The 203,961-nt window shown below is 47.3% G+C and carries 153 protein-coding genes, 3 tRNA genes, 1 other RNA gene and 3 pseudogenes; 141 read left to right on the forward strand and 19 right to left on the reverse strand.

The window, feature by feature from the left end; genetic code table 11:
- Positions 1 to 809 precede the first annotated feature (809 nt).
- From H8730_RS03930 to H8730_RS18010, 4 genes are all read left to right on the forward strand, one after another.
- Positions 810 to 2,276 (forward strand): ABC transporter ATP-binding protein, encoded by a 1,467-nt coding sequence (locus tag H8730_RS03930; RefSeq protein ID WP_177719337.1) that lies wholly within the window; start codon positions 810 to 812, stop codon positions 2,274 to 2,276.
- 12 nt (positions 2,277 to 2,288) lie between these two features.
- On the forward strand, positions 2,289 to 3,026 hold the full coding sequence (locus H8730_RS03935; protein ID WP_177719336.1) for a hypothetical protein: 738 nt from the start codon (positions 2,289 to 2,291) through the stop codon (positions 3,024 to 3,026).
- Positions 3,027 to 3,113: 87 nt separating this feature from the next.
- On the forward strand, positions 3,114 to 3,827 hold the full coding sequence (locus tag H8730_RS03940; protein ID WP_249289410.1) for an ATP-binding cassette domain-containing protein: 714 nt from the start codon (positions 3,114 to 3,116) through the stop codon (positions 3,825 to 3,827).
- A complete protein-coding gene (locus H8730_RS18010) occupies positions 3,824 to 4,114 on the forward strand; it encodes a hypothetical protein (protein WP_430385369.1) in 291 nt (96 codons plus the stop codon). Before H8730_RS03940 ends, H8730_RS18010 begins: the two co-directional genes overlap by 4 nt.
- A 25-nt stretch (positions 4,115 to 4,139) precedes the next feature.
- Here the strand turns inward: H8730_RS18010 and H8730_RS03945 are convergent, their stop codons facing one another.
- The gene (locus tag H8730_RS03945; protein WP_249289412.1) at positions 4,140 to 4,664 is read right to left on the reverse strand and encodes an ImmA/IrrE family metallo-endopeptidase; all 525 of its coding nucleotides are present in this window, start codon (positions 4,662 to 4,664) and stop codon (positions 4,140 to 4,142) included.
- 44 nt (positions 4,665 to 4,708) lie between these two features.
- Positions 4,709 to 5,119, reverse strand: coding sequence for a helix-turn-helix transcriptional regulator (locus H8730_RS03950; protein WP_177719333.1), 411 nt, complete (start codon positions 5,117 to 5,119; stop codon positions 4,709 to 4,711).
- A 293-nt stretch (positions 5,120 to 5,412) separates the two neighbouring features.
- Here H8730_RS03950 and H8730_RS03955 point away from each other — a divergent pair, with 293 nt between their 5' ends.
- From H8730_RS03955 to H8730_RS04065, 24 genes and pseudogenes are all read left to right on the forward strand, one after another.
- A complete protein-coding gene (locus H8730_RS03955) occupies positions 5,413 to 5,739 on the forward strand; it encodes a helix-turn-helix domain-containing protein (RefSeq protein WP_177719332.1) in 327 nt (108 codons plus the stop codon).
- Between the two features lie 20 nt (positions 5,740 to 5,759).
- Positions 5,760 to 6,035 (forward strand): co-chaperone GroES, encoded by a 276-nt coding sequence (locus H8730_RS03960; protein WP_177719331.1) that lies wholly within the window; start codon positions 5,760 to 5,762, stop codon positions 6,033 to 6,035.
- A 17-nt stretch (positions 6,036 to 6,052) separates the two neighbouring features.
- Entirely contained in the window at positions 6,053 to 7,684 is a 1,632-nt protein-coding gene (gene groL, locus H8730_RS03965) for a chaperonin GroEL (RefSeq protein ID WP_177719330.1), read from the forward strand.
- A gap of 93 nt (positions 7,685 to 7,777) precedes the next feature.
- On the forward strand, positions 7,778 to 8,518 hold the full coding sequence (locus H8730_RS03970) for a bifunctional 3-deoxy-7-phosphoheptulonate synthase/chorismate mutase (RefSeq protein ID WP_177719329.1): 741 nt from the start codon (positions 7,778 to 7,780) through the stop codon (positions 8,516 to 8,518).
- 103 nt (positions 8,519 to 8,621) lie between these two features.
- Positions 8,622 to 9,320 carry a 4'-phosphopantetheinyl transferase family protein gene (locus H8730_RS03975; RefSeq protein ID WP_177719328.1) on the forward strand — a complete coding sequence of 233 codons (699 nt, stop codon included), beginning with the start codon at positions 8,622 to 8,624 and terminating at the stop codon, positions 9,318 to 9,320.
- Positions 9,321 to 9,327: 7 nt separating this feature from the next.
- Complete coding sequence (locus H8730_RS03980; RefSeq protein WP_177719327.1) at positions 9,328 to 10,011, forward strand: 5'-methylthioadenosine/S-adenosylhomocysteine nucleosidase family protein; 684 nt, start codon at positions 9,328 to 9,330, stop codon at positions 10,009 to 10,011.
- A complete protein-coding gene (locus tag H8730_RS03985) occupies positions 9,977 to 13,066 on the forward strand; it encodes a cyclic peptide export ABC transporter (protein ID WP_177719326.1) in 3,090 nt (1,029 codons plus the stop codon). The genes H8730_RS03980 and H8730_RS03985 overlap by 35 nt, the downstream gene beginning before the upstream one ends.
- A 98-nt stretch (positions 13,067 to 13,164) precedes the next feature.
- Positions 13,165 to 13,446 (forward strand): annotated as a pseudogene (locus H8730_RS18015) (condensation domain-containing protein); the annotation flags it as partial.
- A gap of 482 nt (positions 13,447 to 13,928) precedes the next feature.
- On the forward strand, positions 13,929 to 14,483 hold the full coding sequence (loaP, locus tag H8730_RS03990; protein WP_177719325.1) for an antiterminator LoaP: 555 nt from the start codon (positions 13,929 to 13,931) through the stop codon (positions 14,481 to 14,483).
- Between the two features lie 49 nt (positions 14,484 to 14,532).
- Positions 14,533 to 15,339, forward strand: a complete 807-nt coding sequence (locus tag H8730_RS03995; RefSeq protein WP_177719324.1) for an O-methyltransferase — start codon at positions 14,533 to 14,535, stop codon at positions 15,337 to 15,339.
- 20 nt (positions 15,340 to 15,359) lie between these two features.
- Positions 15,360 to 17,246, forward strand: a complete 1,887-nt coding sequence (locus H8730_RS04000) for a RiPP maturation radical SAM C-methyltransferase (RefSeq protein WP_177719323.1) — start codon at positions 15,360 to 15,362, stop codon at positions 17,244 to 17,246.
- A 13-nt stretch (positions 17,247 to 17,259) separates the two neighbouring features.
- Positions 17,260 to 18,825 carry a B12-binding domain-containing radical SAM protein gene (locus tag H8730_RS17835; protein WP_177719322.1) on the forward strand — a complete coding sequence of 522 codons (1,566 nt, stop codon included), beginning with the start codon at positions 17,260 to 17,262 and terminating at the stop codon, positions 18,823 to 18,825.
- Position 18,826: 1 nt separating this feature from the next.
- Positions 18,827 to 20,440 (forward strand): carbamoyltransferase family protein, encoded by a 1,614-nt coding sequence (locus H8730_RS04010; RefSeq protein WP_177719321.1) that lies wholly within the window; start codon positions 18,827 to 18,829, stop codon positions 20,438 to 20,440.
- Complete coding sequence (locus H8730_RS04015) at positions 20,433 to 22,043, forward strand: B12-binding domain-containing radical SAM protein (RefSeq protein ID WP_177719320.1); 1,611 nt, start codon at positions 20,433 to 20,435, stop codon at positions 22,041 to 22,043. The genes H8730_RS04010 and H8730_RS04015 overlap by 8 nt, the downstream gene beginning before the upstream one ends.
- Before the next feature lie 120 nt (positions 22,044 to 22,163).
- Positions 22,164 to 22,430 (forward strand): acyl carrier protein, encoded by a 267-nt coding sequence (locus H8730_RS04020; protein WP_177719319.1) that lies wholly within the window; start codon positions 22,164 to 22,166, stop codon positions 22,428 to 22,430.
- Positions 22,411 to 23,646, forward strand: a complete 1,236-nt coding sequence (locus H8730_RS04025) for a condensation domain-containing protein (protein ID WP_177719318.1) — start codon at positions 22,411 to 22,413, stop codon at positions 23,644 to 23,646. The genes H8730_RS04020 and H8730_RS04025 overlap by 20 nt, the downstream gene beginning before the upstream one ends.
- Before the next feature lie 16 nt (positions 23,647 to 23,662).
- Positions 23,663 to 24,763: a U32 family peptidase gene (locus H8730_RS04030; RefSeq protein WP_177719317.1), complete on the forward strand. Its 1,101-nt coding sequence runs from the start codon at positions 23,663 to 23,665 to the stop codon at positions 24,761 to 24,763.
- The gene (locus H8730_RS04035; RefSeq protein ID WP_249289414.1) at positions 24,760 to 27,012 is read left to right on the forward strand and encodes a non-ribosomal peptide synthetase; all 2,253 of its coding nucleotides are present in this window, start codon (positions 24,760 to 24,762) and stop codon (positions 27,010 to 27,012) included. Before H8730_RS04030 ends, H8730_RS04035 begins: the two co-directional genes overlap by 4 nt.
- Positions 26,997 to 28,604 (forward strand): beta-ketoacyl synthase N-terminal-like domain-containing protein, encoded by a 1,608-nt coding sequence (locus H8730_RS04040; protein ID WP_177719315.1) that lies wholly within the window; start codon positions 26,997 to 26,999, stop codon positions 28,602 to 28,604. The genes H8730_RS04035 and H8730_RS04040 overlap by 16 nt, the downstream gene beginning before the upstream one ends.
- Entirely contained in the window at positions 28,592 to 29,548 is a 957-nt protein-coding gene (locus H8730_RS04045; protein ID WP_177719314.1) for a hypothetical protein, read from the forward strand. The genes H8730_RS04040 and H8730_RS04045 overlap by 13 nt, the downstream gene beginning before the upstream one ends.
- A gap of 3 nt (positions 29,549 to 29,551) precedes the next feature.
- Positions 29,552 to 30,880 carry an aspartate aminotransferase family protein gene (locus H8730_RS04050; protein ID WP_177719313.1) on the forward strand — a complete coding sequence of 443 codons (1,329 nt, stop codon included), beginning with the start codon at positions 29,552 to 29,554 and terminating at the stop codon, positions 30,878 to 30,880.
- On the forward strand, positions 30,877 to 32,391 hold the full coding sequence (locus H8730_RS04055) for a glycosyltransferase family 9 protein (RefSeq protein WP_249289415.1): 1,515 nt from the start codon (positions 30,877 to 30,879) through the stop codon (positions 32,389 to 32,391). The genes H8730_RS04050 and H8730_RS04055 overlap by 4 nt, the downstream gene beginning before the upstream one ends.
- Entirely contained in the window at positions 32,378 to 34,978 is a 2,601-nt protein-coding gene (locus H8730_RS04060) for a hypothetical protein (RefSeq protein ID WP_249289416.1), read from the forward strand. The genes H8730_RS04055 and H8730_RS04060 overlap by 14 nt, the downstream gene beginning before the upstream one ends.
- A gap of 1 nt (position 34,979) precedes the next feature.
- Positions 34,980 to 36,083, forward strand: coding sequence for a radical SAM/SPASM domain-containing protein (locus H8730_RS04065; protein WP_249289417.1), 1,104 nt, complete (start codon positions 34,980 to 34,982; stop codon positions 36,081 to 36,083).
- Positions 36,084 to 36,156: 73 nt separating this feature from the next.
- Here H8730_RS04065 and H8730_RS04070 read toward each other — a convergent pair.
- A pseudogene (locus H8730_RS04070) lies at positions 36,157 to 36,294 on the reverse strand (IS110 family RNA-guided transposase); the annotation flags it as partial.
- A 114-nt stretch (positions 36,295 to 36,408) separates the two neighbouring features.
- Between H8730_RS04070 and H8730_RS04075 the strand changes: the two are divergent.
- From H8730_RS04075 to H8730_RS04335, 53 genes and pseudogenes are all read left to right on the forward strand, one after another.
- Positions 36,409 to 37,485, forward strand: coding sequence for a radical SAM/SPASM domain-containing protein (locus H8730_RS04075; protein WP_249289418.1), 1,077 nt, complete (start codon positions 36,409 to 36,411; stop codon positions 37,483 to 37,485).
- Positions 37,486 to 37,604: 119 nt separating this feature from the next.
- The gene (locus H8730_RS04080; protein ID WP_249289420.1) at positions 37,605 to 38,450 is read left to right on the forward strand and encodes a zinc finger domain-containing protein; all 846 of its coding nucleotides are present in this window, start codon (positions 37,605 to 37,607) and stop codon (positions 38,448 to 38,450) included.
- 40 nt (positions 38,451 to 38,490) lie between these two features.
- Positions 38,491 to 42,855, forward strand: coding sequence for an amino acid adenylation domain-containing protein (locus H8730_RS04085; protein ID WP_249289422.1), 4,365 nt, complete (start codon positions 38,491 to 38,493; stop codon positions 42,853 to 42,855).
- A gap of 309 nt (positions 42,856 to 43,164) precedes the next feature.
- Positions 43,165 to 44,766, forward strand: coding sequence for a B12-binding domain-containing radical SAM protein (locus H8730_RS04090; protein ID WP_177719306.1), 1,602 nt, complete (start codon positions 43,165 to 43,167; stop codon positions 44,764 to 44,766).
- 72 nt (positions 44,767 to 44,838) lie between these two features.
- Positions 44,839 to 46,332 carry a hypothetical protein gene (locus H8730_RS04095; RefSeq protein WP_177719305.1) on the forward strand — a complete coding sequence of 498 codons (1,494 nt, stop codon included), beginning with the start codon at positions 44,839 to 44,841 and terminating at the stop codon, positions 46,330 to 46,332.
- A 200-nt stretch (positions 46,333 to 46,532) separates the two neighbouring features.
- Positions 46,533 to 46,963 (forward strand): annotated as a pseudogene (locus H8730_RS04100) (DDE-type integrase/transposase/recombinase); the annotation flags it as partial.
- 492 nt (positions 46,964 to 47,455) lie between these two features.
- A complete protein-coding gene (locus H8730_RS04105) occupies positions 47,456 to 48,010 on the forward strand; it encodes a GyrI-like domain-containing protein (protein WP_177719303.1) in 555 nt (184 codons plus the stop codon).
- Positions 48,011 to 48,237: 227 nt separating this feature from the next.
- The gene (locus H8730_RS04110) at positions 48,238 to 49,773 is read left to right on the forward strand and encodes a carbamoyltransferase C-terminal domain-containing protein (RefSeq protein WP_249289423.1); all 1,536 of its coding nucleotides are present in this window, start codon (positions 48,238 to 48,240) and stop codon (positions 49,771 to 49,773) included.
- A gap of 19 nt (positions 49,774 to 49,792) precedes the next feature.
- The gene (locus H8730_RS04115; protein ID WP_177719302.1) at positions 49,793 to 50,794 is read left to right on the forward strand and encodes a glycosyltransferase family 2 protein; all 1,002 of its coding nucleotides are present in this window, start codon (positions 49,793 to 49,795) and stop codon (positions 50,792 to 50,794) included.
- Between the two features lie 753 nt (positions 50,795 to 51,547).
- The gene (gene metK / locus H8730_RS04120) at positions 51,548 to 52,732 is read left to right on the forward strand and encodes a methionine adenosyltransferase (protein WP_177719338.1); all 1,185 of its coding nucleotides are present in this window, start codon (positions 51,548 to 51,550) and stop codon (positions 52,730 to 52,732) included.
- Entirely contained in the window at positions 52,701 to 53,939 is a 1,239-nt protein-coding gene (locus H8730_RS04125) for a beta-ketoacyl-[acyl-carrier-protein] synthase family protein (protein WP_177719301.1), read from the forward strand. The genes metK and H8730_RS04125 overlap by 32 nt, the downstream gene beginning before the upstream one ends.
- Positions 53,936 to 54,640 (forward strand): beta-ketoacyl synthase N-terminal-like domain-containing protein, encoded by a 705-nt coding sequence (locus H8730_RS04130; RefSeq protein WP_177719300.1) that lies wholly within the window; start codon positions 53,936 to 53,938, stop codon positions 54,638 to 54,640. The genes H8730_RS04125 and H8730_RS04130 overlap by 4 nt, the downstream gene beginning before the upstream one ends.
- Before the next feature lie 56 nt (positions 54,641 to 54,696).
- On the forward strand, positions 54,697 to 54,951 hold the full coding sequence (locus H8730_RS04135; RefSeq protein ID WP_177719299.1) for an acyl carrier protein: 255 nt from the start codon (positions 54,697 to 54,699) through the stop codon (positions 54,949 to 54,951).
- Entirely contained in the window at positions 54,932 to 56,497 is a 1,566-nt protein-coding gene (locus H8730_RS04140; protein ID WP_177719298.1) for a beta-ketoacyl synthase N-terminal-like domain-containing protein, read from the forward strand. Before H8730_RS04135 ends, H8730_RS04140 begins: the two co-directional genes overlap by 20 nt.
- Positions 56,498 to 56,510: 13 nt before the next feature.
- A complete protein-coding gene (locus H8730_RS04145; protein ID WP_177719297.1) occupies positions 56,511 to 57,842 on the forward strand; it encodes a B12-binding domain-containing radical SAM protein in 1,332 nt (443 codons plus the stop codon).
- Positions 57,811 to 58,044: an acyl carrier protein gene (locus tag H8730_RS04150; RefSeq protein WP_177719296.1), complete on the forward strand. Its 234-nt coding sequence runs from the start codon at positions 57,811 to 57,813 to the stop codon at positions 58,042 to 58,044. The genes H8730_RS04145 and H8730_RS04150 overlap by 32 nt, the downstream gene beginning before the upstream one ends.
- Positions 58,031 to 58,969 carry an ACP S-malonyltransferase gene (locus H8730_RS04155; protein ID WP_177719295.1) on the forward strand — a complete coding sequence of 313 codons (939 nt, stop codon included), beginning with the start codon at positions 58,031 to 58,033 and terminating at the stop codon, positions 58,967 to 58,969. The genes H8730_RS04150 and H8730_RS04155 overlap by 14 nt, the downstream gene beginning before the upstream one ends.
- On the forward strand, positions 58,959 to 61,295 hold the full coding sequence (locus tag H8730_RS04160) for a PEP/pyruvate-binding domain-containing protein (RefSeq protein WP_177719294.1): 2,337 nt from the start codon (positions 58,959 to 58,961) through the stop codon (positions 61,293 to 61,295). Before H8730_RS04155 ends, H8730_RS04160 begins: the two co-directional genes overlap by 11 nt.
- Positions 61,292 to 62,599: a B12-binding domain-containing radical SAM protein gene (locus H8730_RS04165; RefSeq protein WP_177719293.1), complete on the forward strand. Its 1,308-nt coding sequence runs from the start codon at positions 61,292 to 61,294 to the stop codon at positions 62,597 to 62,599. The genes H8730_RS04160 and H8730_RS04165 overlap by 4 nt, the downstream gene beginning before the upstream one ends.
- Entirely contained in the window at positions 62,596 to 63,903 is a 1,308-nt protein-coding gene (locus H8730_RS04170) for a B12-binding domain-containing radical SAM protein (protein ID WP_177719292.1), read from the forward strand. The genes H8730_RS04165 and H8730_RS04170 overlap by 4 nt, the downstream gene beginning before the upstream one ends.
- The gene (locus H8730_RS04175; protein WP_249289425.1) at positions 63,900 to 65,219 is read left to right on the forward strand and encodes a B12-binding domain-containing radical SAM protein; all 1,320 of its coding nucleotides are present in this window, start codon (positions 63,900 to 63,902) and stop codon (positions 65,217 to 65,219) included. Before H8730_RS04170 ends, H8730_RS04175 begins: the two co-directional genes overlap by 4 nt.
- Positions 65,216 to 66,079: a 2-hydroxyacyl-CoA dehydratase family protein gene (locus H8730_RS04180; protein WP_177719290.1), complete on the forward strand. Its 864-nt coding sequence runs from the start codon at positions 65,216 to 65,218 to the stop codon at positions 66,077 to 66,079. The genes H8730_RS04175 and H8730_RS04180 overlap by 4 nt, the downstream gene beginning before the upstream one ends.
- On the forward strand, positions 66,076 to 67,296 hold the full coding sequence (locus H8730_RS04185; RefSeq protein ID WP_177719289.1) for a 2-hydroxyacyl-CoA dehydratase: 1,221 nt from the start codon (positions 66,076 to 66,078) through the stop codon (positions 67,294 to 67,296). The genes H8730_RS04180 and H8730_RS04185 overlap by 4 nt, the downstream gene beginning before the upstream one ends.
- Positions 67,280 to 68,044: an acyl-CoA dehydratase activase gene (locus H8730_RS04190; protein WP_177719288.1), complete on the forward strand. Its 765-nt coding sequence runs from the start codon at positions 67,280 to 67,282 to the stop codon at positions 68,042 to 68,044. Before H8730_RS04185 ends, H8730_RS04190 begins: the two co-directional genes overlap by 17 nt.
- Entirely contained in the window at positions 68,041 to 69,225 is a 1,185-nt protein-coding gene (locus H8730_RS04195; protein ID WP_177719287.1) for a 2-hydroxyacyl-CoA dehydratase family protein, read from the forward strand. Before H8730_RS04190 ends, H8730_RS04195 begins: the two co-directional genes overlap by 4 nt.
- Entirely contained in the window at positions 69,179 to 69,976 is a 798-nt protein-coding gene (locus H8730_RS04200; RefSeq protein ID WP_177719286.1) for an enoyl-CoA hydratase/isomerase family protein, read from the forward strand. Before H8730_RS04195 ends, H8730_RS04200 begins: the two co-directional genes overlap by 47 nt.
- Positions 69,921 to 70,670, forward strand: a complete 750-nt coding sequence (locus H8730_RS04205; protein WP_177719285.1) for an SDR family NAD(P)-dependent oxidoreductase — start codon at positions 69,921 to 69,923, stop codon at positions 70,668 to 70,670. Before H8730_RS04200 ends, H8730_RS04205 begins: the two co-directional genes overlap by 56 nt.
- Positions 70,667 to 72,211: an NHL domain-containing protein gene (locus H8730_RS04210; protein ID WP_177719284.1), complete on the forward strand. Its 1,545-nt coding sequence runs from the start codon at positions 70,667 to 70,669 to the stop codon at positions 72,209 to 72,211. Before H8730_RS04205 ends, H8730_RS04210 begins: the two co-directional genes overlap by 4 nt.
- A complete protein-coding gene (locus H8730_RS04215) occupies positions 72,208 to 73,110 on the forward strand; it encodes an alpha/beta hydrolase (RefSeq protein WP_177719283.1) in 903 nt (300 codons plus the stop codon). The genes H8730_RS04210 and H8730_RS04215 overlap by 4 nt, the downstream gene beginning before the upstream one ends.
- Positions 73,088 to 73,681 carry a TetR/AcrR family transcriptional regulator gene (locus H8730_RS04220; protein WP_177719282.1) on the forward strand — a complete coding sequence of 198 codons (594 nt, stop codon included), beginning with the start codon at positions 73,088 to 73,090 and terminating at the stop codon, positions 73,679 to 73,681. Before H8730_RS04215 ends, H8730_RS04220 begins: the two co-directional genes overlap by 23 nt.
- On the forward strand, positions 73,674 to 75,035 hold the full coding sequence (locus H8730_RS04225; RefSeq protein ID WP_177719281.1) for a B12-binding domain-containing radical SAM protein: 1,362 nt from the start codon (positions 73,674 to 73,676) through the stop codon (positions 75,033 to 75,035). Before H8730_RS04220 ends, H8730_RS04225 begins: the two co-directional genes overlap by 8 nt.
- Positions 75,036 to 75,151: 116 nt before the next feature.
- Complete coding sequence (locus H8730_RS04230) at positions 75,152 to 76,681, forward strand: NHL domain-containing protein (protein ID WP_177719280.1); 1,530 nt, start codon at positions 75,152 to 75,154, stop codon at positions 76,679 to 76,681.
- Positions 76,663 to 76,917: an acyl carrier protein gene (locus H8730_RS04235; RefSeq protein WP_177719279.1), complete on the forward strand. Its 255-nt coding sequence runs from the start codon at positions 76,663 to 76,665 to the stop codon at positions 76,915 to 76,917. Before H8730_RS04230 ends, H8730_RS04235 begins: the two co-directional genes overlap by 19 nt.
- Positions 76,914 to 77,711, forward strand: a complete 798-nt coding sequence (locus tag H8730_RS04240) for an NHL repeat-containing protein (RefSeq protein ID WP_249289427.1) — start codon at positions 76,914 to 76,916, stop codon at positions 77,709 to 77,711. The genes H8730_RS04235 and H8730_RS04240 overlap by 4 nt, the downstream gene beginning before the upstream one ends.
- Positions 77,712 to 77,812: 101 nt before the next feature.
- A complete protein-coding gene (locus tag H8730_RS04245) occupies positions 77,813 to 78,979 on the forward strand; it encodes a B12-binding domain-containing radical SAM protein (protein WP_249289429.1) in 1,167 nt (388 codons plus the stop codon).
- Complete coding sequence (locus H8730_RS04250; protein WP_249289431.1) at positions 78,976 to 79,539, forward strand: flavodoxin domain-containing protein; 564 nt, start codon at positions 78,976 to 78,978, stop codon at positions 79,537 to 79,539. The genes H8730_RS04245 and H8730_RS04250 overlap by 4 nt, the downstream gene beginning before the upstream one ends.
- Entirely contained in the window at positions 79,478 to 80,185 is a 708-nt protein-coding gene (locus H8730_RS04255) for an HAD family hydrolase (protein ID WP_249289433.1), read from the forward strand. The genes H8730_RS04250 and H8730_RS04255 overlap by 62 nt, the downstream gene beginning before the upstream one ends.
- 2 nt (positions 80,186 to 80,187) lie before the next feature.
- The gene (locus H8730_RS04260) at positions 80,188 to 81,138 is read left to right on the forward strand and encodes a bifunctional heptose 7-phosphate kinase/heptose 1-phosphate adenyltransferase (RefSeq protein ID WP_249289435.1); all 951 of its coding nucleotides are present in this window, start codon (positions 80,188 to 80,190) and stop codon (positions 81,136 to 81,138) included.
- 5 nt (positions 81,139 to 81,143) lie between these two features.
- Entirely contained in the window at positions 81,144 to 82,313 is a 1,170-nt protein-coding gene (locus H8730_RS04265) for a thiolase family protein (protein WP_249289437.1), read from the forward strand.
- Between the two features lie 15 nt (positions 82,314 to 82,328).
- Positions 82,329 to 83,654 carry a coproporphyrinogen-III oxidase family protein gene (locus H8730_RS04270; protein WP_249289438.1) on the forward strand — a complete coding sequence of 442 codons (1,326 nt, stop codon included), beginning with the start codon at positions 82,329 to 82,331 and terminating at the stop codon, positions 83,652 to 83,654.
- Positions 83,655 to 83,664: 10 nt separating this feature from the next.
- Positions 83,665 to 84,138, forward strand: coding sequence for an adenylyltransferase/cytidyltransferase family protein (locus tag H8730_RS04275; RefSeq protein ID WP_249289440.1), 474 nt, complete (start codon positions 83,665 to 83,667; stop codon positions 84,136 to 84,138).
- Positions 84,119 to 84,646, forward strand: a complete 528-nt coding sequence (locus tag H8730_RS04280; protein ID WP_177719270.1) for a D-glycero-alpha-D-manno-heptose-1,7-bisphosphate 7-phosphatase — start codon at positions 84,119 to 84,121, stop codon at positions 84,644 to 84,646. The genes H8730_RS04275 and H8730_RS04280 overlap by 20 nt, the downstream gene beginning before the upstream one ends.
- A 16-nt stretch (positions 84,647 to 84,662) precedes the next feature.
- Complete coding sequence (locus tag H8730_RS04285; RefSeq protein ID WP_249289442.1) at positions 84,663 to 85,118, forward strand: 3-hydroxyacyl-ACP dehydratase FabZ family protein; 456 nt, start codon at positions 84,663 to 84,665, stop codon at positions 85,116 to 85,118.
- Entirely contained in the window at positions 85,111 to 85,329 is a 219-nt protein-coding gene (locus tag H8730_RS04290; protein WP_177719268.1) for an acyl carrier protein, read from the forward strand. Before H8730_RS04285 ends, H8730_RS04290 begins: the two co-directional genes overlap by 8 nt.
- Before the next feature lie 194 nt (positions 85,330 to 85,523).
- Complete coding sequence (locus tag H8730_RS04295; protein ID WP_249289444.1) at positions 85,524 to 86,735, forward strand: glycoside hydrolase family protein; 1,212 nt, start codon at positions 85,524 to 85,526, stop codon at positions 86,733 to 86,735.
- A gap of 37 nt (positions 86,736 to 86,772) precedes the next feature.
- Complete coding sequence (locus H8730_RS04300) at positions 86,773 to 87,765, forward strand: hypothetical protein (RefSeq protein ID WP_249289446.1); 993 nt, start codon at positions 86,773 to 86,775, stop codon at positions 87,763 to 87,765.
- A 326-nt stretch (positions 87,766 to 88,091) separates the two neighbouring features.
- On the forward strand, positions 88,092 to 89,285 hold the full coding sequence (gene ilvA / locus H8730_RS04305; RefSeq protein WP_177719264.1) for a threonine ammonia-lyase: 1,194 nt from the start codon (positions 88,092 to 88,094) through the stop codon (positions 89,283 to 89,285).
- 16 nt (positions 89,286 to 89,301) lie between these two features.
- Positions 89,302 to 89,676, forward strand: a complete 375-nt coding sequence (locus tag H8730_RS04310; RefSeq protein ID WP_177719263.1) for a RidA family protein — start codon at positions 89,302 to 89,304, stop codon at positions 89,674 to 89,676.
- 207 nt (positions 89,677 to 89,883) lie between these two features.
- Positions 89,884 to 91,986 carry an efflux RND transporter permease subunit gene (locus H8730_RS04315; RefSeq protein WP_249289448.1) on the forward strand — a complete coding sequence of 701 codons (2,103 nt, stop codon included), beginning with the start codon at positions 89,884 to 89,886 and terminating at the stop codon, positions 91,984 to 91,986.
- Complete coding sequence (locus H8730_RS04320) at positions 91,970 to 93,895, forward strand: hypothetical protein (protein WP_177719261.1); 1,926 nt, start codon at positions 91,970 to 91,972, stop codon at positions 93,893 to 93,895. Before H8730_RS04315 ends, H8730_RS04320 begins: the two co-directional genes overlap by 17 nt.
- 29 nt (positions 93,896 to 93,924) lie before the next feature.
- Positions 93,925 to 96,267: a heparinase II/III domain-containing protein gene (locus H8730_RS04325; RefSeq protein ID WP_177719260.1), complete on the forward strand. Its 2,343-nt coding sequence runs from the start codon at positions 93,925 to 93,927 to the stop codon at positions 96,265 to 96,267.
- Between the two features lie 13 nt (positions 96,268 to 96,280).
- Positions 96,281 to 99,379 carry a glycoside hydrolase family 2 protein gene (locus H8730_RS04330; protein WP_177719259.1) on the forward strand — a complete coding sequence of 1,033 codons (3,099 nt, stop codon included), beginning with the start codon at positions 96,281 to 96,283 and terminating at the stop codon, positions 99,377 to 99,379.
- A 239-nt stretch (positions 99,380 to 99,618) separates the two neighbouring features.
- Complete coding sequence (locus H8730_RS04335) at positions 99,619 to 100,881, forward strand: HlyC/CorC family transporter (protein WP_177719258.1); 1,263 nt, start codon at positions 99,619 to 99,621, stop codon at positions 100,879 to 100,881.
- 105 nt (positions 100,882 to 100,986) lie between these two features.
- Here the strand turns inward: H8730_RS04335 and uvrB are convergent, their stop codons facing one another.
- Positions 100,987 to 102,978 (reverse strand): excinuclease ABC subunit UvrB, encoded by a 1,992-nt coding sequence (gene uvrB / locus H8730_RS04340; RefSeq protein ID WP_177719257.1) that lies wholly within the window; start codon positions 102,976 to 102,978, stop codon positions 100,987 to 100,989.
- A 302-nt stretch (positions 102,979 to 103,280) separates the two neighbouring features.
- On the opposite strand from uvrB, the gene uvrA reads away from it, so the two are divergent.
- The 7 genes from uvrA (at position 103,281) to radA (ending at position 113,084) form a co-directional block, all read left to right on the forward strand.
- The gene (gene uvrA, locus H8730_RS04345; protein WP_249289450.1) at positions 103,281 to 106,115 is read left to right on the forward strand and encodes an excinuclease ABC subunit UvrA; all 2,835 of its coding nucleotides are present in this window, start codon (positions 103,281 to 103,283) and stop codon (positions 106,113 to 106,115) included.
- A gap of 33 nt (positions 106,116 to 106,148) precedes the next feature.
- Positions 106,149 to 106,925, forward strand: coding sequence for a nickel pincer cofactor biosynthesis protein LarB (larB, locus tag H8730_RS04350; protein ID WP_249289498.1), 777 nt, complete (start codon positions 106,149 to 106,151; stop codon positions 106,923 to 106,925).
- Positions 106,918 to 107,886 carry a D-2-hydroxyacid dehydrogenase gene (locus H8730_RS04355; RefSeq protein WP_249289452.1) on the forward strand — a complete coding sequence of 323 codons (969 nt, stop codon included), beginning with the start codon at positions 106,918 to 106,920 and terminating at the stop codon, positions 107,884 to 107,886. The genes larB and H8730_RS04355 overlap by 8 nt, the downstream gene beginning before the upstream one ends.
- Positions 107,879 to 108,595, forward strand: a complete 717-nt coding sequence (sfsA, locus tag H8730_RS04360; RefSeq protein ID WP_249289454.1) for a DNA/RNA nuclease SfsA — start codon at positions 107,879 to 107,881, stop codon at positions 108,593 to 108,595. The genes H8730_RS04355 and sfsA overlap by 8 nt, the downstream gene beginning before the upstream one ends.
- Positions 108,596 to 108,741: 146 nt before the next feature.
- The gene (locus tag H8730_RS04365; protein WP_249289456.1) at positions 108,742 to 111,201 is read left to right on the forward strand and encodes an ATP-dependent Clp protease ATP-binding subunit; all 2,460 of its coding nucleotides are present in this window, start codon (positions 108,742 to 108,744) and stop codon (positions 111,199 to 111,201) included.
- Positions 111,202 to 111,255: 54 nt separating this feature from the next.
- On the forward strand, positions 111,256 to 111,666 hold the full coding sequence (locus H8730_RS04370) for an endosialidase (RefSeq protein WP_249289458.1): 411 nt from the start codon (positions 111,256 to 111,258) through the stop codon (positions 111,664 to 111,666).
- Between the two features lie 8 nt (positions 111,667 to 111,674).
- Positions 111,675 to 113,084, forward strand: coding sequence for a DNA repair protein RadA (gene radA, locus H8730_RS04375; protein WP_249289460.1), 1,410 nt, complete (start codon positions 111,675 to 111,677; stop codon positions 113,082 to 113,084).
- Here radA and H8730_RS04380 read toward each other — a convergent pair.
- The gene (locus H8730_RS04380; protein ID WP_249289462.1) at positions 113,068 to 113,508 is read right to left on the reverse strand and encodes a hypothetical protein; all 441 of its coding nucleotides are present in this window, start codon (positions 113,506 to 113,508) and stop codon (positions 113,068 to 113,070) included. The genes radA and H8730_RS04380 overlap by 17 nt on opposite strands.
- Before the next feature lie 229 nt (positions 113,509 to 113,737).
- Here H8730_RS04380 and H8730_RS04385 point away from each other — a divergent pair, with 229 nt between their 5' ends.
- The 5 genes from H8730_RS04385 (at position 113,738) to purD (ending at position 118,491) form a co-directional block, all read left to right on the forward strand.
- The gene (locus H8730_RS04385) at positions 113,738 to 114,496 is read left to right on the forward strand and encodes a hypothetical protein (protein WP_249289464.1); all 759 of its coding nucleotides are present in this window, start codon (positions 113,738 to 113,740) and stop codon (positions 114,494 to 114,496) included.
- A 239-nt stretch (positions 114,497 to 114,735) separates the two neighbouring features.
- Positions 114,736 to 115,446: a phosphoribosylaminoimidazolesuccinocarboxamide synthase gene (purC, locus tag H8730_RS04390; RefSeq protein WP_249289466.1), complete on the forward strand. Its 711-nt coding sequence runs from the start codon at positions 114,736 to 114,738 to the stop codon at positions 115,444 to 115,446.
- A 108-nt stretch (positions 115,447 to 115,554) separates the two neighbouring features.
- Entirely contained in the window at positions 115,555 to 116,592 is a 1,038-nt protein-coding gene (purM, locus tag H8730_RS04395) for a phosphoribosylformylglycinamidine cyclo-ligase (protein ID WP_346726553.1), read from the forward strand.
- A complete protein-coding gene (purN, locus tag H8730_RS04400) occupies positions 116,589 to 117,221 on the forward strand; it encodes a phosphoribosylglycinamide formyltransferase (RefSeq protein ID WP_249289471.1) in 633 nt (210 codons plus the stop codon). The genes purM and purN overlap by 4 nt, the downstream gene beginning before the upstream one ends.
- Before the next feature lie 4 nt (positions 117,222 to 117,225).
- On the forward strand, positions 117,226 to 118,491 hold the full coding sequence (purD, locus tag H8730_RS04405; RefSeq protein ID WP_249289473.1) for a phosphoribosylamine--glycine ligase: 1,266 nt from the start codon (positions 117,226 to 117,228) through the stop codon (positions 118,489 to 118,491).
- Positions 118,492 to 118,595: 104 nt separating this feature from the next.
- Here purD and H8730_RS04410 read toward each other — a convergent pair whose 3' ends face one another.
- Entirely contained in the window at positions 118,596 to 120,596 is a 2,001-nt protein-coding gene (locus H8730_RS04410; RefSeq protein WP_249289474.1) for a glycoside hydrolase family 31 protein, read from the reverse strand.
- Between the two features lie 151 nt (positions 120,597 to 120,747).
- Here H8730_RS04410 and H8730_RS04415 point away from each other — a divergent pair, with 151 nt between their 5' ends.
- Entirely contained in the window at positions 120,748 to 121,197 is a 450-nt protein-coding gene (locus tag H8730_RS04415; RefSeq protein ID WP_249289476.1) for a GatB/YqeY domain-containing protein, read from the forward strand.
- Between the two features lie 132 nt (positions 121,198 to 121,329).
- Here the strand turns inward: H8730_RS04415 and H8730_RS04420 are convergent.
- Positions 121,330 to 121,402 (reverse strand) — tRNA-Thr (locus tag H8730_RS04420).
- A gap of 313 nt (positions 121,403 to 121,715) precedes the next feature.
- On the opposite strand from H8730_RS04420, the gene H8730_RS04425 reads away from it, so the two are divergent.
- Positions 121,716 to 122,276, forward strand: coding sequence for a helix-turn-helix domain-containing protein (locus H8730_RS04425; protein WP_249289478.1), 561 nt, complete (start codon positions 121,716 to 121,718; stop codon positions 122,274 to 122,276).
- 131 nt (positions 122,277 to 122,407) lie between these two features.
- Here the strand turns inward: H8730_RS04425 and H8730_RS04430 are convergent, their stop codons facing one another.
- Together H8730_RS04430 and H8730_RS04435 are read right to left on the reverse strand one after the other, a co-directional pair.
- A complete protein-coding gene (locus H8730_RS04430) occupies positions 122,408 to 123,460 on the reverse strand; it encodes an Rv1352/Rv1906c domain-containing protein (protein WP_249289480.1) in 1,053 nt (350 codons plus the stop codon).
- Between the two features lie 214 nt (positions 123,461 to 123,674).
- On the reverse strand, positions 123,675 to 123,878 hold the full coding sequence (locus tag H8730_RS04435; RefSeq protein ID WP_249289483.1) for a helix-turn-helix domain-containing protein: 204 nt from the start codon (positions 123,876 to 123,878) through the stop codon (positions 123,675 to 123,677).
- Between the two features lie 169 nt (positions 123,879 to 124,047).
- Here H8730_RS04435 and H8730_RS04440 point away from each other — a divergent pair, with 169 nt between their 5' ends.
- The 3 genes from H8730_RS04440 to H8730_RS04450 all read left to right on the forward strand — a co-directional run bounded on the left by H8730_RS04440 (position 124,048) and on the right by H8730_RS04450 (position 127,154).
- Positions 124,048 to 124,374 carry an L-rhamnose mutarotase gene (locus H8730_RS04440; protein WP_249289485.1) on the forward strand — a complete coding sequence of 109 codons (327 nt, stop codon included), beginning with the start codon at positions 124,048 to 124,050 and terminating at the stop codon, positions 124,372 to 124,374.
- A gap of 69 nt (positions 124,375 to 124,443) precedes the next feature.
- An RNA gene (gene rnpB / locus H8730_RS04445) (RNase P RNA component class A) lies at positions 124,444 to 124,794 on the forward strand.
- A 164-nt stretch (positions 124,795 to 124,958) separates the two neighbouring features.
- A complete protein-coding gene (locus tag H8730_RS04450) occupies positions 124,959 to 127,154 on the forward strand; it encodes a glycoside hydrolase family 3 N-terminal domain-containing protein (RefSeq protein ID WP_249289487.1) in 2,196 nt (731 codons plus the stop codon).
- Between the two features lie 120 nt (positions 127,155 to 127,274).
- Here H8730_RS04450 and H8730_RS04455 read toward each other — a convergent pair whose 3' ends face one another.
- The 5 genes from H8730_RS04455 to H8730_RS04475 all read right to left on the reverse strand — a co-directional run bounded on the left by H8730_RS04455 (position 127,275) and on the right by H8730_RS04475 (position 131,943).
- The gene (locus H8730_RS04455; RefSeq protein WP_283243856.1) at positions 127,275 to 127,901 is read right to left on the reverse strand and encodes a superoxide dismutase family protein; all 627 of its coding nucleotides are present in this window, start codon (positions 127,899 to 127,901) and stop codon (positions 127,275 to 127,277) included.
- A 139-nt stretch (positions 127,902 to 128,040) separates the two neighbouring features.
- A complete protein-coding gene (locus H8730_RS04460) occupies positions 128,041 to 129,069 on the reverse strand; it encodes a Gfo/Idh/MocA family oxidoreductase (RefSeq protein ID WP_177720418.1) in 1,029 nt (342 codons plus the stop codon).
- A 19-nt stretch (positions 129,070 to 129,088) separates the two neighbouring features.
- Entirely contained in the window at positions 129,089 to 130,249 is a 1,161-nt protein-coding gene (locus tag H8730_RS04465) for a Gfo/Idh/MocA family protein (RefSeq protein WP_177720420.1), read from the reverse strand.
- Between the two features lie 52 nt (positions 130,250 to 130,301).
- Positions 130,302 to 131,165: a sugar phosphate isomerase/epimerase family protein gene (locus tag H8730_RS04470; protein WP_177720422.1), complete on the reverse strand. Its 864-nt coding sequence runs from the start codon at positions 131,163 to 131,165 to the stop codon at positions 130,302 to 130,304.
- Between the two features lie 13 nt (positions 131,166 to 131,178).
- A complete protein-coding gene (locus tag H8730_RS04475) occupies positions 131,179 to 131,943 on the reverse strand; it encodes a sugar phosphate isomerase/epimerase family protein (protein ID WP_177720424.1) in 765 nt (254 codons plus the stop codon).
- A gap of 176 nt (positions 131,944 to 132,119) precedes the next feature.
- Between H8730_RS04475 and H8730_RS04480 the strand changes: the two genes are divergently transcribed.
- From H8730_RS04480 to H8730_RS04550, 15 genes are all read left to right on the forward strand, one after another.
- Entirely contained in the window at positions 132,120 to 132,974 is an 855-nt protein-coding gene (locus H8730_RS04480) for an AraC family transcriptional regulator (protein WP_177720426.1), read from the forward strand.
- 145 nt (positions 132,975 to 133,119) lie between these two features.
- The gene (locus tag H8730_RS04485; RefSeq protein WP_177720428.1) at positions 133,120 to 134,244 is read left to right on the forward strand and encodes an anaerobic sulfatase maturase; all 1,125 of its coding nucleotides are present in this window, start codon (positions 133,120 to 133,122) and stop codon (positions 134,242 to 134,244) included.
- Between the two features lie 14 nt (positions 134,245 to 134,258).
- On the forward strand, positions 134,259 to 135,497 hold the full coding sequence (locus tag H8730_RS04490; protein WP_177720431.1) for a hypothetical protein: 1,239 nt from the start codon (positions 134,259 to 134,261) through the stop codon (positions 135,495 to 135,497).
- 162 nt (positions 135,498 to 135,659) lie between these two features.
- Entirely contained in the window at positions 135,660 to 136,271 is a 612-nt protein-coding gene (locus tag H8730_RS04495; protein WP_249289489.1) for an HD domain-containing protein, read from the forward strand.
- A 9-nt stretch (positions 136,272 to 136,280) separates the two neighbouring features.
- Positions 136,281 to 137,147 (forward strand): DUF5685 family protein, encoded by an 867-nt coding sequence (locus tag H8730_RS04500; protein WP_177720433.1) that lies wholly within the window; start codon positions 136,281 to 136,283, stop codon positions 137,145 to 137,147.
- Complete coding sequence (locus tag H8730_RS04505; RefSeq protein ID WP_177720435.1) at positions 137,144 to 137,782, forward strand: J domain-containing protein; 639 nt, start codon at positions 137,144 to 137,146, stop codon at positions 137,780 to 137,782. The genes H8730_RS04500 and H8730_RS04505 overlap by 4 nt, the downstream gene beginning before the upstream one ends.
- Positions 137,773 to 138,297: a hypothetical protein gene (locus H8730_RS04510; RefSeq protein ID WP_177720437.1), complete on the forward strand. Its 525-nt coding sequence runs from the start codon at positions 137,773 to 137,775 to the stop codon at positions 138,295 to 138,297. Before H8730_RS04505 ends, H8730_RS04510 begins: the two co-directional genes overlap by 10 nt.
- 11 nt (positions 138,298 to 138,308) lie before the next feature.
- Positions 138,309 to 140,126: an ATP-dependent zinc metalloprotease FtsH gene (ftsH, locus tag H8730_RS04515; RefSeq protein WP_177720439.1), complete on the forward strand. Its 1,818-nt coding sequence runs from the start codon at positions 138,309 to 138,311 to the stop codon at positions 140,124 to 140,126.
- A 362-nt stretch (positions 140,127 to 140,488) separates the two neighbouring features.
- On the forward strand, positions 140,489 to 141,400 hold the full coding sequence (locus H8730_RS04520) for an ABC transporter permease (protein ID WP_177720441.1): 912 nt from the start codon (positions 140,489 to 140,491) through the stop codon (positions 141,398 to 141,400).
- Between the two features lie 66 nt (positions 141,401 to 141,466).
- On the forward strand, positions 141,467 to 142,354 hold the full coding sequence (locus H8730_RS04525; protein WP_177720443.1) for a carbohydrate ABC transporter permease: 888 nt from the start codon (positions 141,467 to 141,469) through the stop codon (positions 142,352 to 142,354).
- An 89-nt stretch (positions 142,355 to 142,443) separates the two neighbouring features.
- Positions 142,444 to 144,396: a type 2 periplasmic-binding domain-containing protein gene (locus H8730_RS04530; RefSeq protein WP_177720445.1), complete on the forward strand. Its 1,953-nt coding sequence runs from the start codon at positions 142,444 to 142,446 to the stop codon at positions 144,394 to 144,396.
- A 189-nt stretch (positions 144,397 to 144,585) separates the two neighbouring features.
- Positions 144,586 to 145,335 (forward strand): creatininase family protein, encoded by a 750-nt coding sequence (locus tag H8730_RS04535; RefSeq protein ID WP_177720447.1) that lies wholly within the window; start codon positions 144,586 to 144,588, stop codon positions 145,333 to 145,335.
- Positions 145,336 to 145,362: 27 nt separating this feature from the next.
- Positions 145,363 to 147,828: a glycoside hydrolase family protein gene (locus H8730_RS04540; RefSeq protein ID WP_177720449.1), complete on the forward strand. Its 2,466-nt coding sequence runs from the start codon at positions 145,363 to 145,365 to the stop codon at positions 147,826 to 147,828.
- Positions 147,829 to 147,843: 15 nt separating this feature from the next.
- Positions 147,844 to 150,387, forward strand: a complete 2,544-nt coding sequence (locus H8730_RS04545) for an endo-alpha-N-acetylgalactosaminidase family protein (protein WP_177720451.1) — start codon at positions 147,844 to 147,846, stop codon at positions 150,385 to 150,387.
- Between the two features lie 68 nt (positions 150,388 to 150,455).
- Complete coding sequence (locus H8730_RS04550; RefSeq protein ID WP_177720453.1) at positions 150,456 to 152,879, forward strand: GH116 family glycosyl hydrolase; 2,424 nt, start codon at positions 150,456 to 150,458, stop codon at positions 152,877 to 152,879.
- 91 nt (positions 152,880 to 152,970) lie between these two features.
- Here the strand turns inward: H8730_RS04550 and H8730_RS04555 are convergent, their stop codons facing one another.
- A complete protein-coding gene (locus H8730_RS04555) occupies positions 152,971 to 154,629 on the reverse strand; it encodes a sensor histidine kinase (protein WP_177720455.1) in 1,659 nt (552 codons plus the stop codon).
- Positions 154,616 to 156,274 carry a response regulator transcription factor gene (locus H8730_RS04560; protein WP_177720457.1) on the reverse strand — a complete coding sequence of 553 codons (1,659 nt, stop codon included), beginning with the start codon at positions 156,272 to 156,274 and terminating at the stop codon, positions 154,616 to 154,618. The genes H8730_RS04555 and H8730_RS04560 overlap by 14 nt, the downstream gene beginning before the upstream one ends.
- A gap of 350 nt (positions 156,275 to 156,624) precedes the next feature.
- Here H8730_RS04560 and H8730_RS04565 point away from each other — a divergent pair, with 350 nt between their 5' ends.
- The 24 genes from H8730_RS04565 (at position 156,625) to H8730_RS04685 (ending at position 192,701) form a co-directional block, all read left to right on the forward strand.
- On the forward strand, positions 156,625 to 160,584 hold the full coding sequence (locus tag H8730_RS04565; RefSeq protein ID WP_177720459.1) for a PT domain-containing protein: 3,960 nt from the start codon (positions 156,625 to 156,627) through the stop codon (positions 160,582 to 160,584).
- Between the two features lie 587 nt (positions 160,585 to 161,171).
- Positions 161,172 to 161,243: transfer RNA gene (locus tag H8730_RS04570), tRNA-Gln, on the forward strand.
- A gap of 141 nt (positions 161,244 to 161,384) precedes the next feature.
- Positions 161,385 to 161,456, forward strand: a tRNA-Gln gene (locus tag H8730_RS04575).
- 777 nt (positions 161,457 to 162,233) lie between these two features.
- On the forward strand, positions 162,234 to 162,806 hold the full coding sequence (locus tag H8730_RS04580; protein ID WP_177715742.1) for a TetR/AcrR family transcriptional regulator: 573 nt from the start codon (positions 162,234 to 162,236) through the stop codon (positions 162,804 to 162,806).
- Positions 162,807 to 162,974: 168 nt separating this feature from the next.
- A complete protein-coding gene (locus H8730_RS04585; RefSeq protein WP_177715744.1) occupies positions 162,975 to 163,580 on the forward strand; it encodes an HdeD family acid-resistance protein in 606 nt (201 codons plus the stop codon).
- Complete coding sequence (locus tag H8730_RS04590; protein WP_177715746.1) at positions 163,577 to 165,667, forward strand: efflux RND transporter permease subunit; 2,091 nt, start codon at positions 163,577 to 163,579, stop codon at positions 165,665 to 165,667. Before H8730_RS04585 ends, H8730_RS04590 begins: the two co-directional genes overlap by 4 nt.
- A gap of 42 nt (positions 165,668 to 165,709) precedes the next feature.
- Positions 165,710 to 167,791 (forward strand): hypothetical protein, encoded by a 2,082-nt coding sequence (locus H8730_RS04595; protein ID WP_177715748.1) that lies wholly within the window; start codon positions 165,710 to 165,712, stop codon positions 167,789 to 167,791.
- Between the two features lie 301 nt (positions 167,792 to 168,092).
- Positions 168,093 to 168,845 (forward strand): helix-turn-helix domain-containing protein, encoded by a 753-nt coding sequence (locus H8730_RS04605; protein ID WP_177715750.1) that lies wholly within the window; start codon positions 168,093 to 168,095, stop codon positions 168,843 to 168,845.
- Positions 168,846 to 169,071: 226 nt separating this feature from the next.
- A complete protein-coding gene (locus tag H8730_RS04610; protein ID WP_177715752.1) occupies positions 169,072 to 171,171 on the forward strand; it encodes an aminopeptidase in 2,100 nt (699 codons plus the stop codon).
- Positions 171,152 to 172,075: a thioredoxin-disulfide reductase gene (trxB, locus tag H8730_RS04615; RefSeq protein WP_177715754.1), complete on the forward strand. Its 924-nt coding sequence runs from the start codon at positions 171,152 to 171,154 to the stop codon at positions 172,073 to 172,075. The genes H8730_RS04610 and trxB overlap by 20 nt, the downstream gene beginning before the upstream one ends.
- A gap of 129 nt (positions 172,076 to 172,204) precedes the next feature.
- Positions 172,205 to 173,584, forward strand: coding sequence for an NCS2 family permease (locus tag H8730_RS04620; protein ID WP_177715756.1), 1,380 nt, complete (start codon positions 172,205 to 172,207; stop codon positions 173,582 to 173,584).
- 248 nt (positions 173,585 to 173,832) lie between these two features.
- Entirely contained in the window at positions 173,833 to 174,816 is a 984-nt protein-coding gene (locus H8730_RS04625; protein WP_177715758.1) for a polysaccharide deacetylase family protein, read from the forward strand.
- A gap of 107 nt (positions 174,817 to 174,923) precedes the next feature.
- Positions 174,924 to 175,682, forward strand: coding sequence for a phosphatase (locus H8730_RS04630; RefSeq protein ID WP_177715760.1), 759 nt, complete (start codon positions 174,924 to 174,926; stop codon positions 175,680 to 175,682).
- A 50-nt stretch (positions 175,683 to 175,732) separates the two neighbouring features.
- Positions 175,733 to 176,074, forward strand: a complete 342-nt coding sequence (locus H8730_RS04635; RefSeq protein ID WP_177715762.1) for a YerC/YecD family TrpR-related protein — start codon at positions 175,733 to 175,735, stop codon at positions 176,072 to 176,074.
- Positions 176,075 to 176,097: 23 nt separating this feature from the next.
- Entirely contained in the window at positions 176,098 to 178,329 is a 2,232-nt protein-coding gene (locus tag H8730_RS04640) for an ATP-dependent helicase (RefSeq protein ID WP_177715764.1), read from the forward strand.
- Between the two features lie 34 nt (positions 178,330 to 178,363).
- Positions 178,364 to 180,334 carry an NAD-dependent DNA ligase LigA gene (gene ligA, locus H8730_RS04645; protein WP_177715766.1) on the forward strand — a complete coding sequence of 657 codons (1,971 nt, stop codon included), beginning with the start codon at positions 178,364 to 178,366 and terminating at the stop codon, positions 180,332 to 180,334.
- Positions 180,335 to 180,697: 363 nt separating this feature from the next.
- Complete coding sequence (gene glgB / locus H8730_RS04650; RefSeq protein ID WP_249289493.1) at positions 180,698 to 182,677, forward strand: 1,4-alpha-glucan branching protein GlgB; 1,980 nt, start codon at positions 180,698 to 180,700, stop codon at positions 182,675 to 182,677.
- 77 nt (positions 182,678 to 182,754) lie between these two features.
- A complete protein-coding gene (locus tag H8730_RS04655; protein WP_177715768.1) occupies positions 182,755 to 183,957 on the forward strand; it encodes a glucose-1-phosphate adenylyltransferase in 1,203 nt (400 codons plus the stop codon).
- Positions 183,958 to 183,971: 14 nt separating this feature from the next.
- Entirely contained in the window at positions 183,972 to 185,093 is a 1,122-nt protein-coding gene (gene glgD, locus H8730_RS04660) for a glucose-1-phosphate adenylyltransferase subunit GlgD (protein WP_177715770.1), read from the forward strand.
- 76 nt (positions 185,094 to 185,169) lie between these two features.
- A complete protein-coding gene (gene glgA / locus H8730_RS04665) occupies positions 185,170 to 186,609 on the forward strand; it encodes a glycogen synthase GlgA (protein ID WP_177715772.1) in 1,440 nt (479 codons plus the stop codon).
- 32 nt (positions 186,610 to 186,641) lie between these two features.
- Positions 186,642 to 189,077: a glycogen/starch/alpha-glucan phosphorylase gene (locus H8730_RS04670; RefSeq protein WP_177715774.1), complete on the forward strand. Its 2,436-nt coding sequence runs from the start codon at positions 186,642 to 186,644 to the stop codon at positions 189,075 to 189,077.
- Between the two features lie 302 nt (positions 189,078 to 189,379).
- On the forward strand, positions 189,380 to 190,396 hold the full coding sequence (locus H8730_RS04675; protein ID WP_177715776.1) for a delta-lactam-biosynthetic de-N-acetylase: 1,017 nt from the start codon (positions 189,380 to 189,382) through the stop codon (positions 190,394 to 190,396).
- A gap of 23 nt (positions 190,397 to 190,419) precedes the next feature.
- Positions 190,420 to 191,541, forward strand: coding sequence for a hypothetical protein (locus H8730_RS04680; RefSeq protein ID WP_177715778.1), 1,122 nt, complete (start codon positions 190,420 to 190,422; stop codon positions 191,539 to 191,541).
- 128 nt (positions 191,542 to 191,669) lie between these two features.
- Entirely contained in the window at positions 191,670 to 192,701 is a 1,032-nt protein-coding gene (locus H8730_RS04685) for a sugar kinase (RefSeq protein ID WP_177715780.1), read from the forward strand.
- An 80-nt stretch (positions 192,702 to 192,781) separates the two neighbouring features.
- Here the strand turns inward: H8730_RS04685 and H8730_RS04690 are convergent, their stop codons facing one another.
- Entirely contained in the window at positions 192,782 to 195,115 is a 2,334-nt protein-coding gene (locus H8730_RS04690; protein ID WP_177719554.1) for an ATP-dependent Clp protease ATP-binding subunit, read from the reverse strand.
- A 342-nt stretch (positions 195,116 to 195,457) separates the two neighbouring features.
- Between H8730_RS04690 and H8730_RS04695 the strand changes: the two genes are divergently transcribed.
- A complete protein-coding gene (locus H8730_RS04695; RefSeq protein ID WP_177719553.1) occupies positions 195,458 to 197,386 on the forward strand; it encodes a BMP family ABC transporter substrate-binding protein in 1,929 nt (642 codons plus the stop codon).
- Between the two features lie 145 nt (positions 197,387 to 197,531).
- Here the strand turns inward: H8730_RS04695 and H8730_RS04700 are convergent, their stop codons facing one another.
- The gene (locus H8730_RS04700) at positions 197,532 to 198,128 is read right to left on the reverse strand and encodes a metallophosphoesterase family protein (protein WP_177719552.1); all 597 of its coding nucleotides are present in this window, start codon (positions 198,126 to 198,128) and stop codon (positions 197,532 to 197,534) included.
- 387 nt (positions 198,129 to 198,515) lie between these two features.
- Between H8730_RS04700 and H8730_RS04705 the strand changes: the two genes are divergently transcribed.
- Genes H8730_RS04705 through H8730_RS04715 form a run of 3 tightly spaced genes read left to right on the forward strand, consistent with a single transcriptional unit; the run spans position 198,516 to position 201,749 of the window.
- Positions 198,516 to 200,618, forward strand: a complete 2,103-nt coding sequence (locus tag H8730_RS04705) for a glycoside hydrolase family 2 protein (RefSeq protein ID WP_177719551.1) — start codon at positions 198,516 to 198,518, stop codon at positions 200,616 to 200,618.
- The gene (locus H8730_RS04710; protein ID WP_177719550.1) at positions 200,596 to 201,315 is read left to right on the forward strand and encodes a 2-phosphosulfolactate phosphatase; all 720 of its coding nucleotides are present in this window, start codon (positions 200,596 to 200,598) and stop codon (positions 201,313 to 201,315) included. Before H8730_RS04705 ends, H8730_RS04710 begins: the two co-directional genes overlap by 23 nt.
- Positions 201,316 to 201,332: 17 nt before the next feature.
- Positions 201,333 to 201,749 (forward strand): GNAT family N-acetyltransferase, encoded by a 417-nt coding sequence (locus H8730_RS04715; protein ID WP_177719549.1) that lies wholly within the window; start codon positions 201,333 to 201,335, stop codon positions 201,747 to 201,749.
- Positions 201,750 to 201,898: 149 nt separating this feature from the next.
- Here the strand turns inward: H8730_RS04715 and typA are convergent, their stop codons facing one another.
- A complete protein-coding gene (gene typA, locus H8730_RS04720; protein ID WP_249289496.1) occupies positions 201,899 to 203,710 on the reverse strand; it encodes a translational GTPase TypA in 1,812 nt (603 codons plus the stop codon).
- Positions 203,711 to 203,961: the final 251 nt, after the last annotated feature.

The following is a 203,961-nucleotide window of genomic DNA, read 5'->3' on the forward strand; positions in this document are numbered from 1 at the left end:
TGCTACAATGTCCATGGCGATTGAGACCTTTCGTTAGGGTGTTGTTGTGGTGACTCTATTCTAACAAACTCTATCGCCTTTTTCTATACCCTTGGTCTCACATCTATTGTAACGCTACACAATCTTAGCCGACCCAATACGATGGGTATTGAACTTTTATGGGATTTATATTATAATAACGACAAATAGGGGGCTGCTTGGAACGTGTAATATGCTCAACCCTGATGGTGCAATTGATAATGCATCGGGTATATTATTGTTAGCGTGCTTATAAATTTTCATATAATTTTCCAATCATTGCCCATACGGGTAAATTCCGTATAAAATCGTCTCTTTCGACGAGTCGTCCATGTTAATTAGAAAATATAGATTTTTAATTTCAACATTTGGATCGTCAGGTTCTACATATTCCTCCCATTCTATCTATAGGAAAACAGGAACAGATAGGCATATTTTTAGAGGGGGTAAGCGATACACATGAGAGCGCTTCAGCGTACAGTTAAAGCATTTCTGTATATGTTTGGGCTGTTGAAGAGGATACGCCCTAAACGATTATTGACGATGCCTATCTCGATTATCTTTAAGGCGATAAAACCATTTATACCAATTGTCTTTCCGTCATTGATAATAGATACTTTACTAAACGGCTCAGACTTGCAAATTATTTTACTGCTCATTGCCGCAATGTGCATTTCGGAGATTATCATAACATTCGTACTTGAAATTATTGGCGAAAAAAATCTTGTTGACAGTGCGGTTTTTATATTCAATTGACAGGCGTTATTTTGAATAAATATATGGAGCTTGATATGGCTGATCTAGAAGACCCCAAAGTTTTCGAAAAATACAGTATGGCTAATTCAGCTTTAGATATGCACGTCGATAATTTCATTAATCTCGTTGAAGGGATATTGATACGTTTTTTAGAATTAATTGGGGCTTCCGTAATTATTATCACGCTCCATCCTGTAATTATTTTGGTTGTAATGTTTTTTACCTTTTTGCTATCCTTTATACAGAAAAAGCGTTTAAATACGGAACGAGAATTTGACGAAGGTGCAGTGGAAGAACGCCGCAAGTATAGCTATCTATATGATACGGTCAATGACTTTAAATATGGAAAGGAAATACGAACGTACGGCATAAAGAAAAATATAATAGGTCGGGTAGAATCCATCAACAAAAGTATATACATAAAGTATAAGCAGTCGAGAAAAAAATCGAGCATTTATCAGATCGGGTATCATTCACTTGTCTTTTTACAGCAGGCGGGAATATACGGTTATCTAATCTTGTCTTTTGCTTTACAAGCGATCAGTGTCGGCAATTTCTTGTTATATCTCGGCTCAATTGATAGATTCAAAGAGGCGTTGACATCGATTGGGGATGTTGCTGTTCAAATGAATTATATGGGGATTCGTATTTACGATATACAAAATTTTATGTCGATTGAAAGCAAATTGCAGAGCACAAAGAAAGAGAATGTAGGAATCGATACATGTTCAGGTTACGATATACGCTTTGAAAATGTAGGATTTCATTATCCAAATAGTGAAGCTATGGTGCTAAAAAATGTTAGTATCACGATTCCTCAGGGGGAAAGATTGACGATCGTAGGTGAAAATGGCGCTGGAAAATCTACGTTTGTTAAGTTGTTGTTGCGAATTTATGATCCCACGGAAGGGGATATATACTTAGGTGGAGTGAATATTAAAGACATTCCGCTTGAAGAATATCACAGTATACTGGCTACTGTTTTTCAGGATTACAAGGTTCTGTCATTTACAGTGAAGGAGAATATAGCGTTTGGAGATGCATCTGCTGCGGATGACAGGAATATCTTTCACATACTAGACTCACTGAATATGGGGGCAAAGATCAGAAGTCTAGCGAAAGGCCTTGACACCTATTTGAACAATGACTTTGAAGAAGACGGTGTACAAATGTCAGGCGGTGAAATTCAGAAGTTGGCCATTGCTAGAGCTATCTATAGAAATGCGCCTATTTTTATTATGGACGAGCCAACCAGCGCGTTAGATGCGATTTCAGAAATGGAAATATACGAATTAGTATACAAAATGACGGAGAATCGTACCTGTATATTTATCTCCCACAGGATGTCCACTGCACGTCTCGCTGATAAAATTGCCTTTTTTGATCATGGTTGTATAACCGAATATGGGACCTATGAAGAACTGATGCAGGATAAGGGGAGTTTTTACAATATGTTTTATATGCAGGCGAAATATTACATAATGAACGAAAAATCAGTGTAGAGAAACGGTGATATGCAGATGATTTGGACAAAGAAGAAAAATATAGCGGCTATTTTTACTATTTATAAATATATTATTAAGGATATTCATCAGACTTCCAAAACGTACTTGCCTCTAAAACTGATCCAAATTGTAATGAATGCCGTATATCCCCTTACCATTGTCATTTTCCCTAAAGAAATTCTTGATCATGTGATAAACGGGGAATACATCAATGCCTGCAATGTGGTACTCATTTTATTCGGAATCAATATAAGCTATTGCATTATAAACCAATTGTTGACCTTGTTCTTTGAGCTCAAGGACCATCAATTGGCTAAATATTTTGAAAAAATGCTTATGAAACAAATAATGGATATTGAATATCGATTCGTAGAACTAGCAGGCACATACCAGTTGAAAGAAGAGGCCAGCCGAGGAAGCAACCATATATTAAGTTTTATTACTAATGCGCAGATATTAATTAAGAATTGCATTACTCTTCTATCTGTGACATATTTGGTAATGTACCTGAATATTTTTATCATTTTTTTGATTTTTGGAGTCATTGTTTTTAACGCATATATCAACTATAAGAAAAACAAAGCGGATCTTAATTTGGAGACAGGATTTGCGGTATTATATAGAAAATGGGATTACTTAAATTATATATGCCGCGATGTTACCAATGCAAAAGAAATCCGTCTTCATCATTTATCAAATTGGCTTTCTAAACAGATATCCCATTTTTGCGAAGATAATGAACAATAGATTCGAAGCAGTTTCCACAATAGTTCTCTAGCGCGAAGATATGCGACAATAAGTGGAATGATACAAAAAGGGATCGTATACTTTTATGTGGGACTGCAATTGTGGAAGAGAAGTATAACCGCGGGTGAATTTACTCAATATATAGCGGCTTTTGAAATGATATCCTCGACGCTGATATCAATTATCAATAGCTATTTAGACATAAATAAGGATAAACATTTAATTCAAAAGTATTACGATTTTATACAACACAAAGAGGATAAACAAGACAATCTGGTATTGCCTGGACCAGGTGGAGCAGCTGCATGTCGAATTGAAATACAGGATGTATGGTTTCGTTATAATGAAGAAAGCGAATATATATTAAAAGGGATTACATTATCGATCTCTGAGGGAGAGCGCCTTTCTATAGTTGGCCGGAACGGATGTGGAAAGACAACGCTTGTAAAGCTTTTGCTGCGTCTTTTTCATCCGGAAAGAGGAAAAATATTGTTGAACGGAAGAGATATATATGAGTATACGTATGATGAGTATTGCAAATTCTTTTCCGTCATTTTTCAAGATTTTAAAATATTTTCTTTCACAGTCCTAGATAATATCGTAATGTCAGACATGTCGTATAATAGTGAAGAAATAGAGATACATGAGGATAGCAAATCCCGTGTTAATGTTGCGATTGAGAAGGCGGACTTGTCAACCACTATAGACGAATTGCCAAAAGGAATTTACACTTACGTTAATAAAATTATGTGGCGGATGGCATTGAACTTTCTGGTGGGACACAGCAAACATTGGCGATGAGTCGTGCTTATTATCGCAATGCGGACATTATTTTTTTAGATGAACCTACTGCTATGTTGGATCCGCTAAAAGAAAGCCGTATATATGAAAACTTTAATAAATTAATTGGGAATAAGACAGCGGTATATATCTCTCACAGGATGTCCAGTTCACGCTTCTGTGATAAAATTGCATACATAGAAGATGGGATAGTAAAAGAGTATGGGTCACATGAAGAGTTGATGAGACTTGATAGGTTATATGCTACTATGTTCAAAAAACAGGCGAAGTTATTTGGCGAGATATAATGTTAACAATAAAAAAATGCCCAATTTAAACATCGCCCTTCTTTAAAAATCGGCTGTCCAGCGTCAGCGGCATTGTGCAGCGAAACCCCCGCTGAATCAAGCTGTAAAGTTTAAAACTCAAAAATTCCGGTGTCAGGTAGAGAGTCTTGCACAGGGAGAAGAAGTCCATCTCCTCATCATCGATCAGGGATAAAACCCTCTCGTCCTCAATCAGAAAGTCTGCGGCGAACAGGTTGGCTTCATATTCGAGTTTGGACGTCATATCATAGAGAAAGAGATCTCGCATGGGAGCAGACATGATCTGATGATGGTGCAAGATAAGGTGAGCGGCTTCGTGGGCTGCCACGATCGTTTTCTCTGCGTCATCCAGGAGACCGTTGATGACAACAAAGGTAGAGCGGTTGGCATAGTAGCAATACCCCTTTAATCGAGAATATTGGTATGATTCCCGGACATCAGCCTTCATAGCCTGTAGAAGCTGAAAAGGGTTCCGGGTATCGTACTTTTTTTGTACTTTGACCGTCTGTTCATAGATTGTATGATTGCACAAAGCAATTCCTCCTTTGTAGCGGCAAGATCAATGGATACCCGTGCTCAATCGAACGTAAGAAATTTCTTAGGAGTAAAGCGTTTGGCCTTTTCCTTCGATTCCAGGTAAAGCCCTTGGATTTCATGAAGAAATGCGAGCTGATCATCCTCAGATAAATCACCGCCTGCAAAAAGGGCCGCCGCCTGTTCCAGAATAGCCTCGGCTTGTTTTGCGCCGTTAGTTCCATATTTTTGCGCGACATCCGTAATGAACTCTTCATCTTCGGTTCGAAGATAGTTGACATCAACGTGGAAGACGTCCGCTAGACGATGGTAGATATCGCGGGATTTGGGATAGCTGTTTCTGTTTTCATAGCTGACGATGGTTCGCTGGCTCAGCCCGACTGCATGGGCTAAGTCTGCCTGTGTCATTGCCTGACCCTTCCGCAACTCCCGCAACTTGTCTCCAAACTTCATGGTGTTGCCTCCTTGTTATTGGAATGTGAAGATAAAATTCATAATATGACTTGACAAATGAAGGAAGATTTCCTATAATTGGAAATATGAAGATAAACTGCCTATATCTTACCATAAACTGCACATTTTGTCAAATGGAAAACAAAGGGAAGGTTATAATATAGATTACAATTAAAAATTGAGATTAGAAAAATAGAAAGATAATTATACCTAGAAGTTATAATAAATCATACAATAATAGGTTTTATATAAAAACCTAGAGTTATACAATAATGCACAAGGAGATGAGGAAAATGAATGATTTTTATGCAAAAGCAGGGCAAAGAATACGGAATCTTCGGGAGGTGAACCGGTACACAAGAGAAAAGCTTGCGGAACTTGCAGAAATCTCTCCTAAATTTTTATACGAGATTGAGGTGGGAGCCAAAGGGTTTTCGGCGGACACATTATCCCGCATCGCGTCAGCGCTGTCCGTCTCATGCGATTACATATTGTCAGGAGGAAAGCAAAGAGTCTATGGGGAGGATATCCTAGACGTTGTTAAGCTCTTTGACGACACACAACAGCGTACGCTATCGAATGTTCTTAAACTTATGTACGAATTACAAAAAACAAAGTAAATCCGACAGGAGGAAATACAATGAAAGTAAAACCATTGAAAGACAACATTTTAGTTAAGATGATCGAAAATGAGGAGACAAGTCCAAATGGAATTATTTTAACAGGTGCTGCAAGAGGGGAATCGAATCTAGCGGAAGTCATCGAAACGCCGGAGATTTTTGGTGAAGATCAGGAGATTCTGCTGCGCGGTGAGACTGTGATGGTAACGCCCCACTGCGGCACAGAGGTGAAAGTGGATGGTGAAACATATCGGATGGTATCGTATCATGACATTTTAGCAGTATTTGAGAAATAATGGAGGGGGATAGAACAATGGCAAAGAAAATTTTGTTTGGCGAAGAAGCGAGAAAGGCGTTGACCCATGGACTGGATCAACTGGCGGATACAGTCAAAATTACTCTGGGTCCTAAGGGGCGCAACGTGGTGCTGGACAAGCAGTATGGGACGCCGCTGATTACCAATGACGGGGTGACCATCGCGAAGGAGATCGAGATTGAGGACGAATTTGAAAATATGGGTGTACAGCTTGTCAAGGAGGTTGCCACGAAGACCAACGATGTGGCAGGTGATGGGACGACAACAGCTACATTGTTGGCTCAGGCAATAGTACACGCGGGCATGAAAAATATCAGCGCGGGAGCCAATCCCATTTTGCTTAAGCGAGGGATTGAGCATGCTGTGAAGACGGCAGTTCAGAGTATCGCGGATGAGTCCCGCAAAGTCACGTCAACCTCTGATATTACCCGGGTCGCGGAGATCTCCGCAGGCGACTATGAGGTGGGACGTCTCATCTCCGATGCAATGGAAAAGGTCACAACCGACGGTGTCATCACGGTGGAGGAATCCAAGACAGCGGAAACTCTGTGCGATGTGGTAGAGGGAATGCAATTTGATCGCGGCTATATCTCCCCGTATATGGTAACAGATCACGATAAAATGGAAGCGATCGTGGAGGACGCCTACCTTTTGATCACCGATAAGAAGATCGCCAATATCCAGGAAATCCTGCCACTGCTGGAGGAAGTCGCGCAGGCGGGAAAGAAGCTGGTTATCATCGCGGAAGATGTGGAGGGAGAAGCTCTGGCGACGCTAGCCATCAACAACATGCGCGGGACCTTCACCTGTATTGCGGTGAAGGCGCCGGGATTTGGCGATAGGCGCAAGGAAATGCTGTCCGATATCGCCATCCTGACGGGAGGTGAGGTCATCTCAGAGGAGATCGGGTATGAGCTGAAATCTGTCAGCATGGATCAGCTTGGCCGTGCCTCTCGAGTCCGGGTGCAGAAGGAGAATACCATCATTGTCGGCGGTGCTGGCTTAAAGACTAACATTGACGCCCGTATCCACCAGATTCGCACGGAGATTGAGAATTCCACCTCAGATTTCGACCGCGAGAAGCTTCAGGAACGGCTGGCGAAGCTGTCCGGCGGCGTTGCTGTCATCAAGGTGGGCGCGGCCACAGAGGTGGAGATGAAAGAGAAAAAGATGCGCATCGAGGATGCGCTGGCGGCAACGAAAGCGGCTGTTGAGGAAGGAATTGTAGCCGGTGGCGGCATTGCGCTGATGGCGGCCTCCAAAAAGGTGGAAAAGACACTGGGAAAATATAGCGGCGATGAAAAAATTGGGGTGTCCATTATTGTAAAGGCTCTGGAGGAGCCGGTCCGGCAGATCATTGAGAACGCCGGCAAGGAGAGCTCCGTCATCGTGAATAAAATCCGGAGAACGGAGAGGAAGAACTACGGATACGATGCCTTTGGGGAAAAATATGGCGATATGGTGGAGATGGGAATCGTGGATCCAGCAAAGGTGACCCGATCGGCCCTGCAAAACGCAGCATCTGTAGCGGAGATGATTTTGACAACGGAGGCGTTGGTTGCGGACCATAAAGAAGAGACGCCACAGTGCTCAGCACAAGCTCCTCAAAATCCGGGGATGATGTACTAAGAAAATCGAGATACTTTGGCGAACTGGCATCGGTCTTCTTTCTCTGGGATTTAAGACATCGATGCCAGTTTTTCTATAAGTGGAAATGAGGAAATGAGTGTGAAATGTCCTACCATCATTGCAGGACCGTGCGCGGTAGAAAGTATGGAGCAGATGAGGACAATCGTCCCTTTTTTGTTGTCCATGAAGATACAGTATATTCGGGCAGGCGCCTTCAAGCCCAGAACCTCACCCGATGATTTTCAGGGGTTGGGGATGGAGGGGCTTTCGATTCTGGAAGCCGTTCGGAGGGAGTATTCTGTCAAGATTGTGTCGGAGATTGTGGATATCCGCCACTTGGAGAGGATGTGCCAGTGTGTGGATATCTTGCAGGTAGGCGCGCGAAATATGGACAATTACGAACTGCTCAAGGAACTAGGGAGAAGCCGCGTACATGTGTTATTGAAACGGCACATGAGCGCCACGATTGCAGAATTTGAAAAAGCGGCCCAGTATATTTTGCAGGAGGGAAATCCGAATCTGATTCTGTGTGAAAGAGGAATCCGAACCTTTGAAAATGCCACGAGAAACACCTTAGATCTAAGTTGCTGCGCCCTTATGAAACGGAGACTAGATCTGCCTATAATAGTGGATATTAGTCATTCCCTAGGAAGAAAAGATATTGCGGCGCCGATGGCAAAGGCGGCTCTGGCAGCCGGCGCTGACGGGTTAATGATCGAGGTTCACCAGCAGCCATCCATCGCCTTGTCGGACGCGGCCCAGCAGATGGATTTTATAGAGTTTGAAGATTTTTTACAAAACATCCGCGCTGCTGGCGCTATGGGGGAACTTTAGTGCGAAATATAAGCTCGATACCTTATTTTTCACAGGGCAATTTGTGCCGGAGCATCACAAATTGCCTTCGCCCCGTCGCTAGCGCTCCGGAATGGAGGTTAATATGGAAATCGAGTTTGTTCAAATTTCTGAGCAACTCCCCTTCCCGGCTGAATTCATGCGATACCTCTCAGCGTCGAGGCAGCAGCGGATTCACCGATTTCGAAATGATAATGATAAGAAGCGAGGTCTGCTTGCAGAACTGCTGATTCAAAAATATGCCAGCCGGCTCTACAACATGGGGCGAAATGAGTATGAGATACAGACAACGGAATACGGGAAGCCTTATATTCCGGAACTGCCCGAGTACCATTTTAGCATATCCCATTCTGGCCTGTACGCCGCAATCGGTGTCAGTAAGGCGCCGATTGGCATTGATGTGGAGACCATCAGTCCCATTGATTTAGCTGTGGCGAAACGTTTTTTTGCTGGGGAAGAATACGCCTACGTCATGGAGCCTGAGTCCATTCCGAAGCGTTGGATACGATTCTACCGGATCTGGACACTGAAGGAGAGCTATGTCAAGGCGATGGGATGGGGAATGTACCGTTCCTTTTCATCGTTTACTTTTCACTGCGACCGAGAGACCATTACATGTGAGGATCTAGAGGGCGAACAGGGCTTTCAATTTCGCAGCGAGCCCTTTGCCAAGACGTATCTCGTCTCCATCTGTCATCAGGAGAAGGCTATTTCCCGATATGTGGTGAAGGGCGAAGAAGAGTTCTACAAGAGTTGGATGGAAGAGGTCGGAAGCGTAAAGTGAGGACAGGATGATTGGGATTATCTGTGCTATGGATGCGGAGTATGATGCGGTCAAAAAAGGATTTGACAGATTTCGCGAATTTGTTCACGACGGATTTCGGTTTGCTGAGAGTGTCTCGCCTCGTATGGTGTTAGCCAGGTCTCAGGTGGGAAAAACAGCGGCGGCCGCCTGTGTGGAGGTCATGACGGCGCTATACCCGATGATCGATTTGCTTATCTCCACTGGAATTTCAGGGGCGTTGGCCCCGCAGATCCCCATTGGCAGTGTCATTATTGGGAAGAAAGTGCTGGAGTATGGGGAGGGGGCGAGTGTTCGATACCCACTCCATCCAATTGAAAAGCTGAATGCAGGGATCGAATCCTTTTGTGAACGGCAGGGAATACCGGTGTTTTCGGGGACAGTTCTATCAAGCGACGCACCTGTATTCGATGCTTCATTTAAGAGGCAACTCTATCAAGAGTTTAAGGCGATCAGCGTGGAGATGGAAAGCGCGGGTATCTGCGCTGAATGCTGGAAGCGTGGCATTCGTGTATCAGTCGTGAAGGTGATCAGTGATTTTGCGGAGCCCTGTGTAAGCCGGCAGTTGCGAAGTGGATTCATCAGGGCCTTCGATGCGCTTACGGAATTATTTTCCAATCTTATAAAGGAGGAGTGGTATGGGAAAGTGGGTTGCCGTCATAGCGATTCTTAGTATCGCCCTAAGTTTTCCGTTCAAAACCTTTGGGCTTGAGGAGGAGCCAGTATATGAAGAGGCACTAGCGGATATCGTGGAAACGGCCATGGAGAAGACGGCTACACCTGGCGTGTCGATTGCCATTGTAACAGAGGATGGGATTTCATCGTATGCTTACGGCTACGCGGACCGTGAGCAAAGCAATCCTGTTACGCCCAGTACTGCATTTGAGATCGGTTCCATGAGCAAGGCCTTTACCGCATTGGGAATCTTATACCTGGAGCAGGAGGGAAAGCTGAGTTTAACTGATGATCTGAGACAATATATTCCGTGGCTGTCTCTGCGCTATGAGGGGCAATATAAAGGGAGTGTTATCGAGGGTGATGTACCGGTTACCATTGCAAACGCACTGTATCAGACAACGGGGATCCCTTTTGAAAGCATTGGGGAGCTACCTGAAGGTACTTCCGATCATGCGCTGGAGGATACAGTTCGCACTTTAATCGGGACAGAGCTGGACTTCTATCCTGGAACCAGGTATTCCTACGCCACGATTAACTATGATATTCTGGGTTTCATAATTGAAATCGTATCAGGGGAGTCATATGAAGCCTTCCTAGAGAAGACAATCCTGTCCCCCTTAGGATTGACTCATACCTATGCCAGATTTGGATCGATGCAGGAAAATTCGGAGCTGGCAGTGGGCTACAAGCGGGAAGGGTTGTCGGCAAAGCGATACGATGCGCCGTCTTACCGCGGCAATACACCGGCGGGATATATTGTGTCTACGGCGGAGGACATGGCGCGGTGGATGCAGATCCAGATGGGCATGATTCAGGTGGAAGAACCATATGCCAGCCTAATTGAGAAATCCCACATGGGCAATGCCAGCGTCGCTTCCACAGATGGATATCTATATGGAGCAGGTTGGAGCGTTCAGATCCGCGGCGAGGAGATCAATCATGGAGGGAGCAATCCAAACTTTTCTTCCATGCTCTCCATGGACTTTGAGCTGGGGATGGGGATCTGTGTCCTGACGAATCTCAACTCGAACGCTGGCGATTATATTACAAAAAATTTTTGGAATGCTCTCTATGGGAGGGAGTCCAGCAAGTTTAAACCAGATGTGTATCAGATGGTTGATACGGTGTTCACCTTAGTCTTTTTTGCAGGCGTTTTGCTATCCTTCGTCTTTTTTGTGCTGCTCATTATCGCTGCCTGGGACATAGTTAGAAAGAGGAGAAAGCGCGACCTGTTTACAAAGGGGAAAATCGCCAGTTTTCTCCTTTCCATTGTCATGCTCATTTTTCTCTGCTTTTGTGTCTATTATATCCCCAATGTGATCTTGGCAAGGCTGCCATGGAAAGCTGTTGCGGTGTGGGGCTCCTCGTATATAGAGCGGGGATGCCAGATTGGCTGTGTGGCTGGAATTCTATTCTTTCTATACGTTCAAGTCACGTTTTGTTTTCCCAAGCCAAAGGAGAAAAACTATATCACCTTGATCCCACTGTCCGTCCTCAATGGGTTGTGCAGCGCCCTTATCATCTTTACGATCAATGAATCCTTCAATCGGAATCTGGAATACTCCCGTGAACTGCTAGTCTATTTTCTCTTTTCCCTGATCTTTTTCGTCTATACGACGAGGTTAGCCCAGGGACGTCTCATTGCCATGACCAACGAGGTTGTCTACGAAAAGCGGATCCACCTGATCGAGAAAATCTTGCAATCTTCCTATGAGACCATCGAAAAAATCGGAGCGTCCAGAATTTATACCAGTCTCAACAATGACACGGAAGCGATTTCCAAAATTCCAGGCATGATCGTAGGAGTCGCGTCGAATCTGATTACGATGATCTTCTGTCTTGGGTACCTGCTGTCCAACAGTCTCGCGGCGTTCCTTGCCTCCGTGGGTGTTGTTCTCGTGAACTGTGGAATCAGCTTTCTCACAAGTCAGATTGCAAAGCGATATTGGGAAAAAAATCGAGACGTCCAAGACACGTATTTTCGTCAGATGACGGATCTAGTCCAGGGATTCAAAGAATTATTGCTCAATTGGAAACGGAAAATGGCCTTTTGGTCTGAAATGAAAACATACTCCAGGCTATCGGCAGACCTCTCCAAAACAGCATCCATCAAGTTTCTAAACTTTCAACTCTATAATACGCTGATGTACAACATAATTTTTGGCGTTGTCGTGTTTCTTTTTCCAATTTTTATAATCGGCATCCAGACGAACGATCTGCGAGAGACCTTGTTCATGGTGTTTTACCTGATTGGCCCTTTTGGTTCACTTATGAACACGATACCGGCCATTACGCAGGTCAGAGTCAACATCGACCGGATTCGAGAGTTGTCGGAACAGCTTGATGCGGAGGGGCAAACGCTCAGGACCGTTGAATCAGGCGCATTGCCACAGCTGGAAGTACCAGGAGAACTCAGTCTGCACGATGTGGTATATGAGTATGAGAACCATGATAATCAAAGGGAACGCATTGAATTTTCATTAGGTCCTGTCAATATACAGTTTGCACGCGGAGAGATCCATTTCATTACTGGAGGAAACGGCAGTGGAAAGTCAACGCTGGCAAAGCTTTTGACAGGCTTGTATACACCTACATCTGGAAAGATCTGTCTAGATTCCGTTCCATGTGGAAATGCGGAATTGAATCAACTGTTTTCCGCAGTCTACAGTGATTTTTATCTCTTTCCCAAGCTATATGGAATTGACCTGGAACAAAAGCGCGATGAGGTTTTGGCCTGGCTCAAGACGATGAAAATCGACCAACGGATTCATATCGAACCCGACGGTACCATTAACGCATCTGAGCTCTCTACTGGCCAAAAGAAGCGGTTGGCCTTTGTCTTATCCTGTCTGGATGAGAAGCCCTTCCTTTTATTTGATGAGTGGGCGGCAGAACAAGACCCGGAATTCCGGCAGTATTTTTATACGGAGCTGTTGCCTGGACTAAAAGAGAGAGGAAAGGGTGTGATTGTGATTACCCATGACGACCGATATTTCCATCTGGCGGATCACATCGTCAAGCTGGAGAGGGGAGAGGTGATGGCATCGTGAAGTTGTTTCCACTTTCAAACGCGCAGACTCGAATTTGGTATATGCAAACATGATATCCAGAATCATCGCTATTTACGCCGGATTGTGTAGCGCTACAAGAGGAAGCGCTGGAGGGAGAAAGAAAGACAGTTCTGTTGGATCAAGACTTTCGAGGTCGAATCGAGACTTTTTTACAGAACTGGAAAGTGTCCATGAACATGTTATTTGTATGTGTTTATATCCTGTATCAGTATAAAATCAGTGGAATTGCGGCGTCTCCTATTGGCATCCCCTTTCTCGGTAGAACAGGAAGACGGGAGCGGCAGACCTTTGGTACCTTTACCAATCCAATGCCTTTTTGCTATACTGTAAACGCAAATGAAAATTCGGATTGGATCTGAAAGATACAGATATTTCTATGCTTGGTCAGGCGAGGAGAGTTAATGTGCAAAAAAAATACCATCATTGTCGGTGCTGGATGAATGCACTCGAAATGGAAGTCTTTTTGAATGATCTTAAGGTGACGAGAGGACTGGTGCTAAGATTGTACTTAAAGCACTCGAAGAATCTATCAGGCGGATTCGTCAAATGCAGGTGTAGATGGATTGGTAACCATTAAAGAAATTAAAGATAACGGCAGCGCAACTTTTGGATTTGATGCTTATAATGAAAAGTTTACTGACATGAATTGCAGGCATCGTTGATCCCGCCAAGGCAGTTGGGCGGCATGTAATAAAAGAAACAATTACAAGATAATTATATGATTTAATCTACGTTTCGACGAGTTAAAAAACAGTAATTTGAAATAGCTTCAAAATGATTGACTTTCACCCTCTTGAAAGCCAAATGGCGAAGCTATGCCATTTTACAAATGGGGGTCAGTATGGGATGGCATGTCATATTTGTTGAATATGGGAAGGAAGATAATGTGTGCATGCAGATGTCATATCTCTTGAAACATATAAACTACACTGATTATGAACTCCTTGTACCAAAGCGAAAGTTAAAGGAAAAACGTAAAGGGTTGTTTGTTGAAATTATTAAAACAATGTTTCCTGGATATGTTTTAATCAAAACAAATAATGCATGGGATATTTTTAATAAAACAAGGCATCTGGACAGCATATACAAATTTCTGCATAGTAATAGCGAAATGCAGGAAATCAGATTGGAAGAAATAGCAAATATCGTTTATATGTTGGATGAAGAGGGAGTTATTGGCATCTCTGATATATATGTGGAAAATGATAGGATCATCGTTACAAAGGGTCCGCTTATGAATTATGACGGTCTCGTTAAAAAGGTGGATCGCAGAAACCATCGGGTAAAGGTATTATTTATGTTTAACGGCGAAAGTCATTTTATTGATATATCGGTAAATCTGATCGAAAAATTTCATCATACTTCAGCCAAAGAAATTCCGTTTTATACGAGTTAATATTTTTTAGTGAACTTGAATCAATATTATAAAAGGAAATGATTATTATATGAATGAAATATATAGGATAAAAAGAGCTATTATTGAGAATATACTTTCTGATTTGGGAAGAATGCAGTATACAGAGGATGGACAAACACCGGAATATTCTTATGACGCTATTGAGTCGCCATATAAAATACTTCATTATAATGACTATGCTTTTAAGTCGGCAATGGGGAGACTGAGAGCGAATGAGACGGTGGATGATATTTTACAAATGCTCAAGAAAAAAGGATTAGTGGATAAGAATGCTGATTTTAATCGAGTGAAATTCCGGAAGCTATCACATAAAATTATTTATAATTTTTTGGTTCCATGGCTATCCTTTACGCCTGTTATGGAAAGATTGATTTATATGTTAACCTATGTAAAACAACCTAAGAATGTTATGGCGATAGGTATAAGTTCGGGTTATACACTTGCATGGATTGGAAGTGCTTGTGATCTAAATCGTACAAGAATATACGGGGTTGAAAAGGATGGATTGATGCTGTCGATTGCGAAAGATAATTTCAGACGATATAAAATGGAACAAATAGAGCTGCATTGTGGAGACGGATTAGAATACCTAAATAAATTTCCCGATGAAATGTTTGATTTGATATTTATTGATACCAGAAAAAATATTGATATTTTGAAAACTGCAGAGAAAAAATTGGTAAAAAATGGTTGGTTAATGCAGCATAACGCCAGTGATATTCATATGGTGAAAGAAATCAAACAATTTTTGGATTTCGTGCGTGATGAAAAACATTTTTCCTATAGCGTTTTGTTTGATGTTGATATACGTGGTTTGGAATTGTCTGTAAAATAAAAAGTATAAATGGTGGTCAAATGTTACATATAAAACTTGTAAATATGCCGTTTGCGGATGTTAATCTTTCTAATTTTGCACTAACACAATTAAAATCAACTATATGCAACCAATTTCAAGATCGTATTGAAGTTAATGTCGTATATGTTAACCATGCATTTGCTGCTTTCATAGGTTTGGAAAATTATCAAAACTTTAGTGGCAATAACAAAAAAAAGATTGGACTCGAAATAGATCATTATACAGATGGATTACGCGATTGGTTCTTTAAAAAAACTGCTTTTCCGAATGAATCCGATAATTATTATGAATACTTTGATAAAAATGAAGTGGAAGAAACTCACCGTCAATTTCTACTGAATAAACGGGATTTAATGGATGGATTCCTCGATATGCAGATACAAGAACATGCGTTAGATAAGACAGATATTGTTGCATTTACGTCAATGTTTGAACAGCAAGTTGCCAATATAGCAATGGCGCGGAAAATCAAACAAAAAAACCCCAACGCAATTATTTTATTTGGTGGTGCAAATTGTGAATATTCTGCATATTTACCATTATTAAAAATCGAGTGTATTGATTACTGTTGTTCGGGTTATGGAAACTTGTTATTTACAAGATTGGTTGAATGTTTTCTTGAAGGAAAACAAGATATGCTTTATCAGATTCCAGGACTTCATTCAAATTTGCTGCACCAACAAAGACGCAACGCCGGATTAAACGAGGAAGATTTCTATTATGGGGAAGAAGATGATATTACTTTATCCCCAAGATTGGATTATAGTGATTTTTTTCAGTCATTTAAAAAATATTTTTCTGATACTAATCTAAAGCCTAGGCTATTTTTTGAGACGTCAAGAGGTTGTTATTGGGGCGAAAAAAACCAATGCTGCAGTTTTTGTGGAATTAATGGCGGAAAACCTGTATATAGAAAAATGGATAATGAAACAGCAATTCGATATCTAAATGATTTACTTTCATATAAAGAAAATGATGTTTTTTGGGCAACTGACAGTGTTATGCCGCCGGAGTATCTTGATTTGGTTTTTCCATATTTAGACATATCGCCAAATCAACATTTTTTTTATGAGATTCGTGCTGATCTTAGTGACCAACAAATTGAAAAAATGGCGAGATATAATATCAATTTGGTTCAGGTGGGTATAGAGAGTTTTGATGACGAAACGCTTCAGTTAATGAAAAAGGGAACAACATCAGTAGATAATCTGAGGGTTTTGAAAAAATGTAGCGAAGAAGGAATTGGCATTCTATGGAATTTGCTTGTAGGCACTCCAGGCGAGCCGGAATATGCTTATAAAAATCAATTTGATTTTATACCTTATATATATCATTTTAACCCACCTAGCGGTGTTTGGGCTATCAGTTTTCAAAAAACAAGCGAATATGTTCACTATCCAGAAAAATATGGACTTATTTTGGAGCCTAATATAAATATCTTGGAAAAGATATACCCTTTTTCGAAGGAAGAATTAGGAAGCATGGCTTATTTTTATCGTTCTTTATCTTTTCAAAAGACGTTTTCATTCAAAAATTTAAAAGAAATTTATCAATTATCTCATCGTGTAGAAGAGTGGAAAAACGCATGGCTTAATAAAACTCCCCCTATGTTATACTTCTTAAATGAAAGATCAATTTTAGATTCAAGGAATAATATTTCCGGCATTATTGATATTACATTGTGTGAATATGACCTTTTACAAAGACTTGATCGACCAATGTCTTTGGCTGAACTTGATTTAAATGAAAAAAGTGAAGAAGCTTTAAAACAGTTGAAAGCAAAAAAATTAGTATACCAACCCGGGGATTGTTATTTTAGTTTAGTTATGAAAAGCGCTCCTAAATTGAGAACTGCGCTGATACCTGAGACAGTAAATCTGTTTTAAAAGAGGTGACTTTGTGAAAATATGCTTCATTAACCCCCCATATACTCAAAGCATTTTAGATAATAACGAGTATGATCCATATAAACCCAATATTCAGAGTCCGGGGTTAGGTTATTTGGCAGCAAGTATTGAAAGAGAAGGGCATTCTGTTACCGTTTTGGAGTGTCCCGCGAATCAATGGGATTTAATACGCTTATGTCAGCATTTGGAAAATAATAAATATGATGCGTATGGCTTATCAATTCTTTATACAACATTATTATGTGCTGCAAAGATTGCCAGATTGATAAGAAAACGCTGTTTTGATACGTTTATTTTTGCAGGTGGAATATATCCGTCGATCTATCCTGAAGATACGCTTGATGTAATACCAGAGTTAGATTGTTGCGTAATTGGAGATGGTGAAGAAATATTAACAGAATTAATGCTGGCTGCAAATGGAGGTATTCAAATTGATAATATTCGCGGAGTAGCATATAGAAAAAATGGAAAATTTGTCATAACGCCACCGTTTATATCCCAAAAAAGCCTTGACGATCTTCCGTATCCTAAAATATCTTATATGAATAGCAGTGGAACATTTGGTATTGTATCATCCCGCGGATGTTATGGGAGTTGTACATTCTGCGCGTCTAATACATATAAACGATTGCGCCCCGGTCCTCTCGTCAAATGTAGGAGTTGTAAAAATATTATTGGAGAACTTGAATGGCTTATTAAGGAATACCACGCAAAAAACTTTATTTTCTTTGATGATAATTTTCTTTATCATTTTTGTGATCCAGATTTTATGCGTGAATTTTCGCATCTGATACATAAAAAAGCACTGTCTTTTCATTTTCAGATAACCGCACGGGCGGACGATATCATTCGATATAGCCAATATTTGGATGTGCTGATAGGATTAGGATTAGATATGGTATTTACAGGCGTCGAAAGTTTTGTACCAAGACAATTGGATCTTTTCAGAAAAGGAGTAACAGCGGAGAAAAATATTCAAGCAATTCAAATTCTTAAAGAAAAGGGCATTCCGTTTTCTTTAGGTTTAATATTATTTGATCCATATACAACGATTGATGAATTAATATATAACATTGACGTTTTACTGGAGTTAGAATATTACAATACTGATTATGCTGGTGCATTTCCAGTTAGCTTAAATGACCCTCTTAAAGTTGTAAAAGGCTCTCCGATTTATTTTGATTTTTTACAGAAGGGTTTATTAAAAAACAATGAAAATGGTTATGATTTTATACATAAAAAAACAGAGCGGTTTTACGATTGTCTAAATAACTGGAGAAAAAAGATTCAGGCGGCTGCGGAAAAATATTATTTAACGTATAAGGCCCATAAGCAAGGAATTCATGAACTTGCTTTTCATTTGTTAAATGAAAAAAAGAAATTAATGGAGCTTGATATGCTTTGCTTTAGGAGAATTGCTCAATTATGTGCTACAGAAATGGGGACGGGAGAAATTATGAAAATTATTGAAAGAGAATATCTCAACGATCTGCTTTCAATAGAGCAGACATTCAAAAAGGCTGAATATGCTTTAGAACAGCCAGATAAAAGGTGCTAAAATGATTATATTTGGAATTGGAGGGTCTGCGCACGATTTTTCATCTTGCATTGTTCAGGACGGTAAAATTCGTATAATGCTGGAGGAGGAGCGCATTACCCGGAATAAACATGCTTTAGGTTTCCGTTCTCATTTTTTTAGAAGTAAAGCGTATGTAATGGATAATATGAAGCTTCATGAAAATGATATTGATATGTTTATTGGGAATGATCTAATAATGAGTCACCTTATAAAGCTTCATTTTCCAGAAAGAACAAGGTTGATTAGGCACCATATGTCTCATATTGCCGGTACATATTATTCTTCAGGATTTTCCGAAAGCGCATTATTATGTATTGATGGATCAGGGAGCGTACTTTCAGATGATGCAGAAGAAGTAATTACTTATGGCTATGCTCAAAACAATGATATAAGAATCATGCATCAAGTAACGCAGGATTATAAAAAGAATATCTATTCTTCATTGGGCGGTCTATATGAAGCGTTTACAGTTTTATGTGGATTCCGTGTATTTGAAGACGGTAAAACTATGGGACTTTCTGCTTATGGAAAAGATACATACTATCATGAATTATCCAAATATGTTTCAATTGATTCTATCGGGAATCTTTCTATGTTCCAATCTCCCGGACAATTGAAGGAATATGCAAATGAACTCAAAAAAGGCAAGAATGAAGAACAGATATTTCGCATCCATGCAGATTTGGCATACGCCGGCCAGAGAATTTTAGAGGAAAGCGTTTTTGAAATCATGAGGATTCTATATGAAAAGACGAAATGCCCGCGCTTATGTTACAGCGGAGGTGTTGCGTTAAATAGCGTGCTTAACGGTAAAATATTAAAAAACACGCCGTTTAAGGAAGTCTATATTCTTCCAGCTTGCAATGACGCAGGAACATCCATTGGCGCAGCTCTTTATGGTTATTATAATTTAGCCGGGAATCCATATCATGGTGGGAAAAGATTGCGTAGCGCATATTTTGGAAAATCATATGACGATTCTTATATTGAAAAAGCACTAAAGGTCCAAAATGGTAAAATACAGTGGCGGAAACTTGAAAGGAGCGAATTATTAAAAGATGCTGTGAAAAATCTTTCAGAGCAGAAAATAGTAGGGTGGTTTCAGGGAAGATCAGAAATAGGACCCAGAGCGCTTGGAAACAGAAGTATTCTTACTGATGCAAGGGATAAGAATATGAAAGATAAGTTGAACAAACGCGTGAAGTTTCGTGAAGGATTCCGACCTTTTGCGCCTGTTGTTCCCCTGGAAAAAGCAAAAGATTATTTTGTAATGGAACATGATGAATCAGAATTTATGCTTTTTGTATCTCAAGTGAGAGAGGATCGTTGTGATGAAATTCCATCTGTAATACATATCGATCAAACAGCAAGGGTGCAAACGCTTACAGCAAATGAGAATGATCTGATTTACCAGTTAGTAATGGAATTTGGCAATGAAACTGGAACATATGTTTTGATCAATACATCGTTTAATGTACAAGGACAGCCGATTGTGGAAAAACCAGAAGAAGCAATTGATTGTTTCTTGAGTACACAGATTGATGTTTTATATATGAACAGCTATAAAATAGAAAAGGTGAAAATAAATGAATAATAAAACGCCATCTGTTCTTCTCATCTCGCTGATAGCTGGAAATGCAATAAAGATATTTGAAGATATGGGCATTGCATATATAGCTTCGTATCTGAGAAAAAAAGGATGTGATGTCTCCATCATGCGTGAAGCATTGGCGTCCATTGATATAGAATCTATTGGCAAAAAAGAATGGAATTTTATCGGATTTTCCGTTTATGATCTCAATCTTCCTGATGTTTTGGCAGCGGCAAAAAAACTAAAAGGTTACCATTCATTGAAGAAAAGTGTGTTTTTTGCAGGTGGTTATACAGCTACACTTGATTATAAACGTTTGCTTCAAGGCGGAGCGATTGACTATATCATCATGGGTGAAGGTGAACTTACAGCGTACGATAGTATTAACGCACTATACAAGGGCAATACCCTGGACAATATACCCGGCGTTGCTTATAAGGCGGGAAAAGAAATAGTTGTTAATCCAAAGAGAAAATTTGTTGAAGATCTTGACTCGCTTCCATGGCCGAGCAGGGACTTGCTGATGGAAAAAGAATACCGTGTGGCGATTATTTCGTCGTCAAGGGGCTGCACTGGAAATTGCTCTTTTTGCGTATCAAAGAAATATTGGGGCAAATGGAGAGGCAGAAGTGTTAAGAACACTGTGGACGAAATGCAATATATCACACAAGCCTATAATATTAATAATTTTTACATTATTGATTGCAGTTTGGATGATCCGGGAATACCGTCAGGGCGGTTAGAATCACTGATGGATGAAATGATTCAACGGAAACTGACTATTTATTTTAATGCCTATATGAAGGCCGACTTCCAGCGGGACGCAACACCATTGCTTATACAGAAAATGAAAGAAGCAGGTCTGTGTGGGTTGATGGTGGGAATTGAATCTGGAAATCAGGATGATTTAAATTTATACAACAAAGCGGCAACCGTTGAAGATAACTATGGAATTATGGATCTGTTACTAAAGCATGAGATTGCCGTTACAATAGGTTTTATAATGTTTAATCCATTTTCCACATATGAACGTTTGCTGAAGAATATAGAATTTTTGGATCATTATGATCTTGCATACAATATCGAATATGTTGTAAGCGGATATATTGTTTATTCTGGAAACAGCCTCAACGATATGATAAAGAAAAATGGCTTATGGAACGATGCAGGAGGGCGATTCTATAGTTATACAATGAAAGATAAACGTATTTACACATTTGCAAAATACTTATTGGAATATCTTCAGGCTATCAATAGCCATACAAACGACTTGCTTATGAGAATACAAAGGTATATGATCCCCTTTGGTTATTGGTCTAAAGTGTACGAAAAAAATAGACTTGTGAAAAAGATTCTTGAAGATGAAAAACGCAGTATAAGCGTGATTCAAAAGGAACTTTCAAAGACGATTGTCTGTCTATTTAAGGAATTGTTGGAATTATCTATGAATGGTTGGAGTTTGGAAGCTGCTGATACAGTTTCCAGGGACATATTTTCGGATGATAAACTTAGAAATATTGCTCAACAATTTGAATTTACCAGAAATCGAATGTACTTGAAAATGGAACGTGTGGGCATTGATTTAAATAAGTGCCCTTTTTTATAAATTAAACTGTTCTGGTTAATACCATAAAGAAGTTGTATCTCAATTCTTAAAATGCGCATCGTGGACTATTTCATTTAATGTAGTATTCACAAAAAATAAAAATTAAAAGGAGATTATAAAATGAGTGGAAATATCAGTGATAGAGTTATGGAAATTATTTTATATTATGTAAGTGATGAAAACAAAGCGAAGCTGACTATTGATGATCCAATGTCTTCATTTGGAATTAACTCTGTAGACTTTATAAAAATTATCGTGGCTATTGAAACAGAATATAATTTTGAATTTTTAGATGAAGATTTGGCCATGGACAGATTCCATACAGTTCGTGATCTGTCTGAATATGTATTACAACGTGTTAGCGAAAATGAACAAGATGGATATTGAGGATATATTACCTCTACATGATACACAGGTTGCGCTTCTGCTTCCATATATGGTATTGAATAAGACAAAAATCGGCTTTGAACAACAAGCTTATTTTATCAGCGGTATAAAAGACATAAACGCAATAAAGAAAGCCTTCGGCGTTTTGTCGCGGTACCATCAGAGTTTGCGCAGCACAGTGCATTATATCGGACTGACGCGGCCTGTTCAAGTAATACATCGTCAGATGGATGCTTTGCGCGTAGTTCATTATACGGATCCGCAGAAGTTGCTGCACGATCTTTGGAACGAACCGATGGAACTTTCCCAGCGGGCGTTTGAAGTGACATTATGTCAGGTAGAAGCCGAAAAATTGTTGGTAATATTTCGGTATCACCATCTTCTTTTTGACGGATGGAGTAATATCCTTATTTTGCGTGGGTTGATGCAGATATATCATTCTTTGGTGTTCCGCATTCCGTATCAGCCAACCAATGTGCTGGGGCATCGGGCTTACTACAGTTACATACGAGAACTTTCAGAAATGAAGCATAATAGTTTTTGGACCGGATATCTGAAAAATCCCCCAACTCCTATATTCAAAGTCAAGCAAATAGACATATTGAAAAAGTTTGAACAAAGCGATCTTTCATATACCCTTACATTAGATGAGTGTAGCTGCTTGGCAAGTACGGCTATGCAATGTGGTATTACTCCAGCTGTGCTTTTTTGTTTAGCGTGGGCTTTGGTTCTGAAGGATCTTTACAATTTGGATGATGTGATATTTAATATTGTATTATCTGGGCGCGATGCCAATTTACCATCAATAGAAACCTTCATTGGACCATGCATTACAACTGCACCATTACGGGTCTGGGATATGCATTCTTGTTCTGCATTAAAACTTGCGCAAAAGATACAGAATGATCTTCAACATATTCAAGCGAACCAATATGTAAAGGATCCAGGGAGAGATGCAATTTTTCCACAGACCATGGTAAATATACAAAACTATCCTAAGGATTTGGACTTGCCGGATAAACATTATAAAGTAGACCTTTATCAATCAAAATATGCAAACGGCTTTTTATTAACACTGAACGTATTTACATTAGATTTTCAGTATATTGTTCAGTTGTCTTACGATGCTAATTTCTTCAGTAAGGAAAATGCGCTGGGCGTGATAGAAAAAGTAAGGGAGGTTGTTGCATCCCTGGTCCGAGACCTATTGAATTAAGAAAGGATGAAATAGTGTGTTAAAATTTAGTGTTCCGGCGGATTATAAACTAGAAACAATCTATCGTTACAGTTTATTGAACGAGCAATATTCTGATAGGTGTGTTTATGAAACGTATGGACAATTAACGGAAAACAATGTATATGGTTCTGGACGTCCGGTGGGACTGCTGCCTACGCTTAATACGAAATCGCTCGAAAAATATATTTATGTGTCTCATGAACATAACATAAAATTTAACTATATTTTTAATGCTACATGTTTAGGAAACAGAGAATTTCAAAATGAGACAATTAGCAAAATGGAGAGCTTTTTTGAACTGATAGAAAGTCTGGGAGTGGATTATATAACAGTGGCAATTCCCGCTGTTATGGATTTTATAAAAAAGCGAGGATATCAGTTCAAACTAAAAGCGTCTACGTTATGCGGAATTACCAATGTGAACAAAGCTAAAAAATATATGGACTTTGGTGCAGAAAGGTTTGTTGTATGTGAAGATATCAATAGGGATTTCAACACGCTGCAACAATTGTGTGATACGTTTCCGAACTGTGTTGAAGTTATTGTAAACGTTATTTGCCTCAGTCATTGTATGTTTAGACCTTTCCATCAGAACCAAGGCTCCCATAACTATGAGCACGGTGATGCGGGAGTAAAATATTATGAACATCAATGTATGCTGCAACGCTTGGAGAACAGTGCAAACTTAGTAAAGATGAATTGGGTCAGACCAGAGGATTTGAATTACTATTGTAAAACCGGTATCAATTTATTTAAAATACAGGGAAGGCACCTTGTAGAGCAGGGTGATATTGTCCGGTGTGTAGAAGCGTATTTAAATGAATCTTATGATGGTGATTTGATGTTCCTCCTTAACTGTTTTTCTCAGACATCCCCATTTAACGTAAAGATTGATAACAAGAGGTTGGACGGCTTTATCAAAGGATTTTATGAACGCAAGCAAATATGTCAAAATAATTGTGCTCGGTGTTCATACTGCGATTCTTTTGCAAAAAATGCGATACAGGTGGAAGACGCAAAGCACAAGGGAGATATCGGAAGTACGTATTTACGGAAAGTAAATCCATACAGTTTATATTTGGAGCAAAAACAATGAATACAAATATCAGATTAGATGATAGTATAGTTCTTAAAATAAGAAATATTTGCAAACATTTGCAACTTGATTGCGACGTTTGCATTGTACTTTCTTTGGCAGTATTGTTAGGGAGAATCGTTATTCAAGATGCATCGGCGTCAATTGTCATTTTTTCAGATGCATATACCGAAAAACAGTGGAATTTTCGTATAGAGCAACTAACAAAGGACATGAGTTGCAGAGAACTATATCAAAACATAGCAGATGGATTGAAAAAACAAATAAAAGTGGATGCAGATATAAAAATCATTATAAAAGATGGCACTGTTGAAGTAAATGCAGAAAACTATTTTACAGATATTGTGGATTTATTAACCAATTATATAGAAACTGCTTTGACAGTGTTGGTATCTACATTATGGGATATGGATACCACTTTTATTTCTTCACTTCAATTTGGTATGCCGCAAGAAGGCAGGATTAGTGGAAAGAATAGTGATTACACCGATATAGGAGTTCTTTTGCAAAATAACGCATTGTTAAATTGGAATCAGATCGCGGTAGAACGTATTTATAAACGGAGTGAACAGGATGGGTTTTTAGTCCAGACAATAACATATCGAGAACTGATGGGAATAGCTTACAATATCGCACAAGAGTTACAGATAAAAAGAGTCTCCAGCGCGAGTATCATTGTAACCAATGGAATAGAATTAGCAGTAGGCATCATCGGTTGTATTATGGCGGGATGCACCTATATTCCTATCGATCAAAATATATCGGGGCGTCAGCGGACACATCATAGTGTTGAAGAAGCCAGCACAGAGGGGATCTTATACGGTGCTGAAATTGAAAATATTGAACTGATTGATCTGTATAAAACCAAAATAAGAATTTGCATGAATGAATGCCCTGATACCCCGAAATGGCGAATTCCAACGGGAAATGAAAAGGCTTATATAATACGTTCATCAGGTTCTATGGGAACTCCCAAAGGCATTATAATTTCCAGAAATAGCCTGAGCAACTTAGTTAGTTGGCGCTTGCGGCAATATCCGTTAAATGATATACAATCAATACTTCAACTACTTTCTTGGGGATTCGACGGCTTTTATTCCGATTTCTTTTTAGGTTTGTGCGGAGGACGCAGATTAATAATCCCCGATCCAAACTTGAGAACGGAAACAAGTTTATTTTCTTTTTTAAAACAACGCGAACAGGCAATGATGACCAGTATGGTGAGTTCGTTGTTTGAATATATAGTAAATTCCCAGACTGGGCTTGTGAAAAAGTTGGCGCGAGTGGTACTTGGCGGCGAAAAAATACGAGAAACATCCATTCAAAAAGCAAAGGAACTGAATCCATCAATGCATATAGTGAATGAATATGGACCATCGGAAAATACGATTGTTTCTTTTGTTTGTGACCCGATATCTGACGAGAATGTTAACTGCATAGGGAAGCCGATAGATGGTGTTTATGCATATATTTTGGACAGGATGGGGCAGCCGGTGTTACCTGGGGTGACCGGAGAATTGTATATTGGCGGTATTGGTTTAATGGAAGGGTATGAAGGAAAGGAGGATAACAAATTTATCCGATATGGAAGTGAAATTTTATTTCAAAGCGGAGATTTGGTTCGACAGTCGGAAATCGGCTTAATTGAATTCATTTCCATAAAGGATAAGTATGCCAAATGTTTCGGGCATTATGTAGACATGCAAGCAGTGGAGGATTTGATTAAGGAACAGTTACCCGTGCGTGACTCATGTGTTTTTTGTTCGTCTCTAAGCGGCAAGGATAATCTTATAGCTCTTTATGTTGCTGATAAAAATATACCGGCTGAGTATCTTACGAAACTCCCAATTCCTCCCTTTGCAATTCCCGCAGATTGGCAACGGGTGGATAAAATGATTCATACGGATAGCGGAAAAGTAGATCGTCTAACAATGAAAGATCAATATGAGCAGGGGGTGGCTCTACATAAAGACGCGAATAACGGCGTATGTGATTTGGAGCAGGTTATAGAGACTGTTTATGAGATGTTCAGGCAAATTATCCCTATTCCCAGATCGGCAATATGCGCAAATTTTTTTGACATTGGATTTAAATCCCTACAATTACTCAAAGTATTTAATAAATTAACAAATAAATATCCGGAATCAATTGAACTCATAGATTTATTTGAATATACATCCATAAGTGCCATTTCTGAAAGAATATACAATATAATTAAAGCGAGGGATGGTAGATGCATTTCGAAGTAGCTGTCACCGGTATGGCAATAACAGCAGCATGCGCGGAAAATCTGCAAGAATATTGGAGCATACTGGAGCGAGGAGTAGATTGTGTAAGCAAATTTCCGGTTATGCGCTATAATGATATACGTCATTACTGTCAGCTTCACAACATGAATGTAGGAAAGATTGCAAACTCTGAAGCAGCTTTTTTACCGAAAATAGACATGTTTGATAATCAGCTTTTTGGCATGACCCCAAAAGAAGCTGAATTATTGGATCCAAGCCACAGGCTGTTTTCGCAAACTGCGTGGGAGGCGTTGTGTGATGCCGGATACAGTAAAACTGCTTTATCCGGAATGAATGCGGGATATTATGCGGGATATTACGGAAATGAAACATATGCAGCCATGATTAAAGAGTTGGATCCATTAGGCTACAATATCTCAATGACGGGAAATATGCCGTCTATGTTAGCGAGTCGTTTAGCTTATACATTAAATACAAGCGGTCCGGCTATTACCATAAATACATCTTGTTCGTCCTCTTTGGTTGCAATTTACATGGCTTGTTTAGCTTTGGAAAATCACGAATGTGATATAGCAATAGCTGGAGGAGTTCAGATTCACGTAATTCCATATAAAGATATCAATATAGGTATTGAGTCCCCCACTTTTCGGACGCACGCTTTTGATGTGTCTGCCGCAGGAACAGGTACAGGTGAAGGATGCGGGGTTGTTGTATTAAAAAGGCTGCATGATGCTATTGCAGAAAAAGACAAAATTTATGCAGTTGTGAAAAGCGGAGCAGTTAACCATGACGGAACTTCAGCAGGCATAACAGTTCCAAATTTGAAAGCACAAAAATCATTATTACAAAAAGCGTGGGATAGCAGCGGTTTTAGCAGTGATCAAATCAATTATATCGAAGCCCATGGTACCGCTACAAAAATCGGAGATATGATTGAGGCGAAAGCGATGACGGAAGCCTTTTCAACGTATGGAAGGCAGGGCAGATGCGCTATAGGCACTGTTAAATCAAACATAGGACATTTGGACGCGGCTGCTGGAGTTGCAGGTTTTATAAAGGCTGCATTAATATGCTCTTATCGAAAAATTCCGCCTTCCATTCACTATACTACTCCTAACCAGCATATTGATTTTGACCATTCGCCAGTATATGTGTGTGACTGCCCTACCGACATAAATAGTGATTTGGCTGTATGCGGGATAAGTTCTTTTGGAATCAGTGGTACGAATTGCCACATGGTGATTTGTTCATTCTCGAATTGTATTCCTTCGATTATAGTACCTCAAAAACCAAATACATCTTTTTGGGTTGGCCGTGTAGCATATGAAAAAAAAGTTGTAATTAAAGGAAAGCTTGTGGAAGATATAGATGAAGAAGAATGGTTTATGGCGGAACTGGTTGCGGACATTCTCGGAATAGAAAAAGTGGATGTTCACGCCAATCTCATGGAAATGGGCTTGGATTCGATAAGTGCTTTAGGAATAATTGGAAAGCTTAATTGTCCGGTACATGTAGATGCGCTTCTAAGTCATCCTTCTATAGTAGAATTTGTCAGCTATATGAAAAAGAGTGGAATGGCATGGAAAAAATAATACGTCCGGGGAAAAACTGTCTTTACGGCGCGTTAGAGAATATTTTCCGTTTTGGCGGAATGGATATAAGCGAAGAAGAAATTTTTCTCTATTGCAAGGGTATGCAGTTTCAACTACATAAAAATAAGAACGCTCAGAGTAGTTATTTATACAGTACATTTCAAAGGATTTGTGATGCATTCTGTGACTATCCGTTTGCAGAATCGATGATATATGCTCATTGCAACAATTTTAATAAAATGCAAAAAGAAGCATTGGCAGGTGGCTGGAATGTGATTCTTTCCGGTAGATTCCCGCCATTGGAGACCTCCAGGAATCTGGCAGAGTTTACTGCTGATGATATGCATTGCCTGATTTTACTGGATGTTTTGGATCCAGATTATTTGCTTACCGGAGATTGTTACATCGTAAATAACGATGCCTCTATAACGGCAAATATAAGAAAGATAGAGACATCTAATATACAAGATAATTTAAATGAAGTATTGTTTGTACGTTACAAAAAAGAATACCCCTACGACAAATGGATACATCAGGCAATTATTGATAACCTTGAGATTTTCCTGTGTTCATCTGGTTGTGATACTCTCTATGGTCAAACTGCGCTTGAAGCATGTGTGGATGAGTTGGAAAAATGTACTTTGGTTGATAATCAATTTTTATCGCAGCGGTTCTTTTATTTAGCGTATATGTTAAAATCTCACTTTGTGGTTATCTTTGATTATTGGGTTGATATTTTAAAACGCTATCTTTCGGACTGCGCTGATTCAGAAGCATGCATCGAAGAAATCAAGAAACTGAAAGTACGTTTAAATAATATTTATGCAGGACTACTTAAAGCAGCGTATGCAGGAAAATCATCTCCCCATCTCTTTCAGATGATTCATACAGAACTGTGTGAACAGAGAAAGTTGTTTGAAAAAATTTATAAAATGTGGATGTGAATAATGAAAATGATTTATTCCCGAAAACAGTCACAGAAACACCACGAACTTTTGAAAACGTTTCTACCGGGAGGAAAGTATAGCAGTTATGCCATAAAAGACTCCTCAAGCCCAATAGTATTTTGCCGTGGAAAAGGCAGTCGTCTTTGGGATGTAGATGGAAACGAATATTTAGACTTTAATTTGAAATCCGGTTCTGCGTTTTTAGGTCATGCGCATGATGAATTCAGTTCTGTACTTGGGGATTTTATCGGTGCGCCTTTCTTTGCGGATCACTATTCCAATGAGTTAGCCGCGTGTCGTTATTTGCGGCAATACATTCCCTGTTGTGAGGCGGTACGTTTCGGGTTGAGTGGAACGGAGATTGTATTGAATGCTGTTCGGTTGGCCAGAGCCTATACGCATCGCAGCAAAATAATTCGGTTTTATGGACATTACCATGGTAATGCGGACCCGCTCATTTATAGTAATAAAGTGTTAATAGAAAGACCGTTTCTCCGTCCATTTGTTACGGAAGGAGCCATAGACTCGCATATTGAAAATGACAACCTACTGTTGCCGTGGAATGACATAGAAGCTGTTGAGAAAGCCTTTCAGGATTATACCGAACAAATAGCAGCCGTGATTATGGAGCCAGTTGCTGTTAACGGTGGCGGCATTTATCCAAAAGAGGGGTATTTGGAACGGATACGTGAATTATGTACCAACAATAATGCCATATTGATATTTGATGAAATCATTACGGGTATAAGAATGGGATTGGGAGGAGCGCAGTCAGTTCTGAAAGTGGTTCCTGATTTATGCGTTCTTGGGAAAGCCGTAGGTGGAGGAATACCTGTTTCTGTGCTATGCGGTAAAATGGATATAATGAATGCTTATGAATCGGGCCGTGTTATTCAGGCGGGCACATTTAACGGCTATACATTAGGTCTTACAGCTATCGGTAGTGTTTTTCAGATAATAGAAAAACATGCAGATAATTATTACCAAAATATGGAACGTGTAATGAAAAATATTTGCAGTGTACTTTTTGAATCGGCAAAAAAGGTTGGATTCCCCGTATCTGTACAAGGCCCTTTAACATGTATGTCGATACATTGCACAGAGTCCGAATTAAAAAGCGTTGATGAATTTGACGGTAAGGTGCGATTTATGGATGGCGTTTTACGCGAATGTTTTATCGGGCATGGCATTCTTAATGCATACACATCAAGGATATATGCGAATATTAATTTAACAGAAGATGATGTCGAATTCTTTGGCAAACGGATAACCGGTGCCCTTGAGGATGCATCATTGCTTTTAAGTCGAATAAAGAGGGGTTGGGAATGAGTGGAAAGTTTTGGACGGCAGAAAATTTAAGTATTTCTGCGGCGGAATATCGGAAATATATGAAGACGCTTTCCCAAACCAAGCGAGTGTATGTCCGTATTTATACGGATACAGATCATTTCAACTCCATCCAGTTTATGTTAAACTCCGCATCGGGCGTTATTTTTCAGTTTGAGGACATCGTAGCTGACACTCCAATCTCCGATATGCAAAAATTAATAACGCCGTCTTGGGATACTTTTCTAAACCAAGCACGCCTTAATAATAGGGCACATATTAATTTCTTTTACGGAGATCCATATAAGCTGAATGTCTGCTTTGCATTTGCGTTTGATTTTGGAAAGGCATTTGAATATAATGCAAACTGGGAATTCAGTAATGCTGTAGATGCGATACCGACAGGGGTAGACGCTTACCGTACTGTTGTTCTTGATAATGACACGGTATGGATTGTTTTTTCCAAAAATGAAAATTTAGAGCGAAATACTTGGAAGAAAATACATCAAGACGATATTCTCATATTTTTGCCGCCTGCAGGTTATGGAGATCTTGTCATACTGCTGCCGGTTTTAGGAGAATATTTTTCAAAGCACTCAGATTGTTCATTCATTATCTATACGATGGATTTAGCAGCAGACGAAATAATTCATAAGACGTTTTCAGGATATTTCATCCGCGTTGTACACATTCCTAACTTATACCCTTCAAATATGTTCGCTCCTTTTTATTACAGAGAGGTTGCCATTTTTGCTCAATATATCAAACAAATAGAGGCTTCAAATATATATAATGAAGTCAAATGGTTGGCAATTGATGGAAATCAGCTCATTGCTCAAAGTGCATATGAATTTCTATCAAATATGCTGGATGTCGATCCCGATCACGCATTGGAAGTCTATCAGTACCATACATCCCAATTGCCTATTTTAGACGAAATTGAGAAGCTGAGAGAGACAAAACGCTATGTTGTAGGCTTGCAGTACCAATCTGATACGTTAAATCTTAAAGGAGAAAGAATCAAAGACTGGTCTGTTGAAAATGCCAGACAATTTCTTGTTATGTGTAAAGATGAACAAATAGGCGTTGTTAACTTGGTTCCAACAATTGAAAAGGATATAAAATGGGATATAAATGCTGAGTATGTGAGCATCCTTGACCTTTTCACGGTCATTGCGGCTTTAGATTGCGTTGTGAGTGTGGACAGCGTTAGCGGCCACATCGCAGGAATCACTGGCACAAATAATTTGACTATATGGAGTGCAAAGTCTTATTTTTATAAACCTTTAATGTTTGCTTATCGTCCACTTAGCAAAAATTATACAATTTGTACTGAGGCACACCTAACAGAAATTCCGCCAAAACTTGTTTTTGAAAAATTGAAAGCAATTTTAATAGGCAATTTGATGCTGCAAAAGAAAAGATTTTGTATGCAAGGCGTGGAACCCGCTGAATTAACGAACAATATAGAGTATTTTTGTCCGAAGGCGGTGAATAAAGATGAAAATAGATGAAAAAATGAAAGAAGGCATAACACTTCAACTTGAGAAAGAACCTCGTAGACAAAAAGCATTTTTGGTGTTTACGGTAGATAAAATTCTTGAAAAGGAAGTTATGCTGGAACCCGATGATAAGATAATTAATGGATATATCGATGCATGTGGAGAATGGACATGCAACGGGAAGACGGTTGCCAAAGGTGTGATTCACGATAAAAAATTGTCTGGGTATAACGCTGTTGATTTTACAGAGTTCATATCGGAAAGCAGACAAATTTATGCTGTGTGCAATTTCAGGACAAGCCGTTCGGTACGCGCGTTGCTTTATATTGGGTGTCTGTGCTCTGCAACTGTTTGGGTGAACGGACGCTGTATTGCTAGCGGATTACAGGATTGGAACGATGGATATATAGTATATATGCCTTTGGAACAAAATGATAATGATGTAGTAATTCGATTGTCGGTATATAAGGATTCTTATTATAAAAATCGTGTGCCTTTAGCTTTTTCCATCAGGACGGAAGCGGATCCTGATGTATCAGCACATCCGTTCAAAGATTATATTCGATACAATACTTTTGGGAAAACCGTTGTCGCTGACAGCGGATGGGATTGTCGAAAAACGCTTAAATACAGCTTTATGCTTTTGCCAAAAGATTTTTTTTCACGAGATCCCTCTAAGCTGCAAACTGTTTCTCTGAGAGATATATCCGGTATGGTATTGTTTTCTTGGGAGGTTTTGAATCAGAAGACTTATAATATTGAATTGAGTAAATTTCTTAAATTTGGTCCAGTTTTAGTATTGACTTTAGACAATTTAGAAGAGGGCCCGCGTAAATTGCAAACACTTCAGGTGGGTAACTTAGATGATCTCATATTGGATATCAGGCGTGACTGCGATGATATGTTTTATGAATGTGAGCAAGACAGACTTAATATCGAAAGTAGATTGAAATTATTAGAAGAATTTGAAGAAAAGTATACATTAAAAAAACCGTTTGAAAACAACAATATCAGCGGATTTATGCAGACATATTATGAGTTGAAGGAACTATTGGAAACATATAATGGTCATTTTCATAATTATCTGTTGGCTAAAAGATATGCAGGCGTCTTTTACCGTTCGGCATATGATGATTCGGTTGAACTATATAACATAGCTCTTCCGTCAACATACGGTGATGGCGAAAAGAAAAAAATGATTGTTTTTATGGGAATGGATCGTTATTCTTGGTATAGCAATTATTATCATGATGCTTACGCTTCATTGGATGCTATTATAGTTGATATTTCTTGTAGGGGATTTACCATGGGAAGCTATATCGGGGAAGTATCTTTCCTTGAATGTGTTAAATTGATTTGTGATATTTATGATGTGGATACAGATCGCATATATATGGTCGGATATGCGATTGGCAGTTTTGCAGCATGGTTTACTGCGCAGACTCATCCGGACCTTTTTGCTGCAATTGCTGTTTTATCCGGTACCCCATATTATAATAACATATGCAATTTACAAAACTTAAATATATACAATGTATGCGGTGATGGAGATAATTATCTGGAACATGGTTTACTACGAGCAGGCACTTATCTTCAGGAACATACAAAAGCCCATTACAAGCAAATTGTCCTTCCGGAAGCAGATGACAATACAGTGCGCTTGTTTAGTTATAATCATATAATCCCGCATTGGTTATTTCAGCATAAGCGTAATGTGGCTCCGGATACCTTGTGTTATAGAACGGAGCGGGGAATTCACAATAATTGTTATTGGATGAAAATTCTTAGTGTAATAGATAAATCTATGCATGCACGTTTGGAGGGAGTTGTAAAGGGCGCCACGGTTTATATACAGACAGAAAATATATCTGCCTTAATGATTAAACTGCCTAACAATATAAAATACGTACGGATTAACGGGATGGAGAGACCATATTATAAGACGCAAACAGGATCAAGAATTTATAGAGTAACTGTGGGAGAAGGTGTGAAAGAACTTTTCGCAACAGATCCCTATTTTCATTTATACGGTAATGGATTACTCCAGATTTATATGTCTAAAGTCAGTATTTTCGTAGATGTTACAGGTTGTGAGAAAGAAAGAGAAAAAAGAATTTTTGAAATGGCTGCCAGGTCTTTGCAACACCCCGTGTCGACTGGCACAGAGCCATACATTTATATAAATATTCCTATTATAGACAATACTCATCAAATTTGTCCCGCAGACATAGACGAGAATTTGATTTTAATAATAAACAGCAGTCAACACAACAGATACAAAATCTTCCTTGAAAATCCATTTGTAACATTTGATTCTAATGGACTTTGTTATATTGGAAAGAAATTTGGGGGGGAATATTGCGCCATGTTCATATTGCCGCATATGCACCACTTGGGAAAATATGTTCTATGCCTGTGCACGAATGACCCTAGTTACCTACGCTCATTTTTCTTTGCCAGAAAAATTCAGATTCCTACATATGCACAAGGAACCACTTCATTTTATAATCACTGTGCTATTTTTCTTATAAACGGAAGCTATAAATATGTCAAAAACTGGGGCGAAGAGATGAAAGACCTCGTTGCAAAGGAGGGGTAATTTGTACATTCAATCGCCATATATGGTGTTTTCGGTGGACAACCAACCTATATTAAATGCGATGGTAAATCTTATAGGCGACAATGGGATGAAACCTAAAGCCGATACAGTAAGTCTTTTTCTTGAATGCAGAGCGCCTCGACAATGGGATGCGTTATTACACAAATATGGGGAAGAATGTGCACTGTATGCGCGTCAAAATAATTATATCCTGCCGCAAAACCAGATGTGGCAACATTTTCATCTAAAGATAGCAGAAATTGAGATTAACAGGCATTGCAATTGGAGTTGTGTATATTGTCCGAATGCTTCAAATAAAATCGTTCATGAGTATATGCCAATGGATGTCTACAAGGAAATTATTAAAAAAATTATTCATTGTAGAACAATTCAATTTATAACATTCAATTTTTACAACGAGCCCACCTTAGACATTCATTTTGAAGAGCGTATCGCTTTTTTACAAGGCAGCGGGTTAAAGTTGATTATTCATACAAATGGTAGTGGGTTGACGAAAGATCGTCTGATGCTGCTGAAAGAAAGTGATCTTTTAGAAGCAATTAAATTTAATTTTCCAGTGACCGATGAGAAAACATTTGTTAAGATTACAGGATATCATGGATATAAAAAAGTTGTTGAAAATATTTATAATGCATTGAATATGGGGATTCCTGTCAGTTTTGTGGTAAACGGTAAAGAAATAGAATCAAAAAGAAATGGATTGGAGATACAACGTCTTTTTCAAATTGATCCCAGTCAAATTGATCTGGGGAAAACGACTTGGAGAGCGGGTGCTGTTCAAGGGTGGGAAGAAAAAAACGTTTATATCCCGGGTATATTGTCAGGCTGCCCAAATGTTATAACCTTTCTAACCATCGGTATTGATGGAGAATGCTATATTTGTTGCATGGATTATTTCAAAAAGTATCCTATTGGGAACATATTGGATATGGAAATTAATGAAATAATGAAAAGTGAAAAAGCCATCAATATCAGAAAAAAGGTTTGCGGATATTTGAAAAGCGATGCCAATTTTCTGTGTAGAAAATGCGAACATATGCAGTGGATGTCTTTATATAAAAGGCTTCTTAGAAGTCTCACTTAAATGATTGGTGTTTGAAAAAGGAGAGAGCGGACTGCTCGCCGACCTCTAAATTTGCATATAAATTTATATTGTGTTACTTGGCGGCATGAGATACGGCGACATTGTAATGTTTGCCTTCGGCCCGCTTCCTGGCAAGGTAAGCTGCGAAATTTGGATCATGGATGCAGACATATCTGGTCGCATTGAAAATGGCATAGCGTATGTCCTTGGAGAGGGACACTAAAAACTACTACTCTATAATACAAGGCGTGGTTAAAAGATGGACAATATAATGCTTGTTATTTCTCCATACATACAGTATGTCAGACATCCAGGAATGCCCATATTGATTGATTCATGGTTAGTTGACGAGCGTGTGACACTTGATACACATACTTGTTTTGTCTTATGGCAATGCAGAGAACCACAGTATGTTAATGAATTACGCAAGCAGTATGGAGAAGAAATTATAAACTTTCTTTGTGTAAAGAAATTGTTGCTACCGGTGGATAAAGTGTGGGAACAAAATAATATTAGGTTAGTAGAGCTTGAATGTACAACATTCTGCAACTACAAATGTGAATATTGCACCATTCCTGTAATACCCCGGGATCATTGTGTGATGGATATGATTTTATTTGAACGAATCATTGAAAAAGTGCTTAGACATCCGTCCATTCAATGGATTTCTCTCAATAATTACGGTGAACCAAGTATAGACCCGTTATTAATGGAACGTCTTGATGTAATTGCACAGACTGATCTTCAGATGGTTTTTAATACAAATGGATCTAGATTGGAACCTTTTTTGGATCGGTTGCGATGCATGAAAAAAAATATATATCATCTAAATTTTAATATACCCAGTATAGATAGGGACGAATATCATCAAATAACGGGTGGCGATTTGATGATGGTATTAAAAAATGTGAAAAAGGCAAACGATTTGGGCATAACAACTAAAATTATAGTAAATGGAACGCCAGATGAAGTAGAAAGAAAATATATAAAGTTTTTACATATGTTTCAGGCATACGAGAATGTAGAAGTATATAAATGGAAAACCAATGATAGGTCGGGAATTTTAAGTAATAAATACTGGCAAAATATTAAAAACAGTTATCCATTAACAGGATGCAGAAATCTTGTAAATTATCTGTTTATTGACGGCAAAGGGGATTTGTTCCTGTGCTGCAATGATTATAATAAGAAATTTGTATATAACAATATTAAAAACGGAGAAATCAGAGATCTCCTGCGTTCTCCAAAATTGATAGAATGGAAAAAAATCATATTCGGTAACAAAAACGGTTCAAAAGAATTTATTTGTATGCACTGTGCAGAAATGCGGGAATCCTTATGTGCATCGTATAAATTGAATGAAACCGCAAAGCAATGTCACTCTTTTCCGGATAATGGATAATAGGTCGCGTTCAAAAAAACAGCAATATATTATATATAAGATTGCAAAATTTTGCGTTTTATTATATAATATAATTGTAATAATAGCAAGAAATAAACCCAAAGAAAGGGATGAGTTCTATGCAACCATCAATACCGATAAGCATTCTTTTATCAAAAGAAATACAAAATGCTGTGCTTGGACAAGTTATACAGGATATGCAGCTACATTGCTTTAATGAGGGCGCCTATGTTCTTGAGACCTTGTCATTTGATCGGATTAAAGAATTAGTAGGGAAAAAGGTTGTACAGGCCAATGCAAATATCATACATGTGGAGGGAGGGCTGACTGCTGAATTTGGATACGATAATGGCGGAATACGGGTTTATGACAGAAAAAAAGAGCCGTCGACTTTGAAAAAGACACCGAAAACGGGAGGTTATACTGTAACCTTTGTTTTTGAAGACATTTGTTTAATGGTTGTTCTTAGTAGTTGGACGTGTCGGTTCAAAATATACGACGATTACCAATTGGTTCCGCGTTATCCATTAGATATCACAGATCCAACGGATTTTACATTTACACGGTTTAAAGAATGGCTGGATAGCAGAGGAAATATTGCTATTATTGATGCATGCGCGACCTATAAAGGCGCTTTTGATGTCTATATATCATTTATGAACTATATTCTATGGATGTGCGGAATACATCCAAAATCGAAATTAAAAAAACTAAGTGAAAATGATATACAATGTCTTTATGAAAATGTTGTAAAAATGGTTCGTGATTTTAAAGATGGAACATTGATAAGCGAATATGTGGATATAAACGGAAACAAAATATGCGGTAATAATGTATCGTTATCTCTTATGACTGGGAAAAATTATCAAAAGCCATGCCCAAAATGTGGTTCTCCTATTGAATCGGTAAAGGGATCAGGAACAAAACATTATTTTTGTCCCTGCTGTCAGGTATTAAAAAAGTGAGATTATATAGTAGGTAAAGATGGAACGGAGGAATCTCTTTTTGGAAAAATCATCTGCAGTAATCAAATATTCACTTACTGGTATGCAAAAACAAATATGGTATGCGCAGGAACAGCATAAAAATTCTTCGTTGTTTAATATAGGAGGATATACGCGCATTAAAGAAAAGGCAAACCTTTATGTACTTCAAAAGGCGATTGAGATGCTGTCGGATAGCTTCGATATGTTACAAGTGCGGTTTCAGTATGAAAATTATGAGGTGTACCAATATATAGAGCCATCGCCGCTAATTGTCGAAAAACGAAGTTTTGGGACGGAAAAAGAATTTTTGGGTTGGTGTGAGGCTGATATCAGGTTGGCGTTCGTAATGACGAATTCCAATCTTTACCGTTTCTATGTTTTTTCAATAGGGGATCAGGAAATCGGTTATTATGTTAAACTGCATCATATCATAGCTGATGGCTGGTCAATAAAATTGCTTACTGAACAAATTGCCAAGAATTACGATTCTATAATTACAAATCGCTCTATTGAAAATATAGAGCGATTTTCTTATTTGGCATATTCCGTAAAAGAGAATAAATTGCGCAACGAACATAATAAAGGGCATTGCACGTATCAGGATTTGCTGATTACATCTGAAGATCATACTATTTCCAGTACAGAATTAAGAGGAAAGCGAGACAGTTATTTTATAAATCCCTCATTAAAATCACAAATTGAAGCGTATATTCAGAAACAAAACCTTTCAATGAATACATTTTTTCTGGGAATATATATACTCACACAATACATAATGAAAGAGCAAAAATCATATGTAATTGGTATTCCAATGTTAGGAAGATATGGGTATATGGAACGTAAAATATTTGGTATGTTTGTCAGTACGATTCCGGTTCGTTTTACCGTTGACCCTGCGATATCTGCTAACGATTTTTTTAGATCTGTCGCTGCCAATCTTAGAGAAAACTTTAAGCATCAGAAGCGCTGTTTCAACTCAATTTACGAAAACCCAAACGTGTTTGGCAGAAGGAAACTATACAATGTTTGTGTAAATTATTATAATACCTCCATGCCAGAAATGATTGGAAATATGCCTGTTCATAACGAGGAACTATATTGTGGTGAACAAGATTATGCTATGCAAATGATCATTCGGCAATGGGATAATAATCAATTACAATTGGATTTTGATTATCAAACAGAAGTGTTTACAAGCGAAGAAATAAGTGCGTTGTTTTCACGCTTAATGCAGACAGTAACACGACTGATTGAAGATGAAAACACGTGCATCGTGGAATTACTGGAAAAAGAAGACGATATACACACATATTTCCCCCAAAAAACATTGTTTGACAAACCTAATCATGATGCGATATGGCTTGATATTTTTGAGGAAAATGCGTCTGCATTTCCGCATATGGTTGCCGTATCAAAGCAGGATGAAAAAATCACTTACGGAGAGTTGGACGCGGACACTAATCGGCTTGCACAACAGTTACTTCAAATGGGTTTGAAAAATAGGGATATAGTAGCCTGCATTATGCGACATGACATTTCATACTTAAAATGGATGATTGCTATATGGAAATGTGGTGCTGTCTATCTTCCGCTCGATCCAGATATACCGGAAGATAGGTTACAACAGATCATTACTGACAGCGGGGCGGTATTTGTTGTAGGTAATAAAGAGCCCCTGGAATTGTTAAACGTTTCTTCATTTTCTGGGGAGTCCATAAGTGTTTTGCCCCAAGCCGTAAAACCGGTTGCAAGTCAGCCTGCTTACATGATTTATACTTCCGGATCGACAAATAAGCCTAAGGGAGTGATTGTAAGCCATAAAAACCTTATGAATTATCTTTTGTGGGCAAGAAAAACATATGTAAAACGTCGTGGCGAAGTATTCGCACTTTATTCATCTTTTTCTTTCGATTTTACATTTACCAGTTTATTATTGCCTCTGGTGTGCTTAGGAGAAATCAGACTATTCCCGGGACATAAGGAACACAATGTCTTTCAAGATATTCTTTTCGATCAGAGGACTACGATATTAAAGATAACCCCATCCCATATACCGCTGATTTGTGATATACGTAAATTGCCTGGGGACGGTCCTATCCATACGATTATAAGCGGCGGAGAGGAATTGCACGCTCAGATGTGTATGAGGCTTGACCGGCTTTTTCACGGTAAAGTTCAAATATATAACGAGTATGGTCCAACAGAAGCAACTGTAGGTTGTGCTGCCTATTTATATGATGGCGAAAAATCCGGTTCTGTACCAATCGGTCATCCCATTGATAATACCGTCATCTACTTGCTTGATAAAAACGGAATGTCCCTATCGGATAACGAGATAGGTGAAGTTTATATATCAGGAGAAAGTGTAGCAATCGGGTATCATAATGAGAAGAAACAGGGGTACTTTTTGGATGACCCGTATAATCCTGGAAAACGTATGTATAAATCCGGAGACCTTGCCTATAGAAACGATAAGGGATTTCTAGTATATTGTGGAAGAATGGATGATATGGTAAAGCTGAATGGTCATCGCGTCCGACTGGGAGAAATTGAGCAAAAGATTCTTTCAAGCGGACTGGTTGATTCTGCTGCTGTCAAAGTTATAAATCGTAACGGGGGGGTATGGATTTGTGCGTATGTTGTGACTGATCAGGAAAATTGCAGCGATACCTTACTAGATACACTTCGCCGTGAATTGCCGGAATTTATGGTTCCGAAGCAAGTAATGCAAATACCACAAGTACCACTTAACAAAAACGGAAAGGTCGATCGTGCACGACTGCCGGATCCCCCAGTTCAGATCAAAGATGTTAATCGGCATAACGATGGAGAGCAGCTTAAACAACTAATGCGTGTTGCTCAGGATCTGTTTTTGCATCAAGACGTAAATTCCTCCACGAATTTTTTCTCAATAGGTGGTGATTCGATTAAAGCAATTCAATTATCATCGCGCCTTGGGGAAAAAGGTTACAATTTATCAGTAAAAGATATAATGCTACATCCCATATTTGAGGATATGTCAACATATATGTATACAACCCAAACAGAACGTAAGAGCGAACCTGTCAGAGGGATTGTGGACAAGCTCCCAAACGTGTGTTGGCTTATGACCCAAGGGGATGAAATAGCACAATGTTATCGTCAAAGTATCGTTATTAAGTTGAGCGAAGATGAACTGATGCAAAAGATTTATCAAGCTTTCGCTGTGCTCATGCAGTATCATGATGCCCTCAGAATGAATTTTGATACGAAAGCAGGATGCTTGTTTTATAATGACAATCATTTCGCTAAGGTTCCTCAAATTGAAATCATTCATACAGATAAAGTCTGGATAGAATATCAGGAAGAAATGATCCGCGCTGTGCATACAAAATTTGATTTAGTAAGTGATTTGCTATTTCGTGTTTATGCAATTTACGCACGCGATGGCATCTACTTATTTTTGATGTTTCATCATTTAATATCAGACGGGGTTTCTTTGCGAATTTTATTGGATGACCTATCAAATCTCTTTTCCAAATCGAATCTTGAGGTCACGCAAAATTATCCTAAAAAAACAGTATCATATCAGCAATATGCCAAAGCGTTTCTGGAAAGGTCAAAGTCCATGAAAATCGACGTTGAACATTGGAGTACCTACATGATTGAATCAGGAGACACAAATCGTTGGCTGTCACTAAAGCGAGATTCATGTGATTTTCAGATAAATGAGGAGATTTCTGAGCATATATTGGGTGATGCGAATACAGTATATCGTACGAAAGGCGAAGAATTATTGCTGATTGCCTGGAAACTCACACTTCAGCAGTTTTTAGGATTTTCATGTTTAATACTTGAAGCGGAATCACACGGCAGGGATGCATTTGAAAATATGGATACAAGCAGAACTGTTGGATGGTTCAGTATGGCATATCCAGTCAGTATTGAGGCTAAACAGGGCACAACCAGAGAAATTATTATATCTTATAAAGAACAGATACGTTCGGCTTTTCAGCGACGATATGAATATGGTATTTGTAAATGGATCAAAGGATATCAAATTCCGATGGTTCATATGGCGCGTTTTAACTATTTAGGCAATTGCGATTTGCCAAAAGGCACCCCCTTTAAGTTGGTAAGTGTGTTTCCTGATAACGCTTTAACCGCGCCGGATACGAATATTTATCCTGTGGAATTAGATATAGCCTTGATTCATGGAAAACTCCACTGCCGTATTATTTGTAAAGAACATCAAGCATCCTGGCTCGCAGATGTTTTTACGGAGCATCTGACAGAAATTGTGAAACATTGTCTATCCCAGGACAATTACACCTACACGCCTTCTGATTTTCCTGAAGCGGATTTAACACAACAAGAACTGGATATGATATTAGATGCGATATAATTCAGATTCCGATGCAAATAAAAAATCGGGAGAATGGTTACTATAATTTGATTATTACATCGGGATTAGCGTGGCATTACAGGATTATGTTATGTCGGTGAATTGTAGTCAGTTACAAAGCGTATTTATGGAATAACGGCGTTATGACGTGCTTTCACATTAGAAGAACGTTCAAATGTCAAGCGATGCTAAGGAACATAATGAGGCTGTTGCCTACATTGACCATGTGATATTATGCAATAACCAGCTTAGGTAGGTTTATAACACAAGTTTTGCAAAGATAAATTGTATGAAAGGTAGAGTAGCTATATGACCTCCAAAACGATTTGGCTCATAGCAGTAATCAATAAAGAAGACGAAAATACCGCATTTCTTGGTGTGAATGAATATTTAGGTATAGGGTATATAAAAGAAGTTCTTTGTAAGAACGGATATGATGCGCGAATACAAATTGCCCAATACGATAATGATTATGATTTCAGGCAAACTATCTCCGAAATGCCGATGATAATTGGTTTCAACATGTATTCAGATACATATAACCAAGTTTTCCATCTGGCTGCACAAGCAAAAATGGTTTATCCTAAAGCATATGTTATCATAGGAGGACCTCAGGTAAACGGGTATGAGGTTGAGATTTTAAACGATCACCCAGAAGTTGATTTTATTATTTCATATGAAGGTGAATACACCTTCCTTGCGTTGGCGGATCGATTGCGTGAAAATAAATCACTGGAAAATTGCGAAGGGCTGACCTTTCGTAGTGTGAATGGGCAAATAGTGAAGAATAAGCCCCGCAAGGCAATTGAAAACTTAGATGCACTTCCGTTTCCAAGCCGGGAGATACACGAAAAATATCGTCAGCAGTATCTCTATATTTCAGGAAGCAGAGGATGTAATGGAGGCTGTATTTTTTGTGGAGAGACGATGGCGCGAAAGAACGCGCCTAATGTACGGCTCCGCAGTGCAAAATCTATTGTAGATGAAATTGAATTTTTATATAAAAAATATAACATGACATCATTTCGTATGACAGACTCTACATTTGAAGATCCGGGGGAGCGAGGATTTAAGCGTGCAAATGAAATCTTTGATGAGATAATAAGTAGAAGGCTGGATATCGGACTTCATTTATTCAGCAGAGCAGATTTGGTTGTGTCTGAACCGGATGCATATTTCAACAAAGCGTATGAAGCTGGTGTTGAGTGCTTTTACATCGGCATAGAATCTGGTGACAGCGGAGATTTACATTTATACAAAAAGAAAAGCAATACTGATATCAATATGCAAGCCATAAATAAGATTCGCGCTGCCAATATTCACCTGGGTATGGGCTTTATTTGTTTTAATCCGTTTAGTACCTATGAATCCCTTAGGAATAATAACAATTTTATGCACGAGAGTGGGTTAGGACATAATTTTTATCTTTTGCAAACAAGACTTGAAGTATTACCGCAAGCGCCGATTCGTAAAAAATTAATTGAACAAGGGTTGATGATAGGTGATGCAGGATACTGCACACATTTTTATGATTATCACTTTTCTGATCCCTTAGTGGAAAAGTTTTATCATATAATTAAAAGAGCGTATACTGAACAGCCGGTGTATTATATGGATACGATACTGGGTATGAACCGGGTATGGATTAAACGATGTTTGACAGAAGAGAAAAGATTAAAATTTGATGATATGTATGCAAAATTTGACTCTCTGTGCCAAGAGTATGCTGAAAAGAATTTCCGTTTTTTTTCACAATGCCTTGACCTATGTTTTCATAAAGCATCTGATGAACAAATTGATAACTTAATTCGAGAATATAATCTGAATGAGTTGTATCAACTTTATTTGGCGCAGTATAACAAAATCAATATTAGGGTAACAAAAGAACGTGTCATGTATCACTTGAAATAAATATCACTTATTTTTTAGAGTTTCCGATTCTTGGTTCGCGTCCCCTTAATCTCTAAACTCTTGGAGGATTGTATGGCAGAAGCAGAAAGAGCAAGTAATATATTTCATCTTTCAGTTTCCGAATATCGCAGACACATAAAAATACTTAATCAAAAAAAAGCGAAATATGTTCATATTTATACAGACTATACTCATGCAATGCAGGTTTTCACTATGCTTGCGTCTACTTCGGGCATTATTTTTTTGCTTGAAGGAGTTTCAGTCAAAGCAAGCTTGTTAAAAGAAATTTCAGTGCTTTCTTGGGAAGCTTTTCTTAAAGAGGCTAATAAAAATGATGGAATGTACTTGAAACTGTATTATGGGGATCCGTATTCCTTGTCTATATGTTTTGTGTTTGATTTTTATTTGGGAACGGATAATAGCTATCAGCCCTCACTTGAATTTGAATATCTTTTTAAGACAGTACCAGTTGATTTTAGTGCTTATCGTATTGAAACGTGCGGCAATGGAATAATGATTGTTTTTTCCCATACTGCGTCCTTAGAACGAAACAAGTGGAGGAATAAGCTTAGAAAACATATTATTCTATTTTTACCCGTAATTGGCTACGGAGATCTTGTTATAATGCTGCCGCTCTTTAGAGAGTACTTTTTGAGTCATAAAGATTACAGCGTAACAATTTATTCGGCAGATCAAAAAGTCAATACAATGGTAAAACATTTTTTTCCTTCTCTTTCGATTGAAGCTGTAAGTTTGGATTTTTTAGATTATAGGAATAAGCCAGTACCGCTGCACTATAAACAATTATCCCTCTTAGTTCAGTGCGTAGAACAGATTTCGCATTCCGGTATTTACAAAGAAGTAATACTGTTAAAGCTGGACGATAGCCAAATGCATATGCAAAGTGCATATGAAACATTTGCTCGTTCAATGCACGTATATCCCAATAATGCGTTAAAATTATTTCAATATCCTATTGCAGATATGCCAATATTGGACGAAGTATTATGGCTGCGTAAAACAAAGCGTTTTGTTATAGGTATGCAATACCAGTCAGATACAGTTGATATGAAAGGAAATAGGATGAAAGACTGGTCTGATAAAAATGCAAAACAATTTCTTCGTATGTGTAAACAGGAGCAAATAGGTGTAATTAATCTTGTTCCTATAACAGGAAAAGAACTTATTTGGGATGCAAATGCGGATAAAGTAAAGATTTGGGATCTTCTTGGAATTATTGCGGCCTTGGATTTCGTAGTCTGTATTGACAGTGTTTGCGGGCATATTGCCGGTCTTGTAGGGACGAATAATCTACGCATTTGGAGCTCTCAATCTTATTATAACCAACCTGCAATTTATGCCTATCGACCTTTACGTTTGAATTATACGATTTATACGGGTACCAACTTGGCTGATATACCACCCAAATTGGTTTTTACCAGGTTAAAGGAAATCTTACACGGCAAAATAATTTTACAAAAGGAACGATTCGCTATGCAAGGCGTAGATGCAAATCAATATGCGCTAAATATGGAAGAATATTGCATAAAAAATAAAAATATATAGAAATATTGGCGTAGTCAAAAAAGAATTTTTTGTTTACTTAAAAATTGATTATAGAAAAAATCAATGGTAAATTGAAAATCTAACTTCCAGATGTATGAGAAACGTGAAAGAGCTGGCTTATTCTATTTTCAGTAAATATGGCTGAAGGGTCACAGCATCCGCCGCGATGCGTTCAATCCCCGTTTTAGGGCACAGATGGTGAAAAATTCTATCAGTATACCATGCTGGAGGAAGCCAGCAGAGAACGGTTTATCTACGTATACAGAGAAAACAGCAGCTATTCCACAGTGGACTTTGTGCAGCGGGCGATCATCTACTTCGGGTATGCTCCGGATGAGATACAGACAGACAACGGCGGAGAGTTCACACATACACAGAAAACCAGTGCATACATCCTCTGGATTTCCTCTGCAACGATCGGAACATTAGACATAAACGAATCAGACCCAAAACACCTTGGCACAACGGAAAAGTAGAACGTAGCCACCGCAATGATCAGGAGAGATTCTATACTCATCTTAGCTTCTACTCCTATGAGGACTTGCAGAAACAGATCAAGCAATACCTGAAGCGATCCAATCAAATTCCCATGTCGGTTCTAGGCTGGAAAACACCCCTCCAGAAACGGCAGGGTTGGAGGCCGCCCGGTTTTGCTGACGGAGGAAGGCATAGACCGAAGTCAGCAAAACCGATTCTCATCATTGACAAATGAACAAAAAATCAATGCTAAAAATAAATTTTCTGTTGACTTTTTTTAATATTCTGGTTATAATAAAACATATTTATATATCCCAAGAGAGTGAATAAATGTTTGATCAAATATTTTTATTGTTATTTAGCGAATAATTCTTAAGTGAGGTGGCAATATGTGAACTATTGAACTTGTAAAATTGTAAAAGAATATTATTTAGAAGATATTCTGACGGCTTTGTCAATGGTATACTACATCATTATTGGAATACGTTACAAATAGCAATACAATGGAGTTTGTTCTCAATTGGCATCTACATATTACTGGGGAAATATTGCTAAAAGTTATGACAATATCCTCAACATGCAGCTAACATGTGATTTTCATAAGTGAAAAAATTTATTTATGATAGCTTAGTGAAGGAGGTTAAGTATGTTAAAACCATATATTGTAAAGAAGGATATCATAAGATTTGTAGGTAAAAGCATAAAAATAGACAATGTTGATCTTATTGGTGAAAGCATTGGTTCATTATTCGGACAAATGAAAGAGATTTTTTGTAAGGTTCATGCCCAGATAGATGACAAATTTTATGGTATAACAGTCAATTTTGCTAATGGAACTGAAAATAGCTGCAGAAGTTATTGGTTATGCAAAGAGGTGGAAAGTTTGTGGCATAATAATGAAATCGGAAATTGGGAAAGAATGGAATCTGCTATGGAAACACTAGTATTACCAGCAACCCGCTGGCTGTATATTCCTGTCAGATATGATGATCCATTTGTAAAAAGCTTAGCGCCAGAAGAGTGCCGTGAAGATCCCTCCCAGTTAACGAATTATGTTTATGGTTGGGCGCATAAATGGATACAAGAAAACGGATATACACAACAGGATTATCCATTTGAACTTGAAATTTATGGACTAAATGATGGATATGAGGAAGTAGAAGGTGGAGCCAATATTACTTTAGCTGTCCCCATTGTCTAATGCGAAAAATAATTCAGCCAATCCTTAAATAGCTTAGGCTGCATAGTATATGTAAAGATTTTACCTTCCCTTTGCAAAGTATATGACACAATATATTAAGCAGTTCTGCTTAGCATTGCAGAACTGCTTAATATTTTAATAGAAAAGAGCAAGTAAATCTTGAAGAAAATCAGAACTTTAAAAACGCTGAAAGGATTAAATAATGCAAAGGCAAAAGATAGTGTGAAATGCCTGCAGGTGAATTTATGGTTTTATTAGGAGTTTATTTAGGGAATCATGATAGTAACATAGCTATATCTATAGATGGAAAGGTGAAATACTTGAAATCTGAACGTGTAACCGGAGTAAAACATCATAAGGCCAATTTTGATTACTTCAAAAATGTTTTAGCATCCTGGAAAATAAAATCTATAGATGCCATTGCATTTACAGATGGCAATAGAAATGGATTGGGATGTTGTGAACATAACCAGCTTTTTAAGCAAATTACTCCTCTTTATGAGAATATACCTACATTTTGTATTGATCACCATTACTCGCATATTTTAAGCGCGTGGCCGTTGGTGTCATCAGAGAATGTTGGTGTTGGAATTGCAATTGACGGAACAGGGGATAACAATATTCGAATGGCTGTCATCTCCAACCCTGGTTCTTTGAATCCTCGATACGAGTATTTTACTAAAAGGAAAGGAATTGGGAATCTATTGGTTACAATAGGTTCTTTTGCAAATCTTGGGGGAAATGGACTTGATTATGCAGGTAAAATAATGGGAGCGCAAGCTTATGGTACCATTGACTATGATTTTGTTAGAAAAATTAATTGTTCCGAAATTCTGGAACATTTATTTGATTTCATTTCAAGAATTCCTTGGCGCGGTGAAGTTCCCCTATTTACTCCAAAATTTTTTGATTTTCATAATCAGTCCTTTTTAGATTGGCTCTCTACAATTCATTACGTTATTGAATGTGCTGTGGTGGAGTTATTTCAGAAGTATTGTAATCGTGAACAGTATATTGTATATACGGGGGGGTGCGCTCAAAATACTGTATACAATGAAAAATTATTTCAAATGTATCCCAATTTAATCATACCTCCACATTGTTACGATGGAGGTCAGTCTTTGGGGTGCCTGGAGTTTTTAAGAATATATTATTCTCAAGAACCATTTTCAACCAACAATTTTCCGTATTGGCAGGATGACAATGAAAAAGAGATGCCGGACGAAAAAACGATTCATAAGGTTTCTGAGTTATTATGCAGCGGGAAAATTGTTGGATGGTTTCAGGGGCGTGGAGAAATAGGTCCCAGAGCATTAGGCCACCGTTCCATTTTAATGGATTGTAGGAATAAAAATGCAAAAAATATTATTAATGAAAAAGTAAAGCATCGTGAGCCATGGAGACCATTCGCTCCAAGCGTTATAGAGTCTCAGGCAAACAATTGGTTTTATATAAATGTACCTAGCCCCTATATGTTAAGAGCAGTAAAATCGAGAGAAAATGTTCAGGATATTATTCCGTCAGTTGTACATAGAGATGGTTCTAGCAGAATTCAAACGGTCGCTGAATGTGATAACATTATGGATCCGTTTTTCATGCTGTTAAAAGAATATTATTCTTTAACTGGTGTGCCGATGCTCTTGAATACTTCGCTTAATGCCGGAGGAGGTCCGATTTTCGGCACACGTGACCAATGTATTGATTTTTTTAAGTCAATACCAATGGATGCAATGTGTATGGGAAATGAACTTTTAATCAAGTAGAATTAAGGCCGACATTTTTATGATGGAAAATAATCAAATGCAGATAAGTATTATTGTCCCTGTCTATAACGTCCAAGAGTATGTTACAAAATGTGTGGAAAGTATCTTGACGCAAAAGTATTTCAATTTGGAAATTATATTAATCGACGATGGTTCAACTGATAATAGCGGTTTTGTGATTGATTCGTTAGCGAAAAAAGATCATAGAATACGGTGTGTTCATCAGGAAAACATGGGATTGTCTGCCGCACGAAATAAAGGGTTAGACCTTGCGAATGGGCAACTATTAGGATTTGTAGATGGCGATGATTGGATTGAAATTGATATGTACGAAAAGTTGTATAAGGATTTGGTAACAAATGATGCTGATATATCCATTTGCAGTATTGCAGGTGTAAATGAAGATGATCCAAATCATCACGAAAAAAGCTTAAAAGAAAGCGCGGTGTTTGTGAATCAGCCGGCGATATTAGACGATACACTGGAAATTGTTAGATTTTGTATATTATCTAAAAATGTACCGGCTTGGAATAAGTTGTATAAACGACATTTATTTGACGGGGTAAGATATCCCACCAATAAAATTTATGAAGATTGTTTTACTACTTATCGTGTTATGGAAAAAGCGAAAAAAGTAGTAGTTTCCCCTGAAATAAAGTATCATCATGTTTTTCGCAAAAATAGCATTTCGCATGCAAAAATTTCAGTGAAAAATTTTGCCATGTTAGAGGCATTTATAGAGCAACATGAGTATCTATCAAAAAAATATCCTGAATTAGAGAAAGAAACCCGTAAAAATATGTTTTTGATGTTGCTGGTATTTTCTAAAATTCTATATGAAAGCAATCATATTTTTACATTTCAAAATGAGTTAAGTAATATACTAAATAGAATTAGGAAATATTCTTTATCTGATTGTGGCCTTTTGCATGAAGATGAACAATTATTAAAAATGATTTTCACAGACTTGCGCCAATATATTATCGCCTTAAAGATAATTGAAAACAACTCGCAAAGTTAATATTTCATGTCTCTGTTCCTAAGGTTGTTATGAAAAAGTATGAAAAGAGAATGTGACTATACATTCTTGTAGTGAGATGATATAAATTAATGAAATACATTAAAAGAATGGAAGACCTAATAATGGAGATATAAAGTTTTTAGGTGTCATTTTGTCAAGGGATGGATTTTGCCAGCCCAATGATACGCCATTACCCGGAACTCGGTTAAGAGAAAAGTGTTGGTGTAGCCCTTAAAAAATTTTTATTTGTTTAGGTCGATATGGGCCACCACTTCATTGAAAGTATATACCGGATCATTTATTTCAATCATTCTTTCCATATCCACTGGTAATTTCAGCTGGATTGGTGTATAATTCATTTTTGTGGTATTCATTTTTGTCCAAGAAAATTTTACCACAAAACGGCTGCTCCCTCAACCGGGTGCAGCCGTTTCCTTTTATGTTTTTTGCAGCCAGCGCCCGGAGGCACTGGCTGCATTGCTGAGAGGCTTTTTTAACAGCCCCAACAGACTGCTTTTAACAAAGTTAGAAGCCCTTCCACGGGTGTCTGTGTTAGCTGTTATTGCTCTTCTGATCTCAATGTTATAAACAGGCAATGATTAAAATTGTGTTACAGAGTAAAGGGGAATAGAACTGTAGAGTCCAGTTATCCCATCAGGTTTACTAAACATAACGTAATGCTAGTTTTATATCATGTTAGTTTGCCTTAAAATTATTCAGTAAACAAGTATAACATAACAGGAGGAGATTCCCATAAACCAACATAAACTCTACACATCCGAATCTGTGACAGAAGGTCACCCAGACAAACTCTGCGACAAAATCTCCGATGCCATTTTAGACGCATATCTCGCAGGTGACCCACAAGCGCGAGTAGCCTGCGAAACCGCAGCTGCCAAGGACTCTCTAACGATCATAGGAGAAATAACGTCCCATCATTCCGTCGACATTGTGAAAACAGCGAAGCGAGTGGCTTTAGAAGTAGGATATATCAGCGATGAACTAGGATTCGATGGCAACACCTGTAGCTTTCATACATGCATACACAGTCAATCAGACGATATATCCAGAGGCGTGTCGAAAGCAAGAGATGCAGAAGAGTCCGCGTTCTATTCCAAAACGGGTGCCGGCGACCAAGGCATGATGTTCGGCTACGCTTGTACGGATACAGATGAGTTGATGCCCGCGCCCATCTACTATGCCCACAAGCTTTGCCGGCAACTGAGCGCCGTACGAAAACAAGGTATCCTTCCCTATCTAGGACCAGATGGGAAATCCATGGTCACCGTACGGTATGAGGAAAATAAACCCGTTAATATCGAAACCATCGTCATTTCAACCCAGCACCGGGCCGATGTGGAACAAAAAAAGATTTTCGACGATCTCGTTCAGCATGTCATTCACCCCATCATCCCACAACAGTTGCTGAGCGACGATACAAAAATTTATGTCAATCCAACAGGGCGTTTCGCAAAGGGAGGACCTGCGGCCGACGCGGGCTTAACAGGCCGCAAGATTATCGTGGATACATACGGTGGAATCGGACGGCATGGGGGAGGCGCCTTTTCCGGCAAGGATCCAACGAAAGTTGATCGCACAGGGGCATATGCTGCGCGATACGTGGCAAAAAATATTGTGGCAGCGAACATCGCGAAGCGGTGTGAGGTTCAGATCGCTTATGTCATCGGAATGGCGAAACCAGTGTCCGTCTATATCGATACCTTTGGGACGAGCCAGTATGAGGAGGAGAAGATCAGCAGAGCGGTACAAGCGATTTTTGATCTGCGCCCGGCGGCGATTATCGACCAATTCCAGATGAGACGGCCCATCTATGAGCAGCTCTCCGCCTACGGCCATTTTGGACGCGAGGATCTGGAGCTTCCCTGGGAGAAGACGGATAAAGTTGATGAAATCCGGGAAATGCTGTACTGCCAATAAAGAGATGGCGAAAACGGTTATAACGGGAATGGGCGTCATATCCAACGCCGGATTGACTCTGGACGCGTATTGGCGATCTCTGTTTACCGGGCAACTGATCTATGGACCACTTCCATGGCTAGAAAACGACCCACAATTCCGCGTTAAAATCGGCGCCTATATTACATCATCAAAATGGAACGAGAATCTTCCAGTATCCATACTAAGCCGGTATGGAAAGGCGGCATGCTACAGTGCCAGCGCCGCCTTGCGGGCCATTGAGGATGCCGAATTCGATATTCAGACAATGGATACAAGACGAATTGCCATCGTCATTGGAACGACTATGGGGGAGATACAGACCGAAGAACAAATTGCAAAGGCACTGAAAAAAGATCCTCAGTACGACAATCCACAGTTGTTCCGCCAATACCGATCTGACAACATTCTACAGGCGGTTCGCGATGTGACAGGTGCCCAAGGAAGGGGATATGTAGTTCCGGCTGCCTGCGCGGCAGGGAATTACGCTCTGGCTTTGGCACAGCGCCTTTTACACTGGAATGAGGCCGATCTAGTTATCACAGGGGGCGTGGACGCCTTTTCCATGGTGGCTTTTGCGGGATTCCAGCGCTTGCTATCCCTCGCGCCCGATTCCTGCCGTCCCTTTGACCGGAACCGGCGAGGTTTGGTTTTGGGAGAGGGCTGCGGGATGTTGCTGTTAGAACGGGAACGGGAGCGAAACAGTCAAAAAATCCATGGCTACATAAAGGGAATTGGGCTGGCATCCAACGCATATCATATGACCTCGCCTCACCCGGAAGGCAGAGGGGAAAAGGCCGCTATGGAAAAAGCACTACAGAATGCCGCGCTGCCAAAGGAAAAAATCGACTGTGTCATTGCCCATGGGACCGGGACAAAAGCCAATGATCGAATCGAGTCCATTGCCATTCAACAGGTATTCGGCCAACAGTCACCCTATGTCTGTTCTGTAAAGTCCATGCTGGGGCATTCCATGGGGGCGGCAAGTACGCTAGAAGTGATCGCCGGTATGCTCATGATGCAGAAAGGGTATCTGTTGCCGACAGCCAACTATGAGACGAGAGATCCGGACTGTGATCTCAAGATCCTGAAAGGTAACCCGGTGCACAAAAATCTATCGTATATTCAATGTAATTCTTTTGCCTTCGGCGGCCAGACGAGCAGCGTCATAATCGGAGTAAAGCCATGAAACAGAGAGTCTATATCCAAGCATCCGCTTCCTATAGCGAGATCCAAGAAAAACGGCCCTTTTCAAACCGTGATCTCGACCGAATCAGCCAGATGTGTATTCAGACAGTGGAAAGAGTATCCGCGGCCGCCCAGATTCAGGATCGGAATGTACCGCTATTTGTGGGGACAGCCTACGGATGTTTAGCAAGCTTATATGAATTTAACCATGTCTATGAATCGGAGGGAGCGCTGCGTGTCAACCCCAGTTTGTTTCCCAACGCGGTCTTAAACGCGCCGGCGTGCAGAACCGGAATTTCCTTTCAGATACAGGAACCGATGTATACGATCTCCAATGGACGGAGTTCTGGCATTGATACATTGGAGCTCGCATATCTGTATATCGCTCACAATGAAATTCGAGAAGCGATGGTCTGTTTGGTCGAGGAGGATTCCCAGATTGCCAGAAAGATTGCAGGTCATTCCGTATCAGAAGGGTGCTTCGCATTTCACCTCCAGACAGAAAAGGGAAAAGTAGAAATCAAAGAAACCAGTTATGTATTTGAATTGCAAGAGATACAAAGGGATAGCGATCAACAGGCAGCGGATACAATGGCCTTCTGTACTTTGGTTCATGAATTTGTATCGGATTGGGAGCCCAAAGATGGGAGTAGCCGCTGTCTGTGCTTAGAAAGAAAAAGAATTGCCTTAGAAAGAGTATGATTCATTAAGTGCCGCGAAAACGGCAGCAATGCTGGTGTACAAGCAAGGAGGTCATTATGAAACTTGAATCCGAGATCCGAGAGATCGTATCAAACATTATCCAGATACCTCCGGAGGAGATTGATCCCAAAGCGTCTTTTTTTGACGAATATGGGATGGATTCCTTGAGAGCGCTGGAAATACTAGCAGAGATTGAAAATACATATTCCATTACCATCGATCCGGAAAAGCTGCTAGCCATGACATCCCTTGAGGAAGTTATCAAGATCACACAGGAACTGTTAAATCAAAATGCTGGAACACCGGATTAAGATTACCGGAATCGGTGTCATGACCCCCATAGCCCAGACGCCGGATGAATTCTGGAGGAAGCTGGTAGAGGGAGCGGAAAGAGTCCACTTATCGGGTACTACAGCGAGACCAGCGCTGTCTGCGGAAACCTTTCGCACATACTGTGAGAGAGCTATCCGAGCTTGTATTCAAGACGCAGGGCTGGACTGCAGCAAAAAAGGATGCATCTTGGTGGGGACGGGGATGGGAATCGCAGATACAGCAATGCTGGACGAGAATCCGCCGGCAACTTTTTTATCCAGTATAGAGGAAGTAGTAAAGCAGGCGGCGCCGTATGAAGTCGAGGTCCGAGTTATCGCCAACGCATGTTGCGCAGGAGCCCAGGCCATCGCATACGCCACGGATCTGCTCCGGATGAATCAATATGACTATGTGATTGCGGGTGGCATCGAGATCTTTTCGTATTTAATCTATTGCGGTTTCGCCAGATTGTTTGCTCTGGATAAAGAGGGCTGTAGGCCTTTCGATAGGAATCGAAAAGGGATATCGGTTGGGGAAGGGGCTGCTTTTTTTGCACTGGAAAAGGGAGCTACACAGAAAGATTATGGAAGCATACTTGGATACGCAGCGACTCACGATGCCTACCACGTGACAGCGCCCGATCCAACCGGTCAGTATGCGCGAACGGCCATTGAGAAGCTGCTGTCCCGCTTGCGGCTTCAGCCCCGAGATATTCAGGGGATCATCGCCCACGGAACAGGAACTAAATCCAACGACCAGGTGGAGGCCAAGGTCTTATATGAAATTTTTAAGGATCAGCCGGGCGTCACCGCGCCCAAATGCGTGTTTGGCCATACGGGGGGCGCGTCTGGAGCCTTCTCCTTGTTGACGGCAATTCTGGCATTACAGCACCAATGTTTACCGCCGATTCATCATCACAAAGTGGCCGATCCACAAATCCATGTGCAGCTTGTAACAAAGCGAGCCAAAGATCAGGCGATGGAAAGAGTATTGGTCAACTGCTTTGCCTTTGGAGGGACGAATATTGCCATGATCTGTGAAAAGCGGCCGAGTAGAGAAGGACGCGGGAAGCCCTATATTCGAAGGCATACCAGCGTGTCGAGCGATCGGTTCCAGGGAGAGTTTTTTACTCGTTTTGGTGGACGGTTGATGGATGATCTTACAAAAAAAGTCCTACTGACGATGGACGATCTTTTCGGCTCTGACTATGGATGTATTAATGGAGACCGCACGGGGCTTGTATTATCGAGCAATAAGGGACCTTACACCGCTATCTGCCAGACAGCCGACATCGTGCGCCGGTGGGGATATAAAAGGATCAATCCCAGCGCATTTCCCTATACGATGTTCAGCACGGCGCTGGCCCAGGCAGCCATGCATGTGAATATCCATGGTCCTGCCTGTTGCTTCCTCGATTCCAGTCACCGGGGTTATCATGCGATCGAGTATTCCTTTGTACAGATTGAGAGCGGACACTGTGACGCCATGATCGAAGTGTACGTGGACGCGGACGGCTGGACGGAAGGCTCCTATATTACAATCTAGAGGGGGCTCTGGTATGAAAATCGCATTGATTAACCCCAAAGGCGCGCTGTTTAGCCGGAATGCGGCGTTGGCCCAAGCCATGGCCAATTCGGAAACCATGCGCAGTTTTCGCTATTTCTGGTCTGCACCCAATTTGGGGTTGCTGACAATCGCTTCCTATATACCGCCATCTTGGTCGGTGACCTATATCGATGAGAATTATCGGGGGCTGGACTTCAACGAATGGTACGATCTCGTTCTGCTGAGCGCCATGACGGTGCAGGTCACAAGAGCTTACGAAATCGCCGCGCATTACCGGCAAAAAGGAAGCCTCACCGTCCTGGGCGGAATCCATGCGACGGTTCTCCCGGAAGAGGCGTTGCAGCATGTGGATGTGGTCATCGCGGGGGAGGGGGAGGAATTATTTCCGCAATTTCTAAAAGACTTACAAAATGGGGATGTCAAGCCATTGTACCGGAGTTCCCATAAGGGAACCTTCTCCCTCTTACAGTGCAAAATCCCTCGCTACGAGCTGATTCAGGGGTATCCGTATCCGCTGGTTAATCTGTATACCACTCGGGGATGTCCACACTCCTGTTCCTTCTGCTGCGCTTCCAACGTGTATGGACGAAATTACCGACAGAAGGCAATCCCCCAAATCATAACAGAAATACAGACGATCCAGAGGGTATATCCCGATACTTTATTGCTTTTTGCTGATGACAACGCATTTGTTCTGCGAAAACAGGCGAAAGAGCTGTTGCGTCAATTGAAAGGGAGGGGCCTTCGCTGGATCGCCCAGACGGACATCTCGGCGGCGGAGGATGAAGAGCTTTTAACCTTAATGCGGCAGGCAGGCTGCCAGTGGGTTGTGATCGGGTTTGAGAGCATTCAAGCGAACAGCCTGAGGAGGCTCAACGCCACGTCCTATAAAGCGCGAAATGTATCCAGCTACCCAGAAAAGATTCAGGCGATCCAGAGTCATGGAATCGGGATTTATGGAACCTTCATTGTAGGGTTAGATGAGGATGATCTATCCGTCTTCTCTCAGACTGTGGACTTCATATTACAAAATCGTTTATACGGCGCGAATATCACGGTCCCCACACCGCTTCCCCGGACGCAATTGCGCCAACAGTTGCAAGCGGAGAATCGGATTCGGTCAAATACGTGGGAGGACTATACCCTGTGGGATGTGGTCATTGAACCAAAAAAGATGAGCGCAGTGGAGCTGGAAAGGGGGCTTATCTCGATCTATCGAGCACTCATGGATCCCCAGAATGCGGCAGCACGGTTAGCGGCTTTGTTGCATACAGTAAGAAAGGAGCGACACAATGATACAAAACGAAATCTGTCAAATTGTTGAGGGACTTCTCGAAATTGACTCCGTTTCTCCGGATAAGACATTGGAAGAGATAGATTCCATCACCTTTATACGGCTGGTGGTGGAATGCGAACAGCTGTTTCACATTAAGTTCGAGGATGAAATGCTACTTACTGCGAAGTTTCCTGACTTAAAGAGCTTTATCGAGTATGTCCAGACAAGGGCTGGCGATGGCACCGAATAATATCGAATATCCTCAGTCCATTGCTGCGTTTCCGGGCCGGGAGGCGGTGGCAAAGGGCCTTGACTCCACAGTGTTTAAAAACGCAGCCGCGGCACAGCGAGTTTTTCGGCGGGCATCGGAGTATTGCGCTGTAGACATGGTTTCTTTGTGTTACGGGGAAGGAAAAGACGAGGGGCCGTGGACGACCGTTGGCTTGGTGACCCATTGCTATGGGATTTATAAGACATTGGAGGAATGGCGCGGGAGGCCGAAAGCCTTTGCGGGATATAGCCAGGGAGAATTTACAGCGTGCGCCGCGGCAGGGGTTTTCGAGTTTCCGGAAGTTTTAGGGCTCATTCTCAGGCTGGAACGTATCTTGGAGGAAGACTCCCCAGCGGACGAGGCGATGATTCGGGTGATGGATTTGGACCAAAAGGTGCTGCGAGAATGCTGTCAACAATACCAGGAATCCGGAAAGCATGTCTACATAAGCGCGTATCTAAGCGATACACAAAATATCATCTCAGGAAAACAGCCGGATCTTCAGGAACTGGTTCAGGAGTTAAAGAAAAGGGGAGCCAGGTGGGCGCTACCCCTTCCGGTAAAAAGGGGATATCACAGCCCACTGTGCCAGGCAAGCGCTGAAAGGGCAAGGAAGTATTTTCAGAGAATGCGACTGTGTTCTCCATCAAACCCCGTTTACAGTTGCTATGACGGACATAGGAGCACGGATCCAATCATAATACGGGACAAGCTGTCGAGACAGGTCCAGCATCCGATCCACTGGAAGGCGCTGGCTGACAATTGCGTTTCAGATGGAATCCAGAGTCTCATTGAGATCGGGCCGGGGTGTACGGTTTCTGGGAACACAAGAATTGCCAATCCCAATATAGCTTGCCGATGGGTGCAGACCATGAATGAGGTGAGATGTTGCGATGCTGTATGATCTAAAAAATGTAGAGAATTGGAAATGCCCAGGGATTGGTGTAAAAGCACAAAACTTGGTTCGCTTATATCAGCTGGGGTACACCGTGTGCGATGGTGTGATCGTACCATTTCCGTTTTTTCAACAATTCTGTCGTGACAATGCCCTGGCCTTCATTACCCCGGAGTCCATCCGCCGTGCTGATTTTGGTTTGGCACAGCAACAGGAATTGTGGACATGCTGGGAACGTCTGACAAAAGGCGGCAGAGAGCTCATCGTCCGTTCGTCAGCTGATTTTGAAGACCGGCCGGGCAAGTCAAATGCAGGAATGTTTGCCAGCGTTCAGCATGTGAGCGATTTTGAACAGCTGTTGGAGGCAGTCCGGGAGGTTTGGAGCTCCTACTACAGGAGTTCCATTGAAAAAGACAAGGAAATGGGACAGGGCTTTGGCGTCATTGTGCAACAAATGCTGCTTTGCGATACATCGGGCGTTACTTTCACCCGTGACCCGAACACGCTGAATCGCTGTGTCTGGATCGAGGCCTGTAAAGGAAACAATGAGAAGATCATCCAGAATCGAGCGGCTGCGGCCACGGCGAAAATTGATTGGGCAGGGGGAAGGCCCCACTACACATCCTCCAGGCTATTGACAAGAAAAGAGCTAACGGAACAGCTGCGCATCGCTCAAAAGCTGGAACAAGACTTTGGGTATCCCTGCGATTTTGAGTGGGGATTGCAGGATCACAGATTATGGATATTTCAGGTGCGCCCGATTTCGAGGAAAGCGGAGAAGGAGCTCTATGGGGAGCCGGCAATAGAAGGATTGGACTGTATTCTGCTGGACCGGTATGCAAAGCCGGCGTCAACCTGTTATCTGTCCATATTGGATGAGTGGCAACAGAAGATCTACCTAAGCCACTATACAGACAGACGAGGATCAGAATTCTCAGAAAAGCCGTTGAAATTTTTATACCACCGCGTGTACTGGAATCAGCGCTATCAACAGCAATATTTTCAGGACGACGGGAGGAAGAGTGTATATAAGAGGCTGCTTTTGTGGTATCGGGTGAAGACAAGCTGGCGCAAGTGGTATAGGCGAATTCCTGCATATGACAAAAAGATTCTTCAGTATCAGCGGCGCATGGAATTCGAGACAAGCGAAGACGATCTATTGAGACTGTTAGACGAGATTTGCGACACATTCTGCATCATGCTTGGGATCGATCATTACCGATTTTTAAGCTTAGCCCAGATTCTATATCGAAAGGTTGAGCAAAAGGCTGCTACACTGCAATACGACCCTCAGTGTCTAGCTAGGGATTTAGGTGCTTATGTTCATCGCAACCAGACGTCCCAGGCAAATGATGAATTGCAGGACATTGCGAAATTTGTCCGCGAAGATGTAGAGTTGCATACCTTGTTTGCGCATGAAGATGCGGCGGATATTTGGAAGAGGATGGGAGAGAATCCTAGTAACACTATGTATTGTAAGATTCTCCAGTTCATCAACCGCCATGGACATCGAGGTGTTGGCTGTGATGATTTGTACGAACCCCATTGGAGGGAGCGGCCCGAGATCGTCATATCTCTGTTACAGCAATTAGTTAATACTACTCAAATCCATCCAGGTAACGGAGGCGAGAGCAATTCTGGTACGGTACAATCGCCTGGATGGCGCCTACAAAGTCTCATCCGAGACGCCGGTCGCTACATGTGTCTGCGGGAGGACCAGCGGTACTATTTTGACAAGAGCTGGATGTTGCTGCGAGAAATCCTCTTGAAAATTTCCCAGCGCTTTATGCAGCGCTCCATTCTGACGGAGACAAACGACATCTTTTTTATGACGATCCAGGAGATACGCCATCATCTGCAATTTTTAAATTATCCATTTCATGTCGAGATACTGAAAGAACGAATCCAGGATTACGAAAGGGCTTGTACGACAGCACCACCGTACATGCTAAAAAATTCCAGCACAGTACCGGTGCAGAAGAGTAAGGTCAGCAAAAGCTATAAAGCCATGGCGATCAGTGGAGGAGAGGCGGCGGGGCCAATCCGATTGATTCGCGGCATCGAGGACCTCAGCCGTGCCCAAAAGGGAGACATTGGCGTTGTCAATACCTTTCACCCCAGCTGGACACCAATTCTATCCGTTGTTTCTGGATTGATTATGAGCTACGGCAATATGTTGTCCCACGGAGCCGTCATTGCCAGAGAATACGGGATTCCCGTGGTTGTCTTTAACGCAGACGCCATTTCAATGTTTCATGAGAATGATATGGTTCGCATTAATGGGACGACTGGTAGGATTCACCTGCTGAACCATGCAGAAAGGAAGTCGATATGAAAGTTGCGCTGATTGTGCCAAAAGGATCAAAATATGGTAAAAATCCGTACCTAAAAGCATTTCTAGAGCAGAGTGATCTTGTTTCCCGATTTTATGGCTCTTGGGAGACGCCAAACCTGAGCCTTCTCACCATTGCGGGCCTGTTTCCTCCGGATGCAGACTTGCGGTTTATCGACGAGGACCATGGGGAGACCGTTCCCTTTGAGGAAGAATTTGATTTCGTGATGCTGACAGGTATGACTCAGCAGATTCGGCGGGCCTATGAGATCTGCATTGCGTTTCACGAGCGAGGTGTATACTCCGTCATCGGCGGGATCCACGCAGCGATCTATCCTTGGGAGGCGCTGGAATATGCAGATACGGTCATGGTGGGGGAAGGTGAGGAACTTATACCCCAGTTCCTGAGCGACTTCTATCACGGGGAGCCAAAAAAAATTTATAAATCCCTTCATTTTTGCAAATTAGAAAAATCTCCGCCGCCCCGATATGACCTGGTGAATCCACGGCTGTATTCTTCCTACAGTATCCAAACGACGCGAGGCTGCCCTCACACCTGCTCGTACTGTACATTGCCGGTCATGTATGGTTCCGTATACCGGCATAAAACAGTGGAACAGGTGATCAACGAAATCCATCAGATCAAGAAGGTTCAGGACTCGCCCTTTGTTTTCTTTGCAGACGACAATATGTTTATCGATGGCCCATATTCTGTGAATCTGCTTGCAGAAATTCAGAAAGAGAATATTGTCTGGGGTACGCAGACCGATATCGCCATCGCCAAGAAACCTGACATACTAAAGTTGCTCAAACAAGCGGGCTGCCGGTGGCTGTTCATCGGGTTCGAAAATATATCTCAGCAAAGCCTGGAGACACTGGACCGAAAAAGGTGGAAAGCCAATCTGGCCAGAGAGTACAGTCAGATGATCGATGCCATCCATGGGGCGGGGATCAACATCTGGGGATCCTTTATGTTTGGTACGGACTGCGACACGGTGGACACCTTTTCCGATGTCTGTGATTTCACAATACAAAATGGGCTATATTCTGGAAGTTTTACGATCCTGACACCGCTGCCGGGAACGGAGCTTTTCCAAACGATGCAAAGGGAAAAGCGAATTCTGGATTATGATTGGAGCCGGTACACCTTCTGGGATGTGGTGTATCAGCCGCTTTGGATGACAGAACAGGAGTTGGCGCAGGGGGTTGCCTTCGTCTATGACAAATTCTATTCACCGGAAGGCGTGAACAAACGGATGTCCCTTATCAAGAAAAATGTGCTGCGAAGTGAAAGGAGAGCAGAATGACAATTGCGCTCATTTCACCGAAAGGCGTAGGCATGGGGCGAGCCGAGGAAAATACCCAGACGGCCAACCTGTACTCCAAGCTGTCCAATATCAACTCCCTGCAAGAATTGATGGCCTGCCCCAACTCGCCGCTGTTGACCATCGCATCCATGGCGAAGCCCTATTTCGATACAATAGAATACCTTGATGAGGAGGTGGATCCCCTCGACTTCTCAAAGGGATATGACATAGTCGCCATGTCCTTTATGACCCAGCAGGCCACGAGGGCCTACGAGCTGGCGGCGCAATTTCGCCATCTCGGCTCCTATACCATCTGTGGCGGAATGCATCCCACCAGCCTTCCAGACGAAGCATCCCAATATTTCGACACGGTCTTTGTAGGTGAATGTGAGAATACTTGGCGCGACTTCATCCGGGATTATCAGAGGGGAACACCCCACAAGATTTACCGCAACCAGGCGATTATTGCCATGGAGCAGGTTCCGATGCCATCCTATGAGCTGCTGCGGATGGAGAAGTATCGAACGATCCCGGTTCAGATCTCCCGGGGCTGCCCTCACAACTGCGCCTTCTGCGCGTCGACGAAGGTGTATGGCCCCCAATACCGCCATAAATCCGTTTCGCAGATTCTGGATGAGCTGGCGGTTATCCAGCGGCAGAAGACGTTTCCTCACATTTATTTCACCGATGACAATATGCTGGTTCAAAAGAAGTTTTCCCTTGAACTCTTGGAAGCGTTTCAAGGGCAGAGGATGCGATGGATGACCCATACGGATATTGGAGTTGCAGAACAAAAGGAAATTCTGTCCCGTCTATATGCGGCGGGCTGCCGAAAAGTAGTCATCGGGTTTGAAAGTATTGTCTCCGACTCCCTTCTTCACATGGAGAAATGGAAATATGCCCGCTTGCCGCAGTATGCAAAAGCGATTGAAACCATTCAATCCTACGGGATTGGCGTTTGGGGGACCTTTATTGTGGGATTGGATCATGATGACAGATCGGTTTTCCAGAAAGTGATCGACTTTACACTCGAGAATCACTTATATGGGGCGATGATATCAGTTCCTACCCCCTTTCCAGGCTCCGCTCTGTACGCCCAGCTAGAACAGGAAGGGCGAATCCTGACGAAGCACTGGGGGAGCTATACCCTGTGGAATGTGGTCGTATCGCCAAAAAATATGACGGCAAAGGATTTGGAAGATGGATTTTCCCGCACGCTGCGCGCCATCTACTCGAAGGAAGCCTCCCATGAGAGACTTGAGTATTTCAAGGAGCTGTGGAAAAGGAGGCAGACTGGACCTTGAGAAATATACTGTTTTATGTCCCCCAGATGCAAGGGCCCACAGGCGATGGGAGATTAAACATGGATTGGACGGATGCCATCACCCAAAAGGTCATGGGGCAGCGCTGGAAAACCGTTACGCTGGCGGCTTATGTGTTGGCGGCCATTGCAAGAGAAGAGGGATACGAGATCACAGTGTGGGACGAGGACTTTCGAGGTCCGATTGCCAATCAAGAATTGGAACGCGTTGAGATCGTATGCATGTATGTCGTCACCCCGACTGCGAGCAGGGCTTACGAGGTGTCGCAGAGGGTAAAGAGAAATCGAGTCTGGACCGTGATGGGCGGCCCCCACGCCACGGCCATGCCAGAGGAATGTCAGAAAATGTGCCATACTCTCATGATGGGAGAAGGGGAGTACAGCTTCCGGCAGTTTCTGCGGGATTATGGACAGGGAAAGGCTAGAGCAAGATACGAACAGGCGAGGGGGAAGGTTGCGCTGGCCCAATCCCCGATTCCGGCATATGACGAGCTGCAAGGGGAAGAACGGCGATTGATTCCCATGCAGACGGCCAGGGGCTGTTCTCACAGGTGCCGGTTCTGTAACGTACACAGCCTGTACGGGGCAGGATATCGAGCGAAAGCTGAATGGCAGATTGAGAGAGAACTGAGAGCCATCGAAGGAGTGTCCCAAACAAAGCGCCTGTACGTCACGGATGATAATATTGTCAGCAGGGAAGACCACTTTGAAGGATTGATGAAAGCATTTTCTGAGACTCAATACACCTGGTATGCCAATGCGGACATCTCGTTTGGTCTGGATCGGACTAAAATTAAGCGCGCATATCAGAGTGGACTTCGACAAGTCTTAATCGGACTGGAGAGCGTGAATCCGAAGGTCCTCTATACCCTAAATCCAGATCAGTATAAGTATCGCCAGCGCGATCTGTATTTGCAGGCGATTCAAGCGATCCAGGCGGAGGGGATTGGGGTGACGGGGAGCTTTATCGTAGGCCACGAAAATGACGGGGAGGAACAGTTTTACCAATTAGAAACCTTCATCCGGGAGTCCAATCTATATGCCGCCAATATCACCTTTCTCACACCCTATCCCGGCACGCCCCTTTTTCAGTCCATGAAGCGAAGAGGGCAGATTCTAACCTACAACTGGGAGTACTATACGATTTTCCAGCCGGTTCTCAAGGTTCGCGGCGCGACCACCCAACAGCTCAACGGATGGTACCTGTCCCTTTTGGATCACATCTATTCTGTGGACTGCGCCAACGAGAAAGCGCGGTATTTTGCAGATGTGTATCGTAAGAGGAGGGCGTCTGGATGAGCAAGGGTAAAATTCTGTATACCTGCCCTTATGTGCCATACGGTTGGCTGCGAGATCAGGGGTTTACGATGGTCAGTGCATATGAGGAAGTACCCGGTTCAAGGGGGAGGCTTCCGCGGTTGCTCCATAGCTGCACCTATACGAGCCATTGTGCAAAGCTTGACTATGAACGCTATGACGGCGCAATTTTGGTCAATTGCTGCAACGGGATGCAGAGGCTGCGGGATGCGCTCCAAGTGGCGTATCCCAAGCTTTGGCTTTCCATGCTGGAGATTCCATCGACAGTCCACTATGAGGAGCGGCAGCGGTATTCTGAACAGATTGAAGGACTGCGGAAACAGCTGAACCACGAGTTTTGTGCATCTATACCTGAAATTAGGAAAAAGGAAATTCGCCATATTCAGCGGTATGAAACCTTTGAGCCTTCCACGATACTCATCATTGGAAACGGCATATCGAAGGGATATGCCCGTGATGTAAACAATCTCTTCCCTGGCTTTAGGCTGCGGTTTTCCTGTTGTTCTTCCATTGGCAGAGGAGACGCTCTGTTAAATCGATCCTCCAGGATCTCCGTCAAGGAAGAGGAGGTGAGTTGTCCGCGGATGGCCAATTTTATCCCTTGGCTGGAGGTCAACCTGCACAATCAATCGGAGGCCATACAGGGCGTCATTCTGATCTCCGCGGGCCGATGTGATTACACCCTGTTTTCCTACCCTCAAATTCAGCGAATCTGTAGCCAAAATCAATGCAAGGTTTTGCAGATTGAGGAGGAAATGACAGTTCGCATTTCGGAGCGAAGCCGCATACGGTTTGAAGCTTTTCGTGAGAGTTTGCAGTATGGCAGCGGAGGTGGACGGTGAGCGACTTTGTTCAGAGAATGCGATTGGCCGGCGGGTTGCGGGCCGGAATGCGATTACATGCCGCACAATCCCTGGTGCGCCATCAAGTCTCCATGTTCACAGGCGAGATCTGGAAGGAGCCGTCCAGGGTTGTCTGGACCAATATGGGCATGCCGCCGGAGCTTTTTTATGCTGCGGGGTACCTGCCAGTCAATACAGAATTGACAGCTGGCTGGTCGTCCACGCTAAATCTTGCGGCGAAATACCTTACCATTGCGGAACAGAAAGGGTTTGGACAGAATTTGTGTTCCTATCACAAAGCGATCATCGGCGCCATGGAATGTGGAGATCTGCCGTCGCCTCGTTTGGCTGTGATGTCCTCCCACATTTGCGACGGGGGGCGGGGCCTTCTATCCTATTTTGCCTCACGGTTTCGGACCAAGACATGCATGATTCAGGTTCCGTATGGCCAGACAGATGAGGGCAACCGCTATGTACAGCGGCAGCTACAGGAGTGCTATAGCAAAATCGCAAGGTCCGCGTCCTGGCCCAGCGCTGTGCGTGAACTCCAATCTGCAATCCAATGTTCCAATCAAGCAAGGCGTTGGCTGACCAATGCCAACGCTCTGCGGAAGAAGGATGTGCTGTTTCCGGGAAACGACGCCATTCGGAACCTATTTGGTGCGACCTTTTTGTTTGGCTCAGCACTGGGGATACAGATCACCCGGGAATACTGTCAACAGTTGGTGGAATTAGCAGCGCGAGGCGAACCAGCTCTATTGGAGGGACATCGTATTTTGTGGATTCATTTTGCCCCCCTATATGCAGGCCGTCTGATGCGATATTTTGAGGAGACGCTTCGCTGTCCCATCGCATTTGACATCACGGGCCATCCCTATTGGGAGGAGATGAGGAGGGACACACCGTTTCAGAGTCTCGCCCAAAAGATGGCATCCCATTTCTTTCTAGGGAGCAGCCGCGGCCGGATAAAGCTATACCGGCACCTGGTTCAGGAATATCAGATCCGCGGGATCGTAATGCTGATGCATCAAGGGTGTAAGGCGATACCCGCATCCTCATGGGAGCTGCGGGAACTTGGCAGACAGATACAGATCCCATACTTAGAACTGCCCGGAGACTGTGTTGATCCGCGGAGCTTTGGCGAGGAGCAGACGAGGTTGCGGATGGAGGCATTTGCAGAATGTTTGGGGAGAAGACAACATGGTAGTGGGAATTGATATCGGGTCCATCTCGGCCAACGCCGTGATGATGCGAGATCACGAGATACTAGGACATGTGATCATGCCCAGCGGGTATGATCACAGGGAAACAGTGCGCCAGGCGATTCATACCCTTTGCCTCAAGTGCGGTGCGGAGGAAAAACAGATCGACAGAATTGCAGGCACGGGGTATGGCCGGCGAAATATTGAATCAGCGGATCTGATTGTGACGGAAATCACCTGCCATGCCGTGGGAGCCCGGTATTTTTATCCAGAGGCCGGCACCGTCATCGATATTGGAGGACAGGATAGTAAAGTCATTCGACTGAACGGTGACGGTACCGTCGGCGATTTTGTCATGAATGACAAATGTTCAGCGGGTACTGGGCGATTCCTTGAAGTCATGGCCAGGAGTATGGAAGTGGACCTACAAGAATTTGCTCAAATGGGCTTGCGGTCCAAACGGCCCTATACCATTAGCCAGACCTGCACGGTCTTTGCTGAATCGGAAATCGTGTCGGGCATTGCAAAAGGAATACCGAAAGAGGACTTGGTGGCGGGATTGTATCGATCCATAGCCAACCGCATTCTCGGCATGCTGTACGGCCTTGACCGGACTACGAAAACTGTGTTGACAGGCGGTGTGGCCAAAAACCTAGGGATTGCAGCGTATTTTCGAAGCCAGTTGCCGTCTCTGTGGATCCCGCCGGAACCTCAGATCGTGGGCGCTATTGGAGCTGCTCTGTTAGCGGAGGAATTGCGATGATAGGCAAGATGAATGGGGAATTCAGCAAGCGGTTGAATCTAGCGGCGCGATTATTCGAAGCGAAGGGAAAGCAATACATGGCAGCGTATCTGCGCTCGAGCCAGCGCAGAATCGAAAAAATTGAAGGAGGGGCGCCCTATGCAGTGTGCACCTATTATTTCCCATCCGAGATTGCCGCGGCGCTGAATTTAGAATTCTTATATATTGAAAAGGTTGTTGGCCTCGCCATGGGGGTGGGAATCATCCGCCGAGGAAGTATAGCGCGCCAGCCAGAAGCAGTGTGCTCTTACCAACAGGCCTTCTGCAATCTGTTAGACATGGGGATACTGCCCAAACCAAAGGTGATACTCGGCGTTCCGTTCCCATGCCGGGACGCCATATCTCTGTGCCGGTTCTTGCACAGCCGGCATGCCATTCCCTTTTTTGAGGTGAAGAGCGCAACCATGGCCCGAGACTTTCAACATGTTGTTCAAAGTCTGTCCGCACAGCTGGGCTATAGGGAAAGCCTGCCCCATGTACTGGCCTTATCGGCGCAGGCGACGGCCCTGAAAAAAGAGGTTGATACATATCGAAGACGGTATCCAGGGATCATCGAGAGTGAGGACTGTATGAACCTATTTACAATTGAAAATGACTTTGGTCTGCCGTCCGCCGTCACCGTCTTACAGGAGCTTCTCAGGAATGTAAGGAGCCGTGTCCCACTGTATCAAGAGCCAGCTTACAAAATCTTATGGATGGGACTCGTGCCATTGTACGATTCGTCGTTCTTAAAAAAGGTGGAACAGACAGTGGGAGGCTCCATCGTGATGGAGGAGATGTGGCTCTATGACCATAGGCCTATAGGGTACCAGCATTTCTATGACGATCTGGCCCATCGGATCAGGCAGTCCTTCTTTTATTCTCTGGGGAGAAGGCAAAATGTCATTCATAAAACAGCCGAGAGAATGAAAGTATCAGCGGTTGTAAATTTTCTTCAGCACCAGTGCTCCTTTCTGCCTAGAACAGCAAAAAGTTTCTCTGAACGATTTGTGCAGGCCAACATCCCCTATGTAGTTCTGGGATGTGATGTAATCCACGGGCCGGTTCCGGAGTGGATCTGGGGGCAACTGAAGCGGCTCCATAGGAGGGAGTACCATGGAAGTTCGGAAAATGGGGAGCATCCGGTTACTCACCATGGATGAAAAACCGGCCAATTCTCTTACGCCGGAAATTCTCCATGAACTGGCCGGATTGCTGCGGGACTTGGAGAAGGACAGGGAGGCAAGGACAGTCGTCCTTTGCAGCAGGATTCCCACACTCTTTTCCTCAGGGTTGGCGCTACGGGAGCTGACTTCGAAAACAAGAACTCGAGCGAGCCTTTCTTTATTCTGGATGGTTCATCAGGTGTATCGGATTGTCAAGGGGATCCGCAGCTCAAGGCTAATTTACATCGCCTCGTTACACGGCGCTGTCATCGGTTCTGCTGTGTCCTTAGCGGCGGCCTGCGATTTTCGCTTTGCATCGGAGTCCACTTGGTTTTGGCTCCCCGATCCTCTGTACGGTGGACTCCTGGCGGATGGTGGCTTGACCTGTATCCGTGAGTGGGTGGGAGTCCAAGGGGCATACCGGTTTTGTATGACCAATGCACGGATCAGCCTTCGGGAGGCCCAATCGTTGGGATTTGTATCACCGTGTCCAGAGGCGGATATTCTGCCCATGGCGCTGGAATTTGCGAAAAACCTTGGACATTGTGCGGAAAGCACTCTGTATGAGACGAAGCGGCTGCTCAGGAAGAGGCGGGGACTGTCATTCCCGTGGAGGCAGCTGATCCGGATCACGGCCTCCGAGGACTGGCGAGATCGCTTGCAGGAGATTCAGACGAAAGGAAACAAGGGACATGAAGCTTCAAGAGAAAACCATTGTCATAACAGGAGGCACCGGTGGTATCGGTAAAGCCGCTGTCGAAGCCCTCTCCGAGAGAGGAGCAAATGTTGTGTTTACGTATCTGCGCCATCAGGAGAAGGCGGAGCAGATGGTGAAACGGCTCTCGGAGAATGGGAAAAGGGTCCGCGGCATGCGGGTTGACTGCCGCGTGAGTAGTTCGGTCAAAGGATTTGTCCGAGCGGTTCTCCAGGAATATGGGAGAATCGATGTGGTCATCAATAACGCGGGAATTAGAAAGGATCGGTCTTTGCTCTATATGAGCGAAGGGGAATGGGCCGATGTGGTGGACACCAACCTGACCGGCGCATTCTACTTGACCCGCGCGTGCGTTCCCTATCTATTAAAACAACAATCTGGCCGTATCATCAATATCAGTTCCATCAGCGGATTGAGCGGTCTGACTGGACAAGCCAATTATTCAGCCTCCAAGGCTGGCCTTATGGGATTTACAAAGGCTCTGGCCAAAGAACTGGCGCCCTATGGAATTAGCGTGAACGCCATCGCGCCGGGCGCCGTTGAGACGGATATGCTGAAGGGCTTATCTGCTTCCTACCTCGAGGAACTGACGCGGTCGGTGCCTATGAAACGGATGTGCCGGCCGGAAGAAACCGCAAAGGTCATTGAGTTCTTGGCGGACGACGAACAGGCACCCGACTATTTAACAGGGCAGACCATTGTGTTGGACGGAGGAATGGGACATTGACCGGTACGCAACTTCAAACAAAACGAGATCAACTGACCGGACTGCACATAAGGGAATGGGCAATCCACAGAATTGACAAAATCATACGGCAGAAGCAGCCGATTTGGATTGCCCTCTTGGACATTGATTTCTTTACTATTATAAATGAAAAGTTAGGCTGGAAGACCGGGGATCAGGTTTTGGTGAAAATCGCAGAGCTGATTCGCCGGTATGAACCGATTGAGGCGGCGCGGTATGGCGGTGATGAGTTCATCCTTTTTGGTCTCCAGAGAGAGCAGGATGGTTTCGGCCTAGTGGACGAAATACGGCGCAAAATTCGCAAGGAAGTATTTGCACAGGTAGAACCTTCTGGCCGTGTTCCCATCAAAGTCAGCGCTGGCGTTGCCGAAGGGACAGATAGGGTATCGAAATCTCTGCCTTTGCTGAAAGCGGCGGAGATTGCCCTTGCTGTTGCAAAAAAGAAGGGCCGAAACCGTACAGAGCGGACATGGAAACAGACCGTTCAGATCCAAAAACGGTCGAAGATCTGTACAACGATTCTAGGAATGGGATTGAAAGGACATTCCAGAGATGGAACGAAGGCATTTTCTGCTTCGATTGCAGAACCCTATGGCGTCGATATCGAAGAAAACGGCGACATTGTACTGGCGGACCGTTCCAATCATCAGATTCGGCGGATACACTGTGGCAGGATCTATACGGTCGCGGGCTGCGGTGTAAGCGGATATTCTGGAGATGGAGCGGCTGCGAAGCAAGCGTATTTGTCAAAGCCCAGCGGGGTTGCCATTGGCCCGAACCATTGCATCTATCTGGCGGACACAGGCAATCATTGCATCCGCAAAGTGCAGGGTGGAAAGATTCATACCATTGCCGGCTGTGGCGAGGAAGGGTATTCCGGGGATGGGGGACCGGCGGTGAATGCGAGGTTGAGACGTCCAGGCGGCGTTGTCACCGATGATGAGGGCAATGTCTATACCAACGATTATGGAAACAATGTGATCCGGATGATTGATCCAAGTGGGATTATAACGACCATAGCGGGATGTGGACAGTATGGATATTCCGGAGACGGCGGGGAAGCCATAGCGGCAAAACTGGACCGGCCCTACGGTCTGGCAGTGGATTCTCGTCTCCAGATGCTCTTTATTGTGGACTTTGGAAACCACTGTATTCGCGGGGTGGACTTGCGAACCAAGGAAATCACGACCCTGGCGGGCAACGGAACGCCCGGTTATGCGGGAGACGGAGGGCCAGGTGTAGAAGCGCAGTTGAACGGCCCTTTTTGGGCTGTCTGCTGGAAGCACGCATTTCTTCTCATAGCCGATGGTCTGAATCACTGTATTCGAAAGCTGGACCTGGAGCGGGGGAGGATTACGACGCTAGCGGGAGGCGGCCAAGCTGGGTATATCGATGCAGAGAGCCGTGAGAAAATCCGCTTTACGATTCCGGCCGGCCTTGCAGTACAGGGGGACTGGGTTGTTGTAGCGGACTATGGAAACAATGCCATTCGAAAAGTTTGGGTAGGAGCGGAAGCAGAATGATTTGGATTGTGCTGATTGTATCACTTCCCGGGCTGCTATACATGGGGGTTCAAATACGAAAGGGGTATAAGCTGGTGTATGAAGGCAGTCACCCTAAGCGGAGCCAGGCGACGCCGAGTATACCACAGGAGGCTGTCCAGAGGCGATTTTCTTTTGTTTCCCGAGATGGGTTACAGTTAGCCGCCATTGAATACAGACCCATACCGCCGGTGAAAGGAACGGTTATCGCCTGCCACTATCTAGGTGGCTCCAAAACCTCCATTTATCCCTATTTAGAGCCGCTGCTGCGCCATGGGTATCGGGTCGTTGCCTTCGATTATCCTAACCACGGGGAGAGTCAAAATCGAAAACGCAACCGCTATACCCTGGAGGACGATATGCGGCGATTTCTTCTGAGGCTTCAGGAATTACAGATTCCAGGACCCTATGCCACAATGGGTTTTTCCATGGGTGCGACCATCGCCATCAGCGCCCTTGACCATCTGCCAGAGATTCGCGCCGTCATCGTCGATAGCGGTCCACTTCTCTTTGTGAGAGATTATTTTCATTACCTTATACAGAATAAAAAAATTAAAAACCGAATTGCGCAAGCGTCATTTTTATTCCTGTACCTCTATGTTGCAGGGTTCCTGTCCATGAGTCAGCGGATGAGGAAGAGGCTGGCAGGGCTGCGGGGGATTCCGATTTTGTTTATTCAAAGCCGCCGGGATCGAATCATCCCGTATAAGAATGCAGAGCTGGCATACGCCCTCTGTCAATCCGAAAACGCCCAATTTCTTGTGGTGGATAAGGCGCATCATCTGACTAATCGAGTGGTTCTGGGAGAGACCTATGATCTGACGGTTTTGCGATTTCTAGATAAATGGATGAACAACAATGAGAAGACAAGCCATTCTTAAAATTGCGGAAAAGGAAATGCTTCAACATGGAACATCCTGCATAAGTTTGCAACGTATTCAGGCGCGGACCGGCATCCCAGAGAAAACGTTCCATTCCCTATTCCCAGAGGGGGACAAGGAATTGCTACTTGACACCATGGAGTATTCCGGAAAGGAGTGGGTTCGGACTATACGGCGCACCCTTCGCACCATGCAAGATCAGAAGCGCAAGGTGGAGTTCTTAGTTGACAGCTATTGTCTAGGAACGCAGAAGCACCCATCCGCCTTGGACACATATCTGGACATGTGGAAAGCGATCAAGGATACGGGGGATGAGTATCTTCGAGCTAGACTTGCATCAATTTACCAAATGTTTATCGCCTCATTTCTCGCGATCGTCAAGGAAGACCTTATCTCGGTTGTCTCAGACCGTGAACTCTATGGGCTTGCGTTCATGGCGACGGTTTTGAGCGACGCGCTCCATGTCCAGATTGCGCTGCTAAAGCAAGAGATACCTGTAGAAACCGTTACGAAACTTCTCAAAACACTTCTGTGGAACCTTATAAACGGAAAGGGCGCAGATTATGTATAAAATTCTATTGCTCTACCCCTCCCTGCTGAATGCAGCGAGTCAGGAGACAACGACGCTGTATACGGATATCCCCCTATCCATTGTGACCTTGGCAGCTCAATTTCATCAGAGTGACTACGAAGTGGACATAGTGGATGAACGTCTGGAAGAAATATCCGCATCCGATCTCGCGCGAAAGCTGCAAAATACCGTTATGGTGGGTATCAGCGCGATTACCAGCTACCAGATTGTCAATGGGTTGCGGGCGATTGAGAGGATCAAGAGGATCGATAATCAGATTCCCATCGTGTGGGGAGGCTGGCATGCCAGCCTCATGCCGGAGGAGACCATTCGCCACCCTCTTGTGGATATGGTTATGGTGGGACAGGGGGAGGCCAATATCCGTAAATTAGCGGACTGTCTGCGGGATCACCGTGCCCTCGATGAGATTCCGAACCTGCTCTACAAGAATCAGGATGGAACGGTGGTCAAAACAACAGTCCAACGCGATCCGAATTTTCAGATGCAGACGAATCTGATATACGGCTACGAGAATCTGTCCATGGAGCGCTATATCCATTCTGCATGGGGAAACAAGCGGATTCTAGGCTATGAATCCAGCCGCGGCTGTCCGTATGGCTGTTCATTCTGTTCCATCAGTGCGGTTTTTCAGCAAAAATGGTATGGCCTACCGGCCGACAATGTGTATCGAGATCTCCGCTGGCTGTATGACCATTATCGCATTGACGCAGTCCATTTTTTTGATAACAATTTCTTTGTCGACAAAGCGCGGGCTCTCACCCTAGCCCAATTGCTAGGTGATCACAGTCCCATCCGGTGGGACGGAACGGTGGCCATACGCCAGTTCATAAAGTTCACAAAACAGGAGATACACAAGCTAAAGGCAGGAGGCTTGTATCGGATTATCGCCGGCGTAGAATCCGGAGATGAGGAAGTTTTGGCGAAAATTAATAAGAAGCATACAAATGAACAGGTCCTGGAGCTTGTGCACAGATGTAGGGAAGAGGGCCTCCAACCGTCGCTGTCGTTTATGATGGGATTTCCATGGAATCCGGAGCAGGATACGGAGAGAACCATGCGTCTGATTGAGCAGATCAGGGAAATCCATCCGGGTACAGAGATTCTGCTTTTTGTATTTTCACCTTATCTCGGGACGCCGCTCTATAGGGCGGCAATCGAGTACGGGATGAAATTTCCCACGTCTTTGGACGGATGGGCGAATTTTACCTATGATGCGATACAGACCCCCTGGATATCCCGTGGGCTGGCAAGGAAGATGGGGCGATACTTACAATTTTTTGAGACAAAGGTTATGCCAGCCAATGAAGAGTCATTTTTTAAGAGATTTACATAATCCAACGAAAATCCACATGGACAAGAACAAAAGTTCGTTTTTCGCTGGAAAAACACGATCTATAATATGATGTAGAGGCCCACGGAATTGAGGTGATTCTAGGAATAATCGAGATATTGCGGAAGGTAGCGACCGGTTGGGCGGCCTACAGTCTTGTTTATGTGGACATTGACTTCTATATTCGGTATTCGATGAAGTTTGGCGAAGTATGCTGTCAGACGGCGCTGCGAAAAATCGATGAGTTCTTCAATACGCACTTTGGCGCCAACCGAGTTTTTCGGAAAGAGGGAGACGATGAATACCTCATTCTTGTAGCGGAGACAGGCGCAGATGCAGAAACGAGGATGCGGCGGACCCTTGCCATGTTCCGAAAGGAACCCTTTATGAAACATTGCGGAAAGGATTACGCCAACTTGCGGATAACCTTCAGCGCAGGAGTGGCCTCATATCCCAGCGACGGCGAATTTGACATAGTGTTAAAGAAAGCGGCGACTGCCTTATTCCTGGCCAAGTCCTACCGGCGCAACCAGATCGTACGGTATGCAGGGGAGAGAAAAGCGCAGCCCCAGAGAATCCTATTCGCATCCGGCGTCGCCGTTGAGACGGTGGCGGGACAGTGGGGGATGCCAGGAAAGATTGATCAGGCCCAACCGGCCAAGGAGGGGCACTTTTGGGAACCGCAGGGCATCGCGTGTAACTCGCGAGGGCAACTTTTTATTGCCGATCAGGATAACCACCAAATCGTACAGATGACAGGGGATACGGTCAGACGGATTGTTGGAACTGGGTGCTTTGGATACAGCGGAGACGGAGGCCCGGCGACGGAGGCGCGGCTCAACAAACCGACGGCTCTCTGGGCAACGGATCACGCCCTCTACATCGCGGATACGGGAAATGACGTTGTCCGCCTGGTCGATCTACAGAGCGGTTTGATCTCAACGGTCTGTGGAACCGGAAAGGCGGGGTACGCGGGAGACGGTGGACCGGCATGGCAGGCGCGGCTCAACAAACCGGGCGGTGTCGTAGTCGACCGGCGTGGCAATCTCTACATCGCGGATATAGCCAACAATGTCGTGCGGAGGATGGACCGGCAGGGAATGCTCAGCACTTTTGCTGGGGATTCGACCTTTGGATATCAGGGGGATGGACATTCCGCGGTTCAAGCAAGATTTAATGAGATCTATGGCATTGGCATTGATTGGAAGGGAGAAGTCCTTTTCGTAGCGGATTATTACAATCACTGCATCCGGCAAATTGATTTGCAAAGCCAACGAATTGAGACCATCGCGGGGAAAGGAATTGCCGGATATGAGGGCGATGGAGCAGCGCCGGACTGTGCCCTTCTAAACCGGCCGGTCGCTGTATGCGGGGGACCTTACGGAACAGTATATATTGCGGAATCTGGCAGCCATTCTGTGCGGATACTCTCTTTGCGTCATAACAAAATTTTTACCCTGGTAGGCGGTTTGGGGCCAGGGATCGGGAGAGATGGACATGTGGATGGGCTTCCGTTGGCCAATCCCAATGGTTTAGCCATGGATAAAGAGGATCTTTATGTTTTGGACGGGGCGAATCAACGGATACTACGGGTTGCGCTGTCAGAAATGTTGGGCAAAGGAGACAAAATATGGAAATCAATAAAATAGAAGAAAAGGTCAAACAGATTATCACATCTCGAATGAAGGATCAGGCGAAAATCGATGCATTGCAATATGATACGCCGTTGCTGTCCCTAGGCATCGATTCCATACTGGCCTTATCGATTCTCGTTGAGATTGAGGAAGCCTATGATATTGAGATTGATGATAGCGATCTCAATATGGATAAAATTAAGGATATCTCCTCTTTTGCGGATCTCGTACGGGGATATCTGAAAAAATGACCCCTGTGATCGAGCAGATTGTGCATAAGGAAAATGGCTTATCATATCCGTCAGGGCTAGCGTATGACCAAGAGGATCATGTTCTGTATATTGTTGATATGCGGGGAAAGCGGGTCAGACAGTTGGATTTAGACAGGAAGTCACTATGGACCATCCGGGATGAACGGGGCGTGATAGCGTTTCCATTGGCAATCACTCTCTATAAAGAAGGGCTTCTTGTCACGGATACAAAGAAAAAAGCAATTCTGCAATACACAAAATTGGGGTGGAGACAATTTGAGATTGACACGGGCAATGAGCGGCCACTACAATTTCCAGGCAGTATCGCTGCTGACGAAAGTGGAAACGTGTATGTGGCAGACTTTACAACGGACCGTATCTGCCGTATTGACGGAAATACAAGGAAATTGACAGTTTTACGGGATATCCGTTGCCATCAGCCCTATGGAATTTTTGTCAGGCACCAAACTCTGTATGTTACCGATACGGGGAATAAACGAATTTTACAATATGATCTTCGAATGAGAACGCTCTTTCCATACTGTGAAGGAATATCCAGCATCGCTGTAGCAGTCCATCCCAACGGCAGAATCTATGTCAGCGAGAACCGGAAGCTCTATCAATTCGATCCTAGGTCCAAGTCCCTCTCTCTGTTGCTGGACGCTTCAACATGGAAACAGTTTTCTTACCCTAAGCTGTGCCACATCGGCTCTCTATGTATTCAAAATGAGGCGGATTTAATCTTTACCGATACGATTAAAAATACGGTTTACCGCCTTTCTCTGCAACAATGAAACGAGTTTTATTGCTATCGCTATCGAATTCGGGACAGAAAGTTTGTGACCAGCGGATCAACGAATTTCGATCTCGTCAGCGGCTATGGAATACGCCAAATTTGAGTCTTTTAACGGTCGGCGCTATGCTGCCCAAGGACTGGGAAATCCACTATGTGGACCTCGCCTATGAATCAGTCCAGGAGTGGACGTATGACATGGTTTTCATGTCGCCGTCCACCACCCAGTCCCAAGAGGCCTATGGCTATGCCTGCCAGTTTCGGGATCGGGGCGCCAGAATCGTCATGGGAGGACCTCATGCCTCCGTGTGTCCAGACGAGGTGCTACAGTATGCGGATGTTGTCTTTGCAGGAGAAGCGGAAGATACCATGAGGCAGTTCCTCCGGGAGTGGAGCTCTCTATCACAGAAAAAAATGTATCGAGCTTCGACACATCCAGATCTTGGGCAATCGCCCGTCCCGTTATATTCTTTAGCTGTGAAATATCCTTATTCCAGCATTCCGATTCAATGGTCCCGGGGCTGTCCCCATCAATGTCATTTTTGCTCTTCCTCCTCCATTTACGGAAAACGAATCCGGCGGAAAAGCTTGGGGCAGTTAAAGGCGGAGCTGGAGATGATCCAAAAGTGTTGGAAAAGACCCTTTCTTTTTTTCACGGATGACAATCTGTTCATAGAGGAACAGTCTGGAACGGAACTTCTCTCGCTGCTGCAACAATTTAGACTCGACTGGTATGGATTTACGGATGTTTCGCTTTATGAAAAAGAGAAACTATGCCGGCAGTTGCGATCCTCTGGCTGCCGCAAGGTGTTAATCGGCTTTGAGAGTCTAAACCCTGCAAACCTGGCGGCGATTCAGCACACACAATGGAAGAAGAGAAGGCTGGAACAATATTGGCAGGCGATCTCCGTAATCCAGCGGGAGGGAATCGGAGTCATTGGCAGCTTTGTTCTCGGGCTGGACGAGGATGAGGCCAGCACCTTTGAGCGTTTATACCAGTTTATCTACGATTCATGTCTATATGGCACGAACCTCACCATTGCGACACCGTATCCGGGAACTCGATACTATGAGCAAATGAAGAGAGAAGGGCGATTGTTGACAGAGGACTGGTCTCGCTACGATGGATTTACCTTGGTTCACTCACTGCCGAAAATGACGAGGAACGTGTTTATGGATGCCTATGATCGCTTAATTGAACGTATCAATTCAACACAGCGATTGCAGCATGTCGTTGAATACTTTAAACGGATTGGGGAGAGAGCTTGAGCGGAACTCTGTATTATGATACCCGGTACGATTCGACCAGGGAGGTTTGTCATTGGATTGTAGATGGCATTCGCCATAAGGCAGTAGCCATACAGCGGATTGGGGAGGTGAAGCCGGGACAGAATGCGGATGAGTTTATTATCATTGGAAGTCCCATCTATGTGGGGAAACCTTTGGCCAGCGTATCAGAATTCATACGGTCTAAGAAAGACCGGTGGATCCATAAGCCTGTTTTTGTCTTTGTCACCTCCTGGGCAGAAGCTACGATGTACCGACACGAATGCAATCGGTTCCTGGACCTTGTCATATCGCAATTGAGTCCAATTAAGCCAGTGTTGAGCCGGTCATTACCGGGAAAATTGCTGCTGGAACAGACGACACAGCGGGACCAAAACGTGATGAGACGGCTGTTGAGAAGGATAAATGCCATGTCGGAGGAATTCCACGCGGAGGCGGCACAATTTACAGATATGCGAAATCAAGAGGAGTGTCGGCAATTTGGAAAAGACATCGAGACAGCCCTCATGGGACAAGAGGGCGATCCGAACCATTTGGTTTGATTATTATGGAACTTTGGTGGATGTGGGCCAACCCTTTGCGAAAATCGAAGAATGGTTTTCATCCTTCTTGCGTCAATCCAATGCAAAATGCCATCCGCATGACTTCTTCATGAGATTTTCGCGGGAGCGTGCGAAACAGCTACATCAGGAAGCTTTTGCTCTGGGAGAGACGGTTCTGCGTCAAAGCTATCTGCGGACCTGTGACCGATATGATGTCAAGCCCTGGACGGAAGAGTTTCAAAGGTTTATAACAGCACTCTTTACCATGCCAAAGGCGTATCCATCCGCAACATATGTAGTCGATGTCCTTCGGAAGCAATATAGAGTCGGACTACTGACCAACGCGGACAATGCAATTCTCCTGGAATCCATCACAAAGCAAGGATTTTTATTCGATTGTATCATAACATCAGAAAATGCGAAAGCCAATAAACCGGATCCCCGGATTTTTCACGTGGCGATAGAGTTAGCCGGCGGCTCTCCAGAGCAAATGGTCATGGTCGGCGACTCCTTTGCCGAGGATATCCGGCCGGCACAGGATATGGGAATGCAAACCCTATGGGTCAAAACAGATGAGCGGGCTGCGGTGGGGGAGACATGTAAATCCGTTACAGAGCTGAGAGAGATATTACAGTATATGAGGTAGATATGAACGAGATACTTGAGACATTACGGACAAACAGTCCTAAAATCGCCGTCCTTGGAGATTCCATCCTGGATGCATATTATGTTGGATTTTTGCGGGAGACACAAGAGTCCATCTTTATCCCTCAGAAACGATACTACCATCTAGGTGGAGCAGGCAATGTCGCCTACTCAATCCGGCGGCTCGGGGGTACCCCTCTTTTTTATACAGTCCTGGGAGTGCGGGCAAATTCAAAGACGTTCCACGGGCTCCTTACGAATAAAAAGCTGTTGTCATCTTTTTGCTTGACGGAGGAGACGCGGGATATCAGCTTAAAGACACGATTGGTGGCGGACAACCGGATTTTATTGCGCTTAGATGAAGATTACGATGCACCCATCAGCGCGGATACATCCAACCGTCTGTACAGTCATTTTCGTTATAATATGGATGATATCCGCTGTGTTGTCGTATCCGATTATCAGAAGGGCTGTATCGGTCAAGATCTATTTGAGCGGATCAAGAAGATCTGTCTCGCTCGAAATATCCGACTTCTGGTTGACAGTAAGTCATCCTGGGATTTCAGCGGTATTTTTCTCTACAAGCCGACGGTAGCTGAACTCGAAAAGCTGCTGGGACGGCAGCTTGCTGGAATCGATGAGACGATCGAATACGGAATGCGCTTTAAACAGGAGCAAGGAATTGAGAATATGGTCATTACCTTGGATGCAAATGGGCTTATTTATCTTGATGATTCAGACATGGCATACCCCATTTCATCGGTCTGCAAGGCGCCGGTAGACCCAACGGGAGCTGGGGATTCCATGATGGCGGCCATGGCAGTTTGCCTAGCCAATGGAATCCCCATGGACGCCGCGGTTCGATTTGCCAATGAGGTGGCGGCCATTAGCTGTGAAAGGATGGGAACGATCGCTGTATCGCTGGACATGTTGGAAAAAAGGGTACAAGGGTGATTTGGATGAGAAATGTGGTGGCTGTTTCCGCCTGCCGTTCCCCAGTGGGAAAAATACCAGGAGAATTGAATGGAATCGGCGAAATCCCGCTGCTCGCTAAAGTATTTCAGGAAGCGGTAACGCGCGCGGGCCTGCCGGTTCAGGTTGAAGAGGCGTTGGCAGGTGCCAGCTTTCCCATTGAAAAGGATAATCTCTGTCGAAAGGCGATACTGTATGCGGGACTATCGGAGATGATTTCCTGCACCACCATCAGTAAAACCTGTGCCTCCTCTGATGAGGCGCTGGCCATCGCCTGGCACAAGATTCGAAATGGCGCCGCCAACACGATTTTGGTCGGTGGGATTGAGAAGATTGGCAATTCGCCCTATGTATTACACTTCATGAAGCAGAACGTGAAGCGAATGCTGAAAAATCAACTCCCTTGTATGGCGGAGATTGAGAACCGCATCCAGGACAATGACATGGCCTACATGAACGAGGTGCTGGCCAGGAAAGCTGGTATCAGTCGGCTGGCCATAGATGCGCATACCTATCAAGGCATTTTGAAGGCTGAGACAGCCTATCGAAATGGCTGCTTTGCTGAAGAAACGGTGCCCATACCCTATACAGAAAATGGAAAAACACGATATGTCATAGGCGATGAGTTTCCACAGGTAGTGCGATCGGAGCGCGAGATCTATGAAGCGGCCCCCATGTTTCTAAAGGATGGAGTGTTAACACGGCTCAATAGCGCCGCCATAGCGGAATGTGCTGTTGCGATGCTTCTCATGGAGGAAAATACTGCACGGACAATAGGACTTCAACCGCTGGCACGAATCGTATCGGTGTTGAATACAGCGGTCCCCAATGAAGAGCGGGGGAGCTCCATGGCGAAATGCGCACAAACGATAATGAAGCAATGCGGTTTCGATCGATTCGATGTCGGTCTGTATTCAATCAATGACTCATTTATGGTGCAATCCATGATGACAGTGCTGGAGATGGGACTTGACTCAGATCGAGTCAATGTGGATGGAGGCAATATTGGTTTGGGATACCCGATCGGCGCAACAGGACTTCGCATGTGTACGTCACTTTTGTATGAAATGCAGCGCAGACAGGTAAACCTGGGGCTTCATGCCATTGGCGCAGGGACCAATATGGCGCAGGCTGTTGTAATGCAGAGGGATGGATAGGAGGAGAGTCGGACTATGAACTATACATCGTATGATGTGGCGGTGATGAACTATCCACTGTTTGATAAGCGGGAGGATGTGTCGCAGGCTGCTGAAAAATTTTTCAAAGCGCCACCTGTGGAGAAGAGGGCAGAGGTTCCGCTCTACATCCACGTTCCATTTTGTACGAGCCTCTGCGATTTTTGTATTTATCACCGAAATCTGGCATCTCAGCCAGAGCGAATCGAGGCGTATGTGGATGCTCTGCTGCGCGAGATCGAAATGTATGCCGGTGAGCCGTATACTTGCCAGCTCCCTATCGGTTCTGTTTTTATAGGCGGAGGAACCCCCACGGTCCTGACTCGCGATCAGCTAATCCGGATACTGGACCGCCTTCACCAGTCCTTTAATCTTAAGGGCTGTGACATAACCGTGGAGTGTCATACACAGAATGCAAATTTAGAAAAGCTGATAGCTCTGCGTGAGCATGGGGTGACGCGTGTGAGCACGGGCATCCAGACGCTGCAGCACAAGGCGCGGAGAGATTTGCACATGGCTGGCAGCCCGGATGCTCTGATTCAGTGGCTGGCTATGGCAAAAAGTATAGGGTTTTCCGGTGTATCGGCGGATTTAATGTACGGGCTGCCGGGGGTGTCCCAAGAGGAGTTTTTGCAGGATTTGGACCAGGCGATCAAGCTGCAGCTCTCTCATCTTTCAGTGTATAAGACAGCCGTATTTGCGTATACAAAGCTCTACCGAGAACAACAAAAGTCCATGAGCCCGCCTGCAGCGCTAAATGAAACAGAAATGAGGGAAACATTCTATCAAGCCCACGATAAGCTAATGACTCATGGATACGAGCTGATCAGCGCCCAGGAGTACGGCAGAGAGAAAGGGCTTATACGATTTTGGGATCTGACCTATGATGGATATGGGGATAATCTTTCCTTTGGCCCGTCCAGCTTCGGATATATCAATGGCTACTGTTATCAGAATGAGAGCGAGCTTGATTCTTATGTTAAGAAGCTTCAGGGAAGAGTACTGCCAGTCAGTCGAATCAGCAGGAGAATTACGTCCAAGCAGCTGATGGAGAGGGCGATGGTCATGGGATTTCGCAGGGGCGCGGTTTCCCTTTTCCGGTTTGCAGACACCTTCGGCTATGACCTAAAGCAGATCTTTTCGGAGGTAATCCATCGGCATATCAAACAGGGGTATGTAACAGCCGTTGGCGATCAGCTGATCCTGACAAGAAAAGGTCTGTACGAGCAGGGAAAGGTGAGCGTTGACTATATGCAATCGATTTTTCAGGGCATATCCAATTTAAAACGAAAGCTCTGTATTGGCAGTCATGAGATGCCGTGAGGAGGCGGAAGTGGGAAAGAGAATCACGCAATATGAATTGTCACACTATCGAAGAAAATATGAGGATCAAATCTTGGTCGCCGCCTGTGGCTGCTTTGATATATTTCATATTGGGCATCTGGAATATTTAAGCGGTGCTAAGGCGCTAGGAGATCTTTTGCTGGTTGGCGTGAATTCAGACGAATCCATCAAACAAATGAAAGGCACATATCCAATTTTCTCCATACAAGATCGGATGTCTATGGTTGCCGCCCTCTCCTGCGTTGATTATGTCTTTCCCTTTCACAATACGACCTTCGATCAATGTCTATGGCAGTTACAGCCCAATATCTTTGCCAGGGGGGCCGACGCGGAGGAAAAAGGTTTTCCGGAAGCCCATACAACAGAAAAATATAAAATCCACGTCATTAAGGTGGGGGAAATCAAAAGGGCTTCGTCCAGTTGGCTGCGGAGGAGGTTGACAAATGAAGAACGCTTGCAATAAAGCTGTTTTTATAGATCGGGATGGGGTTATCACAATTGAACCTACAGGAAAAGGAAAGAATCAATATATCCGGTCTTTATCAGAGATGAAGATTCAGATGGAGATTGTTCCGCTTCTACAGACATTCCAAAGATTAGGGTATAAACTGATCGTTGTTACGAATCAAGCTTGTATTGGCAAGGGATACCTCTCCCATAGACAGTTTGCAACCCTGACCCGCTATATGGTCGCGGAGCTCAGGCGGAAGGGAATTCGGATTGCGAATGTCTATTATTGTTCATCCTGTAACCCCCATCACCCTTGCCGAAAACCAAATCCAGGAATGTTGTGGAGGGCAAAGCAACGGTATCATATCGACCTACAGAAATCCATCCTCATCGGAAATCAGTTGCGGGATATTGAAGCTGGAAAACGTGCAGGGATTGGTAGGACTATTTTATATGATTCCAACGCAATGCCAGATATCACGGTAAAAAAATTGTCGTATATACAGCCGGAAAATTTATAATGATGAAAGGTGGACCATGAAACAGATTTTAAGTCAAGACAGGATCAAAGAGTACCTTCCGCACCGAGACGCGATGCTTTTACTTCACAGACTGGAAGTATTAGAAACTGGACAGTCAATCGGATATTACCACTTTTCGGGAGAGGAATGGTTTTTTAAAGGGCACTTTCCGGGCCATCCCATTGTGCCCGGCGTCGTGAGCTGCGAAATTATGGCACAATCCTCCTGCGGCCTCTGGCTGGATGAGCTTCAAGGGAGGCGGCCGCTTCTGACCGGGATAACGGACATGAAATTTCATAAAGAGATTGCCCCAGGCGACATCCTGTCAGCCGTCTGCCAGGTCGAAAAAGTGAGGCCCCCTTTTTACTATGTCACCTGCAAAGCCTATGTTGACAAGAAACTCTGCGCAAGCGGGAGACTATCCTTTATACTACAAAATACAGACCGTCATAGGGGGGATTGCGATGCATGAGGAAATGATTAAAGAAATCGTGGCAGACTATGTGGAGATGAGGGCAGAGGATATCAAACTTGACGATACGCTACAGTCTCTAGGACTGGACTCACTGGATGTTATGGATTTAGTGGTGGAACTGGAAAATGCCTTTGATATTCAGCTTGAAGATGGCGACATGTTTATGACGATTCGCGAGTTGATCGCGCGTGTCGACGCAGTGCAATGAAATCGTGCGAGTGTTATTAAGGGCTATGGCATATTTTGCCTAAGCCTCTTTTGTATGCGGCAGCCCTATTAAATCCGTTACAAGGTTGACAAATCTTTCCATATCAAGTACACTAGAAGTGAAAAATTGCTTGCCAGATCCGATGATCAAAATTGTAACCAGCAATACAGTCCAATGGAAGGTTGTGATACGATATGGAATATGTGTCGCCCAATGAAACTATATCCAGCACGGATGACAAAAGCATCTCCCTTGCAATTAAAAAGGCAAAGGAAACGGGGCTTGACAAAGTAGTAATCCCCCGTCATAACCAGCGAACTGGCAGCGAAAAATGGATCATAGAGGATACGATCCTGTTGCCGGATGACATAGAAATCCTGTTGGACAACGCGCATCTTGTCCTTGCGGACGGAACCTATATCAACATGTTTGCCAACGAAAATTTGGGGACCGACCTAGGCAGATCCGCCGAAGGAGAGCAACACAACATTACCATCCGGGGGCAGGGCCATGCGGTTCTCGACGGTGGGAACTACAACGGCCTGTCAGAATCCACGAGCCTAAAAAAGGGGCGGCCTCACATATCGCGCAATACCACTTTATTTTTCTGTAATGTTAGCAATCTTCGAGTAGAAAATCTGAAGATACTCCATCAGCGCTGGTGGGGGATTACCAACGTCTTTGTGAGGAATTCAACATTCCGAAATATAGTATTTCAGGCGGATTTATCAAGAATCGATGAGAATGGCGTGCATTTTCCGGATCAGTTGCCCCGGGAGTATGGCGAAGTCTATGTGAAAAATGCGGATGGGATCGATCTCCGCGTGGGCTGTAACAACATCGTGATAGAAAACATATCCGGCTTTACGGAGGATGACACCATCGCCCTCACGGCTCTAGGCGAATTTGAGATGGAACAGGGCTACTGGGTGGAAGGAAAAGATGCGGATATCCATGATGTAAAAATTCGGAATGTTTCCTCCGACCCCTATGTCTGTTCGATCATCCGATTGCTCAATGAAAATGGTCATCAACTATATAACGTCGAAATACAAGGCGTTACCGATTTGAGACAGAATGAGGCCTATCAGTCCCAAAATGCAGTTCGAATCGGGGACTGTGCCTATGGGCATCGTCCTTCCGGCATGGGAGAAATGCGGAATATTACAGTCAGAAATGTTGTCTCTAGGGCGAAATATGCAGTGGCCCTTTGCAAGACATTACAGGACTCAGTCATTGAAAACGTAACGGTGTTGGAGGGCGGACAATACGGCTTTGGGGTATATGGTTTGGACCGTGCTCCGGCAAGGATGAAAAACTGCTCCATTTGCAATATTGTTTGTGCTGGCGAGAAGGGCACTCCCCTGTCCATAGAGGGCCTTGAAGGTGAATTTGAAATAAACTGAGAACGTATATAGCGAAAGCAGAGAGAGGATTGATACGATGCCCCAGGAGATGACCTTGCCGGTCTTTGTTCCCTCCATCAAAACATTTCTATTTCACGCCTATCCGCTGGCCGTTATGGAAAATCATCCTGATTTTGAGAACTGGTTTTACACCAATTATATCCAACTGTACTATCAGATCGGGAGTCCCCACAAGCTCAATTTCTATGGCCTCAATCTGATCCATGGAGTCTGGGATTACTACCCACTTTTGGATATAGAGCGCATATCCCAGGAGATGCTGCGGGTTATGAGAGCTGACATGGTAGAGTTAGCCCGCTGGGCTATACAGACCGAGGGATATGTGAATGTCTTTTTGGACGAATACTATACGGAGCACCGCTATGCCTTCCAAACAGAGCATCGAACCCATGATTTTTTGCTCTATGGATATGATGATTCCCAACAGCATTTCTTGACAGTCGGTTTTGATGAGAATCAGCGGTATACCTCCACTCATATCCCATATGAGGCGCTGCGGAACGCATTTGCCTCCGTGACGGAGAAGCGGTCCATGGTCATTCTGCGAGTCAATAGGGAGAAACGGTTTGCCCTGGATTTTGAGAATATTCAGGAGATGGTATCGGACTATCTCCAGTCGGCAGACACGTCCAAGCGGTTTAAAATGTACGGAAATCCTAAGCCTGACATGGTGTATGGGTTGGCAGCATACCGAGAATTGCAGACCTACATAGAGCAAATTGAAAAAGGGGAGGATTTTCTGGACATAAGAGCCTTCACCCTGCTGTGCGAGCATAAAGCTGTGATGGCGAAACGAATCCGCTATCTACAAAAAGAAAATGCGATTCAATGTTCCGGTGATATCCTAGTAAAATTGGATGAGATTGCAGAACGCGCCACCTGTATCAAAAATCTCATGCTAAAGTACTCACTGATAAAACAGCCCCGCGATCTGGCGACAGTTCAAATGCATTTGCTTGCCATGCGGGAGGATGAAGAGAGGGTCTTGCGGGCAGTATTTGTTTCATAAAACGGGGATTGACAAAATCTGAAAATTGGCGTATAGTGATACTGCTAAGAAGAGAACGCGCTGGGGGGAGGATCCTAACAGAGAGGAACCGGCCGGTGTAAGGTTCCAGGAACTTCACCTCCGTTTCACGTATCGTCTCGGAGCTGGCCCGCAGAAACAGCAGTAAGCGGACCCGGAGAGCCCCCCGTTAACGGAGCGCGCATTGTTGGATGCGTATGAAGAGGCCGCGTGTACGTAGCGGCAACTAGAGTGGTACCGCGGAAGCAACAGCCTTCGTCTCTAATGGAGATGAGGGCTGTATTTTTATGATGGGGGAGAGATTTGTGATGTTGACACTGGACAAGATTTACCATGCCTCTTATGTTTTGAAGGATGTGATCCGGAAGACGGACCTTATCTATGCGCCGAAGCTGCACGCCGGTGGAAAGATCTATCTTAAGACGGAGAATCTACAGGTGACGGGTTCCTTTAAGGTTCGGGGAGCCTACTACAAAATATCGCAGTTGAGCGATGAAGAGAAGCGGAAGGGTGTCATCGCCTGCTCCGCTGGCAATCACGCCCAGGGCGTTGCGCTGGCCGCCCAGAAGAACAAGATTCCAGCCATGATCTGCATTCCGGACGGAGCGCCCATTTCAAAAGTGGAAGCGACCAAGAGTTACGGCGCGGAGGTATGCCTTGTGCAGGGGGCCTATGACGATGCCTACGAAAAGGCACTTGAATTACAAAAAGAAATGGGGTATACTTTTATCCATCCGTTTGATGATGAGATGGTCATAGCGGGGCAAGGGACTATCGGTCTTGAAATTCTCGACCAGCTGCCTAGTGTGGACGCCATTGTTGTTCCCGTTGGAGGAGGTGGATTGATTTCCGGGATCGCCTACGCCATCAAGCGATTGCGCCCCGAGTGTCGGATCTATGGAGTGCAGGCCACTGGAGCGCCCTCCATGTTCAACGCCATCTCATCCGGCAAGAAAGAGGCACTGGAGTCGGTGAAGACGATTGCGGATGGGATTGCGGTAAAGCGGCCCGGGGATCTGACCTACGACCTGTGCCGGCGCTATGTGGACGAAGTCGTGACCGTGACGGACGATGAGATATCCACGGCGATCCTGGCGCTGATCGAACAGCAGAAGATGATTGCAGAAGGAGCTGGAGCGGTTTCCATTGCCGCTGTGATGTTCGGCAAGGTTCCAGTGGAGGGGAAAAATGTCGTCTGCCTCGTCTCCGGGGGGAATATCGATGTAACCATCCTGTCCCGCGTTATCAACCGAGGGCTTCTCAAATCTGGCCGGTCGGTGGATATGACCATCGAGCTGGTGGATAAGCCGGGACAGCTCAAAGATGTCTCAAAGATTATCGCTGATCTGGGAGGCAACGTGGTGTCCATCTATCATGACCGGGCAGATGTGGACACCGATGTGAATGCGTGTCTGCTGCGTATCGTCATGGAGACGCGGGATTTCGAACATATACAGCAGATTCGGGAAGCCGTTTTGCAGGCCGGATATAAGATTATATAGGAAAGGATGTTGCAGTATGGAAACGATTTATACGAAACAGGCGCCGGACGCTATCGGCCCCTATTCACAGGCCATTGTGGCGGGGGAGCTTATTTTTACCTCTGGACAGATCCCCATCGACCCGGCAACTGGCACGGTGGAGGCACAGTCCATTGAGGCGCAGACGGAGCAGGTTATGAAAAACTTGCAAGCTGTATTGAAAGCGGCGGGAAGCGACCTGGCGAAAGCGGTCAAAACCACTTGTTTTTTGAGCAGCATGGATGACTTTGCCGCCTTTAACGAGATTTACGCGAGGTACTTTACCGGTAAGCCGGCTCGCTCCTGCGTAGCGGTCAAAACGCTGCCCAAAAATGTGAAAGTGGAAGTGGAAGTCATCGCTGTGCGCGGCTAGAAGAGGCAAACTTTTTATCATTAAGTAAATTGACATGGCGAAGAAAGATGATATAATATCCACGTAAGCCATGAGCAGTGCAAGAGCATCTGCGAGCAGTGCAAGAGCATCTGCTTACATAAGGCAGGTGCTTTTTTGTTGGCTTTCACCAGGAGAATATACCGTACCGATATACATAGCATCGTGGAAAGCTGGGGGGGAGTTAGATTGGATCGTGTTGCAAGACATCTTGTACAAAAGCGTAATCGAATCATCCTATTGTTCCTCATCCTCACGGTATTGTGCGCGGCTTTGATTCCCTTTACCAAGATCGAGTATCGGCTGAGTCAGTATCTGCCCGTGGATTCGGAGATATGGGCGGCGCTGGATTTATACCATCAAGAATTTGGGGACTCAGCGGCCATCCGGGTCGCTGTCCCGAAGATTACCATCTCGGAAGCGGTCAACCTAAAAGAGCAGTTGCGGCAGATACCGGGGGTCAAACGCATCCTCTGGCTAGATGATGTGCTGGATGTGCATGTGCCGGTCTCGGCCATGGACACCGACACGTTGAACGCCTATTATAAGAGTGGGACGGCCCTATATCAGATCGAGCTATGGGGAGATGAGTACAGTGCCTCTGCCGGAAAGGCCATCGGGGAAATCCGTAAGACGGCGGGAGATCTGGCAATGCTGGATGGGGCAGCGGTCACATCCCTGGCTCTGCGGGAGACAGCGCTTAAGCAGATCGCGGGGATTACCCTGCTGGTGATTCCCATTCTGTTTCTGATTTTGTTGATCTGTACCACTTCCTGGTTTGAACCGGTTCTATTGATCGCGACCATTGGGGTCTCAGCCGTGCTGAATCTGGGCACCAATGTTTTCTTGGGCAATGTGTCCTTTATTTCGGAGATGGTTGCAACGATTTTGCAGTTTGCGATCTCGATGGATTACGCGATTTTCTTGCTGCACCGGTTTGAGGAACAGAGGCGGGAAGGGTATGAGCCGGAGGAGGCCATGAGGCGAGGAATGGCGGGGGCCATTTCGACCATCAGTGCCAGCGGCCTGACCACCATCGCAGGCTTTGTCGCGTTCCTGTTCATGCGGTATCGATTGGGGCAGGACCTTGGAATTGTGTTGGCTAAGGGAATTGTCCTGAGCTTTATCAGCGTCATTGCCTTACTTCCCGCGTTGACGGTGAAATTCGCGAGGCTCGTGGAGAAGAGCCGGCATAGGAGCTTTCTCCCCTCCTTTCACAGCGTCGGGAAAGGAATCTCGAAAGCGCGCTATTGTATACCGATTGTCATACTCGCGATTGTTCCCTGCTTTTTAGCGCAAAATGCGAATACATTCCTCTATGGAGACGAGGCGGTTGTCGCAACGGAGGGATCCCCGGAGGCGAAGGACCGGGAGAGGATGAGCGAATTATTCGGCCGAAATAATCCCATGGTGGTCATGGCGCCGAGGGGAGAGATGGGCAAGGAAGCGCAGGTTTCCGCCAACCTTTCGAGGATTCCCCGCGTCAGCCAAGTCCAGAGCGCGGCAGCGCTGCTCGGGGAGGGGATACCGGTTGAATTAGCACCGGATGCTCTTCTGGAGCAATTTCAGACGGAAGCCTACAGCCGCTATGTCTTAAATTTGGATGTCCCGCAGGAGGGGGAGGAGACAAAGCAGGTCATCGAGGAGATTCGGTCGGTTATGAGCGACGCTTACGGCGATGCCTACTGGCTGGTGGGATCCTCTGCCAGCATTGACGAGATCCGTCAGGTTATGGAGACAGATTTTTCTAGGGTGGGCGTGATTTCTGTGGTGGCAATTCTCCTGATCGTCCTTCTGACATTCCGTTCCATATCCATCCCGATTTTGCTAATTTTGATCATAGAGTCTGCCATATGGCTGAACATGTCCATCCCGTATTTTATGGGGGAGGGGCTGATCTTTATTGGATACCTGATTATCAGTGCGATTCAGTTGGGCGCAACCATTGACTACGGAATTTTAATGACCCAGGACTACCTGAAACATCGCAAAACCATGGCAAGACAGGAGGCTGGCGTAGCAGCGGTGGAAACGTCGGGGCCCTCCATCTTTACATCGGCTTTGATCCTCAGCGTTGCAGGTTTTAGCGTATACGCGGCTTCATCGATCCAGGGAATTGCACAGCTCTGCCTTTTGGTGGGAAGAGGCGCTGTTTTCAGCGGGGTTTTTGTCATCTTCCTGTTGCCGGCCCTATTGATACTGCTGGACCCGTTTATTATGAAGACGACGTATGCTCACAAAAGGAACAAAGGGGCTAACAAGGAGGTTTCGATCCATGAAGAAAGCGGATAAGCTGAGAAAGAGGATCTGTGCGATTCTCTTCATCGGAGGGTTTCTCATAGCGAGCATGACGGCCTGGAGGTTGCCATCGTATGCGGAGGAAAGGCAGCAGGTAACCCGGGAGGAGGATCTGCCAACCATCGATGTGGTGAGAGATAAGGATGAGACGGTCTACGTGCTGCTGAACGGGGATGGGACGGTGAAGTCAGTTCACGTTGTCAACACCTTTCCAGTGGATGGGCCGGGACGGTATCGAGACTACGGCGTCTACAGTCAGGTGGTGAACTTGAGCAACAGTGCGATGGCGCAGGTTCGAAATGGCGCTGTTACCTGGGAACTGGAGGGAGACATCCATCGATTTTATTATGAGGGAACGGCCTCCAAGCCGGGAGAACTGCCTTTTACACTGACGCTGTCCTACAGTCTTGACGGGGAAAAGGTATCGGAGGACGCGTTGGCGGGAGCCGCTGGACATGTGGCGCTTGAGCTGTCAATTGAGGCAAACGTCAAGGCGGAAGCGTATTTTCAACAGAACTATATGGCGCAGGTATCCATTCCCTTAGACATGGAAATATGCCGCAATATTTCCGCTCCGGAAGCATCGACCGTCATATCGGGAAAGTCCATGACAGCGACCTATATGGTGATGGCGGGACAGTCCGGTGAGTACCGTTTAGAATGGGATACGACGGATTTTTCCATGGACGAAATCAGCATGATTGTCATGGATAGCTCCGTGGATATGGCGTCAATGATGAGCTCGGTGTTGGATACGGATGCGCTGATCGAGGGAGTCGGCGGCATGTCAACGGTCATGGGACAGTTGGTTGAGGGAACAAAGGAGTTGGAAGCGGGAGCAGAGGGGCTCACGGTTGCAGGCAGCAAGCTAAAAAGCGCTGGAGCGGCTCTTGTCCAGGGATATAAAGCGATATCCACGGCCCTAAGTCAGGTGGCGCTGACACAGGAGCAGATCGATGAGCTGAAAGGAGCACAGAGCCAGCTAGACTCCTTGGCAGAGGCAATGGGGGAACTGCGAAAGTTGCTTGGAGAGTTGCAGGATGAGGCCTATCTCGCGGACATGCTGGGCAAGCTTAAGCAACAGATTTCAGATGCCTTTGAAGAGCGACTGAATCTGTCCGGCTCCGTAGGGGAAACCACGATGCCGGCGGTGGACACGCGGGAGTGGTCAGAGGCATTGACCCAGAGGATTCTTGCCCTGCTGCCGCCGGATGTTGGGCTCACGCCAGAACAGCAGCAACAACTGGCAGACACTGTGAGCCAGGCTGGGGGCGAACTTGTCCAACAGATTGAGCAGACGGTATCCGATGCCGTAGCGCAACAAATGGCCCTGATCTTGATGCAGTATCAAGACCAGCTGGAGGGCGCGTTGGAGGATGTGCTTTGGCAGTTAGAGACATCTCCCGATATGGGTTTGGAGGGCCTTACATCACAGCTTGAAGAGATTGCGCGGGAACTGGACTCGAAGCTAGCGGATCTGCAGGCGGGGATCGAAGGGATTGCCATGCTTTCCACAGGTTTAGAGGCGCAGCGCCAGGGGCTGCTTCAGCTGTCAACCGGAATGAAGGAATTAAATGAGGGACTCAGCGCCTACGTAGATGGAATTTCCCAGATGGTCGATGGGGCATCGGCCCTTCCAGAAGGGGTCAAGGCGCTGACACAGGGACAGGAACTGATCAAGAATGGACTGGACACGGCGAAAGAGCGGATGGATGAAATGTTGAAATCCCTCGAGAAAGGGGAGGGATCCCTGACGTCCTATGCGGCGCCTGAACAGGGGGCTGTGCATTCCGTTCAATTTGTGTATCGGATCGATGCCATCGAGAGCCCGACAGAGACCACTTTTACAGTTCAGGAAGAGGAGAAAGGATTTTGGGAGCGCGTGCTCGATCTTTTTCGGTGACAGAAGAATACCATATGGAGGTGGAAGCCATGAGAAATGTACCCATCAATTATGCAGAAACGATCCTGGAGCCTTACTGGGACAGCGGAGAGTCCTATCCAGACAACGAGAAGTACTCGGTGCTTCAAAATTATCAGGTTTGCTATCATGAGGCGGCAGCCAAAATTTTCCCGTATTGGTGTGGTGTTCGCATCGCCATTGAACAGCAGCTGGGGGAATCCCCCATCATTATGGAAAGGGATTGTGACGTCGATCTCGCCGGATACGATGAACTGCGAGTATTTGCAAGCTTCCCCAAAAATCTGACATACCGGCTGTACGGGGAAATCGACGGGGAGCAACGGCTGCTGATCCATGCGGTCGGGGATGATGACACGACGGAATATGTGGGAACCTTTTCAGGGACAAAGCTGACCCATCTCCGGTACGAGTTTCAGAAGACGGGGAGTGAGTCGTGCGCGGGTTTGCTCTGTTGGCTGGGCTTGGCGAATCGGGCGAAACGGGAAGAGTTGGAGGCTGTCAAAAGCCCGTACGATTCTCAGTGGGAGGGCTGCTTTGCCGAGACATATGAGATTAAGCCGATGCTGGGAATCTATTTCGATGAGGATGAATTGCCCGCCCTTCGGAAAAAGCTGACAGATCCCTTGTACGCTTCCGCCATGAAGACATTGCGCCAAGAGGCGGAGGAGGCCATGAAGCTGGAGCCGGAGGCGGATATTCAGACCTACATCGGCAGTTCTGACCACCGATGGATTCGAAATCGGGACTGGAACCGGCCGGTTCTGAACCTTGCCATGGAGAAGCTGGCGTTTGTCGGAATCCTGGACGAGAATATTCCCATGTTAAAAATGGCCTGCCGGATGGCGCTGTCCGTCGCACACAGTCAGTATTGGTGCGAAAGTTTCATGGGGGTATTTCCCGGCGCAACCTGGCACCACCGCTCCTTTACGGAGGAGGTGCTCTTGAAGGCGTGTGCAAAAGTGCTAGATTGGGCCGGCGCCCTTTTGACCTGGCACGGACGCCATATCCTCTACGATGCCATGATCATGAAGGGGCTGCCAAGATTGGAAGCGGACTTTAAGACCGTCTCCTATATCCGGCATATGAATCAGGGCATCGTGTTCAACGTGGGCCGAATCGTGGGACTGCTGGCTTTGGTCCATCCATATCCCCGCTATGAGTCCTGGCTTCTGGATGCGGAGAAAGATATGAAGGAGATGATCGACAGCTATGTCGCCTCCGACGGGGGAACGCCGGAGGGGCCAGGGTATTGGAATTACACCTTCTCCAACGCCATGACGGGTTTATATCTTCTCGCCCGGTATCACCACAAGACCTTGAAGGAATACGTGTGGGATACCATCCGGAAGACCGCCGACTTTGCGCCCAACATGCTCAGCGACCAGATGGAAGGGTGTGCGACAATCCCCTTCAACGACGGGCATTCACAGCCATTTAAGCCCATCGTCAGCGCTTTGTTCTGCCAGGTCTCGGACGATCCCAGGTGGAAACGTCTGTATGAACATGCTCTGTCAAGCCAGACGGCGGAGTCGGATCTTGATTTCCTTATCATGTCGCCGCAGCTGGAGAGGCAAGAGAAGAAGCCTGTCAGCGGGGAAGGATTTGCGTCCTTTCCAGTCACTGGCTTGATGAACCTCCGGCAAAAATCGGAGCTGGGCATGATCCATATCAGCGCTTTCAGCGGCGTTTCCTATTTTGCTCATTACCATGAGGACAAGGGCTCTTTCCTGTTGGAGGTGGATGGAAAGCCGATCCTCATTGATCGAGGCGTTTGTACATACTCCAATCCCTATGTGGCCACGATTGGAGGCGCCGACGTCCATAACCTGTTCTATCCGGAATCCAACACAGGTTTCCGGTATCACCAGAAAAACTCCGGCGCTGCCAAGGTGACGGAGGCGAGCTTCCAGAACGGAATCCTGCGATACCGAACGGAATTGCAGGATATCTGGGAGGAGGGAATCATGACGCATTGCAGCCGGAGCCTATATTCTGAGGATCCCTGTGTATATTGGATCGCAGATGAGGCAGACTATATAACGCCCCACAGAGCTAGCTTTCGATTAAACACGAGGGGCGAGATCCGTCAGAAAAATGGGTATTATACCATTGTGGAAGCTGGAATTCAGGTCAGCGTGTATCCCATTGATTACCAACCTCAGGATGTGTGGTGGGGACCGGAAGGGTACGATGAGACCATGGACAGCGTCAATCAGCTGCGGCTCTATTTGGACAGAGGGCTACGGCACAGGATCCGCACTGTCATTGAGGTATCGGCAGTTGGGGAAGAACAGGTGAAGGTTTTGCCGGACGGCAAGATTCAATATAAGCAAAAAATATACTCATTTTGAAAGGACAAAACACATGGATAGGTTTGCACAGATTGCCAAAGAAGGCGTATCCGTTCAGGAACGGGGACTTATCATACCGGAGCCGGAAAAGAAGGATGTCATTTTCCTACAAAATATTTCGGATGCCAGGTATCAGTTTACGCCTTTGAAAAAAATGGACTCAGAGGAAGAATTGAGCGAAGCGCTGCTGGCTGCTAGGAAAGAGTACAGACCGTATATGCGGGATCTGGCCCCAGAGATGGAGGAACTGCGGGAACGGATGCCGATTCAGCGCGCTGGTTGGAGAATCCAGACGAAAGCGGATCAGCAGGATTTCCAGGGAGTGTTGGACGGAAAGGGACAGTGGGAGGAAGTACAGCTCCCCCACTATGGCGCGCCGGTTGGCAAAGCTACCACATTCTATCGGATGTGCTTTGATTTGACAGAGTCCATGGCAAGCAAGGATGCGATCTATTTGTGCTTCAAGGGTGTGGACTATAAAGCTGCCGTGTACGTGAACTACCGGTTCGTCGGCTCCCACGAGGGCTTTTTTGCCCCCTTTGAATTCCAGATTACAGACTTTGTCCGTGAAAAGGACAATGTGCTGCTGGTTGTGGTGGAAAATGACGCCGTGCACTCTGATGGAGGAGAGAAGATCTACGCGGCAACGGGCCTGGGATTTGATGACAGCAAGGTGGGCTGGCATCACTGTCCGCCAGGGATGGGGATTTATCAGGAGGTTTATGTGGAAGGGCGTTCGGCCGTGTCGATTGCGGATATTTTTGTTCAGCCCATGGAGAACTTGGAGGATGCAAGCTGCTGGATTGAGGTCAGCGCCGCCAGTGCGATGAAGAAGAAGGTCCGCCTGGAGCTATCCCTATATGGACAAAATTTTGACGAGACGGTGTTCACGGCGCTGCCCTACGACCCATCCACCAACCTGGAGGTCGGCCTGGGAGATTCCTTGACGGAGGCACAGACAAAGGCAGACGATGTGTATCATAAGCCGATGCCGCTTTTTGTCCAACAGGGGCGCAATCGGTTTGCGGTCCCGTTCCATATTCCGGGCGCAAGGCGTTGGAGCAATTCGAATCCTTGGCTGTATCAAGTCCAGGTTCGACTGCTGGACGAAGAGGGAAAACTTCTGGACTGCCGGAAACAGCAATTCGGGATGCGGTATTTTTCTATGGATACTGAGGGGGAGCGAAAGGGACGGTTCGTTTTCAATGGAGAGACGATACGCCTGCGGGGCGCAAACACCATGGGCCATGAGCAGCAGTGTATCTATAAGGGCGATATGGAGCAGCTTATGGATGACATACTGCTGGCCAAAATATGCAACATGAATTTCCTCCGGATTACACAGCGGCCTGTTCAGCCAGAATTCTACGACTATTGCGATCGACTGGGCCTGATGCTTCAAACGGATTTTCCATTATTCGGAGTATTGAACCGAGAAAAGTTCTGCGAATGCGTTCGGGAGGCGGAAGAGATGGAGCGGCTGATTCGGTCTCACGCCTGCTGTATTTTGGTCTCTTATATTAACGAGCCATTTCCCAATGCCAACAATCAGCCGCACCGCTGTCTGGAGCGCAAGGAGCTGGAGGAGTTCTTTACCGCTGCCAACATCGCCGTCCATCTACAGAACCCGGATAGGGTTATCAAGCCCATCGATGGAGATTACAATCCACCGGAGGAGACATCCCTTCCAGATAATCACTGTTATCCCTGTTGGTATAACGGACATGGCATTGATATCGGCCGTCTGTACAAGGGCTATTGGATGTATGTTAAACCAGGCTGGTATTATGGATGCGGAGAATTTGGGGCTGAGGGGCTGGACCCTGTGAGCGTCATGCGAAAATACTATCCTTCAGAATGGCTGCCGCAGACGGAGGACGAAGAGGCGAGTTGGTCGCCGGAAAAAATCGTGGGAGCGCAGACAGGAAGGTTCCACTATTTCTTCTTCAAAACGCCGACGAGTTTAGCCCAGTGGGTAGAGAAAAGCCAGGAACACCAGCGGTTTGCGACGCAGATTATGACGGAAGCATTTCGGCGGGACAGCCGTATGAATACCTTTGCGATTCATCTGTTCATTGACGCGTTCCCCTCGGGCTGGATGAAGACCATCATGGATGTGGAGCGGCGGCCAAAACCAGCGTATTTTGCCTATCGGAATGCGTTGGAGCCGGTTCTTGTCAGTCTCAGAACCGACCGATTCACCTATTTTGCTCAGGAAACAGCACATGTAGAATGCTATATCTGCAACGATACAAACGAATATTTGACGCAGTGTTGGCTTCAGTATTATGCGGTCTGTGATGGCAAAGTGCTCATGTCGGGGCGACATCCGGCTAAGATCGGCGCTTGTACTAGCCAATTTCAAGGATATATCACCGTCCCCATGCCGTCCGTATCGAAAAACGGGCGAAAAACGGTGACGGTGGTAGCAGGCCTGTTCGACGGGGCAGGGCGTTTGCTTCAGGATGCGTCCCAGGAATTAACCGTTTTTGGTGCCGCGCGGGACTCTCTTCTCGGGATTCCGCTGGATTGGCACAAGCCGCCGCTCTTCATTCTGGGCAATGAGGGCAAGGCCAGCGCGCTGTTGCAGGACATGGACCTGGAAGCCCAGCCCTTCCCCTCGACTTCCCCTCAGGAAGCGGGTGTGATCGTCGTCGATGACTACCTTGCATATGCGGCGAGAAAAGACAGCATCGACGCCTGGGTTCGCGGCGGCGGACGGCTTGTATTTCTGGAGCTGCCAACAGGCCGGTACCAGATTGCCGATGACACTGTGGAAGTACGGCCATGCCCGATGTTGCCGGTGCATTTTGCCGCTGTCGAGGATGTCCCCTTCATGGAAGGATTTGAAGAACAGGATTTCCGCTTCTGGTATGATGAACAGGCGGAGTATATTACGCCTCTCGCTGAGTACGTCGTGATCGGTGAAAATTTCGACCGGCTATTGGGGGGAGCTACGGCAGGCGATCGAGATCATTGGACGAGCGCCCACATCGCGGCTATGAAAGAGTGCGGAAAGGGCCGGATCATTCTGTGCGAGCTCAAGTTGCCCGGCAGGGTAAACAGCAATCCCGCGGCTAAGCGATTTGCAGCGAAGCTCCTGGAGAACTAGAACACGAATTTGGAGCGATGTGGAAGAAATAGTTGACATCCACCGAAAAACCCAGTATAATAAATCCATCTAAACACAAAAAAGGCTGGTGCACACAAGTGGACGACGTTCCCGTGGAAGATTCGGATTCTGATAAACGGACGATAGACTGCTGAGAGAAAGACGAGGCATATGGTTTCGCCATATGTCTGGTCTTTTTTGTGTTTGAACAGACTATGAAATGGAGTTGAAGGAATTACATGGGGAGTGACATAATCCTGATCATCGTACTGGGGCTCTTGATATTGATGTCTGCATATTTTTCCGCTACAGAGACAGCGTTTTCCAGTGCCAACCGGATTCGGCTGAAAAGTATGGCAGGAGCGGGCAATAAAAGAGCGGCGCTGGTCCTCAAAATGTCGGATAATTTTGACCGGCTTCTGTCCACGATCTTGATCGGCAATAACATCGTCAACATCGTGGCAACATCGCTGGCCACGGTGTTATTCACCAGGCATTGGGGAGATATGGGTGTCACGCTGTCCACTGTGGTGATGACGGTCCTTGTGTTGATATTTGGAGAGATATCGCCCAAAAGCTTGGCGAAGGAGTCACCAGAGAAATTTGCCATGTTCTCAGCGCCAATTTTAAAGGTCATTATGATTCTTTTGACGCCGCTGAACTGGCTGTTCATGAAGTGGAAAAAACTCTTGTCGAAGCTTTTCAAAAACAAGGATACCCAGTCCATGACGGAGGAAGAGCTGATGACCATCGTCGAGGAGGCGGAGGAGGACGGCGGAATCGATGAGCATGAGGGAGAGCTCATCCGATCGGCTATAGAATTTAACGATGTCAGCGTTCAAGATATTTTGACGCACCGTGTGGACCTGATCGCCATCGATGATGAGATGAGCAATGAAGAGATCAAGGAAGTATTTTTGAACAATGGCCTGTCGCGGCTTCCTGTCTACAAGGATACCATTGACCATATCATCGGTGTGCTTCATGAAAAAGACTTTATGGCGTTTCTCAACAAGGGCGGCACAGATTATCACAGCGTGATCCAACAGGTTTTGTTCATCCCGGAGAATATGAAAATTTCCAATCTCCTGCGGTCACTGCAAAAGTCAAAAACCCATCTGGCGGTGGTCGTCGACGAGTTTGGTGGCACGGCTGGCATCGTGACGATGGAAGATATTTTGGAGGAGTTGGTCGGGGAGATCTGGGATGAGCATGACGAGGTTGTGGAGACCTTTCAGAAGCTGGACGAGGTCACAACCCTAGTCAATTGCAGCGCTGACCTGGACGATCTATTTGAAGTGCTGGATATTAAGCAAGACCCGGACTCCTTCGACTCAACCACGGTAAGCGGGTGGGTTATGGAGGAGTTGGACCGTCTGCCGGAAGAAGGAGACTCCTTTGCATTTGAGGGGTATCAGGTTACCGTCATGAAGGTGGATGACCGGCGCGTGGCGCAGATCAAGGTTGTCAAAGAGGTACAGGTGTCTCCGGAAGAGGAGTAGAACATTAAACGAAGGCTGTTTGGAATTAGAAAAGACAATTCTCGAGAGGCGGGCCTCAAACAGAATTGTCTTTTCATCTTATGCTATAGAAAAATCCGAAAGTATTTACACCGAAATCTCCGCGAGGGCCGTTTTGAGCTTGATGATTTCGTCCCGAAGCTGGGCGGCCTCCTCAAAATGTAAGTCGGCGGCAGCTTTGCGCATTTCCTTTTCCAGCTTTGCGATTGCCTTGAGAAGCTCCTCCTTCGACATGGATTCCGGATCCTTTTCCAAGCTTTGGGGCTGGCCCTCCTCGTCCACGGCCAGGGTGGCCCGGATGACGTCGCGGACTTTCTTCTTGATCGTCTGCGGGATAATGCCGTGTTCCTTGTTGTATTGATCCTGGATCTCCCGGCGACGGTTGGTCTCCGAGATGGCGCGCTCCATGGAGCCTGTCATGGTGTCGGCGTACAGGATGACTTTGCCGTCCACATTTCGGGCTGCGCGGCCGATGGTCTGAATCAGCGATGTCTCCGACCGCAGAAATCCCTCCTTATCCGCATCCAAAATGGCGATGAGAGAGACCTCTGGAATATCCAATCCCTCGCGCAGCAGATTGATGCCCACAAGAACATCGTAGACGTCGGTGCGCAGATCGCGAACGATCTCCAGCCGTTCCAGTGTATCGATATCGGAATGGAGATATTGAACTTTGACGCCGGCCTCCTTCAGATATTTTGTCAAATCCTCGGACATACGCTTTGTCAAAGTCGTCACCAAAATTTTTTGTTTCCGAGCGATGACCTGACGGATCTCCTGGAGTAGATCGTCGATCTGTCCTAACACAGGCCGTACCTCCACCTGAGGGTCCAGAAGTCCGGTGGGTCGGATAATCTGCTCTGCCATGAGCTGCCCATGGGCATATTCATAGGGACCCGGGGTTGCGGATACAAACATCATCTGATGGATTTTGCTCTCGAACTCTTCAAAATTAAGAGGGCGATTATCCTTAGCCGAGGGGAGACGAAAGCCGTAGTCCACCAGGGTTTCCTTTCTCGATTGGTCCCCGTGGTACATGCCGCGGACCTGAGGCAGGGTGATGTGGGACTCGTCCACGATGATGAGAAAATCGTCCGGAAAATAGTCCAGCAGCGTGTAGGGGGTGCTTCCGGCCTCCCGGCCCGACAGATGCCGGGAATAATTTTCGATACCGCTGCAAAAGCCCGTTTCCCGCATCATCTCAATGTCAAAGTTGGTGCGCTGGGCCAGACGCTGGGCCTCCAAAAGCTTATCGTTCTCCTGGAACTCTCGAAGGCGCATTTCCAGCTCCTCCTCAATGCGGGAGATGGCGCCCTCCATTTTCTCTGGCGCGATGACATAGTGGGAGGCGGGAAAGAGGATCATGTGTTCCCGTTTGCCTAAGATCTCGCCGGTGAGGGCATCCACCTCGGAGATGCGCTCCACTTCGTCGCCAAAAAATTCCACCCGGTAGGCGATGTTCTCCTCCGATATGGGGATGATCTCCAACACGTCGCCCCGCACGCGGAAGGTCCCGCGCGTTAGGTTCATGTCATTGCGGGAATACTGTAGATCCACAAGGCGGCGCAGCACATCGTCCCGCTCCCGAATCATGCCAGGGCGCAGGGAGAGGACCATGCTGTTATAGTCGATGGGGTCTCCCAAGCCGTAGATGCAGGACACGCTGGAAACGATGATGACATCCTGTCGCTCTGCCAACGCAGCGGTGGCAGAGTGGCGAAGCTTGTCGATCTCATCGTTGATGGCAGAATCCTTTTCGATAAACGTATCGGTCTGAGGCACGTAGGCTTCAGGTTGATAATAATCGTAGTAGGAGACAAAATATTCTACGGCGTTGTTAGGGAAGAATTCCTTAAATTCACTGTACAGTTGGGCCGCCAAAGTTTTATTGTGAGCCAGCACTAAAGTCGGCTTTTGTAACTGTTCAATCACGTGTGCCATGGTAAAAGTTTTGCCGGACCCGGTGACCCCCAGCAAAGTCTCAAATTTGTTGCCTTTCTGAAAGCCTTTGACCAATTTTTCAATAGCCTGGGGCTGGTCTCCGGTGGGCTTAAATTCTGACACCACTTTAAAATCCATTTTAACCTCCATTCTGGAGCGCTAGCGACGAGGCGAAGAGCTATCTGTGACGCTCCGGCACAAATAGCCACACGATTCCTCCTCCCGGTGCAGGCGAACTTATTTTCTTATTATATCCTGAACAGTACAAAATTGCAATCCCTAAAAAACATATGTTTGGCTCATGTCACGGGGCAGCGTGTGTCGGGGGTGAAGTTTTTCGCTGACATCTCTTGACGAAAAAAGAGAAATACTGTATAATCGAGAAGAACGTTTGTTTGGATATCGCAATGGAAATCTATAGAATAAGTAGAGGATACGTCATGGATGAATATATTCATATTAAGGGAGCGAAGGAACACAATCTGAAGGATTTGGATGTAACCATTCCACGGAATCAGTTCGTCGTGCTGACTGGACTTTCCGGTTCGGGGAAGTCTTCCTTAGCTTTTGACACTATCTTTGCAGAAGGACAGCGGCGCTACATGGAGTCGCTGTCCTCCTACGCCAGACAATTTTTAGGACAGATGGAGAAGCCGGATGTTGAGTCCATCGACGGTTTGTCCCCCGCGATCTCCATCGACCAGAAGACCACATCCCGCAATCCACGCTCCACTGTCGGAACGGTTACGGAGATTTATGATTACCTGCGGCTTTTGTACGCGAGAATCGGGATCCCACACTGCCCCCAGTGCGGCCGTGTTATCGAGAAGCAATCGGTGGATCAGATGGTGGATCAGATTCTATCTCTGCCGGAGGGAACGAGGATCCAGCTGTTGGCGCCTGTGGTTCGAGGAAGAAAAGGGCAGCACACCAAGCTTTTGGAGCAGGCAAAACGCTCAGGCTACGTGCGAGTTTATATCGATGGCAGTCTCTATCAGTTGGATGAGACTATCGAGCTGGATAAAAATAAAAAGCATTCCATTGAGATCGTTGTGGACCGTCTCGTGGTCCGCGAAGGCATCGCGAAGCGATTGACCGATTCCATCGAGACGGTTTTGAAGCTGTCGGATGGACTGCTCATGGTGGATATAGGCGGACAAGAGGAGCGAAAGCTATTTAGCCAGAGTTTCTCCTGTCCTGACTGTGGCATCAGCATTGATGAGCTACAGCCCCGGCTATTTTCCTTCAACAATCCCTTCGGCGCCTGCCCGGAGTGTACAGGCTTGGGTATGCAGATGAAGTTCGACCCAGAATTGATCATCCCCAACAGGGATCTATCTCTGGCGGAGGGGGCCATTGTGGCCCCAGGGTGGGGTTCCGCCGGCCACGATGACAGTTATGCCGGAAAGCTATTAGGAATCCTCTCCAAAAAATACGGATTTCGGTTGGATGTCCCAGTCCGGGAGTTGAGCCCGGAGGCGATGGACATCCTCCTGAACGGTACCGGATCGGAGAGGGTGGATATGATCTATGAGGGGCGGTTTGGAACCCGCGAGTATTCCACTCCCTTTGCCGGTCTGTTGGGCAATATGAAGTACCGGTATCAGGAGTGCAGCGAGTCCATGAAGGCGGAGTATGAGAGCTTTATGACACAGACGGAATGTCCTGTCTGCCATGGGCAACGGCTCAAACCGGAGGCACTGGCTGTCACCATCAACGACAAAAATATTTCCGAAGTGACCAGCATGTCCATTCGGGATGCGAAAGTATTTTTTGATACGCTCAAGCTGACAGAGCGGGAAGAGATGATCGCCTACCAGATTTTAAAAGAGATTCGAGCGCGCCTTGGCTTTTTGTTTGATGTCGGTCTGGATTATCTCACGCTGTCAAGAGCCGCGGGGTCATTGTCCGGCGGAGAGGCCCAGCGAATTCGGTTAGCCACGCAGATTGGCTCCGGGTTGATGGGGGTTCTGTATATTTTGGACGAGCCCAGCATCGGACTTCACCAGCGGGACAACGCGAAGCTGCTCAAGACGCTGACGCATCTCCGGGACCTGGGGAATACACTCATTGTGGTGGAGCACGATGAAGAGACGATGTTCGCGGCGGATCATATCGTGGATATCGGTCCGGCAGCCGGCATCCACGGCGGAAAGCTGGTATGCCAGGGCACGGTGGACGATATTATGAAATGCCCGGATTCCCTTACGGGGGATTACCTGAGCGGAAGGAAAAAGATCGAAATTCCAGGGGAGCGCCGCAAGCCGGATGGGCGGTGGCTGGAGATTAAGGGGGCCAGGCAAAATAATCTACAGGGCACAGATTTCAAAGTGCCACTGGGAGTCTTTACCTGTGTCACAGGCGTATCCGGCTCAGGGAAGAGCACGTTCGTCAATGAAATCCTGTATAAGGTTCTGGCAAGGGACCTGAACCGAGCTAGGGTCAAACCGGGACGGTACGCCAGTATATCAGGGTTGGAGCATTTGGATAAGGTGATTGATATCGATCAATCCCCCATCGGCCGCACGCCGCGGTCGAATCCTGCCACCTACACCGGCGTGTTTGACATGATTCGGGATTTGTTTTCGACGACCCAGGAAGCCAAAATGCGCGGATACCAGAAGGGCAGGTTTAGCTTTAACACCAAAGGAGGGCGCTGCGAGGCGTGTGCTGGGGACGGGATCATCAAGATTGAGATGCATTTTTTGCCGGATGTGTATGTCCCCTGCGAGGTGTGTCACGGCAAACGCTATAACCGGGAGACCTTGGAGGTTAAATACAAGGATAAATCCATCGCCGATGTGCTGGATATGACGGTGGAGGAGGCGCTGAGTTTTTTTGAAAACGTGCCTAGGATCCAGTCAAAGATCCAGACGCTCTATGACGTTGGATTATCGTATATCAAATTGGGACAGCCGTCCACAACCCTGTCCGGCGGGGAGGCACAGCGAGTTAAGCTGGCGACAGAACTTTCCCGGCGCAGCACCGGCAGGACGATCTATATTTTGGACGAACCGACGACGGGGTTGCACTTTGCCGATGTCCATAAATTAGTCCATATTCTTCAAAAATTGGTGGAAGGCGGCAACACCGTGCTTGTGATTGAACACAATCTGGATGTGATCAAAACGGCGGATTATCTCATCGATCTGGGGCCGGAAGGCGGAGACCGTGGCGGCCAGGTGATCGCCTGTGGGACTCCTGAGGAGATCGCACAGGTGCAGGGCTCCTATACGGGGCAATTTTTGAAGCCGATTCTGGAACGCGGGTATTAAGCCATGCCAAGATGAAGGGAGAGGCTGAATATGATGAATGAAGAAACTTTGGCGGCTTTATTGGAAAAGGTAAAAGAAGGAGAGGTCAGCGTCGAGGAGGCAGTTTCGCAGATGAAAACGCTTCCGTTCACAGACCTGGGGTATGCAAAGATTGACAACCACCGGGCCATCCGGTCCGGATCCCCGGAGGTCATCTATTGTGAGGGAAAGTCGCTGGAGCATATCCGGGGGATTGTCCGGCATATGCTGGATTATAAAGAAGAAAACATCATGGCCACCCGTGCGGGTCGGGATGTATTTGAGGCAATTCGGGACGTCACAGATGAAGCGGTTTACTACGATAAGGCGCGAATCGCTGTCATCAAGCGGAAAGAAATTCAAAAAATTCCGGGGGGGATCGCTGTTGTGACCGCCGGATCCGCGGATATCCCTGTGGCCGAGGAGGCGGCGGTCACGGCTGAGGTTCTGGGCAATTCGGTAGAGCGAATCTACGATGTGGGAGTTGCAGGAATCCATCGACTGTTCGCCCGTTTGGATCAGATTCGAAAGGCAAATGTGATTATCGCCGTTGCAGGCATGGAAGGGGCGCTGGCGAGTGTGCTGGGCGGGTTGGTGGATAAACCCCTGATTGCGGTTCCCACTAGCGTCGGATACGGCAGCAGTTTTCACGGGCTCTCTGCCCTGTTGACGATGCTGAACAGCTGTGCCGCTGGGATCGGTGTCGTCAATATTGACAATGGATTTGGCGCCGCGTATTTGGCAAACAATATCAATCGGATCAATCGGAAAGGGTACGGAGAGCATGAATAAAATTGTCCTCTTAGACGCAAAGACATTGGGCAGCGATTTGGATCTGACTTGCTTTGAGCGCTTCGGACAAGTCACCATCTATCCATTTACCAGGCCGGAGCAAGTGTTGGAGAGATCGGCGGGATGCAATGTGGTCATATGCAATAAAGTCGTGTTTGCGGAAAGGGAGATGCGTGCACTTCCGCAGTTGGAGCTGATCTGTGTGACAGCCACGGGCACCAACAATATCGATTTACGGGCCGCCGCCCGACTGGGAATCGCAGTATGCAATATTAAAGGGTATTCCACGGAGAGCGTAGCACAGCACACCTTCGCCATGCTCTTCTATCTGCTGGAGCACAGCCGGTACTATGACGAATATGTGAAATCCGGTGCCTATACAGGGGACGAGATCTTTACCCATTTCGCCAGAACTTTTCACGAGTTGAGCGCTCTGCGGTGGGGCATCGTCGGACTGGGCGCCATTGGACGGCGTGTCGCACAGCTGGCAGCGCTGTTCGGCGCTCAGGTGATGTATTATTCCACCACCGGTCTCAATGCCAGTGGGGAGGGCGAATATACCCGAGTCGATAAGGAGACGCTTTTGAGGGAGAGCGATATTCTCTCAATCCATGCGCCGCTCACTGAGCAGACGAAAGATTTCCTGCGGTATGAGGAGATGTGTCAAATGAAACCCACAGCCATCCTTTTAAATTTGGGGAGAGGTGGAATTGTGCGGGAGGCGGATCTAGCCAAGGCTTTGGAGGAAAGGCGCATTGCTGCGGCCGGGCTGGATGTCCTTGAGCAGGAGCCAATACAGGCGGAAAATCCCCTTCTGAGGATTCAGGACAGCGACCGGCTGCTCATCACGCCGCATATCGCGTGGGCCAGCATTGAGGCGAGGAATCGAATGACAGGCGAGATCATGCAGAACATGGAGAGCTATTTTGCGGGGGGAAGGCGCAATCGGGTCGATGGATGAGCCAATTGTTTACTATGGCGTCGAGCCAGCCACCTTCATCGAGCGCCCCAATCGATTTTTAGCTAAGGTTCGTCTGGAGGATGGACAGCCGATAACCGTCCATGTCAAAAATACAGGGCGCAATAAGGAACTGTTAGTGCCAGGCGCTGCCGTCTATCTCGAAAAGGCGACCACAGAAGGACGAAAGACACCGTATTCGCTGATTGCGGTGGAGAAGCAATTGCATGGAGGACGCTCTCTTCTTGTCAACATCGATTCTCAAATCCCCAATCGGGTGGTGCAGGCTGCTGTGACAGCTGGCCGGATTCAGGAGATCGGCAGGCCGGACGTGCTGCGGCGGGAGGTCTCCTTTGGCAACTCCCGCTTTGATCTCTATTTTGAGGGAGCTGGTTCAAAAGGATTTATTGAAGTCAAAGGTGTCACGCTGGAGATGGATGGACATTGCTATTTCCCAGATGCTCCGACACAGCGTGGACGAAAGCATGTGGAAGAACTGATCCGGGCGGTTCGGGAAGGATACCGGGGAGTTCTTTTGTTTTGTCTCCAGATGGAGGGGATGCTCTCGGTCAGCCCCAACGATTCGACAGATCCGGAATTTGGGCGGGTACTCCGAAATGCGCAGCGCCAAGGAGTGGAAGTGCTTGCCTATGACTGTGCGGTGGGGCCGGACCGGATTAGCCTGCGGGAATCTGTGCCGGTGGCGTTATAAAGATTCATAGTTTATTCATTAAAATCCATCGAAATCATCTTAACAAATCGACCAGTCTGTGTTACAATACAAGAGACTGTGCAGATTCCACCGAATAAGAAGAGTTAAAATAAGGAATCCTACGGAAGAAGAGAGGAGGATGCCATATGATGGCTCGATTTACGAACCAAGCGGAGAGAGCGTTAGAATTGGCAACGGAAGCGGCGCGGGAGTTCCAACACGGTTATGTTGGAACAGAGCATATATTATTAGGATTGATTCGCGAGGGCAACGGGATCGCGGCAAAAGTCCTGGAACAGGAAGGGATCACCGATGAGCAGGTGACCATGATGATCCAGAAGCTGGAGATGGAGGGCGGCCATACGACGGATCAACCGGACTGGACCCCGAGGAGCAAGAGAATTATCAGCAATAGCGCCCAGGAAGCCGTCAGAATGGGAACGGTGTTTATTGGAACGGAGCATTTGCTCATTGCCTTGCTGAGAGAGAGGGAGAGTTTGGCTGTACGCTTTATTTTAATGCTGAATGTAAGTCCACAAGCGCTGTATCAGAAGATATTGCAGGGATTGCAGGGCGGAACAGCGGCCACCATGGAAGACGGAGGAAAGGCGAAACAAGCGGGGGCGGTGAAGCCGTCCAGCAATACGCCCACCTTGGATAAATTCAGCCGGGATTTTACCCAGCTGGCGAGGGAGACAAAGTTTGACCCGATCATCGGGCGGGAGAATGAGATTCAGCGGGTCATCCAGATACTGAGCCGTCGGACGAAGAATAACCCCTGTCTCGTGGGAGAGCCGGGTGTCGGCAAGACTGCGGTTGCGGAAGGACTGGCACAGAAGATAGTAGCCGGGAACGTGCCGGAAAGCATTAAGAACAAGCGGGTCGTGAATCTGGACATGGCGTCTATGATCGCGGGATCAAAGTACCGCGGAGAGTTTGAAGAGCGCTTGAAGAAGGCCATGGAAGAGATTCGCACGGCTGGCGATGTGATCCTGTTCATCGATGAGCTTCACACCATCATCGGCGCCGGCGCCGCCGAGGGCGCGATGGATGCGTCAAACATTCTCAAGCCAGCGCTGTCGAGAGGCGAGATTCAGCTCATAGGCGCTACGACGCTGGATGAGTACCGCAAGCACATTGAGAAGGATGCGGCGCTGGAGCGCAGATTTCAGCCGGTCACGATTCAGGAGCCCACGGAGGAAGAGGCGATCTCAATCCTTCAGGGGTTAAAGGATAAATATGAAGCCCATCACAGCGTCCGTATCACGGACGAAGCGATAGAGGCGGCGGTGAAGCTTTCTGCCCGGTACATCACCGACCGGTATCTGCCGGATAAAGCCATCGACCTCATCGATGAGGCGAGCTCGAAAGTGCGTCTCCGTGTCTTTACAGCGCCTCCGGCCATCAAGACCATGGAAGAGCGGCTGGAAGAGCTGGCAAAGGAGAAGGAAGCGGCCGTTTCGGTGGAGGACTTCGAGCGCGCCTGTGACATCAAAAAGAAAGAGAAAGAGCTGAGCGATGAGCTGGAGAAGGCGAAGTTGGTCTGGCAAAGAGAGAACAATAAGGCTGAGGATATCGTCGATGAACAGGAGATTGCGGATATTGTGTCCAGTTGGACTGGCATCCCGGTGAAGCGGTTGGCACAGGAAGAGAGCGAGCGGCTTCGACACCTGGAGGAAACCCTTCACCAGCGCGTCATCGGGCAGGAGGAGGCGGTCAGCGCCATTGCGAAGGCTATACGGCGAGGACGTGTTGGGCTGAAAGACCCGAAACGCCCCATCGGTTCCTTTCTTTTCCTCGGCCCCACCGGCGTTGGCAAGACGGAGCTGTCCAAAGCACTGTCTGAAGCGCTGTTCGGCGATGACAATGCTCTGATCCGAGTGGACATGTCCGAATACATGGAGAAACACACGGTCTCCAAGCTGATCGGATCACCTCCGGGCTATGTCGGGTATGAGGAGGGAGGACAGCTCAGCGAGAAAATCCGGCGCAAGCCGTATTCCGTCCTCCTGTTTGATGAGATTGAAAAAGCACACCCCGATGTCTTCAATATCCTATTGCAAGTGCTGGACGATGGGCATATCACAGATTCCCAGGGCCGCCGGATTGATTTCAAAAATACAGTCATCATCATGACGTCCAATGTGGGAGCGCGCAATATCGTGTCCCCTAAGAAACTGGGTTTCACCTCCGGTGAGGATGCGAAAAAAGATTACGCGGATATGAAGAAGAATGTGATGGATGAGGTTAAGAAACTGTTCCGGCCGGAGTTTCTCAATCGAATTGATGAGATCATCGTCTTCCATCAGCTGACCCAGGAGAATATTCGGGATATCGTAGGGATTATGTTCAAACAGCTGGCAGCGCGAGTGCAGCAGAACGCGGGCATTCAGATTGAGCTGACATCGGAAGCGGCTGCTTTTCTGGCGAAAGAGGGATTTGACGCCGTATTCGGGGCTAGGCCTTTAAGGAGAGCACTGCAAAATCAGGTGGAAGACGCCCTGGCCGAGAAGATCTTGGCAGGAGAGATCCGGGAGGGGGACTCCGTCCGGATTGACCTGCAAAATGGCGCGCTCGTTTTCAACAGCGCGGTTGTATCAGAGTAAACAAAAAGAGCCTGCGCGATGGAATCGCAGGTGTAAAATCAGGAGGGTATAGATATGTCGGTAATCACGGAGTTAATCCGTCAGGAGCAGGACGGTACCATCAGTTTTGGCAATTACGAGGCTGCGTCGAAACAAAAGCTAGCGGATTTCGAAGTCGATGGTGATCTATATTACATCAAGACGTACCGCGAGATCACCAGAGTCGAAAAAAACGGGAGTCTGTTGCTGGAGTCGATTCCTGGCTGCACCGTCCATCATTTTGCCAATGACGGGTACAGGGTAACGTTTTCCCTGGAAACGTATCGGGACACGACAGTCACGCTGGAGCTGGAGAGCGATAGGGAGTACAAGATCTTCATGGACGATGAAGAGGTGGACAAGGTGAAGGCTAACTTGGCGGGGAAAGTCACCTTCAGCACAGAAGCGATTGAACAGTCGATTCAGATTCGGATTGAAAAGATCTGAGGAAGCCGATGGCAAAGAAAAAAGAGACGTATCTCTGTACGAGCTGTGGATTTGAGAGCGGCAAATGGATGGGACAGTGTCCTCAGTGCAAGGAGTGGAATACGTTGGAGATCGCAGCGGCGCCAGCAGGCGCCGCTGCTTTGACGAGTCCCTTAAAATCCATCAAGCCGTCGGACAGCATCAAAAGACTGGGAGAAGTGCCGGTGGACACCAACAGCCGGATTGTGACAGGAATTGGAGAATTTGATCGGGTGATGGGCGGTGGAATCGTAAAGGACTCTATCACAATTCTGGCGGCCAAGCCAGGCGCGGGGAAATCCACGTTGCTCTTGCAAGTGGCGCAGGATGTGGCGGCTCAGGGACTCCGAGTGCTTTATGTATCCGGGGAAGAAAGTGAAAGTCAGATTCGAAGAAGGGCGGGGCGCATTCTGGAGAAAATCCATGAGCAGATCTGGGTGCAGTCCACAGCCAGTATGAATGAAGTTTTGGGCGCCATCTATTCCGTGAATCCGCAATTGGTGATTGCGGACAGCATTCAGACCTTCGCGCTGGAAGACTATCCTTCGCGCCCAGGGTCCCCCACACAGACCATCGAATGTACCAACTGTCTGCTGCAAGCGGCAAAGAATCCAGAAGCTCCGAGGGCGGTTCTCATGGCGGGACAGTTGACCAAGGAGGATGAGCTTGCGGGTGTCAGAGCCCTGGAACATATGGTCGATACTGTCCTCTATATGGAGGCAGAGCAGGGGGAAGATCTGCGCGTCTTAGCGGCGACAAAAAATCGATTTGGAAGTACAGGGGAGATGGGGTTTTTTACCATGGAAGAAAAAGGGCTGGTTCCCATCGATAATCCCTCTGAATATTTTATGACCCGCCGCGACCCAGGACAAGAAGTGTCCGGCAGCGCCATAACCGTAGTCCGGGAAGGAACTCGGCCCATGATCGCAGAGATTGAAACCCTTGTGTCCCAGAGCTTTACACCGTACCCCTCCCGCATCTCCGACTGTATGAAAAAAGACCAGCTCAACACGCTGATCTCCATTCTGGAACAGAGAGGGGGAATTCCTCTGTATGATAAAAATGTGGTTGTCAAGACGACAGGCGGGCTGAAGCTTTCACAGCCGTCCGTCAATCTGGCCTTGATCGCCTCTCTCGTTTCCTCCGTAACAAAAAAGGGAATCCCATCCGATACGGCTCTCATTGGAGATGTGGGATTGACCGGCGAGCTAAAGCGGGTCCCATCATTGGAAATACGCCTTCGAGAGTTAGATCGGATGGGATTTCGGCGGGTTTTTCTTCCCTACGGGTCTCTCCGCAAAGAATCGGTTGCAAAGTTTCCCAATTTAGAGGTGTTCCAGCTAAAAACCCTTTCAAGTGTAATTCAGAAGATATTTGGCGATCTTAAAAGGTCGTTTTAGAGGTCAGCAGGCGGGTTGCGCCGTGCCGTCTTACGCATTCGTTGAGGCCCGCCAAATGCTGTTCTTGGCAGTGGCCGTATAGAGTGACGCTTTGTCCCTGATCTTCATCCCGCCAATCGCCGAGACTATCTGCAAGGGCAGAGATGGCGGCAGGCGGCACAGAATAGGAAGAAGCGGCACTCGTCATGGCGGGGTCCCATCCATATCCGAGACCGATGGGCAGCAGCATGGAGGAGGATAGCGCCGCGGCGGCTGTAGTGGCAGACGCCTGCCCATACAGGTCCAGAGTGTGCCGCTCATTTTTTTCAGTCGGGCGGGATTGAATTTGAACATCCTCCACAAGGCCGCGCTCCCTCAGGCGGCCATACGCTAAGTCGGCCTCATCAGGATCCTGAAAAAATGCTTTGAAGGTGTATCGCATCATGGTACCTCCTTTCTACGTTAAGAAAACGATCCAATGTATCGACCTGCACAGTCGGATACATGTCTAGTTTGTCAAATCCATCGGGTCTCATCCTGTCAATTTCATGGTTTGTTTACAATTTTTTTCAACTTTATCTCTTGCAATCTGAAGGCGTATACAGTAAACTACTGTATTATAGTGGACGCGAGGCACAGAAACTGTCCCAAACTTGAGAAGGCGGTGTCAGGCTTTGTTAAAATATGAAAAAGAAAAAGAAAAAGCAGCGTTTAAAAAAATGACATTTAAAGAAAAAGCCGGTCATATTGTGATGTATTACCGATACCACATTTTGATCGGGATTGCTGTCATCGCCATTTTAGCATGGGCACTGAATCATTATATTATCAATCCCCCCAAAAAATCTTCCTTGACGCTTCTGTTTCACACCTCTGTCATGGATTCAGATAAGGTGCCGGACGTGCAGCAAGCGCTGAATGAGGCGTTTCCGGAGCTGTGCACGGAGGATAAGGAGGTGCAGATTACGACGCTGGCCACAGCATCCGGCGGCGACCCACAGGTGGAATATGCCACAGTCATGAAAGCCATGGCCATGGTGTCCGCGAAGGAATTGGATTTGATCATCGCGGACAGAGAGACGGGGTTGGATGATGTGGCGTCTGAGTATCTCAAACCGCTCCATGAGGTCTTTACCGAGGAGGAGATGGCTCGATTGCGTGAGTTGGCGGATCAGCAAGTTCAGGTTGACGAGGATGAGGACGGAGAGGAAAGGGAGTCGGGGATCGTCGAGGCGGAGCTCGTCACGACGGATATCGATACCGATGAGGAGATCGTATCCGGCCCCTATCCATATCTGATCAATATCTCCAACAATGAGACGATTCGCGAGATTTTTTACGATCAGGACATTTACGTGGGAGTCGTGGTGAATGCCACCAACGTGGAAGCTGTGAAAGAGATGATCTGGTATCTGCTATCGTCTCCCAATTAAAACGAAGAGGAGCTATGGAAAAACGAGAATTTTAAACCGCATATGGCACTATGGTCAAAAGAAATTCCAGGGAGCCGGCATAAAATTCTGTTTTGCTGTAGCCTCCTCTTTTTTTCCCCAAAAGTGGAGAATAATTTTCATAAAAAGTTAGAAAGGCGATAATTCGCATTGACAAGAATACGCGAAAAAGGTAAAATAAACTGGTATGGGAAGGGAATAACAGAAAGGGTGAATGGAGAATGGAAAAGAAAGAATTGCTCTATGAGGGCAAAGCGAAAAAAGTATTTACGACAGACGATCCTGAAGTTCTGATTGTATCCTATAAAGATGATGCGACAGCGTTTAACGGGCTGAAGAAGGGGACGATTGAGGGAAAGTCCGCCATCAACAATCAGATGAGCAACAACTTGATGAAGCTTTTGGAGACCAAAGGCGTGCCCACGCATCTCATTGAAGAGCTGAATGAGAGGGAGACGGCTGTGCGCAGAGTGTCCATCGTCCCGTTGGAGGTTATCGTGCGGAACGTGGCGGCCGGCAGCCTTAGCAAGCGCTTGGGCCTTCCGGAAGGAACGATGATGAAGAGGACAGTCTTAGAGTACTGTTACAAGAATGACGATCTCGGAGATCCCATGGTGAATGAGTATCATATTTACGCTATGGACTTGGCTACGGAGCAGGAATTGGCCGACATTGCAAAAATGGCATTTACTGTCAACGATGTGTTGCGCAACTATTTAAAGGATCTCAACATTGATCTGATCGATTTCAAGATTGAATTTGGCCGCACCTCCGATGGCACTGTGATCTTGGCCGACGAGATCTCTCCTGACACCTGCCGGTTCTGGGATTCCAGCACGGGAGAGAAGCTGGACAAAGACCGTTTCCGCCGAGACATGGGCGGCGTCGAGGACGCCTATCAGGAAGTATTTAAGCGTCTTATGGGGCATTGATCCCTTTTCGCACGAAGCGCCTAGCGTATCGTGCATTTTTTACTGGTAAAAGACATTTTGCTGACGACAGATAGGTATGGACAAGCCGGAATGGAGGTTATCATGGCAATCGAGTATAAAAATGCAGGGGTTGACGTAGAGGCTGGCTATAAAGCGGTATCCCTCATGAAGGAGCATGTTAAGAGAACGTTTAACCAGCGGGTTATCACGGATCTAGGTGGATTCGGAGGATTGTTCTCCATCGCAGGGATGGAGATGCGGGAACCAGTGCTGGTATCTGGAACCGATGGGGTGGGCACGAAATTAAAGCTTGCGTTTTTGATGGATCAGCATGACACGGTGGGCATCGACGCAGTTGCGATGTGCGTCAATGATATCGTGTGTAGCGGGGCCACCCCTTTATTCTTCCTGGACTATATCGCCTGCGGCAAGAATACGCCGGAGAAAATTGCCTGCATTGTAAAAGGTGTGGCGGAAGGCTGCGTGCAAAGTGGAGCGGCCCTCATCGGCGGAGAGACGGCGGAGATGCCCGGTTTCTACCCGGAGGATGAATATGATATCGCCGGATTTGCCGTAGGGATCGTGGACAAGAGCGACATTATCGACGGCTCCCATGTGCGGGAAGGCGACGCGCTTGTTGGAATCGCATCCAGCGGTGTGCACAGCAATGGCTTCTCCCTTGTCCGCAAACTATTTGGTCTGAACGGCGATAAGGCGAAGGAGACCATCGAGACTTACTATGATGACCTGGGCAAAACTTTGGGCGAAGCGCTGTTGGCGCCGACGAAAATCTATGTCAAGGCCATCGCATCGCTGAAACAGGCGGTGACGGTCAAAGCCATCAGCCATGTGACCGGAGGTGGATTCTACGAGAATATTCCGAGAATGCTTCCCCCTCACACAGCCGCGCAGATCGAGAGAGGCAGCTGGCCGATTCTCCCCATTTTCCCTCTGATGCAGCGGCTCGGGGATATAAGTGAGAAGGGCATGTTCAATACCTTTAACATGGGAATTGGAATGGTTGTGGCTGTAGCGAGAGACGATGTGCCTGCGGCTATCGCCGCCATTGAAGCGGCGGGAGAAAAGGCGTATGAGATGGGGCAGATCGTCGGATCCGCGGATGAAACGCCGGGTGTGATTCTATGATGAGAGCGGCGGTCTTGGTGTCCGGCGGCGGAACCAATCTACAGGCACTGCTGGATGCACAGAAGGCAGGGCAAATTCCCGGCGTTGAGTTTGTCCTTGTCATCAGCAATCGAAAGCAGGCGTATGCCCTTGAGAGGGCTCGCTTGGCGGGGATTGAGGGCGTCTATCTTCCCACGGTTCGCTACGAGAACCGAGAAGAGTACCATATGGCACTTCGGGATCTATTGCTGGATCACCACATTGATGTCATTCTATTGGCCGGTTTTCTTGTAGTGCTGGGCAAACCGGTGATGGAGGCATTTGCTGGGCGAATCTTGAACATTCACCCTTCCCTGATTCCGTCTTTCTGTGGAGATGGATTTTACGGATTGAAGGTCCACGAGGAAGTCCTTCGGAGGGGTGTCAAGGTCACGGGAGCTACGGTTCATTTCGTCGATGAGGGAACGGACACAGGGCCGATTATTTTGCAGAAAGCGGTGGACGTGGCGCAGGATGATACGCCGGAGACACTGCAAAAGAGGGTCATGGAGCAGGCGGAATGGGTGATCTTTCCAAAAGCGGTCGCGCTTTTTGCCGCAGGCCGGCTGAAAATCGAGAATGGACGAGTCCGGATTCTGGAGGAGGAATAGACAGATGAAAATCTTAGTCGTTGGAAGCGGAGGAAGGGAGCACGCCATTGTCTGGAAGCTCTCCCAAAGCCCAAAAGCGGAGACAATCTACTGTGCCCCAGGAAACGCGGGAATTGCGGAGATGGCACAGTGCGTGGATATTAAGGCCACCGATATCGAGGCGTTGGTTTCGTTTGCGAAAGAACATGCCATCGATCTGACCGTCATCGGCATGGATGATCCCCTGATGCTAGGAGTCGTCGATGCCTTTGAAGCGGCGGGGCTGCGTGTATTTGGGCCGAGAAAGAATGCGGCGATCATTGAGGGAAGCAAAGCCTTTTCCAAGAAGTTGATGCAGAAATATGGGATTCCCACTGCCGCTTTCTGGGAATTTACCGACAGCGAAGAGGCGAAATCTTTCCTGCGGGATCATAATACCTATCCCATCGTATTGAAAGCGGATGGTCTGGCTTTGGGCAAAGGCGTTTTGATTTGCCACACGGAAGAGGAGGCCCTAGCTGGCGTCGATGAGATCATGGTGGACAAGAAATTTGGAGCGGCCGGCGACGCCATGGTCATCGAGGAGTTTATGACGGGCCCTGAAGTCTCGGTGCTGTCTTTTTGCGATGGCAAAACTGTAAAACCCATGGTTTCAGCCCAGGACCATAAGCGGGCTTTGGACAACGATGAGGGGTTGAATACTGGCGGAATGGGAACCTTCTCCCCGAGTCAGTATTATACGCCGGAGATACAGGCATATGCGGAGGAGCATATTTTTAAGCCGACATTGGCCGCCATGGCCGCTGAGGGGAGACCCTTCACAGGAATTTTATTCTTCGGCCTGATGCTGACGGAGAATGGGCCGAAAGTGCTGGAGTATAACGCGCGGTTTGGCGACCCGGAGACGCAGGTGGTGCTGCCTCGCCTGGAGACGGATTTGGTTGATATTGTGGAGGCTTGCATCGATGGAACCCTGGCACAGATGGATATCCAATGGGCGGATAACGCCGCGGTCTGTGTCGTGCTGGCATCCGGAGGCTATCCCTTGCACTATGCAAAGGGATATCCAATCCAGGGGCTCCATGCCTTTGACGGGCGGACGGATCTTATGATCTTTCACGCGGGAACGGCGAAAAACGAAGAAGGGCAGATTGTAACCAATGGAGGCCGCGTGCTGGGCGTTGTTGCTCTGGACCGCGATTTAAATGCCGCCATTGCGAAAGCATATGCCAACATAGGCGCGGTTACCTTTGCCGATGTTCATTATCGGAGGGATATCGGGCGAAAATGAACGCGGATCATGCGAAAACCCCTTAGGGAGATTGAACCGTTTCCCTAAGGGGTTTTTCTGAGAGTCCGCCGTAAAGGGGACCTAGATCCGCAGAAATGAAAGTTTTATTCGACGAAAATCCAGTTGGATATCTCATAGGTTTGAACCTTGCGGGTATCCGCTGTGAGGTGTCCCGTCATGCGGCCATCGACACGTGTTGCCTCAAGATATAGATAGCCGTACTCCCCTGTCTCGTAGCCAAAGGTCTCCCCGTCGTCGTCGTACAGGACGAGGCTCGTATCCTCTGCGCCGAAACAGACAAGTTCCAATGGGATGGAAATCCCAGCTGCTGGGACATGGTCGTACGCGGGCATGAGTGGCAGAATGGCGCCGGAGCGAACAAAAACAGGGAGTCGGGAGATGGGGAGGTACAGATCATGCCATTGCCCACCTGCGTAGTATTCATGGGTGTCCAAGGCGTACCAGCCTCCTTCGGGAAGATATACCCGGCGGGAAGACTCACCTGGAAATAGGGGAGCCACGAGAAGGGCATCGCCCAGCATGTACTGATCATCGAGGGAGGCACAGCTGCGCTCACTGAATTCCAAGGCCATGGCGCGGATGGGTGGTTTTCCAGCGAAATGGAAGTCGGCAAGGGTATTGTAGAGATACGGGACGAGCCGCATATGGAGGGCTAACAGGTTGCGAACAATGGGGGCCACATCTTCAAAGTCCCAAGGTTTCACACCGCTAGCCCATGCGTTCAGCTGCGTGTGAAGCGAAAAAGCAGAGACTTGCATTCGGCGGACCCATTCTTCGCCGCTGGAGGCACCGCATACCTCTGGGGACCATAGGAGGCCTGAGAAACCTGAGTTGCAGAGCATCCGAACATACTCCCGGAGATCAGTTCGATCACTGTAGAAAGCAAAGGGATAGCCACAGCCTCCCAGATTGCCGGCGCGGACCATGCTGTAGGTTCGCGTATTTTTCTCGCGGAACAGTGCATCCTGATTTTTTGTGAGCAACATTCCTAAAATCTGATTCATTTGCACTCCATCCAGACCTGATGGAAAATGGGCGTGGGAGGGAAGAGAGGCATCGCATTCATCGATCTTATAGCCGGAAACGCCAATGGAAAGATGGTCGCGTCTGTGCTGATTCTGCATAGCCGTTAGCACTGCGGGCTGAGTATAATCGGGAAGCTCTCCGCTCCAGTTGGCATAATCGGATAGATGGGGACGGACCGTCTCATAGAACTCGCAACAGGGGGCAACATATCCATGCTCCCAAAGATTGATATGGAAGCCTTTGTCGGCCGCCGCCTGCACAAAACCGGCTGGGTCGGGAAATCGACCGGGATCCCAGGCGTAGGAGCAGGGGTAAGAAAAGGTCTGCCACCCAGGTTCCAGACCGATGACGTCGCAGGGAATCTGGTGCGCCCGTATTTCCGCCATCTCCGCCAGTGCTTCCTGATCTGAGTAGACCATGGGCACCCGATGCCAGAATCCTAACCCCCAACGGGGCGGAAGGGCGCCGCCGCCTGCGTACAGTATGTAGCGCCGCACTGCGTCAAGCATGGAAGGGCCAGAGAAAAAGTAGAGGTCCGCACTGTTGCCAGGGATGACGGCCTCCCAGCAATGAAAGGGGACGTCTGGGGTCCAGTTTGGCGTCGTGGCCCTGTGTTTCGGGTAGAGTGGCAGTTCGGTAGGCTGCGTACATCCACAGTAAAATGTGGCGGGCTGGAGCGAATCGACGGCAACGCCGTATCCGCGGCTGGACACAAGAAAGGGAACCGGCGCTACGTTAGCCCCGGAATCCGCGGTGGGATAGCTGTTGACACTGAGAGAGCGAGTCCGGCCGCGATGGTTGACAGATGTCATCTGAAGGCCTAAACCATAGAGGTCCTCCATCTCAGTCAAGGAAAAACGGATGACAATGCGGTTGTCGTCCGTCCGAGCGCAAGGCGAGAAGGAAAACTCGGGCATGGGCGTGTCAGGGAGGGAAGTGAGGGAGTCCAGAGCGGGAGGCGCCGCGGCTAGGGTCATAGGCGTCACAGAGGTGGGGGCTCCAAGGCGGGCTCTCCAGATGCCTGGGGCAAGGGAAGTCCAGGTCAGGGCTTGCATCATTTCGGTACTCTCCTTTTTTCAAAGTTTTTACCAATGGTACTACAAAAAAATGGAAAAGTCAATGACAAAAATTCGAAGAAGGTTGCAAAGCATAGAAATGCGGGGTATAATGAGACTAACTGCATTTCATAAGCTAAGGGAGGAAATCACAATGAGTAAAATGGATGTTGTTCGCCAGGAGATGGTCAAGGCCATGAAAAATAAGGATGCACAGCGCAAAGAAACCCTGTCGCTGCTGTTGTCAGCCTTAAAGGCGAAATATATTGATAAGCGCGATGAACTGACGGAGGAGGAAGAAAATGCCATCGTTTTAAAAGAGATCAAGCAGACGCAGGAGACAATGGAGGCTACGCCAGCGGATCGAACAGAGATTCTGGAAGAATGCAGGCTCCGGCTGGAGGTCTTAAAGGAATTTGCACCTAAGATGATGGGGGAAGATGAAATTCGCGACGCAATTTCCAAGGTGCTGGCCGATCTGGGGATTGAAGCGCCAACGGCAAGGGATAAAGGACAGATTATGAAAAATCTGATGCCATTGGTGAAGGGGAAGGCCGATGGTTCCCTGGTCAATCAACTGGTTGGAGAGGTACTCTCCCAGTAAAGGGAGTATCAGATTCCTATATTGCCCAATAAAAGCAGCCCTATCATATCCGTCCTGGCAATGATAGGGTTTCGCAGTGAAAGCGGGTTAATACAAAGCGGGCCTCATCCTCTGAGACCCGCCAAATCAGAAAGCTCCCGGGCAGACTTGAACTGCTGACCTCCGCCTTACCAAGGCGACGCTCTGCCGACTGAGCTACAGGAGCACGACGTCCATTTAGGCCGTCAACGCTAAATATAATAGCATATGGGACAATAAAAGTCAACCTTTTTTTGTAAATAATCGAAAAATAGATGATACAACGCCGCGCAAGCCCATTATCACAGCCACTTTGTGGAAAACGAATCGACAATCGGGATTTATAGGTACTCAACCAGCGGTAGAGTGGGCAGAAATCAACCGTCAGTATGTGTTACTTCACATCAATTCCCGATATACTTGAGCCATGAAAGGAGGTGCCCGATCTGGATCAAATCAAAATTGGAAAATTCATAGCATCTTGCAGGAAGGAACAGGGCATGACGCAGGCTAATCTTGCCGAGAAGCTCGGAATCAGTGACCGGGCGGTATCAAAATGGGAGACGGGGAAGTCTTTGCCAGATTCCGGGATTATGCTGGAGGTATGTGATTTTCTTAAAATCAATGTCAACGAGCTCCTGTCGGGCGAAAGAATCATGGCAGAATTATATGATAAAAGGGCAGAAGAAAATCTGCTCGCAATGAAGAAGGAGATCGAAGACAAGAACAAGCAGATGCTTAAGATGGAATACTGGATTTTACTTCCCACCATCATTGCGGGGTTGGTCATGGTGTTTGTAGCTTCATTTGTTGAGATGCCGGTTTGGTTGCGAATAGCACTCATTGCATTTGCTCTTGTCACGATCTTTGCCGCAGTATTTATAGCGGTAGGCATTGAGCAAAAAGCTGGATATTATGAATGCCAGAATTGTCATCACCGATATGTGCCAACGTACTGGCAAACCAATCTTGCACTGCATTCAGGCAGGACAAGATATATGAAATGCCCTGAATGCGGAAAACGCAGCTGGCAGAGGAAAGTCCTGATGAAAGAGGACTAACGCATAAGGAAACTAACTTCCCATGTAACTAGAAAGCCCCTATCGATTTCCGTGGCGGAGAGGATAGGGGCTGAATTGTTTTTGCGGTCACCGGCATCTGCTATCGGAATCGCCCTTCGGTGATCATGGTGTTATGAAATGATTTGGCATGACTGTAGTTTAATATACTGTCCTTCGCTTAAACTCTGATACACTTCATTCTGGATGTTATCGTTTGTAAGGATTGAGTGCAGTGTTCCGAAGGAATCGCTACAAACTTCAAAATAACCTCGGTCCTCTGTGGGAGAGATTTTATATTCTCCTGCGGGAATGTCCTTTCCAACTTTGTACATGCCCTCTCCATAGATACCATTTATGGGTACATAAGCAGGCGTGTCCGCCTCCGCGTACATTTTACCCTTGAACGTGATATATTGCCCTTCCGATACGGTAACGTAAAGTCGATTCGTAAAAAAATCATTCATAACGATTGCGCTTAAATCACCGCTGCTATCCGACGTGACTTCCATATAAGAGGCGGAGGCATTCACGATGACATATTCCCCGGCAGCAATATCGGATCCAACTTTATAGGTACCGGATGAATAATAGAGAGTTTCCTCGGAGGATTCTGTAACCTCTGATTCCTCGGCAACAATTGACTCGTCCTCTGGCTCGGAATCTGTGGCTTCCGGCGCCTCACCTGTCTGTGCTCTATCTAAAATATCGCCGATTTCCGATGAGTATGGCTCACTTAGAAATATAATGGGCGCATAATAGGCGTTTCCCTCACAGAGGAAAGTATCGGCAGCGACTGCGGGAAGCTCCATGGTACCGCTAAAACCAGCATATGTGCCGAGACAACCGACTTCTTTACCTTCCAGAATCCCTTGAATCATGCTATAATCATGAAGAAGCGGATCCCCAATCGCGATCAACCAATCGCCTTCGTCGGCGTGGAGCGTCCCAATGATAAGGCCGTCGGATTCTTTGATATCCGACATTTTCCCTTTTAGCATAACCTTTGTGTCTCCAAGCTTATTTTCCTCAGAGGAAAGCTTGTATACTTCGTAGTCCGGTACAGTGTAACCGCCGAGCTCTATAGTCTCTGGGGGTTCGGAGTTGGACGATTCTTCCACCTGCTTCGACGCACAGCCGGTGATTAGAAGCAATAAAACGATCATGCAGGTACAAATTTTTTTCATGGAATTACCTCCTCCTTTGGAGCGTTAGCGACTCGGCTTGATTTTGTAATTGATTTCAGATTATAATAGTATGATCAAATACTTATGTAAGATTTTACACCATAACAATCGCTTTGTCAAACTTTATAAAAATGAAGTAAAGCTTAATTTAAGAAAGTATCGCAACAAGGGGAGGAAGCGAAGGAAGGTGGTAGCGTGATATTTCACTGAGAGATCACGGAGCGCGAACCAATTCATCAATGGTTATTTGATAGAGTTCCGCAAGTTTCACTACAATGTCCAACGGAATCTGCCGCCTGCCGTGCTCATAATTGCTATAGCAAGCCGGTGTTACATGGAGATACATCGCAATATCGCGGCTTGACATGCCGGATTGTTTCCGCAGTTTCACTAGATTTCGATGCAATATTTCGTTCATATTGTTTGCCTTTTTATTATAAGTATAGCAGAAGGAGACAAGTTTTGTAAATAGAGTGTATGGGGCGAATGCAAAGTTTGACGGCCGGTCAAACCGAAAATAGAACTTGCAAAATCCTTAATGAACAGGTATAATGGACAAAAGCTGGATGAAAGGAGAGGAGACACCGATGGAGAGAAAGGGATTTACCATGAAGATTAAGCCTGGGGTATTGGAGGAATATAAGCGGAGGCATGATGCGATCTGGCCGGAGATGAGCGAAGTATTGACGAAGGCTGGGTTGAAGAATTATTCCATATGGATCTTGGACGATGAGACGCTGTTTGGCTATTATGAGACGGAGGATGACGAATACGCCGTTAAGGTGCAGGAGGAAAGCGAAGTGGTGAAACGCTGGAACGTGTATATGGAAGACATGATTGCGACGAGAACTCTCCCCGATGGGAGTAAGGAGCCAATTAAAGATTTTGTGGACTGTGTATTCTTGCATACGTAAGGAATACTGTATAGTCTGTCAGAATATTTTTGACAGACGCGACAATTTGTGGTATGATAAAAAATAAGTTGAGTTCGCTGAGCGATCGCACAGGCGGGGGCCGAAAGGCTGCCTGTGAGGAAAGTCCGAGCTCCGCAGGGCAGGGTGCTGGGTAACACCCAGTGGAGGCGACTCCCAGGACAGTGCAACAGAAATAAACCGCCGGGCAAAATCCGGTAAGGGTGGAAAGGCGAGGTAAGAGCTCACCGCCTCACTGGTGACAGCGAGGGCACATGTAAACCCCACTTGGAGCAAGACCGAACAGAATACGATACGGCGGCCCGTCGTGTATTCGGGTAGGTCGCGTGAGCTTTATGGCAACATGAAGTCAAGATAGATGATCGCTCTCGACAGAACTCGGCTTACAGGCGGACTCAACTGAAAAGGGGCTGTTGCAAAGTAGCTGAATAAGCTACTGGAGGAACAGCCCTCTTATAATGCCTAAAAACACAATAAAATTGTTGACACAATCACCCGAATCCTCTATCATGAAGTGAGACATGCCATCTGTCATCCATTATTCTGCGAAAAGGAGAGTATTCTACATGTCCAGACAAAATCTTTTAGCAAAGACTCCCTTTGATCCTTCGCTCTATGCCGAGCGTGTCAATGCACTTCTTGCCAGAATGACCGTCGCCGAGAAAGTAGGGCAGTTACATTTGGAGCACGTTGCCGATTGTGGGGATCTCACCGATTACAATCTGGGGGATAGGGCTGATGAAAACAGCATTGTTGACAAAGTTCGCCGCGGGGCTGTGGGAACCATGCTGATGCATGGCCTGGAAGCCGCCAACATCGTGCAGAAAATCGCCGTGGAAGAATCCCGTCTGGGGATTCCCCTCCTGTTCGGCTTTGACGTCATCCACGGCCACAAGACCATATTCCCCATTCCTCTTGGGGAAGCTGCCACATGGGATCCCGATCTGTTGGCAGAAGCGGAAGCTGTTGCAGCCAAAGAAGCTTATGCCGACGGTATTAACTGGGTCTATGCCCCCATGATTGATTTATGCCGCGATCCACGTTGGGGCCGTGTGGCAGAAGGGGCAGGGGAAGATCCTCTGCTGGGATCTTTGATCGCACAGGCCAAGGTCCGCGGCCTGCAGACCCTGAACCCCGATACCGGTTATCCCTACGTAGCTGCCTGCTTCAAGCATTATTGTGGATACGGACTGGCACAAGGAGGACGCGACTACGAGGAATGCGATGCCAGCCCTCGCACCGTGTTCATGGACTATATGAAGCCCTATGCCGCTGCCGTTGACGCCGGTGCCCTGACGGCCATGAGCTCCTTCAACGTATTAAACGGTCAGGTTATCACAGGCAGCCGTTACTACTTAACCGAGATTCTCCGTGACAGATTCGGCTTCGGCGGATTTGTCGTATCCGATTATGATGCCGTGAACGAGCTGATCCATCACCGCGTCGCAAAAGACCGCAAAGACGCCGCTGGTCTGGCTATCACGGCAGGTGTTGACAGCGATATGGGTTCCCATGTATACGAGGAGAATCTTGAATCGCTTTATTATGAAGATACCCGTTTTGCGGAGGCGATTGATGAAGCTGTCCGCAGGATTTTAAGCGTCAAATTCGCCATGGGACTCTTTGAGCACCCCTACCACGAACCGGACAGTGCAGAGAAATTTATGCTCACACCCCAGTCTCGTGAGCTTGCACGGGACATCGCCAGACACTGCTGTGTTCTTCTAAAAAATGAAGACCATATCCTTCCTTTGTCTCCATCCAAAAAATACTTCCTCACCGGTCCTCTTTCCGACAATGAGGAGGATATGCCGGGTGCATGGGCTACTTACGACCCCGAGACCAACGTGATCACCGTAAAGAAAGCGATGGAGGAGGCCGGCTATGATTTTGTTCACCACGACGGCTGCCCCTTTACCGGAAAATACTGTTTCCAGGATACAGATGACAGTGGCTTTTTACAGGCTCTTAAGCTGGCAGAGGACTGTGACGAGATCATCTACGTGTGCGGTGAGAGGGCGCCCTGGTCCGGTGAAAATAGAGGGCGGGTAAGCCTTGATCTGCCAGAGCTTCAGTATACCTATCTGCGCGCATTAAAGGCAACCGGCAAGAAGATCATATCCGTCCTCATGTGCGGCCGTGCCATGTGCTGCAGTGAACTGGATCAGACTTCCGATGCACTGCTTCTTTCCTGGCACCTGGGTACGGAAGCCGGTCATGCAATCTGCGATGTATTATTCGGTGGCCATTGTCCCAGCGGGCGTCTTCCCATCACCTTCCCTTACGATACCGGTCAGGTTCCGTATTATCACGCTTTGCTGTCCAGTGGACGCAGCAGGGAGAGCCTCTTGCGCTATAAGGATGGGGAGAATAAGCCTCTGTACCCTTTTGGTTATGGCTTATCCTATGCGGATATCCGCTACAGCACTGTCTGCCTGAATGAGACCTGCATCACTGCTGGCCAGATGCTGCATGCCAGCGTTACCCTCACCAACCATTCCCATATCCCCGCATACGAAGTTGTGCAGGCTTACTTCCAGGATGTGGTCAGCTCTCTCCCCACCCCGGAGCGAAAGCTCTGCGGCTTTACCAAGGTTCTTGTCCCTGCACACAGCAGTGTGGAAGCCACTCTGGACATTCCCGCAGAGCGCTTCGCATTGATGACCATGGACCTCAAGGAGGTCGTGGAACCCGGCGAGTTTTTGCTGTTTGTCGGACACGACAGCACTTGCCAGGAAGGCGTATCCTTTACTGTGAAATAGAATTTGTATATCATCGGTTTTCTTCTGCGGAAAAACGAGGGAGGGCTGCTTATTACCCAAAGTCATCTTGATTTTAGGTCATCCAGCAGCTCTCCCTTTGAAATTGCGCCTAAGGCGCGCTTATTGCGGTCCGATGTGGCCGGCTGTGCAAGTGCGTGTCTGCGACTGTACGATGACGCCGCATGCCAAGCGCTTTCCAGAGTTGCCGGAAGGTTGCGTTCGGAAGTCATCAGGATTTTCATGGATGATGATGGTTTTCCCAACGACTTCGGTGGGGGTGAACTTATCCGTGTAAAAGCTTAAAAAGGCAACGCCATCGTTTGAAAACAGAGGAGGAAAATCGCCGGCGTGGTTGCCATGAGGCTGGTTGGTGGGATTCCAGTGATCTCCCGCGTCCTGAAAAGGGTTTGCGGGGTCACCGGGAGCACAGCTCCCGCCCGAGTGGATGTGAAAGCCATGGGGGCCGATGGGCGGGGTGTTTGCATTGCCTGGCGTGTAGGGGGGAAGACCGGTCACATAGGCGTAAACTTGTGTTCCGGAGTCCATGGGAAGAAAATAGACGATGCCGCGGATTTCCGGGCGAAGCGGTCCTCCCTGAATATCGGCAAAAACAAGGGGAAACTGGGGTGGCTCGTCTGCTGGCTCTTGTTGGCGGGCGGAGGTCGCAACCGCCTCTTCTTCGGAGAAACAGCGATAGGCGAATAGAGAAGAATTCCCTGTATACATGGATTGTTTCGGTCCATTCATAGATTGACAGCCCTTTCTAAGATACATAATCATTTCTACACTATATGCAAAAAAAGAGCAGGATATGAACCGCCGCAAAAAGCCGCCGCAAGAAGACTCAGATCTCCTTGCGGCGGCCGGCTATAATACTGGGATGAAATTACAGATCCTTTGGAGATGGAATCGGAATGCGGTTGCCGGTGGCAGCGGAGCGATAGATACTCTCAATCATCCGAACGGCCTTGGAAGCCTCAGGTCCATCGATCCAGAATGGCTTTCCCTCCGCCAGACAGGCATAATAGTCGGCAATCAATTTCTTATGTCCGAGCCCCCAATATGCTTTTTCTCCCTCCCCGAGGGTGGTCTCTGTGGAGTGCTCCACGCGGCCGTCACTGTATTGAATCGTCAAGGTGTCCTTGAGGGAGAGCACCGCTTTTTCACATACGATTTCCAATTCGATGGGGGAGGAGGTGCAATAGTTGTTCGTCGCGTAAAAAATCGCCCGGCTACCATCAGCGAAGGTGAATATGCCGTGTGCGGTATCTTCAACCTCGATGCAATCCTGTAGCTGATAGCAGGACATCTGGGCAGCCACGGAGACAGGAAGGCCTAAAAACCATTGTAGCAGATCCAGCGTATGAATCGCCTGGTTGATCAGGACGCCGCCGCCCTCATACTGCCATGTGCCGCGCCACTGTGCCTGTCCATAATACTTTGCATCCCGTCCCCAGGTCACCAAAGCCTTCGCGCCAAGCACCTTGCCAAGGGATCCAGAATCCAAAAGGGACTTGACATGCTGCGATGTATAGTTGTAGCGGTTCTGGAAACAGACGCCCAGGGTTCGGCCTGTTTCGTTTGCCGCCCGGACCATGTCCATGGTCTCATAGATGCTCATCGCCATGGGTTTCTCCGTCAGGACGTCTTTGCCGGCTTTCATAGCAGCAATCGCCATGGGGGCATGAAGATAGTGGGGCGTGCACAGATGGACCACATCGATGGTGGGATCCTCTAGGACCTCATCGAAGGATGTAAACAGTTTACAATTGGCGGACGCCGCCGTTTTTTCCCCCTGTGCGGCGTCGATATCGCATACGGCATATAAGTCTGCCTGTGGACAGTCGGCAATCGCGTCAAGATGATTTTGGTGAATCGCGCCACAGCCGATAACAGCCGTCTGATAATGTTTCACGGGAATATCCTCCTTAGGACTAATAGGTTCCGGATGTATTGAGCGTCGCCTCCTGGGTTTCCTTCTTAAAGGTCGACGTGCGGATTTTTTCTGATAATAGGTCGTAGAAAAGCTGTTCATCTAAATGGTTGGGATCAACCCATTGGCCGGTCCAGTCGGACAAGTGCATCGCATTGGAGAGAGACAGCCCGCGAATGCCTTCAGAGCCGGGAGCCAGCAAAGGTGTACCCTTCTGCACCGCGGCCGTAAAATTTTTTAAAATCCCGACGTGCTGTGAATTTTCGCCCGGGGTTGGAATTTCACACTTCCAGCATTCTGGATTTCCAAAGCCTCCGGTGTACTCAGCATTAAACTGTCTCTCGCCAACTCGGTTTCTCCAGAAGGTTACAATATCGTCCTCGACCACGATCTTGCCGCGGTCGGCGGATATCTCTAACCTGTTGGTGCCCGGAGTTTCGTGGGTTGAGGTGATGAAAAGACCCGTCGCGCCATTGGGATATTCCGCGTAGGCAGTTACATCATTCTCCACTTCAATATCACGGCATTTCCCATACTGCAAGAAAGCACGGATTCGGGACGGCATACCGCAGATCCATTGCCACAGATCCAGCTGATGTGGGCATTGATTCAAGAGGACACCGCCGCCTTCACCTGCCCAAGTCGCGCGCCATCCGCCTGAATTGTAGTAGCTCTGGGAGCGATACCAGTTGGTGATGATCCAGACGACTCGCTTCATTTCGCCTAGCTCGCCGCTTTCCAGGAGCTCTTTTACCTTTTTATAAACCGGGTTGGTCCGCTGATTGAACATGACGCCGAATAACTTTCCGCTTTTTTCAGCGGCCGCGTTCATCTCCCGAACCTTTGCCGTGTAGACACCGGCTGGCTTTTCCGAGATGACGTTGAGACCGTGGGAAAAGGCCTCGATAGCCAACACAGGGTGATCATAGTGAGGGGTCGCGATAATCACCACGTCGATGGGGGCTTTGGCGAAGAATTCATCCGTCGTGCTGAACTTCAGCACATCCTGGGCGAGGGTGTTGGCGGCCCATTCCAATCGTTCCGGCCGAATATCACATACAGCGGTGAGGCAAGCGCCATCGATGACGCCTTTGTCCAGATTCACCGCGTGGCCGGACCCCATATTGCCGATTCCGATGATTCCATAGCGAACTTTATCCATATTGACCTCCATTCTACCGCGTTGCGGCACTACCTTGAGTGTATTTTAAGGGTTACGCCTTCAAGTTTTGCAGAATATCCGTGAGGGAAGCGGAGGCTGCGGCAAAGAGTTTGGCGCCCTGGGACATATCTTCCTTCTGGGCGACTTCCGCACTTTCCTCCAAGTCAGCAAATCCAACAAAATTCGTCAAATGAGGCTCCAAGGACAGAAAACCAGTGTATCCGCTGTCTTTCAGATCCTGAAGTACGCTGGGGATGTGCCCATCACCCCGGCCAGCCACAGTAACGGCCCCATCCGACGCCTTAGCGTCTTTGATATGCATATACTCAATATAGGGGCGAAGCATCGTATACGCGTGGGGATAGACCTCAACACCGCACTGAATAAAGTTAGCCGGATCGAAGGTGGCGCGAACGTACTCGCAATTCAGAGAGGTAAGGAGGTCGAGACAGCGCTCCGGCGTATCGCCGTAGATATCCTTTTCATTTTCGTGAAGCAGGGTGATACCGCGCCCTTTTGCGGCATCAACAAAACCTTGCCAGCGGCACAACACCTCATCCCGGTACTGAGAGGGGTCCACGCCTTTTGGCATAAAGAAGCTGAACATACGGATATACTTCGTCTCCAGACAGTCTGCCAGATCCAGCACATGGCGAAACGCCTTCAGATGGGGCTCGAAAGGGTCCGTGATGTTGATTTTGCCTATGGGGGAACCGATGGCGGAAATCTTGACACCAGCCTCGTCCAATTGGGCCTTGATTTCTTGCGCTTGGGCAAGGGAATAATCACACAGGTTTTTCCCGTTGACACCCCGCATCTCGATGTAGGAGATCTCCAAAGATTTCATGACCCGAATCTGCGTATCCAGTTCCGGCGCGATCTCGTCGGCAAACCCACTTAAAATAAATTGCGACATGGTGCACCTCCTGTCAGTGATTCGCTGCGATGGCTTTTAAATTCCGCAAGCTCACGGCTAGGCAGTCAAAAGGATCTCTCGGGCATTCATCTTCCTCAATGACGATGGCCTTTACGCCGGCGTCCTCGCATGCGCGGAAGCATTCCTTCAGATCCAAGTTGCCAAGGCCGATTTCCGAGAAGATAGGCTTCATATGGTCAACTGCGAAATCTTTAAAATGGCAGACCTTCATGCGGCCCGCAACTTTCCGAATGTAATCCGGCGGATTGACGCCGCCCATCTGAAGCCAAAAGGTATCCAGAATAAAGTGGAAGGCGTCTGGGTCCGTATCTTCGATGAGCATATCCATAACGAGGCGCCCATCATAGCGCTGGAATTCAAAATTGTGATTGTGGTATGCGAAGGTCAGGCCTTCCTCTCGGATGTGATCCGCAATAGGACGAATATCCGCAATAAACTGCTGGGCTCCCTCCTTAGAAGACTGGTACTGGGCTGGCATGGCGCCGAGTCCGATGGTATCACAGCCTATCAGCCGATGCTCCTGAATGACAGCATCCAGGTCATTCTGCAAACGGTCGAAGGGCGTATGGGTGACGCATACGTCCAATTCCAGTTCACGGACGAGGTCGGCAAGCCTCTGTGGTTCTATGTAGCCGAAGCCGGAAATCTGAATCGTATTAAATCCGATTTCTTTGATCTTGCGAAGCGTCCGCTCAATATCCTCTGGAGTTTGGGTAAACGCTCGAACCGTATACAACTGTGCTCCTAATGCAATCATATGGTCTCCTTTCCTGTACAGTTAGAATTCGATTGAATCGAATCGCAAGCAATCATCGCAGCTTGCAATTATCCCTATTATATACTATAATTATTGCATAGTCTTTGCATAAGTTGATTAAAAACATGCAAATATTGACTATGCTGAGAGGATGGAAAGGCAAAGGTGTGTTGGCAATGTGGAAGGCAAATTTTGAACAGCCAGGGGATGGCATTACGTACAAGCGACACGTAACAGTAGAGCAGGGCAGTTTTGAGTTTCATCTGCACAATGAATATGAAATCTACTTCTTTATCCGAGGGGATGTTCACTATTTCGTGGAGAACTCCATATACGCATTGCAGTATGGAGATCTGTTGTTGTTTAACAGCTACGAGATCCACCGGGCGACATTTTTGTCCGACAAGCCGTATGAGCGGGTTGTGATTCATTTCTCGCCAGAGCTGATGGACAGTCTGTCCACCCAGACGACGGATATTCTGCGCTGTTTCCGCCGCCGCCCCAAAGGGGAAAAGAATTTGCTACGTCTCTCGGAGCACCAGATCGTCCAGTTTCTTTCTCATACAGATAAAATATCCCAGGTCTGTGGTAAGTCGGGCTATGGAGCGGATGTTTTGACGAAAACCTATTTGGCGGAGCTGCTCGTATATATCAACATTCTATTCGAAAACCGGGAGTCCGGAGTTGAAAAAGAGACGATTTCCGCTAAAATTCAGGAGATGTTGGAGTACATCGATAACAATATTCAGGGGAATCTTTCGCTGGAAAGTCTGGAGCAGCGATTTCTGACCAATCGCTATACCCTGAGCCGAGACTTCAAAAAAGAAACGGGGAGCACGATTTATAGCCATATTATTGCGAAGCGCATCTCCTGTGCCAAGCAGCTATTGGAAGAGGGGCAGTCCGTTATGGATGCCTGTGCGCAGACAGGGTTTAACGATTATACGAATTTTATCCGAACGTTCAAGAAGGTGACGGGCATGACGCCACATCAGTACCGTAAAGTGCAAGAAAAACGGAAAAACGGTTGAACATTACAATTGTGTTAACAAATCGCCCTCGGCCAAAAAATATGGGAAAGTTCTTTCATTTCACCGCAATCTGTGATATAATAGGCCAAGAGGGAAAACGGACAAAGAGATTACCTGATATACATTGTATTGCGGAGGTGGACACATGCCACCGATGAGCTTGCTGATCAAGCCAGCGTCCAGTCTTTGCCAGATGCGATGCCAGTACTGTTTCTATACGAGCATCGCGGATACCCGTGTGCAGACATCTTACGGGATCATGCCGGTTGAAACTTTGGAGGCGTTGATCCAAAAGGCGTTAGCCTATGCGGAGGGGACATGCTCATTCGCCTTTCAGGGGGGCGAGCCGACCATGGCGGGGCTTGATTTTTTTGAGGCCGCCGTGAGATTTCAGAGAATCTATAATGTCCACGGTGTCTCCATATCCAACGCCATCCAGACAAATGGATATGCCATCGACGGCAAATGGGCCCAGTTTTTTCATGATCAGCAATTTCTGGTGGGTTTGTCCATGGATGGGCCTAAGGAGTTGCATGACCGCTATCGCATCGATGCCAGCGGAAAAGGAACGTTCCAGAGGGCGATGGCAGCGGCGCGGCTATTCAAGAAGTATAAAGTCGAATTTAATATACTCCATGTTATCACATCACAATCCGCAAGACATCCGGAACAAATTTACAATTTTTACAGAAAACAGAATCTCCCCTTCTTACAGTTCATTTCCTGCTTGGATCCAGTCGGTGAAGCGCGGGGAGGAACCCCATTTTCCCTGACCCCTAGGGGGTGGCAGGATTTTTATTCCGTGTTATTCGATTGCTGGTACCGAGACTTTGCCAGCGGACACTATGTCAGCGTGCGCTATTTCGACAATCTAGTTCACATGTTGCTGGGAAAGGGCCCGGAGATCTGTGCTCTGCAGGGACAATGCTGCTGTCAATGGGTCGTCGAGAGCGACGGAGGGATATATCCCTGCGATTTTTACGCATGGGATGCCTGGAAAATGGGGACCATCCAGCAGGATGATTTTCCGGATCTCCTGTCCAGCCCTGTGCTGGGAGATTTTATTCGGCAATCCCAACATCTCCCGCGTGATTGCGCATCGTGCAGGTGGTTTTCCCTGTGCAGAGGTGGATGCCGCCGCGAGCGGGAAAATTTTGTCTCGGGAACGCTGGAGCGAAACTACTATTGTGAAGCGATTCAGAATTTTTTGGAGTACTCGTATCCTCGTCTGCTGAATGTAGCGCGAAGTGTACGCCATACCTACAAATAGAAAGAGGAGTAGCGATGTCAATGACAAGATATGCGCCGTCAGGTAAGTTCTCCGCAGTCGGGTTAATTGGGATGATTTTTGGCGGTCTCCTGGGAGCCTTTATTTTCGGAACGGTTTACATTTATCTCATGAATTATTTTTCCAACATGGTGTTGCGGTTGATCATCATAGGGGGCCTGATCGCCGGCATGTCCCAGTGGATGATTTTTTTGATGCGGATTGGAAAGATACGGCGGCCGGTGCTAGCCGTGGGCATTACCGCCCTGTCGCTGCTGTTTTTGTTGTATAGCAAATGGGCGGTCTATGTCAACATGGTGCAAGAAATCTGGAAGTCAACGGATAAGGTCTGGTATGCAAACCTGGCGATGCCCGGTTTCTTTGAGACTTGGTGGGATACGGTTACGCACCCAATGGATCTGTGGAAAGCCATGGTGGAGATCAATCTCCGCGGCTTTTTGTTGGTGAATGGACGGCTGATGACAGGGGTTCCCTTGGCCATACTTTGGATTCTGGAAACCCTTTTGCTGCTTGTCATTCCCCTGTACCGCGTTGCGCTCAACGCCAGGAAACCCTATGTTGAGGGCAAGGGGTGCTGGCTGACAGAGGAAGAGGAGATCGTAATCACCTATGTGCAGGATTACCGGACGATGCGAAGAGCTCTGTTAAAACAGGAGTATAGCGGCCTGAGTGCGCTGGATTACCACGTGTTGGAGGGCCAGGAATCCCACGGCGTCCTTACCTTTTACCGCAGGAGGGACTACACCGGCCCCTATATTACGCTTGCCAATGTAAAGGCCATACAGGCTGGTCCCAAAAAGATTCGGCACCGTTTTGTGCCGATCGTCCGTCTGGTGGACATTGGCGAGGAGACGGCGGCGGAGTTATATGCGCGGTTACATGCCCGCATGATGGAGGAGGAGTCGAAGGATAAAGAGAAGGCGACCTTAACCGGCAAGGGGAGCTGGAAGCGGTGGTTCATTGAGACCCGTTTTAATCTCCGCCAGTGGGTATCCAGTTTGCTCGCTGATATCCGAACCGTTGCGGCGGTAAAACCAGAGCCGGAATCGGAGGATGGGCAGGGGAAGAGCGAGGACGTCTACGAGGATGGAGAGAAGGCCGTTTCCATTGAGGAGGTCACGATCCATGTCCCCAATATTACACCGGAGATGGAGAAGGAATATATAGTAAAAAAAGCCCAAGAAGAGGAAGAGTCTAAGAGCCGCCGGAAGAAAAAAGGCCCTGCACAAAAGTAAAGTTTGAGCCGCTCCTTGCATATGGGATGCGGCTTCCCTTATGTACAGCCGTCGTGTTCCGCGTGGACAACAGCTTTTCTTAAACTTTTCATGAACTTTTATCATTTTCCATGATTTTTCAGAGGATTCCTGCTATAATCTATATCAACTTTGGAGGTTGCGATGAGCGGATTCGATTTTACAGCCATGCCCATGGACTCAAAATTGCAAAATGCCTTTCAATTTCTATCCGAGATAGACAGGGCGAAGACGGTGCTTCGCCAAAATGTTGTACCGCCGGATCTCCGCCGGGAAAATGACGCGGAGCATTCCTGGCACATGGCGGTGTGCGCGATGATCTTGGCCCCCTACTATCCGCATCCCTTGGACCTCAGCCGTTGCCTTTCCATGATCCTGCTTCATGATGTTGTGGAGATTGACGCCGGCGACACGTACTGCTACGACGAACTGGCGAATCTGGACAAAGCGGACCGGGAGTGCTGTGCTGCGGAGCGGATATTTGGACTCCTTGGACCGGAGGGTGCGAAGTGGGAAGCGCTCTGGAAAGAATTTGAGGCTGGCGAGAGCCATGAGGCTAAGTTTGCGGCGATAATGGACAGAATCCAACCATTGCTGATGCACATGCGAACCGATGGATGCGCATGGAAGACGCATGGGATCTCGAGAGAGCAGGTTGAAAAGAGAAATGAGGCGGCGAAGGAGCAAGCGCCCGCACTTTGGGAGGCCGTGACCGCGATGCTGGATTATGGCCAGTCACAGGGGTGGCTGAAGTAGGAGGATTGCATGTTTGGATATGTTTCCATCAATAAATTAGAGCTAAAGGTCAAGGAGTATTATCGATATAGGGCGTACTATTGTGGCCTGTGCCGGATGCTGAAGATGCGCTATGGGATCAGAGGGCAGATTACGCTCACATATGATATGACATTTCTGATCATGTTGCTGACATCGCTCTACGAGCCGGAACCGGTGGAGGAGTATCACCGCTGTGCCGCGCATCCCACCATGACACACTGGATGATCATGAATGGATACACACGGTATGCGGCGGATATGAATGTGGCCATGGCATATCACCACCTGATGGATGATTGGAGAGACGAGGGCAAGGTGATGAGCCGCAGCGCGGCCATGGCGCTGGGAGGAGCCTATAAAAAAATTGAGGCGCGCTACCCGATGAAAATGAGGGCGATTGAAAAGAATCTGGCGCGGCTTCACGAGTTGGAGGGCAGGAAGTCTGGCAACCTGGATGAGGTTTCCGCTTGTTTTGGGCGGATAATGGAATTGCTACTTGTATACAAACGGGATCATTGGGAACCTTATCTGAGAAGAGTTGGCTTCTACCTGGGGAAGTACATTTATTTGCTCGACGCCTGGGATGACTTGGAGGAGGACAAGCGAAACAAAGCGTATAATCCGCTCCTATACTGTCAGCAGCAGCCGGTGACGAGAGAGAGGATGCAGAACGATCTCCTTTCGACGATTGCCCTGTGCGCACAGGAAGCCGAACGGCTTCCGCTAGTTCAGGATGCGCAGATCCTCCGAAATATACTGTATTCTGGGGTTTGGACTCGATTTGAGCAAAAGAAACGGAATTCAAAAAAATCCTGTGGACAGGTTATAAATAGAGAAAGGACTAACACGCGATGAATGCAGATCCATATGAAGTTTTAGGGGTATCAAGGGATGCGTCGGACGACGAGATCAAGAAAGCCTATCGGGAATTGGCGAAAAAGTATCATCCAGACCGGTATGTGGACAATCCTCTCTCGAGTCTGGCAGAAGAAAAGTTTAAAGAAGTTCAGCAGGCATATGACGCCATTATGGAGGAGCGCAGCGGACATGGAACTTCCTACCAACAATCCTCCTATGGCGGATATTCACAGAGCCAGTACCAGGATTATGGCGGTGCGGATGCGGAGACGCCGGAACTGCAAACGGCCCGGAATTATATCGAGCTGAAACGATATCGGGAGGCGCTCAATCTCCTGGCGCGAATCACCGACAGGAGTGCGCGCTGGTATTACTACAGCGCGCTGGCAAATCGTGGACTGGGAAACAATGTGGAAGCGTTGAACTTGGCTAGGCAGGCTGTATCCATGAATCCAAACAATCTTGAATATCGAAATTTTCTGAATCAGATGATGCAGGCCAATCAGACCTATCAAACAAATTCGCAGCAGTATGGCGGCATGGGATCGAATCCCTGTGACTGCTGTCTCCAGCTCTGGTGCATGGATTCCTGTTGTGAGTGCTTTGGAGGAGATTTGATATCATGCTGTTAAAACCCCGGAGCATGGCATTTCTAGGATTAAATTTAGCCTTATGTCAAGTGCTGATCATCCTGGCCTCCGTATTGGATTTTAGTAGCCTAACTTTCATGGTGCTGGCCAACTGCTGCGTGGGAATCGCATTTGCGGAGACGGGGCTTAAGGCGGGGACAGCGTTTTTTGCGGCATCTTGCATTTTGGGTGTGTTTCTCTCACCCAACAAATTGTATATGCTGACCTACGCGGCCATCGGCGCTTACATCTCATTCAAAGAATGGATGGAACAGCGAGTGTTGCTGAATAAACCGTCTGCCCTACTGTGGGCAGTGAAGCTAGTATTTTTTAATGCGCTGTATATCCCCTTGCTTCTCCTTTTTCCAGAATTGATCTTTGGCCGCCAGGTTTCAACGCTGATGCTCTTAGCGGCCTGGGGAGGAGGACAATTGCTGATGGTACTCTGTGACTTCGCATATTCTTATTTTATGCGATATCACTGGAAACGCTTACGAAAGCTTGTAATGAAAGAATAGGAGGGAGTCCAATGCCCGATGATAAGGATGTCCGCAATAAGAAGATACGAATTGGGATTATCTATTTTGTTATCGTCATCGTCCTCATGCTTGGCGTCAATTATGTTCTCCAGTCATCTCGCGTTCAAGACGTGATTTACAGTGAGTTCAAACAGTGGGTCAAGGATGGAAAGGTCGATGCGGTGGAAATCAATGTCAGCACCGGCCAGATCAGTTTTACAGTGAAAAACGACAACTATAAGATTTACAATACTTACCCCACGGAGACGGCGTCCCTCATTACGGAGTATCTGGAAGAGTACGATGTGCCCCAGTTTACAGGGCGATTGCAGGAGACAAACTACTTCCTCATGATCCTATTGCAGTGGGTTGTTCCCATCCTTATCTTTGTCGTCATCTGGAGATTTCTTGCCAAGGGGATCACTAAGAATATGGGAGATTCTATGTCCTTTGGCAAGCATTCTGCGAAGATTTACGCTGAAAATGAGACGGGAATAAAATTTCGCGATGTAGCGGGGGAGGATGAGGCGAAAGAATCCTTGGAGGAGATCGTCGATCTTCTACACAATCCCCAGAAATATTCTCAGATTGGCGCTAAATTGCCAAAAGGCGCTCTTTTGGTGGGCCCTCCTGGTACTGGAAAGACTATGCTGGCGAAAGCGGTAGCTGGCGAGGCCGGCGTTCCTTTTTTCTCCATGTCGGGATCGGAATTCGTTCAGATGTTCGTCGGAATGGGCGCTGCCCGAGTGCGGGATCTGTTCAAACAGGCCCAGGAAAAGGCTCCCTGTATCATTTTTATCGATGAGATTGACGCCATTGGAAAGAGCCGTGAAGTATCGTTATCCACCAATGATGAGCGGGAACAGACGCTAAACCAATTGTTGACGGAGATGGACGGGTTTGACTCCTCAAAGGGGGTTGTCATTATCGGAGCGACGAACCGCCCAGAAGTGCTAGACCCAGCACTGCTGCGGCCTGGACGCTTTGACCGGCAGATTCAGGTGGAGACGCCGGACTATATCGGGCGCAAGGCGATCTTAGAGGTTCACGCAAAGAAGATTCGGATGTCGGACAATGTGGACCTGGCAGCCATCGCGAAGTCCACTCCTGGCGCGTCCGGGGCGGATCTTGCCAATATTATCAACGAGGCTGCGCTTCTGGCTGTGCGACGGAATCGCAGCGCCGTCGAGCAGTGGGATTTGGAGGAGGCGCTGGAGGTGGTCATCGCTGGCAAGATCAAGAAAGATCGGGTCCTTTCTCCTAAGGAGAAACAATCGGTTGCTTACCATGAAGTTGGCCATGCGTTTCTTGCACATGTTCTTCCCAATGCGGATCCAGTGCATAAGATCACAATTATCCCCCGAACAAAGGGGGCGCTGGGGTATACAATGCAGTTGCCGGGGGAGGACAAATATCTGATCACCCGGGAAGAGCTGGAAGATCGGATTGCAGTAGCTCTTGGCGGCCGTGCGGCGGAGGAAGTCCTTCTCGGTCAGGTATCCACTGGCGCGGCCAATGATATCGAGCAGGCGACGGAGTTGGCGAGGCGGATGGTGACCATCTATGGCATGACGGAGCGTTTTGATATGGTGGGACTGGAATCCCCGTCCGGCGCCTATTTGGATGGCAGGCCGGTGCAAAAATGCAGCGATGTCACAGAACAGCAGATTGATGAGGAAGTTATGAATATCATCAAAAAGCAGCATCAGCGTTCCATCCAGATCTTATTTGAAAACCGTGAAACGGTTCTCCGCATATCCCAGTATCTGCTGGAAAAGGAGACGATGACGGGGGAAGAATTTGTCCAGATCTTAGAGGAAGAGACTTGACACGGAGACGTGTCCAATATAAATGGTTTTCCCGATGGGGATGGAATCTGACGTTAGGCGTCAGAAGAAAAAATGATGTTAAACCTTAAAATCTATGGTTTAGCATCATTTTTTTATGAGTCAATCAGAAAATAAGGGCTTGGATAGCTCCAGAAGACATGGGGTGATAGAGTCTGGGATCGGTGAACAGTACATATAAAATAGCAAAAAAACGTTATAACAGAAAAGAATCCGTGCTTTTTTATTGACTGCTGTTTGCGTATAATGAAATCGTAACAGACGAATGAAATGGCAGTGGGCCTTAGCCCATAGAAGCGTGCGATCGAATGGCTCCGAGAGCTATGAAAGGGATGAACGATACGATGAAAAAACGCAGATTATGGCGGGATATAAAGGCGAATAAACTGATTTATATCCTATTATTGCCGGCAATTTTGACGACGTTTGTTTTTGCCTATATGCCGATGCCGGGGATTATAATAGCATTTCAGGATTATAAGCCTTTGCTTGGCCCATGGAAAAGCCCATTTGTTGGCCTTGATGTGTTCAAACGGATTTTTTCTTCCCGGATGATTATGGATTCCGTAGGCAACACGGTGTATCTCAATGTACTCAATCTTTTGGTTACGTTTCCTGCGCCTATTCTTTTGGCGTTGATGTTGAATGAGGTAAGGTGCTCGATCTTTAAACGGGTAATACAAACCGTCAGTTACTTACCCTATTTTCTGTCATGGATTTCGGTAGTGGGCCTAGTGCAGACGATTCTGGGGCTGTATGGACCGGTCAATGATTTGTTGGCGCTCTTCGGAGGGAGCAACTTTGAGCGGATCCTCTTTCTGGGACAACAGAAATACTTCATCCCGACGTATCTGATTTTGAACTTGTGGAAAGGAACTGGATGGGGGACCGTAATCTATCTTGCGGCAATCAGCGGGATTGATATGCAGCTGTATGAAGCGGCGACGATAGACGGCGCCAACAAGCTTCAGCAAATCTGGCATATTACGCTTCCGGCTATACGGCAGACAGCAATTCTGTTGTTGATCATGAGCATAGGAGGCCTATTTGGAAGCAATTTTGAGTTGGTTTACGCTCTCCAAAACCCCTATATTGATTTCGAGGTTATTTCGACGGCGGTATATAAGATCGGTTTGCAGCAGGGCGATTATCCCCTAGGCACCGCTCTAAACTTGATTCAAGGGCTAATCGGATTTGCGCTGGTGGCTACGGCCAACTTTATATCCAAGAAAGTCACGGACGTAGGACTTTGGTAAGGATAAGCGCGAAGAGAACGCGGTGGATAAGTGGAGCTGTGAATTCGGCGAGAAAGGATGGTTGGCATGAGGAAGAGAGTGACTGTTGGGGGCGTGATAAATGGGTTCCTTTTAGTATTAATAGCGGCGGTTATGCTGTTCCCGTATTTGAATGTTATGGCGACTGCATTTAACGATGGGGCTGACGCCGCGTTGGGCGGAATCACCATCTATCCCCGGGTCTTTACATTGGAAAATTTTAAAGTGATCCTAAAGGATAGCAAAGTCATTCGTGCAACGATGATTTCCGTTTGTTCCGTAGTTGTGGGTACACTTTTCGGTTTATTTGTCCAATTTACAGCCGCCTACGCATTTTCCAAAAAGAGCTTTCCCGGAAAAAAGTTGATTACCGTGTATCTCATGATCCCGATGTATATCAGCGGCGGATTGATTCCATCGTTTATCCTGTATTCTACTTTGAAGATGCTCAATACATTTTGGATGTATGTACTGCCGGGAATGTTTAATTTCTATAACATGATCATGATGCGCACGTACATAAAAACAATTCCTGACAGCTTGCAGGAGGCGGCCAAAATCGACGGCGCTTCAGAATTTACGATATTGTGGCGCATCATACTTCCCTTGAGCGCTCCAATTTTGGCGACGGTTTCTCTATGGCTGGCGGTAGGGTACTGGAATGACTGGACGACGCCTTTATACTATATTAGAAGCACTCGACTTCAAAATTTACAATATCTGCTCATGCGGGTCTTGAAAGAAAGCGAAATGATGACTCGAATGCTGGCAGATGCCATCGTCTCTGGAAATCTTAACAATTTGAAGGTGACGGTGACTCCGGAAGCGGTGAAAGCGGCACAGGTTGTGATTACAACGATTCCGATCATATTGATTTATCCCTTTTTACAGAAATATTTTATCAAAGGCGTCATGATCGGCGCGATTAAAGAGTAAGAACTTGATTTCAAGGATCTTAGGGGTGTCCGCCGGGCGCTCCCGATATAGGTCAGACAATTCTATCATTACGCAAAGGAGTGTGTAACGTGAACAAAAAATTAAAAAAAGGAATCAACCTGTTCCTTATAGCCACTATGCTGGGCGTTATGGCAACAGGATGCAAGCCCGATGATGCGACGTCCAGTGGCAGCGCTGGTTCGAATTCATCAGGGGGAGAGTCGTCTATTTCGGGGGCCTCTGGCGAGGAAGAGATTCTCTACTCATTTAAGGATGTGAAAGATTCCTCCGAACTGCCTGACTGGACAGGCGAAAAGCGCAGCATTACCATCTGGTACGCTCATGGAACGGGAAGCTCCTTTTCCCGGGAGTATCCCCAAGTTAACCTGGTGAATGAGGAGATTGAACGGGTTACCGGTATTTCGATCGATATAGAAAATTCCTTTGACAACGACGGACAGGATTTTAACACGAAGCTGGGGATGATCGCTGCCTCCAACGACTGGCCGGATTTGATCGTTGAGGGCGGGATTCGAAATCAGCAGGACGATTTGATCGTAGGCGATAAAGTCTGGGAGCTGTCCAGCTATATTGAGCAATATCTGCCGGATCTTTTCGACATTTATCCCATGGATACAGTCGGCAGCTGGTGGGATAAAGAAGGACTGACCAACGCCGACGGAAAAATTTATACAATCGCGACGGCGTTGAATCCCATCTATTTAGACGATTTTGTTGAAGACACCGATCCTGAGCGATATGCCAGAATTCAACCGCCCAGTGATACGATCGGTGGTAATGGCTATATTTGGGTAAGAGATGATATTCTGAAGATGATTTACCCTGAGGCTAAGACGCAGCAGGAAATCGAGGATATCTTTATGGCCAACGGCGGCACCTTTACCCGCGATGACTTGTTTGATGTAACGATTTCCAGCAGAGACGATCTTTACAAGTTGCTTAAGGGCATTAAGGATTTAAACATCACCGAAAATGGTAGGCCGCTGGAACCCTTCTTCTGTCTGTCCGGAGAAGATAACTGGGCGCTTATGGCATTTCTGAATGGTTATTTGAACGGAGGCGGAGACTGCAATAGTTACTTCACTTACTGGGATAATATTGACAAGTCTGTAAAGTTCATGTACGAACAGGATTGGTTCAAAGAGAACCTGAAGTTCTTTAACACGCTGCAGAGAGAAGGGCTTGCCTCCAAAGAAGCGTTAGTCGATAACAAGAGTATTTTTGATACCAAGCTTAATAATGGACAGTATGTGACCAGCTATGCGTGGTTGACCCCGGACAAGGCGGCTCTCCAGGCGGCCGGTGTAGAGTATCAGTACCGCAAAGTCTTCATCACCGTGCCCTGGAATGACAGATTTGTTATGTTTAAGGGTAATCCGTCTTCCCACTACAATATCAACATTGTAAAAGATGCTGTAAAAGAGGAGGAGCTTTCCCAAATTCTGCGCTGGATCGGGTTCAACATTTCGGAGGCCGGCTCCAAGCTTCATCAGTGGGGACCGAAGAGCGCCGGCCTCTGGGAGGAAGACGCCGATGGAAACAGGGTATTTACCGATAAAGAATTGGAAGATGAAATTATCTATGGCGTTGCCAACAACAGACAGAAACAATTGGGCATTGGCAACCTCTTGTTCCCTGGCCTTCCGGCTTTCACCAACGGCTCTAATTTGTGTTCGCCTCTTTACATGTATAAAGAAGTCAATCTGACATCTTCTCAGGCGGATATCTATTTCCGGTCCGGGCTGGTAGATCCCCCAAAATATACCTTAGGTGTCGCGGCGGAGGTCTGGAATTTCACTGGTACCGTTCCCGGTGTTGAGCAGTTCTGGAATGCGCGTCCAGGATTTGAAAGCCTTCTGACCAAATGTATTGCTGCAGAAAGCGATGAACAGTTTGAGAAGCTATATGCTGACATGATCGACTACGCGCAGACAAACGGTATGACGGCAGAGACTTTGGAGGAAGTCAATAAGGTATATAGGGAATCCGTTAATGATACCTACATGGATCTGCTCGAATAGTGCAACCTGTAAATACTGAAAATAGTTCTATGGCCGCCATTGATCCGCTTAAAGCCAACAGATTCGTTTGCTTCTCTGTGGGATCGGGATGGCGGTCATTTTTAAGCGAGAGGGAATTTTTCCATCAGGATTCAGGAATGGAAGATTTCAGATCGCAGTGAATTCTATTTAAAAGGGGGTACGTCTGATATGGAGCTGGTCTTTATGCGCCCAGAGGAATTGCGAGATGCGGTGTCCAGAAACCTTCCCTTGCTCTGGCCGGTGGGCGCCATGGAATACCATGGCGAGCATATGCCCCTCGGCACGGATACGCTGATCGCGTATGGGCTGTGCAGGAGAATTGCTGAAAAAACGGAAGCGGTGATTGGCCCGCCGATCCCGTTCACTCCTACCATGAATTGGGCGTCGGGGATTGCGGACGGCGATGTCGACTTTTCCGCAGATGCGCTGTACCCATATATCCGTGAAAGCATGGGCCATTTTTTAAAAATGGGATTTCAGAGGATCTATGCCATTGTAGGGCATCAGGGCAGCGATGGGCTTCCCGCGGTGCTGCTAAAACATGCGTTCCGGGATCTGCTGTGCGAGTTTACGCGGCCTTTAGGGCCTGGGTGGAGTGTGCTGCCGGAGGAAAAGATGCCGGTTTCCGATGTGTTTTCTGCTGTGAAGGTCTGTGATTATGATCAATTCTGCGATTACAGCTCCATTGATCGGGATGAAAAAATGCCAGTAGGACACGGCGGCCGGGGCGAAACCCAGTTGATCATGATGTTGTATGAGGGCCTTGTAAAAATGGAGGCGTTGGACAGACAGCCCTGTCCGGCCCCCTTCTGGCTTGACGATGTGGAGCAGGCGGATAAAGAGGATGGCGGTTTCTGGGTGGATTTTTGCGTGAATAGCTGGGTGGCGGAGCTGGAGCGCAATCGAAAAGACGCGTAAGCCAGACAGAGGAGTGGATTAATTCTTATGCAGACACAGGATAGAATGGAAATATCTGCCGTTACGGAATCGACAGACCGAAACTGTATGTTTATTATCTTAGGCGAAAATCTGCACCAAATCCGCAAGGTGTGGCTTTGGACACCGGATGACGTAGAGATTGAGGATCTGGAGATGGAAAATGCCCCTCTCCCGGAGGCCCCTCCCGAAGATGCGGTGGAAGGGATGCTTATGGGAAAGCCGGACTGTCATTTCGCCGCAGCCTGCGGGATCGGGAAAATCCCCGACGGATATAAGGTGCTTCCTACGGTACTATGGTTGGAGAGTGAAACCGGATTCAGCACTCCATGGCTGATGAACCGCCCCATACTCAATACGCTTTCAGACTACGAGGTTATGCCGGGGCAATTGCTAACTCTTTACGGACGGAATCTTTGTGCCGGAGATGAATATATCCGGGAAAAGTATCTGGTGCTGTTCCAGAATAGGGACACAGAGCAGCGGTATCCGGCGGAGGTGCTGGGCACTGCTGAGCAGGTGCTGGGGGACGAGAAGCCCTATTGTCTGCATATCAAGGTTCCCGATCCACTGCCTGCCGGCCAATATTCTCTTTCCGTCAACCTGCTGAATTGTGGTCAGTTTGGGTATAGCGACCCGGTATCGCTGGAGGTGGTGGAAAAACGGTCCTTTTTGTCCGCCATGTCGCGGATGGATTTCCATGCCTATTGCCAGCCAAAATGGGATTTTAATTTTGTGGAGACCATCGATTTGCGGGGGAAGCTTGTGGCCGACGGAGTCCATAGCGACTGGGCAGTGCTGCAAGAGGCGATCGACAATGCCTCCCCTAATCCGACAATCGTGCTGCTACCTTCTGGTAAGCTCGGCATTGAACGCACGCTACATGTTCAGGAAAATGTGGTATTACAGGGAACAGGGAACACGGAATTCGTAGTGCCCTTCGGAAAAATCTTGGAGGATCGCTTTGATCCGGAAGCCCCGCACATTTTCGATTCACCCCGGTGGTTCGGCGGATTTGTCGGGGACTACCGTTCCCATTTCAGAGGAAACAATGCGATGGTCTGGCTGGACAACTGTGCAGGTCTCTCCGGAATTACCATATGCCCTGGAGCGGGCGCGGATACTGCGATTGTCGTTATGACTCAATCGGAAGATGAGATGGTGCGGGAATCTTTCCTGAGAGACTGCAAGATCTTGAATATGCACGGCTCGGCTTTCCCGGCAGGCAGCGGCTGTGGATTCGACTGGGGAGGAATTCATTTCCTCTGTGGAACAGAAGGCTTCACCATGGTAAATTGTAAAATTCAGGCTTTGGAGCCCATTTTTGCTCATGCCGCCCGCCATCCTCACCACAATATGCGGATTGAAAACTGTGATTTTAGCGTGTCGCCTATTCAGGGCAGCAACTGCGTTTTTATTCGGGCTCTGTATAACTCTATCATCAAGGATACTCATTTTTCTGATTCGGGCCGGGCGTTCAGCAACCAGATGGGTATGTCAAACAATGTGCTCATCGGCAATGTCATCACCGGCATCGCCGGCTTGCACAACGCCAGTGAGATCTTGATGTCGGAAACCGGTGCGACCCTGTTTCAAGGGCAGGCAGTCTGTCAGGAAGGGAATTGTCTTCGTCTTGACGCAGAGCTTCCCGTAGGAAACGATGGGCTTCTGTCTGTGGGGACAGATTTTTATGCCTATATTCTTTATGGCAAGGGAATGGGGCAGTACAGAAAAATTACTGGCAATAGCGCTGCGGCGGTTTATCTGGAGAGCCCGTTTCGGGTGGAGCCGGATGCCACCAGCCGGATCGGAATCAAGCTGATGTCTAACCGGAACCTTTGGCTTCGCAATCAGATCCGGTGTAGCCGCGGAGCCTTACAATTTGTTTACGGCGCTGGTTTTGACAATATGGTCGTGGGCAACGAATTTTATGATGCGCCTGGAATTACCGCCTTTGGTTTGAGTCATACGGACGGTGGGGATGTTTCTCCGGCCGCCTTCAATTTTCTGTATGACAATCGGCTGACAAACACCGCAGAAATTGCTATGTACGGTTCCCTTCGCCGGGGAGAGGGGGCGACGGAAAGTGGTCAGGGGGCAGATGGCAGCTATCTGTATCAGGGAACTAGCAATCTTTTCGGAAATATCATCCGGCGAAATCAAATTTTCACAGTCGCAATGCCGTCAGGCGCCAATCAGTACTATAATGTCTGGCTGAAACGCCAGGGATGCCCAGAGCTTTGTTGCCCTCCGCAAGCGCCTCCGGAGACAGGAGCGATCAATCTGATGGACGGCTGTTGGAATGTGGTGGAATGCAATTACATTTACAACGCACCCTGTGGAATTGCCATACGGGGAGGGGGCGGCGGTTTGTGCCGCCGGAACAAGATGAATCGGGTGGCAATTCCCTTTGTCACCGACTGCGAGGAAAGCATATACCTGCCGGAATATGAACCGACGGAGGAATCGGAATGAAAAGGAGGGAATGGGATGGGCCATTTTAAACCGGTTTTATTAAGCAGCCGAATTAGTGCAAACTATGTAAATCCTGGCGAAAGCCTCTGGGTAACGCTGGTCTGGCAAAATCAGGGGGACAATCCGGCGGAGCGAGATTTCCGTTTTTTTCTCAAAGGGAGGTATGGCCATCAGAGACGGCTTGAAGATAAAAGCTACGATTTTGTGGAAGAGGCGGAAGCGATGCCACAAACTTCTTTCTGGTGTCCTGGCGAAACGGTTGCAGTGACGCTGAAATGGGATGTCCGGGGGGATTGGTCGGGAACCTACTGGCTGCGAGTGGGAATCATAGATGAGGAGGGCTTTCTTATTCCCTTTTCCGGGGAAGAAGGCCGTACAGTGTATCATCAGGAAATCGGTTCCATCGATACTAGCTGGAATCTGGGACGCCCCTGGGTGATCCAGAATTCCGTCCCGGTGGAAAGGCAGTATAACCAGCGCCGGAATGCCACCACAGGCACCACAGAAAGGCAGTTCCTTGTCATCCAGGATGAGGCAAAGCTGGAATTGGGCGCGGATTCGCCGATCCTTTATGGTATCTATGATTCTGATGGAGGGTACCCCTTTACGCAGGCGTATCCCCGCGCCATTCTCCGGGACAGGGAAAGCGGGGCTATCTTCCGGGACAGGGAAGGCAGCTGTAAAACGGAGTACCGCTTGTGCCAACATGGGAAGCACGCGGCAGTTTACGAAGGGCGGGCGTTTGTCGGGGAAACCCTTGCGGCAGAATTTCAGGTGCTTGCCCAAGTGGAGAGACGCACGGCAAAACTGACCATACAAAGCAGAAAAGAGTACGGGGACTATGAGCTGTTAGAGCTGAAATATAACAGCCTGGCTGAAATGAAGCAGGGGTATCTTGTAGATTTCTGGGGTTCCGGCCGCCTAGTACCCATTGAAAAGGCGACCCCACTATTTTTCGAGAAGAGGTACGATGTCCGCAACGCCGCTGTTTTATATGACGACCGCGGCATGATATTGGTGGAGAGTGCGCATATAGACAGCAGGATCACAACCGGTGTATTTTCGGTTGACGGCGTTTCCCGAGGGTTTGTCGGCGGATCGATAGTTTCAAGGGTAATGGCAGAGAAGGGAATTCCGAGTATTCCGGTCCAGAAAGCGCCTGTCTTTACCATTGAATTGGCCGATCTGAAAGGAAAACAACCCGATTGGAAAGTTGCCGCTGTGCTGCTCCGACGGGGAGTCAAGGCCAACGGCGCACGAGACCTCTACCGACACTGCTACTTCTACAAACAGCTGGCTACATGGGGACCTATGCCGGAAGAAAAGTTCCGTCTGGGGGATCCGCATCCCCTCACGCAGAATCTATTTAAGACCGTGACGTTTTCCCAGATTGCAGAAAATGTGAGGCAATTTTCCAACTTGACCGATCATGTAAAGCAGGTCATGTATGTCACGGGCTGGCAGAAGGGAGGGTTTGACAACACATATCCAGAGCCTTACGATGCGGAGGAGCGGTGTGGCGGATTGGACGGCCTCCGGAATTGTCTGGAGGAGTCGCGGCGATATAACACGTTCATCGGGCTTCACGACAATTTCGACGATATAGCATCGGCCAAGATCGAGTCCTTTCCTTGCGCTGCTCTGGACGAGAGGGGCGAGAAATGGAGAGGATGGATGTGGGCGGCCGGTATGACTTATATTATGGGAGTAAAGAAATATGCTGCCAGCGGCCTAATGCAGGAGCGGATCCGAAGGATGATGAATTTACTGCCCTTAAAGGATACATATCATCTGGATGTTCTGACCGCTGAAGTGTGCCGGTATGATTTTGATCCCGCCCATCCGGCTTCCGCGGAGGACAGCTTCCGCGCGAAAATGCAGATTGTAGAGGAATTTAACCGGTATGGGATCGATGTGACCAGTGAAATGCTTACCCATCCGGCGGTGGGGAAGATCGGGTTTGCCCTCCATAACCGCTTCGATACTCTGGGGACGTTTATCCCGGGAGATCAATTTATCCCTCTGGTGCAGATGATCTATCATGGGATAATTGGTTACTGTGCGCCCAGCCGCAGCAAAAGTGAGATACTTTGGAGTTTGCTCCTGGGCGGCCAGACCTTCTATGAGGAGGACATTACCGGAGAGTTATGTGTCAGCCGTTATTACAGCAATAACGTACCGGCTATGTTGCTGTATGATAAGCCGATGACGGATTTCCGGTGGGAAGGCAGCCAGGCAAGGAGCGAGTTTGGCGAAGGAAGCTATATAGAAGTTGATTTTGCCGCAGAAACCTACCGTGTGGTCGTTGATGGACGGCTGATCGGGAAGGATTTTACGACATTTGTAAAGGGACCTAGAGATGGATATTTAGCCTACTCCTTCTCAGGCGGCCGGATGGCGTATCCACTGCCGGAGGAATTTTCAGCCGCGGCGGAGCCGAAAGCAGTTTGTCTAACGACAGAAGGGGAAGGCGCAGGGATAAACTGCTTTGTGGAAAACGGGAATCTTGTTATGGATATGCCGGCAATGATTCCAGTAAAAATCACGGCGATCCACTGAATCGATAGGCGTCATAGCGCAGGGAAACAGACGTCCTATGGACAAACTAAGGATATAAGGAGAATGAAATGAGATCGATCGTAAACGGTGTGCCAGAATATTCCGGACAGAATTTGGATTACATTGGGTTCCCGCTCGGCGGACTCGGAGCGGGGAATATCTGCATCCAGGGAACCGGTGCTCTGAGTGGTTTTTCAATCCGTAACCAGCCGGATTATTACTTCGAGCCAAATGTATTGTCCGCAATTTGCGTGAAGGAACCTGGAGGGAACATTGCAAGGGTACTGGAAGGACCTGTGCCAAAGCCGAAAATATTTGGCGGGGCGCTACAATCTCCTGCTGCGCAGGGGAAAGGTGGCGGAGCCGGTGAAAATCTCTACGGCTTGCCTCGATGCCAAAAAGCGGTTTTCCGCTCCCGTTTCCCCTTTGCTGAGGTGGAACTTGAGGACCCGGTGCTGCCGGTTACAGTGTCCGTCACGGCGTGGAGCCCCTTTATTCCAGGAAATGAAGATGATTCCAGCCTCCCTGCCGGTTTCCTGACCTTCTGTTTTTATAATGTGTCGAATCACCCCGTAGATGCCGTTTATTATTTCTGCTCTGAAAATATGATGCGGAAGAACAAGGAGCACTCCGCCTATCCCATCCCCGATGGCTTTGTGCTGCACCAGGAGGGCAGTGAGAGTGAACCTTGGCTGGAGGGGAGCTTCTGCGCTCAACTTCATGAGTCCTGTAATGTGGATACCGCCTGGTTTCGGGGTGGCTGGTTTGATGCCTATACCATGCTTTGGAACGGAATCCAGCGAGGGGAAAGCCGTACTAAATGCCGGCCAGCCGGCCAAGACCCTGGCCAGGGAGCCATGCTTTCCCTGCCGTTTTATCTGGGACCCGGTGAAGAGAAGAAGATCACGCTCCAGCTCTGCTGGTATGTTCCCCACACCAACCTCCGCTGCTATGAAGAGGATCCTGACGTCATCCCCTCCCACCGGTTACAGACCTACAGTCCCTGGTACAGCGGACGCTTCGCATGTGTGGAGGAGGTTGCAGGGTATCTTTACGGAGAATATTCCCGCCTGTATGGGGAAACGCACCGGTTTACAGAATGTTTTTATGATACCAATCTCCCCTCAGAGGCACTGGAAGCTGCGGCAGCCAACCTCAGCATACTGAAATCCCCCACGATTTTGCGGCAGACGGATGGACGTCTCTGGTGTTGGGAGGGGTGTATGGACCGCTGGGGATCCTGCATGGGTAGCTGCACCCATGTCTGGAACTATGCCCAGGCGATCTGCAACCTATTTCCATCTTTGGAGCGGACTCTCCGGGAGACGGAATTCCTGGTCAGCCAGGACGAGCACGGTCACCAGAATTTCCGCAGCAGCCTACCCATCCGCCCATGCCGGCATGATTTCTATGCAGCATCGGACGGCCAACTGGGGGGATTGATTAAGCTTTACCGCGACTACACCATCTGCGGTGACTTGGAATGGCTGACAAAGCTCTGGCCGGCGGCGAAACAGAGTATGGAGTATTGTATCGCCACCTGGGATCCCGACGAGGAGGGCCTGCTACGGGAACCCCATCATAATACCTATGACATTGAGTTTTGGGGACAGGACGGCATGTGCAGTTCTTTCTACCTTGGCGCGCTGGCTGCCATGGAGGCCATGGCAGCGGCATTAGGCGAGAGCGGGGAGCGCTATACTGCGCTGAGAGAAAAAGGAAGGGCGAAAATGCAACAGGAGCTCTTTAACGGGCGCTATTTTGAGCAGAAGGTCAGATGGAAGGATCTGAATGCTCAGATCTCTTGCGAGGGTTTGCCGGAGGAGGAGCTGGAACGGCTGGAGGAAGAAGGGCCGAAGTACCAGTACGGTGAAGGTTGCCTGTCTGACGGCGTGTTGGGCGCTTGGCTGGCCGAATTGGCGGGATTGCCAGAGATTATCGACCGTAACATGATAGAAAGTCACCTTCTCAGCGTTTTCCGCTACAATTTTAAGGACGATTTGTCCGGACACGCTAACCCACAACGTCCCGGTTATGCCTTGGGCAAAGAGGGCGGTCTGCTGCTGTGCACCTGGCCCAAAGGCGGAAAACCGTCTCTTCCTTTCGTTTACAGCGACGAAGTGTGGACCGGGATCGAGTACCAGGTGGCGACGCATCTGATGATGCACGGCTATCTGGACCAGGCGGTACAGATCATACGGACCACCCGAAGCCGCTATGACGGGACGGTCCGCAACCCTTACGACGAATACGAGTGCGGCCACTGGTACGCCCGCGCCCTGGCATCCTATGCCTGTATCCAGGCATTCTCTGGGGCACGGTATGACGCCGCATCGAAAACGCTTTACCTGCACGCGGAACGCCCGAAAATGACGCGGACCTTCCTTGCCACTTCCACGGGCTACGGAACACTAGTGGTCAACGGAGATCAAGTGGATCTCCAGGAGGTTTCCGGCAAAATCGAAGTGCATAAGATCGTCCGTAAAGGATGAGGAGTTCCGATTGCCGGATGCTTTCCACGGCCAAAAGCGGAGCCGCCGCCCTGACAATTCTGGCAGTGCCTCCGCTCTTTTGGTTTCCCCTTTATTGTTGGGAGGATGAAGGGGATTCTTTAATTTTGGGAACGCGTATGGTTATTTGAGTGCCGGCGTTTATAGCACTTTTTATTTGAAAATCGCATTGATCGTGAAAAAACATTTTGAGCCGTTGACATGAATTATAGATGCCGTATCCACTATATTGCCCTTGTATAGAGCCGTCCAGCAGGTTTTGAAGCTGTTCAGGCGTCATTCCCTGCCCATTGTCCTGAATCGAGATGAAAACAGAATCGCCGGAGGAGCGAATAGTCAGAGAGATGACCCCGTCGGATTTTCCGTTTATGCCGTGGAGAATTGCATTTTCAATAAAAGGCTGAAGTGTCAGTTTTTGGATCAGACAGGAGTGGATGGAAGGGTCAACTTCACAGATGAAATCAAATTCCATATCATAGGAAAAACGCTGTATCTTGACGTACTCCTGTACCATTTCCACTTCTTTGCTGATTGAAATAACATCTCGGCCACGGCTCAGCGTGATCCGATAATAATGTACCAAAGAATCGATTATTTTTTCTACGGAGGGGTCGGAACTGGTGATTTTGATTGCCGATAGCGTGTTATAGAGGAAATGAGGGTTTATTTTTGCTTGCAGCAGCTCTAACTCGAGCTTTTGGTAATCGTGTTTCAGCTTATTCTCCGTTTCTAAATGGCGGTTTAGATTTTCAATCAATTGCTGAAATATTTTTGCCAGATTGCCGAATTCGTCCGTCTTTCCATCCAATCCGTCCAATAAGCAAATGCGCTCGCCCTGAAATTGAATATTGCTGACCAGCTCGTAAAGTCTGTTCGTCAGCGCTTTTACCACCAACTTTATAGCGACCAGTAAAATAACGCCAGATAGCAGGACCAATAGGCTGGCAGACAGCCAGATGTTTCTGTTTATTTCAGCCAGGCCTTCTTTGGGGAAGCAGGAGTACACGGAAAAGCCCATTACGGTCTCATGGGAAAGGATGATATGTGTTTTGCTCCGCTCATCGGGAAATACCTGCTCCGCAGTATATATATCGGTGTAGTGGCCGTTACGCGTATTGTAAATCAGAAGGGAGAGCAGGTTGTGAGGATAGTTGAGGTCATTTAACAGAGAGCTCAATTCGGTGGTCGATTCGATGACTGCCAGTATGCCAGAGGGGGAGTTTATAACCTGGTAGTGTTTGAGACGCTGTCCGTCATCCGATAAGTAGAAAATATAAGAGGCACTGCTATGGTCCATCACATAGGTTTTCTCCTGTTCCCCCATATCGCGGATGGAGCGGATAATATCACCTTTAAAGATGCTGTCGTCGAAGGCATAGATGGTCAGAATATTGTAATAGGGATTTGTCTGATAAATCGCGTGGCAGGTGCGGCGCAGGTCCTCGTAAAAATCCAAAGTATCCACCATGTCAGATAAACGTTTACCCTGCAAGTATTGGTACAGTTCTGGAATATTGGCTATGTACGCTGTATTTCGCCAGAGCTCTTCCATTGTATTGTCCATCAGCGTGATATACTCATGAGCAGTATTTTTGTAATGATCACAGTAGCTTTTGACGCGGTCTTCGCGCTGCCCGGAAAAGATGAAAGAAATCAAGAAGATAAGCGGCACCATAGAAAATATGAAAATTACTGCCGTAAGCTTTATGCGGAAACGGTTATTCCCACTCATCATAGCCCTCCCCTTCGTTATGTACCATCATTCTTCGATAGTCGGCGGGGGTATGCCCTACATACTTTTTAAAAATAAGAGAAAAATGAGATTTGTTGTTGTAGCCCACCTGTTCCGCTACCGCACTTATTTTACAGCTCGGCATTTTTAGCAGATGCATAGCCTTTTTGATCCGATACTCCGTTAAATACTCAAAAATGCTTTTCCCGGTAATGCTTCGGAATACATTGTTGGAATAGCTGGCGCTAAAAAACACTTTTGCTGCAATTTCGCTTACGGTGATAGGCTCAGCGTAATTTTCTGCAATCACTTTCTTGATATCCGATACCAGTTGCCGGCCTTTACTGCTATTTTGTTTTTTCTGAAACTGAATGGTCTCAAAAATCACATTGCCAAGCAACTGTTTGATATTGTAGTACTTGTCAAAGGTTAGGACTTTATTCCAGAGTCCCATACTATCGGGAAAGAGCTCGCTGAATTTGATTCCGTCCTCCGAAAGCTGAAGCTCTACGATGGTGAGAAGGGTAAAGGCTAAACCGCGGATGCGGTTTTCGCTGTGATAATAATCGCTGGAAAAAAGTTTATCGATAAACGCTCCGATTTCATCGCGGGAGCCGCTGATGAATAGCGCTTTGATCCCTGTAGCAATCTCCTGTACTGTAACTCCGACTTTTGGGGGATCGTCCTGTGGTTCTTCAATCTCATGATACCAGATGATAGGGTTGATTTCCGTAAAGAAATTTGTATTCAACGCGGCAAGGCTCTGGGAGTAAAGGGTATCCGCCTGCAGTAGTTCGAATGAAAAATTGCTAATCCCAACTGCAACTTCACGATTGATAGTGGCGGTGATCTCTTCTACAAGTCGTGTCGCCGTTTCGTCAATGCGCCGCTTAAGCGGGACCAAATCCTCTTCTTTTGGAAAAAACAACAGACAGGAGAGTTGCTCAGATGATTTCGAAAATAACTGGACGGATTTGGCAAAAGAGAAATGGCTTGATAACATTTTGCGGGAGAAAAAGAAATTGTAATACTCTTTCCATGCCTCCGTTTTCTGTATAGGTTCTTTTTCCAGCTGAAATTTGATTGTGACTGCACAGATGAGGTCTAGGATATGGCGGTCCAGTTCTAAAAGTTTCATTTTTTCATGGATGTCCTGAATATTTGAAAAGGCGCCGTTGCACAGTTCAAAGAAGAACTGTTCCTGCAGTGTCTCGAGAGATTGGGAAAAAATTTTTTCCATAAAATCGCTCTTTGTGCGTTCCGCTTCCCTCTGATTTAAGCGGCTTACTGTTTTTGTTATGGTTTCTTCCAGCTCTTCGAGGATAAGAGGCTTTAATAAATAGGAGCAGGCCCGCATATCCACCGCTGCTCTCGCATACTCAAAATCTTCATGGCAGCTCATAAAGACCGTAAGCAAATCCGGATTGTACTCCAATGCCTTTGCCACCAGCTGGAATCCGTTTATTTGCGGCATAACAATATCTGTCAAAATAATGTCCGGCAGCAATTTTGGTATTTCCTCCAGTGCTAAAAGCGGATTATAAAATGTCCCAACGACATCGATCTGATAGTTTTCCCATTCCAGCGCTCCCTGTACGTATCGTAGCTCCCGTCTGTTATCGTCAATGATTACCATCTTATACATAAGCGAATACATCCCTTTCCAATGCCTCAGTGCGAGGATAAACACGAATGTTGTCTTGAAAATTGACAGGTACAACAGATTCTATGAGTTTATCATAAAAATTTGGATGACACAAGTACGATTTTAGTTAATTTTGATACGGTTTTGATTGCTTTTTTTAATCGTTGATTTCGTTTCTGTATATTTGATGAAGGGGCTTCCTATCGAAAAGCCTTTACAGTGAATATCCGTTACAAGACAGACGGTTCAGAGCTTCCTTTCCCATCGGGATCTGTTTATTATGATGGTAAGCAAGTCACGATTGCTCAAAGATGGTAACGGATGTGGAAAAATGGAAAAGGAGGCTTACAATGAACAAGGGTAAAAAGTGGGGAAGCGTGTTGCTTTCCGCGGTATTGACATTAACCTCTGTTACGTCCCTATTTACTGGCGCCATTTATGCCGCCCCTGACGGGTATCAGATGGCGGAACTTGAACTGATAGACGGCGAAAATGTTCCGCTTGTTTCGGAAGCGGGGTCATTTGGGAGGCTATCAGGGGAGGAGGGGAGTGTCGTATACCATACAGATCCGGAAGGTGACTATATCAGATTGGTCCATGAGAACGGGAACGCCGACCTGACCCCTTCGCTGGGATATGTTTTTCCCGAGGGGACGGCGGAGTCTAAGGTGACGGTAGAGTATGACCTGCGGCTCGATACAGCGCTGAAAGTCAATGACAAATACCTGACAGCGGGCTTTGACAGCGCCATAAAGCCTTTTGGCTTCGATGGTTACGCGGCGCGCACCTTGCTGAACCGGAACGGCATTTGTGTGGATGAGGGCGGAATGTGGTCGTTTGTGCCCACTGACTGCGAGGTGGACGAGGATGGAGACCTCCTTTCTGGCGTTTGGAACAGCTGGAAGATGGTTCTTGATATGACCAGTGGCAAATATCAGACGTATGTCAACGGTGTGTTGAAAGGCGAGGCGATCGCTGATACCAGCAATGTAAAAAAGTTTATGCTCGGGTTTGGAAACTGGGGTGGAAATCCCGCGCTGACGTACAGCGTTAAGAATTTCCGGGTTTCATTTGAGGACAGCACGGCGTCCGGCGGAGATGTAGAAGAATGGGCTCCAGATCCCTTTACACAGGGAGACGCGTGGACAGCGCCGGAAAATGCAGAAGAGACATGGGTACTGAATGATCAGATAGCCAATATGAGTGTTGGCGAATCGCTTCCCGCGTATTCCAGTGGAGAAGTAGGATTCAGCGTCTATGCCGTATCGGACAGCCCGGAGAACGATACCCTTCAGGTCAAAGGCGAAGGCGACCAAAAATATGTGGAGATCAGCTATAGCGGCACAAAAGACCGCAATCCACAGCTGGTATTCAATTTGCCAAATACTTACAAAGCTGGTACTGTATCTGTGGATTTTAAACTGTATATGAAACCGGGTTCGGCTATGCATTGGATGGAAGCTGTTCTTGGAGCCGATGCAGTCGGCATCGATAACGGTGCTGCTTACGCTGGCAGACTGATTCTCGATGGAAATGGTTATGCCGAGGCATCAGGTGGCCCCTGGCTTTCCACCAAGCCCTTCCGCGCCGGCGGCTGGTACCGCTATGTCGTGACCATTGATGTAGGACTTCAGACGATGAACGTGAAAATATGGACGCCTCTGGATACGGAACCCTCCAGCTTTGACTACACCCTTTCCCAAAAGCGAAATGTTTCTCAATTTGTTGTCAAACCGTACGCTCCTGGCAGCGGTGTTCTCTGCGTAAAAGACGTGGCGCTTAGCTATGTTGCGCCGGATAGAACGCCGAGTCTGATGGCCCCGAAAGACGACACGTATATGGCCGATGTGAACCCCACTTTCACTTGGAGCAACACGGGTGCGGACAGCTATACTTTGGAAATCAGCAAAACCAGTGATTTTTCTGGGGATGTCATCCGCATAACGGGCCTTACCGATACCACATATACTCCGGAAACGCCGCTAGAAAGTTTCACTGAATATTATTGGAGAGTAACGGCTGTAACCGGAGGAGAAGAGCCTATTACCAGTGCGGAAACCTTTATGCTGACCACAGAGTCTGAGGATATCGAAGGCAACGTGTATTATGCGAAAAATTTTGGTTTGGTCGAAGGCATATTTAGCGAGGAGATTCCGGAAGAGAGAGCGATAGCACAGCATAACGCCGCTATTATTCAGAACCTTCTGGACAAAGCGGGCAAAAAGGGTGGCGGTACGGTTATCTTGCCGGAAGGTGACTTTTGTCTGTGCGGAGATTATACCACCTATGATGCACGCATCCTCTATATCCGGTACGATAACGTCACCTTAACTGGACAGGGCAGAGATGAGAATGGCGTTTACAAGACCCGGCTGCACACCAACTCCAGACGGAGCGTGGACGAAAAAGTTTACCGCAACGGCGGTATTGTCATTGTCGGCACTCCTTTCGGATCGGAAAAAGCTAGAGAGAATATCGAAATTTCCCACTTTGAGATGGACGGCGGACGCGGATATACCGGCCGCAGCGACTGGGGATTCGATCCCAACATCGACTGGGGATGGGATATTTCTCACCAGGGCATCGTTGTGTCCAAAGATGATCTGGTAACGAATGTTACCCTTGATGATCTCTATGTTCATAGCTATTCCGGCGAAACCCTCTATGTAGGAGGCAAGTCGGTTGGCTATCTGGAAGTCAAGAACTGTACGCTGGCCGATACGAACGCATCTTGCTTTAACTTGAACGCTAAGTATTTGAATGTCCATGATAACCAGTTCGGTTCTCCGGACGGCAGATGTCGATTCTGGATCGAATACTGCCCGCGGAAATGCTTAGTCGAGTATTCCTTTGACACATCTGTCATTCCGGAAGGGATTGAACCGGATACAGCGTATTTCCGGAACAACAAGTTCTATAATTCGGTGAACGCGCATGGCATCGCCATCGCCCAGGGCGACTGTACAGAATATGCTATGTATTTCGAGAACAACGAGATTGACAATAGCCTGGATGAGAACAACAATGGTATTTTCCAGTTGGCTGGTGCTGTATATGGGCCCATCTATATTCGCAACAATACAATCCAAAATACTCATGGCCCGATTCTTGTATTCTCCTATGGCGGTGGAACGGTTGACGAAAACGGCGTTCCCAATGTCGACTGGGCAAAAAACAAGAATATTTATCTGGAAAATAATACATGCGTGAATTTGGGCAGCCCCATTATCGATCTGATGGGCAGTTGGGGTGTGTGGGATCCCACATTAAATGATGGCGCAGGCGGTGTCGCCCCCTGGACACAGCCGGTAGAAAACCTGTATATTCGCAACAACTATTTTGAGGGAGCGGATCCGCAGAATAAGAGCATTGCAATCGGAAGTTTCTATGATACCATTGAATCAGCCATCGAGCTGAACAACACGGAAGTTTCCGGTAATACTTTTAAAAACTGTCTGGCCCCCGAAGAGGTCAGAGCCTTCATCGGCAAAGTTCCGTTGTTTAAAGACAACACCTACAGTAACGTTACAGCGACTTCTTTAGGCGGCATTGCCAATCTGGACGGCAGCAGTGCAGAGCTGAAGCCTGTGTACGAGTATCTCACTCTTACTGCGTCGGAGGCAGTCAATCCAACCTTCCGCGTAGGAAAGAATGAGAATGGACAGAAAGTTACCATAACCGGAGGCGTGAAAACGAACCCTGTTACCTTTGTGAGAGGTGCGGAGAGCTATTTTGTTCCGGAAGAGTATCGCCTTGAAGAGGGGGATACCATCGTTTTTGTATATGATGCGGAAAAGGCTATCTGGAATTTTGTTTCCTTCGAGAAGGCTTCTGAAGAAGAAAAGCCGCCTGCTGTTGATCCTGGCACAATGTACGAGATTACAGCGACGGCGGGAGAGGGCGGTACGATTACTCCGGATGGCAAAATTACAGTTCCATCTGGCGGCGAAATCACCTATGTTATATCTGCCGAGAAAGGCTACCGGGTTGACAAGGTTATACTCGATGGAGAGAAAGAAGTAGAGCTTCTGGATGGCACCTATACCTTCTATGAAGTGAATCAGAATCATTCGATCCATGTGACCTTCATTAGGATTCACGATATTTCCGAAGAACCCACCGAAGGACCTACCGAAGGACCGACTGAAAGACCTACCAAAGAACCGACTGAAGGGCCTGGCGATGAGACGACGCCTCCTCCTGCTACGGGAGATAGCAATGCTGGAAATATTTTTGCAGTTTTGTCAGCTCTTGCATTGGTGGCGATACTGTATCTTTCGCGGAAAAAGGTATCTGACTTTAGAGGGTAGAAGAATGGGGCTGTCGGGAAATAGACAGCCCCCTTTTTTGCCTATAGAAAGTTGGCGAAGCGAACTTTTTTGAGTAACTAGAGGAGCTTTCCAGTATCTGCTGGAAAAGGAGACGATGACGGGGGAAAATTTGTCCAGATTTTGGAGGAAGAGATTTGACACGGTGAAGTATGTCGAAAAAACGAATAAATAATGTCGAAATAAAGAAAAAATGTTAAAAAATTTTGAATAGAGGGGTTGCCAAATGATTCTGAATGTGATATTATAATAAATGTAACCCCCCCATATTATTTTATTAAAGTTTTGCTACACCCAAAGAAATACCTTCTCCTTATAGTCGGCGTTCTAGAACGCCGCTTTTTTTTACCTTAGAAAAAGTCTGCCGAGAGGTGGATATATATGGGGAAAATTGGAATGCATAGAATGATGGATTTGGAAACATACTCTTTATATCCTTCTGAAAATTTCCAATTGTCTGGATTAGTGTATACAAAATTGAAAATAAGCGGTTGGTAAATTTAAGAAAAAGGCTTGACTTTGGAATGGAAACATGCTATTATGGTTCCGCTGTCAAGAAGGACAGATATTGGGTAGTCGCCAAGCGGTAAGGCACTGGACTCTGACTCCAGCATTCGTAGGTTCGAATCCTTCCTACCCAGTTTACAGAACTTTTTCCTGTGGGATGCCGGGAGGTGGACTGATAAGTTCACGGGGCGCGAACTTTTTACAATTTTTTCTTGACAAGCCTTCGGACATATGATATGATAAATTTTGTCCGTTGGGAAGATTTTCTAAAATGATGGGTAGTCGCCAAGCGGTAAGGCACTGGACTCTGACTCCAGCATTCGTAGGTTCGAATCCTTCCTACCCAGTTCTTCATGGTGAGAGGTCCGGCTGTCATATGACGGCCGGATTTTTTTATGTTAACCTTTTGGAATTCCGCCGCAAGGCGGACCAAATAGTGAAGAAGCGAAGGTTCTTCCAAAGTTCGCGGAACGCGAACTTTTAAACCTTTTGGAATTCCGCCGCGAGGCGGACCAAATAGTGAAGAAGCGAAGGTTCTTCCAAAGTTCGCGGAACGCGAACTTTTAAACCTTTTGGAATTCCGCCGTGAGGCGGACCAAATAGTGAAGAAGCGAAGGTTCTTCCAAAGTTCGCGGAACGCGAACTTTTAAACCTTTTGGAATTCCGCCGCGAGGCGGACCAAATAGTGAAGAAGCGAAGGTTCTTCCAAAGTTCGCGGAACGCGAACTTTTAAACCTTTTGGAATTCCGCCGTGAGGCGGACCAAATAGTGAAGAAGCGAAGGTTCTTCCAAAGTTCGCGGAACGCGAACTTTTAAACCTTTTGGAATTCCGCCGCGAGGCGGACCAAATAGTGAAGAAGCGAAGGTTCTTCCAAAGTTCGCGGAACGCGAACTTTTAAACCTTTTGGAATTCCGCCGCAAGGCGGACCAAATAGTGAAGAAGCGAAGGTTCTTCCAAAGTTCGCGGAACGCGAACTTTTAACCTTTTGGAATTATAGGAAACGGAACTGCAAGGCAAACGGACAGCCAAGGATTGAAAAAATAAATCATACATGGTAGAATAAGCTAACCTGTAAAAGATAGAGCGGACGTCGGGAATGGCTCCGCACGAAACGGAGGATCCTATGCCATCATTTACGCGAAACGCCATCATAGCGTCTTTTTTAAAGCTGCTCAACGAGCGGCCACTTCATAAGATTACCGTCAAAGACATTGTCGAGGACTGCGGGATCAACCGCAATTCCTTTTACTATCATTTTGAGGATCTCCCGGCACTGGTGGAGACGATTGTCAAGGAAGATGCGGATAAAATTATGGAGGAGCATGCTTCAGCCGCCTCCCTGGAGGAGTGTTTGGATATCGCCATTGATTTTGCACTGAAGAATAAAAAGGCGATTCTCAATATCTATCACTCGGTGAATCGAGAAACCTATGATCGGTACCTGAACCGCGTGTGTGAGTATGTGGTGACGGAGTATGTGGATCTAGTCGCCAGAGAGTATGGGATTCAGGAGGAGGATAAGGCGATTATCATTAAATATTATAAATGCGAGCTGATTGGTCAGATTCTGGATTGGATGAAAGATGGAATGCGGTACGATATCGTCAAGCAATTCCACAGGATCTGTTCTTTATTTGAAGGTTCGACCCAAATTGCCTTTCAGAGGAGTGCCGGACAAGCGGATTTTTTTCCATGACAGAGAGAGCTGTCTTTCAACAGATCTATTTTTAATTGCCATGATTGTGCAAAATGGGTGAAATGCCTAAAAATTCCACACACCGTTCAAGGTGTCTATTTTTTTATGGAGAGAAAAGGAGTACACTGAAATCCCATCAAAGAAATGACACAGAAAGGAAGCGAAACCATGCGTTCCACGAAATCCATACGAACCGCAAAGATTGGATCGATCATGATGGCGGCGGCGCTCTCTGGTATAGGGGTGATGCTGATCTTGTTTCCGGAGTTTTCCGCAACCACCCTGTGCTATGTGCTAGGCGGTCTGTTGACAGCCTACGGGATTATTAAAGTTGTCGGATATTTCTCCAAAGATCTGTACCGATTGGCATTTCAGTATGATCTAGCTTACGGCGCACTGCTGGCCGCTGTGGGACTGATCATGCTGTTACATCCAGAGGGGTTTATCGCGGTCCTCTACATTGTGATGGGAATCTTATTTCTCGCTGACGGCCTTTTCAAGACTCAAATGGCTATTGATGCAAAGCGCTTCGGCGTTGGGAAGTGGTGGCTGATCATAGCGCTAGCCGCCCTGACGGGATTGGCGGGGCTGTTGCTGATCCTACGCCCTTTTGATGGCGCCAAAGCCGTCATGATCCTGCTGGGCATTTCACTCTTGGCAGAAGGGGTGTTGAGTATCAGTGTCGCGCTCTGCACGGTCAAAATCATTCGGCATCAGCAGCCGGATAGTATCGAAGCTATCTATACTGAAACCAAGGGGGATCAAGAAGTATGAAACTCGGAAGAGCGGTTGTTCGCTACCGTGTACCCATTTTAATCGTTACGATTCTCTTGCTGATTCCATCGGGATTGGGCATGGCTGCAACGAGAATCAACTACGATATGCTGAACTATTTGCCGGAGGACATGGATACGGTCATCGGCCAGAATGAACTTCTGGAAGAATTCGGAAAAGGAGCCTTCTCTTTTCTCATCGTAGAGGATATGCCAGCCCGGGAAGTGGCTGCGATGAAGCAGAAAATCGAGACTGTGGATCATGTGGAATCTGTGTTGTGGTATGATAGTATAGCGGATCTCTCCATTCCCATGGAAATTCTGCCGGACAAATATTTCCAGGCCTTCAATACAGATCACGCCACGATGATGGCCGTATTTTTTGACACCTCCACCTCCTCCGACGACACCATGGACGCGGTCCGTGAGATCCGGGCCATTGCAGGAAAGCAGTGTTTTGTCTCCGGAATGTCAGCATTGGTGACGGATTTGAAAGACTTATGCGAGAAAGAAGAGCCGATCTATGTTGCCATAGCTGTCGCCTGTGCGTGTGTGGCTATGATGCTATTTATGGACAGCTGGCTGATTCCATTTGTTTTTCTCGTCAGCATAGGGATGTCGATTTTGATCAATTTAGGTTCTAACTATTTTCTCGGCGAAATCTCGTATATAACGAAAGCACTTTCCGCGGTTTTGCAGCTTGCCGTCACAATGGATTATTCCATCTTTCTTTGGCATAGCTATAATGAACAGCGGGAGATTCATGGGGACAAGAATGAGGCCATGGCTTGTGCGATAAAAGAGACCATTACATCTGTGGTCGGCAGCTCTGTGACAACCATTGCTGGGTTCATTGCGCTTTGTTTCATGAGCTTTACCCTTGGACGCGATTTGGGAATCGTCATGGCAAAGGGAGTCTTTCTAGGAGTCATCGGATGCGTCACCACATTGCCGGCGCTGATCCTACTGCTAGATAAGCCGCTGCATAAAACGAGGCATCGCTCTCTGATTCCCAAGGTGGAGGGGGTATCCCAAGGTGTGACCAAAATTTTTCCGGTGTTCTTAGTCCTGTTCGCAGTGTTACTTGTGCCGTTTAGCTACGGATATACGAAGACCAATGATGAAGTGTACTATGATTTGGGCCAGTGCTTGCCGGAGGATATGGAGTATGTCATCGCCAATTCAAAGTTGAGCGAGGAATTCAACATTGCCTCCTCGCACATGGTTCTTGTCAGCTCGGAGGTATCGAGCCAGGAGATCAGAGGGATGATCCGCGAGATGGAAGCCGTGGATGGTGTAAAATACGTCCTTGGGATGGAATCCATAGTTGGCTCATTGGTTCCACAGGAATTTCTGCCGGACTCGGTAAAAGGAATTCTGGAGAGTGATCGGTGGAAATTGATGCTCATCAATTCAGAATATGGGACGGCAAGCGATGAAGTCAATGCTCAGCTTGATCAATTAAATGCCATATTGAAAGAATACGACGAGGGCGGGATGCTCATCGGGGAAGCACCGTGCACAAAAGACATGATCGAAACTACGGATCATGATTTTCAGGTGGTCAATATGATTTCGATCATCGCCATTTTTCTTATTATCGCCGTCGTTGAGAAGAGCATCACCCTGCCAGTCATCCTGGTGGCCGTTATTGAGCTTGCGATCTTTATAAACCTAGGACTTCCCCATTTTCTCGGGCAATCGCTTCCCTTTATCGCCCCAATCTGCATCAGCACGATTCAGCTGGGCGCTACCGTGGACTATGCGATTCTCATGACAACCCGGTATAAAGCGGAGCGGGCTGGAGGACAGGATAAACGGCATGCCATCGCAAAGGCATTGTCCTCTTCCATACCATCGATCATCGTCAGCGCCATAGGGCTTTTTGCGGCAACCTTCGGTGTCGCCATCTATTCCGATATTGATATCATCAGTTCCATGTGCATGTTGATTGCACGGGGAGCGATCATTAGTATGCTTTGTGTCATCTTCATTCTCCCGGCTCTATTTATGCTGTTGGATCGAGTCATCTGTGCAACTAGCTTTGGAATGAAGACAAGACAACAACACAGGGATGTTCAAGCATAGACTTTGACATAGTTTTCAATACAATCTCTTGGAGGCATTGGTATGATATATGAAAATAAACATGTGATGAAAATTTTATCTCTTATTCTGTGCTGTACAGTCATCGGCAGTGGAACCGCCGCCATCGCTTACGCGACGGGTGTTAAGAAGACGGAAGAGAAGACCGGTCAGGAGACGACGGCGGTAACCAGCGCGAAGCAGGAGACAACCGGGGCCGTCAGCAAGGATGAAACAGTATACGTGATCGCAGATGCCGATGGCTCTGCCAAGCGGATCATCGTCAGCGATTGGATCAAAAATGCGCCGGGCAGCGCGTCCATCCGCGATAAAACGGAGATGGAGGACGTAACGAACGTCAAAGGCGACGAGAGCTATACGATGAATGGCGACCACATGCGGGTGTGGGATGCGAACGGCAATGACATTTATTATCAGGGAGATATTGAAAAAGAATTGCCAGTGACCATTGCCATCCGCTACCAACTGGATGGAAAGCCAATCTCTGCGGAAGAATTGGCTGGCAAGAGCGGAAGGGTGACAATCCGATTTGAGTATATCAATACCCAGTATGAGATGGTGGAGATCGATGGGCAACAAGAAAAAATTTATGTCCCTTTCGTCATGCTGACGGGTATGATTCTAGACAATGAGAATTTTCGAGATATCCAGGTATCCAATGGAAAACTGATCAATGACGGCGACCGCACCATCGTCGCAGGGATTGCAATGCCAGGTCTGTCGGACAACTTAAAATTAGACGGCGATGTATTGGAACTGCCGGACTCTATAGAAATTGAGGCTGATGTAACGGATTTTCAGCTGACGGCAACGGTTACGATAGCGACCAATGAACTTTTCAATAAACTGGAATGGGATGGGGCTGGAGATCTAGAGGATATGTCCGCTTCCCTCGAGAAACTCCATGACGCCATGGGACAGTTGATGGATGGCTCCTCTGCGCTATATGATGGGATTGCGACACTGCTGGATAAGTCCGGGGAGCTGATCGATGGAATCGATCAGCTCTCGGCTGGAGCAAAGCAGCTATCAGAAGGAGCGGGAAACGTTGACGGTGGAGTTGCGCAATTACAGGCCGGAGCAGCACAATTGACAGACGGTCTTGGCGCCCTGACAGCGAACAATGAAACGTTAAATAGCGGAGCAAAAGAAGTCTTTGAATCCATGCTGTCCATGGCGGATTCGCAGCTGGCTGCCGCTGGTCTTACTGTGGATAAGCTGACCATCGAGAATTATGCCACTGTATTGCAAGGGGTTCTTGCATCCTTGGACGAGACCGCGGTCTATACTCTGGCTTATAATACTGCGCACAGTAAGGTGGAGCCGGCAGTGCGAGCCCAGGAACCGAACATCCGCGCCAAGGTCATAGCCGCAGTTCAAGGGCAGGTGCTGGATGGGGTGTTGGCATCTCTGAATCCTCCTCTGACATCGGACCAATATGAAGCAGCTGTCGAGGCCGGACAGATTCCAACTGAAATTCAGGGACAGGTCAGAGAGGCGGTGGAGGCCCAGATGCAGGCGGAGTCAACCCAAACCAAAATTCAGCAGACGGTGGAAGCGCAGATCCAGGCGTTGATTGAGCAGAATATGAGATCCAGCGATGTCACAGCGCAGATTCAAGCGGCGGTGGAGAGCGCAAAATCAGGGGCCTCTAGCCTCTCTGCGCTGAAAACGCAACTGGATAGCTACAATCAATTTTATCGGGGACTTCTGACGTATACCGCTGGCGTGGCGGACGCTAGGGCTGGGGCGGATGCCATAAAAGCAGGGACCGATGCGCTTAAAAATGGCACAGCCAGCCTGAAATCGGGTGCTGATACCCTTTGCGCAGGGCTCAATTCTTTGCAGGCCGGGAGCGGCGCCTTAGTGGAGGGGGTACAGCAGCTACAAGATGGCGCGATGCAGCTCTCCGATGGCTTACAAGAATTCAATGAGCAGGGAATTCAAAAACTGTATGAGGCGGTCAATGAGGATTTGGGGGGACTGCTTACAAGATTCCGCGCCACCTGCGATGTATCAAAAGAATATAAATCCTTTGCTGGGATTCGCGACGATATGGATGGACAGGTGAAATTCATCTATAGAACGGAAGAAATCTCCAAATAGAAAGAATTTTCGGTCACAAAGAAGTAATTTCCGATTAGGCGGCACAGACCTGTTACAAGGGCTATGCCGTCTTTTCCTGTTGATTTTATTCGGCTGACCGTATAGAATTAGGGAAAGGAAATTAAAGAGGATGTGAACTGAAGATGTTAAAATATATTTCAGCACCGGAAGCAGCGAAAAAGTGGGGGGTTTTCAGAAAGACGGGTACAGAAACTTTGCGAAAAAAACCGCATACCGTTGTGGCAAAATTTAGCCAACTGATAATAGATATAAACATAAACGCTTCTCAACTCAAGCACAGTTGGCAGAAAAACTGGGCATTACAGATAGGGCCGTATCCAAATGGGAAACAGGAAAAAGTATGCCAGACTCATCGATTATGTTAGAGCTTTGTGAGATACTGGAAATCACTGTAAATGAGTTGCTAAGTGGGGAGAAAATTGATATGGAAAGCTATGAAAAAAAGGCAGACGAAAATTTGATTGCTTTAAAAAGAAAAGATGAAAATAACATGACAAAGAATGTGATTATTTCACTTCTTTTTTCGGTGACACTTTCGATAGGAATTATGGTATGCGTTATTTGCAACCTTGCTATATCCGGCAATTTAACATGGTCACTAATTCCGGTCAGTTCCATTGTTTTTGTATGGGTTATATCTTTCCCAAGCATTATACTGGGAAAAAAAGGGGTTGTAGTAAGTTTAATTTCATTAAGTATTTTTAGTATTCCTTTTTTGTTCTTGATAAGCAATTTAATAAAAGTAAAAGATGTATTTTCAGTTGGCGCGATAATGGCAGTAATTTCAATCGTATTTTTATGGATAGTAGTTGCAATTTTTAATCATATTGGAAAAACAAAGAGGTTGATTGCTTTAGGAACAACTTTTTTATTAGCCATTCCGTTTATTCTTATCATCAATATCATACTGTCAAAAATGATAGCAGAACCACCTCTTGACGTATGGGATATGTTGTCTATCTTTATATTGTTGATATTGGCATTTGGTTCTTTTGTTTATGATTATGCTCAGAAAAAGGGATTGATAAAATAGTGAAAGTGTTTGCGCTTCTGTTATAGCGTAACGGCGGTTTTGAGATCCTCTTTTTCCATCGGAACCGCTTTCACAGAAGCTCGAATAGAACAGCGGTTTGCCGGTAACACTCATAGAATGGTGGAATTTGAGACGGGAATTCTGAAAAGAGCTTGCTATTTCAATAGGGAATTGGTAAAATAAAGAAGGTCATCATTTCGAAAGGCACAGGTAAGAGGAGGACATTATGTTCGAATACGAAAATTATTATAAAGTATACAACGCCAGAGCCGCAGAAGACTATTTTGACGATGCGGAGAAGTTGAGAAGAATTTTAGAGGGCAATAAACCCCCAAAAGGAATGCGGGAAACCGCATATCGATTTCTTCGCCATGAAGCGGAATTTCTGTTGACGTTACTTGAATTTGAGCATAAGCTGGATGCCGATTCCTTTGTAGGCGCGACATCAGCTGAGCTGGAGAAGGACCAGAAGCGCCTGTATCAGGACGTGGAGGAGGACGGCTATAAAAAGAGCTATCTCAACCCAACCTATATGGCCTCCCTATTTGGGGATGCGTGTGGCCCCCTATTATGTGCAATGGCGGCACAGCTCCGGGAGAACATTGAACACGCGTATCGGCATCGCCGATTCGCCATGCACTGGAATCACCTTTTATTTTTTGACGTCTGGGAACAACTTCGGCAGGGGAACGCCCTGGAGCCCCAGGAGATTCGCGGGATTTTAAATGCACATGGAAAGAGATTCCAGAGAGAAAAGGCGGGACTCTGGGTCCATGGAAGGTTTGGTTTTGAGGACTCCTATCGCCGGGATCTCATTATGTCGGCTGATTTGACCAATCCCAGCTATCTCTACCAGCTGGGAGAACGGGTCAGCACGGTGGAGCTTGACTTGTCTTCCTTCATGGCAACCTTAGACGAGGAACGGATCGACAAAATGGCAAGGGCGTATACCCAGGGGTTCCGAAAGGGATTCTTTCGCGATGGAAAAGATATCGTTTTGAAAAATATTGTGGGCATCCGCTATCACATGGGGATGGAGCGGATGATCCGCAGGGCGGTTGAATATTTTGAGGAAGATCTGCATTTCATTCCCTTCATCCAGGAAATCGCCACGACGCCGGTGAATCGTCAGTATATCTATGATCACCGGTTTGACATGGCTGTTTATTTTGATTCAGAGTTCCAGACCCTCCGCTATGAAGCACTGGAGGCAGAGCTGGAGTGCAACCGAGAGATTATCGCCGGCTACGGAGGTCCAGCGGTTGTAGATTCCTTTGGGGAGGTACCTTTTACACCGGAGAGCAAAGCACAACAGATTGTCTTTACGTCAGAACAATCTCAGGAGTATGCCAGCTTTAACACAAAGCTACAGGCCCTGCTAGCCAAGTACGCGCCGCCCAACGAGACCAGCTTTACGATTATCGCCTTTCCATTGCCGACGATCGGTGCGTCATTCGAGGCGATATTCAAAGAGACAGTGGCGGTGAACACGCTGGACACGGAACAGTACGAGAAAGTCCAGCAGACGATCATTGACGCACTGGACAAGGGAAGGGCTGTCTATGTCCGTGGAGCGAAGGGGAACGAGACAGACATAACAGTTCAGCTGCCCGTCATCAACAACCCTGCCAGGGAAACCAATTTTTACAACTGTGTCGCAGATGTCAACATCCCAGTGGGAGAAGTCTTCACATCTCCAAAGCTGGAGGGAACCAACGGCGTTCTGCATCTGGAGGAAATCTATCTGGAAGATCTTCAATACAAGAATCTTCGGCTCGTGTTTCAGGACGGTTATATCCAGGACTATAGCTGTAGCAATTTTGAATCGGAGGAGGACAACAAGCGATATATTGAGGAAAATCTGTTGTTTCCCCATGATACGCTGCCGCTGGGCGAGTTTGCCATCGGGACCAACACGACGGCGTACAAAATGGCAAGAAAATATGGGATTGTCCATCTGCTCCCAATCCTCATCGTAGAAAAGATGGGTCCACATTTTGCCATTGGGGATACCTGTTATGCCAGATCAGAAGATATTCCCGTCTATAATCCGCTGGATGGAAAGGAGATCGTGGCGAGAGATAACGAGCGGTCGCGGCTGCGAAAGGAGGATCCCGCCAAAGCGTACACCCATAAGCACACCGATATTACCCTTCCCTACGAGAGTTTGGGGCAGATCAGTGTACTCTTGGATGGAGGGGATGCCATCGATATCATCCGGGGCGGCCGGTTCGTACTGCGCGGCACGGATCTTTTGAATGATGCGCTGCGGGAACAAGCGTTGGAGGAGAAGAAGGAGGAACAGGATGAGCGATCAACTGTATGATGTCATCATTATCGGGGCTGGACCGGCGGGGTTGACAGCCGCTATATACGCTGGGAGGGCGGAGCTGCGCACCCTTCTGTTAGAGCGAGGATTTCCAGGAGGACAAGTGCTCAACACCTATGAGGTCGACAATTATCCTGGAATGCCCATGTTGTCCGGCATGGAGCTGGCGGCTAAAATGCATGAGCACGCAAGCGCCTATGGCATTGAGATGCTCACGGACGAGGTGATCGATTTGGAGCTTGGCGACCCCATCAAGATCGTGCGGACCATGTCATCCGAGTATCGCGCAAAGACGGTTCTATTTACTGCGGGAGCTGCATGGCGAAAGCTCGGCGTCCCCGGTGAGGAAGAGTTGCGGGGCCGCGGGGTGTCCTACTGCGCTACATGCGACGGAGCGTTTTTCCGTGGAAAAGCTGTGATTGTATTCGGCGGCGGCGACACCGCGGTGGAGGATGCCATCTATCTCGCTAGATTTTGCAAGAAAGTCTATCTGGCGCACCGGAGGGACGCGCTTCGCGCTGTCAAGACACTGCAAAATCAGGCAATGGGAAAAGAGAATATCGAGATTCTATGGAATACAGAACTGCGAGAGATTCATGGCCAGGAGCAGGTGGAAAGCGTGATTCTCTATGACAATCAAAAAAAGGAAGAGAGGAAACTGTCCATCGACGGCGTCTTTATCGCCGTGGGCGTGGATCCGAATGCCGGCCTGTTGAAAGGGAAGGTTGATACGGATAGTGCCGGCTATATCATCAGCGATGAAGATTGCCAGACGTCGATTCCAGGGGTTTTTGCGGCGGGGGACGTCAGGAGAAAACGTCTTCGCCAGATCATTACGGCCGCGGCTGACGGCGCGGTGGCCATCAATGGCATCCAGGCGTATCTTGCAGAAAAGTTCTAAGAATCTTTCGACCTTATTTCACAATTTATACCAAAAAGTGAAAAGTTTATGAATATTTGTTGACAGTCTTCGTCCTCTTTGCTATGATAGGAAGGTAAAAATCCTATCCAAGGAAAGGGGACTTATTTAATGGCTTCACAAGCAGGTTTTTTTGAAAAAACCTTTAAGTTGAGCGAGCACAAGACCAGTCTCAGGACGGAGATTGTAGCTGGCTTGACGACCTTTATGACCATGGCGTACATACTGGCAGTCAATCCCAACCTTTTGTCTGCAACAGGAATGCCCTCCGGCGAATTGTTTACGGCCACGGTGCTGGCCAGTGTCATCGGAACTCTGGCGATGGCCCTTTTGGCGAACTATCCCTTCGCCCTGGCGCCCGGTATGGGGCTCAATGCCTATTTTGCCTTCACAGTATGTGGTGGCAATATGGGATACCCCTGGCAGTTGGCTTTGCTGGCCGTCTTCATCGAGGGTGTCATCTTTATCCTGTTGAGCTTCGTCAACGTGAGAGAGGCGATTTTCAACGCTATCCCCCAGAGCTTAAAATATGGAATATCGGCCGGCATCGGTCTTTTCATCGCGTTTATTGGCTTGCAGAACGCGGGGATCGTCGTGGCCGAGGCAAGCACTAAGGTTACCCTTGGCCACATAACCCAGGCGGGGCCGCTGCTGGCTCTGATTGGATTGCTGATTATCGCCATCTTGTACGTGCGCAAAGTAAAAGGGGCGCTCTTAATCGGCATTATCGCCACCTATATTTTGGGGCTGATCGCGGAAGGGATCGGCTGGTATCAGGTTGATGTGGAGGCCGGCGTCTACTCTCTCGTTCCCCAGGGCCAGTTCCTGGGAATCTTCGCGCTGCCCAGCGGCCTTGGGGAGATTGGCGGAGCGTGCTTTAACTTCAGCGCCATGGGCGATATCAATATCCTCGACCTGATTGTCATCGTGTTTGCATTCCTGTTCGTTGACATGTTCGACACCATCGGGACTCTCATCGGCGTATCCAGCAAGGCGGATATGCTGGACAAGGAAGGCAAGCTGCCCAAGGCGAAGCAGGCCCTGCTGGCCGACGCCGTTGCCACCACGGCAGGCGCGGTGCTTGGAACCTCCACCACGACTACATACGTGGAAAGCGCTTCCGGTGTCGCGGAAGGTGGACGCACGGGTCTGACGGCGATCGTCGTTGCACTTCTGTTCTTGCTGTCCCTGTTCCTGTCCCCGCTATTCCTAGCGATTCCCAGCTTTGCAACGGCTCCGGCGCTGATCTTCGTTGGCTTCCTGATGATGGAATCCTTCCTGAAGGTGAACTTCTCCGAAGCGACGGAGGCCATACCTGCGTTTATCGCGGCTATGATGATGCCCTTTGCCTACAGTATCTCGGAGGGAATCGCCTTCGGTGTCATCTCCTACGTGATTATCAATCTTTGCGGTAAGAAGTGGAAGAAAGTCCACCCCGTGATGATCGTGCTATCCATCTTGTTTATCCTGTATTACATCTTTGTCAAATAAGAAAACCAGCTTGAATCGAAGCATATCGGCCGGATTTGAAGAGAGTAGAGGACTCTTCCGATCCGGCCGATCTTATATTGGAATACCGGAACCTCCTTCCAATCGAGATTCATGAAAACGTAAGAAACCATATGGAAAATTAGGTTGAATTTCCTGCTTGAAATCTGCTATAATGGGAATCATAGTAGAAGGATGGCCCCGTTGCATGTTCGCTTCGGGACTGTATACGTTTGCTGTTGGAGGGAACTATGCTTAAGACACGTATTTCCGCCGGCTCATCCCTGCGGAATTTTAAAATATCAGATGGATATGGTGGAAAGCGAAGGCGAGGTTGGTGGAAACCCGTGCTGAGTCTTCTGTTGATCCTTTGCCTTGGCGGCGCCGGCGTTTTCGGATACTTTCAGTGGAGAGGTCTCCAGGACGAACTTGCGGAACAGAAGAATACCATTGCAAGTCTTGAGGAGTCGCTAAAAAAGGCGGAGGACGAGCGGTCTCTGCTGCAGCAGTCTGTGGAACAAAAGGATCAGAAGATTGAAGAGCTGACCAACGCCATGAATGATCCGGACCAAGAACCGGCTTCGTCCAATCCATTGAAGCCTCAGACCACGGTTCGCCGCGCGTACTTAACCTTCGATGATGGACCCAGTGAGAATGCCAACCGTGTGATGGACATTCTGGATCAATATGGGATCAAAGGGACGTTTTTTATGAACGGGAAAGAATCAGAATTGGCGGCTCAGGTCTATTCCCGGGTTATGGATGATGGACATGTGCTTGCCAACCATACGTATTCCCATGTATATAAGGATATTTATGCCTCGTGGGACGCATTTTATGCTGATATCGTCAAGATGGAAAACTGTGTAAAAAATCAGACAGGCAGAGAGATGGCCAAGATCGTTCGATTTCCTGGCGGTTCTAACAACGGGACAAAGGAAATAACGCTGGAGATCAAAGAGAAGTTGACGGATCTGGGTTATACCTTTTTCGACTGGAATGTATCGGGACAGGATGCCATCGGTAAGAATGTCAGCGCCGATGCCATCTACAAGAATGTGGTCGAGACTTCGCAGGGCAAGCTTGATGCGGTGGTCCTGCTTCACACCACGAACAATACCAATAATACGGTGGAGGCGCTCCCCAAGATCATTGAATATTTAAAGGGGGAGGGATTTGAGTTTCACACCCTGGATGAACAGGATGCGCCTGTCTCCATAGTATTCAAAAATTAACCTAAAATTTTGGCATATTTTCTTGTGGAAAGGATAGCCGGAGGCCTTGTCTTTCGGCTATTTTTTGTGTATAATAGTATGCGAGAAAGTGAGGGGGTTTTATAAGAATGAAAGTGGAATTGGACTGCCATACTCATACCGTCAGCAGCGGCCACGCGTATAGTACCTGGCAGGAGAATGCCCATGTAGCAGCCTCCAGGGGACTCAAGCTGATTGCCAATACGGACCATGCGCCGTCCATGCCGGGAGGCGCCCACGAATACTATTTTCAGAATCTGGGCAGCCTGCCGAAGGTATATGAGGGAGTCCGCGTCTTAGCAGGTGCGGAAGTCAATATTTTGAACCAGCGCGGTCATGTGGATTTGCCGGACCCACTTCTTCGGAAGCTGGATTATGTGGTCGCCAGCGTTCACTCGCCGTGTATCGCGGGGGAAACAGAGTTTGACGTCGTGACGGCTTACCGTCAGACGATGATGAATCACCCATGCGTTACCGCCATCGGCCATCCGGACGGAACGCGGTTGCCAGGCGATCCAGTCCTCGACTATGATGCATTGACCGATGCGGCTAAACAATATGGGGTTTTGCTTGAGATCAATAACCATTCCCTGGTTGCTGCGCAGTACAGCGAGAGGGCCAGCCGCAACTACCGGAGCCTTTTGCGGTACTGTAAAGAGAAGGAGCTCTCTGTCATACTTGCATCCGACGCCCATTTCAGTGGATATGTGGGACAGATGGATGAGGCGGTCCGGTTGCTGGAGGAAGAGAAATTTCCCGTTGAGTTGGTTCTCAATACTTGCGCCGAGAGATTCCTTACATATCTACAAGAAAGACGAAAGGGATTGGGAATGGGGGGCGCGCCATGAGCGAAAAAGCTCCCTGATGGATTCCAGAACAGGCGTGTCAAAAACGGAGGATGCATATGAATGATAAGCTTAGACGGGCGGATGCGGATTTGTTGTTTCAGGGGATCCTATCCTTACAGACCATAGACGAATGTTATGCGTTCTTTGAGGACATCTGTACGGTTCATGAGATACAGTCCTTATCGCAGCGAATGGAAGTCGCCCGCATGCTGAAGCAGGGTGTCACCTACACGGAGATCAGCGAAAAGACGGGCGCGTCGACGGCCACCATAAGCCGGGTCAACCGTTGCCTGAACTACGGGGCAGATGGATACAATATGGTACTAGAGCGTTTGGAGTTGGAAAAGGAAAGTCGAGATCAGGATTCGACGGAAAACGGTCAGCCGTTGTGAGCGCCGTTTTTTTATGGAGGAGAATGGGTACGGACAATAAATATGCAGCATTGAATGAAATGCAAAGGAGAGCGGTCTTTCAGACAGAAGGGCCGGTTTTAATTTTGGCTGGCGCAGGCAGCGGGAAAACGAGGGTTTTAACCCACAGGATGGCGTATCTGATTGAGGAGATCATGGTTCCGTCCTATCATATATTAGCCATTACCTTCACCAACAAGGCAGCCAAGGAGATGAAGGAGCGGGTTGAGAAATTAATCGGGGATCCCGCGAGAGAGGCGTGGATATCCACGTTTCATTCAGCCTGTATCCGAATTTTGCGCCGGCACTGCTCGCTGCTCGGATATACCGACGGATTTACAATCTATGATCCCGAGGATCAAAAAAATGTGATCCGGAGGCTGCTGAGGGAGATGAACATCAACGAAAAGATGTTTACGCCTCGGTCGGTTCTGGGGGCAATCAGCCATGCAAAGGACGAGCTGGTCACACCTTCGCGCTATGATGAGATTGCGAAAGGCGATCTGTTTAAAGAAAAAGTTGCGGTCCTATATCACCGCTATCAGAAAGCGCTGCTTGAGAATCAGGCTATGGATTTTGATGATATTATTGCGAAGACGGTGGCGCTGTTTGAGCAGAATCCAGAAATTTTGGAGTACTATCAGGAGAAATTTCGCTATATCATGGTCGATGAGTATCAGGATACGAATACGGCGCAGTACCGTCTCATCCGACTGTTGGCGAACAAGTACGAGAACCTATGCGTCGTCGGGGATGACGATCAGTCCATCTACCGCTTTCGAGGCGCCAACATACGCAACATATTAGATTTTGAAAAGGACTATCAGGATGCCTGTGTGATCCGGCTGGAAGAAAACTACCGCTCGACGCAGACAATCCTGGATGCGGCGAATGCAGTCATTGCACATAATGTGGGCCGAAAAAGCAAAACTCTGTGGACCCAGAATGAAACCGGCGATCCTATCCGCGTATATGAGGCATATAACGAGGAGGAGGAGGCCAATTATGTCGCAGAGCAAATAATCCAAAAGGTTTCCGGAAAGACTAGACGGTACATCGACATGGCGATCCTTTTTCGAACCAACGCCCAGTCCCGCGCGCTGGAAGAGCGGATGATCATGGCGAACATTCCATACCGGCTATACGGAGGAACCCCGTTCTACCAGCGCATGGAAATCAAAGATATTTTATGCTATCTGAGACTGATTGCCAATGATAAAGATTATGTGGCCGCTGAACGGATTCTCAACGTCCCGAAGCGAGGGATCGGCACCGTTACTGTCGAGAAGCTGCGCAGCTTTGCGGTAGAACAAAGCTACGGAATTACTGAGGCGATCGAGCAAAGCGTTCTTTCGGAGGAGCTGCGGCGCGCATCGAAAAAGTTGAGTCCTGTCGGGGAATTGTTCACCGCTTTTCGAGGGCAGGCACAGGATGTGAGCCTGACAGAATTTATCCCGCTGATCATGGAAAAAGTGGGCTATAAGGACTATCTTCGGGAAGAGGATCCGGAACGGTATGAGGACCGCATACAAAACCTGGACGAATTTGTGAACCGTGCGGCGGAATATGAGGAAACCGCACCGGAGCCCTCCCTGGGTGGATTTTTGGAAGAATTGGCTCTGGTCGCCGCCATCGACAGTTTTGAGGAGGGGGCTGATGCCGTGTCCATGATGACACTCCACAGCGCCAAAGGGCTGGAATTTCCAGTTGTCTTTATGACGGGGATGGAAGACGGCATTTTTCCGGGCTATATGAGCTTGACCAGCGGAGACGAGGAAGACATTGAGGAAGAAAGGCGGCTGTGCTATGTCGGAATAACGCGGGCGCAGAAAGAACTATATATGACATATGCAAAAATCCGGCGCGTTCATGGGTTGGAACAGATCTCCAAGGTATCGCAGTTTATGCGGGAGATTCCCATGGATTTGCTGGAAGAGGAGGTAGGGAAGATGGAACAAAAAGAAGAAGGACCGGTGCGCAAGTTTGTCAAAACCCCAGAGGTCCATTTTCAAAATCGGTACGTGGGGAAAAACGTAGCCCCGCCGGTTTCTCAGCCGGGAGGCCCGGGAGAGGGATTTGCGCCCGGGGATTTGGTCACCCATCGCAAATTTGGCTTAGGTACGGTTAAGGAGGTTCAATCTGTCAATGCAGACTATCAGGTGAAAGTCAACTTTGTGAAAGTCGGTGAAAAGACATTATTCGCAAAGCTGGCGGGCATTAAGAAGGTTGAAGAATAAAGGCCAGCGAATATTCCGTAGGAGATGAAATGGAATGGCAGAGGATACGATTGAGAAGCTTAAGAAATTGACGAAACGGTTGAATGATGCCGCCGAGGCTTATTATCAACAAGACCGAGAGATCATGACTAATTTTGAGTACGATGCGCTGTACGATGAGCTTGTCGCGCTCGAGAGGGAAACGGGCATGGTGCTCTCGGAAAGCCCAACACGGCATGTGGGCTACCAAATTCAAAGTTCTTTGCCGAAGGTTTCGCATAGTACGCCAATGCTGTCACTGGACAAGACTAAGTCTCCAGGCGCGCTGAGGGATTGGCTGGGCTCACAGACGGGCCTATTGTCCTGGAAGCTTGACGGCTTAACCATTGTGCTACAGTATGACCAGGGAGCGCTCACCCGGGCTGTCACCAGGGGAAATGGGGAAGTGGGGGAGGATATCACCCCCAATGCGAAGGTATTTCGCAATATTCCTCTGGAAATTCCGTACAAGGGGGAACTGATCCTGCGGGGGGAAGCCGTCATTTCTTACGGCGAATTCACGAGGATCAACGAAGCGCTGCCGCCGGAAGAACAATATAAGAATCCCCGAAATCTCTGCAGCGGATCGGTCCGGCAGCTGAATAATGAGATTACGGCCAAGCGGGGCGTTCACTATTTTGTGTTTGGACTCGTCTTGGCACAGGACATGGACTTTCATGATTCTAAGGAAGAGATGATGACCTTCATTCAATCCTTAGGGTTTGAGACGGTGGAATTCTGCAAGGTTGACGCGCAGACGGTGGAGGAGGCTGTCCAGAGTTTTGAAGGGCGGATCGCCGAATCAGAGTTCCCATCGGATGGCCTTGTCCTCACCTTCAACAGCATCTCGTATTCGGAATCTCTTGGCAGAACGGCCAAGTTTCCCCGGGATTCCATTGCTTTTAAATGGCAGGATGAAACCCGCTCTACGGTCCTGCGAGACATCGAATGGAATACCTCGCGGACAGGGCTGATCAATCCTGTCGCGATTTTTGACCCAGTGGAATTGGAGGGAACCACAGTTCAGAGGGCTAGCATTCACAATATCAGCATTATGGAGGAGCTAGAACTGGGAATCGGTGATGAGATTGAGGTCTATAAGGCCAATATGATCATTCCTCAGATCGGAGAGAATCTGACGCGCAGCGGTACAGCGGTCATTCCGGAATACTGTCCCCGGTGCGGCGGCGCGGCGAAGGTCAGCGACGGCCGGGAGGCCAAGGTGCTGTACTGTACGAATCCTAACTGTGGGGCGAAACTGCTCATGGCCTTTACCCACTTTACCACCCGGAATGCTATGAATATTGAAGGCTTGTCAGAGGCAACCCTAGAGAAATTCATCGACATGGGGTTTCTGGAATCCTTTGGAGACATCTACCGTCTCAAGGAGCACAAAGCGGATATTGAGTCCATGGAAGGATTCGGGGAAAGGTCAGCCCAAAATCTTTTTGCCTCCATCGAGCGCTCCCGAGATGCGGAGATGCCCCGATTTATCAATGCTCTGGGGATTCAGAACGTGGGGTTAGCCAATGCGCGGCTTTTGTGTAAGGCGTACCGGCAAGATCTGACGGCGATTCTGGCGGCCAAGGAGGAGGAACTGGCGTCTATCGACGGGTTTGGGGACATCATCGCGAACCGTGTGTATGAATACTTCCAAAATCCAATCAATCGGGACGTCGTTGAAGACTTGCTGCGATATGTGCGATTTGCTCCCGCGGAAGAGTCCGAGGAGGCGGCCCAGATGCCTTTGGAGGGGAAAACCTTCGTCATCACGGGAAATCTGGAACATTTCGAAAACCGTGACGCGCTTGTGGATTTTATCATCAAGCGCGGTGGAAAGGCTGTCGCCAGTGTCAGCAAGAAGACCTCGTATCTGATCAACAATGACACGGCCAGCAGCTCATCTAAGAATAAGAAAGCGCAGGAGCTTGGGATCCCCATACTCAGCGAGGAGGAGTTCCTTCGTTTGGTCGAGGACGAGATATAATGTGGGAAGCCGCCGGAACGTCGGAGGACGATATCCAGGCGGCTTTTATGTGCGCGGAAATTTAAGTATGGAGTGTAGACAAACCTACATATATTGAATATGAAGCACACTTTTGGGAAGCCTAGGTAAAGAATAATTAACAAAGGATTAGCGAGAATGACAGTTCCATAATTTGGGGAACTATGGTATAATAATCGCGTGAGCGATTATACGCGCCGGTCGCGCGGTGAGCGGAGCGAACAAACCGCTGCGCGACCGTGTGCAAGTTGTGAAGTTATATCATGGCCGGAGGCCATGGTATAATAATCGCGTGAGCGATTATACGCGCCGGCCGCGCGGTGCGCGAGGGAATGGAGGGGTAGAGTGAGTGAAAGAATCCATCTGATACAACGTACATCCGTTCAGGAGCAGAGCGAAAGCGATGGAAATCCCCCACTGTATTTGTTTCATGAGGGGACAAACTATCGCGCATATGAATATTTTGGCGCTCACTTGAACGGAGAGGAGACGGCATTCCGTGTGTGGGCGCCCAGAGCGAGAGCGGTCAAGGTCGTGGGAGATTTCAACCAATGGGGAGAGGAGGAGGCAGTTCCCTTAAGCCGAATCTCAGACAACGGTGTCTGGGAAGGGAAGGCCCTGGGCTTCCGGGAATTTGACCTCTATAAATTTCGAATTGAGACGGAGGATGGCCGTGTTTTGATGAAAAGCGATCCCTATGGATTTCATATGGAGACGCGCCCGTCCACGGCGTCCAAAATTTACGATATGAGCAAGTATGTTTGGCAGGATACACGTTGGCGCCAATACTGCCGTCAGCATCCAGCATACGAATCGGCTATGAATATATACGAAGTTCACGCCGGATCCTGGAGGCGGTATGCCGATGGCAATGTGTATGATTACCGAAAACTTGCGGAGGAGCTGATCCCGTATGTAAAGGAGATGGGATACACCCATATCGAGCTTATGCCCCTGGCAGAATATCCCTTCGACGGATCGTGGGGATATCAGGTTATCGGATATTATGCACCCACATCCCGCTATGGGACGCCGGATGATCTCCGACACTTTGTCGATCAATGCCATCAGCAAAGCATCGGTGTGATCATGGACTGGGTACCGGCTCATTTTCCGCGGGATGCGTCGGGGTTGGCTGAATTTGACGGAGGCCCTCTGTACGAATACGCGGATCCGAGAAAAGGCGAGCACGCACAGTGGGGAACGAAAGTATTTGACTATGGCCGTCCGGAGGTCATGAGCTTTTTAATATCCAACGCGATGTACTGGCTGGATCAGTTTCATATGGACGGTCTGCGGGTGGACGCAGTTGCCAGTATGCTATACCTGGATTATGGCCGGGATAGTGGGGCTTGGATTCCCAATCAATATGGAGGAAACGAAAATCTGGAGGCCGTCAACTTTCTTAAGAAGCTGAACGAGGCGATTTTTAAGGAGCATCCCAGCGCGCTTATGATCGCGGAGGAATCGACGGCATGGCCGATGGTGACGAAGCCAGTCTACATGGGAGGCCTGGGGTTCAATTTTAAATGGAACATGGGCTGGATGAATGACATGCTCCACTACATTTCCCTGGATCCTTTTTTCCGAAAAGACAATCATCGAGATATTACATTTAGCCTGACCTATGCTTTTTCGGAAAATTATATCTTGCCCTTGTCCCACGACGAGGTGGTGCATGGAAAAAAATCACTGTTGGATAAAGCGCCGGGAACCTATGAAGAAAAATTTGCAAATTTGCGGGCTTTTTATGGGTATGCCATGGCGCATCCTGGAAAAAAACTGCTGTTTATGGGGAGCGAATTCGGTTCCTTCTCTGAGTGGAACTACCAGAGAGAGCTGGATTGGAATCTGCTCCAATATGAATCCCACAGCGCGATGTTGGAGTATGTGCGGGATCTGAACTGGTTTTACCGCAGCCACAGCGCTTTGTTTCAACAGGATGACAGCTGGAAAGGATTTGCGTGGATCAGCCCTGACGATCAATCGCAGAATATCATCTCGTTTCGGCGCATTGACCGGCAGGGGCGCGAGGTCGTTGTCGTCGTGAATTTTGCACCCGTTCGCCGCGATCGATACCGAATTGGCCTCTACCGGGAGGGCGAGTATGTGGAAGCTTTCAGCAGTGACCGTTCTGCCTACGGCGGGTCGGGGGTTGAAAATCGCCACATCCTATATACACAGAGAAAGCCATACCATGGATATAGTCATTCCATGGAGATCACCATTCCCCCTCTGGCCTGCCTATACTTCACACCGGTGGAGAAGCCGTATCGGGGAAAGCGGACGCCAGCTAGAAGGCAGAGTGCGAGGAGAAAACGGTAAAGAAAGCCGAAAGTCGGCTTGGGCTGCGGCGGTGTACCGCAGTGATAAAATATATTGTTCAAGTGGAGGTTGTGCATATGAGAAGTAAAAAGGATTGTGTGGCAATGCTTCTGGCAGGAGGCCAGGGAAGCCGGCTGGGGGTTCTCACAAAGAAAGTCGCCAAACCCGCGATTCCCTTTAGCGGGAAGTACAGAATTATCGATTTTACATTGAGCAATTGTATCAATTCTGGCATTGATACAGTTGGTGTCCTGACACAATATCAGCCTCTCGAATTAAATGCGTACATCGGCAACGGTCAGCCGTGGGATCTGGACCGCAATGACGGAGGTGTCGCAATCTTGCCGCCCTATGTTCGCGGCAAAGAAGGAGAATGGTATAAAGGAACGGCAAACGCAATCTACCAAAACATGCAGTTCATTGAGCGCTACGATCCAGAATACGTAGTCATCCTGTCAGGCGACCATATCTACAAAATGGATTACTCAGAGATGATCCGATTCCATAAGGAAAAGAAAGCCGCCTGTACCATTGCAGTGTTGAACGTGTCCCTTGAGGAGGCTAGCCGCTTTGGTATCATGAATACCTACGAGGATAATCGAATCTATGAGTTTGAAGAAAAACCAGCCCACCCAAAGTCTACGAAAGCCTCCATGGGCGTGTATGTGTTTAGCTGGGATAAGCTTCGATTTTATCTGACAAAGGATGAGGAGAATCCGACTTCCTCCAATGATTTTGGAAAGGATATCATACCCGCCATGGTGGAGGGGGACGAGTCGGTATACGCCTATGAATTTGACGGGTATTGGAAGGATGTAGGGACAATTGAATCTCTGTGGGAAGCGAATATGGAGCTCCTCGAGGAGGATAGCCCCATCAATCTCCACGATCCCTCCTGGCGTATCTATGCGAGAAACCCTAACGAACCTCCCCATTATGCCGCGGACGGCGCTGTCATTAAAAAATCGATGGTGACAGAGGGAACACAGATTTATGGCACGGTGGAGCACTCGGTCATATTCTACGGCGGGTACGTGGGAAAGGATGCGATTGTCCGAGATTCTATTGTTTTGCCCGGCGCTAGGGTTGAAGAGGGAGCGGTTGTCGAATACTCGATCATTGGCCAAGATTCCATCATCAGCCGAAACGCCGCGGTTGGGCAGAGAAAAGAAGAGTGCCCCAAGGGCGCAATTGCGGTTGTGGGGGACGAGCTGGTGGTAGGCGAAGGCGTGGCCGTCGAGGCCGGAGAAATGCTCGACGCAAATCGAATCAATGACTAAAGGAGGGATTCACGATGAAAGACACGATGGGAATCATTTTTACGTATAAAAACGATGAGGCTTTGAAATCGCTGACGCAGAAACGGGCGGTGGCGTCCATTCCCTATGGCGGCCGTTACCGCATCGTTGATTTTGCCCTGTCCAATCTGGTGAATTCCGGGGTCACGAAGGTTGGAATTATCACCCGCAACAATTACCAGTCCCTGATGGACCACCTGGGCACCGGCAAAGAGTGGGATCTAAGCCGTAAGCGGGATGGACTGTACATTCTTCCTCCCTTCTCTCAGGTTGAAGACTATGGTGCGGCGAATTATCGGGGACGCATGGAAGCCATGAATAACGCAGGTACATTTATCCGCCGGTCCACCAGCGAGTATGTGATAATGTCCGACGCAGACTGTATCTGCAATCTAACCTTTGACGAGGCCTTAGAGTTCCATAAGCAAAAGAAAGCCGATATTACGCTTTTTTACAAAAAAGGCAGCTATGGGCAGCAGGCCTATGCGGACTCCTGTTTTCTCGATGTCGATGATGACGGCCATGTAACAGATGTCACCATCAACCCGGCCGTAGGGCGGATTAACCTCAGTATGGGGCAAGTCATCATTAGCAAATCCCTGCTGGAATCCCTTGTTCAGGAGTGTGTCAGCCATAATCTATATAGCTTCAAGCGGGATGTTCTCCAGAGGAAGCTGCATGATCTGAAGATTTACGGGTATGAGTATAAGGGTTATTACGCGCGCATTGACTCAGTGGCGGCGTACTATCAGGCGAACATGGATCTTTTGAATGAAAGTCTGCGCATGGAGTTATTCTATAAGGGGAATCAAATTTTTACGAAGATTCGCGACGAGGTTCCGACCCTGTATCGCAACTCCAGCGACGTACGCAATTCCCTGCTGGCTGATGGGTGTGTCATTGAAGGGACCGTTGAAAATTCCATACTCTTCCGGGGCGTCCGGGTACGAAAAGGCGCTAAGATCAGCAACTCCATCATCATGCAGGACTGCGAGATACAAGCGAATACGCAGCTCAACTATGTTATATCGGATAAGGATGTCGTGATCCGCGAGAACCGCAAACTTTTTGGATTTGAATTATTTCCCATGGTATTGGCTAAGGGAAGTGTGGTATAATTGCGAGTATCCTGTGCACTTGTCAACGTATAGAATAGGAGGATTTAGCTAACGCGATTCGGAATGGAGGATTCGGATGAAAGTATTATTTGTCACACCAGAGGCAGTTCCTTTTATGAAATCAGGTGGGTTGGGCGATGTGGCCGGCGCACTGCCGCTGGCACTCCGCAAAAAGCTTGTGGGTGTTCGTGTCGTTATGCCACTGTATCAGGAGATCAAGCAGGAATTGAAGGATAAGCTGACATTCCTTCAGGAAATCTGGGTGCCACTGGCATGGAGAAGTCAATATTGCGGCATCTACGAGGCTAAAATGGGAGGAATTACCTACTATCTTTTGGATAATAAGTACTATTTTGGGCGTAAAGGGATCTACGGACATTTTGATGATGCAGAGCGATTTGCCTTCTTCTCAAAAGCATCCCTGGAGATTCTGCAATACTTGGATTTTGAGCCCGACGTCATCCATTGCAATGATTGGCAGACAGCGTTAATTCCCATGTATCTCAATTATTTCTATCGGCAGGCGGGCGGATGTTATGAAAATTTACGTGTGGTTTTGACCATACATAACATTCAGTATCAGGGAATTTTCCCCCGGGATGTTACGGAGTATGTGCTAGGAATCTCAAAAGAGGAATTTGACAACGGCTATATTGAATTCGACGGGTGTGTCAATTTTCTCAAGACTGGCATTTTAGCGTCCGACTGGATTACCACGGTCAGCCCATCCTACGCCCAGGAGATCCAGTATGAATTTTATGGACACGGACTTCATGGAATATTGCGCGACCAGCAGGCAAAACTGAGTGGCATCATCAATGGGATTGACACCAATCTTTACAACCCGGAAACCGACCCTGCCCTGTTCCAGAATTACAGTGCAGAGGATAGAACTGGAAAAGCGGTAAACAAGGCAAACTTGCAAACACTTTTGAATTTGCCGGAGAATCCTCATGTGCCGGTGATCGCCATGGTGACACGTCTAGTGGATCATAAGGGCTTGGATCTGATTGCAACGGTTTTGCCGGAGATTCTTAACGAGGACATCCAATTGGTGATTTTGGGCACCGGCGATTGGAAATATGAGGAGATGGTTCGCAGAGCGAAGCAAAATTATCCCAGCAAAGTATCCGCCAACATCACCTTTAATTCTGATTTGGCACAGAAAATCTATGGGGGAGCGGACATGTTCTTAATGCCATCCAAAAGCGAGCCGTGTGGGCTTTCTCAGATGATCGCCATGCGGTATGGAACGATCCCCATTGTCCGTGAGACAGGCGGACTTAAAGATACGGTCCAGCCATATATATCGTGGGAAGGATCTGGCTGTGGCTTCACATTCCAAAATTACAATGCGTGGGATATGCTGTATGTCATTCGGCAGGCGATCGAGACCTATCATCAGAATGAGCAGTGGCAGCAGTTGACGGATAATGCGATGAAGGAGGATTTCAGCTGGGACGTTCCGGCAAGAGAGTATCTCAGTCTGTACCGCAAGCTCGCGAATAAACGCTGATTTGCAGTGGTGGGAAAGAAAGGATCGATTGTATGAAGAAAAAGGAACTGAAAAGTCTACTCGAGGGCAAGCTACAGCGCCACTATGGTGTCACAGCCAGCGAGGCAACTAAAAATCAGGTTTATCATGCCTGCGCTATGGTGGTGCGTGATATCCTGATGGAGAAGTGGAGCGCGACTCAGGAGGAAATGGAAGCAAAGAAAGCGAAGCAGGTTTGCTATCTGTCCATGGAATTTTTGCTTGGCAAGTCGCTAAAAAACAATATCTACAACCTATCTATGACAGACGTGTTTCAGCAGGTTCTCCAAGAGATGGGAATGGATTTGAAGGCCCTTGAAGACATTGAAGAGGATGCAGCGTTAGGAAATGGGGGGTTAGGTAGGCTGGCCGCCTGTTATATGGACGCTCTGTCCGCCCAACACCTTCCCGCGACTGGTTACAGCATTTTATATGAATACGGAATCTTTAAGCAGCGGATTGTGGAGGGACAACAGACGGAACTCCCCGATAGCTGGCTGGATTCAGGTTCCTGCTGGCTCGTGGCCAAGCCGGACGAGACGGTGGAGATTCGCTTTGACGGAGAAATTGAGGAGAGCTGGGACGGCGACCATCTGAGAATCCAACATCGAAATTATACGCGGGTGAATGCGGAGCCCTATGATATGCTCATTTCAGGATACGGTTCCGAGACGGTTAACACGCTGCGCTTGTGGCAAGCAAAATCGCCCTATTCCATGGACATGCACCTCTTCAGCGAAGGCGAGTATTTGAAGGCGATAGAGCAGCAGGCCAGCGCAGAGGTGATCTCGAAGATTTTATATCCTGAGGATAAGCATCCGGAGGGCAAATCGCTGCGTATCAAGCAGCAGTACTTTTTCGTCTCCGCATCGATTCAAAGCATTATTAAGAAGCACATGGAGACATACGGCCGGCTGGATAACCTGCCGGACCGGGTTGTGATCCAGATTAATGATACGCATCCGGCGATGGTTATCCCCGAGATGATGCGTATCATGATGGATGACCACGGACTGACATGGGATGCCGCGTGGGAGATCACAACACATTCAGTGGCGTACACCAATCACACGGTAATGAGCGAGGCGCTGGAACGATGGCCAGAAGCTTTGATTAAGAGAATTCTGCCTCGAATCCATCAGATTATCGTCGAAATCAACCGCCGGTTCTGTGATAGCTTGTGGAAGTACTTTCCTAATAACTGGGATAAGATCTCTTCTATGGCGATCGTGGCCTACGATGAAGTGCGGATGGCGAATCTCAGCATTGCCGGCTCTTTCTCCGTCAATGGAGTATCGGCGCTGCATTCCCAGATTTTGAAGGACAAGGTGTTTCATGATTTTTATGTGGTATCCCCTGATAAGTTTACAAACGTGACCAATGGCATCGCGTATCGGAGATGGCTGGGACAGGCCAATGAGCCGTTAACGTCGCTAATCCGAGATTGCATTGGCGATGGTTTTCTGCGGAACGCGGAAGAGCTCTGTACGTTCGCACCGTTTGCCAAAGATGCGTCCGTTCGCCAGAAGTTTCTGGAGGTTAAGAAGCGGAATAAAGAGCGATTGGCCGCATACATTCAGGAACATAACGGGATCGACGTTGACACGAATTCGATTTTCGACGTACAGGCAAAGCGCCTGCACGAGTACAAGCGGCAGCTGTTAAACATCATGCAGATCATCAAAATGTATTTTGAGTACAAGGATAACCCGTCGCTCCAACGCCCTTCCAGAACCTTTATTTTTGGCGCAAAGGCGGCGCCAGGCTATTATATGGCAAAACAGATTATTCGGCTGATACACGCGGTAGCGGATATGGTGAATCATGACCCTGTGGTGCAGAACCATATGAAAGTTGTCTTTTTGGAGGACTATAAAGTCAGCATCGCTGAAATTTTGATGCCAGCTGCGGATGTCAGCGAGCAAATTTCTGTGGCTGGCAGGGAAGCATCCGGCACAGGAAACATGAAATTTATGATGAACGGCGCTCTGACAATCGGGACTCTGGATGGAGCCAATGTGGAGATCTGCGAGGCTGTGGGGGAGGCCAACATGTTCCTATTTGGACTTAAGGCTGACGAGGTGGAGCAGCTGCTCAAGCAGGGATATCAGCCCATGAGTTATTATCAGTCGAACCCATGGATCGCTCGGATTCTCGGCGCGATCATGCAGGGCATCGGCAGGCCTGGCGGTAGAAGTGTCCCCTTTGTCGATATCGCAAACTCTCTGCTCATCAGCGCCAACGGTTCCCAGGCGGATCCGTATCTGGTTCTGGCTGATTTCGAAGAATATTGCCGGGCGCAGCGTGAGGTGGATCGGGTGTATTCCAATCAGGATGCCTGGAATGAAAAGGCAATCTTGAATGTGGCGCACTCGGGGGTATTTGCCGCCGACCGCTCGATACAAGAATACAATGAAAAAATCTGGAATTTGACAGATTTAGGCAGATAGAAACACTTGAAAGCCGGGTAGCCTCTTGTCTGCCGGGCTTTCCTGCTTACATACGATGAAGGTATAGAGAGTCTCTTCTCCGTGAATACTATCCGTGTGCGGTTCATTGCGGGTGGACGGTAGTGTGAAAAATAAGCTTGATCGCTTATTTTTCACACGGCTATTTGTGCCGGAGCGTCACAAATAGCTCGGGGGGCAGAAGAGAAATCGCCTTCGCGAATTTCTCTTCGCGCCGTCGCTAACGCTCCAGAATGGAGATTAACATGTCTGAAATCATATAGCAAATGGAGGAAAGGAATAGCATGAAAAAGTATTTGGCGTTGCTCTTACTTCTGACCCTTGTTCTGTCCACAGTCAGCTGTAAGAGGGAGAAAGAATCAGGATACGAGGGAAACTCTTCCCCGGATTCCGCGTCGGATTTTGATTCCCATCTCTTGGACAATTCTATCGAAGAGGAAAGCGCAGAGAATTCCACCGAGGAGTCCCAGGAAGAGTCATCGGAAGAGTCTGATGCGAATGAGTCTGAGACTGCGCCAGTGACAGAGGGCAGTGAGGCGCCACTGCCGGAGGAATCTCTGACCCAGGAAAATTCATCTGACAGCGCTGCGCTAAGCGTGGAGGAGATTCAGAGCTTAGATGGAAAACAGGAGACATGGGGACCGGGAAAGAACGTTGACGACAAAAACCGGCCGACAGCGTGTGTCCAGCTCCAGGAGAAATACGGACAATATGACGCCTGGTTTATACAGAAGGATGAGCCGAAAGTCTATCTTACCTTTGATGAGGGATACGAAAATGGATATACCGCTGCAATTCTGGATGTCTTACAAGAAAAACAGGTCAGCGCTGTCTTTTTCGTGACTATGCCCTATGTAAAGGAAGATCCGGACTTGATTCAGCGAATGATAGAGGAAGGTCATGTGGTGGGCAATCATACGGTGCATCATCCCAATATGACGGAGGTTTCGGTGGAAAAAGGAATGGAAGAAATTCAGGGATTGCATGAGTATGTCAAAGAAAATTTTCAGTATGACATGTATCTGTTCCGAAATCCAGAGGGGGCTTTCAGTCCAAGGGTTCTGGCATTGACCCAATCGGTTGGGTATCAAACGGTGCTGTGGAGTTACGCTTACAAGGATTGGGATCCTGACAATCAACCGGACCCAGCATCAGCGCTGGAGAAAACAGTGGAGGCCGCACATCCAGGGGCAATTTATCTGCTTCACGCCGTGAGTAAAACGAACGCGGAGATTTTAGGAGATTTTATTGATCAAGTCCGGGCAAAGGGGTACACCTTTGCAACGTGGGATTCAAAGTAATGACGACAAAGGATGAGAGGAAAATGGAAGATACAATTGAGAAATTATTTTTAGATTCGATTTCACAGGAAGAAGTTCTATGTGAGATCGCGAGTCGGTTTTATGAAACGATCGAGGATCTGGCGGTCTCCCATGGAGTCTTCCGCCGAATGCTATGGGAATACGAGAGTTTTGTAGCGTATTTTGCCGCAGAGTCGGAGGAGTTAACCCCCGAGGAAGACGATATTTTGCTGGATATGAAAAATACGTTGGGGATGGCGCTGGAGGATTACTTCGAGGCGGTGGAAGATCACGTCATCCAACGGATTCAGCAGGAATTCACCCACCCGATACTGGAAGACTTACGGAAGAGGGGAATTGTGCTAGCACAGCCATACCTTCACGAGGAGCAGATCGAGGAATTTTATCCTGGGGCCTTTGAGGCCTATGACCGGCTAAAGCAGCGCTTTATTGAGAAGGTCTTTACATTGTCACCCCAAAAGGCGTACAAGCAAGGGGAGGCGGCCCTCGCTCGGTATCGGAACGACAAAGGAATCCTCTTTGATGAGAGGGACTTTATCCTTGCCTACCAAAAAGGCTTTTCGAGAGAGCAGCTTTGGGATATACTGGCGGTTAAGTTTTATCAGGCTATACACTACGGCCGCCGGTATCGATTGGAGCAGTTGGAGGATGAATTTGGGGTGCTGGAGGATGGCGAAGAGGATCAAGTAGCGGAACGGGACGACGGGGTCTTGATTCCGGACGGGGATTTTGCCATTGACCAATTTGAGTACGTCTGCGACCTGTGTACGGAATATACGGGGCGGCGGGTTTTGGCGGCGGAAAATGAGCTGGGCGATGAAGCCTACTGGACTACGTATCAGGAAGATTTCCAGGAACTGATTGCACTATATTTGATGAATCATCTGAATCAGGTGATACAGGAGCTGGAGAGGGATCGGGTGGAGGAGTATGAGAGCTTCGGCAAGATTTTTGGGATGAATGCGGAGCAGAGAAAAGATCCGGAGGCGATCCTACAGCGCTGTGATAAAATCAACTACTATCTTCTTGAGCTAAATGAAAATCTTTGGACAGAGTTTACCGAATCCAGAGCAATGCAGCTCTATCAGAAGGGCGAGTCCATGGATCAGCAAACAAAATCTTGAGAGCGAAGTCGCGTGTAGCGAATTTATTTTCCTTGAAAAAATGGAAAGAACGTAGTATACTAGAGCGGAGTAGGTTCGAAACATACGGAAGAGCCTCCACATCTACTTAAGAAAGGAAGATCCAAAGAATGTCGAAAAAAGTTGTGACATTTGGTGAGATTATGATGCGCTTGCAGACGCCGGGGTACCAGCGTTTTGTACAGGCCGGCAGTCTGGAAATGATTTTTGGGGGGGGAGAGGCCAATGTCGCTGTATCCCTTGCCAACTATGGCTTTGCCCCATACTTTGTGACGAAGCTCCCTAAAAATCCTTTAGGGGACGCTTGCATCGCTTCTCTGCGCAAGTATGGCGTTGACACGTCTTACATTGCGCGAGGAGGGGAACGCCTTGGCATTTACTTCGTCGAGAAGGGAGCTTCCCAGAGAGCGTCCAATGTGGTATATGACCGCTCTCACTCATCCATTGCGGGAGCGCAGGCGGAGGATTTCCAATGGGACGCTATCTTTGACGGCGCTGCGTGGTTCCACTTTACCGGAATTACGCCGGCATTGTCCGATGGATGCGCACAGCTGACGCTGGATGCGTGCAGAGCGGCGAAGGCTCACGGAGTTTCCGTCAGCTGTGACTTGAATTTCCGCAAAAAGCTTTGGTCCAGTGAAAAGGCTGGCCAGGTCATGGGACAGCTGATGGAGTATGTCGATGTCCTCATCGCCAACGAGGAGGATGCGGAGAAAGTGTTCGGCATCAAAGCGGCAAACACGGATATCACCGGCGGAGAATTGAGCGATGAAGGATATAAAGACGTGGCAAAACAGCTTGTCGCGCGTTTTGGGTTTAAAAAGGTGGCCATCACCTTGCGAGAGAGTATTTCAGCCTCCGTCAACAACTGGGCGGCAATGCTGTATGACAGTGAACTTGACGCCTTCTATAAGTCGAAAAAATACAATATGACGATCGTAGACCGCGTTGGCGGTGGTGACAGCTTCGGCGGAGGATTGATATACGCCCTTCTGTCAGCATATGAGAATCAGGAGTGTATCGAATTCGCGACGGCGGCCTCCTGTCTGAAGCATTCCATTGAAGGGGATTTCAATCTCGTATCCGCAGATGAAGTTAAGAATTTGATGAAAGGCGACGGCTCCGGCCGTGTCCAACGGTAAACGTAAGGGTTCAAAAAAGAGACGAGGCAGCAGTGAGTACACTGCCTCGTCTCTTTTTTATCCTAATGTTCGGGGATTCTTCACACGAGTTCCGCCTTTTTTTCGATTTCAATCCTGTGATCTTGACGTAAATACAGAACAATGGCATCCCCGGCGCCAATCTCTCCCCGGAGAAAAGCTTCCGCAATCTCATCCTCGATGGTCCGCTGAATCAGCCGGCGAAGAGGACGGGCGCCATATTTTGCATCATAGCCCGTCTCGGCAAGATACTCTTTGACCTCGTCCGCCACTTCGATGTGGATGTTCTGATATTGGCCGGAGCGATATACATCCTTTAGCATCAGATCCACGATCCGGCGAAGTTGTGGCTTTGTGAGGGGCTCGAAGGTGATGATCTCGTCGATTCGATTGAGAAATTCTGGCCGGAAAAATTCCTTGAGCGCGCTTTGAATCCGTTCGGATAGGGCAACGTGGTCATCGCTGTTAAATCCGAGACCATTATTTTTGAAGCTGGCGCCGGCGTTCGTCGTCATGACGATAATCGTGTTTTCAAAATTGACCACAAGCCCCTGGCTGTCGGTGAGTCTTCCGTCGTCCAGAATCTGCAAGAGCATATTGAAGACGTCGGCATGGGCCTTCTCGATTTCATCCAACAGAATCACGCAGTACGGACGCCGGCGGACCTTCTCTGTAAGCTGACCACCCTGATCATAGCCCACATAGCCTGGGGGTGCGCCGATCAGCTTCGAGACTGTGTGTTTCTCCATATACTCAGACATATCAATTCGGATCAGTGCGTCCTCCGTGCCAAAAAGTTCCTGTGCCAGCGTCTTGACCAGCTCCGTCTTACCGACCCCAGTGGGACCGGCAAAGATGAAAGAGGCCGGTTTCTTTTCCTTTCGGAAGCCAGAACGATTCCGGCGGATCGCGCGGGACAGGGCGGATACGGCCGCCTCCTGTCCTATGACGCGCTGATGCAGGCGTTCTTCCAGGTGCAGCAGCTTATCCGCTTCCTCACTGGTGAGTTTTTGCACCGGGATTTTGGTCCAGGATTCGACCACCTGTGCGATATCGTCATACGTCAACGGGACATGGGTACAGGAGATCTGCTTGTCTTTAATCTCCTCTTCCAGGCGGATTTCTTCGACGCGGCACTTCGCTGCCGTCTCAAAGTCGTCCTTGGAGGCGGCCTCTTCCTTCTCCTGCTGGACTTTGGCCAGCTGGGAGCGAAGGTTTTCCAGATCCACGAGGCCGGTATTCTGAAGATTAACCTTGGAGGCCGCCTCGTCGATGACGTCGATGGCCTTATCAGGAAGAAACCTCTGATGGATGTACCGCTGCGATAGCATGACGGCGTCCTCAATCACGGAATCCGGGATCGTTACATTGTGATAGGTTTCATAGTGCTCGCGAATTCCCTTTATGATCGCAACCGTATCCTGCGGCGTCGGCTCATCCACAATGATGGGCTGAAAACGGCGTTCCAGCGCAGAATCCTTTTCGATATATTTTCGATATTCTTCCAGCGTCGTCGTGCCAATGATCTGAATCTGCCCCTTGGCAAGGGCGGGTTTTAAGATATTGGCGGCATTCATGGAGTTCTGGGCATCGCCGGCCCCAACAAGGTTGTGAACCTCATCGATGACAAGGATGACGTTGCCAGCGCTGACGACTTCATTGATGATGGCTTTCATCCGTCCCTCAAATTGCCCTCGAAATTGGGTGCCCGCCACAAGTCCGGTCATATCGAGCCAGAATACTTCCTTGTCCAATAACTTGACGGGGACGTCCCGGCGTGCAATCCGGAGAGCGAGGCCCTCCGCGATGGCCGTCTTGCCGACGCCAGGCTCACCCAACAGAATCGGATTGTTCTTCGTCCGCCGGTTGAGGATCTGCATCAGCCGCTGGATTTCGGCATCGCGGCCAATGATATTGTCGATCTGCCCCTTGGATGCCTGATCCGTCATATTGATGCCGAACTTCATCAGGTTCTTTAGCTTCTCCGTGCGCTGTTTCGGAGGAGTCTGAGAAGTCCGCCCAGATGTGGGCTGTGGGGAAGCCGACTGTTGATCCACCATCGTCATAAGCGCGTCTTCGTCCTCACCCGCTTCCTCGTCATCCTGGTCACCGCTTGGGGAGGCGCCTGTGAGCATCTCCATCAAACCCGGCGGCATCATCTGTGACAGCGCGTCCGGGTTATTCTCCAGGTCCATATTTTCCAGCATATCCGTCATCTGCTGATTGAGATTCTCGATATCCTTTTCATTCAGGCCGCTCTGATTCATGAGATTTTGCAGAGTGATCCCCTGTTTTTGGGCACAGTTAAGGCACAAAGCCATCTGCGTATTGTGTCCATCCTTCATAATGTTGACCATGACAACAGCTATATTTTTTTTACATATTTGACATAACATACCATCACTCCCTCTAGTGGCGCTGAGGATTGTCACCGGCTCTCTTACTGTTTATAGACCTGCTAAACAGATCGTCATACAACCATCGCGCCCTCTTTCATTATACTTGCTTCGATTCATAAATTCAAGCATTTTACATAGAAATTTGAGTTTTCACAATTTATTCATAAGTGGAGCTGGCAGGGTGGCGATCGGGTCTAGGCGGCGGATAGAGCAGTGCATTGTTCTTGCCATAGAAACTTTACGGAATATTGATTGAAATAGAAGGGCAAGAATGCTATAATATGTAAGGGTGCATGAGAGTGGCGAGGCAGCGATTAAAAGTGGAGGAGGTTTTCTGGTATGGCGATAGAAGATTATAAAAAAGCGCTAAAAATGGGACGAAAAGAGTATCAGAGCAATCTGTCACAGGGCATATACCCATATTTGCAGGTGCTGGAGGAGATCACATCCAATGTGGATGTGGAATCCGAAATCACCATAGGGGATGTGCAGGTTCCCATGGACAAAATCGTGGGGACGAATGGACGCTCAAGGGGAACAGCCTTTGCAAGAAATTATATGCCGCTTCTGGACGAAGATACAGAGTTTGCCAGAAAATGGGCAAGTTTATGCGATATTCATATTGAAGAGGGGATCCGAGATCCGATCAAATGCTATGAATTTATGAATCGCTTCTATGTTGTGGAAGGAAACAAGAGGGTCAGCGTCCTGAAATATTTCGATGCTGTGTCCATTGCGGCGCATGTCACCCGGATTGTGCCGCGAAGAACGGATACCTTAGAATCAAAGATCTATTTTGAGTTTTTGGATTTTTATCGGATAACCGGAATCAATTATGTCTGGTTTACGAAAGAGGGCAATTTTCAAAAGCTGCTGGATATCCTGCAAAAGACAAAAAAGTCCGACTGGGATCAGGAATTCTCCAGAGACTTTCGCTCAGCCTACTACCGCTTCCGCAAGGCTTATGCCGCCAGAGGCGGGAGAAAGCTTTCGATATCCACAGGGGACGCCATGTTAGAATACCTGAAGGTATTTGGGTATGAGGGACTGCTGGAGAAGAGCCATGCGCAGCTGATGGACGATGTAGCTAAGATGTGGGACGAGATCTGTCTGCAGACGGAAGAGAAGCCGGTAGGGCTGGTCACCCATCCCATTGAAGAGCCAAATAAAAAGGGGCTGTTTAATTTCCTGTCCGGCAGCTCGAAGAAGACAAAACTGAAGGTCGGTTTTGTTCACGATAAGGACCGGGAATCATCAAGCTGGACCTACGGACACGAGCTCGGCCGTATGCATGTGGATGAGGTGTTTGCGGATCAGGTGGAGACCTACTGCGTGGATAATATTTTCAGCAATCCCAAAGGTCCGGACCAAGTGCTGGAAGAGATGGCGGACAGTGGTTTTGATGTTATTTTTACAACAACCCCGCAATTGGTGGAGTCCAGCCTAAAAGCGGCGATCAAACATCCCGAGATCAAATTTTTAAATTGTTCAGTGAATATGTCTTATCGATATCTGCGGACCTATTACGGCAGGATGTATGAGCCAAAATTTCTGACGGGCGCCATTGCGGGATGTCTGACGAGAACAGATCGAATCGGGTATGTAGCGGATTATCCCATATCCGGAATGATTGCCAATATCAATGCTTTCGCTCTCGGTGCGCGTCTTGTCAACCCTCGTGCGAAGATCTATCTGGAATGGTCCACGTTAAAGGATGGAGGCTCCATCACAGAGCGTATGCAGAAGATGGAGGTGGATTTTATCTCAAATCAGGATTTGATCACGCCCGGCAACGCATCCCGAAAATTTGGACTGTACAGGGTGGACCAAGATACCCTGACGAATATCGCCATGCCCATGTGGCATTGGGGGAAGTTCTACGAAAAGCTGATTCGCAGCATTCTCAGCGGGTCCTGGAATGATGAGGACTACGTGGACGGGAGCAAGGCGATCAATTACTGGTGGGGAATGTCGGCTGGCGTCGTCGATCTCGTCTGTTCACAGAATCTGCCGGAGGGGACGAAACATCTGCTCAGCTTTTTAAAGAGGACCGTCATATCAGGGGAGATGGATCCTTTCACCGGATATATCCGGGATCAGGAGGGAAAAATCCAGGTCAAGGAGGATGAGTGTCTTTCCACTGAAAAGATCGTTACCATGAACTGGCTGACGGATACGGTCATCGGAAAGATACCGGCGATTGAGGAACTGCGGGAAGACGTCAAATCCCTGGTTCAGCTGGAGGGCCTTACCGTCATGGAGGATTGACAGCCGTACAATAAGCAAGAGCGGGAACAGCCGATACGTCATAGACGGCTCCCGCTCTTTTTGTAGAAAGGACCTTGGGCACTTTGGGATTATGCCCTCGCGGCGGACATTTCTATAGGACAGAAATGTAGGGAGCGCCGCTCCCTCATTCATAGAGAAATTTATATTTTTCGTACGCGTTGATGATGGTGGTTTCCCTGTAGTGGTTCAGGCGCTGAAAGGATCTGGCATTGTAATTAGCGTGGACATGGCCGTGGACGAAGTAGCGGGGCTCATATTTCTCCATGATGTGCAGGAAGGTTTCAAATCCGCGGTGGGGGAGATCGGTCCCATCTCCAATACCGGAGGCGGGCGCGTGGGACAAAAGTATATCGAACCCCTTATTTTTCCAGAGGGCAAGGCGAAGTTTTGAAATGCGGCGGCGCATCTCAGATTCCGTATACTGATAGTCGCCGGGCTTATACCGATAGGAACCGCCTAATCCCAATATGCGAATTCCATTATGGACGAAAATAGTGTCTTCAATGCACTCGCAGCCTTCAGGGGGAAATCGGTTATAGTTGGTATCATGGTTCCCGTGGACGTACAGGAGAGGAACCTTGACCATCGTCGCCAGAAACGAGAGGTAGGAGGCCTTCAGATCTCCGCAGGACAGGATCAAATCCACATCCTGAATCTTATCTCTATCAAAATAATCCCATAAGGCCTTGGATTCCATATCGGCCAAAGCGAGTATCTTCATCCATTCTACCTGCCCTTTCCCTGACATTCCTTTCCAGACGTATAGCATGGCGTCGGGCCATACTACAGTTCCGGAAGGATTCACGAATCATTGCTTGTGTGAATATTATAGCATTTCCGCGGTAAAAAACAACCAAAAATAGAGAAAATAACACTTTTCATAAAGATTGGATCGAATTTGAGACAGTCTTGTACTGTTTTTGCTGAAAAATTTCATTGGATAGGCGAATTAGCAAAAGGATCGCCGCAGAACAAGGCAAGATGCGCTATCTTAGACAGTATGTTGGCTGGAATGTGGCCAAAATCTTGCATTGTTGGAAGAATTCCTGTATACTGAGCGTATATGGACCTGTTACTTGAGACGGTACAGTGAAGGGGGAGGCGGCCTATGATAGAGTTAGATCGATATTGGGAAAATCCAAGATGGCTTGCGCGTGGCCGGGTGCCGGCGGGAGCATACTCGATTCCCTTTCCGGCAGGTGATGTCCGGAAATTGGATGTACTGCAAAGGGCGAGCAGCGATTGCTATCGAAGTCTCAGCGGGGGATGGCGACAGCGGGTATATCCCAATTGGGGAGCCCTTCCTGGCGACTTCATCTCCCCAGGTGGAAGCACAAGCGCTTGGGCTGTGGCTATGGTTCCTTCTGGCATACCGTGTATTGGCGCTGACTCTACAGTGCCTTTTTGCATCGATCCCCCATATATACCTTGGGACACCCCGGTGGCGGCCTATGTGCGGGATTTTGAGTTGCCAAAGTCCTGGGCGGAGGACAGGGAGATTCATTTCGTGCTGGAAGGGGTCCGTTCATGCTGCTTCCTATGGGTCAACGGCAGCTTAGTAGGCTATAGCCAGGGCAGCGGTTTGCCCTCGGAATTTGTGATCACGCCATGGTTGGGATCCGGCAAAAATCGAATCGCCGTGGCGGTGTTCGCATGGTGTGATGGGAGTTATCTGGAAAGCTATGGCGCCCCCTGGGGACTGGTGCGGGATGTCTATGTGTTAGCCCGCCATAAAGGCCATGTTCGAGATGTTTGGATTCGGGCTGAGAAGGGAATGGGAGAGGCGCAATTTCTCTGTGAAGTGACTGCGGATGGAGAGGGAAGTGTAGAGGCGGTTCTATTGGACCAGGACGGTTCCATTGTCGACTCTCAATCGGAATATGTTGAGGCTGAGGGCCCGTGCGAGATTCGACTCCATGTGCCTTCCTCAAGGCTTTGGTCGCCCCGAGACCCTTACACATATCAGATTCAAATCCGCAAGGGAAAGGAAGCACTGCCGTATACGGTGGGAATCCGTGAACCTTTCGATAAAAAGCAGTGGGAGTGGGGGATTTTACAGCCAGAGAATAGCAGAACGATAGAAGAACTGTGGAGGTTGCTATCGGCCTTGAAGAGGCAGAACCGGTCCGCCATTTTTCTTAAGGGAACCGCGGATCCCCGTTTGGTGGAGCTGTGCAGCCGCATAGGGCTATATGTGGTCGAGTCAGCAGATATTCAGATTCCTGAAGAATGCAGGGAGATCGCCGACGACCCGGTCTGGCGGGAAGCCTTTTTAGAGCGAATGACACGGATGGTCGAGCGCGACAAAAATCAGGTGTGTATCATCGGGTGGGGAGCCGGTGCGGACACAGAGTTGGACGGGAAAGCCAATATCAAAGCTATGGAAGAATGGGTGGAGCGCCGGGATGCAGAGCGGAGCTGGCAGCCAAGCGAGAGAACAAGACTCGAAGAGTCGAACGGGATAGGGAAGACGCCAGTGGGTTGGCACAGGTGCCGAGAAGCCCTCCGGCAAAAGCTCAATATCTGGAAGACAGAGGGGATCGTGTATATAGAGGGGGAGGAGATCTTATATACCTTCCATCTAGGGAGAGGGGCCCCGATGCAGTTGCAATATCAGGGAATGAATATGATGCAGCGCTTCCCAGAGATGGTTATGTGGGAAAAGGATGGGAAACCGGTACAGGGCTGGAATGTCCATGAAGTTCAAATCTATGATGAACGGCCGGAGAAGCTTCACTTTATGACGAAATATTCGCTGGGAACCCCGGGATGCCGTCCCGTGGAGACGGGACAGGCAAAATGGACATTCCAGCCCGATGGAGGTCTCTATCTATGGATTTCACCCCAGTTGTGCCGCCAGGAAAGTGAGGTTGCGCTGTGCCTGACAGTACCCCAATGGATGGAGCGGTTGGATGTTGAGTATTGTGGCTCGGCCGGCCCAGGGCATTCCGGTCAGGTAGGCGATGAAATGGGGATTTGGTTATCCAATGTCCAATGGGCAAGCGTGACAAACATAGCGGGTTTAGGACTGTATTTTGAAAGCGATCGGGCGATGTCGATCCGATTGCAGGATTTTCAGACGGAGGATGGCGTAGAGCGGAGACTCTATCTCTGTCCTGCAAGAACGAAGGGGAAGGATTGCCATCTCCATATTCAGCCAATCTTAAAAGATGATGGAGGCGTTTGCTATGAGGCGGGTGGATGTCATTGATACGGCGGCAGCGATCACCAGAGAAACTGTAGAAGGCCGTCATGTCTTAGTGATGGATGTTTTGCGCGCGACATCGACTATTGTGACGGCACTTAACAACGGAGCAAAGCGAATTATACCGGTTGAAACCGTGGAGGAAGCCGTGGCCCTTAAAAGACGGTGTGCGGACAGTCTGCTTGGAGGTGAGCGCGGTGGGGTCCGGCCGGAGGGATTTGATTTTGGAAACTCTCCCTTGGAATATTCCAAGGACGCGGTACAGAATAAGACCATCGTTCTGACAACGACCAACGGGACGAGAGCGCTGGTGGGGTGCCAATCCGCCCATGCCGCGACAATTGGCTGTGCCGGATTTCTAAATGGGAAGGCGGCAGTGAGGCGGCTCACGGCGAAAACCGGAGATCTGGCCCTTGTATGCGCTGGCACGAAAGACCGGTTTTCGCTGGATGATTTTCTATGTGCAGGAATGCTGCTTCAACAGATTATGGCTGAGGAGGAGGTTCAGATGGCCGATCTAGGCTGGAATGCGCTGTTACTGTATCAGGCATACGGCGAAAGCCTGCCTGCTGTTCTGGACAACGCAAAGCATTATCAGGTTCTAAAGGGATTGGGATTTCACGAAGACCTGGAATACTGTCTCATGAAAAACCAATTGGAGATAGCCCCTGTATTTGATGGGAATGAGATACGGATTGATTGACAGGGGGGAGATACCGAATGACGGTTGAGCTGGCTACAATACATGATATAAAGAAAATCAAAAAATACGATTCCCATATTCCATCGAACCGGCTTGGAGAGTGTATTGATAACAATTTGGTCTATGTATTACATGATGAGGAGCATGGCAACGCCATTGTGGGGATCTTGCGATACAGCCTGTTTTGGCAGTCAATTCCATTTTTGGACCGACTCTATATTGAGGAAGAGTATCGGGGTAAAGGATATGGTACTCTCATGATGGGTCATTGGGAAAATGCCATGCGTCGAATGCGCTATCAGTATGGAATGCTTTCTACACAGGAAGATGAAACCGCCAAATTTTTCTATGAGAATCTCGGCTATAAAAAAATCGGCGCCTTCCTGCCACCGGAGCAAAGCGCCGATGAACTGATCTATCTAAAAACCCTATAAATTGGCATACCGTATTATATTCCATAGGCAAAAGGCCTATGCACAATCATGAAAGCTGTGCATAGGCCTTTTGTTCTACTTGTTAGTGTATAGGGCTAATCCTATTTTTCAAGAAGCGAAGAGGAGTGAGATTCCAATGAGCAGAAATTTTACCGCCGTACCTTGGCGCGCATACCCGCTTCCAGCACTTCCTTGCGCATACGAATATTTTTGGGGGTAATCTCGACCAATTCATCGTCGGATATAAATTCCAAACATTGCTCCAGACTCATGGGCTTTGGAGGCGTCAGCCGAAGTGCCTCATCCGCCGTTGCAGAGCGCGTGTTGGTCACATGCTTTTTTTTGCAGACGTTGACGACGATATCTTCCTGGCGGGAACTCTCACCGACAATCATCCCTTCATAGACTTTTGTGCCGGGCCCAATAAACAGAATGCCTCGGTCCTGCGCGTTATAGAGTCCGTATGTGACAGCGTCCCCCGTCTCGTGGGCAATGAGGGAGCCTCGGGTGCGGGTTTGCATTTCTCCCTTAAAAGGCTCATAGCCATGGAATACGTGATTCATAATCGCGGTTCCCTTCGTCTCTGTCATGAGCTGGCTGCGATACCCGATCAAACCGCGGGATGGAATCAAGAATTCGAGACGGCTATAGCCACCTTGAGTCGGGGTCATGTTTAACATCTCAGCTTTTCGGATGCCGGCTCCCTCCATGAGAACGCCAGTATAGTCATCGGGCAGATCGACCGTTAAGGTTTCGATGGGCTCCCAGACTTGGCCATTGACCATTTTTGTGATGACCTGGGGTTTAGAAACGGCAAATTCATAGCCTTGACGGCGCATGTTTTCAATCAGGACGGATAGATGCAGCTCACCGCGGCCAGATACAACAAACGCATCCGGTGAATCGGTCTCCTCCACGCGCAGGCTGATATTGGATTCCAATTCACGAAACAGGCGATCTCGGAGGTGGCGGGATGTTACATAATCGCCATCTTGCCCGGCAAAGGGACTTTTGTTGACGCAGAATGTCATGGACAAAACAGGCTCATCGATTTCAACAAAGGGCAGGGGTTCAATGTTGGAGGGACAGCAGATTGTCTCCCCGATATTGATGTCTTTGATGCCGGAGACGGCTACGATATCGCCCACTCCCGCTTCCTCAACGGCAATGCGCTGCAAATCTTGAAATACATAGAGATTGGAGAGCTTGATGGAGGTTGTCGTCCCGTTCTTCCGGCAGATAACGGCCTGATCGCCGCTATGAATCTGACCTCTGTCAATGCGGCCCACTGCGATGCGTCCCGTATACCCATCGTAATCGATATTGGAGACGAGAAGTTGCAGATCTCCGTCCATATCGCCCTCGGGATGAGGAATAGCGGATAAAATCGTGTCAAACAATGGCTTCAGATCGGCCCCCTCTTCTTCAGGATCCAGTGAAGCCCAGCCATCCTTAGCGGACGCGTAGACAACAGGAGAATCCAGCTGTTCATCGGAAGCTCCCAAATCCAGAAGAAGTTCCAGAACTTCGTCGACGACTTCCAGAGGTCTCGCCATAGGCCGGTCCACTTTATTGATGACAATGACCGGTGCCAACTGCAGATCCAGGGCCTTTTTTAAGACAAAACGCGTCTGTGGCATACAGCCCTCAAAGGCGTCGACCAAGAGTAGAACGCCGTTAGCCATCTTTAGGCTTCGCTCAACCTCTCCGCCAAAGTCTGCATGGCCCGGCGTGTCGATGATATTGATTTTTACATTTTCATAGTGAAGGGATGTATTTTTGGCTAAAATGGTGATGCCCCGCTCTCGCTCCAGATCATTGGAGTCCATAATCCGCTCCTCAACTTCTTGATTCTCGCGGAAAATGCCGCTCTGTTTTAACATGGCATCCACCAAGGTTGTTTTACCATGATCTACGTGGGCAATAATGGCGATGTTTCGTATATTTTTCTGATTTAGCATGCAGTAAACTCCTCTCCGGCTATAGGCAATAAATCTCGCAGGCAAGCTAAAAATTGGCCTACCCTTTAGTTTACCACAAAAGCTGACAGTAATCAATGCATGAAACAAAAAAACTGTCAAACCATTTGTAGATGTAAATTCCCAAAGTAAGTGCCACAGTGGGATTTAAAATGGGATTTACTTTGATACGTCATTTGTGGTTGAATTGAATCTGGGAAATTATTTCTCAGAAAGGAGGCCACACATATGGC

This window comes from Bianquea renquensis (genome assembly GCF_014384895.1).
In the GTDB taxonomy this organism is placed as follows: Bacteria; Bacillota; Clostridia; order Lachnospirales; family Bianqueaceae; genus Bianquea; species Bianquea renquensis.

What these genes read in the sequence shown, in the direction of transcription:
- H8730_RS04620 (WP_177715756.1), top strand. Translation starts at nt 172,205, where the DNA reads ATGGCTTCACAAGCAGGTTTTTTTGAAAAAACCTTTAAGTTGAGCGAG.
- H8730_RS04440 (WP_249289485.1), top strand. Translation starts at nt 124,048, where the DNA reads ATGGAGAGAAAGGGATTTACCATGAAGATTAAGCCTGGGGTATTGGAG.
- H8730_RS04295 (WP_249289444.1), top strand. Translation starts at nt 85,524, where the DNA reads ATGGAATATGTGTCGCCCAATGAAACTATATCCAGCACGGATGACAAA.
- H8730_RS04140 (WP_177719298.1), top strand. Translation starts at nt 54,932, where the DNA reads ATGCTGGAACACCGGATTAAGATTACCGGAATCGGTGTCATGACCCCC.
- H8730_RS04625 (WP_177715758.1), top strand. Translation starts at nt 173,833, where the DNA reads ATGCTTAAGACACGTATTTCCGCCGGCTCATCCCTGCGGAATTTTAAA.
- H8730_RS04090 (WP_177719306.1), top strand. Translation starts at nt 43,165, where the DNA reads ATGACCTCCAAAACGATTTGGCTCATAGCAGTAATCAATAAAGAAGAC.
- H8730_RS04555 (WP_177720455.1), bottom strand. Translation starts at nt 154,629, where the DNA reads ATGAGTGGGAATAACCGTTTCCGCATAAAGCTTACGGCAGTAATTTTC.
- H8730_RS03960 (WP_177719331.1), top strand. Translation starts at nt 5,760, where the DNA reads ATGAAAGTAAAACCATTGAAAGACAACATTTTAGTTAAGATGATCGAA.
- H8730_RS03980 (WP_177719327.1), top strand. Translation starts at nt 9,328, where the DNA reads ATGATTGGGATTATCTGTGCTATGGATGCGGAGTATGATGCGGTCAAA.
- H8730_RS04410 (WP_249289474.1), bottom strand. Translation starts at nt 120,596, where the DNA reads ATGATGCAAGCCCTGACCTGGACTTCCCTTGCCCCAGGCATCTGGAGA.
- H8730_RS04355 (WP_249289452.1), top strand. Translation starts at nt 106,918, where the DNA reads ATGAATAAAATTGTCCTCTTAGACGCAAAGACATTGGGCAGCGATTTG.
- trxB (WP_177715754.1), top strand. Translation starts at nt 171,152, where the DNA reads ATGAGCGATCAACTGTATGATGTCATCATTATCGGGGCTGGACCGGCG.
- H8730_RS04560 (WP_177720457.1), bottom strand. Translation starts at nt 156,274, where the DNA reads ATGTATAAGATGGTAATCATTGACGATAACAGACGGGAGCTACGATAC.
- H8730_RS04430 (WP_249289480.1), bottom strand. Translation starts at nt 123,460, where the DNA reads ATGAAAAAAATTTGTACCTGCATGATCGTTTTATTGCTTCTAATCACC.
- H8730_RS04095 (WP_177719305.1), top strand. Translation starts at nt 44,839, where the DNA reads ATGGCAGAAGCAGAAAGAGCAAGTAATATATTTCATCTTTCAGTTTCC.
- glgD (WP_177715770.1), top strand. Translation starts at nt 183,972, where the DNA reads ATGAAAGACACGATGGGAATCATTTTTACGTATAAAAACGATGAGGCT.
- purN (WP_249289471.1), top strand. Translation starts at nt 116,589, where the DNA reads ATGATGAGAGCGGCGGTCTTGGTGTCCGGCGGCGGAACCAATCTACAG.
- ftsH (WP_177720439.1), top strand. Translation starts at nt 138,309, where the DNA reads ATGCCCGATGATAAGGATGTCCGCAATAAGAAGATACGAATTGGGATT.
- glgA (WP_177715772.1), top strand. Translation starts at nt 185,170, where the DNA reads ATGAAAGTATTATTTGTCACACCAGAGGCAGTTCCTTTTATGAAATCA.
- H8730_RS04535 (WP_177720447.1), top strand. Translation starts at nt 144,586, where the DNA reads ATGGAGCTGGTCTTTATGCGCCCAGAGGAATTGCGAGATGCGGTGTCC.
- H8730_RS04640 (WP_177715764.1), top strand. Translation starts at nt 176,098, where the DNA reads ATGGGTACGGACAATAAATATGCAGCATTGAATGAAATGCAAAGGAGA.
- H8730_RS04200 (WP_177719286.1), top strand. Translation starts at nt 69,179, where the DNA reads ATGGAAGTTCGGAAAATGGGGAGCATCCGGTTACTCACCATGGATGAA.
- sfsA (WP_249289454.1), top strand. Translation starts at nt 107,879, where the DNA reads ATGGATGAGCCAATTGTTTACTATGGCGTCGAGCCAGCCACCTTCATC.
- H8730_RS04500 (WP_177720433.1), top strand. Translation starts at nt 136,281, where the DNA reads ATGTTTGGATATGTTTCCATCAATAAATTAGAGCTAAAGGTCAAGGAG.
- H8730_RS04545 (WP_177720451.1), top strand. Translation starts at nt 147,844, where the DNA reads ATGGGCCATTTTAAACCGGTTTTATTAAGCAGCCGAATTAGTGCAAAC.
- H8730_RS04710 (WP_177719550.1), top strand. Translation starts at nt 200,596, where the DNA reads ATGAGGCGGGTGGATGTCATTGATACGGCGGCAGCGATCACCAGAGAA.
- H8730_RS04170 (WP_177719292.1), top strand. Translation starts at nt 62,596, where the DNA reads ATGACAATTGCGCTCATTTCACCGAAAGGCGTAGGCATGGGGCGAGCC.
- H8730_RS04610 (WP_177715752.1), top strand. Translation starts at nt 169,072, where the DNA reads ATGTTCGAATACGAAAATTATTATAAAGTATACAACGCCAGAGCCGCA.
- H8730_RS04325 (WP_177719260.1), top strand. Translation starts at nt 93,925, where the DNA reads ATGAGAAATGTACCCATCAATTATGCAGAAACGATCCTGGAGCCTTAC.
- ilvA (WP_177719264.1), top strand. Translation starts at nt 88,092, where the DNA reads ATGTTGACACTGGACAAGATTTACCATGCCTCTTATGTTTTGAAGGAT.
- H8730_RS04490 (WP_177720431.1), top strand. Translation starts at nt 134,259, where the DNA reads ATGTCAATGACAAGATATGCGCCGTCAGGTAAGTTCTCCGCAGTCGGG.
- H8730_RS03955 (WP_177719332.1), top strand. Translation starts at nt 5,413, where the DNA reads ATGAATGATTTTTATGCAAAAGCAGGGCAAAGAATACGGAATCTTCGG.
- H8730_RS04040 (WP_177719315.1), top strand. Translation starts at nt 26,997, where the DNA reads ATGCATTTCGAAGTAGCTGTCACCGGTATGGCAATAACAGCAGCATGC.
- H8730_RS04670 (WP_177715774.1), top strand. Translation starts at nt 186,642, where the DNA reads ATGAAGAAAAAGGAACTGAAAAGTCTACTCGAGGGCAAGCTACAGCGC.
- H8730_RS04550 (WP_177720453.1), top strand. Translation starts at nt 150,456, where the DNA reads ATGAGATCGATCGTAAACGGTGTGCCAGAATATTCCGGACAGAATTTG.
- H8730_RS04300 (WP_249289446.1), top strand. Translation starts at nt 86,773, where the DNA reads ATGCCCCAGGAGATGACCTTGCCGGTCTTTGTTCCCTCCATCAAAACA.
- H8730_RS04455 (WP_283243856.1), bottom strand. Translation starts at nt 127,901, where the DNA reads ATGAATGGACCGAAACAATCCATGTATACAGGGAATTCTTCTCTATTC.
- H8730_RS18010 (WP_430385369.1), top strand. Translation starts at nt 3,824, where the DNA reads ATGAGTCGTGCTTATTATCGCAATGCGGACATTATTTTTTTAGATGAA.
- H8730_RS04435 (WP_249289483.1), bottom strand. Translation starts at nt 123,878, where the DNA reads ATGAACGAAATATTGCATCGAAATCTAGTGAAACTGCGGAAACAATCC.
- H8730_RS04680 (WP_177715778.1), top strand. Translation starts at nt 190,420, where the DNA reads ATGGAAGATACAATTGAGAAATTATTTTTAGATTCGATTTCACAGGAA.
- H8730_RS03995 (WP_177719324.1), top strand. Translation starts at nt 14,533, where the DNA reads ATGAATGAAATATATAGGATAAAAAGAGCTATTATTGAGAATATACTT.
- purD (WP_249289473.1), top strand. Translation starts at nt 117,226, where the DNA reads ATGAAAATCTTAGTCGTTGGAAGCGGAGGAAGGGAGCACGCCATTGTC.
- H8730_RS04370 (WP_249289458.1), top strand. Translation starts at nt 111,256, where the DNA reads ATGTCGGTAATCACGGAGTTAATCCGTCAGGAGCAGGACGGTACCATC.
- uvrA (WP_249289450.1), top strand. Translation starts at nt 103,281, where the DNA reads ATGGATGAATATATTCATATTAAGGGAGCGAAGGAACACAATCTGAAG.
- H8730_RS04235 (WP_177719279.1), top strand. Translation starts at nt 76,663, where the DNA reads ATGGAAATCAATAAAATAGAAGAAAAGGTCAAACAGATTATCACATCT.
- H8730_RS03985 (WP_177719326.1), top strand. Translation starts at nt 9,977, where the DNA reads ATGGGAAAGTGGGTTGCCGTCATAGCGATTCTTAGTATCGCCCTAAGT.
- H8730_RS04675 (WP_177715776.1), top strand. Translation starts at nt 189,380, where the DNA reads ATGAAAAAGTATTTGGCGTTGCTCTTACTTCTGACCCTTGTTCTGTCC.
- radA (WP_249289460.1), top strand. Translation starts at nt 111,675, where the DNA reads ATGGCAAAGAAAAAAGAGACGTATCTCTGTACGAGCTGTGGATTTGAG.
- H8730_RS04655 (WP_177715768.1), top strand. Translation starts at nt 182,755, where the DNA reads ATGAGAAGTAAAAAGGATTGTGTGGCAATGCTTCTGGCAGGAGGCCAG.
- H8730_RS04260 (WP_249289435.1), top strand. Translation starts at nt 80,188, where the DNA reads ATGAACGAGATACTTGAGACATTACGGACAAACAGTCCTAAAATCGCC.
- H8730_RS04715 (WP_177719549.1), top strand. Translation starts at nt 201,333, where the DNA reads ATGACGGTTGAGCTGGCTACAATACATGATATAAAGAAAATCAAAAAA.
- H8730_RS04635 (WP_177715762.1), top strand. Translation starts at nt 175,733, where the DNA reads ATGCATATGAATGATAAGCTTAGACGGGCGGATGCGGATTTGTTGTTT.
- H8730_RS04520 (WP_177720441.1), top strand. Translation starts at nt 140,489, where the DNA reads ATGAAAAAACGCAGATTATGGCGGGATATAAAGGCGAATAAACTGATT.
- typA (WP_249289496.1), bottom strand. Translation starts at nt 203,710, where the DNA reads ATGCTAAATCAGAAAAATATACGAAACATCGCCATTATTGCCCACGTA.
- H8730_RS04105 (WP_177719303.1), top strand. Translation starts at nt 47,456, where the DNA reads ATGTTAAAACCATATATTGTAAAGAAGGATATCATAAGATTTGTAGGT.
- H8730_RS04060 (WP_249289416.1), top strand. Translation starts at nt 32,378, where the DNA reads ATGAAAATAGATGAAAAAATGAAAGAAGGCATAACACTTCAACTTGAG.
- H8730_RS04280 (WP_177719270.1), top strand. Translation starts at nt 84,119, where the DNA reads ATGAAGAACGCTTGCAATAAAGCTGTTTTTATAGATCGGGATGGGGTT.
- H8730_RS04130 (WP_177719300.1), top strand. Translation starts at nt 53,936, where the DNA reads ATGAAACAGAGAGTCTATATCCAAGCATCCGCTTCCTATAGCGAGATC.
- H8730_RS04080 (WP_249289420.1), top strand. Translation starts at nt 37,605, where the DNA reads ATGCAACCATCAATACCGATAAGCATTCTTTTATCAAAAGAAATACAA.
- H8730_RS04290 (WP_177719268.1), top strand. Translation starts at nt 85,111, where the DNA reads ATGCATGAGGAAATGATTAAAGAAATCGTGGCAGACTATGTGGAGATG.
- H8730_RS04450 (WP_249289487.1), top strand. Translation starts at nt 124,959, where the DNA reads ATGTCCAGACAAAATCTTTTAGCAAAGACTCCCTTTGATCCTTCGCTC.
- larB (WP_249289498.1), top strand. Translation starts at nt 106,149, where the DNA reads ATGAATGAAGAAACTTTGGCGGCTTTATTGGAAAAGGTAAAAGAAGGA.
- H8730_RS04025 (WP_177719318.1), top strand. Translation starts at nt 22,411, where the DNA reads ATGAACAAGATGGATATTGAGGATATATTACCTCTACATGATACACAG.
- H8730_RS04265 (WP_249289437.1), top strand. Translation starts at nt 81,144, where the DNA reads ATGAGAAATGTGGTGGCTGTTTCCGCCTGCCGTTCCCCAGTGGGAAAA.
- H8730_RS04310 (WP_177719263.1), top strand. Translation starts at nt 89,302, where the DNA reads ATGGAAACGATTTATACGAAACAGGCGCCGGACGCTATCGGCCCCTAT.
- H8730_RS04415 (WP_249289476.1), top strand. Translation starts at nt 120,748, where the DNA reads ATGAGTAAAATGGATGTTGTTCGCCAGGAGATGGTCAAGGCCATGAAA.
- H8730_RS04055 (WP_249289415.1), top strand. Translation starts at nt 30,877, where the DNA reads ATGAGTGGAAAGTTTTGGACGGCAGAAAATTTAAGTATTTCTGCGGCG.
- H8730_RS04690 (WP_177719554.1), bottom strand. Translation starts at nt 195,115, where the DNA reads ATGTTATGTCAAATATGTAAAAAAAATATAGCTGTTGTCATGGTCAAC.
- H8730_RS04630 (WP_177715760.1), top strand. Translation starts at nt 174,924, where the DNA reads ATGAAAGTGGAATTGGACTGCCATACTCATACCGTCAGCAGCGGCCAC.
- H8730_RS04365 (WP_249289456.1), top strand. Translation starts at nt 108,742, where the DNA reads ATGATGGCTCGATTTACGAACCAAGCGGAGAGAGCGTTAGAATTGGCA.
- H8730_RS03935 (WP_177719336.1), top strand. Translation starts at nt 2,289, where the DNA reads ATGCAGATGATTTGGACAAAGAAGAAAAATATAGCGGCTATTTTTACT.
- H8730_RS04685 (WP_177715780.1), top strand. Translation starts at nt 191,670, where the DNA reads ATGTCGAAAAAAGTTGTGACATTTGGTGAGATTATGATGCGCTTGCAG.
- H8730_RS03930 (WP_177719337.1), top strand. Translation starts at nt 810, where the DNA reads ATGGCTGATCTAGAAGACCCCAAAGTTTTCGAAAAATACAGTATGGCT.
- H8730_RS04165 (WP_177719293.1), top strand. Translation starts at nt 61,292, where the DNA reads ATGAAAGTTGCGCTGATTGTGCCAAAAGGATCAAAATATGGTAAAAAT.
- H8730_RS04465 (WP_177720420.1), bottom strand. Translation starts at nt 130,249, where the DNA reads ATGGATAAAGTTCGCTATGGAATCATCGGAATCGGCAATATGGGGTCC.
- H8730_RS04320 (WP_177719261.1), top strand. Translation starts at nt 91,970, where the DNA reads ATGAAGAAAGCGGATAAGCTGAGAAAGAGGATCTGTGCGATTCTCTTC.
- purC (WP_249289466.1), top strand. Translation starts at nt 114,736, where the DNA reads ATGGAAAAGAAAGAATTGCTCTATGAGGGCAAAGCGAAAAAAGTATTT.
- H8730_RS04585 (WP_177715744.1), top strand. Translation starts at nt 162,975, where the DNA reads ATGCGTTCCACGAAATCCATACGAACCGCAAAGATTGGATCGATCATG.
- H8730_RS04565 (WP_177720459.1), top strand. Translation starts at nt 156,625, where the DNA reads ATGAACAAGGGTAAAAAGTGGGGAAGCGTGTTGCTTTCCGCGGTATTG.
- H8730_RS04225 (WP_177719281.1), top strand. Translation starts at nt 73,674, where the DNA reads ATGTATAAAATTCTATTGCTCTACCCCTCCCTGCTGAATGCAGCGAGT.
- H8730_RS04285 (WP_249289442.1), top strand. Translation starts at nt 84,663, where the DNA reads ATGAAACAGATTTTAAGTCAAGACAGGATCAAAGAGTACCTTCCGCAC.
- groL (WP_177719330.1), top strand. Translation starts at nt 6,053, where the DNA reads ATGGCAAAGAAAATTTTGTTTGGCGAAGAAGCGAGAAAGGCGTTGACC.
- H8730_RS04110 (WP_249289423.1), top strand. Translation starts at nt 48,238, where the DNA reads ATGCCTGCAGGTGAATTTATGGTTTTATTAGGAGTTTATTTAGGGAAT.
- H8730_RS04380 (WP_249289462.1), bottom strand. Translation starts at nt 113,508, where the DNA reads ATGATGCGATACACCTTCAAAGCATTTTTTCAGGATCCTGATGAGGCC.
- H8730_RS04510 (WP_177720437.1), top strand. Translation starts at nt 137,773, where the DNA reads ATGCTGTTAAAACCCCGGAGCATGGCATTTCTAGGATTAAATTTAGCC.
- H8730_RS04045 (WP_177719314.1), top strand. Translation starts at nt 28,592, where the DNA reads ATGGAAAAAATAATACGTCCGGGGAAAAACTGTCTTTACGGCGCGTTA.
- H8730_RS04155 (WP_177719295.1), top strand. Translation starts at nt 58,031, where the DNA reads ATGGCACCGAATAATATCGAATATCCTCAGTCCATTGCTGCGTTTCCG.
- H8730_RS04590 (WP_177715746.1), top strand. Translation starts at nt 163,577, where the DNA reads ATGAAACTCGGAAGAGCGGTTGTTCGCTACCGTGTACCCATTTTAATC.
- H8730_RS04595 (WP_177715748.1), top strand. Translation starts at nt 165,710, where the DNA reads ATGATATATGAAAATAAACATGTGATGAAAATTTTATCTCTTATTCTG.
- H8730_RS04020 (WP_177719319.1), top strand. Translation starts at nt 22,164, where the DNA reads ATGAGTGGAAATATCAGTGATAGAGTTATGGAAATTATTTTATATTAT.
- H8730_RS04215 (WP_177719283.1), top strand. Translation starts at nt 72,208, where the DNA reads ATGATTTGGATTGTGCTGATTGTATCACTTCCCGGGCTGCTATACATG.
- H8730_RS03975 (WP_177719328.1), top strand. Translation starts at nt 8,622, where the DNA reads ATGGAAATCGAGTTTGTTCAAATTTCTGAGCAACTCCCCTTCCCGGCT.
- H8730_RS04705 (WP_177719551.1), top strand. Translation starts at nt 198,516, where the DNA reads ATGATAGAGTTAGATCGATATTGGGAAAATCCAAGATGGCTTGCGCGT.
- H8730_RS04115 (WP_177719302.1), top strand. Translation starts at nt 49,793, where the DNA reads ATGATGGAAAATAATCAAATGCAGATAAGTATTATTGTCCCTGTCTAT.
- H8730_RS04540 (WP_177720449.1), top strand. Translation starts at nt 145,363, where the DNA reads ATGCAGACACAGGATAGAATGGAAATATCTGCCGTTACGGAATCGACA.
- H8730_RS04000 (WP_177719323.1), top strand. Translation starts at nt 15,360, where the DNA reads ATGTTACATATAAAACTTGTAAATATGCCGTTTGCGGATGTTAATCTT.
- loaP (WP_177719325.1), top strand. Translation starts at nt 13,929, where the DNA reads ATGGGATGGCATGTCATATTTGTTGAATATGGGAAGGAAGATAATGTG.
- H8730_RS04190 (WP_177719288.1), top strand. Translation starts at nt 67,280, where the DNA reads ATGGTAGTGGGAATTGATATCGGGTCCATCTCGGCCAACGCCGTGATG.
- H8730_RS04470 (WP_177720422.1), bottom strand. Translation starts at nt 131,165, where the DNA reads ATGTCGCAATTTATTTTAAGTGGGTTTGCCGACGAGATCGCGCCGGAA.
- H8730_RS04270 (WP_249289438.1), top strand. Translation starts at nt 82,329, where the DNA reads ATGAACTATACATCGTATGATGTGGCGGTGATGAACTATCCACTGTTT.
- H8730_RS04485 (WP_177720428.1), top strand. Translation starts at nt 133,120, where the DNA reads ATGCCACCGATGAGCTTGCTGATCAAGCCAGCGTCCAGTCTTTGCCAG.
- H8730_RS04145 (WP_177719297.1), top strand. Translation starts at nt 56,511, where the DNA reads ATGAAAATCGCATTGATTAACCCCAAAGGCGCGCTGTTTAGCCGGAAT.
- H8730_RS04135 (WP_177719299.1), top strand. Translation starts at nt 54,697, where the DNA reads ATGAAACTTGAATCCGAGATCCGAGAGATCGTATCAAACATTATCCAG.
- H8730_RS04240 (WP_249289427.1), top strand. Translation starts at nt 76,914, where the DNA reads ATGACCCCTGTGATCGAGCAGATTGTGCATAAGGAAAATGGCTTATCA.
- H8730_RS04580 (WP_177715742.1), top strand. Translation starts at nt 162,234, where the DNA reads ATGCCATCATTTACGCGAAACGCCATCATAGCGTCTTTTTTAAAGCTG.
- uvrB (WP_177719257.1), bottom strand. Translation starts at nt 102,978, where the DNA reads ATGGATTTTAAAGTGGTGTCAGAATTTAAGCCCACCGGAGACCAGCCC.
- H8730_RS03950 (WP_177719333.1), bottom strand. Translation starts at nt 5,119, where the DNA reads ATGAAGTTTGGAGACAAGTTGCGGGAGTTGCGGAAGGGTCAGGCAATG.
- H8730_RS04480 (WP_177720426.1), top strand. Translation starts at nt 132,120, where the DNA reads ATGTGGAAGGCAAATTTTGAACAGCCAGGGGATGGCATTACGTACAAG.
- H8730_RS04195 (WP_177719287.1), top strand. Translation starts at nt 68,041, where the DNA reads ATGATAGGCAAGATGAATGGGGAATTCAGCAAGCGGTTGAATCTAGCG.
- H8730_RS04700 (WP_177719552.1), bottom strand. Translation starts at nt 198,128, where the DNA reads ATGAAGATACTCGCTTTGGCCGATATGGAATCCAAGGCCTTATGGGAT.
- H8730_RS04475 (WP_177720424.1), bottom strand. Translation starts at nt 131,943, where the DNA reads ATGATTGCATTAGGAGCACAGTTGTATACGGTTCGAGCGTTTACCCAA.
- H8730_RS04330 (WP_177719259.1), top strand. Translation starts at nt 96,281, where the DNA reads ATGGATAGGTTTGCACAGATTGCCAAAGAAGGCGTATCCGTTCAGGAA.
- H8730_RS04150 (WP_177719296.1), top strand. Translation starts at nt 57,811, where the DNA reads ATGATACAAAACGAAATCTGTCAAATTGTTGAGGGACTTCTCGAAATT.
- H8730_RS04425 (WP_249289478.1), top strand. Translation starts at nt 121,716, where the DNA reads ATGACGCAGGCTAATCTTGCCGAGAAGCTCGGAATCAGTGACCGGGCG.
- H8730_RS04010 (WP_177719321.1), top strand. Translation starts at nt 18,827, where the DNA reads ATGATTATATTTGGAATTGGAGGGTCTGCGCACGATTTTTCATCTTGC.
- H8730_RS04505 (WP_177720435.1), top strand. Translation starts at nt 137,144, where the DNA reads ATGAATGCAGATCCATATGAAGTTTTAGGGGTATCAAGGGATGCGTCG.
- H8730_RS04695 (WP_177719553.1), top strand. Translation starts at nt 195,458, where the DNA reads ATGGCGATAGAAGATTATAAAAAAGCGCTAAAAATGGGACGAAAAGAG.
- H8730_RS04180 (WP_177719290.1), top strand. Translation starts at nt 65,216, where the DNA reads ATGAGCAAGGGTAAAATTCTGTATACCTGCCCTTATGTGCCATACGGT.
- H8730_RS04035 (WP_249289414.1), top strand. Translation starts at nt 24,760, where the DNA reads ATGAATACAAATATCAGATTAGATGATAGTATAGTTCTTAAAATAAGA.
- H8730_RS03970 (WP_177719329.1), top strand. Translation starts at nt 7,778, where the DNA reads ATGAGTGTGAAATGTCCTACCATCATTGCAGGACCGTGCGCGGTAGAA.
- H8730_RS04205 (WP_177719285.1), top strand. Translation starts at nt 69,921, where the DNA reads ATGAAGCTTCAAGAGAAAACCATTGTCATAACAGGAGGCACCGGTGGT.
- H8730_RS04125 (WP_177719301.1), top strand. Translation starts at nt 52,701, where the DNA reads ATGAAATCCGGGAAATGCTGTACTGCCAATAAAGAGATGGCGAAAACG.
- H8730_RS04335 (WP_177719258.1), top strand. Translation starts at nt 99,619, where the DNA reads ATGGGGAGTGACATAATCCTGATCATCGTACTGGGGCTCTTGATATTG.
- H8730_RS04495 (WP_249289489.1), top strand. Translation starts at nt 135,660, where the DNA reads ATGAGCGGATTCGATTTTACAGCCATGCCCATGGACTCAAAATTGCAA.
- H8730_RS04525 (WP_177720443.1), top strand. Translation starts at nt 141,467, where the DNA reads ATGAGGAAGAGAGTGACTGTTGGGGGCGTGATAAATGGGTTCCTTTTA.
- H8730_RS04015 (WP_177719320.1), top strand. Translation starts at nt 20,433, where the DNA reads ATGAATAATAAAACGCCATCTGTTCTTCTCATCTCGCTGATAGCTGGA.
- ligA (WP_177715766.1), top strand. Translation starts at nt 178,364, where the DNA reads ATGGCAGAGGATACGATTGAGAAGCTTAAGAAATTGACGAAACGGTTG.
- H8730_RS04220 (WP_177719282.1), top strand. Translation starts at nt 73,088, where the DNA reads ATGAGAAGACAAGCCATTCTTAAAATTGCGGAAAAGGAAATGCTTCAA.
- H8730_RS04160 (WP_177719294.1), top strand. Translation starts at nt 58,959, where the DNA reads ATGCTGTATGATCTAAAAAATGTAGAGAATTGGAAATGCCCAGGGATT.
- H8730_RS04050 (WP_177719313.1), top strand. Translation starts at nt 29,552, where the DNA reads ATGAAAATGATTTATTCCCGAAAACAGTCACAGAAACACCACGAACTT.